General features: G+C 29.6%; 213 protein-coding genes, 6 tRNA genes and 1 other RNA gene. 115 read left to right on the top strand and 105 right to left on the bottom strand.

What is annotated here, in order from left to right; translation table 11 throughout:
* The first annotated feature begins 33 nt into the window (after positions 1-33).
* The 11 genes from AC2D6T_RS04935 (at position 34) to argH (ending at position 11316) form a co-directional block, all read left to right on the top strand.
* The gene (locus AC2D6T_RS04935) at positions 34-651 is read left to right on the top strand and encodes a GNAT family N-acetyltransferase (protein WP_298948267.1); all 618 of its coding nucleotides are present in this window, start codon (positions 34-36) and stop codon (positions 649-651) included.
* Positions 648-1823, top strand: coding sequence for an argininosuccinate synthase (locus tag AC2D6T_RS04930; RefSeq protein WP_484680659.1), 1176 nt, complete (start codon positions 648-650; stop codon positions 1821-1823). The genes AC2D6T_RS04935 and AC2D6T_RS04930 overlap by 4 nt, the downstream gene beginning before the upstream one ends.
* Positions 1824-1925: 102 nt before the next feature.
* A complete protein-coding gene (argC, locus tag AC2D6T_RS04925) occupies positions 1926-2909 on the top strand; it encodes an N-acetyl-gamma-glutamyl-phosphate reductase (protein ID WP_438988531.1) in 984 nt (327 codons plus the stop codon).
* 100 nt (positions 2910-3009) lie between these two features.
* Entirely contained in the window at positions 3010-3801 is a 792-nt protein-coding gene (gene proC / locus AC2D6T_RS04920) for a pyrroline-5-carboxylate reductase (RefSeq protein WP_438988532.1), read from the top strand.
* A gap of 5 nt (positions 3802-3806) precedes the next feature.
* A complete protein-coding gene (locus AC2D6T_RS04915; protein WP_438988533.1) occupies positions 3807-4934 on the top strand; it encodes an aspartate aminotransferase family protein in 1128 nt (375 codons plus the stop codon).
* Between the two features lie 46 nt (positions 4935-4980).
* The gene (locus AC2D6T_RS04910) at positions 4981-6174 is read left to right on the top strand and encodes a glutamate-5-semialdehyde dehydrogenase (RefSeq protein WP_484680658.1); all 1194 of its coding nucleotides are present in this window, start codon (positions 4981-4983) and stop codon (positions 6172-6174) included.
* Positions 6175-6222: 48 nt separating this feature from the next.
* Positions 6223-6987, top strand: coding sequence for a glutamate 5-kinase (gene proB / locus AC2D6T_RS04905; RefSeq protein WP_484680657.1), 765 nt, complete (start codon positions 6223-6225; stop codon positions 6985-6987).
* An 86-nt stretch (positions 6988-7073) separates the two neighbouring features.
* A complete protein-coding gene (locus AC2D6T_RS04900; RefSeq protein ID WP_484680656.1) occupies positions 7074-8012 on the top strand; it encodes an N-acetylornithine carbamoyltransferase in 939 nt (312 codons plus the stop codon).
* 73 nt (positions 8013-8085) lie between these two features.
* Complete coding sequence (gene argB / locus AC2D6T_RS04895; protein WP_484680655.1) at positions 8086-8862, top strand: acetylglutamate kinase; 777 nt, start codon at positions 8086-8088, stop codon at positions 8860-8862.
* 1 nt (position 8863) lies between these two features.
* On the top strand, positions 8864-9934 hold the full coding sequence (locus AC2D6T_RS04890) for a M20 family metallo-hydrolase (protein ID WP_484680654.1): 1071 nt from the start codon (positions 8864-8866) through the stop codon (positions 9932-9934).
* A gap of 104 nt (positions 9935-10038) precedes the next feature.
* Complete coding sequence (argH, locus tag AC2D6T_RS04885; RefSeq protein WP_484680653.1) at positions 10039-11316, top strand: argininosuccinate lyase; 1278 nt, start codon at positions 10039-10041, stop codon at positions 11314-11316.
* Between the two features lie 192 nt (positions 11317-11508).
* Here the strand turns inward: argH and AC2D6T_RS04880 are convergent, their stop codons facing one another.
* From AC2D6T_RS04880 to AC2D6T_RS04865, 4 genes are read right to left on the bottom strand one after another with little or no spacing between them, the layout of a single operon-like run.
* The gene (locus tag AC2D6T_RS04880; RefSeq protein ID WP_438988540.1) at positions 11509-11961 is read right to left on the bottom strand and encodes a sterol desaturase family protein; all 453 of its coding nucleotides are present in this window, start codon (positions 11959-11961) and stop codon (positions 11509-11511) included.
* Between the two features lies 1 nt (position 11962).
* Positions 11963-12805 carry a phytoene/squalene synthase family protein gene (locus AC2D6T_RS04875; protein WP_298948254.1) on the bottom strand — a complete coding sequence of 281 codons (843 nt, stop codon included), beginning with the start codon at positions 12803-12805 and terminating at the stop codon, positions 11963-11965.
* Between the two features lie 7 nt (positions 12806-12812).
* On the bottom strand, positions 12813-14273 hold the full coding sequence (locus AC2D6T_RS04870; RefSeq protein ID WP_298948253.1) for a phytoene desaturase family protein: 1461 nt from the start codon (positions 14271-14273) through the stop codon (positions 12813-12815).
* A gap of 56 nt (positions 14274-14329) precedes the next feature.
* Positions 14330-15223 carry a MerR family transcriptional regulator gene (locus tag AC2D6T_RS04865; protein WP_298948252.1) on the bottom strand — a complete coding sequence of 298 codons (894 nt, stop codon included), beginning with the start codon at positions 15221-15223 and terminating at the stop codon, positions 14330-14332.
* 124 nt (positions 15224-15347) lie between these two features.
* On the opposite strand from AC2D6T_RS04865, the gene AC2D6T_RS04860 reads away from it, so the two are divergent.
* Both AC2D6T_RS04860 and AC2D6T_RS04855 read left to right on the top strand, forming a co-directional pair.
* The gene (locus AC2D6T_RS04860; RefSeq protein WP_298948251.1) at positions 15348-15842 is read left to right on the top strand and encodes an RNA polymerase sigma factor; all 495 of its coding nucleotides are present in this window, start codon (positions 15348-15350) and stop codon (positions 15840-15842) included.
* 2 nt (positions 15843-15844) lie between these two features.
* Positions 15845-16459, top strand: a complete 615-nt coding sequence (locus AC2D6T_RS04855; protein ID WP_298948250.1) for a hypothetical protein — start codon at positions 15845-15847, stop codon at positions 16457-16459.
* A 121-nt stretch (positions 16460-16580) separates the two neighbouring features.
* On the opposite strand, the gene AC2D6T_RS04850 is transcribed toward AC2D6T_RS04855, so the two are convergent.
* A complete protein-coding gene (locus AC2D6T_RS04850; RefSeq protein WP_484680652.1) occupies positions 16581-17600 on the bottom strand; it encodes a threonine aldolase family protein in 1020 nt (339 codons plus the stop codon).
* Positions 17601-17900: 300 nt separating this feature from the next.
* Between AC2D6T_RS04850 and prfB the strand changes: the two genes are divergently transcribed.
* The 3 genes from prfB to AC2D6T_RS04835 all read left to right on the top strand — a co-directional run bounded on the left by prfB (position 17901) and on the right by AC2D6T_RS04835 (position 21953).
* On the top strand, positions 17901-18995 hold the full coding sequence (gene prfB / locus AC2D6T_RS04845) for a peptide chain release factor 2 (RefSeq protein WP_484680651.1): 1095 nt from the start codon (positions 17901-17903) through the stop codon (positions 18993-18995).
* A 62-nt stretch (positions 18996-19057) separates the two neighbouring features.
* The gene (gene arsC / locus AC2D6T_RS04840; protein WP_484680650.1) at positions 19058-19399 is read left to right on the top strand and encodes an arsenate reductase (glutaredoxin); all 342 of its coding nucleotides are present in this window, start codon (positions 19058-19060) and stop codon (positions 19397-19399) included.
* A gap of 94 nt (positions 19400-19493) precedes the next feature.
* Positions 19494-21953: a TonB-dependent receptor gene (locus tag AC2D6T_RS04835; protein WP_484680649.1), complete on the top strand. Its 2460-nt coding sequence runs from the start codon at positions 19494-19496 to the stop codon at positions 21951-21953.
* 111 nt (positions 21954-22064) lie between these two features.
* Here AC2D6T_RS04835 and AC2D6T_RS04830 read toward each other — a convergent pair whose 3' ends face one another.
* Entirely contained in the window at positions 22065-22238 is a 174-nt protein-coding gene (locus tag AC2D6T_RS04830; protein ID WP_298948245.1) for a hypothetical protein, read from the bottom strand.
* Between the two features lie 158 nt (positions 22239-22396).
* Between AC2D6T_RS04830 and fumC the strand changes: the two genes are divergently transcribed.
* The 5 genes from fumC to secA all read left to right on the top strand — a co-directional run bounded on the left by fumC (position 22397) and on the right by secA (position 29204).
* Entirely contained in the window at positions 22397-23794 is a 1398-nt protein-coding gene (fumC, locus tag AC2D6T_RS04825) for a class II fumarate hydratase (protein WP_298948244.1), read from the top strand.
* A 133-nt stretch (positions 23795-23927) separates the two neighbouring features.
* The gene (locus AC2D6T_RS04820; protein WP_484680648.1) at positions 23928-24704 is read left to right on the top strand and encodes a class I SAM-dependent methyltransferase; all 777 of its coding nucleotides are present in this window, start codon (positions 23928-23930) and stop codon (positions 24702-24704) included.
* A 64-nt stretch (positions 24705-24768) separates the two neighbouring features.
* The gene (locus AC2D6T_RS04815; RefSeq protein WP_438988549.1) at positions 24769-25341 is read left to right on the top strand and encodes a cob(I)yrinic acid a,c-diamide adenosyltransferase; all 573 of its coding nucleotides are present in this window, start codon (positions 24769-24771) and stop codon (positions 25339-25341) included.
* Between the two features lie 155 nt (positions 25342-25496).
* Positions 25497-25718: a DUF2795 domain-containing protein gene (locus AC2D6T_RS04810; protein ID WP_036785931.1), complete on the top strand. Its 222-nt coding sequence runs from the start codon at positions 25497-25499 to the stop codon at positions 25716-25718.
* 144 nt (positions 25719-25862) lie between these two features.
* Entirely contained in the window at positions 25863-29204 is a 3342-nt protein-coding gene (secA, locus tag AC2D6T_RS04805; protein WP_484680647.1) for a preprotein translocase subunit SecA, read from the top strand.
* 92 nt (positions 29205-29296) lie between these two features.
* Here secA and AC2D6T_RS04800 read toward each other — a convergent pair whose 3' ends face one another.
* The 8 genes from AC2D6T_RS04800 to nadC all read right to left on the bottom strand — a co-directional run bounded on the left by AC2D6T_RS04800 (position 29297) and on the right by nadC (position 39589).
* Positions 29297-34051, bottom strand: coding sequence for a glycosyl hydrolase (locus tag AC2D6T_RS04800; RefSeq protein WP_484680646.1), 4755 nt, complete (start codon positions 34049-34051; stop codon positions 29297-29299).
* 176 nt (positions 34052-34227) lie between these two features.
* The gene (folE, locus tag AC2D6T_RS04795; protein ID WP_298948239.1) at positions 34228-34914 is read right to left on the bottom strand and encodes a GTP cyclohydrolase I FolE; all 687 of its coding nucleotides are present in this window, start codon (positions 34912-34914) and stop codon (positions 34228-34230) included.
* 188 nt (positions 34915-35102) lie between these two features.
* Positions 35103-36467: a histidine--tRNA ligase gene (gene hisS / locus AC2D6T_RS04790; protein ID WP_438988551.1), complete on the bottom strand. Its 1365-nt coding sequence runs from the start codon at positions 36465-36467 to the stop codon at positions 35103-35105.
* A 116-nt stretch (positions 36468-36583) separates the two neighbouring features.
* Positions 36584-37528: a YihY/virulence factor BrkB family protein gene (locus AC2D6T_RS04785; protein ID WP_438988552.1), complete on the bottom strand. Its 945-nt coding sequence runs from the start codon at positions 37526-37528 to the stop codon at positions 36584-36586.
* Between the two features lie 43 nt (positions 37529-37571).
* Positions 37572-37676: a hypothetical protein gene (locus AC2D6T_RS04780; protein ID WP_484680737.1), complete on the bottom strand. Its 105-nt coding sequence runs from the start codon at positions 37674-37676 to the stop codon at positions 37572-37574.
* A gap of 77 nt (positions 37677-37753) precedes the next feature.
* Positions 37754-37939 carry a four helix bundle protein gene (locus tag AC2D6T_RS04775; RefSeq protein ID WP_484680645.1) on the bottom strand — a complete coding sequence of 62 codons (186 nt, stop codon included), beginning with the start codon at positions 37937-37939 and terminating at the stop codon, positions 37754-37756.
* Between the two features lie 120 nt (positions 37940-38059).
* Positions 38060-38632 carry a pentapeptide repeat-containing protein gene (locus AC2D6T_RS04770; RefSeq protein ID WP_298948236.1) on the bottom strand — a complete coding sequence of 191 codons (573 nt, stop codon included), beginning with the start codon at positions 38630-38632 and terminating at the stop codon, positions 38060-38062.
* Positions 38633-38731: 99 nt separating this feature from the next.
* Positions 38732-39589 (bottom strand): carboxylating nicotinate-nucleotide diphosphorylase, encoded by an 858-nt coding sequence (nadC, locus tag AC2D6T_RS04765; RefSeq protein ID WP_484680644.1) that lies wholly within the window; start codon positions 39587-39589, stop codon positions 38732-38734.
* A gap of 179 nt (positions 39590-39768) precedes the next feature.
* Here nadC and rlmH point away from each other — a divergent pair, with 179 nt between their 5' ends.
* From rlmH to AC2D6T_RS04740, 5 genes are all read left to right on the top strand, one after another.
* On the top strand, positions 39769-40242 hold the full coding sequence (rlmH, locus tag AC2D6T_RS04760) for a 23S rRNA (pseudouridine(1915)-N(3))-methyltransferase RlmH (protein ID WP_298948234.1): 474 nt from the start codon (positions 39769-39771) through the stop codon (positions 40240-40242).
* A 117-nt stretch (positions 40243-40359) separates the two neighbouring features.
* Entirely contained in the window at positions 40360-40938 is a 579-nt protein-coding gene (locus tag AC2D6T_RS04755) for a non-canonical purine NTP diphosphatase (protein ID WP_438988557.1), read from the top strand.
* Positions 40939-41011: 73 nt separating this feature from the next.
* Positions 41012-42040: a FecCD family ABC transporter permease gene (locus AC2D6T_RS04750; protein ID WP_484680643.1), complete on the top strand. Its 1029-nt coding sequence runs from the start codon at positions 41012-41014 to the stop codon at positions 42038-42040.
* Between the two features lie 12 nt (positions 42041-42052).
* Positions 42053-42850, top strand: coding sequence for an ABC transporter ATP-binding protein (locus tag AC2D6T_RS04745; protein WP_484680736.1), 798 nt, complete (start codon positions 42053-42055; stop codon positions 42848-42850).
* 70 nt (positions 42851-42920) lie between these two features.
* Positions 42921-43970, top strand: a complete 1050-nt coding sequence (locus AC2D6T_RS04740; protein WP_484680642.1) for a M28 family metallopeptidase — start codon at positions 42921-42923, stop codon at positions 43968-43970.
* 117 nt (positions 43971-44087) lie between these two features.
* Here the strand turns inward: AC2D6T_RS04740 and holA are convergent, their stop codons facing one another.
* Entirely contained in the window at positions 44088-45089 is a 1002-nt protein-coding gene (holA, locus tag AC2D6T_RS04735) for a DNA polymerase III subunit delta (protein WP_484680641.1), read from the bottom strand.
* 201 nt (positions 45090-45290) lie between these two features.
* On the opposite strand from holA, the gene AC2D6T_RS04730 reads away from it, so the two are divergent.
* Both AC2D6T_RS04730 and AC2D6T_RS04725 read left to right on the top strand, forming a co-directional pair.
* On the top strand, positions 45291-45734 hold the full coding sequence (locus AC2D6T_RS04730) for a type I restriction enzyme HsdR N-terminal domain-containing protein (protein WP_484680640.1): 444 nt from the start codon (positions 45291-45293) through the stop codon (positions 45732-45734).
* Positions 45735-45817: 83 nt separating this feature from the next.
* Positions 45818-46816: a glycosyltransferase family 2 protein gene (locus tag AC2D6T_RS04725; protein ID WP_484680639.1), complete on the top strand. Its 999-nt coding sequence runs from the start codon at positions 45818-45820 to the stop codon at positions 46814-46816.
* Positions 46817-46834: 18 nt separating this feature from the next.
* Here the strand turns inward: AC2D6T_RS04725 and AC2D6T_RS04720 are convergent, their stop codons facing one another.
* The 8 genes from AC2D6T_RS04720 to nusB form a co-directional block, all read right to left on the bottom strand.
* A complete protein-coding gene (locus AC2D6T_RS04720) occupies positions 46835-47452 on the bottom strand; it encodes an L-threonylcarbamoyladenylate synthase (protein ID WP_298948226.1) in 618 nt (205 codons plus the stop codon).
* Positions 47453-47543: 91 nt separating this feature from the next.
* The gene (locus AC2D6T_RS04715) at positions 47544-48245 is read right to left on the bottom strand and encodes a response regulator transcription factor (protein WP_298948225.1); all 702 of its coding nucleotides are present in this window, start codon (positions 48243-48245) and stop codon (positions 47544-47546) included.
* Between the two features lie 26 nt (positions 48246-48271).
* Positions 48272-49843, bottom strand: coding sequence for a sensor histidine kinase (locus AC2D6T_RS04710; RefSeq protein ID WP_484680638.1), 1572 nt, complete (start codon positions 49841-49843; stop codon positions 48272-48274).
* A 102-nt stretch (positions 49844-49945) separates the two neighbouring features.
* Positions 49946-50545, bottom strand: a complete 600-nt coding sequence (gene coaE / locus AC2D6T_RS04705) for a dephospho-CoA kinase (RefSeq protein ID WP_484680637.1) — start codon at positions 50543-50545, stop codon at positions 49946-49948.
* A 1-nt stretch (position 50546) separates the two neighbouring features.
* Positions 50547-51485, bottom strand: coding sequence for a CdaR family protein (locus tag AC2D6T_RS04700; RefSeq protein ID WP_484680636.1), 939 nt, complete (start codon positions 51483-51485; stop codon positions 50547-50549).
* Between the two features lie 101 nt (positions 51486-51586).
* A complete protein-coding gene (gene yajC, locus AC2D6T_RS04695; RefSeq protein ID WP_298948221.1) occupies positions 51587-51904 on the bottom strand; it encodes a preprotein translocase subunit YajC in 318 nt (105 codons plus the stop codon).
* Position 51905: 1 nt separating this feature from the next.
* Positions 51906-52370, bottom strand: a complete 465-nt coding sequence (locus tag AC2D6T_RS04690; RefSeq protein WP_484680635.1) for a DUF1573 domain-containing protein — start codon at positions 52368-52370, stop codon at positions 51906-51908.
* 50 nt (positions 52371-52420) lie between these two features.
* Positions 52421-53359, bottom strand: coding sequence for a transcription antitermination factor NusB (gene nusB, locus AC2D6T_RS04685; RefSeq protein ID WP_484680634.1), 939 nt, complete (start codon positions 53357-53359; stop codon positions 52421-52423).
* Between the two features lie 208 nt (positions 53360-53567).
* Between nusB and AC2D6T_RS04680 the strand changes: the two genes are divergently transcribed.
* Together AC2D6T_RS04680 and AC2D6T_RS04675 are read left to right on the top strand one after the other, a co-directional pair.
* Complete coding sequence (locus AC2D6T_RS04680; protein ID WP_484680633.1) at positions 53568-55322, top strand: ABC transporter ATP-binding protein; 1755 nt, start codon at positions 53568-53570, stop codon at positions 55320-55322.
* A 78-nt stretch (positions 55323-55400) separates the two neighbouring features.
* The gene (locus AC2D6T_RS04675) at positions 55401-55766 is read left to right on the top strand and encodes a PUR family DNA/RNA-binding protein (RefSeq protein ID WP_298948216.1); all 366 of its coding nucleotides are present in this window, start codon (positions 55401-55403) and stop codon (positions 55764-55766) included.
* Positions 55767-55892: 126 nt separating this feature from the next.
* Here the strand turns inward: AC2D6T_RS04675 and AC2D6T_RS04670 are convergent, their stop codons facing one another.
* Both AC2D6T_RS04670 and AC2D6T_RS04665 read right to left on the bottom strand, forming a co-directional pair.
* The gene (locus AC2D6T_RS04670) at positions 55893-56954 is read right to left on the bottom strand and encodes a chorismate-binding protein (RefSeq protein WP_484680632.1); all 1062 of its coding nucleotides are present in this window, start codon (positions 56952-56954) and stop codon (positions 55893-55895) included.
* Between the two features lie 8 nt (positions 56955-56962).
* Entirely contained in the window at positions 56963-57385 is a 423-nt protein-coding gene (locus AC2D6T_RS04665; RefSeq protein WP_484680631.1) for a PaaI family thioesterase, read from the bottom strand.
* A gap of 71 nt (positions 57386-57456) precedes the next feature.
* Here AC2D6T_RS04665 and AC2D6T_RS04660 point away from each other — a divergent pair, with 71 nt between their 5' ends.
* The 5 genes from AC2D6T_RS04660 to uvrB all read left to right on the top strand — a co-directional run bounded on the left by AC2D6T_RS04660 (position 57457) and on the right by uvrB (position 66508).
* Positions 57457-57960 (top strand): IS1096 element passenger TnpR family protein, encoded by a 504-nt coding sequence (locus AC2D6T_RS04660; protein ID WP_484680630.1) that lies wholly within the window; start codon positions 57457-57459, stop codon positions 57958-57960.
* Between the two features lie 221 nt (positions 57961-58181).
* Entirely contained in the window at positions 58182-59078 is an 897-nt protein-coding gene (locus AC2D6T_RS04655; protein ID WP_484680629.1) for an ABC transporter ATP-binding protein, read from the top strand.
* A 58-nt stretch (positions 59079-59136) separates the two neighbouring features.
* Positions 59137-59982, top strand: coding sequence for an ABC transporter permease (locus AC2D6T_RS04650; RefSeq protein ID WP_484680628.1), 846 nt, complete (start codon positions 59137-59139; stop codon positions 59980-59982).
* 44 nt (positions 59983-60026) lie between these two features.
* Complete coding sequence (locus tag AC2D6T_RS04645) at positions 60027-64451, top strand: T9SS type B sorting domain-containing protein (protein ID WP_484680627.1); 4425 nt, start codon at positions 60027-60029, stop codon at positions 64449-64451.
* A gap of 68 nt (positions 64452-64519) precedes the next feature.
* On the top strand, positions 64520-66508 hold the full coding sequence (gene uvrB, locus AC2D6T_RS04640) for an excinuclease ABC subunit UvrB (protein WP_484680626.1): 1989 nt from the start codon (positions 64520-64522) through the stop codon (positions 66506-66508).
* Positions 66509-66587: 79 nt separating this feature from the next.
* Here the strand turns inward: uvrB and AC2D6T_RS04635 are convergent, their stop codons facing one another.
* The 8 genes from AC2D6T_RS04635 to ytxJ form a co-directional block, all read right to left on the bottom strand.
* Complete coding sequence (locus tag AC2D6T_RS04635) at positions 66588-68105, bottom strand: bifunctional metallophosphatase/5'-nucleotidase (RefSeq protein ID WP_484680625.1); 1518 nt, start codon at positions 68103-68105, stop codon at positions 66588-66590.
* Positions 68106-68159: 54 nt separating this feature from the next.
* Positions 68160-69017, bottom strand: coding sequence for a hydroxymethylglutaryl-CoA lyase (locus tag AC2D6T_RS04630; RefSeq protein WP_298948205.1), 858 nt, complete (start codon positions 69015-69017; stop codon positions 68160-68162).
* A 111-nt stretch (positions 69018-69128) separates the two neighbouring features.
* Positions 69129-69407 (bottom strand): hypothetical protein, encoded by a 279-nt coding sequence (locus AC2D6T_RS04625; protein ID WP_484680624.1) that lies wholly within the window; start codon positions 69405-69407, stop codon positions 69129-69131.
* A gap of 111 nt (positions 69408-69518) precedes the next feature.
* Positions 69519-70487 (bottom strand): deoxyhypusine synthase family protein, encoded by a 969-nt coding sequence (locus tag AC2D6T_RS04620; protein ID WP_438988374.1) that lies wholly within the window; start codon positions 70485-70487, stop codon positions 69519-69521.
* Between the two features lie 98 nt (positions 70488-70585).
* On the bottom strand, positions 70586-71530 hold the full coding sequence (speB, locus tag AC2D6T_RS04615; protein ID WP_484680623.1) for an agmatinase: 945 nt from the start codon (positions 71528-71530) through the stop codon (positions 70586-70588).
* 12 nt (positions 71531-71542) lie between these two features.
* Positions 71543-72997, bottom strand: a complete 1455-nt coding sequence (locus AC2D6T_RS04610; protein WP_484680622.1) for a type III PLP-dependent enzyme domain-containing protein — start codon at positions 72995-72997, stop codon at positions 71543-71545.
* A 355-nt stretch (positions 72998-73352) separates the two neighbouring features.
* Entirely contained in the window at positions 73353-74900 is a 1548-nt protein-coding gene (locus AC2D6T_RS04605; RefSeq protein ID WP_298948198.1) for a DEAD/DEAH box helicase, read from the bottom strand.
* 59 nt (positions 74901-74959) lie between these two features.
* Positions 74960-75361, bottom strand: coding sequence for a bacillithiol system redox-active protein YtxJ (gene ytxJ / locus AC2D6T_RS04600; RefSeq protein ID WP_484680621.1), 402 nt, complete (start codon positions 75359-75361; stop codon positions 74960-74962).
* A gap of 229 nt (positions 75362-75590) precedes the next feature.
* Between ytxJ and clpB the strand changes: the two genes are divergently transcribed.
* Complete coding sequence (gene clpB / locus AC2D6T_RS04595; protein ID WP_484680620.1) at positions 75591-78200, top strand: ATP-dependent chaperone ClpB; 2610 nt, start codon at positions 75591-75593, stop codon at positions 78198-78200.
* Positions 78201-78304: 104 nt separating this feature from the next.
* Positions 78305-78799: a SixA phosphatase family protein gene (locus AC2D6T_RS04590; RefSeq protein WP_484680619.1), complete on the top strand. Its 495-nt coding sequence runs from the start codon at positions 78305-78307 to the stop codon at positions 78797-78799.
* Positions 78800-78801: 2 nt separating this feature from the next.
* Here the strand turns inward: AC2D6T_RS04590 and AC2D6T_RS04585 are convergent, their stop codons facing one another.
* On the bottom strand, positions 78802-79623 hold the full coding sequence (locus AC2D6T_RS04585) for a class I SAM-dependent methyltransferase (protein ID WP_484680618.1): 822 nt from the start codon (positions 79621-79623) through the stop codon (positions 78802-78804).
* 59 nt (positions 79624-79682) lie between these two features.
* A complete protein-coding gene (locus AC2D6T_RS04580; RefSeq protein ID WP_484680617.1) occupies positions 79683-80432 on the bottom strand; it encodes a DUF6503 family protein in 750 nt (249 codons plus the stop codon).
* A gap of 100 nt (positions 80433-80532) precedes the next feature.
* On the opposite strand from AC2D6T_RS04580, the gene smpB reads away from it, so the two are divergent.
* From smpB to AC2D6T_RS04560, 4 genes are all read left to right on the top strand, one after another.
* Positions 80533-80994: an SsrA-binding protein SmpB gene (gene smpB / locus AC2D6T_RS04575; RefSeq protein WP_298948192.1), complete on the top strand. Its 462-nt coding sequence runs from the start codon at positions 80533-80535 to the stop codon at positions 80992-80994.
* 311 nt (positions 80995-81305) lie between these two features.
* Complete coding sequence (locus tag AC2D6T_RS04570) at positions 81306-81884, top strand: Maf-like protein (protein ID WP_484680616.1); 579 nt, start codon at positions 81306-81308, stop codon at positions 81882-81884.
* Positions 81885-81952: 68 nt separating this feature from the next.
* Positions 81953-82906: a transketolase family protein gene (locus AC2D6T_RS04565; RefSeq protein ID WP_484680615.1), complete on the top strand. Its 954-nt coding sequence runs from the start codon at positions 81953-81955 to the stop codon at positions 82904-82906.
* A 47-nt stretch (positions 82907-82953) separates the two neighbouring features.
* Complete coding sequence (locus tag AC2D6T_RS04560) at positions 82954-83550, top strand: outer membrane beta-barrel protein (RefSeq protein ID WP_484680614.1); 597 nt, start codon at positions 82954-82956, stop codon at positions 83548-83550.
* Positions 83551-83676: 126 nt separating this feature from the next.
* On the opposite strand, the gene AC2D6T_RS04555 is transcribed toward AC2D6T_RS04560, so the two are convergent.
* Complete coding sequence (locus AC2D6T_RS04555; RefSeq protein WP_484680613.1) at positions 83677-84486, bottom strand: FKBP-type peptidyl-prolyl cis-trans isomerase; 810 nt, start codon at positions 84484-84486, stop codon at positions 83677-83679.
* A 79-nt stretch (positions 84487-84565) separates the two neighbouring features.
* Between AC2D6T_RS04555 and AC2D6T_RS04550 the strand changes: the two genes are divergently transcribed.
* The gene (locus AC2D6T_RS04550; RefSeq protein ID WP_484680612.1) at positions 84566-84946 is read left to right on the top strand and encodes an RNA-binding S4 domain-containing protein; all 381 of its coding nucleotides are present in this window, start codon (positions 84566-84568) and stop codon (positions 84944-84946) included.
* A complete protein-coding gene (locus AC2D6T_RS04545) occupies positions 84943-85446 on the top strand; it encodes a phosphoribosyltransferase domain-containing protein (protein ID WP_298948186.1) in 504 nt (167 codons plus the stop codon). The genes AC2D6T_RS04550 and AC2D6T_RS04545 overlap by 4 nt, the downstream gene beginning before the upstream one ends.
* On the opposite strand, the gene AC2D6T_RS04540 is transcribed toward AC2D6T_RS04545, so the two are convergent.
* On the bottom strand, positions 85438-85953 hold the full coding sequence (locus AC2D6T_RS04540; RefSeq protein WP_347186950.1) for a shikimate kinase: 516 nt from the start codon (positions 85951-85953) through the stop codon (positions 85438-85440). The two genes, AC2D6T_RS04545 and AC2D6T_RS04540, sit on opposite strands and share 9 nt — an antisense overlap.
* Positions 85954-86049: 96 nt before the next feature.
* Here AC2D6T_RS04540 and AC2D6T_RS04535 point away from each other — a divergent pair.
* The 3 genes from AC2D6T_RS04535 (at position 86050) to AC2D6T_RS04525 (ending at position 87124) form a co-directional block, all read left to right on the top strand.
* A tRNA-Lys gene (locus tag AC2D6T_RS04535) sits at positions 86050-86122 on the top strand.
* Positions 86123-86170: 48 nt separating this feature from the next.
* A tRNA-Leu gene (locus AC2D6T_RS04530) sits at positions 86171-86254 on the top strand.
* A 66-nt stretch (positions 86255-86320) separates the two neighbouring features.
* Complete coding sequence (locus tag AC2D6T_RS04525) at positions 86321-87124, top strand: carboxypeptidase-like regulatory domain-containing protein (RefSeq protein WP_347186951.1); 804 nt, start codon at positions 86321-86323, stop codon at positions 87122-87124.
* A gap of 239 nt (positions 87125-87363) precedes the next feature.
* Here AC2D6T_RS04525 and sucC read toward each other — a convergent pair whose 3' ends face one another.
* Entirely contained in the window at positions 87364-88560 is a 1197-nt protein-coding gene (gene sucC, locus AC2D6T_RS04520; RefSeq protein WP_484680611.1) for an ADP-forming succinate--CoA ligase subunit beta, read from the bottom strand.
* A gap of 240 nt (positions 88561-88800) precedes the next feature.
* On the opposite strand from sucC, the gene AC2D6T_RS04515 reads away from it, so the two are divergent.
* The 9 genes from AC2D6T_RS04515 (at position 88801) to AC2D6T_RS04475 (ending at position 98889) form a co-directional block, all read left to right on the top strand.
* Positions 88801-91221, top strand: coding sequence for a DUF5916 domain-containing protein (locus AC2D6T_RS04515; RefSeq protein ID WP_484680610.1), 2421 nt, complete (start codon positions 88801-88803; stop codon positions 91219-91221).
* Positions 91222-91313: 92 nt separating this feature from the next.
* Positions 91314-91973 carry an ABC transporter ATP-binding protein gene (locus AC2D6T_RS04510; RefSeq protein WP_484680609.1) on the top strand — a complete coding sequence of 220 codons (660 nt, stop codon included), beginning with the start codon at positions 91314-91316 and terminating at the stop codon, positions 91971-91973.
* A 49-nt stretch (positions 91974-92022) separates the two neighbouring features.
* A complete protein-coding gene (locus AC2D6T_RS04505) occupies positions 92023-92571 on the top strand; it encodes a CPBP family intramembrane glutamic endopeptidase (protein WP_484680608.1) in 549 nt (182 codons plus the stop codon).
* Between the two features lies 1 nt (position 92572).
* A complete protein-coding gene (locus tag AC2D6T_RS04500) occupies positions 92573-93337 on the top strand; it encodes a TIGR02757 family protein (protein ID WP_347186955.1) in 765 nt (254 codons plus the stop codon).
* Positions 93338-93410: 73 nt separating this feature from the next.
* Entirely contained in the window at positions 93411-95351 is a 1941-nt protein-coding gene (locus tag AC2D6T_RS04495; RefSeq protein ID WP_484680607.1) for a BatA domain-containing protein, read from the top strand.
* Positions 95348-96607 carry a dihydroorotase gene (locus AC2D6T_RS04490; RefSeq protein ID WP_484680606.1) on the top strand — a complete coding sequence of 420 codons (1260 nt, stop codon included), beginning with the start codon at positions 95348-95350 and terminating at the stop codon, positions 96605-96607. Before AC2D6T_RS04495 ends, AC2D6T_RS04490 begins: the two co-directional genes overlap by 4 nt.
* A 3-nt stretch (positions 96608-96610) precedes the next feature.
* Complete coding sequence (locus AC2D6T_RS04485; RefSeq protein WP_438988587.1) at positions 96611-96937, top strand: hypothetical protein; 327 nt, start codon at positions 96611-96613, stop codon at positions 96935-96937.
* A 16-nt stretch (positions 96938-96953) separates the two neighbouring features.
* The gene (locus tag AC2D6T_RS04480; RefSeq protein WP_484680605.1) at positions 96954-97595 is read left to right on the top strand and encodes an alpha/beta hydrolase; all 642 of its coding nucleotides are present in this window, start codon (positions 96954-96956) and stop codon (positions 97593-97595) included.
* Positions 97596-97656: 61 nt separating this feature from the next.
* Positions 97657-98889, top strand: coding sequence for a DEAD/DEAH box helicase (locus tag AC2D6T_RS04475; RefSeq protein ID WP_484680604.1), 1233 nt, complete (start codon positions 97657-97659; stop codon positions 98887-98889).
* A 234-nt stretch (positions 98890-99123) separates the two neighbouring features.
* Here the strand turns inward: AC2D6T_RS04475 and AC2D6T_RS04470 are convergent, their stop codons facing one another.
* Positions 99124-99906 carry an MBL fold metallo-hydrolase gene (locus AC2D6T_RS04470; RefSeq protein ID WP_347186421.1) on the bottom strand — a complete coding sequence of 261 codons (783 nt, stop codon included), beginning with the start codon at positions 99904-99906 and terminating at the stop codon, positions 99124-99126.
* Between the two features lie 77 nt (positions 99907-99983).
* Between AC2D6T_RS04470 and AC2D6T_RS04465 the strand changes: the two genes are divergently transcribed.
* The 4 genes from AC2D6T_RS04465 to AC2D6T_RS04450 are packed head-to-tail and all read left to right on the top strand — an operon-like array spanning position 99984 to position 103068.
* Positions 99984-101432, top strand: coding sequence for a TonB-dependent receptor (locus AC2D6T_RS04465; RefSeq protein ID WP_484680603.1), 1449 nt, complete (start codon positions 99984-99986; stop codon positions 101430-101432).
* A 54-nt stretch (positions 101433-101486) separates the two neighbouring features.
* Positions 101487-102035 (top strand): RNA polymerase sigma factor, encoded by a 549-nt coding sequence (locus tag AC2D6T_RS04460; RefSeq protein WP_298948169.1) that lies wholly within the window; start codon positions 101487-101489, stop codon positions 102033-102035.
* 33 nt (positions 102036-102068) lie between these two features.
* Positions 102069-102611, top strand: a complete 543-nt coding sequence (locus AC2D6T_RS04455) for a hypothetical protein (protein ID WP_484680602.1) — start codon at positions 102069-102071, stop codon at positions 102609-102611.
* Between the two features lies 1 nt (position 102612).
* Complete coding sequence (locus tag AC2D6T_RS04450) at positions 102613-103068, top strand: hypothetical protein (protein WP_484680601.1); 456 nt, start codon at positions 102613-102615, stop codon at positions 103066-103068.
* A 40-nt stretch (positions 103069-103108) separates the two neighbouring features.
* Here the strand turns inward: AC2D6T_RS04450 and AC2D6T_RS04445 are convergent, their stop codons facing one another.
* The 5 genes from AC2D6T_RS04445 to AC2D6T_RS04425 form a co-directional block, all read right to left on the bottom strand.
* The gene (locus AC2D6T_RS04445; protein WP_298948166.1) at positions 103109-103315 is read right to left on the bottom strand and encodes a hypothetical protein; all 207 of its coding nucleotides are present in this window, start codon (positions 103313-103315) and stop codon (positions 103109-103111) included.
* A 125-nt stretch (positions 103316-103440) separates the two neighbouring features.
* Complete coding sequence (locus AC2D6T_RS04440) at positions 103441-103701, bottom strand: hypothetical protein (RefSeq protein WP_298948165.1); 261 nt, start codon at positions 103699-103701, stop codon at positions 103441-103443.
* Between the two features lie 40 nt (positions 103702-103741).
* A complete protein-coding gene (locus tag AC2D6T_RS04435; protein WP_438988593.1) occupies positions 103742-104434 on the bottom strand; it encodes an HAD family hydrolase in 693 nt (230 codons plus the stop codon).
* A gap of 3 nt (positions 104435-104437) precedes the next feature.
* Complete coding sequence (kdsB, locus tag AC2D6T_RS04430; protein ID WP_438988594.1) at positions 104438-105169, bottom strand: 3-deoxy-manno-octulosonate cytidylyltransferase; 732 nt, start codon at positions 105167-105169, stop codon at positions 104438-104440.
* Positions 105170-105358: 189 nt separating this feature from the next.
* Positions 105359-107995 carry a valine--tRNA ligase gene (locus AC2D6T_RS04425; protein ID WP_484680600.1) on the bottom strand — a complete coding sequence of 879 codons (2637 nt, stop codon included), beginning with the start codon at positions 107993-107995 and terminating at the stop codon, positions 105359-105361.
* Positions 107996-108120: 125 nt separating this feature from the next.
* Between AC2D6T_RS04425 and AC2D6T_RS04420 the strand changes: the two genes are divergently transcribed.
* Complete coding sequence (locus tag AC2D6T_RS04420; RefSeq protein WP_298948161.1) at positions 108121-108528, top strand: DUF1573 domain-containing protein; 408 nt, start codon at positions 108121-108123, stop codon at positions 108526-108528.
* Here AC2D6T_RS04420 and AC2D6T_RS04415 read toward each other — a convergent pair.
* Positions 108525-109877 carry a pepsin/retropepsin-like aspartic protease family protein gene (locus tag AC2D6T_RS04415; RefSeq protein WP_484680599.1) on the bottom strand — a complete coding sequence of 451 codons (1353 nt, stop codon included), beginning with the start codon at positions 109875-109877 and terminating at the stop codon, positions 108525-108527. The two genes, AC2D6T_RS04420 and AC2D6T_RS04415, sit on opposite strands and share 4 nt — an antisense overlap.
* Before the next feature lie 141 nt (positions 109878-110018).
* Between AC2D6T_RS04415 and AC2D6T_RS04410 the strand changes: the two genes are divergently transcribed.
* The 6 genes from AC2D6T_RS04410 to lipA all read left to right on the top strand — a co-directional run bounded on the left by AC2D6T_RS04410 (position 110019) and on the right by lipA (position 115665).
* The gene (locus tag AC2D6T_RS04410) at positions 110019-111209 is read left to right on the top strand and encodes a pyridoxal phosphate-dependent aminotransferase (RefSeq protein ID WP_484680598.1); all 1191 of its coding nucleotides are present in this window, start codon (positions 110019-110021) and stop codon (positions 111207-111209) included.
* Between the two features lie 73 nt (positions 111210-111282).
* The gene (gene murB / locus AC2D6T_RS04405) at positions 111283-112293 is read left to right on the top strand and encodes a UDP-N-acetylmuramate dehydrogenase (protein ID WP_484680597.1); all 1011 of its coding nucleotides are present in this window, start codon (positions 111283-111285) and stop codon (positions 112291-112293) included.
* An 85-nt stretch (positions 112294-112378) separates the two neighbouring features.
* Positions 112379-112582: a membrane or secreted protein gene (locus AC2D6T_RS04400; RefSeq protein WP_438988600.1), complete on the top strand. Its 204-nt coding sequence runs from the start codon at positions 112379-112381 to the stop codon at positions 112580-112582.
* Between the two features lie 325 nt (positions 112583-112907).
* Positions 112908-113471, top strand: a complete 564-nt coding sequence (locus AC2D6T_RS04395; RefSeq protein WP_484680596.1) for an RNA polymerase sigma factor — start codon at positions 112908-112910, stop codon at positions 113469-113471.
* Positions 113472-113520: 49 nt separating this feature from the next.
* Positions 113521-114753 carry an NRAMP family divalent metal transporter gene (locus tag AC2D6T_RS04390; RefSeq protein ID WP_484680595.1) on the top strand — a complete coding sequence of 411 codons (1233 nt, stop codon included), beginning with the start codon at positions 113521-113523 and terminating at the stop codon, positions 114751-114753.
* Between the two features lie 42 nt (positions 114754-114795).
* The gene (gene lipA, locus AC2D6T_RS04385) at positions 114796-115665 is read left to right on the top strand and encodes a lipoyl synthase (RefSeq protein WP_298948153.1); all 870 of its coding nucleotides are present in this window, start codon (positions 114796-114798) and stop codon (positions 115663-115665) included.
* Between the two features lie 459 nt (positions 115666-116124).
* On the opposite strand, the gene AC2D6T_RS04380 is transcribed toward lipA, so the two are convergent.
* On the bottom strand, positions 116125-117087 hold the full coding sequence (locus AC2D6T_RS04380) for a sodium-dependent bicarbonate transport family permease (protein ID WP_484680594.1): 963 nt from the start codon (positions 117085-117087) through the stop codon (positions 116125-116127).
* An 82-nt stretch (positions 117088-117169) separates the two neighbouring features.
* Entirely contained in the window at positions 117170-117490 is a 321-nt protein-coding gene (locus tag AC2D6T_RS04375) for a hypothetical protein (RefSeq protein WP_298948151.1), read from the bottom strand.
* A 247-nt stretch (positions 117491-117737) separates the two neighbouring features.
* Between AC2D6T_RS04375 and AC2D6T_RS04370 the strand changes: the two genes are divergently transcribed.
* The gene (locus tag AC2D6T_RS04370; RefSeq protein ID WP_484680593.1) at positions 117738-118664 is read left to right on the top strand and encodes a LysR family transcriptional regulator; all 927 of its coding nucleotides are present in this window, start codon (positions 117738-117740) and stop codon (positions 118662-118664) included.
* Between the two features lie 4 nt (positions 118665-118668).
* Here AC2D6T_RS04370 and AC2D6T_RS04365 read toward each other — a convergent pair whose 3' ends face one another.
* On the bottom strand, positions 118669-119904 hold the full coding sequence (locus AC2D6T_RS04365) for an ABC transporter permease (protein ID WP_484680735.1): 1236 nt from the start codon (positions 119902-119904) through the stop codon (positions 118669-118671).
* A gap of 7 nt (positions 119905-119911) precedes the next feature.
* Here AC2D6T_RS04365 and AC2D6T_RS04360 point away from each other — a divergent pair, with 7 nt between their 5' ends.
* A complete protein-coding gene (locus tag AC2D6T_RS04360; RefSeq protein WP_484680592.1) occupies positions 119912-121153 on the top strand; it encodes an exo-beta-N-acetylmuramidase NamZ family protein in 1242 nt (413 codons plus the stop codon).
* Positions 121154-121196: 43 nt separating this feature from the next.
* On the opposite strand, the gene AC2D6T_RS04355 is transcribed toward AC2D6T_RS04360, so the two are convergent.
* Positions 121197-122027, bottom strand: a complete 831-nt coding sequence (locus AC2D6T_RS04355) for a sterol desaturase family protein (protein ID WP_484680591.1) — start codon at positions 122025-122027, stop codon at positions 121197-121199.
* A gap of 26 nt (positions 122028-122053) precedes the next feature.
* Entirely contained in the window at positions 122054-122578 is a 525-nt protein-coding gene (locus tag AC2D6T_RS04350; RefSeq protein ID WP_438988607.1) for a YkgJ family cysteine cluster protein, read from the bottom strand.
* Positions 122579-122709: 131 nt separating this feature from the next.
* Here AC2D6T_RS04350 and argS point away from each other — a divergent pair, with 131 nt between their 5' ends.
* The 3 genes from argS (at position 122710) to AC2D6T_RS04335 (ending at position 126781) form a co-directional block, all read left to right on the top strand.
* Positions 122710-124485, top strand: coding sequence for an arginine--tRNA ligase (argS, locus tag AC2D6T_RS04345; RefSeq protein ID WP_484680590.1), 1776 nt, complete (start codon positions 122710-122712; stop codon positions 124483-124485).
* 194 nt (positions 124486-124679) lie between these two features.
* Positions 124680-126068 carry a dihydrolipoyl dehydrogenase gene (gene lpdA, locus AC2D6T_RS04340; RefSeq protein ID WP_484680589.1) on the top strand — a complete coding sequence of 463 codons (1389 nt, stop codon included), beginning with the start codon at positions 124680-124682 and terminating at the stop codon, positions 126066-126068.
* A 113-nt stretch (positions 126069-126181) separates the two neighbouring features.
* Positions 126182-126781, top strand: a complete 600-nt coding sequence (locus tag AC2D6T_RS04335) for a hypothetical protein (protein ID WP_484680588.1) — start codon at positions 126182-126184, stop codon at positions 126779-126781.
* Here the strand turns inward: AC2D6T_RS04335 and rlmF are convergent.
* On the bottom strand, positions 126778-127632 hold the full coding sequence (gene rlmF / locus AC2D6T_RS04330; protein WP_484680587.1) for a 23S rRNA (adenine(1618)-N(6))-methyltransferase RlmF: 855 nt from the start codon (positions 127630-127632) through the stop codon (positions 126778-126780). The genes AC2D6T_RS04335 and rlmF overlap by 4 nt on opposite strands.
* Before the next feature lie 47 nt (positions 127633-127679).
* Entirely contained in the window at positions 127680-129272 is a 1593-nt protein-coding gene (bshC, locus tag AC2D6T_RS04325) for a bacillithiol biosynthesis cysteine-adding enzyme BshC (protein WP_484680586.1), read from the bottom strand.
* A 202-nt stretch (positions 129273-129474) separates the two neighbouring features.
* Between bshC and AC2D6T_RS04320 the strand changes: the two genes are divergently transcribed.
* Positions 129475-131952 (top strand): M14 family metallopeptidase, encoded by a 2478-nt coding sequence (locus tag AC2D6T_RS04320; RefSeq protein WP_484680585.1) that lies wholly within the window; start codon positions 129475-129477, stop codon positions 131950-131952.
* 202 nt (positions 131953-132154) lie between these two features.
* Here AC2D6T_RS04320 and rimO read toward each other — a convergent pair whose 3' ends face one another.
* Positions 132155-133507, bottom strand: a complete 1353-nt coding sequence (rimO, locus tag AC2D6T_RS04315; protein ID WP_484680584.1) for a 30S ribosomal protein S12 methylthiotransferase RimO — start codon at positions 133505-133507, stop codon at positions 132155-132157.
* Between the two features lie 381 nt (positions 133508-133888).
* On the opposite strand from rimO, the gene AC2D6T_RS04310 reads away from it, so the two are divergent.
* Positions 133889-134743 carry a CPBP family intramembrane glutamic endopeptidase gene (locus AC2D6T_RS04310; RefSeq protein WP_484680583.1) on the top strand — a complete coding sequence of 285 codons (855 nt, stop codon included), beginning with the start codon at positions 133889-133891 and terminating at the stop codon, positions 134741-134743.
* A 161-nt stretch (positions 134744-134904) separates the two neighbouring features.
* On the opposite strand, the gene ftsY is transcribed toward AC2D6T_RS04310, so the two are convergent.
* The 8 genes from ftsY to AC2D6T_RS04270 form a co-directional block, all read right to left on the bottom strand.
* Positions 134905-135879, bottom strand: coding sequence for a signal recognition particle-docking protein FtsY (ftsY, locus tag AC2D6T_RS04305; RefSeq protein WP_484680582.1), 975 nt, complete (start codon positions 135877-135879; stop codon positions 134905-134907).
* Between the two features lie 237 nt (positions 135880-136116).
* Positions 136117-136269 (bottom strand): DUF4295 domain-containing protein, encoded by a 153-nt coding sequence (locus tag AC2D6T_RS04300; protein WP_298948137.1) that lies wholly within the window; start codon positions 136267-136269, stop codon positions 136117-136119.
* A gap of 51 nt (positions 136270-136320) precedes the next feature.
* Positions 136321-136503, bottom strand: a complete 183-nt coding sequence (rpmG, locus tag AC2D6T_RS04295) for a 50S ribosomal protein L33 (protein ID WP_237588763.1) — start codon at positions 136501-136503, stop codon at positions 136321-136323.
* A gap of 27 nt (positions 136504-136530) precedes the next feature.
* Positions 136531-136770: a 50S ribosomal protein L28 gene (rpmB, locus tag AC2D6T_RS04290; RefSeq protein ID WP_077809621.1), complete on the bottom strand. Its 240-nt coding sequence runs from the start codon at positions 136768-136770 to the stop codon at positions 136531-136533.
* Between the two features lie 89 nt (positions 136771-136859).
* Positions 136860-138101 carry a competence/damage-inducible protein A gene (locus tag AC2D6T_RS04285; protein WP_484680581.1) on the bottom strand — a complete coding sequence of 414 codons (1242 nt, stop codon included), beginning with the start codon at positions 138099-138101 and terminating at the stop codon, positions 136860-136862.
* Positions 138102-138356: 255 nt separating this feature from the next.
* Positions 138357-138965: a fumarylacetoacetate hydrolase family protein gene (locus AC2D6T_RS04280; protein ID WP_484680580.1), complete on the bottom strand. Its 609-nt coding sequence runs from the start codon at positions 138963-138965 to the stop codon at positions 138357-138359.
* Between the two features lie 60 nt (positions 138966-139025).
* Positions 139026-139895 carry a formyltetrahydrofolate deformylase gene (purU, locus tag AC2D6T_RS04275; protein WP_484680579.1) on the bottom strand — a complete coding sequence of 290 codons (870 nt, stop codon included), beginning with the start codon at positions 139893-139895 and terminating at the stop codon, positions 139026-139028.
* Positions 139896-139983: 88 nt separating this feature from the next.
* Complete coding sequence (locus tag AC2D6T_RS04270) at positions 139984-140823, bottom strand: 1,4-dihydroxy-2-naphthoyl-CoA synthase (protein ID WP_298948131.1); 840 nt, start codon at positions 140821-140823, stop codon at positions 139984-139986.
* A gap of 68 nt (positions 140824-140891) precedes the next feature.
* On the opposite strand from AC2D6T_RS04270, the gene AC2D6T_RS04265 reads away from it, so the two are divergent.
* Positions 140892-141119 carry a hypothetical protein gene (locus AC2D6T_RS04265; protein ID WP_484680578.1) on the top strand — a complete coding sequence of 76 codons (228 nt, stop codon included), beginning with the start codon at positions 140892-140894 and terminating at the stop codon, positions 141117-141119.
* On the opposite strand, the gene AC2D6T_RS04260 is transcribed toward AC2D6T_RS04265, so the two are convergent.
* The 5 genes from AC2D6T_RS04260 to ffs all read right to left on the bottom strand — a co-directional run bounded on the left by AC2D6T_RS04260 (position 141111) and on the right by ffs (position 145175).
* A complete protein-coding gene (locus AC2D6T_RS04260) occupies positions 141111-141572 on the bottom strand; it encodes a S1 RNA-binding domain-containing protein (protein WP_484680577.1) in 462 nt (153 codons plus the stop codon). The two genes, AC2D6T_RS04265 and AC2D6T_RS04260, sit on opposite strands and share 9 nt — an antisense overlap.
* Positions 141572-143230: a 2-succinyl-5-enolpyruvyl-6-hydroxy-3-cyclohexene-1-carboxylic-acid synthase gene (gene menD, locus AC2D6T_RS04255; protein WP_484680576.1), complete on the bottom strand. Its 1659-nt coding sequence runs from the start codon at positions 143228-143230 to the stop codon at positions 141572-141574. Before menD ends, AC2D6T_RS04260 begins: the two co-directional genes overlap by 1 nt.
* A gap of 117 nt (positions 143231-143347) precedes the next feature.
* Positions 143348-144001 (bottom strand): fructose-6-phosphate aldolase, encoded by a 654-nt coding sequence (gene fsa / locus AC2D6T_RS04250; protein WP_298948128.1) that lies wholly within the window; start codon positions 143999-144001, stop codon positions 143348-143350.
* 186 nt (positions 144002-144187) lie between these two features.
* The gene (locus AC2D6T_RS04245; protein WP_484680575.1) at positions 144188-144991 is read right to left on the bottom strand and encodes an SDR family oxidoreductase; all 804 of its coding nucleotides are present in this window, start codon (positions 144989-144991) and stop codon (positions 144188-144190) included.
* Between the two features lie 85 nt (positions 144992-145076).
* Positions 145077-145175, bottom strand: an RNA gene (ffs, locus tag AC2D6T_RS04240) — signal recognition particle sRNA small type.
* A gap of 173 nt (positions 145176-145348) precedes the next feature.
* On the opposite strand from ffs, the gene AC2D6T_RS04235 reads away from it, so the two are divergent.
* The 4 genes from AC2D6T_RS04235 to AC2D6T_RS04220 all read left to right on the top strand — a co-directional run bounded on the left by AC2D6T_RS04235 (position 145349) and on the right by AC2D6T_RS04220 (position 150494).
* Positions 145349-145870 (top strand): DUF4199 domain-containing protein, encoded by a 522-nt coding sequence (locus tag AC2D6T_RS04235; protein WP_298948126.1) that lies wholly within the window; start codon positions 145349-145351, stop codon positions 145868-145870.
* 77 nt (positions 145871-145947) lie between these two features.
* The gene (locus AC2D6T_RS04230) at positions 145948-146904 is read left to right on the top strand and encodes a glycosyltransferase family 2 protein (RefSeq protein ID WP_484680574.1); all 957 of its coding nucleotides are present in this window, start codon (positions 145948-145950) and stop codon (positions 146902-146904) included.
* 45 nt (positions 146905-146949) lie between these two features.
* Complete coding sequence (locus tag AC2D6T_RS04225) at positions 146950-148665, top strand: phospho-sugar mutase (protein WP_484680573.1); 1716 nt, start codon at positions 146950-146952, stop codon at positions 148663-148665.
* Entirely contained in the window at positions 148665-150494 is a 1830-nt protein-coding gene (locus tag AC2D6T_RS04220) for an ABC transporter ATP-binding protein (protein WP_484680572.1), read from the top strand. The genes AC2D6T_RS04225 and AC2D6T_RS04220 overlap by 1 nt, the downstream gene beginning before the upstream one ends.
* On the opposite strand, the gene AC2D6T_RS04215 is transcribed toward AC2D6T_RS04220, so the two are convergent.
* Positions 150486-151898 (bottom strand): CCA tRNA nucleotidyltransferase, encoded by a 1413-nt coding sequence (locus AC2D6T_RS04215; RefSeq protein ID WP_484680571.1) that lies wholly within the window; start codon positions 151896-151898, stop codon positions 150486-150488. The genes AC2D6T_RS04220 and AC2D6T_RS04215 overlap by 9 nt on opposite strands.
* A gap of 222 nt (positions 151899-152120) precedes the next feature.
* Between AC2D6T_RS04215 and AC2D6T_RS04210 the strand changes: the two genes are divergently transcribed.
* Positions 152121-154124, top strand: coding sequence for an LTA synthase family protein (locus AC2D6T_RS04210; RefSeq protein ID WP_484680570.1), 2004 nt, complete (start codon positions 152121-152123; stop codon positions 154122-154124).
* 38 nt (positions 154125-154162) lie between these two features.
* Here the strand turns inward: AC2D6T_RS04210 and AC2D6T_RS04205 are convergent, their stop codons facing one another.
* From AC2D6T_RS04205 to AC2D6T_RS04195, 3 genes are read right to left on the bottom strand one after another with little or no spacing between them, the layout of a single operon-like run.
* On the bottom strand, positions 154163-155164 hold the full coding sequence (locus AC2D6T_RS04205) for a Stealth CR1 domain-containing protein (protein WP_484680569.1): 1002 nt from the start codon (positions 155162-155164) through the stop codon (positions 154163-154165).
* Position 155165: 1 nt separating this feature from the next.
* Complete coding sequence (locus AC2D6T_RS04200; protein ID WP_484680568.1) at positions 155166-155918, bottom strand: glycosyltransferase family 2 protein; 753 nt, start codon at positions 155916-155918, stop codon at positions 155166-155168.
* 13 nt (positions 155919-155931) lie between these two features.
* Positions 155932-156747 carry a 2,3,4,5-tetrahydropyridine-2,6-dicarboxylate N-succinyltransferase gene (locus tag AC2D6T_RS04195; RefSeq protein WP_298948116.1) on the bottom strand — a complete coding sequence of 272 codons (816 nt, stop codon included), beginning with the start codon at positions 156745-156747 and terminating at the stop codon, positions 155932-155934.
* A 120-nt stretch (positions 156748-156867) separates the two neighbouring features.
* Between AC2D6T_RS04195 and ruvX the strand changes: the two genes are divergently transcribed.
* The 4 genes from ruvX to mazG all read left to right on the top strand — a co-directional run bounded on the left by ruvX (position 156868) and on the right by mazG (position 159333).
* The gene (gene ruvX, locus AC2D6T_RS04190) at positions 156868-157278 is read left to right on the top strand and encodes a Holliday junction resolvase RuvX (RefSeq protein ID WP_484680567.1); all 411 of its coding nucleotides are present in this window, start codon (positions 156868-156870) and stop codon (positions 157276-157278) included.
* A gap of 119 nt (positions 157279-157397) precedes the next feature.
* Positions 157398-157988, top strand: coding sequence for a peptide deformylase (gene def, locus AC2D6T_RS04185; RefSeq protein ID WP_484680566.1), 591 nt, complete (start codon positions 157398-157400; stop codon positions 157986-157988).
* 27 nt (positions 157989-158015) lie between these two features.
* A complete protein-coding gene (locus AC2D6T_RS04180) occupies positions 158016-158438 on the top strand; it encodes a DUF5606 family protein (protein ID WP_484680565.1) in 423 nt (140 codons plus the stop codon).
* Between the two features lie 115 nt (positions 158439-158553).
* Entirely contained in the window at positions 158554-159333 is a 780-nt protein-coding gene (mazG, locus tag AC2D6T_RS04175; RefSeq protein WP_484680564.1) for a nucleoside triphosphate pyrophosphohydrolase, read from the top strand.
* Between the two features lie 3 nt (positions 159334-159336).
* Here mazG and AC2D6T_RS04170 read toward each other — a convergent pair whose 3' ends face one another.
* Positions 159337-160707: a tetratricopeptide repeat protein gene (locus tag AC2D6T_RS04170; protein WP_484680563.1), complete on the bottom strand. Its 1371-nt coding sequence runs from the start codon at positions 160705-160707 to the stop codon at positions 159337-159339.
* A 191-nt stretch (positions 160708-160898) separates the two neighbouring features.
* On the opposite strand from AC2D6T_RS04170, the gene pyrR reads away from it, so the two are divergent.
* From pyrR to AC2D6T_RS04145, 5 genes are read left to right on the top strand one after another with little or no spacing between them, the layout of a single operon-like run.
* Complete coding sequence (gene pyrR, locus AC2D6T_RS04165) at positions 160899-161438, top strand: bifunctional pyr operon transcriptional regulator/uracil phosphoribosyltransferase PyrR (RefSeq protein ID WP_438988637.1); 540 nt, start codon at positions 160899-160901, stop codon at positions 161436-161438.
* Between the two features lie 56 nt (positions 161439-161494).
* A complete protein-coding gene (locus tag AC2D6T_RS04160; protein ID WP_298948109.1) occupies positions 161495-162424 on the top strand; it encodes an aspartate carbamoyltransferase catalytic subunit in 930 nt (309 codons plus the stop codon).
* Position 162425: 1 nt separating this feature from the next.
* Positions 162426-162758, top strand: coding sequence for a hypothetical protein (locus AC2D6T_RS04155; protein WP_298948107.1), 333 nt, complete (start codon positions 162426-162428; stop codon positions 162756-162758).
* Between the two features lie 12 nt (positions 162759-162770).
* Positions 162771-163091 (top strand): T9SS type A sorting domain-containing protein, encoded by a 321-nt coding sequence (locus AC2D6T_RS04150; RefSeq protein WP_484680562.1) that lies wholly within the window; start codon positions 162771-162773, stop codon positions 163089-163091.
* Complete coding sequence (locus AC2D6T_RS04145; RefSeq protein ID WP_484680561.1) at positions 163088-164005, top strand: ribonuclease Z; 918 nt, start codon at positions 163088-163090, stop codon at positions 164003-164005. Before AC2D6T_RS04150 ends, AC2D6T_RS04145 begins: the two co-directional genes overlap by 4 nt.
* On the opposite strand, the gene AC2D6T_RS04140 is transcribed toward AC2D6T_RS04145, so the two are convergent.
* From AC2D6T_RS04140 to AC2D6T_RS04130, 3 genes are all read right to left on the bottom strand, one after another.
* Positions 164002-164364 carry a CoA-binding protein gene (locus AC2D6T_RS04140; protein ID WP_298948103.1) on the bottom strand — a complete coding sequence of 121 codons (363 nt, stop codon included), beginning with the start codon at positions 164362-164364 and terminating at the stop codon, positions 164002-164004. The genes AC2D6T_RS04145 and AC2D6T_RS04140 overlap by 4 nt on opposite strands.
* A gap of 376 nt (positions 164365-164740) precedes the next feature.
* Positions 164741-165559, bottom strand: coding sequence for a GLPGLI family protein (locus AC2D6T_RS04135; protein WP_484680560.1), 819 nt, complete (start codon positions 165557-165559; stop codon positions 164741-164743).
* A gap of 179 nt (positions 165560-165738) precedes the next feature.
* Positions 165739-166746, bottom strand: a complete 1008-nt coding sequence (locus AC2D6T_RS04130; RefSeq protein ID WP_298948101.1) for a 3-oxoacyl-ACP synthase III family protein — start codon at positions 166744-166746, stop codon at positions 165739-165741.
* A 357-nt stretch (positions 166747-167103) separates the two neighbouring features.
* On the opposite strand from AC2D6T_RS04130, the gene htpG reads away from it, so the two are divergent.
* From htpG to AC2D6T_RS04110, 4 genes are all read left to right on the top strand, one after another.
* A complete protein-coding gene (htpG, locus tag AC2D6T_RS04125) occupies positions 167104-169014 on the top strand; it encodes a molecular chaperone HtpG (protein ID WP_484680559.1) in 1911 nt (636 codons plus the stop codon).
* Positions 169015-169381: 367 nt separating this feature from the next.
* Positions 169382-169903, top strand: coding sequence for a GNAT family N-acetyltransferase (locus tag AC2D6T_RS04120; protein ID WP_484680558.1), 522 nt, complete (start codon positions 169382-169384; stop codon positions 169901-169903).
* Positions 169904-169991: 88 nt separating this feature from the next.
* The gene (locus AC2D6T_RS04115) at positions 169992-170318 is read left to right on the top strand and encodes an ArsR/SmtB family transcription factor (RefSeq protein WP_298948098.1); all 327 of its coding nucleotides are present in this window, start codon (positions 169992-169994) and stop codon (positions 170316-170318) included.
* 13 nt (positions 170319-170331) lie between these two features.
* The gene (locus AC2D6T_RS04110; RefSeq protein WP_438988645.1) at positions 170332-170799 is read left to right on the top strand and encodes a DUF6428 family protein; all 468 of its coding nucleotides are present in this window, start codon (positions 170332-170334) and stop codon (positions 170797-170799) included.
* 61 nt (positions 170800-170860) lie between these two features.
* Here the strand turns inward: AC2D6T_RS04110 and lon are convergent, their stop codons facing one another.
* On the bottom strand, positions 170861-173314 hold the full coding sequence (lon, locus tag AC2D6T_RS04105; protein WP_298948095.1) for an endopeptidase La: 2454 nt from the start codon (positions 173312-173314) through the stop codon (positions 170861-170863).
* 583 nt (positions 173315-173897) lie between these two features.
* Here lon and AC2D6T_RS04100 point away from each other — a divergent pair.
* Genes AC2D6T_RS04100 through AC2D6T_RS04085 form a run of 4 tightly spaced genes read left to right on the top strand, consistent with a single transcriptional unit; the run spans position 173898 to position 176749 of the window.
* The gene (locus AC2D6T_RS04100; RefSeq protein WP_484680557.1) at positions 173898-174467 is read left to right on the top strand and encodes an RNA polymerase sigma factor; all 570 of its coding nucleotides are present in this window, start codon (positions 173898-173900) and stop codon (positions 174465-174467) included.
* Positions 174457-174981, top strand: a complete 525-nt coding sequence (locus AC2D6T_RS04095) for a hypothetical protein (protein WP_484680556.1) — start codon at positions 174457-174459, stop codon at positions 174979-174981. The genes AC2D6T_RS04100 and AC2D6T_RS04095 overlap by 11 nt, the downstream gene beginning before the upstream one ends.
* The gene (locus tag AC2D6T_RS04090; RefSeq protein WP_484680555.1) at positions 174965-176044 is read left to right on the top strand and encodes a hypothetical protein; all 1080 of its coding nucleotides are present in this window, start codon (positions 174965-174967) and stop codon (positions 176042-176044) included. The genes AC2D6T_RS04095 and AC2D6T_RS04090 overlap by 17 nt, the downstream gene beginning before the upstream one ends.
* A gap of 30 nt (positions 176045-176074) precedes the next feature.
* Complete coding sequence (locus tag AC2D6T_RS04085; RefSeq protein ID WP_484680554.1) at positions 176075-176749, top strand: head GIN domain-containing protein; 675 nt, start codon at positions 176075-176077, stop codon at positions 176747-176749.
* A 6-nt stretch (positions 176750-176755) separates the two neighbouring features.
* Here AC2D6T_RS04085 and AC2D6T_RS04080 read toward each other — a convergent pair whose 3' ends face one another.
* Positions 176756-177931 carry a GlmU family protein gene (locus AC2D6T_RS04080; RefSeq protein ID WP_484680553.1) on the bottom strand — a complete coding sequence of 392 codons (1176 nt, stop codon included), beginning with the start codon at positions 177929-177931 and terminating at the stop codon, positions 176756-176758.
* Positions 177932-178029: 98 nt separating this feature from the next.
* Positions 178030-178815 carry a choice-of-anchor V domain-containing protein gene (locus tag AC2D6T_RS04075; protein WP_484680552.1) on the bottom strand — a complete coding sequence of 262 codons (786 nt, stop codon included), beginning with the start codon at positions 178813-178815 and terminating at the stop codon, positions 178030-178032.
* A 255-nt stretch (positions 178816-179070) separates the two neighbouring features.
* Between AC2D6T_RS04075 and AC2D6T_RS04070 the strand changes: the two genes are divergently transcribed.
* A complete protein-coding gene (locus AC2D6T_RS04070) occupies positions 179071-179454 on the top strand; it encodes a 6-phosphogluconate dehydrogenase (RefSeq protein WP_484680734.1) in 384 nt (127 codons plus the stop codon).
* The gene (locus AC2D6T_RS04065; RefSeq protein WP_484680551.1) at positions 179447-179998 is read left to right on the top strand and encodes an acyl-CoA thioesterase; all 552 of its coding nucleotides are present in this window, start codon (positions 179447-179449) and stop codon (positions 179996-179998) included. The genes AC2D6T_RS04070 and AC2D6T_RS04065 overlap by 8 nt, the downstream gene beginning before the upstream one ends.
* On the opposite strand, the gene AC2D6T_RS04060 is transcribed toward AC2D6T_RS04065, so the two are convergent.
* The 3 genes from AC2D6T_RS04060 to AC2D6T_RS04050 all read right to left on the bottom strand — a co-directional run bounded on the left by AC2D6T_RS04060 (position 179995) and on the right by AC2D6T_RS04050 (position 185437).
* The gene (locus tag AC2D6T_RS04060) at positions 179995-180966 is read right to left on the bottom strand and encodes a Gfo/Idh/MocA family protein (protein ID WP_484680550.1); all 972 of its coding nucleotides are present in this window, start codon (positions 180964-180966) and stop codon (positions 179995-179997) included. The genes AC2D6T_RS04065 and AC2D6T_RS04060 overlap by 4 nt on opposite strands.
* Before the next feature lie 23 nt (positions 180967-180989).
* Positions 180990-182693 (bottom strand): sodium:solute symporter family transporter, encoded by a 1704-nt coding sequence (locus AC2D6T_RS04055; RefSeq protein ID WP_484680549.1) that lies wholly within the window; start codon positions 182691-182693, stop codon positions 180990-180992.
* 254 nt (positions 182694-182947) lie between these two features.
* Positions 182948-185437 carry a PIG-L family deacetylase gene (locus tag AC2D6T_RS04050; protein ID WP_484680548.1) on the bottom strand — a complete coding sequence of 830 codons (2490 nt, stop codon included), beginning with the start codon at positions 185435-185437 and terminating at the stop codon, positions 182948-182950.
* Between the two features lie 266 nt (positions 185438-185703).
* Between AC2D6T_RS04050 and dnaN the strand changes: the two genes are divergently transcribed.
* The 10 genes from dnaN to AC2D6T_RS04000 all read left to right on the top strand — a co-directional run bounded on the left by dnaN (position 185704) and on the right by AC2D6T_RS04000 (position 197349).
* Complete coding sequence (gene dnaN, locus AC2D6T_RS04045) at positions 185704-186822, top strand: DNA polymerase III subunit beta (protein WP_298948082.1); 1119 nt, start codon at positions 185704-185706, stop codon at positions 186820-186822.
* Positions 186823-186906: 84 nt separating this feature from the next.
* Complete coding sequence (locus tag AC2D6T_RS04040) at positions 186907-187497, top strand: acyl carrier protein phosphodiesterase (protein WP_484680547.1); 591 nt, start codon at positions 186907-186909, stop codon at positions 187495-187497.
* A gap of 16 nt (positions 187498-187513) precedes the next feature.
* The gene (locus AC2D6T_RS04035; RefSeq protein ID WP_298948080.1) at positions 187514-187930 is read left to right on the top strand and encodes a VOC family protein; all 417 of its coding nucleotides are present in this window, start codon (positions 187514-187516) and stop codon (positions 187928-187930) included.
* Entirely contained in the window at positions 187930-188802 is an 873-nt protein-coding gene (locus tag AC2D6T_RS04030; RefSeq protein ID WP_484680546.1) for an RluA family pseudouridine synthase, read from the top strand. Before AC2D6T_RS04035 ends, AC2D6T_RS04030 begins: the two co-directional genes overlap by 1 nt.
* A gap of 126 nt (positions 188803-188928) precedes the next feature.
* Positions 188929-190206, top strand: coding sequence for a hypothetical protein (locus AC2D6T_RS04025; RefSeq protein ID WP_484680545.1), 1278 nt, complete (start codon positions 188929-188931; stop codon positions 190204-190206).
* Between the two features lies 1 nt (position 190207).
* Positions 190208-191290: an AI-2E family transporter gene (locus tag AC2D6T_RS04020; protein ID WP_347187145.1), complete on the top strand. Its 1083-nt coding sequence runs from the start codon at positions 190208-190210 to the stop codon at positions 191288-191290.
* 4 nt (positions 191291-191294) lie between these two features.
* On the top strand, positions 191295-192473 hold the full coding sequence (locus AC2D6T_RS04015; protein WP_484680544.1) for a class I SAM-dependent methyltransferase: 1179 nt from the start codon (positions 191295-191297) through the stop codon (positions 192471-192473).
* 215 nt (positions 192474-192688) lie between these two features.
* Positions 192689-193483, top strand: coding sequence for a formate dehydrogenase accessory sulfurtransferase FdhD (fdhD, locus tag AC2D6T_RS04010; RefSeq protein WP_484680543.1), 795 nt, complete (start codon positions 192689-192691; stop codon positions 193481-193483).
* Between the two features lie 3 nt (positions 193484-193486).
* Positions 193487-195778 carry an FdhF/YdeP family oxidoreductase gene (locus AC2D6T_RS04005; RefSeq protein WP_484680542.1) on the top strand — a complete coding sequence of 764 codons (2292 nt, stop codon included), beginning with the start codon at positions 193487-193489 and terminating at the stop codon, positions 195776-195778.
* Positions 195779-195813: 35 nt separating this feature from the next.
* Entirely contained in the window at positions 195814-197349 is a 1536-nt protein-coding gene (locus tag AC2D6T_RS04000) for a hypothetical protein (protein WP_484680541.1), read from the top strand.
* A gap of 244 nt (positions 197350-197593) precedes the next feature.
* Here the strand turns inward: AC2D6T_RS04000 and AC2D6T_RS03995 are convergent.
* Positions 197594-197656, bottom strand: a tRNA-Arg gene (locus tag AC2D6T_RS03995).
* Positions 197657-197695: 39 nt separating this feature from the next.
* Between AC2D6T_RS03995 and AC2D6T_RS03990 the strand changes: the two genes are divergently transcribed.
* Positions 197696-198775, top strand: coding sequence for a tyrosine-type recombinase/integrase (locus tag AC2D6T_RS03990; RefSeq protein ID WP_484680540.1), 1080 nt, complete (start codon positions 197696-197698; stop codon positions 198773-198775).
* Positions 198776-198780: 5 nt separating this feature from the next.
* Here AC2D6T_RS03990 and AC2D6T_RS03985 read toward each other — a convergent pair whose 3' ends face one another.
* The 8 genes from AC2D6T_RS03985 to AC2D6T_RS03950 form a co-directional block, all read right to left on the bottom strand.
* Complete coding sequence (locus AC2D6T_RS03985) at positions 198781-199158, bottom strand: hypothetical protein (RefSeq protein ID WP_484680539.1); 378 nt, start codon at positions 199156-199158, stop codon at positions 198781-198783.
* Between the two features lie 89 nt (positions 199159-199247).
* The gene (locus AC2D6T_RS03980; protein WP_484680538.1) at positions 199248-199568 is read right to left on the bottom strand and encodes a DUF2834 domain-containing protein; all 321 of its coding nucleotides are present in this window, start codon (positions 199566-199568) and stop codon (positions 199248-199250) included.
* A 99-nt stretch (positions 199569-199667) separates the two neighbouring features.
* The gene (locus AC2D6T_RS03975) at positions 199668-199814 is read right to left on the bottom strand and encodes a glycine zipper domain-containing protein (protein ID WP_484680537.1); all 147 of its coding nucleotides are present in this window, start codon (positions 199812-199814) and stop codon (positions 199668-199670) included.
* 360 nt (positions 199815-200174) lie between these two features.
* The gene (locus tag AC2D6T_RS03970) at positions 200175-200591 is read right to left on the bottom strand and encodes a hypothetical protein (protein ID WP_484680536.1); all 417 of its coding nucleotides are present in this window, start codon (positions 200589-200591) and stop codon (positions 200175-200177) included.
* Between the two features lie 6 nt (positions 200592-200597).
* Positions 200598-200966, bottom strand: coding sequence for a hypothetical protein (locus AC2D6T_RS03965; protein WP_484680535.1), 369 nt, complete (start codon positions 200964-200966; stop codon positions 200598-200600).
* Positions 200967-200970: 4 nt separating this feature from the next.
* A complete protein-coding gene (locus AC2D6T_RS03960) occupies positions 200971-201279 on the bottom strand; it encodes a hypothetical protein (protein WP_484680534.1) in 309 nt (102 codons plus the stop codon).
* A gap of 138 nt (positions 201280-201417) precedes the next feature.
* The gene (locus tag AC2D6T_RS03955; protein ID WP_484680533.1) at positions 201418-201657 is read right to left on the bottom strand and encodes a hypothetical protein; all 240 of its coding nucleotides are present in this window, start codon (positions 201655-201657) and stop codon (positions 201418-201420) included.
* Between the two features lie 138 nt (positions 201658-201795).
* On the bottom strand, positions 201796-202251 hold the full coding sequence (locus AC2D6T_RS03950; RefSeq protein ID WP_484680532.1) for a hypothetical protein: 456 nt from the start codon (positions 202249-202251) through the stop codon (positions 201796-201798).
* Between the two features lie 27 nt (positions 202252-202278).
* Here AC2D6T_RS03950 and AC2D6T_RS03945 point away from each other — a divergent pair, with 27 nt between their 5' ends.
* Positions 202279-203901 (top strand): 3'-5' exonuclease, encoded by a 1623-nt coding sequence (locus AC2D6T_RS03945; RefSeq protein ID WP_484680531.1) that lies wholly within the window; start codon positions 202279-202281, stop codon positions 203899-203901.
* 170 nt (positions 203902-204071) lie between these two features.
* The gene (locus tag AC2D6T_RS03940) at positions 204072-204734 is read left to right on the top strand and encodes a hypothetical protein (protein WP_484680530.1); all 663 of its coding nucleotides are present in this window, start codon (positions 204072-204074) and stop codon (positions 204732-204734) included.
* Between the two features lie 195 nt (positions 204735-204929).
* On the opposite strand, the gene AC2D6T_RS03935 is transcribed toward AC2D6T_RS03940, so the two are convergent.
* The 7 genes from AC2D6T_RS03935 to AC2D6T_RS03905 all read right to left on the bottom strand — a co-directional run bounded on the left by AC2D6T_RS03935 (position 204930) and on the right by AC2D6T_RS03905 (position 214407).
* Positions 204930-205820 carry a hypothetical protein gene (locus AC2D6T_RS03935; protein ID WP_484680529.1) on the bottom strand — a complete coding sequence of 297 codons (891 nt, stop codon included), beginning with the start codon at positions 205818-205820 and terminating at the stop codon, positions 204930-204932.
* Between the two features lie 118 nt (positions 205821-205938).
* A complete protein-coding gene (locus tag AC2D6T_RS03930; protein WP_484680528.1) occupies positions 205939-208440 on the bottom strand; it encodes a DUF4268 domain-containing protein in 2502 nt (833 codons plus the stop codon).
* A gap of 12 nt (positions 208441-208452) precedes the next feature.
* Positions 208453-211644 (bottom strand): Eco57I restriction-modification methylase domain-containing protein, encoded by a 3192-nt coding sequence (locus AC2D6T_RS03925; protein WP_484680527.1) that lies wholly within the window; start codon positions 211642-211644, stop codon positions 208453-208455.
* 312 nt (positions 211645-211956) lie between these two features.
* Positions 211957-212030, bottom strand: a tRNA-Arg gene (locus AC2D6T_RS03920).
* A 30-nt stretch (positions 212031-212060) separates the two neighbouring features.
* Positions 212061-212135 (bottom strand) — tRNA-Pro (locus AC2D6T_RS03915).
* 15 nt (positions 212136-212150) lie between these two features.
* A tRNA-Ser gene (locus AC2D6T_RS03910) sits at positions 212151-212234 on the bottom strand.
* Between the two features lie 109 nt (positions 212235-212343).
* Complete coding sequence (locus AC2D6T_RS03905) at positions 212344-214407, bottom strand: HD family phosphohydrolase (RefSeq protein WP_484680526.1); 2064 nt, start codon at positions 214405-214407, stop codon at positions 212344-212346.
* Between the two features lie 132 nt (positions 214408-214539).
* Here AC2D6T_RS03905 and AC2D6T_RS03900 point away from each other — a divergent pair, with 132 nt between their 5' ends.
* Both AC2D6T_RS03900 and AC2D6T_RS03895 read left to right on the top strand, forming a co-directional pair.
* Positions 214540-215715, top strand: a complete 1176-nt coding sequence (locus AC2D6T_RS03900; protein ID WP_298950014.1) for an acetyl-CoA C-acyltransferase — start codon at positions 214540-214542, stop codon at positions 215713-215715.
* A 19-nt stretch (positions 215716-215734) separates the two neighbouring features.
* A complete protein-coding gene (locus AC2D6T_RS03895) occupies positions 215735-216502 on the top strand; it encodes a C40 family peptidase (RefSeq protein WP_438989793.1) in 768 nt (255 codons plus the stop codon).
* Positions 216503-216553: 51 nt separating this feature from the next.
* Here the strand turns inward: AC2D6T_RS03895 and AC2D6T_RS03890 are convergent, their stop codons facing one another.
* Both AC2D6T_RS03890 and gyrA read right to left on the bottom strand, forming a co-directional pair.
* Entirely contained in the window at positions 216554-217807 is a 1254-nt protein-coding gene (locus AC2D6T_RS03890) for a tetratricopeptide repeat protein (RefSeq protein WP_347186331.1), read from the bottom strand.
* A 1-nt stretch (position 217808) separates the two neighbouring features.
* Positions 217809-220322, bottom strand: coding sequence for a DNA gyrase subunit A (gene gyrA / locus AC2D6T_RS03885; protein ID WP_484680525.1), 2514 nt, complete (start codon positions 220320-220322; stop codon positions 217809-217811).
* Between the two features lie 262 nt (positions 220323-220584).
* Between gyrA and AC2D6T_RS03880 the strand changes: the two genes are divergently transcribed.
* Together AC2D6T_RS03880 and AC2D6T_RS03875 are read left to right on the top strand one after the other, a co-directional pair.
* Positions 220585-223149 (top strand): ATP-dependent Clp protease ATP-binding subunit, encoded by a 2565-nt coding sequence (locus AC2D6T_RS03880; protein WP_484680524.1) that lies wholly within the window; start codon positions 220585-220587, stop codon positions 223147-223149.
* Between the two features lie 91 nt (positions 223150-223240).
* Entirely contained in the window at positions 223241-224272 is a 1032-nt protein-coding gene (locus AC2D6T_RS03875) for a TlpA family protein disulfide reductase (protein WP_484680523.1), read from the top strand.
* A gap of 142 nt (positions 224273-224414) precedes the next feature.
* Here AC2D6T_RS03875 and AC2D6T_RS03870 read toward each other — a convergent pair whose 3' ends face one another.
* The 7 genes from AC2D6T_RS03870 to AC2D6T_RS03840 form a co-directional block, all read right to left on the bottom strand.
* On the bottom strand, positions 224415-225368 hold the full coding sequence (locus tag AC2D6T_RS03870) for an acetyl-CoA carboxylase carboxyltransferase subunit alpha (RefSeq protein ID WP_298949996.1): 954 nt from the start codon (positions 225366-225368) through the stop codon (positions 224415-224417).
* A gap of 73 nt (positions 225369-225441) precedes the next feature.
* Positions 225442-226356: a DMT family transporter gene (locus AC2D6T_RS03865; protein WP_484680522.1), complete on the bottom strand. Its 915-nt coding sequence runs from the start codon at positions 226354-226356 to the stop codon at positions 225442-225444.
* Positions 226343-227434 (bottom strand): LptF/LptG family permease, encoded by a 1092-nt coding sequence (locus AC2D6T_RS03860; RefSeq protein WP_298949990.1) that lies wholly within the window; start codon positions 227432-227434, stop codon positions 226343-226345. The genes AC2D6T_RS03865 and AC2D6T_RS03860 overlap by 14 nt, the downstream gene beginning before the upstream one ends.
* Before the next feature lie 67 nt (positions 227435-227501).
* Positions 227502-228632 (bottom strand): tRNA guanosine(34) transglycosylase Tgt, encoded by a 1131-nt coding sequence (tgt, locus tag AC2D6T_RS03855; protein WP_438989781.1) that lies wholly within the window; start codon positions 228630-228632, stop codon positions 227502-227504.
* 61 nt (positions 228633-228693) lie between these two features.
* Complete coding sequence (gene rluF, locus AC2D6T_RS03850) at positions 228694-229587, bottom strand: 23S rRNA pseudouridine(2604) synthase RluF (RefSeq protein WP_484680521.1); 894 nt, start codon at positions 229585-229587, stop codon at positions 228694-228696.
* A gap of 145 nt (positions 229588-229732) precedes the next feature.
* Positions 229733-230335: an alpha-ketoglutarate-dependent dioxygenase AlkB family protein gene (locus tag AC2D6T_RS03845; protein WP_347186475.1), complete on the bottom strand. Its 603-nt coding sequence runs from the start codon at positions 230333-230335 to the stop codon at positions 229733-229735.
* Positions 230336-230485: 150 nt separating this feature from the next.
* A partial coding sequence (locus AC2D6T_RS03840) for a T9SS type B sorting domain-containing protein (protein ID WP_484680520.1) occupies positions 230486-230686 on the bottom strand: 201 nt, incomplete at its 5' end.

Raw genomic sequence — 230686 nt, 5'->3', positions numbered from 1 at the left:
AAAATTATAAATACACTTAAAAATAACAATACAATGAAAATTGTAATTGCTGATAAATCTCATATCGTATATGCAGAAATCATCTGTAAAACTATAGAAGACGCTGCACAGGTTAGAGGTACTGGTATTGCAAAACGAAAACCAGAATATATTGCCACTAAAATGGAAAATGGTAATGCTGTTATTGCCTTAGATGGTAATAAATTTGCTGGATTTTGTTATATAGAAAAATGGGGTCATGGAAAATTTGTTGCCAATTCTGGCCTAATTGTTCATCCAGATTATAGAAACTTAGGGTTGGCTAAAAAAATTAAAAAAGTAGTTTTTGAGCACTCTAGAAACAAGTTCCCAAATTCTAAAGTGTTTAGTATTACAACGGGTTTAGCTGTAATGAAACTAAATAACGATTTAGGTTACAAACCGGTAACATTTTCTGAACTTACAGACGACCAAAGCTTTTGGGATGGTTGCCAAACCTGTAGAAACTTTGATATTTTATCAAGAACAGATAGAAAAATGTGCTTATGTACAGGAATGTTGTTTGATCCTAAAAACAATAATAAAGAAGCTTCTAAAGAAGTTAAAGAAAACGTATTTAAAAGATTAAAAAAAATGAAACAAAATTTGTTTCTAAAAAAAGGTAAAAAATGAAAAAATTAGTAATAGCCTACAGTGGTGGTTTAGATACTTCTTACTGTGCAGTAAGTTTATCAAAAGAATATGACGTACATGCAGTTAGTGTAAATACAGGAGGTTTTACAAAAGAAGAAATTTCTAAAATTGAAAGTAATGCATATAAAATGGGCGTTTCAACCTATAAAAATATTGATGCGATATCAACTTTCTACAACAAAGTAGTTAAGTATTTAATTTTTGGTAATGTCTTAAAAAACGCTACCTATCCATTATCTGTAAGTGCAGAAAGAATTATTCAAGCTATTGAAATCATAGAATACGCTAAAAGTATTGATGCAGAATACATTGCACATGGCTCTACTGGGGCAGGAAACGATCAAGTAAGATTTGACATGATTTTTCAAACTTTAGCGCCAAATATTAAAATTATTACACCAATTAGAGATCAAAAATTAACAAGACAAGAAGAAATAGATTACTTAAAATCTGAAGGAATTGATATGCCTTGGGAAAAATCTAAATATTCTGTAAACAAAGGTCTTTGGGGTACGAGTGTTGGTGGTGTAGAAACTTTAAAATCAGAAAAACCTTTACCCAATGAAGCATACCCTTCTCAATTAGAAAAAGAAGGTGAAGAAAAAGTAACCCTAACTTTTAAAAACGGAGAATTTGTAGCTTTAAATGGTCAAGAAAACAAACCTGAAATCAATATAGAAATTCTAAACAATATTGCCTCTAAGTATGCTATTGGTAGAGATATTCATGTAGGTGATACCATTGTGGGCACAAAAGGTAGAGTTGGTTTTGAGGCTGCTGCTGCTTTAATCACTGTAAAAGCGCATCACTTATTAGAAAAACATACACTTACAAAATGGCAATTACAACACAAAGAATATTTGTCTAGTTTTTACGGAATGCATTTGCACGAAGGTCAGTATTTAGATCCTGTAATGAGAGATACTGAAGCTTTTTTACAAAGTTCTCAAAAAATGGTTTCTGGTAATGTAGTAGTTACGTTGAAACCCTATCATTTTTATTTGGATGGAATTGTATCTAACCACGATTTAATGTCGAGTAAATTTAGCACTTATGGTGAAGAAAATAAAGCTTGGACAGCAGATGATGCTAAAGGCTTTATTAAGATTTTAGGGAATCAGAATAAAATTTATCAGCAAGTAAATAAGTAATATTGAATCGTGTAATTGTTTAATTGTTGAACTATATAAATGAATATTTTAAAGAGACTTTTACACGATTAAACAATTAAACTTTTAAACAATTTTTTAAGAATGAAAAAATTAGAAATAGGTATTATAGGTGGTGCAGGTTATACTGCTGGTGAGCTGATAAGATTGTTATTAAATCACCCAAAAACCAATATCAACTTTGTGTATAGTACATCTAATGCAGGTAATAAATTACATCAAGTACATCAAGATTTAATTGGTAATTCAGAAATTAATTTCACATCAGAAATCAATAAAAATATAGATGTTTTATTTTTATGTTTAGGGCATGGAAACTCTACTGCTTTTTTAGCAAATAACTCGTTTTCAGAAAACACAAAAATCATTGATTTAAGTAACGATTTTAGACTAATAGCAGACAAAATTTTTGAAGGAAAAGAATTTGTATATGGTTTACCTGAATTGCAAAAAGAAGCCATAAAAAACGCTAAATATATAGCAAATCCTGGTTGTTTTGCAACTGCATTACAATTGGCCATTTTACCTTTGGCTGCAAATGGATTGTTAAAAAAAGATATTCATATTAATGCTGTAACTGGTGCTACTGGAGCAGGAACATCATTATCAAAAACCACTCATTTTACCTGGAGAGATAATAATTTTTCTCATTACAAAGCTTTTACCCATCAGCATTTAGGAGAAATTAATCAAACTGTACATCAATTACAATCAGATTTTAATTCAGAAATTAACTTTATGCCAAATAGAGGAAATTTCTCAAGAGGAATTTTTGCAACAACCTATACAAAATTTGAGGGATCCATAGAAGATGCCATAAAAATTTATACAGATTTTTATAAAGAAGCAGCTTTTACGTTTGTTTCTGATAAAGAAATTCATATGAAACAAGTGGTAAATACCAACAAGTGTTTAATACATTTAATGAAATTTGAAAATAAATTATTAATTACTAGCACCATAGATAATTTACTAAAAGGAGCTTCAGGTCAAGCAATTCAAAATATGAATTTAATGTATGGCTTTGAAGAAAATTTAGGATTAAATTTAAAAGCAAATTATTTTTAAGCCTTGCAAAGGCTTAAAATACTGAACTTGTTTCAGTATCTAATTATTAACAGTTTTAACTTTTGAAACATTCAAACTTTGAAACTTTGAAACTAAAAAGATGAAAGTAGCAATTATTGGAGCAGGAAGTTTAGGGCAATCTATTGCAAAAGGTTTATTAAAAAATAAAGCAGTTAGCGCAATTTGTGTAACTAAAAGAAATTTAGATTCTATAAAAGAATTTAATAAGTATAAAAAAACAACACTAACTTCAGATAATGAAAAAGCTGTTAAAAATGCAGATGTTATAATTTTTGCTGTACAACCAAGGCATTTAGGTAAAATATTAGAAAAATTAAAACATGCTATAAACAAAGAGCAATTAATCATCTCTGTAATTACCGGTTTTTCTATTGCTAAAATAGAAAATATTATTGGTGCAAAACATTATATAATTCGTGCCATGCCAAACACAGCTGCTGCTGTAGGCCAGTCTATGACGTGTATTGCTGCAAATGAAAATGGAAAACAAAAAGTAGCTATTGCAAAAACCATTTTTAATAGTTTAGGAAACTCTATGGAAATTCCAGAAGAGCAACTGCAAGCTGCTACAGTAATTTGTGCAAGCGGTATTGCATTTTGGATGCGATTAATTAGAGCTACAACTCAAGGGGCTATACAATTGGGTTTTGAAGCTCAAGAAGCACACGAATTAGCCATGCAAACCTGTTTCGGAGCCGCAAGTTTATTAAAAGAATCTGGCAAACACCCAGAAGCAGAAATAGATAGGGTTACCACGCCTGGTGGTTGTACCATTGAGGGTTTAAACGAGATGGAACATCAAGGTTTAAGCTCATCTTTAATAAAAGGAATTAACAAATCTTTTGAAAAAATTAATCAAATTAAAAAATAAAAATCATGCCATTATTTAACGTTTACCCTTTGTATGACGTAACTCCTGTAAAAGCAAAAGGAGCCTATGTTTATGATGACAAGAAAGTAGAATATTTAGATTTATATGGTGGCCACGCAGTAATTTCTATTGGTCATGCACATCCTAAATATGTGAAAGCAATTAAAAACCAAGTTTCTAAATTAGGTTTCTACTCTAATGCAGTTCAAAATCCACTGCAAGTAGAACTAGCAGATAGGTTAGAAAAGCTTTCTGGCTGTAAAGATTACGAATTGTTTTTATGTAATTCTGGTGCAGAAGCCAATGAAAATGCTTTAAAATTAGCCTCTTTTAAAACTCAAAAATCAAGAATTATTGCTTTTAAAAATGGTTTCCATGGGCGTACCTCTGCTGCAGTTGCTGCAACAGATAATAAAAATATTATTGCCCCAATTAACGCACAACAAAAAGTTACTATTTTAGATTTAAATGACATCGATACTGTAAAAGAAGAACTCGAAAAAGGTGATGTTTGTGCAGTAATTGTAGAGTTTATACAGGGTGTTGGTGGTTTAGATCAAGCAAATGCTAATTTTTTTGAACAAGTTGATATACTTTGCAAGGCAAACAATACGCTGTTTATCTCAGATGAAGTGCAATCTGGCTATGGCCGATCTGGAAAATTCTTTGCCTATCAACACTATAATGTAACTCCAGACATCATTTCTATTGCAAAAGGAATGGGAAATGGTTTTCCTATTGGCGGTATTTTAATTCACCCAAACATTAAAGCAAAATTCGGAATGTTAGGTACCACCTTTGGTGGAAATCATTTAGCTTGTGCAGCGGGTTTGGCTGTATTAAAAGTTATTGAAAAAGAAAAACTGATAGACAACGTAAATCAAATGTCTGATTATTTTATGAAAATTGCCCAGACAATTTCGCAAATAAAAAAAATTAAAGGTAGAGGCTTAATGTTAGGCTTAGAATTTGATTTTGAAGTGGGTGATTTACGTAAAAAATTAATTTACGATCATCATATTTTTACAGGTGGTTCTTCTAATAAAAAACTATTAAGAATTTTACCTCCATTAAATATCAAAAAACATCATATAGATGAGTTTTTTGAAGCTTTAATTGATGTTTTACATTAAAAAAAAATGCAATTAACACCAAAATAAATTAGAATATTTATTAAAAATGAACACATTATTATCCATAGAAACAAGAAATAATGTTTTGCTTAGCATGGCAGAACTTTTGGAGGCTAATAGAGCTGAATTGATTAGCATCAACCAAAAAGATTTAGAGGCTTACAATGGTGATGATATTTCGATGTTTGATCGTTTAAAGGTTACAAATGCCAAAGTTGATGAAATGATTGCCGCTGCAAAACATTTGGCTTCGCAAGAAGATCCTGTTGGTGTAGAACGTTTTAGTTTTAAGCACGATAATGGGATGCAAGTGTACAATAAAACTGCCTCTTTTGGTACCGTTTTAATTATTTATGAATCTAGACCAGATGTTACAGTAGAAGCTGCTGGCATTGCTTTTAAATCTGGAAATAAAATTCTACTAAAAGGTGGTAAAGAATCCTTACAATCTAACTTAAAAATTGTCGATTTATGGCATATAGCCCTACAAAAGCACAATGCAACTACAGATTGGGTAACCTATTTACAATTTAACAGAACAGAAACGCAAGCTTTTTTAGAAAAACCATCTCAAAGAATAGATTTAATTGTACCAAGAGGTGGAGAAAGATTGATTGCATTTGTAAAACAACACGCAACTTGCCCAGTAATTATAAGTGGTAGAGGTAATAATTTTGTATATGTGCATGAAGAAGCAGATACTAAAACTGCAATAGATATCATTATTAATGGAAAATCTAAAATTTCTGCCTGTAATGCTGTTGATAAAGTTTTAGTTGATGAAAATCTACCAAACAAAAAAGAGTTTGTTACAAAATTAATCAAAACCTTAAAAGAATATAATATTCAAGTTTTAGGTGATGATAACACCTCAAAATCTCATCAACTAGAAAAAATTCATTCAGAGGATGTATGGTCTCAAGAATTTTTAGATTATAAAATTGTGGTAGGTACAATTTCATCAAACTCAGCCGCAATTCAAAAGATTAACAAGTTTTCTGGGGGCCATTCCTCAGCAATAATTACAAAAAATAATGAAGTGGCTAAAATATTTATGGAAAATGTAGATACTGCAGCTGTATATCACAACGCTTCCACTCGTTTTACAGATGGTGGTCAATTAGGTTTGGGTGGCGAATTAGCCATCAGTACAGACAAATTACATCAACGAGGACCAATTGGTCTGCAACATTTGGTTACCAATAAATGGTATGTTCATGGAACTGGACAAATTAGGTAGAAATTAGAGGTTTCACATTAAAATATTTTAATTCATAATTGAATTTAAATGCAAAAAAAGAAAAGAATTTTACTAAAAATAGGGTCTAATACACTTACCAAAGAAACCAATAATATTTCTCGGGGTAAAATTGAAGATATTGCAAATCAAATTGCAAAATTAAAAGACTCTTGCGAATTTATTATTGTGAGTTCAGGTGCAATTGCCGTAGCAAAACAGTTTGTAAAATTAGAAAGTAAACAAGAGGAAGTTTTTGTAAAACAAGCTTTAGCATCAATTGGTCAGCCTCATTTAATCAGAATATATCAAGAGATTTTTAGAGAATACGGTTTGTTAAGTTCGCAATGTCTACTCTCCTATTCAGATTTTAAAAAAAAGGAAAGTAAAACAAATATTATAAACACCATTAATGTTTTAGTGAACAACAATTACATTCCAATTATCAATGAGAATGATACTGTTGCCACTGATGAAATTAAATTTGGTGATAACGATAAATTAGCCGCATTAACAGCTACTTTGTTAGAAGTAGATTTATTAATCATTGCCACAAATACAAATGGAATTTACACAAAAGAATCCATTAAAAACAATACACTAATTACCATTAAAGAAGTTACAAATTTCGAAAATTTAAATAATGAAGTTGTCAATTCAAAATCGTCTCATGGTAGTGGTGGTATGCAGTCTAAAATAGCAGCAGTGGCATTGGCAAAAAAAGCAAACATAGAAACTTGGATTGTAAATGGTTTAGAAGACAACTTTATTACAAATGCATGTGAAAATAAAGTACCGTTTACAAAAATTAAGTAAAAAAATGTAACTGTTTAAATGTGTAATTGTTTAATCGCCTTAGAACTTTTAAACAATTAAACGATTAAACGATTAAACAATAAAAAATGATGAATTACACATCCATAAACGACATAGAAAACATCAACTCTTGGATTGAAGAGGCTAGAAAAATAAAAGAAAACCCTCTAAAAAATAAAGAATTAGGCCAAAACAAAACATTAGGTTTATTATTTTTCAACTCGAGTTTACGTACACGTTTAAGTACACAAAAAGCCGCATTAAATTTAGGCATGGATCCAATAGTTATGAATGTTTCTGGTGATGCTTGGGGAATTGAATTTGGTGATGGAACTGTAATGAACGGTAATACTGCAGAACATATAAAAGAAGCTGCAGCAGTAGTTTCTCAATATTGTGATGTAATCGCTGTAAGAGCTTTTCCAAGCTTAACAGACAAAGAAAAAGACGAGTCTGAACAAGTTTTAAATTCTTTTGTAAAATTTGCTTCTGTGCCAATTGTAAGTATGGAAAGTGCAACGGGTCATCCTTTACAAGGCTTAACAGATGCGATTACTATTGCTGAAAATTCTAATAGAAAAAAACAAAAAGTGGTTTTAAGTTGGGCTCCGCATATCAAATCGTTACCACATGCAGTGGGTAATAGTTTTGTACAAGCAATGCAAAAAATGGATGTAGAATTTGTGATTGCAAATCCAGAAGGATATAATTTAAATCCAGAAATAACAAAAGACACCCCTATTTATCACAATCAGTCAGCAGCGCTTAAAGATGCTGATTTTGTATACACTAAAAACTGGAGTTCTTATGAAGATTATGGTAAAATTTTAGAGGTTGATGATAATTGGACAATCACTAAAAAAAAAATAGGAAATGCTAAGTTTATGCATTGTTTGCCAGTAAGAAGAAATGTTGTGGTAGAAGATGCTGTTTTAGATAGTGAAAATTCTTTGGTCATAGAACAAGCAAATAATAGAACTTTTGCTGCACAATTGGTTCTTAAAAAAATATTAGAGGATTTGTAAAATCTTCGCAATTCTGAACTTGATTCAGAATCTAACATAAAAACAAAAAGACACTGAAACAAGTTCAGCACTTATGGAAAAGCTATCAATCATAAAAATAGGAGGAAATATTATTGAAGATGAAACTTCTTTAAACAATTTCTTAAAACTTTTTTCTAAATTAAAAGGAAACAAAATTTTAGTTCATGGAGGTGGTAAAAAAGCTACTTTTATCGCTTCAAAATTAGGCATTGAATCTAAAATGGTAAATGGCAGACGTATTACAGATGCTAAAACTTTAGAAGTAATTACCATGGTGTATGGTGGTTTAGTCAACAAAAACGTGGTAGCAAAACTACAAGCATTACAAACCAATGCAATAGGTTTAACTGGTGCAGACATCAACAGTATAAAGTCAAATAAAAGACCTGTAAAAGAAGTTGATTTTGGTTTTGTGGGTGATGTAAAAAAAGTAGCAAATCATTCTATTGATAAATTAATCAAAGCAGATTTTACACCTGTTTTTTGCGCTATTACCCATGATGGAAACGGGCAATTATTAAATACCAATGCAGATACCGTTGCAAGCACCATTGCTGTTGCTATGAGTAAAATTTACAATACATCTATTTACTATTGTTTTGAACTGAATGGTGTGTTAGAAGATTTTAATGATAAAACCTCTGTAATTCAGCAAATAAATTCAGAAAAATACCAAAACCTTTTAGCAAAAAACATCATTACAGACGGTATGATTCCTAAAATAGACAATTGTTTTGATGCCCTACATAATGGTGTACAAAAAGTACATATTGGCAATACAGCTATGTTTACAAAAGAAAATACAAACTTTACAACCATCACTTTATAAAATGGAACTAAAACAACTCACAGAAAAAGCAATAGCACTTTTAAAAAGTTTAATAGAAACACAATCTTTTTCTACTGAAGAGGATAAAACAGCCGTTTTAATAGAAAACTGGTTTAAAGCGTATGAAATTCCGTTTAAAAGAACTAAAAACAATGTTTGGGCAACCAATAAATATTTTGATGAAACCAAACCTACATTGTTACTAAACTCACATCATGATACTGTAAAACCAAATTCTAAATACACAAATGATCCTTTTAAAGCCTTTGTAGAAGATGGCAAATTATACGGCTTAGGATCTAATGATGCAGGTGGTTGTTTGGTGTCTTTAATAGCAACTTTCACAAAGTTTTATGCAGTAGAAAATCTAAAATACAACTTGGTTATTGTGGCTTCTGCAGAAGAAGAAAATAGTGGAAATAATGGATTGAATAGTATGTTACCAATCATACCACATATAGATGTTGCCATAGTTGGCGAACCTACTTTGATGAATTTAGCAGTTGCAGAAAAAGGTTTAGTCGTTTTTGATGCAGAAGTTGATGGAACTCCAAGTCATGCTGCACACCCAAATGATAACAATGCAATTTATAACACCATTGAAGTTTTACAATGGTTTAAAGACTTTAAATTTGACAAATCATCTAATGCTTTAGGTGATGTAAAAATGACAGTTACTCAAATAAACGCAGGTTCACAACACAATGTAGTTCCTGGTCATGTAGATTTGGTGATAGATGTTCGTGTAAATGATGCTTATTCAAATCAAGAAATTACAGATATTTTACAAGCACAAGCACCTTGTACTAAAATTATACCTAGAAGTTTACGCCTAAACTCCTCTTCTATTTCTTTAGATCACGATTTGGTAAAAGCAGGTATTGCTATAGGAAGAGAAACCTATGGTTCTCCAACATTATCAGACCAATCTGTGTTAACTTGCCAATCTTTAAAATTAGGCCCTGGAGATAGTACTCGTTCGCATTCTGCCAATGAATTTATATATTTGGCTGAAATTGAAGAAGGAATAAAGATTTATGTGGAATTGTTGGAAAATTGTTTAAAAGTGTAATCGTTTAACAGTTTAAAAGTCAAAACGAAATACAATTCAACAATTACAAGATTAAACAAGGACAATTACACGATTAAACAAATAAACGATTAAACATTTTTTATATGAAACTTTGGGATAAAGGATTTACCATAGACAAACAAATAGAAAACTTTACAGTGGGTAATGATAGAGAAATAGACATTCACATTGCTAAATATGATGTACAAGCTTCTTTAGCGCATGCAATTATGTTAGAATCTATTGGTATTATTTCTGCTGATGAGTTGACTGACTTAAAAAAGGGTTTACAAGAATTAGCATCAGATATCGAAAACGGAACTTTCGTAATTGAACCGTCTTTTGAAGATGTACATTCTAAAATTGAGTGGGAACTAACCAATAAATTAGGCGAAGTTGGTAAGAAAATACATACTGCTCGTTCTAGAAATGATCAAGTTTTAGTGGCCTTACAATTGTATTACAAAGAAAACTTGGCAATTATTAATAATAAAACAAAAACACTTTTTGATACGCTTTTAAACCTAGCAGAAACCCATAAAAAAAGTGTATTGCCTGGTTACACGCATCTACAAGTAGCAATGCCATCGTCTTTTGGTCTGTGGTTTTCTGCCTATGCAGAGTTGTTAATAGACGATGTTTATATGTTAAATGCAGTTGCAAAAGTAGTAGATCAAAACCCTTTAGGTTCTGCAGCAGGGTATGGTAGCTCCTTCCCTATTGATAGAGAGTTAACTACCAAAAAATTAGAATTTGCAACCTTAAAGTACAACGTAGTTGCTGCTCAATTAAGTAGAGGAAAAAGCGAACGTTCTATAGCATCTGCTCTAGGTGGATTGTGTAACACAATGGCTCGTTTTTCAATGGATGTTTGCTTGTATATGAGTCAGAATTTTGGCTTTATTACGTTTCCTGATGAATTAACTACAGGAAGTAGCATTATGCCGCATAAAAAAAATCCAGATGTTTTTGAATTGATTCGTGGGAAGTGTAATAAAATTCAGGCATTACATTCAGAGATGTTACTGATTACCAATAATTTACCAACAGGCTACCATAGAGATTTTCAGTTATTAAAAGAGAATATTATCAATGCTTTTGAAGATGTAAAAGACATTTTAGACATTTTTAATTATGCCATTCAGCAGGTAATTGTAAAAGATATCGATTTGAATGATGAAAAATACCAATATTTATTTACAGTAGATTCTATTAATAATTTAGTGGTTGAAGGCATGTCTTTTAGAGAAGCTTATCAAAAGATTGGAGGGCAAGTTCAGGAAGGAACATACACACCAGATTTAGGAAAAGAACATACACATCTAGGGAGTATTCATAATTTAGGGTTGGATAAAATTGCTGAGAAATATCCTAAATTATAGAAATAAGTATATGAAGCTACATAAAAAATCCTTCAATTTTATATAATTTGAAGGATTTATTTTTTTTGAAACGTGTAAGCTTTAAAGTCTTAAAAAGTTGACAAACTGTTTGCGTTAGGGATTGAAACGACATCCTTTTTGCTTTTTCAGCAAAAAGATATAGTGAAAAGCCCGTTAAAACGCTCAAAAAGATTAAATTAATTTTTGTTCTCTAAAATATTTTAATGGAACAAACAACATACCAAAACATTGACTGTCTTCTTTACCCATATTTTTATGATGAACTTTATGCGCTTTTCTTAATGCTTTTAGGTATCTGTTATTGGTATTTTTAAACCAACTAAATCTTCTATGAATTAAAACATCGTGCACTAAAAAATAAGCGAGTCCATAACATAAAATACCTAAACCTATAAAAAACAAGTAGGTTTGTGGTGTGTAACTTCCTAAAAAGAAAAGTGCTATACTTGGTACTGCAAAAACTACAAAAAATGCGTCGTTTTTTTCGAAAACATGAGGATACCCAGGCTCATGATGATCTGCATGCAAAAACCAACCAAACCCGTGCATAACGTATTTATGGGTAAGCCAAGTAATACCTTCCATTGTTAAAAATACACCAATTGTAGTAAATGCATATAACATTTTAAATTAAATTTAATTTATATTTTACATAACTTCTTGCCAACAAATTTATTTTCATTGGATCTGAAATTCGAATTCTAGTATCCATAATTTTTTCTGAAGGTACACTGTTTAATTTTTTTAATAATCTTCTGTAATATCTATAAGCCATATAAACACCAAATTTGGCTTCTACTGGTAATTTTAAAACACCATTTGTAAAGGCATAATTAAAATCTTCTTCAATCTCGTCTATTATTTGCTGTTTAGAGGCTGGATCTAGTTTGCCTAAATCAATAGTTGGAAAATAAGACCTGTTTAACAACTCAAAATCGTCTTTTAAATCTCTTAAAAAGTTTACTTTTTGAAATGCTGACCCTAAACGCATCGCTGCATCTTTTAATTCGTTAAACATTGCATCATCTCCATTTACAAAAACTTTTAAGCACATTAAACCAACCACATCTGCAGAGCCATAGATGTAGGCATCATACTCTTCTTTTGTTTGGTATTCTGTTTTGTGCAAATCTGCTTTCATACTTCGTAAAAAAGCTTGCACCATTTCATCTGGTATATTATATGTATTTACTGTTTGCTGAAAAGAATTTAAAATAGGATTTAAGCTAATGCCTTGTGCTTTTGCGATGTAATAATCTTTTTCAAAATGAGCCATGAGCTCTTCTTTATTATACTCATGAAAAGTATCTACAATTTCATCCGCAAAACGTACAAAACCATAAATATTATAAATATCGGTTCTTATTTTTGGGGATAGCATGTTTACAGCTAAAGAAAAAGAAGTACTATATTTTTTAGTCACTAATTTACTGCAACTGTTAGAAACATTGTCAAATAATTCTTTCATAATGATCTTAATTTTTAGTAATAAGTTCAGATGCTATTTTACCAGAAATTAATGCTGGTGGTACACCAGGACCTGGAACTGTTAACTGGCCTGTAAAGTACAAATTATTTACTTTACTACTTTTTATTTTTGGTCTTAAAAATGCTGTTTGCAGTAAAGTGTTCGCCATTCCATAAGCATTTCCTTTATAAGAATTATACTCTTCTTTAAAGTCTTTTACGCAAAAAGATTTTTTAAAGATAACATTATTTTTAACATTTTGATTGGTTAATTTTTCAAACCTGTCCATAATTTTATGAAAATACTGCTCTCTAAGTTCTTCTGTATCTTCTATACCAGGTGCTAAGGGGATTAAGAAAAAGCCAGCTTCTTTACCTTCTGGAGCGGATGTTTTATCTGTCATAGAGGTAAAGTTTGCATAAAATAATGGTGCTGTTGGCCATTTTGGATTGTCGTAAATTTCTTCTGCGTGAGCATCAAAATCTGTATCGAAAAATAATGTATGGTGACTAGCGTTCTCTATTTTTTTATCAAAACCAACATAAAACAATAAAGATGATGGGGCAAAGGTTTTTTTGCTCCAATAATTTTCTGAATATTGTCTTAAATTTTGATCTAATAAGGTTTCTGTATGATGATAATCTGCACCACTTAACACTAAATTAGCTTTAATTTCCTCTCCATTTACCAATAAACCAGATACGTTTTTATGATCATCTACCAATATTTTTTCTACGTTGGCCTTTACTCTAAAATCTACCCCTAAAGAAGTAGCTAAAGAAACCATTGCTTCGATAACTTTGTACATACCTCCTCTTGGATGCCATGTACCTAAACCAAAATCGGCATAATTCATAAAATTATAAAATGCTGGTGTATTGCTTGGTTTTGCACCTAAAAATAATACAGGAAATTCTAATATTTGTATTAATTTTTGATTGGTAATTTTTTTTCGTACTTGTTTTCTAACGGTAGAAAAAAATTGACTAACTCTAGCAATAGTTGTAGTTGTAACCAATTCTAATGGAGAAATACCTGGTCTATAAACCAAATCTAAAATGGCCGTTTCGTAATTAGATTTTGCTGAGTCTAAAAATGTTTTTAAATGTTTACTACTCCCCTTTTCTACTTCTTCGAACGTTTTGTAAATGTCTTCTAAGTTTTCAGAAATTTTTAAAGAATCCTTTTCTCCAAAAAACACTTCGTAACCAGGATTTAACTTATCTAATGTATAATAATCTGAAGGTTTTTTTCCAAAATCTGCAAAAAAACGTTCGAAAATATCTGGCATCCAATACCAAGAAGGTCCTAAATCAAAAGTAAAACCATCTTTTTTGTATTGTCTTGCTCTACCACCTAACGTATCGTTTTTTTCTAATACAGTTACTTTATAACCTTCTTTTGCAAGGTAACAAGCGGCAGACAAAGCAGAAAAGCCAGAGCCTATAATATAAATTTGTTTATCCATTTAGGTTTGATTGTTTAACAAATAAAATTAAACATTTATTTTTTATAAAGTGAATATTATAATTCTTTTAACACATCTGTAACAGTATCAAAGAAACTTATTTGAAAATTATAATTATTATTTTTTACCAACTCTGTCTTTCTACCAATAGCAATAAATTCATGATTTGTGTCTTTTAAAATATCATTAATCTGATTAAAATAATCATCTATTTTATCATCATAAGGTTGCACTGTTAAAGAGGTTACAAAACACAACTCTCTATCGTTTTTAAAGAAATAGTCTAAATTGTCTAAGGGCAGGCTTTGTCCTAAATAAATCGTATGATTACCTCTTAAGACCAATTCGTAATTTAGGTATAACAAACCTAATTCATGAATCTCATTTTCTGGTAAAAATAAAACATAAGTTTTTTTAGAATAAGTTATACTATATTGTAAATTCTCAGTATTAATATGAATTTTTTGTGCAATTAAATTAGATATAAAATGCTCATGTGCTGGCAATAAAGTATCTGTTTGCCACAAAAAACCAATGTGTTCTAAAAAAGGAATAAAAACATCTTTAAAAATTTCTCTAAAGGTTTTTTTATGCAACAGCTTGTCATAAGTATTATTAAATAGTACTTTATCAAACTGTAACATCGATAATTTAAAAGAACTTAAAGCTTCATCATTAATGGCTTTAGAGAAAGCTAATTCTCTTGCCTGAATTTTAATTTCTTCTTCAGACATTTTAGCAATTTTAGAAATTTTGTGATTGTTTTTATTCAACAAAACAATGTTTAACAACTTTTGTAAATTGCTGTGAGAGTAATACCTAATGTTTGTACTTGTTCTTTGGGGTTCTAATAAGCCATATCTTTTTTCCCATATACGTATAGTATGAGCCTTGATACCAGAGATATTCTCTAAGTCTTTAATTGTAAAATCCTGCTTAATATTGTTCAATTTATATGTATTTTAGTTGAACAAATGTAAAAAAAATAACTTCAACAATTTTTTTTTTAATAAAAATGTAACAATTTGCATAATATTGCTACTTATATAAAACAATTAATCAACCTAAATCAAATTGCAAAAAAATTTAGAAGCTAAATTTTTAGAGGACTTTGAAAAAAATCAGAACATAGCACATAAAATTTGTAGAATATATACCTCAAACAAAAGTGCTCATAATGATTTATTTCAGGAAATAACTATCCAGGTTTGGAAAAATTACCCAAAATTTAGGGGAGATTCTAAATTTAGTACTTGGATGTATAGAGTTGCTTTAAACACAGCTATCTCTTTGTATAGAAAATCTACTAGAAGAGTAAAAACGCAAGATATTAGCAATCTTGCTTACAAAATTAAAGCAACCGATTATGATGATACAGAAGAACAACAATTAAAAGCACTTTATAAAGCTATTCATACATTAAATGATATTGAAAAAGCACTTATTTTCTTATACCTAGAAGATAAACCTTATAAAGAAATATCTGAAACTTTAGGTATTTCTAGTGTAAATGCAAGAGTGAAAATGAATAGAACAAAAGAAAAATTAAAAAATATTTTAAACCCATAGTTATGGATTTATTAGACAATTATAAAAAAGCCTGGAGCAATCAACCAGAAGAAACTAGTAAATTATCTGCCATAGAAATTTATAAGTTAGCACATTCCAAATCATCATCAATAGTAAAATGGATTTTTATTATTGGTATTTTAGAATTTGTAATCTTAAATTCTTTGTACTTTTTTGTAGATATTAAAACTGCTATGGAAGAGTATCGAAAAATTGGATTAGAGAATTTTATATACTATTCTAACATTTTAGCATACATTATTATTTTTTACTTTTTGATAAAGTTTTACGTAAACTACCGAAAAATTTCTATTGTAGATTCTACAAAAAATTTAATGAATAATATTTTAAAGACTAGAAAAACAGTTAGAAACTATGTGATTTTTAATTTAACTTATGTAGCAATACTAATGCTGGTGGCAACTGTAGCAACAATTAATACAAATTCTAAAGACTTAAATACAACTCAAGTTTTTATGGTAATTGGGGCAACGTTACTTGCTACTCTTTTATTTTTAGGTGTCTTGTGGTTGTTTTATCAACTACTCTATGGATTTTTATTAAAAAAACTAAAAAGAAATTACAAAGAATTAGCTAAGTTAAACAGTACTAATTAAAAGTATATTTCAATTAAAAAATACCATCCTTTTGCCTTTGCCATTAGAAATGTTGTTTTATATGATAAAATTAAGAGTGTTTTACAGAGTTATTTTCTCTTATAATAATAGGTTTTTACTTCTAAAAATTTTGTAGTTCTTTTAATAATACTTGATGCATTTCGTCTGTATAGTTTAAATGGGTTACAATTCTAATTTTACCTTCTCCCATAGGTGTTAATAGAATATTTTTGTCTGCCATTTTATCAATAAAATTGTCTGCTCCTATTTTTTCATCCACATAAAAAATTAAAATATTGGTTTCTACAGATTCTATTTTTGAAATGTAACTACAGCTTTCTAAAACTGTAGCAATTTCTTTGGCTTTTTTATGATCTTCTGCCAATCGAGAAATATTATTATCTAAAGCATAATTGGCTGCTGCTGCTAAAAAACCAACTTGTCTCATACCACCACCTAATAGCTTTCTTAAACGTAAAGCTTTATTTATATGCTCTTTAGAGCCCAACAACATAGAACCAATAGGTGCTCCTAATCCTTTAGAAAAACAAATAGAAATAGTATCAAACAAGGCACCATATTGTTTGGGCGATTCGTTTTTAGCCACCAAAGCATTAAATAAACGTGCACCATCTAAATGAAAAGCCAAGTTATTTTCTTTTGCAATTTGATAAATCTTCTCAATTTCAGTAAAGTCCCAACAAGCTCCACCACCTTTATTGGTGGTGTTTTCTATACAAACCAACTTTGTAAAAGGTAAGTAAATTTGAGGTTTTGCAGTAGCAATATCTACTATTTGATTAGCCGTAAACATGCCTCTATTACCATCTATTAATTTACAAGTTACGCCAGAATTAAAGGCAACTCCGCCACTTTCGTAATTGTAAATATGTGCGTATTTATCGCAAATAACCAAATCTCCAGGTTGCGTATGTAATTTTATAGCAGTTTGATTTGCCATGGTTCCAGATGGAAAAAAAAGAGCTGCTTCCACACCAAACATATTTGCAACTTTTTCTTGCAAAGCATTTACTGTTGGGTCCATATTAAACACATCATCACCCACTTTTGCTTGCATCATAGCTTCTAACATTTCTGGTGATGGTTTAGTTACTGTGTCTGAAATTAAGTCTATTGTCATTCGCTTTTCTTTGTTAGTTTTTAAATATTCTTTAAATAAAATTTCAAAAATTTTTTACTTGTAAAAATAACTTGTCCTTATTTTCATCATAATAAAATGTAAAATAACCTTCTAGCTTGCTAATTCCTTTTTATAATTTTTTTCCAGATTTTTCTATGAAAATTGAGCAAAGCCATTAAAAGATAAGCTTGTAAAAAGTAGTAATTTTTTCATGGTAAAAATATTTTTTATAAATCTATAAAAATAAGGCTTAGTTTTAAAAGAAGAAATCATAAAAAATCGTTTATTTTTGTGATGCTTATGATTACACAAGACCAACTAAAAAATATTTCTAAAAGAATTGAGTTACTAAAATCTTATTTAGAGATTGATAAAAAATTAATTGAGATAGCTAACGAAGAAGAAAAAACGGCTAATCCAGGTTTTTGGAACGATCCAAAAACCGCAGAAATTGTAATGAAAGAACTACGTTTCAAAAAAAAGTGGGTAGAAGATTACAATACCTTAGTGACTATGGATGAAGACATACAGGTTTTATATGATTTTTATAAAGATGGTGATGTTGAAGAAACAGAAATTACAGCACAATTTGAAAAACTTAGTACTTTTTTAGAAGATATTGAGTTTAAAAACATGCTTTCTGAAGAAGGAGATTCACTATCTGCAGTTGTACAAATAACAGCGGGTGCAGGAGGTACAGAAAGTTGTGATTGGGCAGTAATGTTGTTTAGAATGTATACAATGTGGTCAGAAAAACAAGGTTTTAAATTAAAAACGCTTAATTATCAAGCAGGAGATACTGCAGGTATAAAAACAGTAACAGTTGAAGTAGATGGCGATTATGCTTTTGGTTGGTTAAAAGGCGAAAATGGAGTACATCGATTGGTGCGTATTTCTCCTTTTGATAGCAATGCAAAACGTCATACCAGTTTTGCTTCTGTGTATGTGTATCCTGTTGCAGACGATTCTATTGAAATAGAAATAAACCCAGCAGATATAGAAATTACCACTGCACGTTCTAGTGGTGCTGGAGGGCAAAACGTAAATAAAGTAGAAACAAAAGTTCAATTAACACACAAACCAACAGGTATACAAATTTCTTGTTCCAATTCTCGTTCTCAGCATGATAATAGAGCTACTGCAATGCAGATGTTAAAATCTCAACTATATGAAATTGAACTGCAAAAACAACAAGCTGCTAGAGATGATATAGAAGCTAACAAAATGAAAAACGAATGGGGAAGCCAAATTAGAAATTATGTAATGCATCCTTATAAATTAGTAAAAGATGTAAGAACTGGGCAAGAAACAGGTAATGTGGATGCCGTAATGGATGGAAATATAAACGCATTCTTAAAAGCGTATTTAATGTTGAATGGGCAAAAGAAAGAGTAAGCTGTAAGCTGTAAGCTGTAAGCTGTAAGCTGTAAGCAAAAATAGAAACTTTGAAACTAAAAATGATAAAAATATACCACAACCCGAGATGCAGAAAATCTAGAGAAGGTTTAGCTATTTTAGAAAATTCTGGTAAAGAATTTCAAATTATTAAATATTTAGAACATAATCTTACAGAAAAAGAATTAAATGAAATCATCAATTTGTTAAACATCTCTCCTATTGATTTAGTTAGAAAAACAGAAAAAATTTGGAAAGAAAGTTACAAAGGCAAAGAGCTTTCAGATAAGCAAATTATTACAGCAATGTTAAAATACCCTAAGCTTATAGAACGCCCTATTGTTGTAAATAATAAAAAAGCGGTTATTGGCAGACCTTCAGAAGAAATTACAAACATTATTTAGAATTATTTTTTTTAATATTTATTAACTTTTGTTTAACTAAATGCAATTAAACTATGGGTGAAATTTGTAGTCATAAAAAATTTAAAAAAAAGTTTTGATAAAAAATCTTACACTACTACTTTTCTTATTGCTAGCAAACAAATCATTTTCTCAACAAATAAACGATTCAAACAATATAAAAATTTATGGTAAGGTTATAGATGCTACTTCAAATAAACCCTTAGAGTATGCTACTATTGTTTTAAAAAATTCTATTACTAATAAATTATCCGGTGGTATTACTGGTATTGATGGTAAATTTAATGTAGAAGCTCCAAAAGGTACTTACGAGATTAGTATAGAATTTATTTCTTTTAAATCTAAAAAATTCCCAAAGCAAACCATTACCAAAGATTTAAATTTAGGAACCATTAAATTATCTGAAGACACCAGTTCTTTAGATGAAATTGTTGTGGTTGCAGAAAAAACTACTGTAGATATTAGATTAGATAAAAAAGTATTTAATATTGGTAAAGACCTCTCAATTAGAGGTGGTAATGCTAGTGATGTTCTAGGTAACGTACCTTCTGTACAAGTAGATGTAGAGGGAAACGTAAGTTTACGTGGAAATGAAAACGTAACTATTTTAATTGATGGTAGACCAAGTGCATTAGTGGGTATTAATGGTGCAGATGCATTAAAACAAATACCTGCAGAAGCTATTGAAAAAGTAGAAGTTATTACCTCACCTTCCTCTAGGTTTGATGCAGAAGGGACTGCAGGTATATTAAATATCATTCTTAGAAAAAATAAACTTAAAGGTTTTAACGGTTCTTTACAATTAGATTTAGGATATCCAGAAAGAGTTGGTACTGCATTTAATGCCAATTGGCGTTCAGAAAAATGGAACTTTTTTACAAACACAGGGTTTAGATATAATGAAACCCCAGGTAACTCTTATTACGACACAAAATATGTTAATCCAACATCAGAAAATATAGATAGAATTATAGAAACAAGAAATTTTGATAGATTGGGAAGGTCAATATTTACAAGCTTTGGTGCTGAATATTACCTAACAAAAAGTTCTAGTATTATTGGTAATATAATTTTTAATGGTGGTAATGATGATGATGTAAATACAAATGTTATTGATAGATTTGAACCTAATGGAAACATAAAACAAGCTACTAAAAGAACAGAAGACGAATCAGAAGATGAAGAAAGAATACAGTACACCTTAGATTATGTGAATACTTTTGATGATTCTGGAAAAAGATTATCTGTAAACTTACAGTACTCGACAGAAGTAGAAGATAAAATAAACTTTATACCAGAGATTGATGTTATAGCTGATTTTACTGATGAAATTGAAGAAGTTATCGAAAGCCAAAATGAAGATAGAGCTTTACTACAAATTGATTATGTACATCCAGTTGGAGAGAGTATTCAGTATGAAGCAGGTTATAGAGGAAATTATAGAGACATTTTTAATAGTTTCTTTTTAGAACAAACAGATTTTAAAAACAATATACCTACAGAAGTCCTTTTAGACAATAACTTTAATTATAAAGAATTTGTAAATGCAGCCTACTTTCAATATGGTCAGAAATTTAATAATATATCTCTTTTAGCTGGTTTACGTTATGAATATACATCTGTAGAAATTGATCAAGCAAATGTTAGCGTTCCTAAAAAGAGTACTTATGGCAATTTATTTCCTACTTTAAATTTAGGATACGAAATTAAAGATGGCGAAAATATGACCTTAGGATATAATAGAAGAGTTCGAAGACCTAGAGGAAGAAGCTTAAACCCTTTTCCTAGCAGATCTAGTGAAGCAAATATTTATACGGGTAATGTAGATTTGAATCCTGTATTTACTGATGCTGTTGATTTAGGATATTTAAAACGATGGGAAAAATTTACGTTAAGCACCTCAATTTATTATAATATAAGTAATGATAGTTGGGAAAGAATTCAAGAAGATACAGGAGAAACCACAGATAATGGTGACCCAATTACTAGAAGATTTCCAGTAAACTTATCTACACAAGAAAGGGTTGGGTTTGAATTTACGTTAAACTATAGACCTTTTAAAGTTTGGAACATCAACAGTGATTTTAATTTATTTAATGTTACTACAGATGGAGACTACACAAACCCTGTTACTAATAAAACTCAAAATTTTGATTTTCAAAATACAGCATTTTCCTTACGTTTAAATCAAAAAATAACACTTCCAGGGAAAACTGATTTACAAATCAACTCTAATTACAGAGGTGCATCTCAAAGTGCCATATCTCAAACAAATGGAATTTTTACGATGAACATTGCAGCTAGTAAAGATATTTTTAACGAAAAAGCTTCTTTAAGTTTAAATATTAGCGATGTTTTTAATGGACGTAGAAGTGAACGAACAACAATAATACCAGATTTTTCAGAACAATACAGTGAATTTCAATGGAGAGAACGTCAAATAAGAGTTAGCTTTGTATATCGTTTCAATCAGAAAAAACAAAAGTTTAAAGGAAACAGAGATTACAATGGAGGTGATAATGATTTTGAAGGATAAAATCCTATCCCTAAATTGCAAAAAGCAATTTAGACCTTCCCAAAGGGAAAGCAACAAAAAACTCGTAACAAATTAATGTTACGAGTTTTTTGTTGTGAATATATCTTAATGTTATCTGCCTTCAGCAGCTTCTCTAGCTTCTTTTTTCAACTTTAAGTTTTCCCAAATAGTTCCACCAATCCAATATGGTACTACAAATGTTAGTAAAAAAATTAACAACCAAAAACCAGCTGTAAAAATAAACATGAATAAAACTAATCCAGAAAATTGAGAAAAATCTAACATTTTAAATTCTTTAAATAATTAATATTGCAAAAATAACACATATTTTCAAATTTCACTATCAAAAACTAAAAATTTTCAACATAAAAACAAGCAAAATGTTTATAAATAATATGCCTGCTTTTTTGTAAATTTGTTGGCTACACAAACAATCATTCAAAATGAAATACAGAATAGAAAAAGATACAATGGGGCAAGTAAATGTGCCTGCAGATAAGTATTGGGGAGCTCAAACAGAACGCTCTAGAAATAACTTTAAAATTGGGGCACCTGCATCTATGCCTTTAGAAATTGTTTATGGTTTTGCATACTTAAAAAAAGCAGCGGCCTATACAAATACAGAATTGGGAGTGTTATCATCAGAAAAAAGAGACTTCATTGCAAAAGTTTGTGATGAAATTTTAGAAGGTAAACATAATGATCAGTTTCCTTTGGTAATTTGGCAAACAGGTTCTGGTACACAATCTAATATGAATGTAAACGAAGTAATTGCTAACAGAGCTCATGAAATAGCTGGTAAAGTAATTGGTGAAGGTGAAAAAACAATTCAACCTAATGACGATGTAAACAAATCGCAATCATCAAACGATACTTTTCCTACAGGGATGCATATTGCTATTTATAAAAAAGTGATAGAAACTACGATACCAGGCATTATTAAATTAAGAAACACCTTAAATAAAAAGGCAGTAGCTTTTAAAGATGTAGTTAAAATTGGTAGAACACACTTAATGGACGCAACTCCTTTAACGTTAGGACAAGAATTTTCTGGATACGTTGCTCAATTAGATTTTGGTTTAAAAGCTTTAGAAAATACCTTAGCACATTTAAGTCAGTTAGCTCTTGGTGGTACAGCTGTTGGTACTGGTTTAAATACACCTAAAGGATATGATGTATTAGTCGCAAAATATATTGCAGAATTTACAGACTTACCTTTTGTAACTGCAGAAAATAAATTTGAAGCTTTGGCAGCACATGATGCTTTAGTAGAAACTCATGGAGCTTTAAAACAAATAGCTGTTTCTTTAAATAAAATTGCAAATGATATTCGTTTAATGGCCTCTGGACCAAGATCTGGAATTGGAGAAATTATAATACCTGCAAACGAACCAGGTTCATCTATTATGCCAGGTAAAGTTAACCCAACACAGGCAGAAGCTATTACAATGGTATGTGCACAAGTTATGGGCAATGATGTTGCTGTTACCGTTGGTGGCACACAAGGTCATTACGAATTAAATGTGTTTAAACCAATGATGGCTGCAAACGTATTACAATCTGCACAATTAATTGGAGATGCTTGTACTTCTTTTGAAGAAAATTGTGTAGCTGGTATAACACCAAATCACTCAAGAATTAATGAATTGGTAAATAATTCTTTAATGTTAGTTACGGCTTTAAACACTAAAATTGGTTATTACAAAGCAGCAGAAATTGCAAATACTGCTCATAAAAATGGCACTACTCTAAAAGAAGAAGCTGTTAATTTGGGGTATGTAACTCCACAAGAATATGATGCTTGGGTAAAACCAGAAGAAATGACAGGTAGTCTAAAATAGAGAGAATATTTTACTAAAAAAAAAACCGAAGTTAACTCTTCGGTTTTTTTTATAAATAGTATGGAAAATAAATATACCTTTTATGAGGATAAAGCTATAATTTTATTTTAATTTCGTTTTTCATTTTTACAAAATGTTTTACCACCAAAGAAAATTTCTTGCTTTTTTATTAAAATCAACCAACCAACATGGGGTACACTCCCCTTTTATTTTTAATTTGGTTACCAAAGGATTGTACAAAAAAATAAACGCCAAAAAATGGGAGTCTTTTCAAAACATAAAAAATCAACTTTCAGATACTAAAAGCTTTAAAAAAGTAACAAATTTTGATATTGATTCTAATGTTTTTAAAACTAATACACTTCAAACTCCTAGAATTGAAAAAATAGGTCCTATTTCTAATAAAAAAACACGTATTTTAATCAAAATTATAAAGTATTTTAAACCTAAAAGCATTTTAGAAATTGGCACTTCTTTGGGTGTGTATACAACTGCCTTAAAAGCTGGAAACAAAACATCGAATATAACCACTTTAGAAAACTGTAAAGAAACTTCAAAAGTGGCTAAAAACATTTTTGAAAACAACCATTTAGAACAAATAAAAATAATAACAGGCAAGTTTTCTAAAACAATATCAGATGTTACAAAAAACAGCACTTTTGATTGTATTCTTTTTAACGAGAATCATACAAAAAAAGAAACCCTAGTACATTTTAATAATTGTGTTTCAACTATTCATAATAACTCATTTTTTATTTTTAATGATATTTATCGGGATACAGAAATGGAAAGTACTTGGATTGAAATAAAAAACAATCCAAAAGTTACTGTAACAGTAGACCTTTTTTATTACGGAATTGTATTTTTTAGAAAAGAACAAGCAAAAGAACATTTTAAAATTAGAGTTTAACATTTTCTTAGAAAGTAAACTTTGTAACTTTGAATTTTAAACCCAAAATCTTGAACTCATCAACATGAAAATTTACACAAAAACAGGAGACACAGGTACAACAGCTCTTTTTGGCGGCACAAGAGTAAAAAAATACAATTTACGCATCGAGAGCTATGGCACTGTAGATGAACTAAACTCTTATATTGGGTTAATAAAAGACCAAGAAATTTCTAAAAATGCAAAAAATCTTCTTTTAAATATTCAAAATGAACTGTTTACACTAGGTGCAATGTTGGCTACACCTCCAGAAAAAGAAACCTTAAAAAGTGGTAAAGAACGATTAAATATTCCTAAAGTTGATAAAAAATCGATTGCCTTTTTAGAAAATGAAATCGATAAAATGGAGGCTGAGTTACCCCAAATGACACATTTTATACTTCCTGGAGGGCATCAAGCAGTGTCATTCTGTCACATTGCTAGATGTGTTTGTAGACGTGCAGAAAGACTTTCTGTTGAATTAAACGATCAAGAAAATATAAATAATGACATTTTAATTTACCTAAACAGACTTTCTGACTTTCTTTTTGTGCTGGCACGAAAATTGACTAAAGACACACAGGTAGAAGAAATAAAATGGATACCTACAAAAAATTAATACGTTCTTTTTTTATTGAATTAAAAATTATTTTTAAGTTTTAATAATTAGTTATCAGTAATTAATCTTAAAAATAACTTTTTATTATATTTCTTAAAAAAGACTTGCATAATTGCGTAAAAAAATTATTTTTGCACAAAATTAAACATTAAGAAATGTATTGGACATTAGAATTAGCATCTTATTTAGCAGATGCACCTTGGCCAGCAACCAAAGACGAATTAATAGATTACGCTATTAGAACTGGAGCACCGTTAGAAGTTGTAGAAAACTTACAAGACATAGAAGATGAAGGTGATTCATATGACTCTATTATAGAAATTTGGCCAGATTATCCAACGGAAGATGATTATCTTTGGAATGAAGATGAATATTAAAAATCCAAAAATGATATAAAAAAGTCTCTAAAGAGGCTTTTTTTTTGTTTTTAAGTTCATCAAAAATAAATCTTTTTGTAGATTTATAATAAATTGATATACAAATAAATACAAATTCAATTTGTAATAAAAAAATAAATAATAATGAGCATATTAAATTCTGTAATAAAACTTTTTGTAGGCGATAAGCAACAGAAAGATTTAAAAAATTTACAACCTATTGTAGAGGATGTAAAAAAGTTTGAAGCAGCACTTTCTAAACTTTCTCATGACGAGTTAAGGGCAAAAACTATAGAATTTAAAGACAAAATTAAGGCAGCAACTAAACAATTTACAGACAAAATAGATGCTTTAGAAATAGACGCAAAAACGGCCGATATTGACAAACAAGAAGATATTTATGCAGAAATAGATACTTTAAAAGACCAAGCCTACAAAGCCTCTGAAGATACGTTATTAGAAATTATGCCAGAAGCATTTGCAGTCGTTAAAGAAACTGCAAAACGTTTTGTAGAAAATGAAGAAATACAAGTTACTGCCACACCTTTTGATAGAGAATTATCTGCAGAAAGAGACAACGTAACTTTAGAAGAAGACAAAGCTTATTGGGCCCACTCTTGGGATGCAGCTGGAAAACCAGTTACTTGGGACATGATACACTATGATGTTCAATTAATTGGAGGTTCTGTTTTACATCAAGGTAAAATTGCAGAAATGATGACGGGTGAAGGTAAAACACTTGTATCTACATTACCTGTATATTTAAATGCCTTAACAGGAAAAGGGGTGCATTTAGTAACTGTAAACGACTATTTAGCAAAACGTGATAAAGCGTGGATGGGACCCATTTTCGAATTTCATGGTTTAACTACAGACTGTATCGATTACCACCAACCAAATTCTGATGCACGTAGAAAAGCCTATAATGCAGATATTACTTATGGTACAAATAACGAATTTGGTTTCGATTATTTACGCGATAATATGGCTAGCTCTAAAGACGATTTGGTACAAAGATCACCAAATTATGCCATTATAGATGAGGTAGACTCTGTTTTAATTGATGATGCAAGAACTCCTTTAATTATTTCTGGACCAATTCCACAAGGAGATATACACGAATTTACAGAGCTTAAACCTTTGGTAGCAGATATTGTAAATTTACAAAAACAACATTTGGTAAGTGTACTTGCAGAGGCAAAAAAATTAATAGCAGAGGGTAATGATAAAGATGGTGGTTTCTTATTATTAAGAGTGTACAGAGGGTTACCAAAAAACAAAGCCTTAATTAAGTTTTTGTCTCAAGAAGGTATCAAACAAATCTTGCAAAAAACAGAAAATTACTACATGCAAGATAACAACAAGTTAATGCCAGAGGTAGATGAAGACTTATGGTTTGTTGTAGAAGAAAAAAACAATCAAATAGATTTAACAGATAAGGGGATTGCACATTTATCTGAAAAAACAAACAACGATACCTTTTTTGTATTACCAGACATTGGTGTAAAAATTGGCGAAATTGATGCTTCTGAAAATTCTGCAGAAGAAAAAGCCTCAGAAAAAGAAGAATTATACAAAGACTTTAACATTAAAAGCGAGCGTATTCATACCATGAATCAACTACTAAAAGCATATACTGTTTTTGAAAAAGATGTTGAGTATGTAGTAATGGATAACAAAGTAATGATTGTTGATGAGCAAACAGGACGTATTATGGACGGTCGTCGTTATTCTGACGGATTGCACCAAGCTATAGAAGCAAAAGAAAATGTAAAAATTGAAGATGCTACACAAACTTTTGCAACAGTAACCTTACAAAATTACTTTAGAATGTATCGTAAATTGTCTGGTATGACAGGAACTGCGATTACAGAAGCTGGAGAATTATGGGAAATCTACAAATTAGATGTAGTAGAAATTCCTACCAACAAACCTATTCAAAGAGATGATAAACAAGATTTAGTTTATAAAACTGCTAGAGAAAAATACAATGCAGTAATAGACGATATTGTAAAATTAGTAGAGCAAAAAAGACCTGTTTTAGTGGGTACAACTTCTGTAGAAATTTCTGAATTATTAGGTAGAATGTTACAAATGCGTAAAATTCCACATAATATTTTAAATGCAAAATTACATAAAAGAGAAGCAGATGTTGTTGCAGAAGCTGGTAAACCTGGTGTTGTAACTATTGCTACAAACATGGCAGGACGTGGTACAGATATTAAACTTTCTAACGAAGTAAAACAAGCTGGTGGTTTGGCAATTATTGGTACAGAACGACATGATTCTAGACGTGTAGATAGACAGTTAAGAGGTCGTGCTGGACGACAAGGTGATGTAGGGTCCTCTCAATTTTATGTAGCTTTAGACGATAATTTAATGCGTTTATTTGGTTCTGATAGAATTGCAAAAATGATGGACAGAATGGGCTTAAAAGAAGGTGAAGTAATTCAGCACTCTATGATTACAAAATCTATAGAAAGAGCTCAGAAAAAAGTAGAAGAAAACAACTTTGGTATCAGAAAACGTTTATTAGAGTATGATGATATTATGAACGCACAACGTGAGTTTGTATATAAAAGAAGACGTAATGCATTAGATGGTAAACGTTTGCAATTAGATATTGCTAACATGATTTATGATACTTGCGAATCTATTGTAAACAGTAACAAATCTGTAAAAGATTTTCAGAATTTTGAGTTCGAATTGATTAAATTCTCTTCTATGACTTCTCCTTTTTCTAAAGAGGAATTTGAAAAACTATCTGAAAAAGAAATCACAGATCAATTATATAATATTGTTACAGAACACTATAAAAATAAAATTGAAAAAAATGCTGTTTTAGCATATCCTGTAATTAAAGATGTTTATGAAAATGAAGGTGATAAATATGAACGTATAGTTGTACCTTTTACAGACGGAATTAAATCTTTACAAGTAGTTACCAATTTAAAAGAGGCTTATGAAAGTGAAGGTAAAAGCTTAATTACCGATTTTGAAAAAAACATTACACTTGCTATTATAGATGAAAACTGGAAAGAGCATTTGCGTAAAATGGACGAGTTAAAACAATCTGTACAAAATGCTTCTTACGAACAAAAAGATCCACTTTTAATTTATAAATTTGAAGCTTTTGAATTATTTAAAACTACGGTAGATCACATCAATAAAGAAGTATTATCTTTCTTATTTAAAGGTGAATTACCTGCACAAGATAGAAATCAAATTTCTGAAGCTCGTCAGCAAAAAAGAGAAAATTTAAGTACTAGTAAAGCTGATGTGCAAAATACAACAGAACAAGCGATTCAAAACTCTCGTCAGCAATCTTCAGAACCTGTAGAAACCGTTGTAAGAGAACAGCCAAAAATTGGCAGAAACGAACGTGTTACTATTAAAAATGTAATGAGTGGCGAAGAAAAAGTGGTAAAATTTAAACAAGCCGTTCCATTAATAGAAAAAGGAGAATGGGTTTTGGTAAATAATTAAATATCTTTTGTTTGTCATTTCTTTGAAGGCAGGAACAAAAAAATCCGTTTAGAATTTATCTAAACGGATTTTTTTATAAGTTGTTAAACTTCTTATTCTTTAAGAAACTTTCTAGTATAACTTATTGTATCACTATATATTTTAATAAAATACAATCCACTTGACAAGTTATCAATCCTTATTTTTTCTGAACCTGAATCAAAGCTCAAGAGCTTTTTACCCAATAAAGAATAAACCACAACATTCGTAATCTTTTTAATTGGTGAAGATATATATAAAACATCTTGTGCTGGGTTTGGGTATAAAGTAACAGAACTTGATAAAATATTATCTTTTGTGCTTAATGTACAATTATCACCCACAATATAAGATAAATATTTGGTAATTGCTAATCCACCAGCAAAAGCAAACTTACAAGCATAACTTATGGTCTCTCCGTTTGTTATACCATTAATAGTTTGTGAGAATTTTTTACCTGAAACTAAACTCATTTGTGTTTCAGCAAATGGAGATTGTTTCCATAAATAGGCTACCACACCTGTTTTATCAGCATCTAACAGTTCAAAAGTAATTGTTACACTAGAACCATTTGTGGTAAACTCATAATTGTATCCTAAAGAAAATGCTCCTTCTATAGCATCGCTTGCAAAACCAGCACAATCTGTATTGGTGTTTTCGGTGGTTTTTGCATTTAATATAATAGGATTATTTGTGGCAACATTGCCAGATAAATCTTTCGCTTTTATAGTAAAAGTATAGTCTGTATTTGCAGATAAACCTGTAACTGTATAAGAAGTCTGCTCACCAGAGTTTGCATTTACCGATTCTGAATTACCATTATAGTCAATTTCGTAAATCACTTTGCCAGAATCGTCTGTACCATTCAATACAAATTCTACAGTAGTTGCAGTTACATTGCCTACTGTTGCTGTAAAATTTCCTGGTGCAGTTGTATCTGATGAACTACCTGTACAACTACTACCTACTTGATAAGAAAAATAGTTTGTTGCAGACAAACCACCTGCATATGCAAATTTACAAGCATAACTTATGGTTTCGCCAACTGAAACACCGCCAACAGTACTTTTAAAAACAAGACCTGATTCTTGATTCATTTGAGTTTCTGCAAATGGAGATTGTTTCCATAAGTAAGCAATTACACCAGTTTTATCAGTGTCTAACAATTCAAATTGTATTTCTACAGAAGTTCCAATCGTTTCAAAAGTTACTTTATAGCCTTGAGAAAAAGCGCCCTGTTGTGCTTCTGATGAAACTTCTGAACATTTCTTTTCTTCGTTTATAGATATATTAACTACTGATGATGTTGTTTTTGCCCCCAAATTATCGGTAGCAACAGCTGTAATTTGATGATTCCCTAAAGAAGCATCTGACCAAGTAAAATTAAATGGTGATGCAGTTGTTTCTCCTATTTTGGTATTTCCGTTAAAAAATTCTACTAAAGCAATACTACCATCTAAATCATTGGATATTGTAGTAAAAGTGATGTTTTGCCCTTCTTTAAAAGCAGCATTATTACTTGGCGAATTAATAGAAATAGAAGGACTTAAATTACCGGAAGCTGACACAATAACCAAAACTTCATCTGTATCTTGGTAGGTACCATCACTAACCGTTAACTTACACTTATAGACACCATCTACTAAATTAGAAATAGTTGGTGATGCTATGTTGTTGTCATCAAAGGTTATAATTGTAGGACCATATACTTGTGTCCAATTATAAGATATAGTTTGCCCTTCTGGATCATTACTTGCAGATCCATCTAAAGTAGTTGATGTACTTGGTGAAATTACAGAAATGTTATCACCTGCAATAGCTATTGGAGGCGTAAATGATAACGCACTATTGTAAGTAAATGTTAATTTACCTAAATTAAACTCACCATTTTCTATAAATAATCGCAATACATTTTTTCCTTTTGTAAATTGAATATTAGAAACAGTTTCTGTTTTCCAAACATCCCAATCACCAGAATAAGGCACAGCAATATCTTGGCTAATTTTAGTTCCATCAACTTCAAAATAAAAAGGACCTCCTCCACTCTGGTTACCGGAAGCATATTTATAACTTAAGTCATAATTACCAGCAGTTGCAACATCAACTGTGTATTCCATCCATTCTCCAGAGGCTAACCAACCCACAGTTGCTCCTTCACCATCAACCAAAATTGCATCTACATTTTCACTAGTTCTAAAACCGCCATTATTACCTACTGAAGTATCTACATAAGCAATATTTTGTCCATTTCCACCTTCAAACTTATCATAAAAACCAGGTTCTAAAGTTCCAGGTATTGCAATTGGTGTACCTGAATACGGTACTTGCTCACCAATTTGTACTTCTACAATGTTGGTTACATTAAACTGACTATCCACATATACTTTTGCATAAAAACCGTGAACACCAAGCGTTAAATTCTCTGCTTTTAATTGATATGGTGCTGTAGTATCTTCTCCAATAGAAGTGGTTCCATCAAAAAATTCTACTTTTGTGATGTTATTTCCAGTAGTTGTTACAGATAAATTAACACTTCCGTTTGGAAAAGCTTGAGGAAAATCCGAAGTTAAAACTCCAGAAACATCAACATCTCTATTAGTTTTCATTTGATGCGCAGGAACTGTTAATTGAAATCCGTCAGAAAACGTAACTACAATTTCATTATCAGAATAATTATGTGCTACATATGTAGTTTCTCGATTTTGTTTAAATACGCCAGCAATAGGATAATCTGCTGTAATTGAAGCATCAACAACACCCATTGCATTTACAGAATGCAACCAATGATACGTTTGTGCATCAGAAACACCAAATTTTAGGTTACGCTCTGGGTATGCGTTGTATAAATTTACGGCTTCTTGTGGGTTTACCATTGATAAATATTTCCAATAGGTATCATGCCATAAATTATCATTATCTTCTTTACTTAAAACACCAGTGTTTTGTGAAATTTCTGTCCATAATTTTTGTGCATATTGTTGATTATGCCCTAAATAAAAAGAACCTCCGTGAATTGGATACATTTCGATACCATAAGAGGCTGCAATGTCTGCTGTCCAAAAAGTACCATTATCATAAGAATTACCCCAAACTCTTGATACCAAACTAAATTGCTGTTCTGCTCTAAAATTACGTTCGTACATATCAAACCAATATTCTTCAATAGCAGTTTGTTCTGTGGTGTAAATGTAAATTCCTAAATCTCTAATTTCATTATTATCTGTAATGGTTCCCCAATGAATTAATGACGATGCAAATTGCATACTTTCTGAAGTAGATTCTTGGTCATTTCCTTGAGGAAAAGTTGCAAAACCATTAGCCCAACTATGCCCTGCATAAGGACTAAAATTTCTTAAAAAAGGGAATTTATCGTCATTTCTATCTGCAGAAGCTGCATCATTAATTAATGTGTTAATCATTGGCCCCCATTGTGTTGCCCAACCTGGTTCATATTGTTCCATAAAAGCTGCTGCATGAATAAAATAACCCCAATGAAAATGATGATCGTTAAGATTAGTGTCTTGCCCATGACCAGAAGGATAACCTAATAAAGCAGACCAAGTATCATTGTAATAAAATAGAAATGCTGTTTCTCCAGATTCATATGTTAACCAATCTTCTAAACGTTCTTTAACAGTAGCAATCATTTTATCTCTTGCCTCTATATTTCCAGTTTGATTTGCTATTCTCGCAGTTTGTATCAAACGATTCATTACTTGTCCTTCATTGTAAGAATCTGTCCAAGTTGCTAAACCATCATTTTCAATTTGAGATATTTTAGCATCTAAATCAGCTGGACTAAAACCATTACTATAATTTGCTAAATACGGAATAGTTGGTAAAATACCTTTAAATGTATTTTCAACAATAAAACTATTTTCTGCAAGCATTTTTAATTCCCCTCTAACAGAACTGTAAGTATATGCATTTGGCACTGGTGAGCTTGACGTTAAACTGAACCACTGATGTGGCAATAAACCCAATAACATTTTATCTTCTGTACCTTCTTTTATATCTGTTGATACTGAAAATGTTGTGGTTACTTTGGAGCTACTTTCGTTATAAGACCAAGATGTAGTTGTATTTGCAGGAAAAACATAAGCATATTTTTGCATATCTTGAGCTAAACTTGCAACATTGGCTGTATTTTGTGGTAGCATTGCCATAGACCAATAGGTCTTTCCATTTAAATTTGATGTATAAGTACTTCCCGATTGTAACCAAGTACTTCCTGAGGGTGCATAAAAAACAAAATCTTGTCCATCAGAAGCATTTTCTATGATTAAAATTTCGTTATTGATTGACGCTGAACCTGAGTTTACTTTAATTTGAACAACATCATCTGCATCTTTTTCGTAGTATACAAAAGGCATCCCAATTCCTGAAGTTGCTTTTAACTCATTATCACCATCTTTCCAATTCATAGTTACTGTCCAATCTGAATAATCTGAAACTGTTGTTTTATCTGTATTCAAACCTGTTAAGCCCACCTCTATTGGTGCAGAATCGCCAATAACACCCCAAGGAATATAGGTAACAATTAAACCTGTATTTGTGGTTTTCATGGTCATTGGATAATTGAACAAATTATCTGCGTGATTTTCTTTGATTAATTTAGACCACCAATCGTTTGTAGGAATTGGTTTGCCAACTGCACTCCCTGTGATTTGTGGAACACCTGATGGAAAACCATTTCTACCAGCACTATCTGCTCCCGGATAAGTATTGGTATAGCTACCACTACCTACTTGAGTAGTTTGTGAGAAAATTGCAGTTGATAAACAAATTAATAATATTGTTATTAAAGGTTTGATATAAGTATTATACATATTATATTATTTTTTTTTAAAACTATAACTAACTAAACAACAAACAATAAAAACTCCCTATACAAAAGCTATACATAATTCGTTAAAAAACAATACAACCTATTAAATTTCTATAATAGCAAAAAACCCGTTTTGACGAGTTCAAAACGGGTTTTAAATAATTTATAATCAGTATTTTAAAAATGCGTATCCATTTGTAAATATTGTAAAAACTCTTTTTTAGTTTCTTTTTCTTTAAACTTTCCTCCAAATTCAGAAGTTACTGTAGAACTTTCTATGTCTTTTATACCTCTAGAATTTACACATAAATGTTTTGCATCTATTACACAAGCTACATCTTCTGTACCCAAGGCTTCTTGCATTGCTTGTACAACTTGCATGGTTAAACGTTCTTGTACTTGTGGTCTTTTTGCAAAATACTCGACAATTCTATTCATTTTAGACAAGCCAATTACTTTGCCATTAGAAATATAAGCCACATGTGCTCTACCAACTATTGGCAATAAATGATGCTCGCAAGTAGAATATACCACAATGTTTTTTTCTACCAACATTTCGCCATAATTATAATTATTATCAAATGTTGAAGCAGAGGGTTTATTCTTAGGATTTAAGCCCATAAAAAGCTCATTTACAAAAGCTTTCGCCACTCTTTTTGGAGTTCCTTGTATACTATCGTCTTCTAAATCCATACCTAAAGTGTATAAAATATCTTTAACACTTTCTTGAATTTTATCTATTTTTTCTTCGTCAGAAATAGAGAAAGCGTTAGCTCTTAGTGGATTCTTTGCAGACGTTGCTACATGGTTATCGCCTATTTCTTCAATTCTTTCGTCATTCATTTTGCTGTTCAATTCAAACATTTCAATCGTTTATAATAATGCAAATTTACGTGTTTACAACGTATTATTTTAGTTTCTGAATAAGTTATCGTTATAATTCTATCAATTTTCATTTAAAATTAAAAAAAAACAGTCTTTGATTAGCTTATTCTAACAGGGTAACTTATAAATTTGTATAGTTTAGAAAGTTAAGCTATTGTAGTTTAATACTATTTTAATTCTTTTATCAATTCTTCTAAATTGTAATTATTTTGCACTCCAGAAATCATATTTTTCAAAGTGAATTCTTGGTTTTCTATTTCTCTAGAACCTACAATTACTACAAACGGAATTTCGCGTTTATTGGCATAATTCATTTGTTTTTTCATTTTTGCATTATCTGGAAAAAGTTCTGACTTTATATTTTCTGCTCTTAATTTAGCAATTGCTTTCATAGCATATAAAGTTTCATTTTCTCCAAAATTGACAAACAAAACTTTTGGTTTTGGCAAGTCTACAGTTTTAAACAAACCTAATTCTTCTAATACTAAATAGATTCTATCCAAACCAAAAGAAACACCTACACCAGAAACATCTTTTAAACCGAAAATACCTGTTAAATCATCATATCTACCTCCACCTCCAATAGAGCCCATTTTTACACCTTTGGGGGCTTCTACTTCAAAAATAGCACCAGTATAATAGTTTAGACCTCTTGCTAAAGTAACATCTACCTGTAAATTAGCAGATTGCAAACCTAATTCTTCTATAGAGTTGATTACAAAACGTAACTCCTCTACCCCTTTTGTGCCTTCTTTTGAAGTTTGTAACATTTGTTCTAAAGAAGCTAATTTCTCTAAATTAGAACCCGTAAAATTGAATAATGGTTGTACTTTTTCTATGGCTTTTTCAGAAATTCCTTTGGCTAACATTTCTGCTTCTACCTTCTCCTTTCCTATTTTATCTAGCTTGTCTAATGCTACTGTAAAGTCGATTAATTTCTCTTTTGCACCAATCACCTCAGCAATACCAGACAATATTTTTCTATTGTTAATTTTGATAGTAGTTTGCAACAAACCAAGCTTACTAAAAACAGTATCATATAACTTAATAAACTCTACTTCTTGCCATAAAGATTTGCTACCTACAACATCTGCATCACATTGATAAAACTCTCTAAAACGTCCTTTTTGAGGCCTGTCTGCTCTCCAAACAGGTTGTACTTGATAGCGTTTAAAAGGAAAGGTTATTTCATTTTGATGTTGAACAACGTATCTTGCAAAAGGTACTGTTAAGTCGTAACGTAAAGCTTTTTCTGATATTTGGGAAGTTACTTTTAAACTGTCTTTATCAGATAAATAGTTTTCATCTGCTTTTGATAAAAAATCCCCAGAATTTAAAATTTTGAAAATCAACCTATCTCCTTCTTCTCCATATTTTCCCATCAATGTAGAAGAGTTTTCAAAACTTGGCGTTTCAATCGGTTGAAAACCAAAAGTTTCGAATGCACTTTTAATCGTATTCATAATATAAGTACGATTGGCTACTTCTGTTGGCGAAAAGTCTCTAGTTCCTTTTGGGATGCTTGGTTTCATATTTAATTATGAATTTTTTATTGATGTCTTCTCGAGTATAGTAAGATGATATTAATAAAATCTCTACTACACTTAACCAGACATTATTTATTTCAGACGCAAATATCGTGAAAAAGTTATAATTTATTAGGTCTTGTATAGGTTTTATTTCTTCTTCTTAGAGAGTAAATAGAAGCATTTAACTCGAAACCTAAAAGTAAAATAATGGCATTTAACCATATAAATATCATCAATATTAAAAGTGTACCAATAGAACCATACAACTCATTATATTTTGCAAATTCGTTTACATAAAATCCAAACAAATAAAAGGTTAACACCGATAAAATAGTAGTTAAAACTGCTCCTGGAGAAAAAAACCGAGCATGTTTTGCTTCTTTAACTCCATAATGATACAACAAAGAAACGGTTATAAAAATCATGGTTAAAAAGATAAAACCTCTACTTAATTGTAGCCAAATTAAATTATCTTCTAACCAACCAAAGGTTACAAATTCTTTTAAAATAAATTCAAAAAATATGATAAGTACTACTGAAAGAAATAGAAAAAAGACAATTACAAAAGAAACCAACATGGCTATAAAATAAGCTCTAAACACATTTCTAACTTCTTTTATATGATAGGAATATTCGAATCCCCCAAAAATAGCATTTACACCATTAGTCATTAAAAAAATAGAACCTATAAAACCAAAAGATAACAAACCACCGTATTGATTATTGATAATATCTATCAATACAGAATCTACTGCATCAAAAGTTTTAGGAGGTAAAACATCAGAAATAATAGAAAGTAAACCTTCTTGAGCGCCATCTATTGGTAAAAACGGAATTAATGTAAGGACAAATAACAAAAACGGAAAAATTGCCATAAAAAAACTGTAAGCAATACCACCTGCCCTAGTTGTTAAAGCGCCTTCTACAATGCCAATAAAATACATTTCTAAAACGTCGTATAAAGACATCCCTTCTAAACCAGGTACTTTAATTTTCTTTCCCAGTTTTACCAACCATCCAACAACTGGTATTTGCGCTAATTTATTTTCTACTTCTTTTGTCATTATTTTGAGTTGGAAAGTTGCAAAGTTACAAAGTTTAAAAGTGTCAAAGATTATTAGTATTGGATTTTATACTTCTTATAAAACTCGATAACATTCTCTCTATCTCTCTTGATAATTCATACAATTCATCAAATTTTTCTTTTGGAATGTATTGTAAATTAAAGGCTATTTCTAATTGTGTTTGTAACTCAAAAGTAATGAAATAGCAATATTTAAAAAACGGAGTTAGTCTTTAACACTATCCCTTCCAAAACCTTCAGAAATATTACTTGGAATTGAAATAGAACACCTTCTTATTTGTGATGTTAACCCAAAGAGTTCTTCATTAGGAAAAGTTCTAGATATTTGATAAACTACAGTTACAAAATTCATTGATTTTTGCCATACTAATAAATCTCTAAAGGTTTTCATTTTTCTTTTTATTTGATAGATACAGTTTTAAAATAGTTGTAAAGTAGCAAAATTTTGTTTTATTTCTCTGCAACTTTGTAACTCTGTAACTTTATTACTTTACTTCTCTACATCTTTATTCTACTCTAATAAAACTCCAGAATCAATTAATAGTCCATCAATATTGTTTCTACTAAATCTTGCTCCTTTCAATTTATTTTCTTCTGGATTTATGTTAAAATTATATGCTGTTCTAAAATCTGCCTTTTCTAAATTTGTACGATCAAAAATAGCGTTTTTTAAATCAGATTGATCAAACAAAGCATTTGCTAAAATAGTTTCTGCAAAATCCACTTCTTCTAAATTGCACTTTACAAATGGGGTATTTGGTATTTTTAATTGATAAAAAGAAGATAAATTTAACTGACAATCTGTAAATTGAAATTGTAATAAAAATGGATCTACCTCATTAAATTTTACACCAATTATTTTACATTTTTCAAAAATAACATCTTTAAAAGCAGTATCTTTTACGATCGTATTACTAAAATTACAATCAATAAATTCACATTCAACAAACTGAATGTTAGAAGCATGAATGCCCTCGAAATTACAATTTAAAAACCTACATTGATCATACTCTCCTTTCTTGATTTGGGTTGTAGTAAAATCAATTTTAATAAATTCTTCGTTATCAAAATAATTATCAATCATATCTTTTTTAAACTTATAAAATTAAAAGGAATTGCTAAACGGCAAAGTTTGACTTTTAAGTATTTTTAATTTTGTTACTCTGCAACAATTAACTTGATTCTAAAAAGCTTTTAAACTTAAATCTAAATTATATACAGAATGCGTTAATGCACCAGAAGAAATAAAATCTACACCACACTCTGCATATTTTCTAATGGTTTTTTCGTTAATTGCACCAGAAGACTCTGTAAAGCATTGATTGCCAATCAACGCGACTGCTTTTTTAGTATCTTCGTAATTAAAATTGTCTATTAAAATTCTATACACACCATCATTAGAAAGTATTTCTTTAATTTCTTCTAGACTTCTTGCTTCTACAATTATTTTAATATCTATTTTTTTTTCTGCTAAATAGTTTTTTGTTTTGGTGATGGCTGCAGTAATTCCGCCAGCAAAATCAATATGATTATCTTTAATCATCACCATATCATATAAAGCAAATCTGTGGTTTTCTCCACCACCAATTTTTACAGCCCATTTTTCTAAAGCACGAATTCCTGGTGTGGTTTTTCTGGTATCTAACACTTTAGTTTTTGTACCTTCTAATAAATCAGCAAAAAAAGCAGTTTTAGTTGCAATAGCACTCATTCTTTGCATGGCATTTAACACCAAACGCTCTGCCATTAAAATAGACTGTGATTTCCCAGAAACATGAAAAACGATGTCTCCATACTTAACTTTTTCTCCATCATTTATAAAAGTAGTTACCTTTAGATTGGCATCCACATATTTAAAAACTTGTTTTGCAAATTCAACGCCTGCAATAATCCCCTCATCTTTTACCAATAATTTTGCTTTGCCTTCTGCATCTGTAGGAATACAGGAAAGTGAAGTATGGTCTCCATCTCCAATATCTTCTCTAATAGCGTTTTTAATTATAAGATCTAATTCGTTTTGAAATTGTGCCTCTGGAATCATAAATATTTTTTAATTCTGATGTAAAAATAGCAATGATTTTCAACTTTTTAAGAGTTCTTAAGAATTTATGTTTTAAAACTAATAAATTTGTTTTTTATTTAAATTTAGTAACCTTGTCTCTTCGAGCGCAGTCGAGAGTTTTTTTTATAGGTTTAGACTGTGCTTGACTAAATAAAATTATGAAAATAAAACTACTTGCTATTGGAAAAACCGACAATAAAAACCTAATTAAATTAATTGAGGAATATCAAAATCGGTTAAAACATTACATAAAATTTGAGTTGGAAATTATTCCTGATATAAAAAACGTAAAGAATTTAAGCGAGTTACAACAAAAAGAGAAAGAAGGAGAATTCATTTTAAAAAAGCTACAAAATACAGATCAATTGGTTTTGTTAGATGATAAAGGAAAACATTTTACTTCTATCGAATTTTCAAACTATCTTCAAAAAAAAATGAATACAGGTCTTAAACAATTGGTATTGGTTATTGGTGGCCCCTATGGATTTTCTGAGGCAGTTTATAAAAAAGCAACTGGGAAAATATCACTATCTAAAATGACTTTTTCGCATCAAATGATTCGATTATTTGTTGTAGAACAACTTTATAGAGGTTTTACTATTTTAAAAAACGAACCTTATCATCATGAGTAAAAGCTGTGCTAAACTTAAAAAAAATTAAAGAGCCTTAATCTTTGTAAAAAGCATTTAAATTGACGTATTAACTTTTGTAACTTTGAACACTCAATTTTAAATTTTGAATTTTAAAAAATGGAACTCGTCTTTGCAACCAACAATCTAAATAAACTAAAAGAAGTACAAGAAATATTGTCTGATTCAATAAAAATATTGAGTTTAAAAGACATTAATTGTTTTGATGAAGTTGATGAAACTGAAACTACTTTAGAAGGAAATGCAACATTAAAAGCAGATTATATTACACAAAAATTTGGCTATAACTGTTTTGCAGATGATACCGGTTTAGAAGTAGAAAGTTTAGATGGAAAACCTGGTGTATATTCTGCACGATTTTCTGGAGAGCCTGCAAATGCTGAAAATAATATGCAAAAATTATTATCAGAATTAGAAGGTAAAACAAATAGAAAAGCACAATTTAGAACTGTTATTAGTTTACGTTTAGAAAACAAACATTTTTTATTTGAAGGAATTTGTAAAGGTGAAATTTTAACTGAAAAGCAAGGTGAAAAAGGTTTTGGTTACGACCCCATTTTTAAACCAGAAGGTTTTAATGAATCTTTTGCAACCATGAGTTCTGAAGAAAAAAATAAAATTTCTCACAGAGGTTTAGCAATTCAGAAATTGGTAGAATTTTTAACCCATTACAAATAACAAATTTTTATCTTATAGAGCTTAATTAAGATTTTCATTAGATCTTGAGTTTACTCAACCTGACAATTAATACATGAAACAAAAAAACTACAAAAAACCATTTATATTTCTATCAACTCTATTGGTGGTTTTATTTTTTGTAAATGTAAGTTTAGGTTCTATTTCTATTCCTTTAAAAGAAATTTTTAACACTTTAACAGGAAATGCCGTATCTAAAGAAAGCTGGCAAACCATTGTTTTACAATTTCGATTACCAAAAGCAATTACAGCCATTTTAGTAGGCTCTGGGTTATCTGTTGCTGGTTTATTAATGCAAACTTTGTTTAGAAATCCATTAGCAGGTCCTTTTGTATTAGGTATTTCTTCTGGCGCAAGTTTAGGAGTAGCTTTGTTAATTTTAGGATCTACTCTTTTTGGTGGATTTTTAATTAGTAATTCATTTTCTATTTGGTCTATACCCATGGCAGCTACTTTGGGTTGTTTTTTCGTTTTATCAGCAGTAATTATTGCCGCAAATAAAGTAAGAAACACCATGTCTATTTTAATTATTGGTTTAATGTTTGGTAGTGTAACTTCTGCTATTATAAGTGTTTTAGCGTATTTTAGCAGCTCTGAAAAAATTCAGCAATACTTATTTTGGAGTTTTGGTAGTTTGGGCAACCTTTCTTGGAATGAATTACTTGTTTTTAGTAGTATTTATCTTTTAGGTATTACAGGTACCATTTTTATTATAAAACCTTTAAATAGCTTTTTATTAGGAGAAAATTATGCCAAAAGTTTAGGGATAAATGTAAAAAAAAGTAGAAATATTATTTTATTAATTACCAGTATTTTAACGGGTGTTATTACTGCTTTTGCTGGCCCAATTGCTTTTGTAGGTTTAGCCGTACCACACATTGCCAGAATTGTTTTTACTAGTTCTAATCATAAAATATTAATTCCTGCTGTACTTATTATAGGCGCTATAATTATGTTAATTTGCGATTGTATAGCCCAATTGCCAACAAGCGAGTTTACATTGCCCATTAACGCAATAACCTCTTTATTTGGTGCACCTATTGTAATTTGGCTCTTAATAAGAAAGAAAAAAGTATTTGTTTAAAAGTTTCTAAAAATCGACATAAAAAATACACATATCGTTTTAAAAACCAAAAATTTAAGTATTGGATATCAACAGAAAAAACAGCAACAAATTGTTTTATCTGACATCAATATATCTATAGAAAAAGGAAAATTAGTAAGCATTTTAGGTGAAAACGGTAGTGGAAAATCAACACTTTTAAGAACACTTTCTAAAGTACAAAAGCCTATTGCTGGTAATATTTTTTTTAATGATAAAAACCTAAACTCTATTTCTGAAAACGAGCTTTCTAAAAAATTAAGTTTGGTTTTAACAGAGCGTTTGCCAGAAAGCCAATTAACAGTTTTTGAAATTATTGCACTAGGCAGACAACCCTACACCAATTGGATAGATATACTTAGTAAAGAAGATCTTTTAAAAATAAACACAGCTATAGAACAAACAGAAATAGGAGATTTAAAGGATAAGAATTTTTATCAATTAAGTGATGGTCAATTGCAGCGTGTTTTAATTGCAAGGGCTTTAGCTCAAGATACAGAAGTTGTTATTTTAGATGAACCTACAGCGCATTTAGATCTGCATCAAACCATACATATTTTTACGCTACTTAAAAACTTGGTAAACAAAACTGGTAAGACAATTATTGTATCTTCACATCAAATTAACTTAGCTTTACAATTATCAGATACTATTGTTTTATTAAAAGATAATCGTGTCATTTATGGTACTACAGATACATTAGTTTCCAACAATGCATTCGACAATTTGTTTCCAAGTAAATTATTAAAGTTTAACAAAACCTTACAACAATTTGTTGTTCACAAAAATTAATTTTGAAACACCTGTAACTTTTTGTTACTTTTGAATACTGATTACTACAAACAAAATACTTTTTTAAACGATGAAAAAAACACTTTATGTTGCTAGTGCATTCGCTTTTATGGCTTGTGGTTCTAGTAAAAACACGTCTAATGACGATGCAAATATAGACCAAGCTGCAAAATATGCTGCAACAATTACTGCAAAAGACTTAGGTACACACCTTTTTACATATGCTTCAGATGAATTTGAAGGAAGAAATACTGGTGAACCTGGACAGAAAAAAGCAATCGCATATTTAAAAAACTTTTATGTTTCAGAGGGGATTGTTTCACCTTTGGGTGGTGATGATTATTTTCAAGAAGTACCAGCAGAATGGATTAATAAAAATACACGTAGAGGAAAATTTAAAGATTCTGAAAACGTAGTAGCTTTTATTAAAGGAACTGAAAAACCAGAAGAAATTGTAGTAATTTCTGCTCATTTAGACCACGAAGGAATTAAAAATGGAGAAATTTATAATGGTGCAGATGATGATGGTTCTGGTACAGTAGCTATTTTAGAAATTGCACAAGCTTTTCAAATGGCTGCTAAAGCAGGAAAAGGACCAAAACGTTCTGTCTTGTTTTTACATGTAACTGGAGAAGAAAAAGGTTTATTAGGTTCTAAATATTATACAGATGTAGATCCCATTTTTCCTCTAGCAAATACCGTTTGCGATTTAAATATTGATATGGTAGGTAGAATTGATGATAGACACAAAGCAGACCCAAATTATGTTTATTTAATTGGGTCAGATAAATTAAGTACAGAATTACATAACTTATCCGAAAGAATCAATGCAAAGTATACCAACATTAATTTAGACTATAAATATAATGATGAGAACGATCCTAATCGTTTTTACTACAGATCTGACCATTATAATTTTGCAAAAAATAATGTACCTATTATTTTCTATTTTAATGGTACACATGCAGATTACCATAAACCAACAGATACTCCAGACAAAATTAACTACGATTTGTTAGAAAACAGAGCACGTTTGGTATTTCATACAGCTTGGGAAGTTGCCAATATGGATACAAGAATTATTGTTGACAAAGCAGTAGTTAAAAAAGAATCAGAATAAAGTTTCTTTTACTGATAAAAAAACCGAGCAATTAAAATTGCTCGGTTTTTTTTATGGAAATATTTTAAAGCCCACCAAATTGGGTTAATTTATCTATCTATCCAATAAAAAGTATTTTTAATGTAAAATTTTAAACAACAGCTCCTTTAAAATATCCTCTTGTGTTTGGTTTGCGCCAACACCTTTACTTTTAACATCTGCATCTCTTAAAGCGGCAATAACTTGTGCTACTTTTCTCATAGGAAAATTTCTAGCAGCTAAAAAATATTCGTCTACAAAATAGGTGCTAACCCCTAAAGCCTTAGCAACAGAATTTTTAGTTTTGTCTTTTAAACCATGAAATAGCAAAAGTTTGGTAAAAAAACCATTCAACAAAGAAATTGTCATTACTGTTGGATTTTTTTTAGGATTTTCTACAAAATAATTTATAATTCTGTTTGCTTTTAGCACATTTTTCTCTCCTATTGCTTTCTTTAACTCAAAATTATTAAAGTCTTTAGAAATACCAATATTTTCTTCTATGTGAGCGTCGGTTATAATGGTTTCTTTAGGTAAAACTAGCATTAGTTTGTCTAACTCATTCGCAATTTTACTTAAATCTGTTCCTAAAAACTCTACCAACATTAAAGCTGCCTTTGGATCTATTTGGTATTTTTTTCCACTTAAAACTCTACGAATCCAGTCTGAAACTTGATTGTCGTATAATTTTTTACTTTCATAAACCAAACCCGTTTTTGCAACTACTTTGTGTAGTTTTTTTCTTTTGTCTAGTTTTTTATACTTATAATTTAATACAAGAACTGTTGTAGGTTGTGGATTTTCTGCATAAGAAACCAATTTTTCTATACTTCTGCTTAAATCTTGCGCTTCTTTAACAATTAACACTTGTTTTTCTGCCATCATTGGATAGCGTTTTGCAGCTCCAACAATATCTTCTATAGTTACATCTCTACCATACATTACTTGCTGATTAAAACCTTTCTCTGTTTCATCCAAGACATTTTCTTCAATGTAATCAGAAATTTTATCTATGTAATAAGGCTCATCTCCCATTAAAAAATAAATAGGTTTTAGAGTACCTTTTTTAATATCAGAAACTATTGCGTTAATTTCGTTCATCTATTTTATAATAATTGCATTTTACAGTGCTTCTTCAGTTAGAAATTCAAACTAGGTTTCCAAAAAGTCAAAATTATCTTCGTTAAATTTAAAATAACTTTACTTAAATTTCGTGTTAATGTATTTGCATAAATTGATTTAACTACAGCAGTATTCCACCTAATAGATATATCGTAAACTAATTTTACTTACTTTTGATTGATGCAAAATCTTAATTTACCTACTTATAACTTTAAGCTCAAAAATAGCGAAAATAAAACACTTATTTTTGATAGCATAAGAAAAAAATACCTTGTTTTAACTTCTGAAGAATGGGTTCGTCAGCATTTTGTAAAATACCTAATAGATCAAAAAAAATATCCAATTACTTTAATTGCGTTAGAAAAACAATTAATTATTAACAATCGAAAAAAAAGAACCGATATTTTAATTTTTGATGCCAATGGTACACCTAATATTATTGTAGAATGCAAGGCTCCTTCAATAAAAATTACGCAAGAGACTTTTGACCAAATTACACGTTATAATTTAAAACTAAAAGCGAACTATCTTATTGTTACCAACGGTTTAAAACACTTTTACTGCAAAATGGATTTTGAAAACGAAACTTATATATTTTTAGAAAACATTCCTGATTATAAATAATTTTTAATTATCTATAATGTGTGATGTTTATTATTAAGAAGAAATTAGAAATTAAATAAGTTTTAAAATGTAAATTCGCAACCTTGAAAACAGCAATCGTCATATTAAATTGGAATGGACAAAAATTACTAGAGCAATTTTTACCCTCTGTAGTTAATTTTAGTTCGCAGTTAGCAGATGTTTACATTGCTGACAATGCTTCTACAGATAATTCTGTGGCGTATGTAAAGTCTTTTTTCCCTTCAGTAAAAATTATTAACAATGCAGTAAATGGTGGTTATGCAAAAGGATATAATGACGCTTTGTCTAAAATTGACGCAGATATTTACTGCTTATTAAACTCTGATGTAGAAGTGACCGAAAATTGGTTACAACCTATTTTAGACGTATTTAAAAGTGATGCAAAAACAGCTATTGTACAACCAAAATTATTAGATTTTAAAAATCAATCAAAATTTGAATATGCAGGCGCAGGTGGTGGCTTTGTTGATTTATTTGGTTATCCTTATTGCAGAGGACGTGTTTTTAATAATCTAGAAACAGATACTAAACAGTTTAATGATGTAGAAGATATTTTTTGGGCTTCTGGCGCCTGTTTATTTATTCGTGCAAAGGTTTATCATCAAATAAATGGTTTAGATGAAGATTATTTTGCACATCAAGAAGAAATAGATTTGTGTTGGAGAACTCATAATATGGGTTTTAAAGTAAAATATGTTGGTAATTCTACTGTATATCATTTAGGTGGTGCTACGTTGCAAGAAACCAACCCACAAAAAACCTACTTAAACTTTAGAAATAGCTTATTAAATGTGGTTAAAAATGTACCTAAAAAGTGGTTTTTGTTTGTAGTTTTTTCTCGTTTACTTTTAGATGGAATTGCAGGTATAAAATTTATTTTAGAACTAAGACCTATACACACTTTTGCAATTTTAAAAGCACATTTAAGTTTTTATAAAAACTTTTTAAAATTTTTAGGAAAACGCAGAAAACTACAGAAAAAACAAGATTATAATTTACACACCAGTATTGTTTGGCAGTATTTTGTTTTGGGTAGAAAAAAGTTTAAAGAATTAAAATAATACTCTATTTTTCTTTTCCTAAAGAATATCTAAACTTCCTTTTCCCTCTCTAATAACTTCTGGAACATCGGTTAAATCTATTACTGTAGAAGGTTCATTATCTCCATAACCACCATCTACTACTACATCTACCAAATTTTGCCATTTTTCGAAAATAAGTTCTGGGTCTGTAGTATATTCTAAAACATCATCATCATCTCTAATAGAAGTAGAAATAATAGGGTTGCCTAACTCGGCTACCAGAGTTCTAATTATTGAATTATTTGGTATACGGATACCAACCGTTTTTTTCTTTTTAAATACTTTAGGTAAGTTATTACTACCTGGCAGAACAAAGGTGTAAGGACCTGGTAATGCTCTTTTTAGAATTTTAAAGGTGACAGAATCTATTTGTTTTACGTAGTCAGAAAGATGGCTTAAATCGTTACAAATAAAAGAAAAATTGGCTTTTTCTAGCTTAACGCCTTTTATTTGTGCTATTTTTTCTAGCGCTTTTGTGTTGGTAATATCGCAACCTAAACCATACACAGTATCTGTTGGATATATAACCAAACCACCTGATTGTAGAACTTTTACAACTTTAGCAATTTCTTTTGGATTTGGATTTTCATTATAAATTCTAATAAATTGCGCCATAATCTTATCTATTAAAAAAATGTATTTAAAAATACAAAAAACTCAGCTTGTTTTACAAACTGAGTAATTTTTATGAGGGAAGTTTTTTAGTTTATGATTTGTCTACCAACCTAAAACCTTCTCCATGTATGTTTAAAATCTCTACATTTTCGTCTTTTTTTAAATACTTTCTCAGTTTTGCAATATAAACATCCATACTTCTAGAGGTAAAGTAATTATCATCTCTCCAGATTTTTGTTAATGCTAATTCTCTTGGCATTAAATCGTTTTTATGAATTGCTAACATGCGTAACAATTTACTTTCTTTTGGAGACAGTTTTGTAGGTTCTCCATCCTTGCCAACAGATAAGTGACGTAGTTTAGAGTTAAAGAAAAAACCTCCAATAACAAACTCAAATTGCTCTGTTTCTGCACTAGTTTCTGTTTCTTTTCTCTGTAAGATTGCTTTAATTTTATATAATAAAACTTCAGAATCAAAAGGTTTGTTTAAATAATCGTCTGCACCAACAGAATATCCTTTTAAAACATCTTCTTTTAACGTTTTTGCTGTTAAAAAAATAATTGGCACTTCTTTATTTGTACTTCTAATGTCTTGTGCTAAAGAAAAACCATCTTTTCTTGGCATCATAACATCTAAAATACATAAATCATAATCGCTATTTTTAAACATTATAAGACCTTCTATACCATCTTTTGCGTGTGTTACGTTATAATCGTTTAACGCTAAATAATCTTTTAGAACCGTTCCAAAATTTGGATCGTCCTCTACTAATAAAATTTTTTTACTTCCCATTTTTAAATCTATTTATTGTGTTAATTTTATATTAAAGGTAATTTTACTGTAAATATGCTTCCTTGTCCTTTTTCGCTTTCTACAAATACGGTTCCATGATGTTTTTCTATAATTTCTTTTACATATGCCAAACCTAATCCATGGCCTTTTACATCGTGTATATTTCCTTTTTGTTCTCTGTAAAATTTATTAAATACTTGTTTTTGTACAGCTTTACTCATACCTATACCAGTGTCTTTAATTTTAAAAACAAAGAATTTGTTGGTACTTTCTGTATATACATCTATAATTGGTGTATCTATAGAGTATTTTATTGCATTTTCTAACATATTAACCACAACATTTGTAAGGTGAAATTGATTACCAGGTAATTCTGATACTACTGCCTTAAAATGCGTAGTTACTTTTCCGTTTCTGTCTGCAACTAACAAACTTACGTGAGAAATTGCTTCTTCTAGTATGTCGTGTAAATCTATCGTTTCCTTACTAATATCTAATTGATTTTTTTCTAGTCTCGAAATTCTTAATACATTTTCTACCTGAGAGTGCATCCTTTTATTTTCATCTCTGATCATTTGCACATAACGCAAAACTTTTTCTGAGTCTCCTAAAATTTTTGGATTTTTAATTGAGTCTGTTGCCAAGTTAATAGTAGCAATAGGCGTTTTAAACTCATGGGTCATATTATTGATGAAATCTGTTTTAATTTCTGATATTTTTTTCTGTCTAATTAATTGATACAAAGAGCTAGAAAAGGCAATGATTATAATAAATATAAAAAATAAAGACAATAAAAGTATGCTTGAAATATCTGATAAAATATGCTTATTTTTATTAGGAAACGTTACATACAAATTATACGCTACATTACCTTGCGCATCGTTAAAAAGTGGATATTTATAACTGTTTTTTGTATTATTTATGGTATAGTAACCAGATTTTAATTTGGTAGCCAAATCTTCTTTAGTGTAGACTCCATATTTAAAATCTAAATAGATATTTCTTTTTGTAAGTTCTTCTTTTATAACATCATTTAGCTCGTTATTACTTATTCTTTTATGAATTGGTTTTCTACTATTAAAATCTTTAAATATTTCTGTTATTTGCAATTCTTCTAGGTTGATAAAATTTTGCGTAAAACTGTATTTAGATTCATCTTTTGAAGAAAATAAACCATCTATACTAGAGTATATTTTTGCTTGAAAAAAGTCTTTTTTACCTGTAAACCTTTTGTAAATAATAGAATCGTTATCTAAAAAATCTGTTGGAAGCTTAAAATTTTCCTCTAAAATAGTAGTCCCATAAGTAAATTTTTGTTGCGTAGCTGTATCTATTTCTTGAATTAAAAAGTTTTTTAATTGGGCATTGTCTGGCATGCCTTTTTCTTGAATAAAATTTCTTACTTTTTCTTGAAAAATAGTAGTTTCTTTTTCATTAATTCTCTCTGCTGCTCTCCCTAAAGATTTCTGAACATCATTCTTAAACTGTTCTTGCTTACTTTCTAGTGCGTTGTTTATCCAATAAAGCTGTACAGCTATTATCCCTATCAAAGATATACTCATCAGCACAACGATAATAATAAACATTTTTTTACGCATACATCAAATTTAACACTTTTAAAAAAATTATAATTAATGAATTTAGCTTAAATTAACTAATTTAGTAGAATTTTAAGTATTTTTTAACGTTTTTGTTGAATTTTACAAAAAATGAAGTGCTTTTTTTGTTAAAATATTATGAATCTTTCGAACCTGATCCTTTGTATTTTCTATTGAAGAATTGATTATTAAGTAGTTAGATAAAAGCAAAATTTTATCTTCTTTCCATTGGTTATTTATTCTAGCCAAAACTTCTTTTTTTTCAACGGAATCTCTAACCATAACTCTTTGTATTCTCTCTTCCAAATCAACATAAACACTAATAATAAAATCTAATTTTTCTATAGAATTACTTTCAAATAGGATAGCGCTTTCGTAGAGTATGTAATCTTTATTTTGGTTGCTTTTTACAAAGTTAGCAAAATGTTCTTTTACAGCTGGGTGCACAATCTTATTTAAAGCTTGTAGTTTTTCCTTACTATTAAATACCAATTGTCCAATATACTTTCTATCTAAAATATTGTTTTTATAGGCATTTGCACCAAATAGCTTTGTAATTTGTTGTTTAATACTAGAGGATGAATTTATAAGTTTTTTTGCTTCTACATCAGCAATATAAATGGCAACATTTGCATAATTACTAAACAATTTAGCAACTGTAGTTTTGCCACTTCCAATACCCCCTGTTAGACCTACAATCATTTTATTTTTCTATTAAAAAATCTATTTTATTAGGTATAATTTTATAGCTTTTAATTAAATCTGGCTTGCTAATTACCTTGGGTACTAGGTAGTTTAAATTATTTTTTTGTGATGTAATATAATTGCAAACTACCTGAAAAGAATTTGCTGTTATTTTGTTAAAATGAGATAAGCCCACAATAAAAACAATAGAGACTTTTTTAGAGAGTGTATTTATTTTAAGATTTTCTGGAACATTTATTATTTTGTATGGCACGATTAATGTGCCTTCTGTAAATTTTTCTACTTTACCTGTTACAGTAACTTCTTGCTTATTAAATTTTAAATTTTTAATGTCTTTTGGCATTTTAAGAGCCACATTTTCTTCAAAATCAGTTTTTAAATCAGAAAGAACCAAAGGTTTCATTTCTACATTTTTCAGTGTAGATATATAGTTTTCGGGTCCGTAAACTAAAATACTATCGGGTTTTATTTTAATATCTCCAGACACATCATACCCAACATGATATTTGATATTTACATTTGGCTTTATTGCCACTTTTTTTGTGACCAGGCTTCCTAAATCTAAATATAAAGTATCTTTTATAATTTCTTGTAAAACCAAACCACTAGGCAACTGTTTTTGTAAACTTGTCTTTTGTGTTCTTGGTAAAACAAAATATGTAGCCCCTTTTTTACTGTTTAATTTTGCGGCATTTATAGTAATTTGTTTCGTATTTAATCTTGTTTTTAAGATTTTAAAACCACTTGCTTTTACAACAATATCTAGTTCTTTTTCTGGTGTAGTCTGTAAAATTTTATCTTTAGATATGCCTGTATAATCTATAGGAAAACTTATAGTGATTATATATTCTTTAGAAAGTGTAATTAAAAACCATATAAGTATAGAGGCCATTAAAAACCCTAAAAAAGTTCTAGAAATTTTATTGTTTGTTTTCACTGAATATAATTAATTATATGCAATCTACATAAAAGCTATCAAACAAAAAAGTGAGTAACATTATAAAAACATTACTCACTTTAGTTGCTGTAAATTATCTATTATTTTTTTGTTTTTGGTAAGTATTTTTTACTTAATTCCATAGAAATTGCAGAACGTTCAAATTTTATTTTTCCTGCACCAGTTTCTATTGTTACAGTGTTATCTGTAGTATTTACTTCTGTAATTTTACCATGTATACCGCTAGATGTAACTACTTTAGACCCTGTTTTAATTTCTGTTTGAAAGGCTTTTTCTTTTTTCTGACGATTCATTTGTGGTCTTATCATAAAAAAATATAAAACCAGTAACATTGCTGCAAATGGGAGCATACTCATTAATCCTCCTGCCGATTCTTGTAAAAATATTGTATATAACATTTTATTTTTTTGTTTTTGGTGTTACCATACCTTTAATTGTTAATACTTCTCTACCAGATTCTGTATTGGTAGTTAACGTAATTGATTTTTGTTGTCTATTAGGCTTCCCATTTGTATTAAATCTTACTTTAATATCGCCTGTTTCTCCTGATTTAATAGGTGCTTTTGGCCATACAGGTATTGTACATCCACAACTAGATTTGGCGTTAGTGATCACTAGATCAGTTTTTCCTGAATTAGTAACTTTAAAAGTTTTCTCGACAATTTCTCCCTCGTTAACGGTTCCAAAATCATAAACTTCACTATCAAAAGCTATAGAAGCTGTTCCTTTTTCAATTTCTGCATCTCTATTTTTTGCATTGGTTAAATTGTCTTTATTAATTTTTGCAGAGGCATTTCCATTTCCGCAAGAAATTAATAAACTTGTTGTCATAAATAAAAACGATAATACTGTTATTTTTTTCATTGTATAAATTAATTTATGGCAAAAATAATAAATAATTGTTTATTGTATAGTTAAATTAGACCTCTTCCTATTTTTACTATTTTTTTATTGGCTATAAATTCTTTAGATATTTTATCTAAAACACCATTTATAAAATAGCTACTTTTAGAAGTAGAGTAATCTTTAGATATTTCTATATATTCGTTAATTGTTACTCTTGTTGGTATAGAAGGAAAGTTTACAAACTCTGTAATTGCCATTTTAATTAAAATCATGTCTATACCCGCAATTCTATCTGCCTCCCAATTGGGTGTTTTTTCTTCTATTTCTTTTTGATATTCTGCTTGTTTTAAAACTGTTTTTCTAAACAAGTTGCTTACAAAATCTTCATCGTCTTTATCTTTATATAAAGCACCTAAAATAAAAGGCTTGCTTTCTTTTTGCTTGCTTAAACTTTTAACAACCCAAGTATTTATAAATGGTATATCATCTACCCAAGTAATCAAAGTGTCTTCATAATAGTCTGCCAATTTTTCGTTAGGCGCAATTATTTCTTTAAAAAAGGCTATTACAAAAGCTTTATCTTCTTTGAAAGATTGTTCTTCTGTAGCCAAGTATTTTTTGTACAAATCACTTGTAACTAAATTATCAAAAATAATTTTTACATACTCGTTATCTAAAGACCAGTTATTTAATTTATTAACCTCTAAATAGCTTTCTATACTTATACTTTCTGCAATTGCACTAATAAGTTTATTGTCTATAAATTTTGTGTTGGGCTTTAAATCTTCTTGGGTTGCAAGAATTTTCTTTTTAGATAAAGCAATTTTTTTTGATGCAAATTTTTGAACTTCAACCAATAATTGAAGATTCAAAACATATAAATCAAACATTTTTAAAATACTATGTTTTAAAAACTTTTCTTCTCTAACAAGGTCATCATTTTTAGATTGCGCCATTGCATAGACAGATTGCATTACTTTAACTCGAATATGTCTTCTGTTAATCATTTTTAAAGAACTCTATAAAATAGTGAGAAATTTTTCTCTAATTACTGGGCAAAAATACTATTATTTTGCTTCTAATCACACAAGAAAGGTATTCTTTTTTTATGATTTTTTGAAGAAGTTGTCAGCTTAAAAAAACGCTTTAGTTTTACATATAATAATGTATCTTCGTGGTTTAAAAAATTAAAATTCTTAAACCCAGCAATACCGTTTGAAGGCACTAAAATACATTAATAAATTTTTTATAAAGTACAAATGGCGTTTAATAATTGGCATTTTAATTACCATTTTATCTAAACTTTTAGCGTTAAAAGTACCTCAAATTGTTGGCGATTCCCTTAATATTGTAGAAGACTACCAAAGTGGCGTAGTTACAGATTATGATGCTGTAAAACATCAATTATTTATAAATGTTTTAATAATTATTGGTGTAGCACTTTTAGCTGGTTTTTTTACTTTTTTAATGAGGCAAACTATTATTGTAACCTCTCGGTTAATCGAATTCGATTTAAAGAACGAAATCTATCAACAGTACCAAAGATTGTCTTTAAACTTCTACAAAAAAAATAGAACTGGAGATTTAATGAATAGAATTTCTGAAGACGTTTCTAAAGTAAGAATGTATGTTGGACCTGCAGTGATGTACACCATGAATATGATTGTACTTTTTGTAGTTGGTTTTACACAAATGGTAAGCATAGATGTTAAATTAACCATGTATACTTTAATTCCTTTTCCAGTATTATCTATTTCTATTTTTGTACTAAGTAAGGTAATACATAAAAGAAGTAGCATTGTACAACAATATTTATCTCATTTAACCACCTTTAATCAAGAATTTATCTCTGGTATTAGCGTGGTAAAATCTTATGGTATAGAAAAGTCTATTATAAAAGAATTCGATAATCTTGCAGATAAAAGTAAAGAAAAAAACATACATCTACACCAGGCAAACGCTTTGTTTTTTCCTTTAATGGTTTTGTTAATTGGGTTAAGCAACTTAATAGTTATTTATGTGGGTGGTAAACAATATATAAATGATGAAATTCAGATAGGAACCATTATCGAATTTATGTTGTATGTAAATATTTTAACTTGGCCAGTGGCAGTTGTGGGTTGGGTAACTTCTATGATACAGCAAGCAGAAGCGTCTCAAATAAGAATTAATGAGTTTTTAGATCAAGAACCTGAAATTAAGAACAATACCAATAAAACAACCAATCTAAAAGGTAAAGTGTCTTTTAAAGACGTAACTTTCACTTATGATGATACAAATATTACAGCATTAAAAAACATAAATTTTACCGTTAAAAATGGCGAAACAATTGCCATTTTAGGAAAAACAGGTTCAGGAAAATCTACAATTATTGAGCTTATTGCGCGTTTGTACGATACTAAAAAGGGTACTATTTTTATAGATGATGTACCTATTCAAGATTTAAATTTAAACAATCTTAGAGATCAAATTGGGTTTGTACCACAAGATCCTTTTCTATTTTCAGAAAGTATTGGTAACAATATTAAATTTGGTAAAGAAGAGGCTACAGAGGCAGCCATAATACAAGCAGCAAAAGATGCCGTTGTACACGATAATATTATAGATTTCCCTAAAGGATACGACACCATTTTAGGAGAAAGGGGTGTTACACTTTCAGGTGGTCAAAAACAACGTGTTTCTATTGCAAGAGCAATTATAAAAAATCCTAAAATTTTAATTTTTGATGATTGTTTATCTGCTGTAGATACAGAAACAGAAGAGAGAATTTTAAAAAATCTTAAAAAAGTATCGCAAAATAAAACCACTTTTATTATTAGTCATAGAGTATCTTCTGCAAAAAATGCTGATAAAATTATTATTTTAGACCAGGGCAATATTATTCAACAAGGCACTCATAATCAACTAATAACAATAAAAGGGTACTACAAAGAGTTGTACGAGCAGCAACTTTTAGAAAAAGAAAATTAATCTTTAACATTGCTACGTAAAATATTTTATTAGATTTGTTACCATAAAATTATTATATAACAACTATTTTTAAATAATATGGCAGAGAGAGTTGAACAAGAAGAAATCTTTTCACAGGTATTAAGAGCAGGAAGAAGAACTTATTTTTTTGATGTAAGAGCTACGAAAGCAGATGATTACTATTTAACCGTAACAGAAAGTAAAAAATTTACACATGATGATGGTACTTTTCATTATCAAAAGCATAAAATTTACCTTTACAAAGAAGATTTTACAGATTTTCATGAAATGCTAAAAAAAGCAACAGACTATATTATAGCAGAAAAAGGAAATGAAGTAATTAGCGAGCGCCATCAAAAAGACTTTAAAAAAGAAGAACCAAAAACTGATACTGACGTAAAATCAGCAGACAGTTTTACAGACGTTTCTTTTGACGATATATAAATCATAATGGCTTACTACCATTTTTTTAAATGAAGTGTATTCATTTTAATGTAAAAATTCAATTCAAATTCAATTTTAAACTAGAAAACCATAAATGTTATGTTTATGGTTTTTTTATGCTCTATACTATAAAACCTTTTTTATCGTTTGTGTTTTAGAAACGGTTTCTTGCCACTCTTTTTTTGCAATACTATCTTTGGTAACACCTCCACCCACAAAAATTCTAGCTTTATAGTCATCAACAAACATACAACGTAAGTTTACAAATAACTCTGTTTTTTGTTTGTTTAATTTAGAACTATTTATATTTAATTCGCCTAAAAAACCTGTGTAAAAAGACCTATCATAATCTTCATTTTCTAAAATAAAATCTTTTGCTAAATCTCTAGGCAAACCACAAACAGCTGGTGTTGGATGCAAAGCCCTAATTAAGTTTTTTAAACTAGCATTTGCCTGTAATTGGCCAGTAACCTGTGTTTTTAAATGTAATAAATTCCCTGCTTTTACAGTTTCGGTTTTGTCTATTTTTAAAGAAGTTGCTATATTTTTTAATTGATTTTCAATAAAATCTGTAACCAATTGTTGCTCTTCTAATTCTTTGCTTTTCCAAACTGGTAAGCTATTTTCTTTATACAATTGTGTACCTGCTAAAGACATAGTTTTGAAAAATTTATTTTCTACCTGCAATAAGGTTTCTGGTGTAGCACCAAACCAAAGCCCTACTTTTGGGTGATACCAAACATATACAAATGCATTATTGTAAGAAAGTAACAATCTTTGATAAATTTTTACAATATCTAAATTAGAAAGTTGTGCAATTTCTTTCCTAGAAATTACTACTTTTTTTAGTTTAGATTTTTTAATAGTCTGTATCGCTTTTTCAACAATATCTGTATGTTTTTCTTTTGATGACGAATTAGGTTCTACTCTATTTTTATTAAAATTAATCGTACCTAATTGTATTTTTTTTGATAAAAAAAGGGATTTTTCTATCGGAAAAAGAAGGGGTTTTTCAGCGGAATTAAAGGGAGCAAATACAAAACCTTGTTCATTAAAATCTTTTACATAATCTAAATTATCATTAGGCATTAAAAAACAAGCTACAGTATTTGCATTTGGTTTCCTGTAGGCTACAAATGGTAATTTTTTTTGGTAACTGTTTGTTAATTTGTCAAAAAAATCAATCAAAATAAAGCTTATTTTTTAGGAATATTTAAAACAATATTAGTCATTTTTGCAACAGAAATAAGTTTGTTTTCTTCGTCTACAATGGTTACTTCCCACAAATGGGTTGTTCTTCCTTTATGAATATTTTTTGCAGTAGCAAAAACAACACCATCTCTTTTACTTTTTATATGATTTATAGATAGTTGAATCCCATTTATAAATTGGGTTTTATCATTAATAAAAAAATTAGAAGCAGCACTACCCACACTTTCTGCTAATGCTGCGGTAGCACCACCATGCAATTGGCCATAAGGTTGATGCACTTTACTATTAACAGCCATTTTTGCAGTTAAAAAATCTTCACCAACGTCAATATATTCAATATCAAGAGTTTCCATTAACGTATTTTTAGTACGGTCATTAAATGCATTTAAAATTGTAGGTTTATCCATATTAGCTTGTTTACAATGTAAAAATACGTATAAAAAATTGTATTTTTGTTGCAGAAAAGTTAAAGCATTTTATGTACAAAATCCGTGTAATTTTAGACACTCAAGAAGACGTAATTAGAACCTTATTAGTAAACGATTCTTTTAGTTTAGAAGATTTGCATTTTACAATTGCAAAATCTTTTGGTTTCGATGGTCAAGAAATGGCTTCTTTTTACAGAACAGATTACGAATGGAATCAAGGTGAGGAAATTCCGCTTTTTAATATGGCAGAAGCTGGAGAAGGTATATCTATGCAAAACTGTTTTTTAAAAGACACATTACCTACAATTAACACCAAGTTAATTTATGTGTACGATTTTTTAAACATGTGGACTTTCTATGTAGATGTTGTAGATATTTCATTAGAGCAAAAAGGCAATTTACCACAAACGATACTTTCTGTGGGAGAAATACCAAATGAAGCACCAGAAAAAGAGTTTATTGCAGACAAATTAGAGGATAATTTTGGTGATGAAGGAAATATTGATGATGAATTTGGTCATTTTGATGATGATTTTGATTTTAATGAATATTAATAAAAAGTGTAACTGTGTAATTGTTTATCTGTGTAATAGACAGGAACCTATTAATTTTATATAAATAAAAGCTAAATTTTTGAATTTAAGTGCTTTAATTAAATTTGTTACTGTTTTTAATTTACATTTAAACAATTAAACGTTTTAACAATTACACCTATTTTAAGTAACAAAATTGTAAATTAGTCGTCTTACCTACATAACCGACTAAAACAATTTCTTTGGAAACTATCTTATCTCTTAAAAATCTTGATAAAAAATACGGCACTTTACATGCAGTGAACAAGCTTTCTTTTGATATTCAAAAAGGAAATGTTTACGGTATTTTAGGGCCAAATGGAAGTGGAAAATCTACCACTTTAGGTATCATTTTAAATGTTGTAAACAGAACTTCTGGCGAGTTTTCTTGGTTCGATGGAAAATTATCTACACACGAAGCTTTAAAAAAAGTTGGGGCTATTATTGAGCGTCCTAACTTTTATCCTTACATGACTGCAGTACAAAATTTAAAACTAATTTGTACAATTAAAGGAATTTCTAACGATAAAATAGACGAAAAACTAAAAACAGTAAATCTTTTTGAAAGAAGAGACAGTAAGTTTAAAACCTACTCTTTAGGAATGAAACAACGTTTAGCAATTGCATCTGCATTATTAAACGACCCAGAAATCTTAATTTTAGATGAGCCAACAAATGGTTTAGACCCACAAGGAATTCATGAAATCAGACAAATAATTCAGAAAATTGCAAGCACAGGTACTACAATTTTGTTAGCCTCTCACCTATTGGATGAAGTAGAAAAAGTTTGTTCTCATGTAATAGTGATTAAAAAAGGTGTAAAATTATACAGCGGCAGAGTTGATGATATGACAGCTTCTAATGGTTTGCTTGAGCTTAAAGTTGCCAATAATGATGCTGCACTTTTAAACGAGTTAGAAAAACATCCTGCTATTTTAAAAGTTACAAAAGAACACGAAACTATTATTGCAAGCCTTAAAGATGCAATTTCTACAGAAGAAATAAACAGCTATTTATTTACTAAAGGTATTGTTTTGAGTCATTTGGTAAAACGAAAACCAAGTTTAGAACAACAATTTTTAGATTTAACTAAAAAGTAATCAACGATATCTAATTTCGATAATAATCGAAACCTATATTCTTTAAACACATCACAAAATGTTAAGATTATTAACCATAGAATTTCATAAATTAAAACACAATAGAGCCAGTAAAGTATTATCTATCATTTACTTTGGTTTATTAACCTGTATCGCATTCATAGCAGCCATTAAGTTTGATATTGGCCCTATAAAATTTCATTTAGCAGAAATTGGTATTTTTAACTTTCCATACATCTGGCACTTTAATACCTATGTAGCAGCTATTTTAAAGTTTTTTCTATTATTAGTGATTGTTTCTATGATGGCTAATGAATATAGTTATAAAACACTAAAACAAAATTTAATAGATGGGTTAAGCAAAAAAGAGTTTATACTTTCTAAATTTTACACAGTAATTATATTTGCTTTAGTATCTACATTATTTGTATTTATAGTATCTCTTATTTTAGGTTTTGCGTATTCAGATTATGATGAATTTGCCATTATAATAACAGATTTACAATACCTTTTTGCTTTTTTTTTAAAACTAGTGGGTTTCTTTTCTATGGGCTTGTTTTTTGGAATTTTAGTTAAACGTTCTGCGTTTGCTGTAGGCGGAATGGTTGTTTGGTTTTTTATAGAAAGTATTTTTAAAGGATACCTATTCTGGTCTTTTAAAGCTTCAGAAAATACTACAGAAAAAGTAGATGGTATTATGCAATTTTTACCTTTTGAAGCTATGGGCAATTTAATAAAAGAACCATTTTCTAGATTGGGTGCTGTTAAGTCTGTAGCCAATCAAATTGGGGAAACATTTACCAAAAGTTATGATGTAGAGTTTTCTAATATCGCTATTGTTTCAGCGTGGACATTCATCTTCATTTACTTATCATTTACACTGTTAAAAAAGAGAGATTTGTAGTACTTTTTAAATATATTTGAACTAAAGAATAGAAATACCGTCAGATGAAAAATATATTATCGCTATTTTTACTATTTATTTCATTAAATACATTTTCACAAAAAGAAGCTAATTTTTGGTATTTTGGTAATGGAGCTGCTTTAGATTTTAATTCTGGCAGTCCAGTTCCAGTCAATGGAAGTCAATTAAATACTTTAGAAGGCTGCTCTTCATTCTCTGATGCGAATGGTAATTTATTATTTTATGTAGGAGCCCCAACATCTGATGGTAGAAATTTAACCATTTGGAATAAAAATAACACCCCCATGCCTAATGGTACTGGTTTAGAAGGAGATTCTTCAAGTTCACAATCTGCTTTAACTATACCAGCACCTGGAAAACCTAATATTTATTATTTATTTACGGTTGGTGCACAATCTAGTGAAAATGCTGGTTTTTGGTATTATACAATAGATATGTCTTTAAATGGTGGTTTAGGTGATGTTGTAGCTGGCCCTGTCGTTTTAGGAAATCTTTCTGATCATCCTAATTGGTCTGAAAAAGTAACAGCTGTAAAAGCAAAAGATTGCAGTACTTTTTGGGTTATCTCTGCACATGGTAACAATTTCTATGCATACAAAGTAGATAATAAAGGTGTTAATTCGGGAGACCCAAAAGTAAGTACTATTATTGGCTATAATGCGACTAGCGATCCAAGAGGATATTTAAAAGTATCGCCAGATGGCACAAAGTTAGTTTCTGGAAATATGAGTAATAGGGCTTATTTATTTAATTTTAACGATAAAACTGGAGAGGTTACAAATTTTAACAACACTAGTTTTGCAAATCAACTTAACATTTTTGAAGAAGTTTATGGTGTAGAGTTTTCTGCTTCTAGTAGAAGATTATACTTATCTACTGGTTCTTTTACCGAATCTATTGAAAGCTTATATCAATTTGATTTAACAAAACCAACCTTAACAGAAATTAATGCTAGCCGATACCTTGTTCACCAATATGTAAATACTAGAGGGGCTTTACAATTAGGTCCTGATGGAAAAATATACTGGGCCTCTAATAATTCTAATTTTATAAGTGTTGTTAATAAACCAGACGAATTAGGGATAGCATGTGACTACTCTCATCAAACAGTTAGAGTTGGAAATGGAGCGATTACAGCTGGCCAGGGTTTACCTCCTTTTTTATCATCTTTATTACTTCCAATCGAAATAAAAGATGTTGATAAAGATATCGTTATCAATAACCAAGATTTAGAGTTTTGTATTGGAGAAAATAAGACACTTTCACCAGAGACAATCTCTGGTAACAATAGAACTTATGAATGGACTTTTGACAATGGCACAAACACATCTGTAGTTTCTAACGATCAAAATTTAGTTTTAACTAATATTTCTCCAGCAAATGCAGGTAAATATACTTTAGTTTTAGAACTTACCGATGATTGTGGAAATATTACAAAATATGAAGCTACTTTTAATATAGGCGTGTTTGAAGCTGCAGTTGCTACGAAACCAAATGACATTCTTTTTTGTGACACAGATAATGATGGATTTAATACATTCGATTTAACCACAGAAAATAAAAACACGATTTTAGGCAGTTTAGACCCAGCAATTTTTGATGTATTATATTTTGATAATTTAGCTGATGCTAATTCAGGAGATAATCCTTTACCAGATTCTTTTACAAACCCAACTGCTTTTAGCTCGCAAATAGTTTATGCAAGAGTACAAAATACAAAAGCACCAAATGCTTGTTTTAATATTACTGCATTTAAACTTGCAGTAACTGGGTTTCCAGAACCTATACAACCAACACCTTACAGAATTTGTGATGACAATGCAAGTGCTGGTGGAGATACTGATCGAGTCATTAATAATTTTGTATTAAGCTCAAAGGATTCAGAGATATTGGGTACTTTAAATAATACACAATACATCATCACCTATCACACAACTCAATTAGGTGCAGAAACCAATGATGCTAGCACCATAATCAATAAGAATACCAACCATTCTGTAACCAACTCTCAAACCGTTTACATTAGAGTAGAAAACATAAACAACGCTGCTTGTTTTGATACTTCTAAAACATTAGAACTCATTGTAGATCCTTTGCCCGTAGTTTCATCAAATCCAATTTTTGACCACTGTGTTAGTGCAAATAACACCAATCCTACAATTAACTTAACTTCAGCACAACTCAGTATTTCTAATATCCCAAATGTAAGATTTCAGTTTTTTTCAGATGCTTTAGGTGCATCAGAAATTACAAACATTACCTCTTATCCTGTTCAACCGAATGCTACACAGTCTGTATTTGTTAAAGTCTTTACAAGCCAAAACTGTACCAGAGATATTGTTGAGTTAACCATAAATGTTGGCCAAACTCCAGACAATCCATACAATGTATTACAACCAGCAGAATGTGACGATTTTTTAGATGCGAATGGTGTAGATACTCCTGGTATGAATAGTGATACAGATGGTATAACCCATTTTTCTTTAGATGAAAATGCAATAATATCAGGTATAAATCCGCCACCAAATACAGAAGTTACATTTTACGAAAACATTACAGACAGAGCAAACTCTTTAAATGAAATCGATATTACTAATTATAGAAATAATTTAAATAAAATAGAGATTACAAACGTTCCTGGTGGAATTCAATTTCCTATTTACTATAAAATATTAAGTACTATAAATAATAACTGTCAAGGTTTGGGGCAATTTAACCTTCAAATTAACTCTGTACCAACTGCAAACCCAGTTACAGATTTAGAATTATGTGATGATGTTACAGATGGTGATGCAGAAAACGGAGTTATACAAAACTTCGACTTAGAAGCTCAAACAGCTACTATTTTAGCCTCTCAAAATCCTGCCGATTTTTCGGTAACCTACCACCTTTCTGCAGCTGAAGCAAATTCAGGTTCAAACCCACAAGCTTCACCTTTTGAAAATAAACTTAGAGATATACAACCAATTTTTGTACGAGTAACCAACAATAACACTGGTTGTTTTACAGATCATACCAGTTTTAATCTAATTGTAAATCCTATTCCTGTGGCAAATTTTGTGGCAGATTTAGAAATCTGTGATGATAATTCTGATGGTTCTGCAAGAAATGGCTTTTCACAATCTATCGATTTAACATCGCAAACCTCAGGCATTTTGGGGGCTCAAGATCCTGCAAATTACTCAGTTTCTTATCATAGAACGTTGGCTGAAGCTCAAAATGGAAACAACCCTTTAAGTTCGCCTTATTCGAATTTTAAACCCAACAGAGAAACCATTTATGTACGTGTTGTTAACACAACAACCTCTTGTGTAAATGGTATTTCTAATTTTGATGTTATTGTAAATCCAGAGCCTACTTTTACTCCAGTTTCTAACCTTTCTTATTGTGATGATGATTTGGATGGTGATGATACTAATGGAATCATTCAAAATATCGATTTAGATAGCCAAATTCCTCCTTTATTAGGCTCACAAGACCCAGATGATTTTATTGTAACCTTCCACGAAAACCAAGCAGATGCTACTTCTGGAAACAACCAATTAACATCTCCTTATACCAATTCAAATCCTACAGAAACTATTTTTGTTCGCATTCAAAATAAAAGAACTTTGTGTATAAATGATGATGCTCGTTTTCAATTAATTGTAAATCCTTTACCTGATTTTACAGTAACTTCTCCTCAAATTTTTTGTTTGAATGATACATCCTTAACCATTGGGGTAGAAAATCCTGCAGAGGTTTACAATTATGAATGGAAAGATTCCTCTGGAACAATTATTAGTTTTACAGAAACTGCAGATGTTACAGTAGGTGGAAATTACACAGTTACTGCAACCACAACCAATGGTACCAATTGTACTAGATCAGAGACCATTGTTGTGAACGAATCCAATCCTGCAAATCTATTGCCTAGCTTTGTAACCATTGTAGATGAAGGAAATATTATTAGCAGTGATGCAAATTTATCCATCTCTATAGATACTATAAATAACGATTTAGGTCCTGGTGATTATCAATTTGCATTAAAAAATGATGATAAAAACACCACCACTCCATTTCAAAACGAACCTTTATTTGAAAACTTAGAAGGTGGTATTTACACCATTATTGTAAACGATAAAAATGGCTGTGTACCAGATGCTACTTTGCAAGTTTCTGTTATTCAGTTTCCAAAATTCTTTACACCAAATGGCGATGGTAAAAATGATACTTGGGCAGTAAAAGGCGCTAACAAAACTTTTTATCCGAATGCAAGTATCAATATTTTTAATAGGTATGGTAAATTAGTCGCACAAATTCCTGTAGACTCCCAAGGTTGGAATGGTACTTACAATGGCAAATTACTAACCTCAGATGATTATTGGTATAACATCACCTTAATTCCTGCTGACAACACTAAACCAACCATCAACAAAAAAGGAAATTTTTCTTTGGTTAGAAGATGAGAATAAAAACAGGAAAGTTTAGTCTAATTAGAAAATAAAAATACATTTACAATCCGTATTTTTACAGTATGCAATTCAAACTCGTTTCAGAATTTTCTCCCACAGGAGACCAACCACAAGCTATTAAAGAACTTTCGCAAGCAATTAACAATGGCGAAAAATATCAAACTTTATTAGGTGTTACTGGTTCTGGTAAAACATTTACGGTTGCTAATGTTGTGCAAGAAGTTAAAAAACCTACCTTGGTTTTAGCTCATAATAAAACCTTAGCTGCACAATTATATTCTGAGTTTAAACAGTTTTTTCCAGATAATGCTGTAGAATATTTTGTTTCTTATTACGATTATTATCAACCAGAAGCATACATACCTGTTACAGGCACTTATATAGAAAAAGATTTATCTATTAATGAAGACATCGAAAGGTTGCGTTTAAGCACCACTTCTTCCCTACTTTCTGGTAGAAGAGATGTACTAGTTGTAGCCTCTGTTTCTTGCTTGTATGGTATTGGAAATCCTACCGAATTTAAAAGAAATATTATTCCTGTGGCTGTGGGCCAATTAATTTCTAGAACCAAATTTTTACATCAATTAGTGCAAAGTTTATACGCTAGAACCGAACATGAAGTAAAAAGCGGAACTTTTAAGGTAAAAGGTGATGTAGTCACTATTTATCCATCTTATGGTGATAATGGATATAGAATTCACTTTTTTGGTGATGAAATTGAGGAAATAGAATTGTTCGATTTAGAAAGCAATGCAGTTATAAATACTTTTGACGAGTTAAGCATTTACCCAGCAAACTTGTTTGTAACCTCTCCAGATGTTTTACAAAATGCCATTCATCAAATTCAAGAAGACATGATGAAACAGGTAGATTTTTTTAATGAAATAGGCAAACATTTAGAAGCTAAAAGAATTAAAGAACGTACAGAATTCGATTTAGAAATGATACGTGAATTGGGCTATTGTTCAGGAATCGAAAACTATTCTAGATATTTAGATGGCAGACAACCAGGTACAAGACCTTTCTGTTTGTTAGATTATTTTCCAGATGATTATTTAATGGTGATAGATGAAAGTCACGTTACAGTTCCGCAAACACATGCCATGTATGGTGGAGATAGAAGTAGAAAAGAAAATTTGGTTGAATATGGTTTTCGTTTGCCAGCTGCCATGGACAATAGACCTTTAAAGTTTGATGAATTTGAAGCCATTCAAAACCAAACTATTTTTGTTTCTGCAACTCCGGCTGATTACGAATTACAAAAAACAGAAGGTGTTTTTGTTGAACAAATTATTAGACCTACAGGTTTATTGGATCCACCAATAGAAGTAAGACCTAGTTTGAATCAAATTGACGATTTAATTGAAGAAATACAACAAAGAGTTGAAAAAGACGAACGCACATTGGTAACAACTTTAACCAAGAGAATGGCAGAAGAATTAACTAAATATTTAACACGAGTTGATATACGTTGTAGGTACATCCATTCTGATGTAGATACTTTAGAACGTGTAGAAATTATGCAAGATTTACGCAAAGGTTTGTTTGATGTATTAATTGGGGTAAACTTATTAAGAGAAGGTTTAGATTTACCAGAAGTGTCTTTAGTCGCTATTTTAGATGCAGATAAAGAAGGTTTTTTAAGAAATACCAAATCTTTAACGCAAACAGTAGGTAGAGCCGCTAGAAATGTAAATGGTTTGGCAATTATGTATGCAGATAAAATAACAGAAAGCATGCAAAAAACCATAGATGAAACTGAACGTAGAAGAGAAAAGCAAATTGCTTACAACATCAAGAACAATATTACTCCTACCCAGATTAACAAAAAAATTGACAATACATTAACCAAAACTGCAGTGTCTAGCTATCATTATGACAACGCAAAACAAGTAGCTGCAGAACAAGATCTGCAATATTTACCTAAAGAAGAAATAGAAAAACGTATTAGAGACAAACGTAAACAAATGGAAACAGCTGCCAAAGCTTTAGACTTTATTGCTGCTGCAAAATTACGTGATGAAATTACTGTTTTAAAAGAAAGTGTATAAAAAAGAAGTTTTAATCTTATAAACAAACAGATAAATAAAAAGGCTGTATCTGATAAAGTGTGTAAGTTTCAAAAGAACGCTATTTAGCGTTCTTTTTTTGTTTTAAATATGCAACAACTGCCTTTCGAATATCAAACGCTAATTCTGTTTCTTTTGGATGATATACAGAAAGTACTTCTTTGTTTTTATCTGATAAAAAAGGAATATCAAACCCTTTTAATAAATAGTCAGAAAAGGCAACTGTATAGGTTTTGTTTGGATTGATTTTTTCTCCCCCAACAAACCAATCTTTTTCTTGTAAAGTTACATTGTGTCTGTGTAAATATGCGCCTGTTCCTGCTGCTAATTGGCCATAATCTAAAACACGCTTTAACAATCTTCCTTTTATTGCCACTTTTACAATATCTCCTCCATAAGGCAATACTCTAAAAATATCAATAGGTGTTATATTGCCTCTCAATTGGTCATCAATTCTAATAGAACCTCCATTTACCAGAGCTGCATCTACTTGATCATCAAAGGCAAAAGACATAGCAGACGTTATAAGTTTTCCTAAATTAGTTTGTTGACTTCTTACAGGTGTATCTCTTCCGTCTAAAGGTGTTTTTGCACTAAATATTACTTCATCAGAGTTTGGAATAATTTCTTTAATTTTTGATATTAAGATCGTCTGCCACTTATCAACAATAGCAGCTACTTTTTGATCTTTTTTTACAGATGAATTAATTTCTTTTAATTCAGAAATTACTTTGGTTTTCTTTGTTTTTTTATTGTAAGAAATTTTATGAATATATGCCGTTTTTGCATTGGCATCTGCCTTTGTAATTAACACATTTCCAATAGTATCTAAAGAGTTTGTATGTTCATGACCTCCCATAATTAGTGGCAAATCTGGAATTAATTTCGCAATTCTTTTATCGTTGCCAATTTTAACGTGTGTCAAACCAAAAACAACATCTACAGAATCTTTAATGGCTGCATAAGAAGCTCTTGCTTTTATAAACATATTATCATATGCTACATAATCTTTTGGATTTGAAGGTAAAGTAACACTGATAAAGCCTATTTTTATTTTAGTTCCGTCTTTATCTGAGATTTCTTTTATAAAAGTCTCTTTTATAGCTTCTTTTTGACCATTTTTCTCTTTATAAAAAGGAATTGCTACTTCTTTCGTTTTTAATTTTACATTCGCAGAAATCCAAGGAAAATTACTTTCATTTAATCTTTGTTGCAACTCTTTTTGTGAAACATCAAACTCATGATTACCAAAGGCTACTAAATCAAAATTCATAGCATTCATTACCTCTACCATTTGTTTTCCCTTCACTCTTTTTCCATCAACCTTTATAGTTCCCAATAAAGAAGGATTTAAAAAATCGCCAGCCAAAAATAGCATTGTATTTGGATTTTCTTGTAACAATTCTTGATGTACAGTTTCTACTCTTGACATTCCTCCAAATTCACCGCCTTGAATAGGTGCAATTTCATAAACATCGTTTATTTGTAGAAATGTAAAATCTATTTTGTTATCGTCCTTTGTGCAGGAAGAAAAGAAGATTAGAATTGTTAGTAAAAAAAATGTTTTAAAAGTTTTCATAATTTATTTGCAGTGGTATTTTAAACAAATATTTTTTGATTGTATTACGACATACTAAATAAAAATTTCTAACGCTTTATTGTAAGCACTTTCAAAACTCATAGGTTTTATATTTGTACCTGCTTTTTGTGTTGTAAAATAACTTAGTAGTTTTTCTGTTGGCATGTTACCTGTTAATTCGTCTTTTGCCATTGGGCAACCACCATAACCTTTAATAGCACCATCAAAACGATTACAGCCAGATTTGTAAGCTGCATCAACTTTTTCGTGCCACTTGTCTGGTGTTGTATGTAAATGAGCACCAAATTCAATTTTAGGATAGTTAGGAATTAAATTAGAAAATAAATAGTTTATTATTTTTGGTGTAGAACTACCAATGGTATCTGATAATGATAAAATCTTCACTCCCATTGTATAAAGTTTTTCTGTCCATTCTCCTACTATTTCCACATTCCATGGATCTCCATAAGGATTCCCAAAACCCATAGACAAATACGCAACAACTTGTTTGTTATTTTTTTCTGCTAAATTTAAAATCTTATCTAACGTTACAACAGATTCTGCTATGGTTTTATGCGTATTACGCATTTGAAAATTTTCTGATATAGAAAACGGATAGCCCAAATAATCAATTTCTTCAAATTGAACAGCATCATTGGCCCCTCTTATATTTGCTATTATTGCCAATAATTTACTACTAGTTTTAGAGAGGTCTAATTTTTCTAAAACAGCAGCGGTATCGCGCATTTGTGGAATTGCCTTTGGAGAAACAAAACTGCCAAAATCAATTGTATCAAACCCTACTTTTAAAAGCGAATTGATATACAACGCTTTTTTTTCTGTAGGTATAAAATGACTTTTGATGCCTTGCATGGCATCTCTTGGACATTCTATGATTTTGATTTTTTTCATTATCTCAAAGATATAGAAACTTATGATGTTTTAAAATTAATTAAATACTTATTAGTTTCTAATTCAAAAGCTTAATTTGATAAAATGAAGTTTAAATATTTTAACCAATATTTAAGCTTCGGTTTCAATATCATTTGCATCAAAATCATCATTCTCGTCAAAAAACTCTTCGTCTTCTGCGTATTCTTCCATAGCATTTTCTAGTCGTTCGCTTATTTTTACTAAATAAATTGTATCTTCAGTTTTAACTTCTATAGCTTTAATAGTTTCTCCTTTTGCATTTTTAAAGGAAATAATATCTCCATAATCATAACCATCTGGATACTTATTGATTAACATATCTAAAATATCTTTGGTTAGTTTTGCATATTCTACAATTACTCTTTTCATTTTTTATTTATTTGAATGTTATTTTAAACTATGTATTTTTAAAAATAAATATATTATTTTATTAAAACTCTTAATTAGAAGTACTCGTTTGTGATCAAATTGATAAATTTTTTACATTTGTAGCAGATAAGCAAAAATTAGTGGAGCAACAATAGTTGCATCACTTTCTATGATAAATTTTGGTGTATCAATATCTAATTTTCCCCACGTTATTTTTTCGTTAGGTACTGCACCAGAATAGGAACCATAACTCGTTGTTGAATCTGAAATTTGACAAAAGTAACTCCAAAATGGCGTATCTGTTCTTTCCATATCTTGATACAACATAGGTACCACACAAATTGGAAAATCTCCAGCAATACCACCTCCTATTTGAAAGAATCCAATACCATTTTCTGAATTATTTGTATACCAATCTGCCAGAAAAGTCATGTATTCTATACCCGATTTCATAGTAGAAGCTTGCAATTCTCCCTTTAAAACATAAGATGCAAAAATATTTCCCATTGTAGAATCTTCCCAACCAGGACAAACAATAGGTATTTTTTTTTCTGCAGCTGCATACATCCAAGAGTTTTTAATATCTATCTCATAATATTGCTCTAAAACTCCAGAAAGCAATAATTTATACATGTATTCATGAGGTAAATAACGTTCACCATTTTTTTCTGCATCTTTCCAAATTTTTACAATATGCTTTTGTATTCTTCTAAATGCTTCTTCTTCAGGTATACAGGTGTCTGTAACTCTATTCAATCCTTTTTCTAATAAATCCCATTCATCTTGAGGTGTTAAGTCTCTATAATTAGGTACTCTTTTGTAGTGAGAATGTGCTACCAAATTCATGATATCTTCTTCTAAATTGGCACCAGTACAAGAAATAATTTGCACTTTATCTTTGCGAATCATTTCTGCAAAAATTTGACCTAATTCTGCTGTACTCATTGCTCCTGCTAAAGAAACTAACATTTTATTTCCTTTTTTTAACTGCTCTTCATAGCCTTTTGCTGCATCTACTAAAGCAGCAGCATTAAAGTGTAAAAAGTGTTTTTCTATAAAATCTGTAATCGGTTTTTTCATTTTTTATAATTTATTTTCAGGTATTTTAACTACTCATAATCGTTTAAAGTTAAATAATGTACCTCTAAACTTTCTACCTTCTGAATTATTATTTTAAACTAATAATCATCATCGTTTTTAAATTTAGACAATATATTAAATGGTTTTTTTGTTATGTCAACATCATTACCAACATTATATATATCATCTTTAGAAGAAAATTTGTAGCTTAACATTTTATAATACATTTTAGCCGCTAAAAAGTCTGATGATTTCTCTTTTTCGTTTGGACATAGCTCTACCATATCAAAACCAACCACATTTTTTTGTTCGAAAACTTGTTTTAAAAAATTTAAAGTTTCGTAATAAAATAAACCTCCTGGTTCTGGTGTGCCTGTGCTTGGAAATATTGATGAATCTAAAGCATCTAAATCAAACGTAATAAAAACATTGCTTGTTAGTTGATCAATTACATCTTCCATCCAATCTTCATTTACGGCCATATCATGTGCAAAAAACACTTTTTCTGGATTCATTTCTCTTTTTTCTGAAATATCCATACTTCTAATACCAACTTGTACTAAATTGGTTGTTGAATTTGCTTCGTAAACGGCACAAGCGTGGTTGTATTTAGTACCTTCGTACTCTTTTCTTAAATCTGCATGTGCATCTATATGCAGCACTGTTAAGTTGTTAAAACACTCGTTAAATGCTCTAATTGCACCAATAGAAATGGAATGTTCTCCTCCAAAAAGAGTTACAAATTTGTTTCTGTTAATAAACTTTTTTGTGGTTTCATGCACAGCTTCTACCATTGCTTCTGGAGATGCATTTTCTAAAATTGGGTCTACTAAAAAAATACCTTCTTTATAAACTTCAGAGTCGGTTTCTATATCATATAATTCCATATTTTCAGAAGCATCTAAAAAAGCTTGAGGCCCTTTATCTGCGCCTTTTTGCCAAGTACTAGTTCCGTCATAAGGAACAGGAATAATTACAATTTTTGATGTTGCTAGGTTTCCATATTCTTGTGGAATTCCTGCATAAGTATTCTTAGTTTCCATTTTAATATTGTGTTATTTCAACACATTTTCTTTAATTAATTTTTTTGTTTCTTTATGTGTTAAGTCCGAATTATTTTCATATCCTAAAATAGAGAGTAATTCGCTACTTTTTTGTTGTTCTTTAAAAATTCTATAGGTTAATTCTCCTTTTTCATTTCTATCTATTAGTAAGTGTTTTGGATGCGGAATTAAACAATGTTGTAATCCACCAAAACCACCAATACTTTCTTGATATGCACCTGTATTAAAAAACCCAATATATAAAGGCTTCTCTTTTTCATAAACTGGCAAATAAATACCATTCATATGTTGTTCTGAGTTGTAGTAGTCATCACTATCACAAGTTAAACCACCTAATAAAACACGTTCATATTTATGATTCCATTTATTTATTGGCAACATGATAAAACGTTTATTTATAGCCCAAGAATCTGGTAAAGTGGTTATAAATGATGAATTAATCATATTCCAACGTTCTCGATCGTTTTGTTTTTTCTGATATAAAACTTCGTAAATTGTAGCTCCAGATTCGCCAACAGTAAAACTGCCAAACTCTGTAAAAATATGCGGTACTTCTACTTCTGCTTCATGACAAGATTGTTGAACTTGATTAATAATTTCATCTATCATATAGGCATAATCATAATCAAAAGCCAATGAATTTTTAATAGGAAAACCACCACCAATATTTAAGCTATCTAAAGTTGGGCATACTTTTTTTAGGTTGATATAGACGTTTAAACATTTCATTAGTTCGTTCCAATAATAGGCATTGTCTTTAATACCTGTATTAATAAAAAAATGTAACATTTTTAAATCAACTTGTTTGTTGTTTGCAATTTCACGTTCATAAAAAGAAACGATATTTTTATAGCCAATACCCAATCTAGAAGTATAAAACTCAAACTTTGGCTCTTCTTCAGAAGCTATTCTAATACCCACTTTAAATGTTTTTTTAGTCTCTTTTTGTAAAAGAGGTAACTCCTCAAAATTATCAATAATGGGAATACAGTTTTTATGACCATCATTAATTAAGCCACCGATATTTTTTATGTATTGATCTCTTTTAAAACCATTACAAATTACAAAGGTGTTGTCTTTTATTTTACCTTCCTTTTTAAGGTTTTTTACAATATCAATGTCAAAGGCAGATGAAGTTTCTATATGAATATCATTTTTTAAAGCTTCATTTAAAACATGTTTAAAATGCGAGCTTTTTGTACAATAACTATAAAAATAATTTCCTTTATAATTATGCTTTTCGATACTATTTTGAAACCAATTTTTGGCTTTTTTTATGTTTTCTGAAATTTTTGGCAAATAGGTAAATTTAAGTGGCGCTCCATATTTAGCTGTTAATTCCATTAAATTAATTCCATGCCAGAAAAGTTTATTGTTTCCTGTTGTAAATTCTTCTTGAGGAAAATCGAAAGTTTGCTCAATTATATCTATATATTTTGTTTTCACTTTTGTATTTTAAATATTACAGTTCTGTTTTATTTACTAAAACATAAAAATATTTTAGTAGCATTTTATAATCATTATAAATGATTATTTTTCACTGTAATATTTGTAAGTAAACTACGTGCAACTTAGAAACAAGTTGCAATTCTTGAAGAAAATAAAAAGGAGAAACCTTAATTTTTTCGTCGCATTTCCAAAATGCCTTATAACCAACTTTCTCCCAAAGTGTGTTACTACCGAAACAAGAAAAACTTAACATTTCACTTAAAGTAAGTATTTCAAATGTAGATTTTTTTTAATACAAAAAACAAAAAAAAGTGAAATTTTTTTTTCACTTTTTTATATTTTCTTTAAAATACTATTCTTCTGGAGGATAACCATGTATTTTTTCGAAGTCTTCATCGAAATTAGTTCTTAAGTATGCATTCAATTTCTTCCTATAATCGTCTTTTAACCAGGTAACAAAATTATGTGTACTTTTAGAAATACATTTAGCATATCTATTTATTCTATCGTCAATTTCTTCACCTAACATTTTTGCCAAAATAAGTGCATCAAAAACATCTTCACTATTTTCTATACACATTTTTGCATGGTGTACAATCGATTTTTCTAATACTCTTTTAGAAGACTCACCTGCTTTTATGGTATCTATGTATACCTTTTTCATATCAAAATAGGTATCTGTAGATTTTGCAAACTCTTTTTTAACATCTGCTGGTAGCTCATATCTAAAGTTACTTTCTATTTCTTCATCAGAGAGGATGGCGTCTAAATAATAGTCTGGTGCTCTAAACATTTTTTGCCAGTCTAAATCTGCACCCCAAGGACCAAATCTATGAAAGTTGTTTCCTAAATCTACCACATCAAACGTAGTTTTATTACCAAATATACGAGAACCACGCCCTATCATTTGATAGTATAAGGTTAACGATTTTGTAGCTCTGTTTAATATAATAGCCTCAATACTTGGTTCATCAAATCCGGTAGTTAAAATACTTACAGAGGTAATAATTGCGTTGGGTGTTTTATGAAACCAACGTAAAATTAATTCACGTTCTTTTTTGGTATTGGTGTTATCTAAATGCGCTATTGGGTATCCAGCTTTTTTAAAAGCATGAAAAACTTGTATAGATGTATTGATACCATTGTTAAATATCAAGGTTTTTTTACCTTTAGCGGTTTCTTCATAGGCACTTACCAATTTGGTAAGCATGTCTGTATTCATATACAAATCTTCCGAAGATTTTACTGTATAATCTCCATTAGCACCTACTTCTAAAGAAGTTAAACCCACATTATAAGAGTACATATTTGCTTGCGCTAGATAGCCATTTTCTATTAAATGCTGAATAGATTCTCCCACAAAAAGTTCTTGATAGTTTTCATACATTGGTAATTTAATGTTAGAACTTAAAGGGGTTGCTGTTACACCAAGTATAAAAGATTCATCAAAAAATTTAAAAATTTTTGTAAAAGAATTGTAATGTGCCTCATCTACAATGACTAAGCCAATATCAGAAATATCTAATTTTTCATCATTCAGCCTATTTTTTAAAGTTTCTACCATTGCTACAAAGCAATTGAACTGATCTTGATCGTCTAATTTTGCTGTAGAATTAATGATTTTATTGGTTACACCAAACTCATCTAACATCTTAGAAGTCTGTTTGCTTAACTCAATTCTATGAGTTAACACTAAAACTTTCTTTTTAAAAGTTTCTAAGTAACGCCTAACAATTTCAGAAAAAATTACTGTTTTTCCACCACCTGTTGGCAGTTGATATAATAGATGATAATCTTTAGGTGCAGTTTCAAAACGTTTAAATATTTCTTGAAGTGCGTCTTTCTGGTATCCGTATAATTCTTTTCCTGTTGTTACTTGTGAAGTGTTTGTATCTGCCAAAAATTTAAAATTTTAAGACACAAAAATAAGACTTATAATAGGTTTATCCCAAATTTTAACTAGATAAATCTCGATAAATTAGTTTGAGTAATATCATAATGAGAAGCATTAAAGACCGCAACACTGTTTTTAACCACTATTAATTGGGGTGATTGATGCATTACTTGAAAGGAATACCCAACTTCATCAGAAATATTTCTGTAATTTAATAAATCTAAATAATAAACTTTTAAGTTTTGATGTTCTTCTGTAAAAAGTTTTTCAAATTGTTTAATTACCATACTGCTAATACCACATCTTGTAGAATGTTTAAATAGGAATACACTTTCTGTTTTAGATTGCTCTTTTATGGCCTCTAATTCATCTAAAGATGTTAATGGAGTCCAGTTTAAATATGACTTTTTTTCTGGTTTTGATTCCTTTTTATTTTCATTTCCAAACATCTTGTTAAATATACCCATTTTATAATTTTTATAATTTAGGCAACAAAGATAAGAAACTTTAAACAGTCAAAAAGTCAGTAAAAACAAGAGTTTTCAAGACAAAATGACTGTTCTTTTTGTTAAAAATGAATTGGTACTAAATTTGAAACAAAAAAAGTGAATTAGAAAATGAAAAATCTTCAAAAAATTGAATTGAGATTCCATTTTCTATTCGAATATAAAAAAAGTGGAACTAAGAAATAAAAAAATGGACTTTAATAATTATACAACAAAATCACAAGAGACCATACAAATGGCGCAACAAATTGCGCAAAGTTTTGGTCATAATCAAATAGAAAACGAACATATTTTTAAAGCTTTAACAAAGGTAGACGAAAATGTGCTGCCTTTTTTATTAAAAAAACTGAACGTAAATAGCATTGTAATTCGACAAATTTTAGACAAGCAATTAGAGAGTTTTCCAAAAGTTACAGGTGCAGATTTAATGCTTTCTAGAGAGGCTGGTAAAACTTTAAACGAAGCATCTATTATTGCAAAAAACAGAAAAGATGATTATGTATCTATTGAACATTTAATTTTAGCTATTTATAAATCAAATTCTAATATTGCACAGGTTTTAAAAGACCAAGGTGTAACAGAAAAAGATTTAAATGCTGCTATAGATGAATTAAGAAAAGGAGAAAGAGTAACTTCTCAAAACGCAGAAGAAACTTATAACTCTTTAAATAAATATGCTAAAAACTTAAACAAATTAGCAAAAGACGGCAAGCTAGACCCTGTCATTGGTAGAGATGAAGAAATTAGAAGATTATTACAAATTTTATCACGTAGAACCAAAAACAACCCAATTTTAGTAGGTGAACCTGGTACAGGTAAAACTGCCATTGCAGAAGGTTTAGCACATAGAATTGTAGATGGAGATGTGCCCGAAAATCTAAAAGACAAATTAATTTTTTCTTTAGATATGGGTGCTTTAATTGCTGGTGCAAAATACAAAGGTGAGTTTGAAGAACGTTTAAAAGCGGTCATAAAAGAAGTTACAAATGCAGAGGGAGACATTGTGCTTTTTATTGATGAAATTCATACCTTAGTAGGTGCTGGTGGTGGTCAAGGTGCTATGGATGCTGCGAATATTTTAAAACCCGCTTTGGCTCGTGGAGAATTACGTGCAATTGGAGCCACTACTCTAGATGAATATCAAAAATATTTTGAAAAAGACAAGGCTTTAGAAAGACGTTTCCAAAAAGTTCAAGTAAATGAACCAGATACAGAAAGTGCGATTTCTATTTTAAGAGGAATTAAAGAAAAATATGAAACGCATCATAAAGTACGCATTAAAGACGAAGCTATAATTGGTGCTGTAGAATTATCTCAACGTTACATAACCAATCGTTTTTTACCAGACAAAGCCATTGATTTAATGGATGAGGCTGCTTCTAAATTACGAATGGAAATTAACTCTAAACCAGAAGAATTAGATGTTTTAGATCGTAAAGTAATGCAATTAGAGATTGAAATTGAAGCTATTAAACGAGAAAAAGATGAAGTTAAATTAAAATCTTTACGCTCTGAATTGGCAAATCTAAAAGAAGAACGCAACGAAATTAATGCAAAGTGGAAATCTGAAAAAGAGGTTGTAGATAATATTCAAAACACAAAATCGGATATTGAAAACTTTAAAATTGAAGCAGAAAGAGCCGAACGTGAAGGAGATTATGGTAAAGTTGCAGAAATTAGATATGGTAAAATTAAACAAGCTCAAGAAAAACTTGAAGAATATCAGCAGATTTTAAGTGAAAATCAGAATGAGAAATCTTTAATCAAAGAGGAAGTAAATCTAGAGGATATTGCAGAGATTGTTGCAAAATGGACAGGAATTCCTGTAACAAAAATGATACAATCTGAACGAGATAAACTATTAATTTTAGAAAAACAATTACACAAAAGAGTCGTTGGTCAAGAAGAAGCAATTGTTGCTGTTTCTGATGCTGTTAGGCGTTCTAGAGCTGGTTTACAAAACCCAAATAAACCCATTGGAAGTTTCTTGTTTTTAGGTACAACAGGTGTTGGTAAAACTGAGTTAGCAAAAGCTTTAGCTGAGTATTTATTTGATGATGAAAATGCCATGACACGTATTGATATGAGTGAATATCAAGAGAAACACAGTGTTAGTAGATTGGTTGGTGCGCCTCCAGGTTATGTAGGTTATGATGAAGGCGGTCAATTAACAGAAGCTGTTAAAAGAAGACCTTATTCTGTAGTATTGTTAGATGAAATTGAAAAAGCACATCCAGATACTTTTAATATTTTATTGCAAGTATTAGATGAAGGTAGATTAACAGATAACAAAGGTAGAGTTGCCGATTTTAAAAACACAATAATTATTATGACTTCTAATATGGGAAGCCATATCATTCAAGAGAAATTTAACGACCCAAAAGCAGATATTGAGGTAGTTACAGAAGTTGCAAAAATTGAAGTGTTAGGATTGCTAAAACAATCTGTAAGACCAGAGTTTTTAAACAGAATTGATGATGTAATTATGTTTACACCATTACATAAAAACGATATTTTTGAGATTGTAAAATTACAAATTGAGCAATTAAAGAAAATGATTGCCAAACAAGAAATTACTTTAGATGCCACAGATGAAGCCATAAATTACTTAGCTAAAAAAGGATATCAACCAGAATTTGGAGCAAGACCTGTAAAAAGAGTGATTCAAAAAGAGGTTTTAAATCAATTATCTAAAGAAATTTTAGCAGGTAAAATTACCACAGATAGTATTATTTTATTAGATGCTTTTGATGATAAATTGGTATTTAGAAATCAATCTGATTTGGTTACGAATTCTTAAACATATATCATATATAAATATTTAGACTCCACAGGTTTTAAAAACCTATGGGGTCTTTAACTGTAAAAAATTGTTTTGTACTTTCGTAATTAAATTTATTACAGATGAAAAAAAATTTCTTCCTTTTAGTTATTGCTTTTAACCTACTTTCTTGTACTTCTAATGATAAGACTACCTATTATTTAATTAGACATGCTGAAAAAGATAGAACAGATAAAACCAATAAAAATCCAAATTTGAATGAAAAAGGGTTAGAAAGAGCTAAAAAGTGGGCAACATATTTTAAAGAAATCCAGTTAGATGCCGTTTATTCTACAAATTATAATAGAACACAACAAACTGCAAAACCAACAGCAGACATTAAGCATTTAAAGGTTTTAAGTTATAATCCTAGAAAAATGTACGACTCTATTTTTAGAGCTAACACAACAGGAAAAACAGTTTTAGTAGTTGGCCATAGCAATACCACACCTGTTTTTGCAAATAAAATATTAGGAGAAAAAAAATATAAAAATATGGATGACAATGATAATGCTAGCTTATATATTGTAACTATTTCTGAGGATAAAACAACAAGTGAAGTAAAAAAAGTAAAGTAAATTTACTTTCTAGCAACCAACATCATATGTGGGCTAAAAGCCAATACAGACTCATCTAACTCTGTCGTTTTTAAAATTTCTAATAAAGTTTCTTTTTTTTTAGGGTTTAGCATGTTTGCAAAATACGCGTTGTCTAACCAAATCATACCTTCTACAGCAAATAGATTGATAATTTCTAAATTTTGCGATGTAAATTCCTTTTTTAACTGTTTGGGTTTGTGATAAAAACCATCTGCCAATAACCATGGAAATTCTTTTGGTGGGTTGTGAATTCCTGTTGTTAATTCGGTTTTACACATTTCTAAAAAAGGTTTTTTATGCACCAAACCTTGCATTAAACCAGCTACTGTAGATGCAGAGGAATTAATAGCAAAACCTAAAATATGTCCGTTTTTTTTTAACACCCTTTTTGCTTCGTTTATAGTTTGCAAACGGTCTTCTTTTTTTTGAAGATGATATAATGGTCCGTGCAGAATTACCAAATCTGCCACTTCATTCTCAATTGCTAAATTTTGAGATTCACCTAGAGTTACTGTAAATTTATTTTTGAGTTTGTTTGCTCTTTTTTGAGCTAGTTTTACATGCTTTTCTACAGGCTCTATGACATGTACTTTATGCCCTTTTTCAGCTAACCATTCTGCATATTTTCCTGTACCACCACCAACATCTATAATGGTTACATTTGGTTTTTTTATGTGCCTTTCTATAAGAGATTTTATACGTTCAAACTCAAAAAAACCCATACCAGATTCTAAACGTGTTTCTTCTGATGCTTGATTGTAAAAAGCTTCTAGTTCTTTACTAATAAGTTGTTTTTTTTTCATTTTGAATGTTTATATAAATACAGCATAAAAAAATAATGGAAAGCAGGAATAATAAAAAATTAACTCCCTAATAACCTTACTTCTATATCTTTTAGCACAATTTCTGAAACTTTTATAAGTTGATCCTGTTCAAAAGCTTTGTCTATATCTATTAATTTTATCGGTTTATTTTTAGGTTTGTAGTTGTGATAATCTACAAAACGAATACCGTTTTTAACACATTGTTCTTTTAAAACTCGAAAACGTTTTCCACCACCATTTGTGTGATAAGAATAGGCCAAATAATCAATTAAAAAATCTTTTTTTCCAATCCAATAAATAAAAACATCTTCAAAATCTTCTCCTCCTCCAATTTCAGAAAAAGTAATTTCTACTTTGTAATATTCTTTTCCTTTTATAGTTGCAGTTGGTAATAACTTCTTTTGTACAGCTTTGTCATTTAAGCCATAAGGCAAGACAGAAAAATAGTGTACAGAGTTTACTGAATTTGCATATTTGATAGCCATTGAATCTGCTACTGGAAACTGGTGAGCGTTTATTTCTCTTCGAAAACCGTCGTTAGAAACAATATCAGAAATAACTTCCATAGTTTCTTTTTGTTCATTTCTAATCAATAAAAATTTTCCGTTTTTTTTTCTTGAAGCCACGTATTCTTTATCTCTAAATGTAAAGGTAATTTCTGAATTCGCCACTTTATCTGCACCAGAATATGCAATAGTTTTATCTATAATTTGCTGTGCAGTAAGTTGTTTTTCAGCAGTTTTGCAAGATGCTATTAAAAAAAATATAGATAAATAAAAATATTTCATTGAGTTTAATTTGTGTTGATTAGAAATCAATTTCAAAATTACATTTCTTTCTCGAATGTAAAAATGTATCTTTGTTAAAATAAATAATGAAGTTGTAACCGTGCAGAAAAAGATTAATATACAAAACAAAAAAGCACGTTTCGAATACGAAATTCTAGACAAATATGTGGCTGGAATTCAGTTAACTGGAACAGAAATAAAATCGATAAGACAAAGCAAAGCTAGAATTACAGAGAGTTTTTGCGAGTTTAATGATAGAGGTGAATTGTTTATTGTAAATATGTATATACAAGAATATTTATATGGGCATCACTTTAACCACAACCCCAAAAGCGAGCGTAGATTACTACTAAACAAGCGCGAATTACGTAGCTTAAAAAAAGATGTAGAAGCAAAAGGAAATACAATTGTGCCTCTAAAATTATTTATAAATGATAGAGGTTTTGCAAAATTAGAAATTGCTTTGGCTAAAGGAAAACAAACCCACGACAAGAGAAATGTAATAAAAGATAGAGATAACAAGCGCGATTTAGCAAGAATTAAAAAGAGTTTTAATTCGTAATATATTGTCTATAGTTACTTTTTTTAAAACTGATTCTTTTCAAAAATTTATTATTAGTTTTACTAACAAAGGCTTTAATAAAGTATACTATTGCCACTACTCTACTTACTTTCCAAAGTCGAAAAGAAAAAAGACTTTTTGAAACTGAGTAATTTAATGATGGGTATTATATTATTTGGTTAGTTGTCAATGGTTTTATTTACAGTAAATTAAAAGTTAAAATATCTCTTCGTATGCAGATGAGAAGTTATGAATGTTAAATAGGTTTTACAAGTTTCAACTACCCCTAACCAAACAATAGAAAAAAATATATGTTAAAAGAAAAACTTAAAAATTATAATATAATTCTAGCTTCTAAATCTCCAAGAAGACAACAGTTTTTTAAAGATTTAAATATCGATTTCACCATAAAATTAAAAGAAGTTAAGGAGTTGTATCCCCAACAATTAAAAGGAATAGAAATTACAGATTACTTAGCCAACCTAAAAGCAAAAGCTTATAAAGATTTAAAAGATAACGATTTACTTATTACCTCTGATACTATAGTTTGGCTAGAAAATAAAGCTTTAGGCAAACCCAAAAACTATCATGAAGCTTTTGTCATGTTAAAAAACTTATCCGGTAAAAAGCATGAAGTAATCACTTCTATATCCATAAAAAATAAAAATTTTCAAAAAATTATAAATGATATAACTACCGTTTTTTTTAAAAAACTTTCTGATAAAGAAATAAATTATTATATCAACAATTACAAGCCTTTTGACAAAGCAGGAGCTTATGGCATACAAGAATGGATTGGTTTTATAGCCATTGATAAAATAGAAGGAAGTTATTTTAACGTGGTAGGTTTACCTGTTCATAAACTTTATAAAGAATTGATGAATTTATAAACTAAAACTTCAAATAAAAGTTTATTTTTACCAAAAATAAAACAATAGAAAATTTTTACAATTTTATAATGAAAAAATACACATACACAGAAAAAAAAGATACACGTTCTGGTTTTGGAGATGGTTTAACAGAATTAGGTAGAACAAACCCAAACGTAGTTGCTTTATGTGCAGATTTAATTGGTTCTTTAAAAATGGATCAATTTATAGAAGAAAACCCAGACAGGTTTTTCCAAACTGGTATTGCAGAAGCTAATATGATTGGTATTGCTGCTGGTTTAACTATTGGTGGTAAAATACCGTTTACAGGTACTTTTGCTAATTTTTCTACGGGTCGTGTTTACGATCAAATAAGACAATCTGTTGCATATTCTGGTAAAAATGTAAAAATTTGTGCCTCTCATGCAGGTGTTACGTTAGGTGAAGACGGTGCAACACACCAAATTTTAGAAGATATTGGTTTAATGAAAATGTTACCTGGAATGACTGTTATTAATCCTTGTGATTATAATCAAACTAAAGCAGCAACCATAGCTATAGCCGATTTTGATGGTCCTGTATATTTACGTTTTGGTCGTCCAAAAGTACCTGTATTTATGCCAACAGACACAAAATTTGAAATCGGTAAAGGAATTCAATTAACAGAAGGTACAGATGTAACAATTGTTGCAACTGGACATTTAGTTTGGGAATCTTTACAAGCAGCAGAACAGTTAGAAGCACAAGGTATTACTGCAGAAGTAATTAATATTCACACGATAAAACCTTTAGACGAAGAAATTATTTTAAAATCTATAGCAAAAACAGGTTGTATTGTTACTGCAGAAGAACATAATATAATTGGTGGTTTAGGTGAAAGTGTTGCCAGAACTTTATCTTTAAACGCACCAACAGTGCAAGAGTTTATAGGTACAAACGATACTTTTGGTGAGTCTGGAACACCAGAGCAATTAATGGCAAAATATGGCTTAGATGCAGCTGCAGTTGTAAAAGCCGCTAAAAAAGTAATTTCTAGAAAATAAAAATATTTCTATTTAATACTTCTTAAGTTTAATTAAAAATGAAAATCATGAAAAAGTTTTTTTTATTAATTTGTTTGGCTTTTGCATTTAGTCAAACTACAAACGCACAAGTAAGTTTTGGTTTAAAAGGTGGTATCAACTATAACTCTAACTCTATTGAAAACGTAAGTGAAGATGTTTTTAGTGGCGCTAAAAGTAAAACAGGTTACCACGCAGGTATTTGGTTAAGATTTAAAGTCCCTGTAATTGGCCTTTATATTAGACCTGAATTAATATACAATAATTTAGAAAACAGTGTAACCTATAACAATACTTCTAGTTCTTATAAATTTCAGAAAATTGATGTTCCTGTTTTATTAGGAAAAAAGATTTTTGGAGTTGGAAATATTTTTATTGGCCCATCATTTCAATATGTTTTAGATTCTGATTTTGGGTTTGATGATATTTCTGATATAGATACTTCTGGTTTTGCTGCTGGATTAACTTTTGGGGGAGGAATTGAGTTAGGTAAAATTGGTATTGATGTTCGTTGGGAAAGAAGTTTTTCTGGTATAGAAAGCTCTTTTGCTAGAATAGCTGCAACAAATGTAAATTTTGACACAAGAGTAAATCAAATTATTTTCGGTTTATCTTATAGATTATAATAAAATATAATTTAAATAAAAAAGGTCTCTTGAATTTCAAGAGACCTTTTTTTTACAGTAAATTATGTTATCTAAAAAACTCTTAAAAAAATATTTAGAGTTTAAGTTTTATAAAAAATTTGATTATCAGACGTTTGGGTTTAAATAATCTGGTAAGGTTGGTCTGTCTGTATCACTAAAATCATTGGTTAAATCACCGTCCCCATTTGCATCTTCGTCTGCAGAAGGTGTACCATCGTTATCGTGATCTGTATCTTTAACAAAATCTAACAACTCTACATAGAACATTAAATTAGCATTAACTAAACTGCTACTATAGTTATTAGGATTTATTGATGTATAAGCCAACCCAGAAGGTATAAATAAAACTCCTTTCCCTCCATTTAAATAAGTAATAGGCCCATTAAAAGGATCTCCATTTGCTTCCTTTTTTAAATACCCTCCTTTAAAAAGTTCAAATCCGTAAGACCAGCCTCTAACAGCTAAGTTAGAGTAAGAAAACCAAGCTCCATTGGTATTGCTGTCAAAATTAGTTCCTAAATCGGATCCATTTACAATGGCTTGTCCAGAATATTTTGTAAAAACAGAATCTGCAATACTTGGAAAACCTTTATCAGTATCTGGTGATGGATCTCCAACTCTAGTTCGATATACATAAAGTTTGTAGTCAATTTCATTTCTAACAGCAGAAACCGTTTCTAGTTTATCATCTTCAAATAAAGGTGTTTTTCCATCTATTAAAGTTTTTACAGAATCTACACTAGTATCATAATAATGAGATTTTAGAAATTTTACCAAAGTATCATTATCAGCTAAAGCTAATTCCTCATGATCTATATCTAAAAAAGGATTTTGAAAACCAGTTTGATCATCACAAGCATAAAATAAAACTACTCCTAAAAGTAATAACAAAAAAATATTTTTAAATTTATTCATTTAATCTTAAAATTTATGGGTGCAATTTACCATTTTTATACCTTTGTAAAAAGACAAACATAACATTTTAACTTTTTTTATGAGGATTGACAAATTTTTATGGTGTATTCGAGTTTTTAAAACAAGAAGTATAGCCACAACAGCTTGTAAAAAAGGGCAAGTTAAAATAGATGGCACCAATTTAAAACCCTCTAAAGAAGTTTTTGGTGGCGAATTAATTTTAGTGCGAAAAAATCAAATTAATTATCAATTTAAAGTATTAAATTTACCGGAGAGTAGAGTTGGTGCAAAATTAGTAGATCAATTTAGAAAAGATTTAACTCCTAAAGAAGAGTTTGAAAAAACAGCTCTTTTAAAATATGCTAAAGATTATTACAGAAAAAAAGGAGTTGGTAGACCTACTAAAAAAGACAGAAGAGATATAGATAACTTTCAAGACGATACAAATGAAGACCTATGATTGTAACAGATAATAATATTTTAAATACAGCTCAAATTAATCAAAAAATTAAGAGAATTGCCTATCAAATTTACGAAAGCAATGTAAATGAAAAAGAAGTAGTACTTGCTGGTATTATTGGTAATGGCTATACTTTTGCTAAAAAGATTGCAAGCGTTTTAGAGCAAATATCACCGCTTACAATTACTTTATGTGAGGTAAATATTAACAAAAAAAAACCTTTAGACAAAATATCTACATCTTTAGAAGTTAAAGATTATAAAAACAAATCTTTAGTTTTAGTTGACGACGTTTTAAATTCTGGTACAACTTTAATTTACGGAATCAAACATTTTTTAGATGTACCCTTACAACGTTTTAAAACTGCAGTTTTAGTTAATAGGAATCATAAAAAATACCCAGTAAAGGCAGATTTTAAAGGCATTTCTTTATCTACCTCTATTAAGGAACATGTTTGTGTGGAGTTTACTAATAGTCAGGCAAAAGCTTATTTAGTTTAAAAGGTTAAAAAGCTCTTTAGCTAGTTCCTTTTTTGTTTTATTGTTTATTGAAACTGTTGTTTTAGCTTTTTCATAAAAAGGGCGTCTTTCAAATAGATGTTTTGCAACAAATTCAGGTATTTGATCATCATTTAAAGAAGCCACTAAAGGTCTTTTGCTCTTTTTTCTAATCAACCTTTCAATCATATTTGTAGTACTACCATTTAAGTAAATAGAATGTGCATCTGTTTTATTTATGTAGTCCATATTATTTGCGTAACAAGGTGTGCCACCTCCTAAAGCAAGAATAAAAGAGGTTTTGTTTTCTAATAATTCTAACAAATATTTGTTTTCTATAGTCCTAAAATATACTTCGCCTTTTTCTTTAAAAATTTCTGGAATCGTACTATTTTCTTTCTCTTCAATATAGTCATCTAGGTCTAAAAACTTCATAGATAACTTTTTAGCAAGTTTTTTTCCAATACTTGTTTTACCAGATGCCATATACCCTAAAAGGATGATTTTCATTGTATCTAAATTTTTGACAAATATCGATAAAAAAAAATCAATTTTATGGCAATAATTTCAATATTGATAGTATATTTGCAACCGATTTAAGAAAAAGACCTGGTAGCTCAGTTGGTAGAGCATCTCCCTTTTAAGGAGAGGGTCCTGGGTTCGAGCCCCAGCCCGGTCACTAAAAAGGTTAAGCTTAAAGCTTGGCCTTTTTTTATTAAAAATAAAAGCGCACGTGGCGAAATTGGTAGACGCGCAGCCTTGAGGGGGCTGTAAACGCAAGTTTGTGGAAGTTCGAATCTTCTCGTGCGCACTTTTTATTTTATTTCTTTCACAAAAAATTAACCAAACTATACTTGATTATTACTAATATTGTATCATGCAAAAAATACTTTTATTTTTATGCTTATTTTTAACGGTAAGCATATATTCTCAAACCGATTCTTTACGAATAAAAACCTTAAAAGGTCAAATTATACATGCTACTAATAAAAAACCTCTAAGTGCGGCACACGTACTTAATTTAAACTCTGTTAAAGGTACAATTACAGACGATAAAGGTTTTTTTAAACTACCCACAAGAGTAAATGATACTATTTTAGTATCTTATTTAGGCTATTCTTCTATAAAATTAAAAATTACCAACGATTTACTAAAGGGGAATGAATTAGAAATTGCTTTGTATGAGAAACCTGAAGAAATTAAAGAAGTTGTAATTAGATCTACAAAATTGATTGGTGTTTTAGAAGTTGATGTAAAAATGGTACCTAAGGATCGTTTTACTAGAATACATATAAACGGTTTGCCACAAACCTATGAGGTTGGAAAACCAAGAAGTAAAAACTTTTCTTCGCCAGTGGCTGCATTGTTTCAACCTGTAGATTTTTTATATAATTTATTCGGAAAAAAACCCAAACAACTAAAAAAACTTCAGACTCTAAAAAAAGAGGATGATTTACGTAAAATGCTTGCTGGTAAGTTTGATAGAGAAGTTATGATGGAGTATTTAGACATGGACAGGCAAGAACTTTCTGAACTGTTAACAGATTGTAATTACTCTGATTATTTTATTAAAAAAGCATCTGACTTACAAATGATAGAAGCCGTTTTAGATTGTTATGAAAACTACAAAGCCTTAAAGAAAGGTAAAATTGGAAGAAATAAAATTCCTGAGAAGAATTAAATTATATCTAAAAAAAAGGTCTGAAACTAAGTTTCTAAACTTGATTAACTATTAAAATACGTTGGTAGTGTACTTTTTAAACTGTTTTTGTTTACATAAATAGGATAATGAACCTAGAAATTAGTTACACTATATTTTTTGTTTTACAGAACTTTTGGATAGTGTTTAAAAAAAAGGTATCTCCATAAAAAAAGCCTCATAAGATGAGGCGTTTTTTAAATATATTTAAACAATTAGTATTAAGCACTTAATACTTCAGCTACTTTATCTGCAGCTTCTTGAAATTCTGTTGCAGAAATAATCTTCATACCAGAATTATCTATCAATTCTTTTGCTTCAGTTGCGTTTGTTCCTTCTAATCTACAAATAATTGGCACGGTAATTTTATCACCCATATTTTTATAAGCATCTACAACACCTTGCGCAACTCTATCACAACGTACAATACCTCCAAAAATATTTACCAAAATAGCTTTAACAGCTGGGTCTTTTAAAATAATACCAAAAGCAGTTTCTACTCTTTGTGCGTCTGCTGTACCCCCAACATCTAAAAAGTTAGCTGGTTCTCCACCAGATTCTTTAATTAAATCCATAGTACCCATTGCTAAACCAGCACCGTTTACCATACAACCAACATTACCATCTAAATCTACATAATTTAAACCAGCAGCTTTTGCTTCTACTTCAATTGGGTTTTCTTCTCTTAAATCGCGCATTGCTGCGTAATCTTTATGTCTAAATAAAGCGTTTTCATCTAGAGATACTTTAGCATCAACAGCCATTATTTTAGAATCAGATGTTTTTAAAACAGGGTTGATTTCAAACATTGAAGAATCTGACTTGATATATGCTGTGTATAAAGCTGTAACAAATTTTGTCATTTCTTTAAATGCAATACCAGATAAACCTAAGTTAAACGCCACTTTTCTTGCTTGAAAAGGCATTAAACCTAATAATGGATCTATTTCTTCAGTAAAAATTAAATGTGGAGTTTCTTCAGCAACAGTTTCTATATCCATTCCACCTTCAGTAGAATACATAATCATGTTTTTACCAGTAGCTCTGTTTAAAAGAACTGACATGTAATATTCATCTGGCTCTTCATCACCAGGATAATATACGTCTTCTGCAACTAAAACTTGATTTACCAACTTTCCTTCTGCTGAAGTTTGCGGTGTAATTAACATCATGCCTAAAATATCATCAGAAATACTTTTTACTTCGTCTAGGTTTTTAGCCAACTTAACACCACCACCTTTTCCACGTCCACCAGCATGAACTTGCGCTTTTATAACGTGCCAACCCGTACCAGTTTCTTCAGTTAATTTTTTGGCTGCATCTATTGCTTCTGAAGGTGTGCTTGCTACAATTCCTCTTTGAATTCTAACTCCAAAACTATTTAATATTTCTTTTCCTTGATATTCGTGTAAGTTCATTCTTTTAATGTTTTTAAACGCAAGCAAAAATACAAATTCAGATGTAAAATTTTGCAATCTTTCTTATAAAAAAAGCAAAAATTAAAAACTTTTATTTCTTTAAGAAATCTTTAACACATTAAAACTGTAACACTTTAAAAATAACAGCGTCTTTCATACAGTTAACACAATTTTTTAAAAGTACTTTATTTGGATTAAATACTTTCGCTTTGTGTTAACATACAATCAACCCAGAAAAACATGTTCAAAAAAATTATTATCTTAAAGCTATTGGTTTTAACAATAAGCTCTTTTTACGCTCAAAATAATCAAAACAGAAAAAAAATAACTACAACAAGAGTATCAGAAGCACCAAAGATAGACGGTTTTTTAAATGATGATGTATGGAAAAATGCAGAATTACTAACAAATTTTGTCATTTTTAGACCCGAAAACGGAGTTCCAGTAAAAGATGAATATCAAACAACAGTAAAAGTTATTTATGATGATGATGCTGTTTACATTTCTGCGGAAATGCTAGATCCAGATCCAGAAAATATACCTCAAGAATTTGCTGTAAGAGATAACTTTAGTCAAGCAGATTTCTTTTTAGTAACAATAAACCCAAATGATGATGGCCAAAACCCATTTGAGTTTGTTGTGCAATCAACAGGAAACCAAGCAGATTCTAAAGTTTCTAATGGAAGAGAAGATTTTAATTGGAGTGCAGTTTGGGAAAGTGCTGCAAAAATTACAAACAAAGGCTGGAATGTTGAGATAAAATTACCTTACAGAACCATTCGTTTTGCAAACAGACCTTTACAATCTTGGGGGTTTAACTTCCACAGACGTTTAGAAAGATTAAATGAACAACATACTTGGACACATATAGACAACTCTGTAGGAAGATGGACTCAATATGATGGTTTGGTTGAAGGTTTTACAAACATAAAACCACCAACAAGATTGAATTTATATCCTTATGCTTCTGCTACTTCCATTGTTTTTGACGGAGAAACCACATACGATTATAGTGTGGGTATGGATTTAAAATATGGTATTACAGAAAACTTTACCCTAGATGCTACTTTAATTCCAGATTTTAGTCAAGTAGGTTTTGATAATGTAGAGTTAAACTTAGGCCCATTTGAACAACAATTTACTGAACAACGTCAGTTTTTTACAGAAGGTACAGAGCTATTTAATATTGCAAATTTATTTTATTCAAGGAGAATTGGTGCAGCACCTATCGATCAATTTAATGTTGCTTCTACTCTTTCTAAAGACGAAGAAATTATAGATTACCCCAGTAAAGTTACCATGTTAAATGCTGTAAAAATTTCTGGAAGAACCAAAAAAGGTTTGGGTATTGGTTTTTTTAATGCCATCACAGAAACTACAAAAGCAACTATAAAAAATAATACAACTGAACAAACAAGACAGGAGGTAATAAATCCATTTACAAACTATAATATTTTGGTTTTAGACCAACAATTCAATCAGAATTCTACAGTTTCTTTAATTAATACCAACGTAACTAGAGATGGTCGTTTTAGAGACGCCAATGTAACTGCTTTAGATTGGCATATAGAAACGAAAGACAGTAAATATAATGCAGATGGTTCCTTTAGGATGAGTACTATTTCTGATGATGCAAACAACCCTAATATGGGGTATACTTTTGATAATAGTTTTGGCTACAACTCTGGAAACTGGAATTGGGAATTAGGTTATAATTTTACTAATAAAGATTTTAATCCCAACGATTTAGGTATACAATTTGGAAACAACCAACAAAGCATTTATGGAAGTGCAGGTTGGAGAACTTTACAACCCACCAAAAACTTTAACAGGTATAATTTTAATTTTTACAATCAAGCTAATTTCCAGCATTTTTCTGGAGCTTTTACAGGGTATAACGCTGGTTTAGGAGCAAGTGCTCAAACAAGAAAACGCTTTACTTTTGGCGGTAATTTAAATTATGGCTCAGAAAGAAGAGACTATTTTGAACCAAGACAAGGAACTACAAGTGGTGTGTATTTTTTAAGACCAGAAAGGCTGAATGTAAACACATGGATTTCTACCAATTCTCAAAAAAAATTAGAAATAAATGCAGATATTTATTACAATGCATATACTAATCATCCACAAAAGGGCTATGGATTTAGCTTAAGTCCAAGATATCGATTTACAAATCAATTTTCTTTACAATATAGTTTAAGGTTTAACAAAAGATTTAATGATCAAGGATTTGTAAATCAGGATGACTCTAACGTAATTTTCGGACAAAGAGATCGTAAAGATTATTCTAACAACATTTCTGGAAAATATAATTTTAGCACAAACTCATCTTTATCTTTAAGTTTTAGGCATTATTGGAGTGATGTTGCCTATAATGGTTTTTATAACTTAAATTCAGATGGTACTTTATCGGAAAATAATTATATCGAAAATGATGTAAACTTTAATAGCTGGAATTTAGATTTGAATTATTTCTGGCAGTTTGCTCCAGGAAGTCAATTAATTGTTTTTTATAGAAATTCAATTTTTGATAACAATTCAAACTCAGGCTTAAACTTTTACGAAAACTTAGAAAATTTATTCAAGCAACCCAATCAACACACTTTTTCTGTAAGATTTGTATATTTTATCGACTATAAAAGCATAAAAAACATTTTTTAGAACATTTTTTATAAATTAATTTGAATTTGAAATCAGAAATGCCAACGCGTTTCTGATTTCTTTTTTATATTTTCGTTTGAAATTCAAAAACAATGATTGTTAGTAAAAATATTCATAAATATTATGGTGATGTAGAAGTATTAAAAGGAGTAGATTTACAAATAGAAAAAGGCGAAATTGTTGCTATTGTAGGTCCTTCAGGTGCTGGTAAAACAACGCTTTTACAAATTATTGGCACCTTAGACAAGCCCCTTAAAGAGCAAGATTTTCAGCTTTCTGTAAATAGCATTTCTTTAAAAGATCTATCTGACAAAGAATTATCCTCTTTTAGAAACAACCATATTGGATTTATTTTTCAATTTCATCAACTATTACCAGAATTTACAGCTTTAGAAAATGTTTGTATACCTGCATTTATAGCAAAAAAATCAAAAAAAGAAGTAAAAGAGAAAGCTAAAGAATTGTTGGCTTTTTTAGGATTATCTCATAGAATAAACCATAAACCGAACGAACTTTCTGGTGGAGAACAGCAAAGAGTTGCTGTTGCAAGAGCTTTAATTAACAATCCGTCTGTAATTTTAGCAGATGAACCCAGTGGAAATCTAGACAGTGAATCTGCCAAAAATTTACACGAACTTTTTTTTAAGCTTCGCGATAAATTTGGTCAAACATTTGTTTTGGTTACTCATAATAAAGAGTTGGCTAAAATGGCAGACAGAACACTAACCATGAAAGATGGTAAAATTATTTAAACACTCTAACAACTATCATTTTTATACAAAAAGAGTATAAACATTTGCAATGAAAACAACATTTACAGCACTAATTGCCTACCTAAAAAATCCTATTTTAAATCAAGATCAAAATTCAGATTTAAAATATCGTTTTAAAATATATTTACATATTTTAATGATTAGCATCATAACTAGCATCGTAATTTCCCCTGTTTTTGCACTTTTTGAACAACTAAACTGGATAAACTTAGAAAACCATAAAGTAGAAGAACTTTTTAAAGAAATGAGCAAACTACAAATAATTGCTTTAGCTTCAATGGCAATACCTATTATAGAGGAATTGATTTTTAGAGGCCCGTTAACTTTTTTTAAAAAACCAAAAACTTTTAAGATTGGTTTTTACTTTTTTACCCTAGCCTTTGGTTTAGTACATTTAACAAATTTTGATATAACAACTAATGTGCTACTTTTAGCACCTATTTTAGTATTACCACAAACCCTAGTAGGTGCTTATTTTGGCTATATAAGAGTACGTTTTGGTTTACAATGGTCTATGCTTTTGCATGGGAGTTATAATTTATTTTTTATACTTATAGGCTTTATATCAGATTTTTAAAATGAAAAAAACGGAATTAAAAGACTTTTTAGACAACAAAGTTGTTTTGTATAACAACCCAAAATTTATTGAGTCAGATCCAATTCAAATTCCACATTTATTTTCTAAAAAGGAAGATATTGAAATAGCAGGTTTTTTAACAGCCACCATTTCTTGGGGTAATAGAACCATGATAATTAAAAATGCCTTAAAAATGATGGATTTGTTAGACAATTCGCCTTTTGATTTTATTATCAATCATCAAGAATCAGATTTAAAAATATTTGAGAGTTTTGTGCATAGAACCTTTAATTATATCGATTTTCAGCAGTTTATAACATCTTTAAAACACATTTACAACCAACATAATGGCTTAGAAAATGCACTTGCCATAAAAGATAACTCTAAAACCTATCAAACTGCTATCAATCATTTTAAAAAGGTGTTTTTTGAGGTAAAACATCAACAAAGAACACAAAAACATGTTTCAGATCCTTTAAAAAACTCTGCTGCAAAGCGTATAAACATGTTTTTACGCTGGGTGGTTAGAAATGATGCTGCAGGAGTAGATTTCGGAATCTGGAAAACACATAATCCTGCACATTTATCTTGTCCTTTAGACGTGCATTCTGGTAATGTAGCCAGAAAATTAAAATTACTACTTAGAAAACAAAACGATTGGAAAGCTGTTGCAGAATTAGATAAAAATCTTAGAAAGTTAGACAAAAACGATCCTGTAAAATACGATTTTGCATTATTTGGCTTAGGTGTTTTCGAAAAGTTTTAATTAGAAGTTAACAACCATTTCTAAATCCTTTTTTTTGTAATAAATTCGTAGAAACAATCTTTGAAAAAATTAAATGCAATTTAGAAATCCAGAAATTTTATACTTTTTAGCACTGTTAATTATACCTATTTTGGTACATCTTTTTCAGCTACAAAAGTTTGTTAAAATACCATTTACAAATGTTGAGTTTTTACAAAAATTGCAACAGCAAACTCGTAAAAGTTCTCGTATAAAAAAGTGGTTAATTTTAGCAAGTAGATTGCTATTATTTTTAGCGATAATTTTTGCTTTTTCGCAACCTTATTTCAGCAATAAAAACATCAATAAAAAACAACATAATTTTATATATTTAGACAATTCTTTAAGCACAAATACCAATGGAGAAAAAGGGAATTTATTAAAAATAGCAGCTCAAGAAATTATAGAACATGCAAATGATAAAAGTGAATTTTCTTTACTAACAAATTCAGATTTTTATAAAAATATTAGTAAATCTGATTTAAAAGAAATACTTTTAAACATCCAAAACACACCTAAAAAACTATCTTTAGAAACGGTTTTATTAAAAATTAATCAAGAAAAAAAAAATAAAACAAATACTTCAAATAAAAACATTTTAATATCTGATTTTCAATATAATTACAATTTTAAATTCACAAATGTAACACCTGATTTTAACGCTATAAAACTGCAAGCATCACAAAAAAATAACCTTTCTATAGATAGTGTTTTCATAAGCAATAAAAACAGTACAAATTTTACAGTAAATGTGGTAGTTAAAAATCAAGGTGCTGCAAAAGACAATGTGCCAATTGCTATTTTTAACAAAGACATCTTATTAAGCAAGCAGTCCTTTCCTATCCTAAAAGATACTAAAAAAACCATACAATTCACCATTCAAAATACGAAAGAATTTTTAGGAAAATTAACACTAACTTTTAGCGATACTTTTACTTTTGATAATACCTATTTTTTCACTCTAAACAACAACCAAAAAATACGAGTTTTAACTATTGGAAATGAGGCGAATTTTTTAGCAAAAATTTTTACAGAAAACGAATTTGAATTCACAAAAACTGCATTACAAAATATCAATTATAACACCATACAAGAACAACAATTAATTATTCTAAATGAGTTAGAAAATATCCCAGAAATTTTACTAAAAAGCTTGGTTACATTTTCTAAAAATGGAGGTAGCATTGTAATTATACCCCGTAAAAAAATCGACTTAAATTCTTACAATCTATTTTTAAGAAATTTAAATTTGGGTAAAATTGAACCAAAAAAGATAGACACCTTAAAAATTACAACTATTAACTATAAACACCCTATTTTTAAAAATGTTTTTTTAAATAAGGTTACTAATTTTCAATATCCAAAAGTATATAGTTATTACCCTATTTTAGGCGCAAACTCTAAAATTGTTTCTTTTGAAAATAATACAGATTTTATCGCTCAATTAAGAAATAACAAAACCTATTATGTTGCAAGCGCTTTAAACAAGAGCAATAGTAATTTTTTAAAATCACCATTAATTGTCCCTGTTTTTTACAATTTTGGTATACTGAGTTTTCAATACCCTAAGCTAACGTTCACGATAGACCAAGAAAATACCATAGAAATTGAAACCTCTTTAGGTAAAGATGCCATTTTAAAAATTGCGAATAACAACACATCTTTAATTCCACTTCAACAAAATTATCAAAATAAAGTTATATTAAAAACCAAAGAACAACCAACAACAGCAGGTTTTTACGGCATTTTAAAAGATAATAAAAAGATACAGAATATTGCTTTCAACTATCCTAAAGAAGAAAGTTTATTAAACTTTTTAGACCTCAACACCCTATCAGAAAACAACAAAAACATTACAATTTCTAGCTCTATTAAAGAAGTTTTCAACGAAATTAATAAAAATAACGAAGTTCATTGGCTATGGAAATGGTTTTTAGCTTTGGCAATTGTATCTTTGTTGTTAGAAATTTTGATTTTAAAATTCTATAAACCATGATTACGCTTATAAAGTCGGCAAAAATTATAGATACTTCTAGCCCATTTCATCAACAAACTAAAGACATTTTAATTACTGATGGAACAATCACACAAATTGCAGATAACCTACCCTACAAGAAAGATTATCAACTTGTTGAAAAAGAAAACCTGCATGTTTCATGTGGATGGTTTGATACCAGCGTTTCTTTTGGAGAACCTGGTTTTGAAGAACGAGAAACCATAAAAAATGGTTTAACAGTAGCTGCAAAAAGTGGTTTTACAGCTGTTGCAGTAAATGCGAATTCCAACCCTGTGATTGACAACAAATCTGGTGTAGAATTTTTAATAAATAAAGCCCAAGGTTTTGCTACAAAGTTATATCCTATTGCTGCTTTAACAAAAGAAAGTAAAGGTATAGAAATGGCAGAATTGTATGATATGCAACAATCTGGAGCTATTGCTTTTTCTGACTATAACAAACCGATAAGCAATGATAATTTAATGAAAATTACCTTATTGTATGCTCAGAATTTTGATGGATTGGTCTTGAGTTTCCCAAAAAACAAAGCCATTGCTGGAGAGGGCATTGCACACGAAGGTGAAAACAGCACAAAGTTAGGCTTAAAAGGTACACCTGCTTTAGCAGAACACATACAAATTGCCAGAGACTTATTTTTACTTGAATATACAGGAGGCAAATTACACATCCCAACGATTTCTAGTGCAAAATCTGTAGATTTAATTAAAGAAGCCAAAAAGAAAGGTTTACAAGTTACTTGTAGCGTAGCCGCTCATCATTTAACACTTACAGACCAAGAGCTACATGGCTTTGATAGCAGTTACAAAACAAATCCGCCTTTAAGAACAAATAAAGACTGTAAAGCCTTACAAAAAGGGATAAAATCTGGTATTATCGATGTAATTACATCGGATCACAATCCTATAGACATCGAACATAAAAAAGTAGAATTTAGCGAAGCTAAAAACGGAACCATTGGTTTAGAAAGTGCATTTGGAGCTATCAATTCTGTTTTAGCTTTAGATGATTTTATAGACAACATTACCCACAAGCCAAGAAGTATTTTTGGTTTAAAAGCAATCTCAATTGCTGAAGGTCAAAAAGCAGAAATATCACTTTTTACTCCAGAAGAATCGTACACTTTTACAAAGAAACATATGCTATCAACATCAAAAAACAGTGCTTTTTTAGACAAAAAATTAACAGGAAAAGCCTATGGTATTTTTGCAAACAACCAATTGGTTTTAAATGCATAAGCTTTGGAAAACCAAACAAATAAACAAGCTAAAAACATTGGTGTTTTTAGCTATTTAACAATTATTGGACTTGTAATAACTTATATTTCTAACAGGCACAAAAACAATTATTTTGCAAGTTTTCATATCAGGCAAAGCCTAGGTTTACATATTTTATATTTTGCAAATAAATTTATTGTGTATGGTTATTTTGGCACTGTTGCAGGCAATATTGGTAGATTTGGAGTTTTAGTACTTTTTGCACTAGGTTTTATTAGCGCTTTACAAAAAGAAGTAAAATTTGTTCCTTTATTTGGAGAGAAATTTCAAGAATGGTTTCGAAATATTTAAATACACTTTTATGAGTATGAGTAATTTACACTACATTGTTAGAGAACCCAGAATAAAAACCGAACAAACACCATTATTAATTTTACTACATGGTTATGGTAGTAATGAGCAAGATTTATTTTCGTTTGCAGAAGAGTTACCAGAAGAATTTTTAATTGTAAGTGCCCAAGCACCACTCTCTATGGGTTTTGGTGGTTTTGCTTGGTATTCTATCAATTTTGATGACATTAATGGGAAATTTTCTGATATAAAAGAAGCAAAAGAATCTATTCATAAAATTGCTATTTTTATTGATGAAATTCAAGCCAAATACCAAACAAATCCAGATAAAACCTTTTTATTAGGTTTTAGCCAAGGTGCAATTTTAAGTTATTCTTTAAGCTTTTTTTACCCAAATAAAGTACAATATGTAATTGCATTGAGTGGTTACATTAATAAAGAACTATTACCTACAGAAATGCCCTCTAACATAAAAACCGAATATTATTGCTCTCATGGAACTGTAGACCAAGTTTTACCTGTTACTTGGGCAAGAGAATCTAAACCTTTTTTAGATAACTTGGGGCTTAAAAACGAATATTCTGAATACAATGTTGGTCATGGAGTTGCACCACAAAATTTTTTCAGCGTTAAAAACTGGCTTGTAAAGAATTTGTAGTTTTTAGAAAAAAATCTACCACAGCATATTTTTAAACTACCTTTGTTTAAAAATATTACACATGCAGTTTTCTGAAATCCCTTTAGACCCATCTATTTTAAAAGCAGTTGCAGAACAGCGCTTTCACACACCTACACTGGTTCAACAAAAGGCAATTCCTTTGGTTTTACAAAAGAAAAATGTGATAGTTACTGCCAATACAGGTACAGGAAAAACAGCTGCCTTTGCATTGCCTATTTTACATTTGCTATCAACCCAAAATAGTGATACAAAGGTAAAAAAAATAAAATCGCTAATTCTTACGCCAACTCGTGAATTGGCCATACAAATTCTAGAAAACTGCAACAGTTTTGGCAAATATACAGCTATAAAAGCAACGGCTGTTTTTGGTGGTGTTTCTTTAGAACCACAAAAAGAAGTTTTAGCAAAAGGCGTAGATATTTTAATTGCAACTCCTGGTAGATTGATAGACCTACAAATGCAAGGAAATATTGATTTGAGTGCTGTAGAAATTTTTGTTTTAGACGAAGCAGATTTAATGCTAGACATGGGTTTTATTAAAGACATTAAAAAAATTGAAAGTTTATGCCCCAAAAAGAAACAAACGCTTCTTTTTTCTGCAACCATGCCCAATAAAATTGTAGAATTATCGGATATTATTCTAAAAAATCCAATAAAAATAGAGATCCACCCAGAACAAGCTACTGTTAAAAATATCGGGCAATTACTATATTATTTACCCAAAAAGAATAAAACAGACTTGTGTTTACATTTACTTAGAAACACCATTAATGGACGCATTATCATTTTTAGACGTACCAAGTTTGGTGTAGATAAATTAGAACAAACCTTGCTTAAAAATGGTTACAATGCTATTAGTATTCATGGTGATAAAACACAGGCCATTAGAAGCAAAGCTATTGAAGATTTTAAAAGCAAAAAAGCGCATATTTTAATCGCTACAGATGTGGCTGCACGTGGTATAGATGTTAGCAATGTAGATGCTATTATTAATTTTGATATCCCTAATGTTGCTGAAACCTATGTACACAGAATTGGTAGAACTGGTAGAGCAGGAAAATCGGGTATTGCGTTTTCTTTTTGTTCTCCAGATGAAAATTCTTACATCAAAAACATAGAGGCTTTATTAGAAAAAACGATTAAAGTAATTACAGATCATCCTTATCCAGTAGCAAAACCAAAACACAACAAAAAACAACCCAATACTATTTCTAAACATAAAAAAGGTAGAAAATCTACAGCTTCTAAAAAGAAGAAAAAACGCTGGTATTAAGCTACTTAATTTATTTTGTTTCTAAATTTAAAAACCTGTAACTTCGTTAACACCGAATGTAAGTCACTTGTGCTGAACTTGTTTCAGTATTAAAACGACGTCATATTCGTCTTAAGTTGTGAGCATAATTATGAAAATCAAAGACCCAAAACAATTTTTCAAACAAACTCTTCTGCTGTGTAAGTCTTTGGAATTACATTTTTAAAAGAAATTAACAGAGATATTATATTATACCTATGCTTGTATCTTTAAACCATCGTAAGCTAAAAATACATTTTTGGGTAGTTTTTTAGAAACCTCTTTATGAAAACCTAACTTATGACTAATGTGCGTAAAATAAGTTTTTTTAGGCTGCAGATCTTCAATAAAACCTAAAGCTTCCTCTAAATTAAAATGTGTGGGGTGTTTATTAATTCTTAACGCATTTACTATCAAGATATCTAAATCTTTTAACTTTGATTTTTCTTCTGCCGTAATACTTTTCACATCTGTTAAATAAGCAGTGTCGTTAATTCTATAGCCCAAAATGGGTAAGTTACCATGCAATACTTGTATGGGCGTAATTTTTAAATCATCTATAAAAAAGGAATCATTTTTTACAATATTTGGAGTTACACTTGGAGCTCCTGGATATCTATTTTCTACAGAAAAAATGTACTGAAACCGTTGTTCTAAACTCGCCAAAGTTCTCTGACATAAGTAGATTGGCATTTCACCAATTTTGTAACAATAGGGGCGTAAATCATCTAAACCAGCTGTGTGATCTGCATGTTCATGGGTAAATAAGACCCCATTTACCAACTGTATATTTTCTCTTAACATTTGTTGCCTAAAATCAGGACCACAATCTATAACGTAATTTTTATCTCCGTAAGAAATTAAAACAGAAGAACGCAAACGTTTGTCTTTGGTATCTGTAGATAAACACACAGGATCATTACTTGCAATCATAGGAATGCCTTGCGAAGTTCCTGTACCTAAAAAAGTGAGTTTTAACAGTTTTTTATCAGTTTTCATACAAACAAAAATAAGATAAAAATTGACTGATTGCACACTTATTCCTTACATTTGTTAGGATTATTAAAAAGACATTTATGGCTATTTCTTTAAAGGGAGATCAAAAAATAAGTAGTGTACCAACTACTAAAAGCAAAGCACTTAGAATAAACTTAAACTCAGATATTTACGGAACTTTTTCTGAAATTGGTGCAGGACAAGAAACTGCACGTAATTTTTTTAGATCTGGTGCCGCTTCTGGTACAATTGCAAAAGCGATGAGTGCTTACGATAAAGATTTTTCTGACGCTATTTACGGTGTTGAAGACGACAAACGTTATGTTACGCAACCTCGTTTAAAAAAAATGCTAGGGCACGAAATTGATTTAATTGAAGACAGACTTAGTAGACAAAAACACCCTGATAAATTATTTTTTAGTTACGCAAATACAGTAACTACTATAGATTTTGCAAAAAAATTTAAAGGACATGGTTGGGTTGGTATTCGCTTTCAACTAGATCCATTAGAAGGTTACAACGAAATTATTTTACACCTTCGTTTTAAAGAAACTGATGCGCGTTTGCAACAGGAAACCTTAGGCGTTTTAGGGGTGAATTTAATTTATGGGGCTTTTTACTTAAATGATAACCCTAAAGAATTGGTAAAATCTTTTTATCATAATTTAAGTAACGATCAGTTAGAAATTGATATGATTAATTTTTCTGGTCCACGTTTTATGTATGTCGATAATCGTTTAATGAGTTTACAACTGCTTAAAAACGGAATGACAAATGCTGTTATGTTTGGTCCTGATGGAAACAATCTATTACCCGCACAAGTTTTATACAAAAAAAACATATTGGCTTTAAGAGGTAGCTTTAGACCTGTTACAAAAGTTAATATGGATATGTTTGAAAAATCTAAAAAACTCTTTTTAGACGAAAACAAAGTTGATGAAAGTAAAACACAAATTATTTTTGAAATTACCTTAAGTAACTTAACAGCAGAAGGTAAGATTAACGAAAGAGACTTTTTAGATAGAGCAGAATTACTTTGTTCTTTGGGGCAAAACGTGATGATTACTAGCTTTCAACAATACTTTAAATTAGTAGAATACTTTAGTGAGTTTACCAAAGAAAGAATGGGACTTGCAATGGGGGTGAATAACCTAATTCAGATTTTTGATGAAAAATATTACCGAAACTTAAGTGGTGGTATTTTAGAGGCTTTTGGTAAATTATTTTATAGAGATTTAAAAGTATATATGTACCCTTATCATGATCAAAAATCTGGAGAGTATATTAATAGCGAAAACCTTAAAGTACACCCACGAATGAAAGAATTGTACAAGTTCTTTAAAAATAATGGGCGTTTAATTAATATTGATAACATTGATAAAGACATTTTAGATATTTTTTCTAGAACTGTTTTAAAAATGATTATTAATAGCGAAAAAGGTTGGGAAGAAATGTTACCAGAAGGGATACCCGAAATAATAAAACAAAAAAGATTATTTGGCTACTCTAGAACTAAAGTAAAAAAATAGTTATCAAACTTAAACCTTTCTAAAAACATTTTGTCTAAACTAAAAAAAGAGTAGTTGACAGATGAAACTGTTTTAATTGAGCAACTAAAAAGTGTTGTTACCAAAGAAAAAGCGTACAGAGTATTAATAAAACTCTATAAAGAACGCTTGTATTGGCATATACGTAAAATTGTAATTTCTCATGAAGATGCAGATGATGTTTTACAAAATACATTTATTAAAGTATATAGAAATTTAGACAAGTTTAATCAAAAAAGTAAATTATTTTCTTGGATGTATAGAATTGCTACAAATGAGTCTATTACTTTTTTAAATAAACGTGCCAAAGAAAGAAATATAGACATTTCTGAAATGCAAGAACAATTGGCATCTACATTAGAAAGCGATGTATATTTTTCTGGTGATGAGATTCAGCTAATTTTACAAAAAGCTATAGCAACATTACCACAAAAACAACAATTAGTTTTTAATATGAAATATTTTGAAGAACTGAAATATAATGAAATTTCAGAAATATTAGAAACTAGTGTTGGAGCGCTAAAAGCCTCTTATTTTCACGCAGTTAAAAAAATAGAAAATTACATAAAAAACAAAACCAATTAAACTTTTATTATAAGAAAAGGTCTAAATAATACCATGAAAAATAATTATAAAAATAGCGAAGAGTTTTTAAAATCTGTAGTAAATAAAACTACAGGATTTACTGCACCTAAAGATTATTTTAACGATGTAGATGATAACCTTACATTATTTTTAAAAGAAGACAAGCTACCTAAAAAAACTAGTTTTAAAGCACCTGATAATTATTTAGATAACATTGATGATATTATTTTAAAACAAACCGTTGATAAAAAAGAAACCAAAGTAATTTTATTTAAAAAAAGGTTTTTAAATGCAATACCTTATGCAGCTGCAGCATGCGTTCTTTTGTTTTTTAGCATCAACTTTTTTAACTTTTCTAATGCAGATAAATTAAGTTTTGACAATTTAGTAAACACAGATATAGAAAATTGGGTTTTAGAAAACAATGTAGAACTTTTTAATGAAGATTTTGTAAATACATTAAATACAAATATTTTAGACGAAAACGAATTTGTTTTTACATATTTAAAAAATGATGAAATAGAAGAATACATTATAAACACAGACAATACCTCTATAATAAACGAATTATATTAAAATGAAAAAATATTTATTAATTATAGCAATGTTTCTATCGGTTTTTTACTCTTTTGGGCAAGATCGAAAAAAAAGTAGACAAAAAATTAAAGCACTTAAAATTGCTTTTTTAACTCAAGAATTACAACTTACCTCTTTAGAAGCAGAAAAGTTTTGGCCACTTTACAATATACATCAAGAAAAATTAGAGTTATATAGAGATAAAGGAAGGTCTGAAATCAATAGAAGAATAAAACAAGTTGGTAGTTTTAATAATTTAAATGAAGAAGAAGCAAAAGACTTTTTAAGTTTAAAATTAGATTTAGAACGAAAAACAGTTTTAGAAAAAGAACGTTTTTTAAAAGATGCCTCTAAATTTTTAAGTTATAAAAAATTAATGATGCTTCAGGTTTCTGAAAGAGAGTTTACTCGAAAACTAATGCGTAAATATGGTAGAGGAAGAAGACCTAAAGAATAAAAAAATTATTATATGATTATATCAACTAAAAAAGAGGCTTCTAAAAAGCCTCTTTTTTTATTAATGTCATACAAACATTTAATTCTGGTTTGTTTGCTGTAAATTGCTTTACCCAAATGGTTAGTTCTTCAATTTCATAAGGTAACAACCTTTTTAGTGATTTTTCTAATTCTTTACAGAACAAATCTGAGTTAAAGCTTACTTTTTTTAATACAGTCTTAGTGTATTCAAACATTGCTCTAGCCATAGTAATTATTGATTTAAATTATAACGTAAATGGTGTTCTATTTAGTATAATATTTAATCAAATTTAATAAAAAAACCATCAATTAAAAATTGATGGTCGTTAAAAAATATTTAAAAAGTGTTAATTTATATCTTGTTCACTTTTTCTAACAGAGCATTTGCTTTTTTTTCTAACGCTGCACTAACTGCTTTATAATGAGCTTTTTTATTTTCTACCCCTTTTTGGTTAATTTTTGTAATTAACTCATCAAACGTAGTAATAGTTTCATCTACAATTGCTTCTACTTTTTTATTATCTCCTTTTAGGTCTACTTTTTCGGTTGCATAACCAATAATATCACCTAAGGTATAATTAATATCTTTTTTTAAATTTTTTATACTTGCCATAATCTCGATTGTTTTAAAGCTACAAATTTAGGATATTTATTTAAATAAGCGTTAAAAGTTCTTTGATATTTCTTAAAGTAACATAGTCTGCATTTTGTTGCTCATTTGCACTTACCTGCTCATGCACCCAAGTTGTATGAAAAGGAATATGAATGGCAGAAGCCCCTATTTTTAATAAAGGCAAAACATCTGACTTTAAAGAGTTACCAACCATTAACAACTCTTTGGGCGCTATTTCTAAGTGCTTAATAATTTTTTTATAATCTTTTGTTTTTTTATCACTCATTACCTCTATATGATGAAAATATTTTAAAAGATTCGATTTTTCTAACTTTCTTTCTTGGTCTAATAAATCTCCTTTTGTAGCAACAATTAATTTGTATTTTCCTTGTAATTTTTTAAGTACCTCTTCTACTCCATCTAATAATTCTATGGGTTTTTCTAGCATTTCTTTACCAATATCAACTATTTTTTCTAGTGTCGTTTGCTTTATTTTGTAGTTAGAAAGCTCTAAAGCGCACTCTATCATAGAAAGTACAAACCCCTTTATACCATAACCATAAATTGGTAAGTTTTTAATTTCTTTTTTAAATAATTCTTGATCTATTTTATTTTTGGTTTCATATTTAGACAACAATTTGGCAAACTCTTCTTCTGCCTCTCTAAAATACGTTTCGTTTACCCATAAAGTATCATCTGCATCAAAAGCTATTACTTTAATATGCTTATTCATAAATCAAAGGTTTAAATATTGTTTGGCTTTCTCTAAATCTTCAGGAGTATCTATACCTACAGCTTCAACAGTAGTTTCTACCATTTTAATTTTTTTACCAATTTCTTGGTATCTAATTGCTTCTATTTTTTCCGCAGCTTCTAAAGGGGTAATTGGTCTGTTATAAAAATCTAACAACGCTTGTTTTCTAAACGCATAAACACCTTTGTGTTTGTAATATTTTACATTGATAGTTGCATCTCTATGATAAGGTATTACGCTTCTAGAAAAATAGATTGCTAAGTTATTAACATCTGTAATGACCTTTACATTATTAGGATTTTCTATGTCTTTTTTATTGGTAATTTGAACTTTTAGAGAAGCTAGGTCTATTTCTTTTTTAGTATCGGCTTTAAAAACTTCTATCAATTTAGATAAAGATGTTTTGTCTATAAAAGGCTCATCTCCTTGCACATTTATTACTATATCTGTATTAATATCTGTTACAGCTTCTGCAATTCTATCAGAACCACATTCGTGCTCTTTTTTACTAACAATTACATTACCACCCGCATTTGTAATGTTTTCTTTAATAATTTCTGAATCTGTAACGACATAAACCTCATCAAAAAGTTCTGTATTTAAAGCAGCTTCATAGGTTCTTAAAATCACAGATTTACCTCCTAAGTCTTTCATTAATTTACCTGGAAAACGGGTTGCACTGTAACGTGCAGGAATCATTGCAATAATTTTCATATACAGCTTGTTATAAGCAGCAAAGATAATATTTAAATGAATAGCGCTAAAAATAGGCTTGTTTATTTTCTAATTTTGATTTGATTAGAAAAACAAATAATCAACTTTTATAATTATGTATTTTAAAAAACGAAGAAAAAAAATTATCAAATAAAAAAAGACTCACAATTGTGAGCCTTTTTTTTACACTTACTTTAAACCATTTAAACTATTGATAATAGTTTCTATTTTCGCCAAAGTATCAGCTTCTTTTTTACGTTCTAAAGCAATTACTTTTTCTGGTGCGTTAGAAACAAAACGCTCGTTAGATAATTTCTTTTGAACACCTACTAAAAAACCTTGTGCTCTTTTTAATTCTGCAGATAGTTTTTCAATCTCTGCTTCTACATCTATATTTTCTATAGAAATTGGCACAAAATATTCGTTAGATTTTACTCTAAAAGAAGCACCTTCTACTTTTTCTGAAATGTAATTTATTGTACTTGTATTTGTTAATTTCTGAACTACAATATCAAATTGTTTGGTTAGCTTATCATTATCTATTACAAACAATTCTACAGCATCTTTAAAAGAAATATTTTTTTCTTTTCTAATGGTTCTAATTCCAGAAACCACATCTGTTGCAACTTCAAAACTTGAAATTATTTGTGCATCAAACTCTTTTTGTATTGGATATTTTGCAACAATTAAAGCTTCTTCTGGAGTTCTATCAGTTATATATTGCCAAATTTCTTCTGTTAAGAATGGCATAAATGGATGCAATACTTTTAAATTATTTTCTAAAACCTCTATAATTGCATGATAGGTTTTTGCATCTATAGGTTGCTGATATGCTGGTTTTACTATCTCTAATAACCAAGACGAAAAATCGTCCATAATTAATTTATAAATAGTCATTAAAGCATCAGACAACCTGTATTTAGAAAAATGATCTTCTATTTCTGTCAAAGCCTTATTAAACTTGGCATCGTACCAAGCCAAACCAATTTTTGCGGTTTCTGGTTGTGCTAAATTTTCATCTATCTCCCAACCTTTTATCAACCTAAAAGCATTCCAAATTTTATTAGCAAATCCTTTTCCTTGCTGACATAAATCTTGGTCAAATAAAATATCATTTCCTGCAGGAGCACTTAATAAAAGCCCAACTCTTACACCATCTGCACCAAACTCTTTTATTAAATTTAAAGCGTCTGGAGAATTTCCTAAAGATTTAGACATCTTACGACGTTGTTTGTCGCGAACCAGACCTGTTAAATAAACGTTTTTAAAAGGTTTTTCATCTTTATATTCATATCCAGCAATAATCATTCTAGCTACCCAGAAAAATAAAATATCGGGTCCTGTAACTAAATCGTTTGTTGGGTAATAGTATTTAATTTCTTCGTTTTCTGGGTTTCTAATTCCATCAAAAACACTCATTGGCCAAAGCCAAGAAGAAAACCAAGTATCTAAAGCATCTTCATCTTGCTTTAAATCTTTGGTTGTTAATTTATCGTTTTTAGTTTTTTCTTGAGCTAAAACTAATGCTTGTTCAATGTTTTCTGCAACTACAAAATCCTCTTTACCATCACCAAAATAATAGGCTGGTATTTGTTGTCCCCACCAAAGTTGACGAGAAATATTCCAATCTCGAATATTTTCCATCCAGTGTCTATAGGTGTTTTCGAACTTTTTAGGCACTAAGTTAATGTTATTGTCATCACCTAAAACAGCGTCTATAGCGGGTTTTGCTAAATCTGTCATTTTTAAAAACCACTGGTCAGATAATCTAGGTTCTATTACTGCTTTGGTTCTTTCTGAAGTACCAACTTTATTGGTATGTATTTCTGTTTTAGTCAAAATACCTTTTGCTTCAAGCTCTTTAGCGATTTCTTTTCTTACAACAAATCTATCTTTACCCGCATAATGCAATCCAAAAGAATTTAAAGAAGCATCATCATTAAAAATATCGATTACTTCTAAATGGTGTTTGTCTCCTAAGTTTTTATCATTTTCATCATGAGCTGGCGTAACTTTTAAACAACCTGTACCAAATTCTAAGTCAACATACTCATCTTCAATGATAGGTATAATTCTTCCACAAAGTGGTACAATTGCTTTTTTACCTTTTAAATGTGTAAAACGCTCATCATTAGGGTTGATACAAATTGCTGTATCTCCAAAAATGGTTTCTGGCCTTGTAGTTGCAATGGTTAAAGTATCTGTTGAACCTTCAATTTTATATTCTAAATAATATAAATTTCCTTGTCTTTCTTCATGAATTACTTCTTCGTCAGATAAAGTGGTTTTTGCTTCTGGATCCCAATTTACCATTCTATAACCTCTGTAAATTAATCCTTTATTGTACAAATCAACAAAAACTTTAATTACAGATTCAGACATTTCTGGATCCATGGTAAAAGCTGTTCTTTCCCAATCACAAGAAGCCCCTAGCTTTTTTAATTGCTCTAATATTTTACCTCCATATTCGTTTTTCCAATCAAAAGCATGTTGTAAAAATTCTTCACGAGTTAAGTCGTTTTTAGAAATACCTTGTTCTTTTAATTTGGCCACTACTTTTGCTTCTGTTGCAATAGATGCATGATCTGTACCAGGAACCCAACATGCATTTTTACCTAATAAACGTGCACGTCTAATTAATACATCTTGTATTGTATTGTTTAACATATGTCCCATATGCAAGACACCTGTTACATTTGGAGGTGGAATTACAATGGTATAAGGTTCTCTTTCATCTGGTGTTGAATGAAAATAATTGTTTTTCATCCAGTAATCATACCATTTATCTTCTACTTTACTTGCATCATATTTAGATGGAATTGTCATACTTTGGTATTCTTTTTGATATTTAATGGACAAAAATACAATTATCTAATTTTGTAGAGAAAATTAGAGCTTGATTTTTTAGAACAAAAAATTAATATTAATTTTACAACATAAATTAAAAAAACATGAAAGCATTTGGAATTTTTTTAGTGGCATTATTTATTACTGTTTCGATACATTCTCAAGAATTTAAATTTGAAAAGGAAACTATTGATTATGGAAAAATAGCAAAAGGTTCTAATGGAGAGAAAACATTTGTTTTTACAAATATTGGTAATGAACCTTTAGTAATAACAAAAATACAATCTTCTTGTGGTTGTACAGTCCCTAAAAAACCAGAAAAACCAATTATGCCTGGTGAAAAAGGTGAAATTAAAGTATCTTACAACACCAAAATTTTAGGTGGTTTTTATAAAAAAATAACCATATTTTCTAATGCTAAAATTACAAGAAAAGCAGTAACAATTAAAGGGAATGTTACAGAGAGTGTTCCTTTAGAAAAAGAAAAGAGCCTACTGTCTAAAGAAAATTAAATTCTTTTTCTTAAACGAAATTTATATGTTTTTACAAGTTTGTTTCTTTCTATTGTAATACTTATTTTTTTATTGTTTTTTTCTTGAAACTTGTAAAATATTTCACTCAAAGTGAAAGAATAAGCTGGTTTTCTATTAATTTTTAAAATAATATCGCCTGCTTTTAAACCAGCTTTACCTGCAGGAGAATTAAGGATAACTGTTTTAATTTTATAAGAAGATTTAAATTTATAAAAGAAATTAGTTACAAAAGAAATAGTATTATTTTTGTTTATATCTCGATTGCCAGAATCTAAAATTTTATTTGTTGTTTTTTCTCTTACCAATTGCTTACCGTTGTAAACGACATCTAAACCAGACATATTATAGTTAAAACCGTCTTTAAAAGAAACGTTTTTCTTTAACATAATTTTGCGGTTTCTATAATCTAACCAAACCTTAAATCTTTTTAAAACGCTACCTCCAATACTACCATTTCTTTGCTTAAAAGTTCTTGCATTTCTGGTAGATGCAGAATCTAAAAAAGATACAGTGGGTTCTTCTATTTTAAACTTTCCAATTTTTAATTTAGGTATTCTACTTCTTTTACCATAAATAGTGCCGCTTAAACCTTCCCCCAAAATATCATTAAAAAATAATTTTGGAGTTTTTATATTTTTTTTAGAGTTTTCAAATAACCAAATAGCATCACTACCACCAGAATCTACTAACATTTTAACTTTGGTTAATTTATAACCTACAGTATCTAATTGAATATTCACATCTATGTAAGGCTTTTTTAAATGAAATTGAATGGGCAAAATTTCGCATCTTCTACATTTTTTAATCTGATATTTTTTTGGATTGTAAAAGTGTATTCTTTTTGTTCTATAGTTAATTTTTACCACAAAATTTCGTAACAAATTATAGCCAATAATACCATGTATTGTAGTACCCATTTTACTAGATAAATCAAAAAAATCTTTCAGTATAACGTAAACAGATTCATTGTAGCCTATTAGATTTTTAATTTTTAAATTGTTATTTTTTGAGAGTATTGCCTCAACAGCATCTCCACCACCTAAACCTCTTAATAAAATTTTTTCTGTATTTAATAGACCTATACTATCATTTTCAGATAAATTAAAAATAATTGTTTTATTTACACCAGTGTCTAGAATAAAAGAGAGTTCTTTGCCATTAATTTCTAAAGGAACAATAATTAGGTTATTTACTAGTTTAAATTTAACAGATTCTTTTAGATCAGACTTGTTTAATAAACGAAAACCATCTTGAGCGTTTACATTAAAGCCTAAAAGGAGAATACCAAAAAAAAATAGCAGATACTTTTTAAACAAATTGAATAGCATATTTGGTTCTACTCAAATTTACGATTTAACTTTTGCATTTATCTAAATTTTATAAAACTTTAACCTTTAAAGATTGTTACATTTCCTAAAAAAAGTGGAATTATTTTTGCAAATTTGCAGAAACCAAAATATTATACTTTTATGCCATCAATATCTAAAAAAGGTACTCAAATGCCAGAATCTCCAATAAGAAAACTGGTACCTTATGCAGAAGATGCTAAAAAAAGAGGAGTTCATGTTTTTCATTTGAACATTGGGCAACCTGATATAAAAACGCCACAAATTGCCTTAGATGCAGTTAAAAACAACAAAATTGAAACACTCTCTTATGCACGTTCCGAAGGTTCTGAAGAATATAGAACCAAATTGGCAAAGTATTATGTTAAAAACAACATAAATGTAACTGCAGACAATATTATCACAACCACAGGTGGCTCAGAGGCACTGCTATTTACTATGGGTAGTATTACAGATCCTGGAGACGAAATTATCATACCAGAACCATTTTATGCAAACTACAATGGTTTTTCTACAGCTTCTGGAGTAAAAGTAGTGCCTGTTATTTCTAAAATTGAAAATAATTTTGCACTCCCAAAAATTGAAGATTTCGAGAAATTAATTACACCAAAAACTAAAGCTATTTTAATTTGTAACCCAGGTAATCCTACAGGTTATTTATATTCTGAAGAAGAAATACAAAAATTAAAAAAAATGGTTTTAAAACACGATTTATTTTTAATTGCTGATGAAGTATATAGAGAATTTACCTACGATGGCTTAAAACATACTTCTGTGCTTTCTATAGAAGGCTTAGAAGAAAACGCAATAGTGATAGATTCTGTGTCTAAAAGGTACAGTATGTGTGGTGCACGAATTGGGTGTGTTGTTTCTAAAAATAAAACATTTATAAAAACAGCAATAAAATTTGCGCAGGCACGTTTAAGTCCACCAACATATGCATTAATAGCTAGTGAAGCTGCTTTGGACACACCACAAAGTTATTTTGATAATGTAACTAAAGAATATGTAGACAGAAGAAACACTTTAATTAAGGCTTTAGAAAACATTGATGGCATTAAAGTAGCCAAACCTAAAGGTGCTTTTTATTGTGTTGCAGAACTACCTGTTAAAGATACAGACCATTTTGCACAATGGATTTTAGAAAGTTTTAACGACAATAACCAAACAGTTATGGTGGCTCCTGCAAGTGGATTTTACTCAACTAAAGGAGAAGGTAAAAATCAAATAAGAATGGCGTATGTTTTAAATAAAGAAAACTTAATTCGTTCTGTAGATATTTTAGCAAAAGCCTTAAAACAATACAGCTCATAAAAATATTTACTCAAGTACAATTGAGAACTTAAAACCCTTATGACTGCCTTTAAACAGACAAACCAATAATTAATTGAATACACAACAAAACATCTCTCTTAAAAATTACAACACGTTTGGTATTTCTGTAAATGCCAAACGTTTTGTTTCTATAAATTCTTATTACGATTTACAACAGCTTTTAAAAGTTGAAAAAGACTTATTTTTAATATCTGGAGGAAGTAATATGTTACTTACAAAAGATATCGAAAAGTTAGTAGTTCATATAGATATAAAAGGGATTTCTATTGATAGAGAAGATGATAATTTTGTTTATATAACTGTAAATGCTGGAGAAAACTGGCACGATTTTGTACTTTTTTGCATTGCCGAAAATTATGGTGGAATTGAAAATCTATCTTTAATTCCTGGAAATGTAGGTACTTGTCCTATCCAAAATATTGGTGCTTATGGTGTTGAAGTAAAAGACACCATTACCAAAGTAGAAGCTATTGAAATTGAAACAAGTAAAAGACTTACTTTTTCTAATGAAGACTGCCAATTTGGATACAGAAATTCGATTTTTAAAAATGATTTAAAAGGCAAAGTTATCTTAACTGCGGTTAGTTTTAAGTTGACGAAGAAAAACCATCAATTAAATACTTCATATGGAGCTATTGAAACTGAATTAGCCTCTAAAAACATTTCTAAGCCATCTTTAAAAAATATTTCCGATGCTGTTATTGCTATCAGAAAATCGAAACTACCAGATCCAAAAGAAATTGGTAATAGTGGTAGTTTTTTTAAAAACCCTGTAATTTCTAAAACACAATTTTTAGAACTTCAAAAAGAACACCCAAGTGTGCCAAGTTATGCAGTTTCTGAAACGGAAATAAAAGTACCTGCTGGTTGGTTAGTAGAACAAAGTGGCTTTAAAGGCAAACGTTTTGGTGATGCAGGCGTTCACAAAAAACAAGCTTTAGTATTGGTTAATTACGGAACCGCTTCTGGCTCAGAAATTTATCAGCTTGCTAAAAAAATACAACAGACAGTTTTAGAAAAGTTTAAAATTTCTTTAGAAATTGAAGTGAATGTAATTGTATAAAATCTTAGAAACTTTACTTGTAATAAATCACATTTTTTTCATCATCCACCTAAGAATATGTATCTTTGTATTAGAATTAAATTTTATGAAACTATTACTTATTACATTAGGTTTATTAGCAATTGGTGTTGCTGGAATTGCCATAAAAATTTGGGCAAAAAAAGACGGTAAATTTGCAGGAACTTGTGCAAGCCAAAACCCAATGTTAAATAAAGATGGAGAAGCTTGTGGTTTTTGTGGTAAAACACCAGATCAATTTGAAAATTGTTCAGAACCACAACATAACTAATATCTACTTCTCTTTATGTTTTTACCTGTAATTTTTAGATATTTATAGTTTTTGTGGCAACACAAATTACCAACTCTCTTTTTTACAAGATTTTTAGTGTAATAAGATATATTAAAGAAATAGAAAAGACTGATTCTTTTTATAACCTATTGAAATAATTCGTGCTGTTTACTGCTTATTTTACATAAAAGTATTTTTAGTTATGAGTCTTCTTACTAAAAAATAAAAAAAATCAAATTGTCTTTTTTTTTCCAATTTCAAAAATTGGTTTACTATTCTTTCATTTTAGTATATTTACCCCTAATTTTATTTCAAAACCCAATCATTGGAAATAAGCAAAAAAAACATCGAAACAAATATTAATAAAGCAAAAGAAGGCAATCAAGCAGCATTTCGTTTTTTGTTAAATACTTTTTGGGTAGATGTTTATAATTATCAATTAAAACGGACCAAAAGCGAAAACGAATCTGAAGATATTACCATACAAACCTTTTCTAAAGCCTTTGATAAAATTGATACTTTTGATGATAAATACGTATTTAAAACATGGTTAATTGCCATTTCTAAAAATGTTCATATCGATTTATTACGAAAAAAAAATAGTTCTATTTTTATAGAAACTACTAAAGAACAAGAGGAAAAAGTGTATTTGGTAATCGATGAAAACCCAACTCCTGAAGATAAAATTATTAGAGATCAGAATTTAGCAAAATTGTTAAAAGACATTAAGCAATTAAAACCTAAATACCAAGAAGTAATTCAGTTACGCTATTTTCAAGAGTTAAGTTATAAAGAAATTTCTAAACAAATTAACGAACCCATGAGCAACGTAAAAGTAAAATTATTACGTGCTAAAAAGTTGTTAGCAGAAGTTATCAAAAGAAATTAGTAGTAAAATTAAAAAAACAAAAGAGTCAGAATAAATCAATTATTAAATTGTGGCAAAAAAATCATTTTTACAATCTTTAGGTCCTGGGTTATTATTTGCAGGCGCTGCCATTGGTGTTTCGCATTTAGTGCAATCTACCAAAGCTGGTGCCGAATTTGGTTTTGGCTTAATTTGGGCGTTGTTGTTTGTACATTTATTTAAATATCCTTTTTTTCAATTTGGCCCAAGATATGCAGCTGCCACTGGTGAAACTTTGTTAGATGGGTATAAAAAATTAGGTAAAGGCGTATTAATTGCCTATTATATTTTAAACTTTGCCACCATGTTTACCATACAAGCAGCAGTTACTATTGTAACAGCAGGTTTGGCATCTCAATTATTTGGTGCTTTTAGTGTAGAAAATAATTTAGTTTTATGGGCTACCTTATTAATGTTTATCAGTTTAATTATTCTGCTGATTGGTAAATATAGATTGTTAGACAACTTAATGAAATACATTATTATGATACTTACAGTAAGTACTATAATAGCAGTAACAGTAGCACTATTTAGCTCTAAAGAAGCTTTCGATGTTACTCAAATTATACCTTCTGGAGCCACCGAAATAACATTTTTAATTGCTTTTTTAGGTTGGATGCCTGCACCTTTAGACATTTCTATTTGGCACTCTATTTGGTCTGTAGAAAAAGATAAAACCACAATTTTAAGTACCAAAAGAAAAGATGCTGTCTCGGATTTTAATATCGGATATATGAGCACATTATTTCTAGGAATCTGTTTTGTGCTTTTAGGTGCTTTGGTAATGTATAAATCTGGGGTAACTTTTTCTAATAAAGGAGTGGTATTTGCTTCACAATTAATAGAGCTATACACCAAAAATTTAGGCGATTTTTCTTACATTTTTATTGCAATTGCTGCGTTTACAACCATGTTTAGCACAACGATTACAACTTTAGATGCATCACCAAGAGCTATGAATAGAACAACCAAACTCTTATTTAAAAAACAGTTTAAATACGGCTATTGGTTTTGGATTCTCTTTTTATTTCTAGGTACTTTTTTAATATTAAGGTACTTTATGGAAAATATGGGCCTATTGGTAAAAGTAGCTACTATCCTATCTTTTTTAACGGCACCTTTTTATGCTATTTTAAATTACAAACTAATTACAGGCAAACACACTCCTAAAGAGCATCAACCAGGAATTTATTTAAAAATATTAAGTATTGTGGGTATTGTTTTTTTAGTTGGATTTAGTATTTGGTTTTTAACAAGTATTTAAAACTTTCCTTTGTATCTTTGCAAAGATAAAAATGAAAAGACAATGGCTGTAGCATCAGTAATACTTCCAGAAAAACCAAAAAAACCAAAATGGTTACGCGTAAAATTACCTGTTGGTAAAAAATACACAGAACTTAGAGGCTTGGTAGATAAATATAAATTAAACACTATTTGTACAAGTGGTAGTTGCCCGAACATGGGCGAATGCTGGGGAGAAGGAACTGCAACTTTTATGATTCTTGGAAATATTTGTACACGTTCTTGTGGTTTTTGTGGTGTAAAAACTGGAAGGCCAGAGACTGTAGAATGGGATGAACCAGAAAAAGTAGCACGTTCTATAAAAATTATGAGCATTAAACATGCTGTAATTACCTCTGTTGATAGAGACGATTTAAAAGATGGTGGTTCTATTATTTGGGCAGAAACTGTGGATGCAATTCGTAGAGCAAATCCAAACACTACTTTAGAAACTTTAATTCCAGATTTTCAAGGAAACACTAAACAAATAGACCGAATTATAGAAGTGCATCCAGAAGTAGTTTCTCACAATATGGAAACCGTTAGAAGGTTAACCAGAGAAGTTAGAATACAAGCAAAATACGATCGAAGTTTAGAGGTTTTAAAATACCTAAAAGAAAACGGAATGCGAACTAAAACAGGCTTAATGTTAGGTTTAGGCGAAACTGAAGAAGAAGTAATACAAACCATGAAAGATTTGCGTGCTGTAAATTGCGATATTATTACCATTGGTCAGTATTTACAACCTACAAAAATGCATTTGCCTGTAAAAGAATTTATCACTCCAGAACAATTTAAAAAATACGAAACTTTAGGTTTAGAAATGGGCTTTATGTATGTAGAAAGTGGTGCTTTGGTACGTTCTTCTTACAAAGCACACAAACATGCTGTTTAGAAAAAAATCTTTATAAATTATACATAAAAATGATTCCTAATTTGGGAATCATTTTTTTTATAAAAAATCTAAAAATTTCATGTAAAATAATTTTTGGCACGCAGTTTGATATTTATAAAATGAAAGCAACCTAGTAAACTGTTTTCATTGTGTAAATTATTTGAATTAGTTAGTCAAAAAAAACCATCTTTATTAGATGGTTTTTTTATAATGTATTATCAAATTAAATTTAATTACATAGCACTAATGGTATCAAACCTTGTAATAACTTGATAATTACCACTTTCTAAATCTACCAAAACAAGCTAATTTTCTTTAGCTATCAATCTAAAAATAGGTCTAATTTTGCTGTTTTTTTTTTACAAAACCTTAGCTAAAAGAGTTTCAGTATAATATATATAATAAAAAGCGCGACTTTACCCTAAAAGCTTTCAGGACAAAGTAACGCCCAAATTATATTTAACAAACACCAATAATGTATAAATATAATGGCATGCCTAAAGTAATGTTAAAAGGAAAGGTAATTGCCAAAGCCATTGGTATGTATAAACCTGGGTTTGCTTTGGGTGCTGCTAATTTCATGGCTGCTGGTACTGCAATGTAAGAGGCACTTGCTGCTAAAATAGACATTAAGAGTCTGTTGCCAACTTCTTCCATAAAGTAACTACTAATTACAGCTACTAAACAACCATTTATAATTGGAATAATAATTGCAAACAAAAGTGTAAACCAACCTTTTTTTATAAGTGCTTTTAATTTTTGACCACTTGTAATCCCCATATCTAATAAAAAAACAGCTAAAAAACCTTTAAAAATATCGGTTGTAAATGGTTTTATACCTGCTGCTTGTGCGTCGTTTGTAAAATAGCCTACAAACAAACTCCCAATAATTAGTACTACGCTTCCATTGGTTAATGAGTGGTGTATAACACTTTTAAAAGAGGTTTTTTTCTTTTTTTCTTTATTATAAATAGAAATTAAAAGCACACCAATTATAATAGAAGGTGCCTCCATTAATGCCATAACTGCTACCATATGCCCCCCAAATGGAATGTTAGACATTTCTAAGAAAGAAATGGTAGTTACAAAAGTTACTGCACTTACAGAGCCATAGGCTGCTGCAATGGCTCCTGCATTTTCTACACTTAGTTTGAGCCTTAAAATAAAGTAGGTATAAATGGGAACTAAAAATGCAAGAAACACTCCAAAAAGTAAAGACCAAATAATTTCTGATGTAATAATGCTGTGTGCTAATTCTTGCCCACCTTTAAAACCAATGGCAAGTAATAAGTAAAGTGATATAAATTTTGAGGAGTTTTCTGGTATTTTTAAATCGCTTTTTAGGTTGACAGCAATAAGCCCTAAAAAGAAAAACAAAAGTGCAGGGTTTGTTAAGTTATCTACTAAATAATGTAAGTCCATTTTTAAAAATTTGGCGTAAAAAAAGTAGGAAAGCCTTTAAAAGAGATTCTTTCCTACCAAAATTCAACATTTAACAATGAAATTATTCTTCTATAGTAACATGTATTGTACTAGATATCTTTATGTTACAATCGTTTGTTTTTAAAGCTTTTAAAAAGGATTTTAAATCTGCTCTTTCATCGATTAATTCTGCAATTCTAGAGTTATCATACTCGCAAGCATCATTAATATTACCTTCTGTTTTAGAGAGCCTTTGTAATTTGTGAAAGTTTAATTTTACATCAACAACATTATTAATAATGTTTATAGCCTCTCTTTTTGTGAATGTGCCATCAATTAATTTTAATTGTTGATTTGTATTTTTAGATGTTTTTTTTGTTTTTTCTACAGTGAAGGTGTTCATAATTTAATTTTATAATAATGGTAAACTTAGATATTTTACAGAAAAACAAGCAGAATAACTACCTGATAAATAATTAATTGTATTCATAAAAGACGATCAAATTATATGACAGTTTATTGATTTAAAAAATTGCTTCTTTCTTTTATTTTAAATAATCTTTTGTGGCGTGTTTTATTTTTTACAAAGAAATGGTGTTTTTTTTATATATTTTTATTTATATTTATTATATAAAACATAAATATTTTTTATGAAATATACTTTACATCAATTAGAAATATTTAGCAAAATAGCAGAAGTTAAAAGTGTTACTAAGGCATCTGAAAAGCTTTTTTTAACACAACCCGCTGTTTCTATACAACTTAAAAATTTTCAAGATCAGTTTAAATTGCCACTTTTTGAAGTGGTTGGAAGAAAATTATATATCACAGAATTTGGCGAAGAAATAGCAGCTACTGCTGGTAAAATTTTAGAAGAAGTAGCCTCTATAAACTATAAATCTGCTTTATTTGAAGGTAAATTAGCTGGCAAAATAAAAATCTCTATTGTTTCTACAGCTAAATATACTATGCCCTTTTTTTTAACAAATTTTATAAAACAGCATGAACAAGTAGATTTAACGATGGATGTAACCAATAAAATGTCTGTAATTAGAAGCTTAGAAAATAACGAATGTGATTTTGCAATGGTTTCTACCATCCCCAGAAAATTAAACATAGAACGTATAGAATTAATGAAAAACAAACTCTATTTTGTTGCTAATAAAAACTTTACAATTCCTAAAAAAGAGCTTCAAACAAAAGATCTTAACAAATCTCTTTTTATTTTTAGAGAACCTGGTTCTGCAACACGTTTGGCAATGGAACGCTTTTTAGTAAAACACAAAATAGAAGTTCAAAAGAAAATGGAACTTACCTCTAATGAAGCTGTAAAACAAGCTGTTATTGCAGGTCTGGGAATTTCTATTATGCCCATAATTGGTTTAAAAAACGAGTTAAAAAATGGCGATTTACAAATTTTAAATATTAAAAACCTACCTATAGAAACTAATTGGAATTTAATTTGGTTAAAATCTAAAAATTTGTCTTTAGTTGCCAAAGCTTTTAAAAAGCATATAGAAGAAAATAAAGATAAAATTATATTAGAAAATTTTGCTTGGTTTACAGGAGATTTATAGCTTTTTAAGCAAATTTAATAGACTTAGATGGGTTTATTTTTGTAATAATATAAGATGGAATAATCAGCATTAAAACACACAAAACCAAGGTACCAATATTTAATAAAAAAACTGCCCATAAAGAAATCTGTACTGGCATTGTTGTTACATAATATGTTTCTGGATTTAAGGTAATTAACTTAAAGTAATGTTGTATACCAATCATAAACAGTCCAATTAAATTACCCCAAAAAAGTCCTTTTAAAATTAAGTAGGTAGCATTGTATAAAAATACTTTTCTAATACTACCATTGTTACTTCCTAAAGCTTTTAAAATACCTATCATTTGTACACGTTCTAAAATAAGTACTAACAAAGCAGTTATCATATTTATACCAGCAATTAAAATCATAATTCCAATTATAAACCACACATTATTATCAAAAAGTTTAATCCAATCAAATACTGCAGGGTAGGTATCTACAATACTTTTAGCATTTAATGTTAGACTTACTTCTTTGTAAATTTCTTCGGTTTTTTGTTGAATATCATCAAAACTGTCTAATAAAACCTCAAAACCACCCACTTGATTGTCTGTCCATTTATTCAGTTGCTGCACTTCTCTAATATCACCAATCATGATATTTTTATCAAACTGAGCAAAACCAGAATTATAAATACCTGTAATTATATATTTTCTGTTTGAAGGTAATTTACTTTTTGATAATTTTAAAAAAGTGGCGGTAATGGTATCATTCAACTTTAATTGTAAACGATCGATAATGGTTTGAGATAATAACACATCTCTTGTTCTTTTTTGATTAAAATCTGGTAATTTACCTGCAATTAAATACTCTTTAAAAAAGGTCCAATCATAATCAGAAGAAACACCTTTAAAAACAATTCCTTCAAAACTAGTATCTGTTCTTATAAGACCTCCTTTACTAGCAAATACTTGGATGTTTTTAATCCCTTCTATAGTTGGAATTTCTGGATAAAAATCTTGTTCTTTACTTATGGGAGATATGGAAACATCAGAATTGTTATTATCATAATTCACAATTTGAACATGGCCTTTAAAACCTGCCATTTTATCGCGAATTTTACTTTGCAAACCAGAGGCAGTGGCAACAGCAATTAGCATGATAATAATACCCAATGCAATGGCTGTAATCGCAATTTTTATTATTGGAGAGGATATACTATTTTTATACTTTTTACCAGCAATAATGCGTTTTGCAAGAAATAACTCGTAATTCAAATTGATAATGATTTTTAAACCTTTCAAAAGTACATATTTATTCTTATTTCTATTATTGAATTTTCAGTTGATTTCTTGTGGGCAAAAAGTTCAAAATTCTAAGTTTAAAGTACAAGGTTTTGTAAAAGATTCGGTTTTAAAAACAGGAGCAGAACAAACTAGCTTGTATTTAGATGTTTTGAAAGGAAAAAATGTTGCTGTAGTAGCCAATCAAACTTCGGTAATTGGGAAACGTGGGAAATCTAATGTTGAAAGTTGGGAGTATACACATATAGTAGACAGTTTACTTTCTTTGAATATCAAAGTAAAAAAAGTATTTTCTCCAGAACATGGTTTTAGAGGAAAAGCCGATGCTGCAGAACTTGTAAAAGATGGTTTTGATGCAAAAACGGGCTTACCCATTTTATCTCTTCATGGGAAAAGTAAAAAACCTTCTGCTTCACAATTAAAAGGAATAGATGTTGTGGTTTTTGATATTCAAGATGTGGGTGTGCGTTTTTACACCTATATTTCTACTTTACACTATGTGATGGAAGCTTGTGCAGAAAACGGTATTCCTGTACTAATTTTAGACAGACCTAACCCAAATGCACATTATATTGATGGCTCAGTTTTAGAAATAAAACATTCTAGTTTTGTTGGTAAACATGCTGTACCTGTTGTGTATGGAATGACCATTGGCGAATTTGGGCAAATGATAAATGGACAAAAATGGTTAAAAAATAATATTCAGTGTGATTTAAAAGTGATTCCTTTAGAAAATTACACACATAATTCCACTTATAATTTATCTATAAAACCTTCACCCAATTTACCAAATGACAAAAGTATAAACCTCTACCCTAGTTTAGGTTTTTTTGAAGGAACCACCATAAACGCAGGACGTGGAACCGAATTTCAGTTTCAAAGATATGGAGCACCGTTTTTTAAGAAAAATGATTTTAGTTACACACCACTAGCTAATGAAGGTGCCAAATACCCAAAACATAAAAATAATTTGTGTTATGGTGTTGATTTAAGAAATTACAAACATTTATCTAAAATAGATTTGTCTTTTTTAATGAATGCATATAAACAAACTCCTAAAACAGAAAAATTCTTTGGAAGCACATTTACCATTCATGCTGGAAACACAAAACTACAAGAACAAATTGAGCAAGGTTTGTCTGAAAAAGAAATAAGAAAAACTTGGGAAAAAGGTTTGGAGGAGTTTAAAAAAATCAGGAAACAGTATTTGATTTATGAATAAATATATCATTCCTACTATAGTAAGAACAACAAAATTTTAACTCTTATTCAACTCCTGTGGGTTTTCTATATCCTTGAAAAGGTTGTTTTAATAATTCTTTTAATGAAGAGTTTTTAGCTTCATCAGGAAATGTATCTACACCATAGATAATTTTTTCTCTATCTAATTCTAGATAGGTACCAAAAATTCGATCCCAAATAGAAAAAATATTCCCATAATTTGAATCTGTATAAGGTAGCATATTATGATGATGTATTTTATGCATATCTGGAGAAACTATAAAATAGCTTAAAAACTTATCTACTTTAGGAGACATTTTAATATTTGCATGTGTAAACTGCGTAAAAACTAAAGACATAGATTGATAAATAAATACAATAGCAATAGGTGTACCTACTACAAAAACACCTAATAAAGTAAACGCAAAACGAATAATACTTTCTATAGGATGATGTCTGTTAGCAGTAGTTGTATCTACCTTATGATCTGAATGATGTACCAAATGAACCATCCATAATGTTGGTATTTTATGCTCTACATAATGCGCTAAATACGCACCAAAAAAATCTAAAAACAACACACCTAAAACTACATACAACCAAAGTGGCATTTCTGGTAACCAATTAATAATTCCAAAATTAGTTACAGAAACCCAATCAGCAGTTTTTAAAAGCAGAAAAGCCAATGCAAAATTTATAATAACCGTGGTTAACGTAAAAAATAAGTTAGGTATGGCATGTTGCCATTTTTTATAATCGAATTTAAATAAAGGAATAGCGCCTTCTAACAACCAAAAAAAAGTTAAGCCTCCTACTAATATTACACTTCTATGAGAGGAAGGTATGGTTTCAAAATAATTAAAAATAATTTCCAAAATTCGTTTAATTTTTTACTAAAATACTATTTTCTTCTTATCTTTTTATTAGAAGTCATTGGAATTCTTTCTTTTAGAGCTTCTACTATACTAAAAGTTGCAGGACAAACAAAGGTATTTGCAACCGTTAAATCTGTAATTTGGATAAATTTTCTTCTGTCTGTATGCGGATATTCAGCACAAGCTTTAGGTCTTACATCATAAATTAAACAAGAGTTATCTTTTTCATCTAAAAAAGAACAAGGTGCTGTTTTTAAGACCATAAAATCGTCTTTATCTCTTTCTAAATAGGTGTCTACAAAATCTGCTACCTTCATTTTTAAATGTTTAGAAATTCGTTTTATGTCTTTATCAATAAAAATAGGGCTTGTAGTTTTACAACAATTACCACAATCTAAACAATCTGTTTTTTCAAATTCTGCATCATGCAATTCTTGCATTACATAATCTAAATTTTTAGGAGTTCTTTTTTTTAAACTAGCAAAATACTTTTTGTTTTCTTTCTGGGCATCTTGTGCTAATTTGGGTAATTGCTCTAAACGTTTTTCCATATTACAAAAATACAATTTATTAGCTATAAAGCTGTTGATTATTAACTACTAAAAAAGCTTTAATTTTAATAAATTCTACTCTAAAAAAACAAATAAAATTCTTAATTTTGCATTTCAATTTTTCCACGTAAATGAATATTCAAAATACCATAGAAACCAAAGTAAAAGAAGGTTTTTTAGCATTATATAATGTAGAAATTCCTACAGTAGAATTTCAAGCAACTAGAAAAGAATTTGAAGGTGATATCACAGTTGTTATTTTTCCTTTGTTGCGTTACAAAAAAGGAAATCCTGTTGCTATTGGTGAAGATTTAGGAAAATATTTGGTGGAAAACATAACAGAAATCACCAATTATAATGTGGTAAAAGGTTTTTTAAATCTCGTTGTTAACGATAATTTTTACACCAATTTATTTCAAAAAATTTATACAGATACCAATTATGGTTTTGTTTCGCCAAAGGCGGATGACAAAGCTGTTATGGTAGAATATTCATCGCCAAATACCAATAAACCTTTACATTTAGGGCATGTTCGTAATAACTTATTAGGGTATTCTGTTACAGAAATTATTAAAGCTGCAGGAAAAAAAGTATACAAAACACAAATCATTAACGATAGAGGAATACACATTTGCAAATCGATGTTGGCTTGGGAAAAGTTTGGAAATGGAGAAACACCATCCTCTACAGGTTTAAAAGGCGATAAATTGGTTGGTAATTATTATGTAAAATTCGACCAAGAATACAAAAAAGAAATTAGCAGCTTAGTTGCAACTGGTATTTCTGAAGAAGATGCAAAAAAACAAGCACCAATTATTTTAGAAGCACAAGAAATGCTTTTAAAATGGGAAGCTGGAGATAAAGAAGTAGTTGCGCTTTGGAAAAAAATGAATGCTTGGGTATATGATGGTTTTGATACAACCTACAAAAATATGGGCGTTAATTTTGACACCTTATATTACGAAAGCGATACCTATCTATTAGGAAAGGATGTAGTTGCACAAGGTTTAGAAAAAGGTGTTTTTTACAAAAAAGAAGATGGTTCTGTTTGGTGCGATTTGACTGAGGATGGTTTAGACGAAAAAATTGTATTACGTTCTGATGGTACTGCAGTTTACATGACTCAAGATATTGGAACTGCCATACAACGTGTAAAAGATTATGTAGATGTTGGTGGAATGGTGTATACTGTTGGCAATGAGCAAGATTACCATTTTCAAGTGCTCTTTTTAATTTTGAAGAAATTAGGTTTTGATTGGGCAAAAAACTTGTATCATTTAAGTTATGGTATGGTAGATTTACCTTCTGGAAAAATGAAATCTAGAGAAGGAACTGTGGTAGATGCTGATGATTTAATGGTAGAAATGACAGCAACTGCCAAAGAAATTTCTGAAGAATTAGGCAAACTGGATGGTTATTCTGATGAAGAAAAAGACGAATTATACAAAACCATTGGTTTAGGTGCTTTAAAATACTTTATTTTAAAAGTAGACCCAAAAAAGAGGATTTTGTTCGATCCAAAAAGTTCTGTAGATTTTCAAGGAAACACGGGACCTTTTATTCAGTATACGTATGCTAGAATTCAATCTATTATTAGAAAAGCAGATTTTAACTTTTCCAAGACTGTTAGCATAGCATTGCACGAAAAAGAGAAAGAATTATTAAAACAGTTAGAATTATTTCCAGATACAGTGCAACAAGCTGCTGCTAATTATTCACCAGCAGTGATAGCAAATTATACGTATGATTTGGTAAAAGAGTTCAATTCATTTTATCAGAATGTACATATTTTAGGAGAAGAAAATCAAGATAAAAAAGTATTTAGAGTGCAGTTGTCTAAAAAAGTAGCAGACACCATAAAAGCTGCATTCGGTTTATTAGGAATAGATGTTCCTGAAAGAATGTAAAATAGTTTACAGCTACAAAAAGCAGTTGGCTGTAACACTAAAAGTTAGTAAATTTGCACACGTTAAAGATTGAAGTGGCATCCTTTTTTGAAGTATGAAAAAAAGATAGAACGTAAAGCCTGTTAAAACGTCCAACTTCTAGATAGGACTTTAAAAAAAATGACTAGAAGTGACAAAAAAATAAAATAAAAAAAATGAAATACGACATTATTATTATAGGAAGTGGACCTGGAGGATATGTGACTGGTATTAGAGCATCTCAATTAGGTTTTAAAGTAGCTATTGTAGAAAAAGAATCTTTAGGAGGTATTTGTTTAAATTGGGGGTGTATCCCAACAAAAGCTTTATTAAAATCTGCACAGGTGTACGATTATTTAAAACATGTAGATGAGTATGGTTTAAAAGCAGAAGCTATTGATAAAGATTTTGATGCCGTAATTAAAAGAAGTCGTGGTGTAGCTGATGGAATGAGCAAAGGAGTCGCTTTTTTAATGAAGAAAAACAAAATTGACATTATTGACGGCTTTGGAAAAATAAAAACTGGTAAAAAAGTAAATGTTACAGATGCAGACGGTAAAGTAACAGAATATAGTGCAGACAATATTATTATTGCTACTGGTGCTCGTTCTAGAGAATTACCAAACTTACCTCAAGATGGTGAAAAAGTTATTGGTTATAGAAAAGCAATGACATTGCCTAAACAACCAAAATCTATGATTGTAGTGGGTTCTGGTGCTATTGGTGTTGAATTTGCTCACTTTTATAATGCAATGGGTACAGAGGTTACTATTGTAGAATATATGCCAAATATTGTGCCTGTAGAAGATATTGATATTTCTAAACAATTTGAACGTTCAATTAAAAAAGCAGGGATAAAAGTAATGACAAATTCTTCTGTAGAGGCTGTAGATACTTCTGGTGAAGGTGTTGTTGCAACTGTAAAAACCAAAAAAGGTGAAGAAACTTTAGAGGCAGATATTGTTTTATCTGCAGTTGGTATTAAATCGAATATAGAAAATATTGGTTTAGAAGATGTTGGAATTATTGTAGATAGAGATAAAATTTTAGTAAACGATTATTACCAAACAAACATTCCAGGTTATTATGCAATTGGAGATGTAGTTCCGGGACAAGCTTTAGCACACGTTGCTTCTGCAGAAGGAATTACATGTGTTGAAAAATTAGCAGGTTTACATACAGAACCAATAGATTATGGCAATGTTCCTGGTTGTACATATGCTACTCCAGAAATTGCTTCTGTAGGTTTAACAGAGGCTAAAGCTAAAGAAGCTGGTTACGATTTAAAAGTTGGTAAATTTCCGTTTTCTGCTTCTGGAAAAGCAAAAGCCGCAGGTACACCAGATGGTTTTGTAAAAGTAATTTTTGATGCCAAATATGGTGAATGGTTAGGTTGCCACATGATTGGTGCTGGTGTAACAGATATGATTGCTGAAGCTGTTTTAGGTAGAAAATTAGAAACTACAGGACATGAAGTGTTAAAAACAATTCACCCACACCCAACAATGAGTGAAGCTGTAATGGAAGCTGTTGCAGATGCTTATGACGAAGTAATACATTTATAAAATAAATATTGTTATTGTAAAACTTACTTGTTTTACAACGATAACTATATATTAATTAAAAACCGAAACAGTTTGTTTCGGTTTTTTATATTTGGAAAATCAATATGATAAACTTGATTACTAACAAAAAGAAATTTTTAGTAGAACTTTTAAAAGCAATTTTAAAGCTTGTAATTGCTGGTGTTTTTATTGGCTATTTAAAAGAATACGATTTGCTAGTTGCAGGTATTTTATTGTTAAAAATTATACACAATGTTTATAAAGACATTTATAAACCTAAAAACAAGAATTGGCTACTGTTAGTGGGCATGTTACTAACTTGTTTTGGCGGAATAGTTGGTGAGACATGGGGGGTTACAAACGGTTATTGGGAATACCATAAAGTTTTCAGAAAATTACCTCTTTGGTTGCCTTTTGCATGGATGCTCGCGTTTCATTATTTATACAAATTAGAACAAAATTTAATTCCGATTCTAAAAAAACAATCTCAAAAAAATAAAATTATTTTAGCTATAATATTGGCTTTAACCTTACCTGCTTTTGGTGAAGTAATTACCATTTATTTAGGTGTTTGGACGTATTATTGGCCATACCAATTGTTAGGTATTCCTTTATACGCCTTTATTTGCTTGGTTTTTGTGCATATGTTGGTTTATACCATTTTACATTTTGTATGTAAAAAATATCAAATTAAAGATATCGTTTTTAACTAAAATCGCCAGTAAACAATTCGAGTTACTTTATTGCCTTGATTTAAAGGAATAACTTTAAATTCTTTTACGCCTAATTTAGTAGAAGATTTTTTTAAACTCTCCACATTTTCTTTCTTAGAAACCAAACTTGTAAACCATTTCGATTTTTTTGAAAACAAAGAACTTTCATATAAATAGTTATGTAAAAAAGCTTTTTCTCCTCCAAAATACCACAGTTCGTTATTATTTCCAGAAAAATTACGAACTGCATTGTTGCCTAAATTTCTTGTTTTGCGTCGGTTTGCACCTTGTGCTTCTTCAGCAGATTTATAAAAAGGAGGATTACACATGGTAGCTGTAAAAAAATCATCTTCTTCTATAACTCCTTTTAAAATATGCTGTTCATTAAACTGTTGACGTAATTCTATTTGATTCTCTAAGTGGTTGTCATCTATATTGTCTTGGGCAGTATCTAGTGAATCTAAATCGATGTCTGTTGCCACAAAATTCCAATGATATTCAGCAACACCTAAAAGCGGATAAATACAAGTGGCTCCAGTGCCAATATCTAAAATTTTAATATTTTCTTCCTCAGAAAGTAAATCTGCTAAATGATGTATATAATCCAAACGCCCTGGAATTGGAGGACATAAATTTTCATCAGGAAAATCCCAAATAGATAGTTGATCAAAAGAAAATAACAAGGCTTTATTGAGTTCTTTTACAGCTTTTGGGTTTGAAAAATCTATGGTTGTTGTGCCATATTTATTTTGAGATACAAATTCTTTTAAATGTGGATTTGATTTGACAAGTTCATCAAAATTATATCCTTTATTGAATTTGTTATTTGGATGTAAACCTTTTTCTTTCATGATTGTTTTCTGTCGTTTCTTAAGCAGTAAAGAAAATATAAACTATTTTATAGTTCTAAAACCGTAAATTGTAATTCTAAAGGTTTTAACACTTCTTTTAAAGCCTCTAAAAAAGAAACTCCATATTCTAAATAGTATTCAGAAAAATTGCGTTGCCTTTCTTCTAAAGACTGATTGGGTAACAATTCGTTTTGCAACAATGTAATTCTGTCTACCAAATCTTTCTGTCTTCTTTTTTCTGCTTTTAAAAGTCTTTTTTCTAGATTTTTTAATCCTTTTATTTGTTTTACTTCTTGTGCTTTTACTGCACCTGTAAAAGTAATATCTGTTTTTTTAGCTATCTTTTTTAAATCTTCAAATTGTGCTTGTAGGTAAGCTATTTTCTTATCAAAATCTATCTGAATATCAGAGTTTTCTACTACTTTTTTAGACAACAATTGATGTTGCTTTAAAAATAATTCTTCTAAAGAAATATCTAGTTTGTCTAATTTTATTTGTTGTTTTTTAGATATAACTTGCACAGAATTACGCAACAGTAAAATAGGAAAAGTAACTTTAACTTTACGAAAGTAGTTTTTTAGTTGCATCCAATATGCCATTTCTCCTCCGCCACCTATGTAACATAAATTTGGCAAAATTACTTCTTGATACAAAGGTCTCATAATTACATTTGGCGAAAATGCTAAAGGGTTTTCTTGAGCCTCTTTTAAAATTTCTGCTTTGGAAAAAGAAATTTGTGTATTATTTACTTTGTAAACTCCATCTTCAAAAATAATGCGTTCTCTAAAATTATCACCTAAATAAAACAAATTAATTTCTCTAGGACTTACTTGTATTTTGTAATTTTCTTTAAGCTTAGTAATGGTTTTTGTAACTTCTTTAAAGGAAATTTCGTTCTCTAATTCGTCTTTTACAAAAGGTGTAAATAGCTCTTTTAAGCTTTTATCATCACCATCTAAAATAACCAAACCATGAGCTTTAAACAATTCGTTAGCAATATAACGTGTAGCTTCTGCCAAGTTGTGATGCTTTAAATAACCATGTTTAAAAATTTCTTTTAATTCTTCTGCGTTTTTAGACGTTCCTAATTGGGTTTTAAAAACATCAAACACCGATTGTAAACTTTCTGTAGAAAATCTACCTACTGCACCACCGTCTTCTCTATTCCAAATTACTTTTTTACCTTCAAAATTAAAATAGTTAATTTCTTCAAAATCATGATCTTCTGTTGCCATCCAATAAATAGGTACAAAATTTTGTTTTGGAAATTTTGCAGACAATTCTTCACATAAATTAATTGTAGATATAATTTTATACAAAAAATATAAAGGACCTGTAAAGAGATTTAATTGATGGCCTGTAGTGATAGTAAAGGTGTTTTGCAGTTTTAATAAATTGATATTTTCAGTTGTTTTTTTTGAAATATCAAAATTTGCAAATTGCTTTTTTAAAGCGTCTACCAAAACCAAACGAGTTTGCAATCGATACGATTTTTGTTTTGCTGCTATTTGATTATGAAAGCCAGCAATATTTGGAAAATTATTATAAAATGGCTGAATGGTTTCTTTTTGCTCTAAATAATCTAACATTATTGTAGGAAAAAAACCTGTTTTTTTAAAAGGAATTTGTGTTATTTTCATTGATTTATAACACTTTGTAAGCAACAATCAGTCTCTAAGTTAGCTGTCATTTGGCTTGTTTAATTTTTTATAAAAATACAAATATTTTAGGCTTTTTAGAAAACTTCATTTCAATCTAACAAAGTTTTAACAAGTTCTAAAAAGAGATTCAAAATAGTAAGAAAAATAATCCTTATTTTTGGTACTCTAATCAATTAAATACATGAAAATTAAAGCATTTTTATTAGTTATATTACTTTTTACAGCAAGTATTTTTTCTCAGCAAATACAATCACCTTCAGAATTTCTAGGTTACGAAATCGGCGCTCGTTTTACAAGACATCACAAAGTTGTCGATTATTTCAAATACGTGAGTAGTAAATTACCAAACGTTCAACTAGAAAAATATGGTGAAACAAACGAACACAGACCTCTGTATGTTAGTTACATTTCTTCGCAGTCAAACATCAATAACATAGAAAACATTAGAAAAAATAATCTTTCTCAAACAGGAATCATCAACGGAAATAAAAGTAATAACGTGGCTATTGTTTGGTTAAGCTATAATGTTCATGGTAATGAAGCGTCAAGTACAGAGGCCTCTATGTTAACCTTGTATGCGTTGGTTACCCATAAAAAAGCATGGTTAGAAAATACAATTGTAATTATAGATCCTTGTATTAATCCTGATGGAAGAGACAGATATGTAAATTGGTACAATCAAGTAAAAAGTACCCCTTTTAACGTAGATCAAAATGCTAAAGAACACTTAGAACCTTGGCCTGGTGGAAGGCCTAATCATTATTTGTTTGATTTAAATAGAGACTGGGCTTGGGCAACTCAAGTAGAATCTGTACAAAGAATAAAATTGTATAACAAGTGGATGCCACATGTTCATGTAGATTTTCATGAGCAATACATTAACAACCCTTATTATTTTGCACCTGCAGCAGAACCATTTCATGAAATTATTACAGATTGGCAACGCAATTTCCAGACAGCCATTGGTAAAAATCACGCAAAATATTTTGATAAAGAAGGTTGGTTATATTTTACCAAAGAAAGTTTTGATTTGTTATACCCAAGTTATGGAGATACATACCCAACATATATGGGAGGTATTGGTATGACTTATGAGCAAGCTGGGCATGGAATGGCTGGCTTAGGAATCAATACAGATGAGGGTGAAGTACTGACTTTAAAAGACAGAGCAACACACCACATGACAACTGGTTTGTCTACTGTTGAAATTGTTTCAAAAAACGCTATAAAATTAAATAAAGAGTTTAAAAAATACTTTAATAATAACGATTTAATTTATAAAAGTTATGTGTTAAAAAATAGTAATGAAGATAAAATGAATCGTTTAAAAGCTTTATTAGACACCCACGAAATTTTATATGAAAATGCTAAAGGAGGTTCTATAAAAGGCTACAATTATAGTACACAAGAAAACGATAAAATGGAAGTTTCTGATGGTGATTTGATAATTCATACCAATCAACCAAAGGGAAAAATGGTAAAAGTTTTGTTTGAACCCAAAGCAAAAATAGTAGATTCTTTAACCTACGATATTACTGCTTGGTCTTTACCTTATGCACATGGTTTGAATGCAGTAGCTTCTAAATCAAAAGTAAGTTCGGCTGTAAAAAGTCAGTCTTATACTTTTAATAATGTTGCAGACAAAACAGCTTACGCTTACATTTCTAAATGGAATAGTATAGACGATGCAACCTTTTTAGCAGATTTATTAAAAAATGATATTGTACCTAGGTTTACTGAAAAATCTTTTGGTGCCAATGGTAAAACCTTTGAAAAAGGAACATTAATCATTCTTAGAAACGATAATAGAAAGAAAGGTTTTGATGAAAAACTAATTAAAATTGCTAATAGAAATATGCGTCAATTAACCAATGTTACTACTGGTTTTTCTGAATCTGGTGTAGATTTTGGTTCGTATTCTGTAAAACCAATCAACAAACAAAAAATTGCAGTTATTTCTGGTAAAGCAACCTCTTCATTAAGTTTTGGTGAAGTTTGGCACTTTTTCGAAACACAATTGCAATACCCTATCACCAATATAAATTCAGATAATTTTTCTAAAACAGATCTTTCTAAATATGATGTAATTGTAATGCCAAGTGGTTATTACAATTCGGTTTTAAACAAATCTACTATAGATAATTTAAAAAAATGGGTACGTTCTGGAGGAACTTTACTGGCTATTGGAAGTGCTTTAAATAGTTTTGCCAACAAAGATGATTTTGCATTAAAAACAAAGAAAAATGAAGACAATACAACCGATGATAATTTAACACCATTTGCAGAAAGAGAACGAAAAAGTGTTGCAAATTTAATTACAGGAAGCATTTTTAAAAGCGTTTTAGATAACTCACATCCGTTGGCTTTTGGTTATGGAAAAGCCTATTTTTCTCTGAAACTAAGTGGCACATCATATAACTATTTAAAAACCGGTTACAACGTAGGTTATTTTGATAAAAACACCAAAAATGTATCGGGTTATGCAGGTAGCAAAGCTGTTAAAAATGTACCTGAATCTTTGTTTCTTGGTGAAGAACCAATAGGAAAAGGAAGCATTGTTTATATGGTAGACAATCCGTTATTTAGATCTTTTTGGGAAAATGGAAAGCTTTTTGTTGCCAATGCAGTTTTCTTACTGAATTCTAGTACTTTAAAATAGCTTTTTAATTTGGGCGTTTTAACGGGCTTTACACTATATCTTTTTGCAAAAAAGCAAAAAGGATGTCGTTTCAATCCCTAACGCACATTGTATGTCTAAAAACTTTTTTTAATTTCTTTAAATTATTAGCTTTTTAAAATTTAACAAAAAAAAGACCTCACAAGTTTTAAAAACCTGTGAGGTCTAAAGTATTTAAAGAAATCTATTTCCTTTTCTGATGTAAAGGAACAGGCTTTTCTCGTTTTTTAACTGGTGTTCCATACAAATCGTAATCTCCTGCTTCGTGAATTTTCACATCAATAAACTCGCCAATTTTTATGTAATGTTCTTTAGCATCTACTAAAACATCATTATCTACATCTGGCGAATCAAATTCTGTTCTTCCATAGAAATACTCTCCATCTTTTCTATCAAACAAACACCTGAATGTTTTACCAATTTTTTGTTGATTCAACTCCCAAGAAATTTGAGATTGCAATTCCATGATTTCATTCACTCGCTTAAACTTTACATCTTCTGGCACATCATCTTCTAAAACATAAGCACCTGTATTTTCTTCATGCGAATATTGAAAAGCACCCAAACGTTCAAAACGCATCTCCTCTACCCAATCTTTTAATTCTTGAAACATTTCTTCTGTTTCTCCTGGATAACCAACAATTAAAGTTGTTCTAATTGCCATTTCTGGCACTACTTCTCTAAATTTATGAATTAAGGCTGTCGTTTTTTCGTGAGTTGTACCACGTTTCATCGACTTTAATAACTCTGTATTTATGTGCTGTAAAGGAATGTCTAAATAATTACACACTTTGGGTTCGCGTTTCATAACTTCTAAAACATCCAGAGGAAAACCTGTTGGAAAAGCATAATGCATTCGAATCCATTCAATTCCATCTACTTTTGTTAGTGCCTCTAATAAATCTGCTAAAGCACGTTTTTTGTAAATATCTAAACCATAATAGGTTAAATCTTGTGCAATTAGCATCACTTCTTTAATTCCCTTTTCTGCTAATTTTGTGGCTTCTTTTACAATATCTTCTATGGGAGTAGAAACGTGTTTACCACGCATTAACGGAATAGCACAGAAAGAACAAGGTCTATCACAACCTTCTGCAATTTTTAAATACGCATAGTGTTTTGGTGTAGTTGTTAAACGCTCGCCAATTAATTCGTGTTTATAATCTGCCTCTAAAGCTTGTAGCAAATTGGGTAAATCGTGTGTACCAAAATATTGATCTACATTGGTAATTTCTTTTTCTAAATCTGGCTTGTAACGTTCACTTAAACAACCCGATACAAAAACTTTGTCAATTTCACCAGCTTCTTTTCTTTGTGCATAATGCAAAATAGTATCTATAGATTCTTCTTTTGCTTTACCTATAAAGCCGCAGGTATTAATTACTACAATATTGCCATCATCATTTACATCTTCATGTACCACATTTTTACCATTAGCTTTTAATTGCCCCATTAAAACTTCACTGTCGTAAACATTTTTAGAGCATCCTAAAGTAACAACGTTAATCTTATTTTTTTTGATGGTTTTTGTACGCATAATATAAATAGCTTTATACCTAAAGCATTATGCTTTAGACTTATATTTTTTTTGCTTAACGCTTAAAAACTAAAGCAAATAGCAATCAGGTTTCAAAGCGATTGCAAAAATACAAGTTTTAAAATGATTTATAAACGCTATTAACGATAGTTTTCTGGTATTTTTATACCTTGGTTAATTGTTAAAAAGCATGTCTTTTTTCATCAATACTCTCTTAGAACTGATTTTATTTAACTTGCTTCTAAACTTAAAAAAAACGAACTTAGCTAACTTTGAATTCAAGTCATTAAAACGATGTCATATTTCGAATTTAAGTTAGGCGTAATGTAACAAAACTAAGGTGTTATCGTCTTCCATTAACAAACCAATTAGAAAATTAAAATGCTAAAAAAAATATCGGAAAGAAAAGAAACTTGGAAAACAATCTTTCTATTTCTTACAATCGTTCTTCTTCTTACTTCACCTTTTCATTATGCTATAGTAAATTTATATCCATCACGGATATATGTTGGAGCTATAATGTGGTGTCCTGCAATTGCAGCATTTATTACCTTAAAAATAAAAGGTCATAAGATTTCATCTCTCAATTGGAATTGGGGAAATTGGAAATATATTCAACTCTCTTATTTAATTCCTGCTTTATATGGCTTAATCACTTATATACTCATCTGGTTTTTTGGTTTTGGAAGTTTAACAAATAATGAAGCAATTACAGATTGGGGAAAAGAACTTGGTTTAATTGGAATAGGAACTTTAAATACTGCATCAATTGCAATCATAGCTATTATCTTATTAGGAACTATTGAAATCATAAGAGCAGCAGCAACAACTTTAGGAGAAGAAATTGGATGGAGAGGTTTTTTCATTTATGAATTAAGAAAAGTTCTTTCTTTTACTGGTGTTTCCATTTTTAGTGGAATTATTTGGGCTGCTTGGCATTGGCCACTACTTGTTTACTATAGTAATAATATGCTATTAGAATTTATAACATTCTTCATCGTAATCATTTCTATGTCTTTCATCATGAACTACTACGCTTTTAAATCTAAAAGCCTTTGGCCGGGTGTAATATTTCATGCAGTTAGCAATGTATATATTCAAAAAATATTACCTAAATTAACAATTAAAAATGAAGGAACGGAACATTGGCTTGGTGAAAACGGAATTATGTTTGCTATCGTGACTTGTGTTTTTGGAATTTATTTTTGGAAAAAAGCAATTAAAGAAAAATTGTAACTAAAAACACAGCGCCCAACAAAGAACTGAGTTAATAACCAAATAAACTCTTCATTAAATTTAGACATTATTTTTCTTGCATTGTTGAAGTAGAATAAATCTCCTACGTTGTTTTATTTGAAATGCAACAAGCTATAATTACTGTTATTCTTTTTAATTTATTATTTAAAGAAAGAATCTACAAATTCGTGTTTATTAAAAACTTGTAAGTCGTCAATACCTTCTCCTACTCCAATATATTTTACGGGTATTTTAAATTGGTCTGAAATACCAATTACAACGCCACCTTTTGCTGTACCATCTAATTTAGTAACGGCTAAAGAAGTTACTTCTGTAGCTTTGGTAAATTGCTTGGCCTGTTCAAAAGCGTTTTGACCTGTAGAACCATCTAAAACTAATAATACATCATGTGGCGAATTGTCTACTACTTTCTGCATAACACGTTTTATCTTGGTTAACTCGTTCATTAAATTTACTTTGTTGTGCAAACGACCTGCTGTGTCTATAATTACTACGTCTGCTTTTTGTGTTACTGCAGATTTTAAGGTATCAAATGCAACAGATGCAGGGTCTGATCCCATTTCTTGACGTACAATTGGTACATCTGTTCTGTCTGCCCAGATTTGTAATTGGTCTATGGCTGCTGCTCTAAAAGTATCTGCTGCACCTAACACTACTTTTAAGCCTTGTTTTTTAAATTGTGCTGCCAACTTACCAATGGTTGTTGTTTTACCAACGCCATTTACACCTACTACCATTAAAACATAAGGCATTTTGTTGCCGTCTTTATCTACTGGAATTTCAGGTATTTTAAATTCGGTTTCGTTACCAACATTGGTTTCAGATAATAACCCTGCAATTTCTTCTCTAAGAATTTTATTTAATTCGTCTGTACCAACATATTTATCTTTGGCAACACGTTCTTCTATTCTTTCAATTACTTTTAGGGTTGTATTTACACCTACATCAGAGGCTACTAAAACCTCTTCTAGGTTGTCTAAAACATCATCATCTACTTTAGATTTACCTGCAACAGCTTTGGTTAGTTTGCCTAAGAAGCTTTCTTTGGTTTTTTCTAAACCTTTGTCTAAAGTTTCCTTTTTTTCTTTAGAAAATATTTTTTTAAAAAAACTCATTTTTTATCTTATTTAATAAACAATACGTTAAAAACGTGTTATTTATTGTGTTTGATCAAATTGTCATTAAAGTTGCCTGCGTTAGCGATTGAAACGACATCCTTTTTTGAGGCACGAAAAAAAGATATAGTGTAAAGCGCGACCTTTAGGGAACGCCCAAAAATACGTAATATTAAGGCACAAAAAAACTACTTTCTGTAAATAGAAAGTAGTTTGTTATATTTTATGAGTAAATACTTACTTTTTTGCTAAGAAGTTGTTTACTTCTGAAGGATCCATAATAGATTCTACAAACATGTAAGCTCCTGTTTTTGGAGACTTTACCATTTTTATAGCTTTACTTAATCTTTTTGATCCTGTTTGTAACGATGCTACTGATTTTTTTGCCATTGTCTAAATTTTTAAATCTATGTGCTCTATTCTGAGTTCTAGATAGTTTAATTACTTAATTTCTTTGTGAACAGTCATTTTATTTAAGATAGAATTAAATTTTTTAATTTCCATTCTATCTGGAGTGTTCTTCTTGTTCTTAGTAGTAATGTATCTAGAAGTACCTGGTTTACCAGAAGCTTTGTGCTCTGTACATTCTAAAATTACTTGAACTCTGTTACCTTTTTTTGCCATCTCTGTATAATTTTAATCCGCTAGAACTTATTTAGTTAAAAATCCGTTAGCTCTCGCTTCTTTTATAACTGCAGAAATTCCTTTCTTGTTAATATTTTTTAATGCAGAAGCAGAAACTTTTAATGTAATCCATTTATCTTCTTCTGGAATGTAAAAACGCTTTGTCATTAAATTAGCGTCAAACTTTCTTTTTGTTCTATTCAAAGCGTGAGAAACATTGTTTCCTACCATTGCTTTTTTTCCTGTTAATTCACAAACTCTAGACATCTTATTGACAGTATTTTATAGTGTTATCTCTAAACGAGGTGCAAATTTACATATAAATATAATTCTGAACAAACGATTTTTAGAAATTTTTAAATAATTTCTCTTTGTAAAATTTCTAAGGCTTTACTTACAGTTCTATTGATTACTTTTTCTCTGGGTTGCCCAAAGTTAAATTCTTCTACAATTTGTTTACTATCTGTAGCTAATGCAATAAAAACGGTGCCTAAATTATCGGTATTTTTGTCTGTTGTTGGGCCTGCATTTCCTGTAACTGCAATGGCATAATTGGTTGCTAACTTTTCTTTTGCGCCTTTTGCCATTTCTAAAGCTACTTGTTTGCTAACCACAGTTTGTTGTGCTATCGTTTTTGTAGCAACGTTTAGTATTTTATGTTTTGTTTCGGCTGTATAGGTTACAAAACTTCCTTTAAAATAGGCAGATGCACCGGCTACAGAGACTAAAGTAGCCGCAATTTTACCACCTGTTAGGCTTTCTGCTGTACAAATAGTTTTGTTGTTGGTTTTTAGCAACTCTCCTATTCTTTTTTCTAGAGATGCATCATCATCTAAACCAGTAATAATATCTGGTATTAATTGATAAACTTTTGCAATTTCTGCATCTAATTCTTTTTCTAACTGCTCTTTATGATCGCCTTTGGCGGATAAACGCAAACGCACTCTACCAAAAGAGGGTAAATAAGCTAGTTTGATGTGGGTTGGTAGGTTATCTTCAAAATCTTCTATTATTTCAGCTATGGTACTTTCTCCTTGTCCATAAGTCATAATGGTTTTATGGATGATAAAAGGAAGTTTGAATTGTTTTTGAATTTTAGGTAACACTTTATGAGTGATTAAACCTTTCATTTCATAAGGTACTCCTGGGAGTGATACAAAAACAGTTTCATTTTCGTAAAACCACATTCCTGGTGCTGTACCAAAATTATTCATTAATAAAGTAGCTTTAGATGGTAATTGTGCTTGATAACGTTGAATTTCTTTAAATGGGTGATTTATTTTGCTAAACAACTCTTTTATATGGTTTATAACTTCTGGATATTCTACTACTGTATCATCATTAAAAAACTTTGCAATCGTTTTTTTAGTGATATCGTCTTTTGTTGGCCCTAAACCTCCTGTAATAATTACGATATCTACTCTACTCTGGGCTTCATGCAATGCTTTTAAAATGTGTTGCTCATCATCTTGTATAGAGGTAATTTGATATACAGAAACGCCAATTTTATTTAATTCCTGACCTATAAATTGCGAATTGGTATCTACAATTTGCCCAATTAAAATTTCATCTCCTATTGTAATTATTTCTGCTTTCATTAAGTTTCTTTACATGTTATTTAAAGTGAATGAGTGCAAGTTTCATTTTTTTATTCTTTTATTATTTCTTTAAAATTAGGAGTTTATGAGTTATTTTTCTTTAATATATTTCGTAATAATCAAAACAAAATATAAGCAAAAATAGTAATCAATATGATAGAGAAGTTTATACAATGATCTTAATATTCATCTTCTCTAAAATCTATAATAACTCCATAAAAAATAGTAAAACAATTGAATCGTAATTGTTTTTAACTATTTCACTCTTATTTGTAAAGCCTCTTTGCCTTCTAAAACACCTTTTAAAACATCATTTTCAGCAACTTTACCAACACCTGCTGGAGTACCTGTAAAAATAATATCTCCTTTTTTTAGTGTGAAGTATTGTGAGACATAACTGATTAATTCGTCTGTATTCCATAACATAGCATTGGTGTTTCCATCTTGAACCAATTCATCATTTTTATACAACTGAAATTGTAGGTTACTTAAATCGAATTGCTCTTTTGGATAAAGCTCTCCAATAACTGCGCTTCCATCAAATGCCTTTGCTTTTTCCCAAGGCAAACCTTTTTCTTTACATTTTGCTTGTACATCTCTGGCTGTAAAATCGATTCCTAAACCAACTTCATCATAATATTTGTAAGCAAATTTTGCGTCTATATGTTTCCCAACTTTATTAATTTTTACCAACACCTCTACTTCGTAATGTACATCATTAGAAAATGGCGGTATAAAAAACGGATTTTTTCTAGGTAAAATTGCTGAGTCTGGCTTTAAAAAAACAACAGGATGTTCTGGTTTTTCGTTTGCTAATTCTTCTATGTGTTTTGCGTAATTGCGCCCAATACAGATTATTTTCATGTTTAAATTATGAATTATTAATTACAAATTCATAGTGAATAATTCGTGATTGGAAATTTTTTATTCCCCAGCTTCTGGAAAAACGATTGCCCTATTACCAGAAACAATTATTTGATTGTTTAAGTGGCATTTTACAGCGCTAGCCAACACCAATTTTTCTATATCTGCACCAATTCTCTTTAAAGTAGTGGGTGTACTCTCGTGTGTAACTGGTTTTACATCTTGCTCAATAATCGGGCCTTCATCTAAATCTTCAGTTGCATAATGCGCTGTGGCCCCAATTAATTTCACACCTCTTTCATAGGCTTTTTTATATGGATTTGCTCCTTGAAAAGCAGGTAAAAAAGAATGGTGAATATTGATGATTCTCTCTGGATAATGATTGATAAAATCTGAGGATAAAATTTGCATATATCTTGCCATTATAACCAAATCGACTTTATTGGTATCTAACAATTGTTTTACCTGAGCTTCTTGTTCTTGTTTCGTTTCTTTGGTTACTGGCAAATGATAAAATGGCACATCAAACATGTCTGCAATGTGTCTTAATTTATTATGATTACTAATCACCATTTTTACATTACAAGCTAAACTTCCTTCTTTGTATCGCTCTAATAAATCATATAAATTATGACTCGTATGAGATACCATAATAGCCACATTTTGTTTGCTATCGCCATAATTTACAGACCAATCAAATTGTAAAGGTTCTGCTAGTTTTAAAAAAGATTCTTCTAACTCTTCTTTAGAGATATTTGTTCCATCAGCATTTAAACGTATGCGCATAAAATACATATCTTCTATTGAATTTACATACTGCTGGCAACTTAAAATATTGAATCCTCTTTCAAAAAAGAAATTGGTAATTTTTGCCACCAACCCTTTTTGATCTGGACATTTTATTAAAAAAGTTACTACTTGTGATTTCATTTTGAGTTTGGTTGTTAGTTAATGGTTGTTGGTTGTTGGAATTATACATAATAACTAAAAACCAACAACTAAAACTAATTACTATAATTTATGGTATCCATTTTTTAGGAAAGTTAGGTTTACGTTTTTCTAAAAACGCATCTCTACCTTCTTTTGCTTCATCTGTCATATATGCCAAACGTGTGGCTTCTCCTGCAAAAACTTGCTGACCAACCATACCATCATCTGTTAAATTCATGGCAAATTTTAGCATTTTTATAGAGGTTGGACTCTTAGCTAAAATTTCTTGCGCCCATTGATATGCAGTAGTTTCTAATTCATTATGAGGAATTACAGCATTTACCATTCCCATTTCATATGCTTCTTGTGCTGAATAATTGCGTCCTAAAAAGAAAATTTCTCTCGCTTTTTTTTGCCCCACCATTTTAGCCAAATACGCAGAACCATAACCACCATCAAAAGAAGTTACATCTGCATCTGTTTGTTTAAAAATTGCATGTTCTTTACTGGCTAAAGTTAAATCGCAAACTACATGCAAACTATGGCCACCACCAACTGCCCAACCAGGAACTACTGCAATTACAGCTTTTGGCATAAACCTTATTAAACGTTGCACTTCTAAAATGTTTAATCTGTGATACCCATCATCACCAACATAACCTTGATGACCACGTGCTTTTTGGTCTCCTCCAGAACAGAAGGAATATACACCATCTTTGGTACTTGGCCCTTCTGCAGAAAGTAATACAACACCAATATTTACATCTTCATTGGCATCGTAAAAAGCATCATATAATTCAGAGGTCGTTTTAGGTCGAAAAGCGTTTCTAACATTGGGTCTGTTAAAGGCTATTCTTGCGACTCCATTCGATTTTTTGTACGTAATATCTTCATACTCTTTAACGGTTTTCCAATCGGGTTGTATCATATTTTTATATTTTAGACGTTCTAAAGAGAACTAAATATTTAGATTTACAAAAATAAACATTCTAAATTATGATTAAGAAAACGTTCCTATTTATATTCTTATTTTTTTCATTTTATGGATTTTCTCAAAAAGTTATTGAAAAAACTTTAAATTCTGATTTTGTAGATACAGATAGAGAAATAAAAATATACTTGCCAGAGGGCTATGATCCTGATGCAGAAAAATACTACCCTTTGGCAATTGATTTATACGAAACTACCGGAAGACTGCCTAAAAAGAACAAAAAACTACTTTAGCAACTCAATTCTATCTTCTTTAATAACAATTAGTTTTTGTTTGTATAAATTTCCCACTGCTTTTTTAAAGGCTTTTTTACTCATTTTCATATGAAAACGTATAGAATCTGGACTGCTTTTATCTGTTAACAACAAAAAGCCGTCTCTACTATTTTTAAGTTTTTCTAAAACTTTTTCTACATCTGAATCTATTACATTTAAAAAACCTTGTGGCCTTAAAGAAACGTCTATTTTACCATCTTCCCTAATTTGTTTTATGTAACCAGTAACCGCCATGTTTTCCTCTAGTTCTTGAAAAACCTCGCTTCTAAAAAGCAAACCTTCGAACTCATCGTTAATTAACACACCATAACCCAAACTAGTTTCTGCTTCTATAACCAAATTTACTTGGTCTCCTTCCTTAAAATTATAATCATTTTCTTGAAAGTTATTTCCTTCTTCGTCTGTATCCATTATTTTATATATTTAAAATATTCTTTTAAAACTATATCATTTTTTGCACTTGGTGTAAAAATCTCTAGTATTTTCGGTTTTTCTGAAACTTCAAAAAAACCATTTAATTCTTTTGTAACTGTTTTTGTTGAAAAGGCTTTTTGATACTCAAACTCATAGGTTTTAGCCAAGTGCTCTGCAGTTAAACAATGTGGCGTTTCAAAATAATTTAAGGCATTTGTGGTTCCTGGTCCTGGTATAATTTTAAAAATACCTCCACCAGAATTGTTTATTAAAACAATTCTAAAATTAGCAGGAATATTTTTGTTCCACAAGGCATTAGAATCGTAGAAAAAACTTAAATCGCCCGTGATAAAAACAGTCTGTTTTTTATTAGTAAAAGCAGCTCCAATTGCTGTAGATGTACTTCCATCTATACCACTTGTACCTCTATTACAAAAAACATTAATACCATTTTTAATAGTAAATAATTGTGCATATCTAATAATGGCACTATTGCTAATTTGCAGTTGGGTGTTATCTGGTATTGTAGCTAAAACCTGTTCAAAAACTTTAAAATCTGAATGTTCTAAAGTTTCTAAATACAAAGCGTGCTTTGCTCTTCTTTGATCTCTTATTTGCAACCATTTGGGTTGATAATCGCTTTGTATGGGGCTGATATAAGTTTTAAATTTTTTAAAAAAATCTACAGGTGTTGTTTGTATAAATTCCGACAAACAAAAAAATGTATTAGTCGCTTTTTTAGAATCAATATTCCAATGATGCTTGGGTGCAAAATCTCTAAGAAAACGTTTAATTCTTTTAGAAACAATCATACCACCAAAAGTAATAAGTATATCTGGCTGCAGTTCTTTAAAATCGGCATCATCTAAAGAAAAGATTAGTTGATCTATAGCATTTATAGCTTTATCATGATGCAAGTTAGAGGTGGTTTCTGTAAAAATTAATACAGAATCATCATTTGCATACAAATCTATTAATTGATGTAGTTTTTTATTTGGATAATTTACCCCAACAACAATCATTTTTCTTTTTGCCTTATTCCAAATTGTAGCTAATTCTTTATAATTGATATGAGAGTTATCTAAAGAACTCATAGAAATATGAGGGAAATGGAATTTCTTTAATTCAGTAACTGTTTCATACAAAGGTTCATCAAAAGGAACATTAATGTGCACAGGGCCTAATTGTGCCACAGAAATCTGCAAAGCCTCCCCTATTAATTGTGCATTTCTAGCTTTAAATTTAGGGTTTTCTATCAAATTAGCAGAAAACAAAATATGATTTGTAAAAACATTTTCTTGCCTTATGGTTTGTCCATCGCCAATATCTATCAAATGTTTAGGTCTGTCTGCAGAAATAACCACTAAAGGAATATTGCTGTAAAAAGCTTCAGCAATAGCAGGATAATAATTTAGCAAAGCAGAACCAGAAGTACACAAAACAGCCACTGGCTTTTGTGTTTGCTGGGCAATACCTAATGCAAAAAAAGCAGCACAACGTTCGTCTACAACACTTAACGTTTTAATTTCTGGATGATTAGAAAAACCTATCGTTAAAGGTGCATTTCTAGATCCAGGAGAAACAACAATTGTATCAACATTAAATTGATAACAAGCTGCAATTACAATTTGTGCGAGTTCTTTTTTAGGATACATTTATCTGAGTTACAAAGTAGCAAAGTTACAAAGTCAAAAAGTTTTAAGGCATAAAAAAATCAGAAAGTAAAATATTTTCTACTTTCTGATTTTTATATACAAAACCAACTAGGTTTGTTAGTTTCCTTTTTTATAATCTTCTAAAAATTTAGCCAAACCAATATCTGTTAAAGGATGTTTTAACAAACCTTCAATAGCACTTAAAGGGCCTGTCATTACATCTGCACCTAATTTTGCACAATCTATAACATGCATTGTATGACGCACAGAAGCCGCTAAAATTTCAGTTTCAAAACCATAATTATCATAAATAGTTCTAATTTCTGCAATTAGGTTTAAACCGTCTGTAGAAATATCATCTAAACGACCTATAAACGGCGAAACATAAGTTGCACCAGCCTTTGCTGCCAATAATGCTTGACCTGCAGAGAATACTAAAGTTACGTTGGTTTTAATTCCTTTAGAAGAAAAATATTTACATGCTTTTACACCATCTTTTATCATCGGTAACTTTACTACTATTTGCGGATTCAGAGCAGCCAAAGCCTCTCCTTCTTTTACCATACCTTCAAAATCTGTAGCAATTACTTCTGCAGAAACATGACCATCTACCAAATTGCAAATTTCTTTGTAATGGTTGATGATATTTTCTTGCCCAGTAACACCTTCTTTAGCCATTAAAGATGGGTTTGTAGTAACTCCGTCTAAAATACCTAAAGCTTGCGCTTCTTTAATTTGATCTAAATTTGCTGTGTCAATAAAAAATTTCATTTCTATATTTATTTTAATATTATTTTTTTTGGCGTTTTAACAGGCTTTACGCACTCGCTTTTTGTTCATACTTCACAAAAGAGCTCAAACAGATGCTTCAATCCCTTACGCAAAGATAGTTACTTGCTTATAAACTTAGTAAATCAAAACAAAGTATTTTTAGAGTATATGTAAAAAAACTTTTTGTTATAATTTGTAATGATTCATCAATAACTTTTCGTACCATTTATCTGGTAAAATTCTTTTTAAAACAATAGAGAGTTTTTCTAAAAAACCACCTACTTTGTAATGAGTTTTAGGTTTTTTAGTATTTATTATTTTATGAATTTTTTCTGCCATTTTAATAGGGTTCATACCATTATCTACATGTGCATCCATTAAGTCTAAATTGGTTTGATAATTCTTTTTGTAAGCAGATTTTTCAAAAACGGGTGTATGATATCTACCTGCAGCAATATTAGTAGCAAAATCACCAGGAGCAACGTTTACCACAGAAACCCCAAAACTTTTTACTTCGATTCTTATGGCTTCTGTTGCCAATTCTAAAGCCCCTTTAGAAGAAGAATATATACCTCTAAAAGGCAACCCCATATAACCAGCAATAGAGGTTACATTAATAATTAAACCTACTTTTTGTTTACGCATTTGTGGTAAAACAGTTTTCATTACATCTATAGCTCCAAAAAAATTGGTGTTAAAAGCATTGCGCATTTCCTCTGTAGGAGTATCTTCTATCGGCCCAGTAATGCCAACTCCTGCATTATTAATTAAAACATCTAATCTATTTTCTTTATCTAAAATAAAACCAACTGCTTTTTGTATGGTTTCAGGTTTTAAAACATCTAACCCAATTAAATTAAAAGAAAAGTCTTGTTTACTTTTAGGTTTTCTAGAAGTTCCATACACTATGTATCCTTTTTCAGATAAAAAAGTAGCAATGGCTTTTCCTATACCTGAGGAAGCACCTGTAACTAAGACAACTTTAGACATAAATTATAAGTTCAAGGGTTGAAATTTAAAGTTCAAAGTTAAATTAAAAAAATGAAAGAAGAAATAAGAAAATTTAGGGCACAAAAAATGGCAAGCTACCTACATCACACTGCTACAACCTAATGCCCTTGCTGTGTTCCCACCCTGGGGGATTCAAAGGGAGCTAGTTGTGTAGAACTTGCCATTGCAAATTTACAATCTTTTTTATCTTTAACAATTAAAAATTTATTAAATTTTTGTAACATTTTTAAGAGACTGACTACTAATTAATTGTTTTAATAGTTGATCTATACAATAAAAAAACAGCACTATCAAAACGAAATAATTATATTTGTACAACTAACTAAATTTAAAAAAATGGAAAATCAATCAAATAGTAAAAAAATTATTCTTAATAACGGATTGTATTTGGGAATTATAAGTGTAATTGTAGGTCTTGCTTTATGGGCATCTGGACAATATTTTGAATTACAATGGATAGGAAATAGTGTAGGAACATTAGCTACAATATTTTTTATTGTTTTTGGTATTAAAAGTTATAAAAACACTAATGGTGGTTTTATTTCTTGGGGACAAGGTTTAAAAATTGGTATGGGTATTGTAATGGTTAGTGCTGTAATTTCTGTTATTTACACCTTATTATTAACTAACGTAATAGATCCAGAGTTGCAAGCACAAGGCATGGCAATTCAAGAACAAGCTTGGATAGATCAAGGATTAACCTCTGATCAGATTGAATCTGCAAAAGAAATGACTGAAAAATTCCAAAGTCCAGCTATAATATCTGGTATCATCTTAATTGTTGCTGCTTTTATTGGGTTTGTAATTTCTGCAATAATTGCAGCAATTATGAAAAAATCTGAAGAAGAAACTTACTAAAGATCAAAATAACACTTTCTTTACTCAAAAAAAATAGTAATTTTGAATATTGAATACTAAATTTTGAACTCTTATATATGGAAATTTCGGTAGTAATACCACTTCTTAACGAAGAAGAATCTTTACAAGAATTACACGATTGGATTGCAAATGTTATGCAGTCCAATCGTTATTTTTATGAAATTATTTTTATTGATGATGGTAGTATAGACACTTCTTGGAAGGTTATAGAAAAGCTATCTAAAAAAAACAACGCTGTAAAAGGGATTCGTTTTCAAAAAAACTACGGAAAATCACAAGCTTTAGATGCTGGTTTCGATTTGGCTTCTGGTGATGTGGTAATTACCATGGATGCAGACTTACAAGACAATCCAGAGGAAATACCCGAATTATACAATCTTATTGTAAAAGAAAATTACGATTTAATTTCTGGCTGGAAAAAGAAACGTTATGACAATGTAATTACCAAAAACATTCCATCTAAACTATTTAATGCAGCTGCCAGAAAAACCTCTGGGCTAAAATTACACGATTTTAACTGTGGTTTAAAAGCCTATAAAAACGAAGTTATTAAAGCCGTAAAAGTTAGTGGAGAAATGCACAGGTACATTCCTGTTTTAGCAAAAAACGCTGGTTTTAATAAAATTGGCGAAAAAGTGGTGCAACATCAAGCCAGAAAATATGGTGTAACCAAATTTGGTATAGATCGCTTTGTAAACGGTTTTTTAGATTTAATCACTATTTCATTTTTATCAAAATTTGGTAAAAGACCCATGCACTTTTTTGGTTTGTGGGGTACTTTAATGTTTTTATTCGGAACAACTTCTGCATCTTACATAGGGATTCTTAAACTATATAAAGTCTATAACGGCATTAAAACCATCTTGGTAACAGACAATCCTTGGTTTTTTATTGCACTAACTTCTATGATTTTAGGAACTTTATTATTTTTGGCTGGTTTTATTGGTGAACTTGTCATAAAATCAAACAACAACGAAAAACACTACGCAATAAAAGAAAAACTCAATTTCTAAAATGTATATTTGCATTATAAAACCATAATTTTATTCAACTAAAAAATGAGCGAAATTTTAGACAAAGCAAAACACTGGTTAACAGCTACTTTTGACAGTGAAACTCAAAAAGAAGTACAAGATTTACTAAATTCTAACCCAAAAGATTTAGAAGACAGCTTCTATAAAGACATGGAATTTGGTACAGGTGGTATGCGTGGAACTATGGGTGCAGGAACCAACAGAATTAATAAATACACTTTGGGTAGAGCTACACAAGGCTTGTCTAATTATATTATAGAAAACGTTACAAAAGATCAAAAAAGTGTTGTAATTGCTTATGATTGCAGACACAACAGTAAAAAGTTTGCCAAAATTGTTGCAGATGTTTTATCTGCCAATCAGATTAAAGTATATGTATTTGAAGATTTAAGACCAACACCAGAATTATCTTTTGCTGTTCGTCATTTAAATTGCGATGCTGGTATTGTGTTAACAGCCTCCCATAATCCACCAGAATACAATGGCTATAAAGTTTATTGGGCTGATGGAGGACAAATTGTTCCACCTCATGATAGTGGCATTATAAACAAAGTAAATGAATTAGATTTTTCTGAAATCAACTTTAATGCAAACGAAGATTTAATAGAAGTAATAGGCAAAAATGTAGATGATGCATTTATTGAAGCTTCCGTAAAAAATGGTTCTTTAGCAGAAAATATTGATAGAAAAAACCTAAAAATAGTATTTACTTCTTTGCATGGTACATCAATAGTATCTATACCAAATGCTTTGGCTAAAGCTGGTTATACAGACGTGCATATTGTAGAAGAGCAAAAAACTCCAGATGGAGATTTTCCTACGGTAAAATCTCCAAATCCAGAAGAACCAGAAGCATTGCAAATGGCAACCAATTTAGCCAATAAAATTGGGGCAGATATTGTAATTGGTACAGACCCTGATTGTGATAGATTAGGTGTTGCTGTTAGAGATTTAGATGGAAACATGAAATTGATGAATGGAAACCAGACCATGGTTGTAATGACTGAATTTCTTTTGAAAAAATGGAAACAAGAAGGCAAAATTAATGGAAAACAATTTATAGGGTCTACAATTGTTTCTACAGAATTGGTAAACAATGTTGCCGCTAATTATGGTGTAGACACCAAAATTGGTTTAACTGGGTTTAAGTGGATTGCTAAAATGGTTCGCGATTTTCCTGAACTAGATTTTATTGGTGGTGGTGAAGAAAGTTTTGGGTATATGGTTGGCGATTTTGTAAGAGATAAAGATGCCGTTACTGCCACTCTTTTAGCTTGTGAAGTTGCCGCATATGCAAAGCAAAATGGGAGCTCTTTTTACAAAGAATTATTAAAAATTTACACAAAAAACGCTTTTTATAAAGAACACTTAATCTCAATTACTAAAAAAGGAATGGATGGTGCTGCTCAAATTCAGAAAATGATGAGTGATATGCGTGTAAATCCACTAAAAAATATTGATGGGGAAAAAGTAAAAACACTTTCTGATTATCAAGAATCTGTAGAATATAATTTAATTTCTGGTGAGAATAAGAATATAGATTTACCAAAGTCTAATGTTTTAATTTATCAAACAGAAAATGGCACAAGGGTAGCTGCAAGACCAAGTGGTACAGAGCCTAAAATAAAATTTTACTTTAGTGTTAATACATCGTTAGAAAGTATAGAAAATGCTAAAAAAACGGAGACTGAATTGGATGCTAAAATACAACGCATTATTAAAGAAATGAACTTAAATTAATGGGGTATTTTAAAGACATTTTAAAATACGAGAAAAAGTATCGGAAATTTACAATACTAAATATTGCATTTAATATTCTTTATGCCATTTTTAATGTACTTTCTGTTTTAGCTTTTATACCTGTTTTAGGTATTTTATTTGAAACGGATAAAAAAGCAGTTGTAAAACCTGTTTATGAAAATTTACTAGGTTTAGGTACCTATTTAAAAGATAGTTTTTACTATTATATTTCAGAAAAAATAGCAAGTGAAGGTAATATTAAAACACTCGTTTTTATATGTTTACTTGCAATATCGTTATTCTTTTTAAAAAATTTATTTAGATATTTAGCTTCATATGTAATTACATTTTTAAGAACCGGTGTTGTAAAAGATTTAAGAGATAATCTCTATCATAAAATAGTTGAATTACCTATTTCTTATTTTTCTGAAAAAAGAAAAGGAGACATTATTGCACGTATGACTTCTGATGTACAAGAAGTAGAAAATTCTATATTAACCTCTATAGAAACCATAGTTAGAGAACCACTAACTGTAATAATTGCAATTTCAATTATGCTGTTTATGAGTGTAAAACTAACCTTATTTGTTTTTATTTTACTACCTGTATCAGGTTTTATCATATCATCGATAAGTAAAAAGTTAAAAGCAAAATCTATAAAAGCCCAAAAAGAAACGGGTACTTTTTTATCTTTTATTGAAGAAACTTTAACAGGCTTAAGAATTATAAAAGGATTCAATGCAGAAAATGTAATTGAGAAAAAATTTAACAATTCTACTTTAAGTTTTAAACAATTAATGACCAGTGTTTTTCATAGACAAACCTTAGCTTCTCCTTTGAGTGAGTTTTTAGGCTCTGCAACCATTATTGCTATTCTTTGGTATGGAGGAACAGAAGTTTTATCGAACACAAGTAGTTTACAACCTGATGAATTTATGGGTTACATTGTGCTGTTTTACACCGTTTTAAACCCTATTAAATTAATTACTACTACATTTTACAACATTCAAAAAGGTGAGGCATCTGCAGAAAGAATTATGAGTGTTTTAAATACCGAAAACGATATTAAAGACTTACCCAATGCTATTGATAAAGAAGGTTTTAATAATCAAATAGAATTTAAAAATATTTCATTTAAATATAAAAAAGAATATATTTTAAAAGATTTTTCTTTAACTATAAATAAAGGAGAAACTGTGGCTTTGGTTGGGCAATCTGGAAGTGGAAAATCTACATTAGCCAATTTAATTACCCGTTTCTACGATGTAAATAAAGGCGAAGTTTTGATTGATGGCCAAAACATTAAAAAAATCACTAAAAAATCTTTACGAGGTTTAATGGGAATTGTTTCTCAAGATTCTATTTTATTTAATGATACTGTTGAAAACAACATCAAATTAGGGAGTCAGAATGCGCATTATAATGCTATTAAAGAAGCTTCTGAAATTGCCAATGCAGCAGAATTTATAGAAAATTTACCAGAAAAATATTTAACCAATATAGGGGATAGTGGAAATACACTTTCTGGAGGACAAAAACAACGTTTGTCTATTGCAAGAGCTGTGTTAAAAAATCCTCCTATTATGATTTTAGATGAAGCTACTTCTGCTCTAGATACAGAGTCTGAACAATTGGTGCAAGTTGCTTTAGAAAAAATGATGCAAAACAGAACATCTTTAGTAATTGCGCATCGATTATCTACCATACAAAAAGCAGATTTAATTGTGGTAATGAAAAAAGGTGAAATTGTAGAGCAAGGTAAACATGACGAATTACTTGCTAATAAAGGAGAATATTATAAATTGGTTACGATGCAATCATTAAGTTAGTTGTAAACCTAACTGTTTTCCTTTGTCAATCATAAAATTATAACAAGCTTTATGTTCATTAGGTATTTCACCTTCTAAAATGGCTTCCTTTATGGCTTCTTTTATTTGCCCAATTTCTCTACAAGGCTTTAAATTAAAAGCTTTCATAATTTCTTCACCAGAAATTGGCGGCTGAAAATTACGAACTCTATCTCGTTCTTCTACTTCTTTAATCTTCTCACGAACTAACTCAAAGTTTTTATGATATCTTTTAAATTTCTTTTGATTTTTAGTAGTAATATCAGCCTCACACAATGTCATCAAATCATTGATATCATCACCAGCATCAAAAACCAAACGTCTTACGGCAGAATCTGTAACATCACTTGCCAGCACAATGGGTCTTGAACTTAACAATACCATTTTTTGAACAAATTTCATTTTATTATTCAATGGCATTTTTAATCTTTTAAAAAGTTTGTATACCATTTTAGCACCCACAAATTCGTGTGCATGAAACGTCCACCCTACTTTTTTATTAAATTTCTTTGTGGGGGCTTTACCAATATCATGCAATAAAGCTGCCCAACGTAACCATACATTACTGGTGTTTTTTGCAATATTATCTACCACCTCTAAAGTATGATAAAAATTATCTTTGTGTTTTTGACCTTCTACCTCTTCTACTCCTTTTAAGTCGGTTAACTCTGGTAAAAATCGTAGTAAAAGCGTTGTTTTTTCTAATAATAAAAATCCTATCGAGGGTTTTGGGGCAGAGAGGATTTTATTCAATTCGTCTATAATTCTTTCTCTTGTAATTATTTTTAGCCTCTCTGTATTTTTTGTAATTGCAGACAATGAATTTTCTTCAATAGAAAAGTTTAATTGCGTAGCAAAGCGTATGGCGCGTATCATTCTTAAAGGGTCATCAGAATAGGTAATATCAGGATTTAGAGGCGTTCTAATAACCCCTTTTTCTAAATCTTGAATCCCATTAAAAGGGTCCAACAATTCTCCAAAATTATCTTCGTTTAAACTTAATGCCAACGCATTGATTGTAAAATCTCTTCTGTTTTGATCGTCTTCTAAAGTACCTTCGGTAACTTTTGGATTTCTACTTTCTTCTGTATAAGATTCTTTTCTTGCTCCAACAAACTCAATTTCTATATCTTTAAAACGCAACATGGCAGTACCATAAGTTTTAAAAACTTGTACTTTGGGTTTATTTGGTAATAATTGAGAAACTTTTAAAGCTAAATCAATACCACTTCCAATAGCAACCACGTCAATATCTTTTGCATTGCCTCTGTTTAGAAAAAAATCGCGAACAAAACCACCAATTACATAGCTTTCTATAGCTAATTGTTTGGATGCTTTTGATATTATTGAGAAAATTTCTAAGGAAATAGCTTCTTTATGATTCATTATTTATAGTCGAAAAATTGAATACTATTATTTATTTTGATGCAAATCTACCATTTAATAAACACCTGTCAAAATTGGTTATCTTATTTGTTTAACTATTTATGATTGATTTTTTACCATCATAAATGGAGCCTTTTTACACTTTACATTTTGATTTTTAAAGTCTAAAATAGTTTACACAACAATTCTAAAAATAGTATTTTTGCAACATATTTAAAACTTATGTTTCAGAAAATTCCCAACTATATCAAATACATTTTTACCAATGTTTTTGTGCTGTTTATTTTTGTAGTTCTTTTTAGATTTCTATTTTATTTCTTCTTTTTAGATATTAACAATAGTGCAAATTCAGAACTAAAGAAAGCATTTTTTCTAGGTCTTAGATTCGATTTAAAATTAGCGATACTTACATTTTTTCCATTAGCAATCCTTGTACTAATTACAAATTATCGTTTTTTTAAAAGAACGGTTTATAAAAAATTAGCCAACCTTTATCTCTTATTTTCTTATCTAATTTTAACGCTTTTCTACTTATTCGATTTTGGATATTATGAGTATTTAGGAATTCGTTTAGATGCATCCTCTTTACGTTTTTTAAGTAATTTAAAAATATCTACTCAGGTTTTAGTTGAGAGCTATCCTGTTTACAAAGGCTTAATAGGTTTGTTTATTTTTGGTTTTATCATATTTAAATTTGCAAAATTTATTTATCAATTATTCAATAAAATAGAGGGAAAAATTACAAAAAAAGTAAAAGCAATTTATTTTATTGTTACCTTTTTACTATTATCCTTTGGGGTTTATAACAGTTTTACACATTATCCTTTAAGGTGGAGTGAAGCCTTTTTCTCTAAAAAGAATACGATCAATCAATTTGGTTTAAATCCTGTTTTATATTTCTTTGACAGTTTTGCTTTTAGAAGCGAAGGTGTAAATATGGAAGCGTTTAAAACCTATTATCCCGTAATTGCCAAACAATTAGATTTACCTTTAGATACTATTAATTTTGAAAAAAAAGTAACTTTTGACAATCCATACAAACAAAAACCAAATGTTGTTTATGTAATGTTAGAATCTACAGGAACAGCCCCTATGAGTTATTATGGTAACCCTTTAAATAGTACTCCTAAAATGGACTCTATTATTAAAAAAAGTTTGAGTTTTTCAAAATTTTACGTGCACAAACCAGGAACTGCAGGTAGTGTTTTTGCGAGTATTACTGGATTACCAGATATTGAAGATGTAAAAACGGCTTCTAGAAACCCTTTAATTATAGACCAGCGTATTATTTTTGATCAATATAAAGAATATGAAAAGTTATATTTTTTAGGCGGTTCTGCTAATTGGGCAAATATTAGAGGTGTTTTTCAATCGAATATTAAAGATTTAAAAATTTATGAAGAGGGTAGTTTTGAAGAAGAAAATAGAGCTGATGTTTGGGGAATTGATGATTACGATCTATTTAAAGAGTCTGATAAAGTACTAAAAAAATTACATGAAAAAGGAAAACCTTTTGTAGCTTATATTCAAACAGCTACCAACCACATGCCTTTTACAGTTCCTAATAAAAAAGAAAGCTTTACTCCTATTTTTGATGATGAAATTGATCAAGAAACACTATTAAAAGGTGGTTTTAGATCTTTGGGGCAATTAAACGGAATACGTTATTTAGACTTTAATATTGCTCGTTTTTTAGAAAGATCCAAAGAAGCTGGTTATTATGAGAATACTATTTTTGTGTTTTTTGGAGATCACAGAGGTGGCATGAAAAAATTGAACTTTCTAGATAATAACGAAGATGATTTGGGCATACAAGTTCATCATGTACCTTTTTTCATTCACGCTCCTAAATTTGTAGAATCAAAAGTGGTGAATAAGTATGCAAAATTAGTTGACGTTTTTCCTACTGCTACAAGTATTGCAAAAGTTGATTATAACAATTATACTTTGGGTAGAGATTTATTAGATAGTACAACTATAAATACTGCTGCGTTTGTGTATATTCAAAATAAAGGAGAAAAAGCAGTAGGTTTAATAAAAGATGGCTATTATTACGAAAAAACAAATACTTCTAAAAAATCAAGTCTATTTAGTTTAGAAAACTTAAAAATAAAAGATATTAAGTTAGAAAAACCTGAAGTTTCAAGTAAAATGGATAGCCTTTTATCCGGATATTATCATATTACCAAATATTTATATTTTAATAATAAAAAAACTGAAAAGTAATTTTTTTAAAAGAATATAAAGCTATATCTAATATGATATTAATTAATTGTATCTATAAAATTAGTTTCTAATTTTTTATCAATCCAATTTAATATTAAATTTAATGTTTTTTTTGGCGCCAGTTCTAAACTTTGAAAACAAACAAATTTTTTAGTTTTTATGTTTTCAAACATCTTTAATTTAAATTTAGTAATTAAAAAATGATAAGACTGGAAATAACTTAATTGAAAATCTGTTTTTAAAATATAAGTTTCTTTTTTTACTTCTAGATGATTTGATAAAGAGGATATAATAAATTGGGAATTATTCCTAAATCTATGTTTTATATTATTATCTAAAAACTTAGGATTTTGATTAAAATATTCTTCTATAGTTGACTTTCTAATAGAAACTGGTGTATGATCTCTTCTAATATATTTTTTTAGTCCTAATAATTTTGCACTATTTTGTTGTGCTAATTTATAACCTGTTTTTTGCTTATCTTGTTTTTTAAAAATAGATTTAACTTTAATATATAATTTTCTAAATATCTTATCCTCATAAAAAGATTCCCAAACACCTCTTATAACTGGTTGTCCATTTTTAAAAAAATCTTCCTCATTTGTTTCTCTCATTAGAAAAGTATCATCGTTGAAAATAACAAAATGTTCAGACAAATTGGGAATTTGATATAACATTGTTATAATAGAACAAGAGTTAAAAGTTGGTAAATAATTATCAAATCTTTTAAAAATGACCTGATGATCTACCAGTTCTAAATTAACATTCTTTTTAAAAGCAAAACTTTGAAGTTTCTTAAAATTTTCTGGTTCTTGATTATCTGTTACTAAATAAATATTTTTTATGAAAGAAGCATATTTAATGATAGATAAAATTGCAATTTCAATTTCGTTTAAGGAATTATATCTTGTAGAAGCTTTTTTATCCTCCCAATCTATTTTTTTATCTAAATATTTATTAATTTTAAGTTGCCAATTTTTATCTGCACTATCTACCCAAGTAATTACTGCATCTATCTTTATGTTTTTAGAGTTTTTCATTTTAATTTATGTCTTTATTTAACAACCAGAGTTTAATATATCTAGAATACACACCATAAGCTTGAGCTCTTGCAAAAATATAACCCGGAAAACCATCAAGAAACCCTAACCTAATAAAGTAGTGAATACAAAACCTTGCAGCTGGTTTTATAACAATATGGAATAAATAATTAATTCTTTTTCTTTTTTCAAAATATTGTTTTGCTCTTAATGCTCCATAATGATTCATTTTAGAAATATAGTGATCAAAGTTCTTATATGAAAAATGTTCAATTCTATTTTTAAAAAAACCTAATTTGCCATTAGAAACAATAGTTTCATGAACAACACCTTCATAAATACAATGTTCTTTTAGAAAAAGTCGAACCACTTTATCACTTTGGCAACCACCATACTTTATGTGTTTTCCTGCAAAATAAAAAGATCTACGTACATAAAAACCAACAAATCCTCCAGGATCTTTTACGGCAGCTAAAATTTCTTTTTCAACTTTTGGAGTTACTCTTTCATCTGCATCTAAAATATAAATCCAACTATGTTTAGCTTGCGAAATTGCAAAGTTTTTTTGAGAAGAAAAATCATCAAACTTTCGCTTGATGATTTTTACATTATGTTGGGCTGCTATTGCTAGCGTTTTATCTGTACTAAAAGAATCTATCACAATAATTTCGTCAGCAAAACTTACAGATTTTATTGCATCAGCAATGTGAATTTCTTCATTTAAAGTGGGTATAATTGCCGATATTTTTGTCATAAATTAAAAGATCCTAAACGGCTACGTCATATTCACGTAAGGCATCGTTTAAAGATGTTTTTTTGTTCGTACTTTCTTTTCTTTTTCCAATAATTAATGCACAAGGTACATTGTATTCGCCAGCAGCAAATTTTTTGGTATAACTACCAGGAATCACAACAGACCTTGCAGGTACTCTACCTTTCATTTCCACAGGTTCATCACCAGTAACGTCTATAATTTTGGTACTCATAGTTAATACTACATTAGCCCCTAAAACAGCTTCTTTTTCTACTCTAACACCTTCTACTACAATACATCTAGAGCCTATAAAAGCGCCGTCTTCTATTATTACAGGTGCAGCTTGTAATGGTTCTAAAACACCACCAATACCTACACCTCCAGATAAATGTACATTTTTACCAATTTGCGCACAAGAACCTACTGTTGCCCAAGTATCTACCATAGTTCCTTCGTCTACATAAGCACCAATATTTACATAACTTGGCATTAAAATAGTACCTTCAGAAATATAAGCACCATGTCTTGCTACAGCATTTGGCACAACTCTTATACCTCTTTCTTTATAGTTTCTTTTTAAAGGAATTTTATCATGATATTCAAAAATACCAGCTTCTAAAGTTTCCATTTTCTGAATTGGAAAATACAACACTACTGCTTTTTTTACCCACTCATTTACTTGCCAACCATCAGTAGTTGGTTCTGCAACTCTTAATTCGCCTTTATCTAATAAATCAACTACATTTCTAATGGTATCTATCGTTTTTTGCTCTTTTAATAAGTCTCGATTTTCCCAAGCTGATTCTATAATTTTTCTTATTGCTTCCATTGTAAATATTTAATTATTGCAAATATAAAAGTATCTGTAAAAATTAAAAGCGAAGATACATTTTTTAAACAGATATTTCCGCTTTGTTTAAAAAACGTATTTTTGTCAAAAAAATTATTTATGTCTAGAATTTTAGCTATCGATTTTGGTAAAAAAAGAACAGGAATTGCAATTACTGATGAACTGCAAATTATAGCTTCTGGTTTAACTACCGTTGATACAACTAAATTACTAGCTTTTTTAAAAGACTATATTTCTAAAGAAAAGGTTGAATTATTTTTGGTAGGCTTGCCAAAACAAATGAATAATACAGATAGCGAAAGTGAAATTTTAATTACTCCTTTTTTAGAGAAATTGACAAAACAAATACCAAATATTCCAGTAAAAAGAATAGATGAACGTTTTACCTCTAAAATGGCTTTTCAGACTATGATAGACAGTGGAATGAAAAAAAAACAACGTAGAAATAAAGCTATGGTTGATGAAATAAGTGCTACCATTATTTTACAATCCTATTTATATAGCATTTAAATGTATTCTTATTGAAAAGTTGAACTACTTTTCATGATTAAATAAGCAAAATTGACAATTCAAAATTCGTAATTAATTATTCTAAGTTGTACTTTTGCGATCGTTAAAAAATAAAAAAAATGATTTTACCTATTGTTGCTTACGGAGATCCTGTTTTAAGAAAAGTTGCTGTAGATATCGACCCAAGTTATCCTGATTTACAAAAACTAATTACCAATATGAGAGAGACCATGTACAATGCTTCTGGTGTTGGTATAGCAGCTCCTCAAATTGGTAAATCGATCCGTCTTTTTTTAATTGATGCTTCTCCTTTTGCAGAGGATAAGGATTTATCTAATGAAGATAGAGAGACTTTAAAAACATTTAATAAGGTGTTTATTAATGCTAAAATTTTAGAAGAAGAAGGTGATGAATGGGCTTTTAATGAAGGTTGTTTAAGCATCCCAGATGTTAGAGAAGATGTTTTTCGTCAACCCAAAATAACTATAGCGTATTTTGATGAAAAATTTGAAAAGCATACAGAAACTCTAGAAGGTTTAGCGGCAAGAGTTTTTCAACATGAATATGATCATATAGAAGGTGTTTTATTTACAGATAAATTATCTTCTTTAAAGAAAAGAATTATAAAAAAGAAATTAGAAAATATCTCTAAAGGGAAAATTAGAATTGATTATAGAATGCGTTTCCCGAATTTAAAAAAAGGTAAATAGTCTTTTAAAAGACAAAAAAAATAAAATATGGAGTTTAGTAAAATTATTTCAGTTACTGGTAAACCAGGTTTATTTCAAGTAATTTCTCAATCTAAAAATGCAATTATTGTTGCATCTTTAACAGACAATAAAAGAATGGCAATTAATGCTACACAAAACGTTAGTTTATTAGAAAACATTGCTATTTATACATATGAAGAAGACATACCTTTATTAAATGTTTTTAAAGCAATGTACACTAAAACTGAAGGTAAAGAAGCAGTATCTCACAAAGAAAGTGGTAAAAAACTAGAAGCCTTTTTTGCAGAAGCTATTCCAAATTATGATGACGAAAGAGTATACACTTCTAACATAAAAAAAGTAATACAGTGGTTTAACTTATTAGTAAAATTTGGAATGGATTTTTCTAAAATTGAAGAAACTTCTGAAGAGACAACTGAAGAGGCATAGATGCTGTTGCCAGTTAGCAAAAATATTTTATTTTCAAAAAAAGATTTCAAAATAAGCTTGAAAAGCAGTTGAGAAATTTTAAAAATTGAAGCTTCAAAAACTTTTAAATTCTAAAATGAATAGCAGAAAAGAACAATTAGAAGCGTTTAACAGATTGTTAGATATTATGGATGATCTCAGGGAAAAATGTCCTTGGGATAAAAAACAAACATTACAAAGTTTGCGCCATTTAACAATAGAAGAAACCTACGAATTAGCAGATGCCATTCTAGATAACGACTTACCAGAAATAAAAAAAGAATTAGGAGACGTTTTACTGCACATTGTTTTTTATGCAAAAATTGGTAGCGAAAAAAAAGCTTTTGACATTGCAGATGTGGCTAATTCTATTTCTGATAAGTTAATAGACAGGCATCCCCATATTTACGGAGATGTACAAGTAGAAAATGAGGCAGATGTTAAAAGAAATTGGGAAAACTTAAAACTAAAAGAAGGAAAAACTTCTGTTTTAGAAGGGGTTCCAAAAAGTTTACCTGCTGTTGTTAAAGCCTGTAGAATTCAAGAAAAAGTTGCTGGTGTTGGTTTTGATTGGGAAAAACCAGCACAAGTTTGGGAAAAAGTACAAGAAGAATTAGCCGAATTAAACGAGGAAATAAAAGCTGGTCATACAGAAAATACTGAAAAAGAATTTGGAGATGTGCTTTTTTCTATGATAAATTACGCACGCTTTATTGATGTAAATCCAGAAAATGCATTAGAAAAAACCAATAAAAAATTTATAAAAAGGTTTCAGTATCTAGAAAAAGCTGCTAAAAAACAAAACAAACAACTTTCTGATATGTCCTTAACAGAAATGGATGTTTTTTGGGAAGAATCTAAACAGTTTTTTAAATAAAAACTACTCTATTGCTTTTTTAAAATTTATAATTAGTTTCTGTATTTTTTTATTGTTTAAAACAACTGGAAACAACTCGTTTAAAATATGATGATAGCTATAATCTATCTTTAACCCGTTAATAAGGTGGTTTTTAGCATATTTTTCTTTATTTAAAACAAAAAACAAACCTGCCAACCTGTATTCTATTTCTGCAAAATTTGCATATGATTTTCTAGCTTCTATAAGATACTTTAAAGCATCATTAAATTCACCTAAAAACGTTAAAACATCAATTAAACCTATATAAACTTCTATAGATTTCTTATCTAATTTTAAGCAATTATAAAATCCGTTAACGGCTTCTTCAAAAAAGTTTAGTTTTAAGTTGATATTGGCATAGTATTTCCAATACAAAGCATTATCATCATCTATTTTTAGAGCTTTAGCAATATAATATGCCGCTTTTTCGTAATTTTCTAAATGGTAATATAAATTCGTTAAACGAACCCAAGCTTTATCCAGCAATGGATCTTCATGAACAGCCTTTTTGTAATAAGAAATTGCATAATCTGTTTGCTCTAATTTTTCATAGCACTCTCCTACTCTTGTGTACGCAAAAGCAGTTGGGTCATCTAATTCTAGGGTTACCATATAATTATCTATCGCTTCTTGGTAATTACCTAATGCTTCTAAAGTTTTTGCTTTTTCTAAGTAGCCACCAATAAAAGACTCATCTATTAAGACAGCATAATCAAAAGCATTTAAAGCCTCTTTATACATTTCTAAAATAAAATACTGTCTTCCTAATTGATGCCATGCAACCTCACAATAAGGATTTTTATCTATATAAGTATTTAAATATTTTGCAGCATCTTCATGCTGTTGTTCCATGTCAAAACAATACACAATATTATACAATGCAGAATAATCTTCAAAATTAACCTCTATACAATTGGCAAAATTGAAACGTGCCCTTTCAAAATCGTCTAAGTATAAATATTCCATGCCTATTAAAGACCAAACATCTACTTTATCGTCTGTTAAAGATAATGCCTTTTTTAAATGATCAATAGCTTCTTTATGCTTCCCTTTTTTAGAACTTATGGTTGCTTTTTGTATAAAAACCTCATCATTAGTAGGAGCAATTTTTTCTATTTTCTTTAATAAATTAGATGCTTTATCAACTTCATTATCAGTAATATAAAGCTCCACCATTAACAATTTAAGGTCTACAGAAGCTGGGTGTTGTTCTAAGCCTAATTTAATCGCTTTTTTTGCTAAAGATACTTTACCAGCATCTAAATAATGAATTATAATTTCCTCAAACTCAACCAAATCGAAAAAATAAACGTTATTCGTTTTAAGCATCGATTCAAATTTTAATAGAGACATAACTATGTGATTTGAATTATTACATTAAAAATACTATAAGTCTAGCTGTACATTTAAAAACCTGGTTTTTGTTTTCAACAATTTAATTAACAACACAAGTGTGGTATTTAGTAGAGAATAATTTTGTGCATAGATATTTTTACGTTAATTTTGATTTTCAATAACTATCAACCTAAATTGATAGCATTCTTATGAGCAAAAAAACCTTACTTAACTCAAAAGATATTGAAATTATACTTCATAGATTGGCTTGCCAGTTAATAGAAAACCATGATGATTTTTCAAATACTGTTTTAATTGGTTTACAACCAAGAGGTACTTATTTAGCAAATAGATTAGCAGACTTGCTTAAAACTGCCTACAAAATTAAAAACCTAGAATTAGGACTTTTAGACATTACTTTTTATAGAGACGATTTTAGAAGAAAAGAAAAACCGTTAGCTGCAGAAACCAATCAAATGAACTTTTTAATTGAAGGTAAAAAAGTAGTAATTATAGACGATGTTTTATTTTCTGGAAGAAGTATTAGAGCTGCTCTAACAGCACTTCAATCATACGGAAGACCAGAACATATAGAGTTATTGGTGTTAATAGACAGACGTTTTAGCAGACATTTACCAATACAACCTAACTATAGAGGCAGACAAGTAGATGCAATTAACGAAGAAAGAGTTTTGGTAAGTTGGAAAGAAACACATAAAAAAGATGGTGTTTTTATAGAGCCTAAATAGCATCAATATAAAATGATAAAAAATCATAAAATAACCGCTAACTTAAAAATTATATTGTGTCAGAATTAAGCGTAGAACATTTACTAGGTATAAAGTATTTAAAACCATCTGACATAGATGTTATTTTTAAAACTGCAGATCATTTTAAAGAGGTAATCAATAGACCTATAAAAAAAGTACCCTCTTTAAGAGACATTACCATTGCCAATTTATTTTTCGAAAATAGTACACGTACCAAGTTAAGTTTCGAGTTGGCAGAAAAAAGACTTTCTGCAGATGTTATTAATTTTTCTGCAGGACAATCCTCTGTCAAAAAAGGAGAAACCCTCATAGATACTGTAAACAATATTTTATCTATGAAAGTAGATATTGTAGTAATGAGACATGGAAATGTTGGTGCAGGTGTATTTTTATCTAAACATGTAAATGCAAAAATTATAAATGCTGGTGATGGTACTCATGAACACCCAACACAAGCTTTATTAGACTCTTATTCTATTAGAGAAAAACTAGGCTCTGTAAAAGGAAAAAAAATTGTTATTATTGGCGATATTCTTCATTCTAGAGTAGCTTTATCTAACATTTTTGCCTTACAATTACAAGGTGCTCAAGTAAAAGTTTGCGGACCAACAACATTAATACCTAAACACATTGCAAGTTTAGGGGTAACTGTAGAAACCAACCTAAAAAAAGCTTTAGAATGGTGTGATGTTGCGAATGTACTACGTGTACAACACGAACGTATGGATATTAAATACTTTCCATCAACAAGAGAGTATACACAGCTTTTTGGTATCAATCAAGAAATTTTAGACAACCTTGGCAAAAAAATTGTAATAATGCATCCAGGTCCCATTAACAGAGGGGTAGAAATTACAAGCGATGTTGCAGACTCTAACGATTCTATAATATTGAATCAAGTAGAAAATGGAGTTGCAGTAAGAATGGCAGTAATTTATTTACTCGCACAGCAAATAAAAAGATAAAATGAATATTGATAAAAAAGCAAATTATACCCTTATAAATTCTGATGAAAAAGACTTTACTGTTTTTTTTAAAGTGTTTTCTGAAAAGATAAATGATTTAGAAAACGAACATTTAGTAATTTACTTTTCTGAGAATATTAACACGGGTAACAAAGATTTTTTATTATTTTTGGATATAGCCGAACAAATAAAGGAAAATGGCATATCATTTGTGATAGTATGTTCGTACTTAAACTCAGATGATTTTTCTGAATCTATAAATATTGTACCTACTTTGCTAGAAGCAGAAGATATTTTAGAGATGGAAGCCATAGAAAGAGAATTGGGTTTTTAAAATAGTTTTGATATGATAAAAAAAATACTTTTTATTTTTATTTTAAGCATTTCATTTGTGGGGTTTTCTCAAGAAAAAACCATTAACACATTATCTGCTGCCCCAAATCCTTTTACAAACTCTACAAAAATTACATTTAATAGTATAAACACTTCTGATATTTACTTTACTGTAAAAAATATTTTGGGTAAAACCGTTTATAAAAAAACAATAAAAGCTAAAATTGGTAAAAATTCTCTTAATTTTTACAAAGACAATTTAGTAACAGGCATGTACATTTATAGCATTCAAAATAAAAAGAAAGTTATTTCTAAACGTTTTGTTATTAAATGATAAAATTAACCATACTTGGTTGCCACTCTGCAACACCGCGTGTAAACGCTTTTCCAACTTCACAATACTTAGAAATCAACAATCGTCATTTTTTAATAGATTGTGGCGAAGGTACACAGCGTCAAATGCGTAAGTATAAGGTAGGTTTTTCTAAAATAAACCATATTTTTATCACCCATTTACATGGAGATCATTTTTATGGTTTGGTTGGTTTATTATCTACCTATGGTATTTTAAGCAGAGAAAAAGATATGCATATTTTTGGTCCAAAAGGGATAAAAAATGCAACTTTACAAATGCTTAAAATCTCTGAATCTCATGCTAAATACAATATGATTTTTCATGAATTATCTTCTAAAGAAAGTGAACTGATTTACGAAGATGATAAAGTGTGTGTAAAAACAATTCCGTTAACACACAGAATTTACACAAATGGCTATTTGTTTATAGAAAAAGAAAAACCACGTAAATTAAATATGCTAAACATTAGTGGTTATCCAGAAATTGACAAAGCAGATTATTTAAACATAAAAGCTGGTAGAGATGTTGTTTTACCTTCTGGAGAAGTTGTAAAAAACAAAGAAATTACCATAGACCCACCAAAACCTTTACGTTTTGCTTTTTGCAGTGATACTGCTTATAAACCAGATATTGTACCTATTATTAAAGAGGTAGATTTATTATATCATGAAGCTACATTTTTAAATGACAGAGAAGATTTGGCAAAAAAAACAAAACACTCTACAAGCATTGAGGCTGCAAAAATTGCTAAAAATGCTAATGTGGGTCAGTTAATTGTTGGGCATTATTCTGGTAGATATACAGATATTAGTGCGTTTAAGAAAGAAGCTAGTACTGTATTTAAAAATGTGTCTTTAGCAACTCCAGGCGCTGTATTTTCTGTAGCACATTAATATTGATTGGTTGACAAAAGCACCAAAGTACAAGCTATTTCACTTTTTATTCCATTCTCTTTTAGTAATTTTATAAAATCAAAGTTTTCTGTACCTGGATTAAAAATTACTCTTTTTGGTTGTAAACCAATAATGTACTTATAATATTCCTCTTGCCTCTCTGGTTTTAAGTACAAAGTAACTGTATGTATATTATTATAATTTATATTTTCTTTATCAATAGAAACGCCCGCAACAGTTCCTTTTCTTAAACCAATTGCAACCACTTCTATATTTTTATTTGTAAGTGAATTAATGGCTTTGTTAGAATACCTTTCTGTTTTTAAAGAAGCACCAATAACGAGTGTTTTTTTAGACATTATGTTAAGTTTTAGTTAAGGAAGTTAAAATGAAGAAACACTTTTAAAAATAATACGTCTATAAAGTAATTACTTTGTCTTCATTAAAAAGTAATTTATTTGAATTAAAACAAAATCTGAAGTTTTGTAGCTTCAGATTTTTTATTTTTTATCTGTATTACTAATAGCTGCCTTTAAGGCAATAGCTATATTTACAATACAAAAAAATGCAATAAAAAGTGAGTTAAACCAACTACTAGAAAACACAATAAACTTTACAAAAATGTTGAAAATAAATACTAACAAAAACAAGTTTGATAAAACTAAAAGTACCTTATATTTTTTTGGCATTAGAATAGTAATTTATTAAAATATACAAGCGCTAAATTACAAAAAATTAACCTCTTCTTCGCATTCTATTATTTCTCATTTCAGCCATTTTTTTTCGAATGGTTTTAGAATATTTTTCTTTGGTAATTTCTGTACCTCTATCTGGAGCCTCTATCTGCACAGATTCTCCTTTACTGATAGTTACTTCGGTGCATAAAAGAGTGGTGTTATTTACGTTAACTTCTAAAATTAAACCTGGTAAACCCCAAAACTCTCCAGGGCCATGTGCCAAGGGAATTTGTGATGTATACCAAGCTTCTACCACAACCATATTTTCTTTTTTATCTGAATCGGTATTTTCTTCATTTCTTAAATCGCTCCAAGAAAAATTATACCAATTTAGTTCTATATTAGGTATAAATGCTTTTGCTTTGTAACATGTATACGCTCCAATTTGTTTAGTTTCTGTGCCTAAAACCCAATCTATTTTATATAAATTATCTTTTACTAGAAAACGTTTGCCATAAAACTCTTGGCTTTGTATCAATTGGGTAGTTTTAATATTTTTATACTGTTCACCCCTAGAAAAATAAGCTCCCCAAGAATCTGTCGCACCAGAAATAGCATCAATTTTTGTGTCTTCTTTAAAAGAGGCTTCCTGTTTGTTAAAAGTTAATATGTACTTTTTTTCGAGTCTATTTTTCAATCTTGCAGCAACTTGCTTTTTTTGTGCTTCACTTAGTCTTGCTCCCCAATTGCCTAATTCCATTTTAGATTTAGAAACATAAATGGCTTTTCCATTAAAATTCTGTGCAGTTACAGATGAATTTGAAATTAAAAATAATATCAATGTAAATACTAAAATTTTAAAGCTAGCTGATTTCATGATTTGATTTTTTGTTTAACAAACTTAAATAAATAATAAACGAAAATTTATCAATTACTAAATATTAACAATAATTTATGTTTCAATTGTATTTAAAAAATAATACCTAAAAAAATTCATTGTGAATAAAAAAAGACTCGTTTAAAAACAAGTCTTTTTCTAGTAAATATATGGTGCTTTTACCATCTAATAATTACACTACCCCAAGTAAAACCACTCCCAAAAGCTGCTAAAACAACCAAATCGTTGTCTTTAATTTTACCTTTTTCCCAAGCCTCTGTTAAAGCTATAATTACTGAGGCTGCTGTTGTATTTCCATATTTCATGATATTGTTATATACATTATCATCAGGTAATTGAAACTTCTTTTGTATAAACTGAGCAATACGTAAGTTGGCTTGATGTGGAATTAACATATCAATATCTTCTTTCTGTAAATTATTGGCTTGTAAACCTTCAATAATTGCTTCAGAGAAACGAGTTACAGCGTGTTTAAAAACAAATTGCCCATTCATGTATGGAAAATAAGATACATCATCAGGATCATTTGCTTCTAAAATTTCTGGCACCCATCTTTGGGTTGATGGTCCGTCTAACATCAATTCTCTTGCATGTTTCCCTTCAGAATGTAAATGTGAGGATAATATACCTTTTCCTTTTGCTTCAGATCTTGTTAAAACTGCAGCTCCTGCTCCATCACCAAAAATAACAGTAACACCTCTACCTCTTGTAGATTTTTCTAATCCACCAGAATGATTTTCGGCACCAATGACCAAAATATTTTTATACATCCCTGTTTTTATAAATTGATCTGCAACAGACATGGCATATATAAAACCAGAACATTGGTTACGAACATCTAATGCACCAATAGTTGGCATTTCTAATAAATCTTGAATTTGCACACCACCTCCAGGAAAATACATATCTGGACTTAAAGTTGCAAACACAATAAAATCGATATCATCTTTGGTTAAGCCTGCTCTTTCTATAGCTATTTTTGCAGCTTTTGCCCCCATAACAGCTGTAGTATCATCTGTTTTTGGGTCTATCCAGCGTCTTTCTTGTATACCTGTTCTTTCCTGAATCCATTCATCTGAGGTATCCATAAATTCCTTTAAATCGTTGTTGGTAACAACATTTTCTGGAACATAATATCCTAACCCTGCTATTTTAGAATTATACATAATATTGTAATTTTAGTTATGTGTTTATTGTGGTTAGCTAAAATAGACAATTTATTTAGATTCTCATTTTCAAAGGAATGACAATTTAAACAAATATTTTAGTCAGATACTCAGGAATATTTTTTTTGATTAAAAACTGACGAAACGCATCAATTTCTGTCATCTTGTCACAAACCTCTTTTTGGTATTTTTTTTGACTATTTAAAATCAAATTATAAAAAATAACTGTTTGTCAGTTTGATTGAATTTTTAGGAATAAAAAATTGTATCGAGAATAATTAAAGCTTTTCGATACGATTTTTAAAAAAAATAATCACTCAAAATGACATTAACAAAAACTAAAATAAACATAAAATTATGAGCAAAGGAAACATTAATGTATCAGTAGAAAATATTTTTCCGCTGATTAAAAAATTCTTGTATTCAGACCACGAAATCTTTTTACGCGAATTGATTTCTAATGGAACAGACGCCACAACAAAATTAAAACACCTTATTTCTATTGGAGAAGCAAAAACAGAATTAGGAGATGCCAAAATAGAAATTAGCATTAATAAAGATGCTAAAACCTTAACCATTAAAGATCAAGGTTTAGGTATGACTGCTGATGAAGTAGAAAAATACATTAATCAAATTGCATTTTCTGGTGCAGAAGAATTTTTAGAAAAATACAAAGACGACAAAAATGATACAGGTGTAATTGGGCATTTTGGTCTAGGTTTTTACTCTGCTTTTATGGTAGCTGATAAAGTTGAAATAATTACAAAATCGTTTAAAGACGAACCTGCTGCACATTGGACTTGTGACGGTTCTCCTGAATACACCTTAAAGGAGCATGATAAATCTGACAGAGGTACAGAAATTGTGTTACATATTGCAGAAGACTCTACAGAGTTTTTAGAAGAAGGTAAAATTCGTGGTTTATTAACCAAATACAATCGTTTTAACCAAGTGCCAATTAAATTTGGAATGAAAAAAATAAACGATCCTGCACACAAACCAAAAACCACTAAAGATAAAGATGGTAAAGAAACTACAGAACCTCATAGACAAATTGAGGTAGATGATATTATCAATAACACAAACCCTGCTTGGACAAAAGCACCAGCAGATTTAAGTGATGAAGATTACGTAAACTTTTACAGAGAATTGTACCCAATGCAATTTGAAGAATCTTTATTTCACATTCATTTAAATGTAGATTACCCTTTTAATTTAACAGGTATTTTATTCTTCCCAAAGCTGTCTCAAAACTTAGACATGCAAAAAGATAAAATTCAACTGTATCAAAATCAAGTATTTGTAACCGACAATGTAGAAGGTATTGTACCAGACTTTTTACAAATGCTAAAAGGGGTAATTGATTCTCCAGACATTCCATTAAACGTTTCTCGTTCTTATTTACAAGCAGATGGTGCTGTTAAAAAGATATCTGGTTACATTACTAAAAAGGTAGCAGATAAATTAACATCTTTATTTAAAAAAGATCGTGAAGATTTTGAGAAAAAATGGAACGATATTAAAGTGATTATTGAATACGGTATGCTCTCTGAAGACAAGTTTTTTGACAAAGCCAAAAAGTTTGCTTTATACCCAACTGTAGATGATACTTTTTTCACTTTTGATGAATTTATCGAAAAAACGAAAGACACACAAACAGACAAAGATGGCAACCATGTAATTTTATATGCAGCCAATAAAGATGCACAACACAGCTATATACAAGAAGCCAAAGCAAAAGGTTATGAAGTATTGTTGTTAGACTCGCCAATAATTTCTCATTTAATGCAGAAATTAGAAACTTCTGGGGATGGAAAAATTAAGTTTTCTAGAGTTGATGCAGACCACGCAGATAATTTAATTAAAAAAGATGATAATGTAATTTCTAAATTATCTGACGAGGAAAAAGAAAAACTAAAACCTGTAATTGAAGGGGCTGTAAACAATTCTGCTTACAAGGTTCAGTTAGAAGCTATGGATTCTAATTCTTCTCCTTTTATAATTACAGTACCAGAATTTATGCGTAGAATGAAAGAAATGCAAGCTTCTGGCGGAGGTGGAATGATGGGAATGGGCAATATGCCAGATATGTACAACTTGGTGGTAAATACCAACAGCCCATTAGTTTCTGAAATTTTAGCGGCAGATGAAGACAAACAAAAAGGTTTAATTTCTCAAGCTTTTGATTTGGCTAAATTATCTCAAAACTTATTACATGGTGAAGATTTAACAAACTTTATCAAACGTTCTTACGAATTGATTAAATAATTCTTTCTATCATTTCTGCACAGGCAGAAATCTATAAAAACTAAAACCTCTTTGTGTAAGCATTGAGGTTTTGTATTTGACTTTCACAAGAAAAACAACTAAATTAGTTTAATATCTAAAATAAAATATGTGAACGTTTTATATTATTTTAGTTGTAGGCAATTCGAGAAGAATAAAAGTAGGATTCAAAAAAAAAATGAGTAGCTAAAAGTTTTATTTAAATGAAGGTTGAATACCATTTTTTAACAGTACATGATAGAAAAATGGTAAAGTAAAATTAAAAAAGAATATGTTTCAAAAAGAAAAAAATCGAAGTAATAATTAAAAGAGATCTTCGCTTAAGGCGCAAATTTATAAAAATTAAAGTTTGACAATATTTACCATAAAAAAAGCCGAGATTAAAGATGTTAAGGCTTTAACAGAAGTTGGCAAAAAAGCTTTTTTTGTTCCTCATAAAGACGCAATTCCAAAAAAAATTATGGATACGTATATCCAAACAAATTTTAATGAGAAACAATTATTGAGTGAAATTACAAATCCTCAATTTCAATATCATTTAATTTATCATAACCAATCTTTAGCAGGTTTCTCTAAAGTTATATTCAACCAAAAAAATGAACATATAGCCTCTAACCATGTTACTAAATTAGAGCGTTTTTATTTGCTAGAAGACTTTTATGGTTTAGGTTTAGGGATTGAGCTTTTTAAATTTAACCTAGAACTCTGTAAAAAAAACAATCAAAAAGGTATTTGGCTATACACTTGGATTAAAAATTATAGAGCACTATCGTTTTATAAAAAAGTAGGCTTTCAAAAAATTGCTTTGTACGATTTTCCTATTTCTGAAACAGAAACTAGATTAAACGATTTATTATATCTAAAGTTATAGAATAACTATTCATATTTCTTTAAAAAAAAAATGTAAAATTACTTCACTTTTAAGTTATTAATCGTAATATTGCAATAAATAAATTAACATGGGACTTACCAAATCAGAAATATTTACTGCACAACAAAATAATATTGCCAATATTGCTAAAGTTTTAGGGCATCCTGCAAGAATTGCCATATTAGAATATTTACTAAAATTAAAAAGTTGTGTTTGTGGAGATTTGGTAACAAAAATTGGTTTGGCTCAACCTACCATTTCTCAACATTTAAAAGAGCTAAAAAAAATAGGAATTATTAAAGGAAACATAGAAGGCACAAGTGTTTGTTATTGTATAAACGAAGATAATTGGCTAAACATAAAAAATACATTAAACACGTTTATCAATAACATAACAGAAAACACCTGCTGTTAAAAAATTATATATTATGAAATTATTAGACATTAAAAATCACTTAAAAAAATTAGATACAATTGCATTTGAATTACCAAATGGAGAAATAGTTGCTAGCCATTTTCATGTGACCGAAATTGGTAAAATAACTAAGGTATTTATAGATTGTGGAGGCAAAATTAGAGAAGAAAACGTGATTAGTTTTCAACTTTGGGAAGCCAATGATTATGATCATCGACTGCATCCAGAAAAATTAATAAGTATTATTGAGTTATCTGAAAAGCAATTCAACTTAGATAATTTAGAAATTGAAGTAGAATATCAAGGAAAAGAAACAATTGGAAAGTATGGTTTAGATTTTAACGGAACCAATTTTCTATTAACCTCTAAAAAGACCGCTTGTTTGGCTTTAGATGCCTGTAACATTCCAGAAAAACCAAAAGTGAGAATTACAGCCAATGGTGTGGTAAATAGTTGCAAACCAAATTCTGGTTGCTGTTAGAAAAGGGACTTTATTTAAAGTAAAAAGCCTCCAACTTTAAACTAGTTGGAGGCTTTTTTTATTAGTCTAATTTTTTAGCATTGTCTACCTTTTGTTTGGTTAATGCTATTTCTATAACCTGTTTCATATCTGTAACATAATGAAAAGTTAAGCCTTTTAAATAGCTTTCTTTTATTTCTAAAATATCTTTTCGATTATCGTTACAAAGAATTATTTCTTTAATATTAGCTCTTTTAGCAGCTAATATTTTTTCTTTAATACCACCAACTGGCAATACTTTACCACGCAAAGTAATTTCGCCGGTCATGGCTAATTTATTTTTAACTTTACGTTGTGTGTAAGAAGAAACCAAAGAGGTTAACATAGTAATACCTGCACTTGGACCATCTTTTGGTGTAGCACCTTCTGGCACATGAATATGCACGTTGTATTTTTCTATAATTTCTGGTTTTATACCAAACTCTTCTGCGTTCGATTTAATGTATTGCAAAGCAATTGTTGCAGATTCTTTCATAACATTTCCTAAATTACCAGTTATAGAAAGATTTCCTTTTCCTTTAGATAATATAGATTCTATAAATAAAATATCTCCACCAACACTTGTCCAGGCTAAGCCAGTAACTACACCAGCAACTCCATTATTTTCATATTTATCTCTATTTCTTGGAGTTCCTAATATTTTTTCTACGTCTTCTTGGGTTGGGCTTATATTATAATCTTCTTCCATAGCAATAGATTTTGCTGCAAAACGCACCACTTTTGCAACTTGTTTTTCTAAGCCTCTAACACCAGATTCTCTTGTATAGCCTTCTACAATAGTTTCTATTTGTTTTTTTCCTAACTTTAAATGTTGGGTTGTTAAACCATGTTCTTTTAATTGTTTTGGTAATAAATGTCTTTTGGCTATTTCTACTTTTTCTTCAATTGTATAACCTGTTACATTAATAATTTCCATTCTATCGCGCAAAGCCCAAGGAATTTGGCCTAAATTATTAGCTGTTGCTATAAAAAGTATTTTAGATAAATCGTAACCAACTTCTAAATAGTTATCATAAAAAGCAGTGTTTTGCTCTGGGTCTAAAACTTCTAACATTGCAGAAGATGGATCTCCTTGATGACTTTGACCTAATTTATCAATTTCATCCAATACAAAAACAGGGTTAGAACTTTCTGCCTTTTTTAAATTCTGGATTAAACGACCAGGCATTGCACCTATATATGTTTTTCTATGTCCTCTAATTTCTGCTTCATCTCTTAAACCTCCTAAAGACATACGAACATATTTACGCCCTAAAGCCTCTGCAACAGATTTTCCTAAAGATGTTTTACCAACTCCTGGAGGTCCATACAAACAGATAATTGGAGATTTCATATCATTTCTCAGTTTTAAAACTGCTAAATGTTCTATAATTCTTTCTTTAACTTTTTCTAAACCAAAATGGTCTCTGTCTAAAATTTTAGTTGCTCTTTTTAAGTCGAAAATATCTTCTGTATATTCTCCCCAAGGCAACTCTAACAACAACTCTAGATAACTTCTTTGTACACCATATTCTGCCATTTGTGGATTCATTCTTTTTAAGCGACTCAACTCTTTTGTAAAAGTTTCGTTTACTTCTTTAGTCCACTTTTTGGTTTTGGCTTTTTTGCGCATTTCTTCTAACTCTTGGTCGTTAGAAACGCCACCTAACTCTTCTTGTATGGTTTTTAATTGTTGATTTAAGTAATATTCGCGTTGCTGTTGGTCTAAATCTTCTCTAGTTTTAGACTGTATATCGTTGCGCAATTTTAATTTTTGAAGCTCTTTATTTAAGTTTTTTAGAGCTAATAATGCACGTTCTTTTAAGTTATCTTTTTCTAAAATAACTTGTTTCTGAATCACACTTAAATCCATATTAGAAGAAATAAAATTCACTAAAAATGAGTTGGATTTAATGTTTTTAATTGCAAAAGAAGCCTCCGTAGGCAACATAGGGTTTTCTTTAATTACCTCTAAAGCTTGCTCTTTAATCGATTCTATAATCGCTTCAAATTCCTTTTCATCTTCTACAAGTCTGTCTTCAAAAGCCTCTTTTACAGTAGCTTTTAAATACGGTTTTTCTTGCAGAACAGTATCAATTTCAAAACGTTTTTTACCTTGTATAATTACAGTTGTATTCCCATCAGGCATTTTTAAAACACGTAAAATTTGAGCAACCACACCTGTTTGGTGTATATCTTTTAAGGTTGGCTCTTCTACATCTTCATTTTTTTGTGCTACTACTCCAATTACTTTATCGCCTTTATTTGCGTCTTTTATTAACTGAATAGATTTGTCTCTACCGGCTGTAATTGGTATTACAACACCAGGGAATAAAACCGTATTTCTAAGTGGTAAAATGGGTAAAGTTGTAGGTACACTTTCATTATTTATAATTTCTTCATCTTCTGGAGTCATTAAAGGAATTAACTCAGAATCTTCATTCAGCATACTATTTAGCGACAAATTGTCTATATGTATTCTTTTTGGTTTGCTCATCTTCTATATATCTGTCATACTGACATTGATTTTTTTATTCCGAAAAATCAACATCATTTTCATTAAACTTAATATTTTGATTTTCAATAATTTAAAAACAAAAACAGTTATTATCTATTATTATTAAAACAATTGTTGTGCCAAAGGATTTGATGATAGCATGCTAAATATTATTTTTGTATTAATGGAAACAATTAAGCAAACCACAAAAAAATACTAAATGCTGTTGCTAAAGCTGTAGAGCTATTTGGTATGATAGAAAATGGCGATAAAATTATGGTTTGTCTATGCTGGTGGAAAAAATAATTCACCATTGGTAGCAAGATTTTCCAAACAGAAGTACTGTTATGGTGAATGCTTTGCAAAACGTTTATCCTTCTCATTTATTAGATAGCAGCTTATATGGTTTTATAAACCTAGAAAGTAAAATTTTAGAAACTTCAAATCAATAAATTTTAGGATAAATATTACGTTCGTTTACCTTTCTTCTTAAAATAGTTACTTAAAATAAAAAGTTTATTTTTATTTTTAGAAAAGTGTCACAATTTAAAGATCACTCTGTCTCTAGTATAGAAACGTTTTATTGAAAACAAATCAACCACATATAACCAACCTTATAGAATGCTGCAAAAAAGACGATAAAAATGCGCAGTTAGAATTGTACAAATGCTATTATATGGCAATGTACAATGTTGCTTATCGTATTTTAAAAGACCGTTTTGAAGCAGAAGATATTATGCAAGAAGCTTTTTTAGCCGCTTTTACAAAAATACATATGTATAAAGGTAAAGTTACTTTTGGAGCTTGGTTAAAAAGAATTGTTATTAATAAAAGTTTAACGCAATTAAAGAAAAACAATAGGTACTCTGAAATTAAGATGGAAGTAATTCCTACAGAAAATGAAGAGGAAAAAACCATAGATTACAAAACTTTAAATACAAGCAAAGTAAATGATTGCCTACAAAGTTTAAAAGAAAATTACAGAATCATTTTAAATTTACATTTCATAGAAGGCTATGATTATGAAGAGATTGCACAGATTTTAAACTATACCAATGAAAATGTTAGAACAACAGTTTCAAGAGCAAAAAAGAAATTAAAGCAAGTAATACTTGCCAATAACATAATAGAAACAAGAATTAATGAAAGATAAATTACATCGATTTTTTTCTGATAATAATGTTGATTTAGTAAAACCACATTCAGGGCATTTAAAACGCTTCGAACAAAAGTTAAACGCATCTAAAAAACACCAAAAAACCTCATGGAAATGGCTAAGAATTGTAGCTTCTGTTATTCTTATATTGGGTTTTTGGTTGGGTAGCAATCATCAAAAAAAACAGATAGACTTGGCAGATGTTTCTCCAAAAATGGAGGAAGTGCAAGATTATTTTGTATCTACCATCAATCAAGAGTTAAAAACGATAGAGGAAAAAAGAAATTTAGAAACAGAAACCATTATAGAAAATGCTTTAGACGAACTAGAAGAATTAGAAGACAGCTACAAAGTTTTTATTAAAGAACTTACTAAAAATGGCAAGCAAAAAAGAATTATTAGTGCGATGATTAAAAACTATCAAAGACGCTTAGATATTTTAGAAAGAACCCTAAAACAAATAAACCAAATTAAAAATCCAAAATTTTTAGAAGATGAAATTTATATATAAAATTACCATATTAACCTTCTTAATCCCCTTAGTAACTTTTGGAAGTATTGATAAAGAAAAGCACGAAAAAACTAAAATTATTTCAAAAGAATATAGCGTAAATGCAGATGCTAAAGTAGCTATTAATAATAAATATGGAGATTTAAATATTACCTCTTGGAACAAAAATCGAGTTGAAATTGAAGTACAAATAACTGTAAAAGGTGACGATTTAGATGAAGTTGAAAGCAAGTTAGAAGCGATACAAATCAATTTTAACGCAAACAGCAACTTCGTTGAAGCTGAAACTGTTATAGAAAAAAACCGAAGCAATTGGTCTTGGTGGGGCAATAGCAAAAATGTGAATTACAAAATAAATTACATTGTTAAAATGCCAAAAACTAATAGTGTCAGTTTAAATAACGATTACGGTAGTATCTATTTAGGTGATTTAGATGGCGATGCATCAATTAGCTGCGACTATGGTAAAATTTCTGTAGGAGAATTATCTTCAGACAATAATAATATCAATTTAGATTACTGCTCGTCATCTTCTATAAAGAGAATAAAAGAAGGTTCTGTAAATATTGATTATTCTAAATTAACGATAGATAATTCTGAAAGGATTAAGTTAAACGCAGATTATTCTACCATGAAATTCGACAAGGCTGGTTCTATCGATTTTAATCAAGATTATGGTTCTATTTCTATAAATGATGCCGCACAAATTAACGGAAATACAGATTATGTAACCATGCGATTTGGTACTGTAAGAAATCGATTAACTATAGACACCGATTATGGTTCTCTAACTATTAAAGATTTAAAAAGTACTTTTGATAAAGTAGATATTAATGCACAGTACACTGGCATTAGAATTGGGGTAGAAAATGGTATTAATTTTGATTTTGAAATTGATTTACAATACAGCAGTTTTAAAAGAAATGATGATAATATAGAGTTTTACAAGAGTATTTCTAAATCTACTAAAAAATACTACGAAGGTAAATATGGAAAAGGAAATTCGAAGGCAAGCCTAAAAATAAACTCGCAATATGGTAGTGTTAAAATTGAAGAAAATTAATTTCAAAAACAATCAAAAAAAACATAAAAAATGATGACAAAAAAAATACTTTTAGCTAGTTTATTTATTGCTTTTTCTTTCTCTGTAAACGCACAAAGTTGGTGGGGAAACAACAAAAAAGTAAAAGGAAATGGAACTATAATTATAGAAAAAAGAACAACATCTAATTATGATGCCATTACTGTTGGAGGCTCATTTGATGTTGTTTTGATTAAAGGAACAGAAGGAAATATAACCCTTAAAGGAGAAGAAAATATCATTCCTTTAATTGAAACAGAAATAAGTGGTGGTACTTTAAAAATAAAGTATAAAAAAAACACAAATGTTAAAACTACTAGAAGAATGGTAGTTACTGTAACTGTGTCTGAAATAGAAAGTATTGCATTGGGTGGTTCTGGAAATATTGAATTAGGTATAAATGCTGATGAAACCAATGTAAATATTGGTGGTTCTGGCAACATTGATTTAAAAGGGATAACTAACAATTTAAAATGTGCTATTGCTGGTTCTGGTAGTATTAGAGCTTACAATTTAACTACGAGCGAAATAAATGCAACTATTGCAGGGTCTGGTAGTGTAAAAGCAACTGTAAAAAATAAAATTAAAGCCAATTTAATTGGATCTGGCAGCATATATTACAAAGGAAATCCGAAACAAATAGATAGCAAATCTATTGGTTCTGGCAGTATTATAGAAAAGAATTAAACCAAACTAAAAATTTCTGTATTGTTTTGTTTCTTCAAAAACGTGGTCTAATATTTTTTTATCTATATCATTAAAAAGTAAATTTCTTCGTTTTAAAACTGCTGTTACCACCTCATAAACTTTATTTGTTTGAAAAACGGTAAAACCAGATGAACCACCCCAACTAAAAGAAGGTATAAAATTTCTTGGAAAACCACTACCAAAAATATTGGCGCTTACACCAACAACTGTTCCTGTATTAAACATGGTATTGATACCACATTTAGAATGATCTCCCATTATTAAACCACAAAACTGCAATCCTGTTTTTGCAAAACGATTGGTTTCGTAACTCCACAATTTTACTTCAGCATAATTATTTTTTAAATTCGAATTGTTGGTGTCTGCACCTAAATTACACCATTCTCCAAGAACAGAGTTTCCTAAATAACCATCATGCCCCTTGCTAGAATAGCCAAAAATAACAGAATTACTAACCTCTCCTCCTATTTTAGAAAAGGGACCAATTGTGGTGTCTTTATATATTTTTGCCCCCATTTTAACAACAGCATTATTACACATGGCAAATGGGCCTCTAATTGCTGATCCATCCATAATTAAAGCATCTTTACCTATGTAAATAGGCCCTTCTGATGCATTTAATGTAGAAAAAACAATTTTTGCTCCTGGCTCTATAAAAACATTTTCTTTATTTAAAACTGCAATTCCCTCTGGTATAGGTTCAGATATTCTACCTTCTGTAAGTAAATTAAAATCTTCTTGAATTGCTTTTCCATTCAAGCTAAAAATATCCCAAGTATTTTTTATTTGTATGATTTCTTCTTCGAATTCTATTTGATTGTAAGCATCAAAATCTACTTCTTCTTGAGAATCTGTTGTGTAAAATGCAATTACATCATCTCCTTTAAAAATTGCCTCATTTTTAGACAAGTTTTTTACTTTTTCTACCAATGATTTAGTTGGGCAAAAAGAAGCGTTTATAAGAATGTTTGTATCCAACTCTACAATTGGATATTTTTCTTCTAAATAAGCCTCTGTAATGGTTGTTGTGGTTAAGCCTAAATATTTTTCCCACTTTTCTCTAATGGTTAAAATACCAATTCTAATATCTGCAACAGGTCGTGTATATGTTAATGGTAATAGAGCTTGCCTAACATCACTATCAAATAAAATATAATTCATTTTTTCTTTTTAGAATAATGACAAATTTACTTAAAAAAGCATAAAAAAACCGATTGTTCTACTTACAATCGGTTTTAAAATATAGAATTAAAAAAAAATTAATTTTTTATAAATGTCTGACTTCCAATTTTAGAATCTGTAATCACTTTTAAAAGATAAACACCTTTGCTAAGACTATTTACATCAATTTTACTATCTAAATTGCTTACTTTTTTAGAAAGTGTTAATCTACCCACGTAATCATAAAATTCTACAGATGCTTTTTCTACACCAGAAGGTAATTGAATGTTTAGATTTTCTGTTGCTGGATTTGGAAACATATCAAAATTTAAACGTTTTGCATCTGAAATCGTTAAAGAAGGGGTAGATACAGAACTTCCTAAATAAACTTTATCTCCAGAATTACCTCCAATACCATTTCCTGACACAGATGAACCATAAAAAGTAATTCTACCTTGTTCAGTCGATGGAGATTTCCATTTAAAAGTCCATGAACTTTGTGAATTTCCGTTACTTGTATGAATAATTCTTGAATTATCTGCAGCTGTTTGTGTATCTGAACTTGTAGAAATAAAAGTTCCGATTTTTGAATTGTTTGCGTCTCTTTCTGCTGTTACTTGAAAACCATTTCTAGAACCTCCATCTGTATTGGTTAATGTAACTGTATAATCTGTATTAAATTCGTAACCTGTAGTTGGAATATTTGTAGTTATTGTAATATTACTTTTACTTGCTGTACCTGTATGACATTGTGTACAGTTTGCACCACTGTCTCCTGGAGAGCCTGATAATGAATTTGGATTTCCAGCGGAAAAAGAAAGTAAAATAAATGCAGAAACAGGTATGGCTAATAGTAAAAATTTAAAAAAGTAGTTTTTTTTCATAATTTAAAGTTTAATCAGATTGATATATTAGGTATTGTCGTAAATATTTTTAAAATTACTGAATAAATTTCTTTAAATGATAATTTTTTTTTTAAATATAATTTTATGAAACATGATGTTTTATTAGAAATTAAAAAAATTACAAAAATTTGATACACAAAATAAAATATATCTTAAAGAAAAAAACCATTAAAGCGAAAAATAAATACTAAAAAAATATGCTTCTCCTAATAGTAAGATTTGTATTTTTGAATTATAAAAAAAATTATAGGCGTTTTAGTTAGTACCGCAATTATACTAACTGTTTTATATTACCTTTTTATATATTTGATTACCTATAGTACAGGTGTACGTTCTGGTGAATTAATTAAAATAAGTAGAAAAGGTATTTTGGTAAAAACTTGGGAAGGAGAAATTAGTCAAGGAATTTCTGGTGCTCAAATATTTATTTTTTCTGTGGAAGATAAAAATGAACAAGTGCTAAAAGATTTACAAAAATATCAAGGAAAATATGTAAAACTGAATTATAAAGAACGTTATGCTACTTTCTTTTGGTTAGGAGACACCAAATATTTTATTACCAAAGTAACCCAAGAAGACTCACCACATTTTAGAAGTAAAAACATGACAAATGATTAAAAAATTTAAAAGTATTAAAGAATCTCAACTAACAATTACAGAATTAATGTTGCCTTCTAATTCTAATTTTAGTGGAAAAATTCATGGTGGCTATATTTTAAATTTGATGGATCAAATTGCTTTTGCTTGTGCCTCTAAACATTCGGCTAATTATTGCGTTACAGCTTCTGTAAATAGAGTCGATTTTTTAAATCCTATAGAAGTTGGTGAATTGGTTACTTTAAAAGCTTCTGTAAATTACACTGGTAGAACCTCTATGGTTGTTGGTTTACGTGTAGAATCTGAAAATATTAGAACTGGCGAAACCAAACATTGTAACTCTTCTTATTTTACAATGGTTGCAAAAGATAGCCATGGCAAAAGTGCTCCAATACCAGGTCTTATACTAACCAATAAACAAGAAATTAGACGTTTTACCAGATCTATTGTAAGACAAAGTGAAGGAAAAAACAGAACTTCTAGGTTTAGTAGTAAAGCTTTTAAAACTGAGGATTATATAAACTTGTTAAAAGAAAGTAACTCTAAAATAGAACTAAGTAATTAGTATTCTAATCCAATAATTTTTCTAACAGCGTCTAAAGTTTTTATTAATTTTTCAGAAAAATCAAAAGTCATAATATCACTTTCTTTTTTACTATCTCTTATTAATTGATTAAAATGTTCAATCTCGAAATTATAACCAATTGTTTGAGATCCAAAATCTATGATTTCTTTTTTACCATTTTTAATAACGGTTAAAGTTGTTGGCATATGAAACATGGTATTCATAATAACGGTTGCATCCTCAAAAGTAAAAATAGCTTCTGTTTTGGTATTCTCTTTAATGGTGCTGTTTAAATAAGCTTTCACTGTATCATAATCGAAAACCATATTACATTCAGAGTCTGCTCCATTATCAAAAAAACTTGCATTTGCCTCTATATTTTTTGGAACACCTAAAGTAGATAATGCAGCAAAAATTGGATATATACCAATATCTAACAAGGAGCCTCCACCCACTTCTTTTTTAAATAATCGATCACTTTCGTCAAATTCTCTATTAAAACCAAAATCTGCTTTTAGCTCTTTTAGCTCTCCAAACTTTTTACTTCTAAAAACATCTAAAACATACTTGTAATGTGGTAAAAAACAGGTCCATAATGCTTCCATTAATAAAACATTTTTTTCTTTAGAAACTGCAATCATTTCTTGTACCTCTTGCCAAGACATTGCAAAAGGTTTTTCGCATAAAACTGCTTTGTTATGATGTAAACAAAGTATAGAATTTTCTTTATGAAAACTGTGTGGAGTTGCAATATACACAGCATCAACCTCTGGGTCTTTTGCTAATTTTTCATAAGAGTTGTATGCATTCTTAGCATTATATTTTTTTGCAAATTCATCTGCCTTTTCTTGACTTCTAGAAGCAACTGCAACTAATTCTGCATTATCTATGGTTGCTAGGTCTGTAGCAAATTTATGGGCTATATTACCCAAACCTATAATACCCCATTTAATTTTTTTTTGCATCATAACTTAATCCTTACTCATACTGTTTATATTTTTAATTTTTCTTTTGTTGGAATAAATATTTGCAAAATTATGGCAATTCCCATTACCAAAGCGCAGCCTAACAAATTGAGCCATAAATAAGGTAACCAATCTAAAAGATAAACAGCAATAATGATGGTTTGCGTAATTAAAGCTGCTATAAAAACAGCATTTCCTTTCACAAATTTAATAAAAAATGCCAATAGAAAAATACCTAAAACATTCCCATAAAAAATAGACCCAATAATATTTACTAACTGTATTAAATTATCGAATAAATTGGCAATACAGGCTACAGAAATGGCTATAATACCCCAAGCTAACGTAAACCATTTAGAGGCTTTTACAAAGTGTTTTTCTGTCTTATTTTCTGTTACATTTCGCTTATACAAATCCATAGCAGTTGTGCTTGCCAAAGCATTTAATTCTGATGCTGTAGAAGACATCGCTGCAGATAAAATTACGGCCAATAAAAGTCCTATTAACCCTCTTGGTAAATTGTTTAAAATAAAATGAATAAACACATAATCTTTATCATTAGATTCTATTTTTTTTAAAAGATTTTCTTCATCAATCTTGTCTATAATTTCTTTAGCTTGTTTTTTTACTTGTAAATCTGCAACATTTAATTGTTGCACCCTTCGTTTTTCGTTTTCTTGAAAACCATTTGCAAAAATTGCCTTTTTTGTTTTTTCTATTTCTCTATGTTTACTTACTAAGTTGCTATATTCTTGCGCATATTTCGATTTTCTAATTTCATCATTGGCATCTGGATTAAAATTTAACGGTGCAGGATTAAATTGATAAAACACAAACACCATAACACCAATCAACAAAATAAAAAACTGCATAGGTACTTTTAGCAAACCGTTAAATATTAGCCCTAACTGACTTTCGAGAACAGATTTACCTGATAAATAACGTTGCACCTGACTTTGGTCTGTACCAAAATAAGACAACATTAAAAAAGTTCCTCCTAAAATTCCTGTCCAAACTGTATATCTATTGCTTAAATCGAAAGAAAAATCTAACACTTCCATTTTATTACTAGCGCCAGCAATTTCTAGTGCATTTTTAAAAGTAATGTTTTCTGGCAACTGACTCATAATCATAAAAAACGCTATCAGCATTCCTATAAAAATGATAATCATTTGCTGTTTTTGTGTAACATTTACTGCTTTTGTACCACCAGAAACAGTATAAATAATTACTAAAATTCCTATAATGATATTTAGCATTAGTAAATCCCATCCTAAAACTGCAGATAAAATAATTGCTGGGGCGAAAATGGTAATTCCTGCAGCTAAACCACGTTGAATTAAGAACAAAATAGCTGCTAAACTCCTGGTTTTTAAATCGAATCTACCTTCTAAAAACTCATACGCAGTGTACACTTTTAGTTTGTGATAAATAGGAATAAAAACCACACAAATGATAACCATTGCAATAGGCAAACCAAAGTAGAATTGTACAAACCCCATTCCGCTATGAAACGCTTGCCCAGGTGTAGATAAAAACGTTATGGCACTGGCTTGTGTTGCCATTACAGAAAGTCCAATAGTCCACCATTTAGAATCGCTACCCCCTTTTATGTAATCTGTTACGTTGGTGTTTTTTCTGGTCACATAGGTCCCATAAGCCACTATAAAAATTAAAGTTATAGAGAGTACAATCCAATCTATTGCATGTAATTTACTCTGTACTTCCATAGATTAAATGGTAAAGTAATTCGTTATAAAATAAAAAATAATCAAGTAAATTAGATTGGCTACTAAAACCAAAGTATATGCTTTTTTCCAAGTGTATTTTTGTTGATTCACTTTATTTATTTTTTGAAGCTATTTCCTGCTTTGTTTTATTTTTTTTGATATTTGTTTTTCATATAAACTTATTATAGGTTCCTGCCTTTACAGAGATAACAAATTTTACTAATTCGAAACTTTGCAGCTTTGAAACTTTAAAATTACTCCTTCCCTACAGACAACATATTTGCAAATAATTTATAAGCTCCAGAAACCCCTGCAGGTAATTCTCTAAAAAAACTCAACCCCGTATAAATGTAATTTCCTTTGCCGTATTTTGCAATTAGTAAACTTCCGTTTTTTGGCGTTTCTCCTTTGTCATTCATCGATAAAATTGCTGTGTAATTTTCATCCCAAGAACTTGGAAAATACAAACCACGTTCTTGCACCCAACCTTTAAAATCTTCATCGGTAATTTTATTTGGAAAATTTAAAAGCGAATGAGTTTTATCTAAAATTCTTACTTCTGCAAATTCATCTGTAACTCTATCTCTAGAAAGTTTTAACGGAAATGGTGGTAAAACATCTACATTTCTGTTGGTGTTGTATTGCACAATCAGGTTACCTCCATTTTTTACATATTCTAATAAATATTTTTGTTTAAATTTTAGTTCTTTTATTACATTGTAGGCTCTAATTCCCAAAACAATAGCATCAAAATCTTGCAAGTTATTAGAGGTTATTGTAGATGGCTTGATTTCTGAAACTGAGTACCCAATCTGTCTTAAATTTTCTGGAATGGCATCTCCTGCACCTTTTATATAACCAATTTTATTACCAACTGTTTTAATATTTAAACGCACAATTTTAGCTTTAGAGGCTAGTAAAACAGATTGCTTTGGTATGTGGTTGTAATTAATTTCTACCAATTCTTTCTTATAGACTTTTTCATCAGAAATAGCCACAACTTCTAATTTCCCTTCAGATTGGTTTTTTGGAGGTGTTACCAAAAAGCTAACAGTTTGTTTGTCGTTTTTTTGCTGAATTTTAAAATTTATTTCATTTGGAGAAACATCCCAACTTGTTGGAGCTTTTAAACTTACTTTACCTGACACGTTATTAGCACCAGATCTAACCTCTACAGGAATTTTCTTTGGCTGATCATCAGAAAAAATAAGTACTTTATCTTTTAGTTTCGTAGTTATTTTTGGTAAAATTTCAAAAGGTTCGTAAATTTCCCCTTTGTCACGTTCTGCATATCTCCTTACTACATTTTTAGTCATCGAAATTGGGGTTTCATCAACAATTAAATTGAAATGTATTTTTGAAGGCCTTGCTGTCTCTGGTTTTCCAATCAATTTTTGGTTTTCCACAGCATACATACCTAATGTAGCTTCTTTTCTTAACCAATAAGGATCTGAGTAAAAACTTGTTTTTAGAGTAATATTTTCTGTAAAATTAACTCTTTTGTTTTGCTCTAAATTCAACTCTTTTACAATGGTTCTTTTATCAATTGTAGATGTTATAGATGTTAATTCGATGTTTGTATTACTTCTATTTAATGCTTCAAATCTAAGTTGAACAGTATCATTAGGAGTTGCAGAAGATGTTTCTGCAGACGCTTCTAAATACAAACCTGCACAAGCCTCTATAATTTCTTTAATTTGATTCTCTTTAATCGTTCGCCAATGATTATCTGTTAATTTTTGAATCATTGAATACGCCATTAATAAAGCTGGCAAATGTTTAGAGGGATTTACAAAATCGAAATTGTTCTCTACTTCGTATAAAATATCGCCAATTTCACCACCTTTTTCAAGTCGATTCCAAGTGGTATTTATTCCCGAAAAAATATTGTTTTTATGTTTAGGTTTATCACCTTTTAAAAACTCTACATATTCTTTTTGGCTACCTCTTGTAGTTAATCTACCAAAACCTTGACACAAATGCTGGCTGCTTGCTAAAGATGCTAATTCGTTATTAGACAGCCCTTTTAAAGGATAATATACCCCAACATCAAAAGAAGTCAGTTTGCCTTTTGTAGCTTTTTCAAAATCTTCTTGGTTTCTATAAAACCAAGATGAAGTATTAAAAAATAATCTTTTGGGTTGCCATGTATCTATATATTTTAATTGTGCCGAATATTGATTTTTATCGCCAACTTTGTCAAAAGCCTCTACACTTAAAATTGCAGAACTTGTATGATGCCCATGGGTGGTTCCAGTAGTTCTGTGATCAAACCTATTAATAATTACATCTGGTTTAAAATTTCTAATCACCCAGATCATATCACTTAAAACTTCTTCTTTATTCCATATTTTTAGAGTTTCATCTGGATGTTTAGAATAACCAAAATCATTGGCTCTTGTAAAAAATTGTTCACCACCATCAATATTTCTTGCTGCTAATAATTCTTGAGTTCTAATAACTCCTAATAACTCTCTAATTTCTGACCCAATCAAATTCTGTCCTCCATCACCACGTGTTAAAGATAAATAGCCAGTTCTTGCTTTAACATTATTAGCTAAATAAGATATTAAACGTGTATTTTCATCATCTGGATGTGCTGCAATGTACAAAGCTGTTCCTAAAAAATTTAATTTTTGAATTTTCTCGTAAATTTGATTTGAGTTTAATTTAGGAGGTTTCTGAGCAAGTATTGTTGTAGAAATTAGTAAAAACCCTATAATAAAGCGTACACGTTTTTTCATTGTTTCAAATAAAATGTATTGTAAGGTCGAGCGCAGTCGAGACCTAAGTAAAGCTTCTCGACTGCACTCGAGGAGATATTTATTTTTTTTTAGAGCAAAATGTATGCAAACAAATGTACTTTTTTTATCATCTAAAATAAATGAATTAACATAATTATAACGTTTTGTAATTCATCAACAAAAATGCTCATAACCTGTTAATAAATTAATTTTCAGAATCACATATTAAAGTTATATTTGTAATACTAATTAAGATAAGAAAATCAATGAAATTTATTGTATCGAGTTCACAATTATTAAAACAATTACAAGTTTTAGGTGGCGTTATAAATAGTAATAATACTTTACCAATTTTAGACAACTTTTTGTTTGAATTGTCTGAAAATCAATTAAAAATTTCTGCTTCAGATTTAGAAACCACTATGAGTTCTGTGGTTGATGTAGAAAGTGACAGCAATGGTTCTATAGCTGTTTCTGCACGTTTATTACTAGATACTTTAAAAACGTTTCCAGACCAGCCTTTAACTTTCAAAACAGAAGGTGATAATACGATAGAAATTAGCTCAGACCAAGGTAAATATGACATGGCTTATTTTGGTGGTGATGAATTCCCAAAAGCGGTTTCTTTACCTAGTCCAAGTAAAACAGTTGTGCCTGCGCATATTTTAGGAACGGCTATTTCTAAAACTATTTTTGCAGCGGGTAATGATGATTTGCGCCCAGTAATGAGTGGTGTATTTTTTCAATTTAGCTCACAAAGTTTAACTTTTGTGGCTACAGATGCACATAAATTGGTAAAATATGCTAGAACCGATGTTACTGCAGATCAAACTGCAGAATTTATTATGCCAAAGAAACCTTTAAATCTTTTAAAAGGTATTTTAGGAGGTTCTGAAAGCGATGTAACTATAGAATATAACGATGCCAATGCAAAATTTACATTTGACAATGTAGTTTTAGTTTGCCGTTTAATTGATGGAAAATATCCTAATTACGAGGCTGTTATACCTAAAGAAAATCCAAATAAATTAACCGTAGATAGAGCTTCTTTTTTAAACTCTGTAAGACGTGTGTCTATTTTTTCTAGTAAAACAACACACCAAATTCGTTTAAAAATGGCAGGAACAGAATTAAATATTTCTGCAGAAGATTTAGATTTTGCAAACAAAGCAGATGAGCGTTTAAGTTGCGATTATCAAGGTGATGATATGCAAATTGGTTTTAACTCTCGTTTTTTGAGTGAAATGTTAAACAATTTAAATTCTAACGAAATTTTAATTGAAATGAGCTTACCAAATAGAGCAGGAATTTTAACTCCTATTGATGGTACAGATGAAGGAGAACAAGTTACTATGTTAGTAATGCCTGTAATGTTGAATAATTAACTTTAGATTATAAGAATCTTACATTAATAGATATATCAAAAAACCACAATCAAATGATTGTGGTTTTTTGTTTACTTTTAGCAAATGAATTTCCTAGCACACCTTTACTTATCACAAAACAACACTAATATTTTAATTGGTAACTTTATTGCAGACCATATTAGAGGCAATAATTTTTTAATGTTTTCAAAAGAAATACAACAAGGTATTTTTTTACATAGAGAAATAGATACGTTTACAGATGCACATGAAATTGTTAGAAAAAGCAAACGCAGATTACATAAACGTTACAGACACTATAATGGTGTAATTATAGATATTTTATACGACCATTTTTTAGCTAAAAATTGGACCAATTATTCTGTAATCCCGTTAGATATTTATACACAAGGAATCTATAATCTTTTTACTAAAAAAGCTACTGAATTGCCTGTAAAATCACAGCAATTTATTACCTATATGATAGAGTACGATATTTTATACAACTATCAATTTGAAGATGGAATTGAAAGAGTTTTAAAAGGAATGAATAACAGAACCAAAGGTAAATCTCAAATGGATTTAGCGATTGAAGATTTGAAAGAATTAAGTCCAGAATTAGAAAACGACTTTACTTTATTTTTTGAAGATTTACAAGAATTTACAAATCAGAAATTAAAAAAACTTATTATATAACCCTTAATAAATAATAATGATACAACCCTTCCACCTAGCAATTCCAGTTCAAAACTTAGAAAAATGCAGAATATTTTATAGAGATATTTTAAATTGCAATGAAGGTCGATCTACAGAAGATTGGGTAGATTTTAACTTTTTTGGGCATCAATTAGTAATTCATGTAAAACAAGATTTTAAACCTCAAAGAATTTCAAACGAAGTAGATGGTTATAATGTGCCTGTTCCACATTTTGGTGTGGTTTTAACTTGGAAAGATTGGTATACTTTAGCAGATAGATTAAAAGAAACCAATACAAAATTTGAAATTGAACCTTGTATCCGTTTTAAAGGAAAAGTAGGCGAACAAGCTACAATGTTTTTTATGGATCCAGAAAATAATGCACTAGAGTTTAAAGCTTTTAAAGATATTGGGCAGTTATTTGCAAAATAATGCAACTATTAGAAACTCACATAGCAAAAAAACAAGAAAAATCGATTCGTTTTCAAGAATATGGAGTCGGTATTTTTAATACCGTTTCCACAAAATCTGCTATCAAAAAAGCTATCAAAAAAGAGCTAATTTTTATTGATGGTATTTTGGCAACAACATCGAAATTTATTTCTGGTGGAGAAAAAATTAAATTATATCAATCAGAAAAAAATTCTAGTTTTAAAAGATTAAAATTAGATTTAGAGGTTTTATATGAAGATGATTTTCTAGCAATTGTTAACAAACCTGCAGGAGTTTTAGTTAGTGGAAACAAATTTGTAACCATTACAAATGCACTCCCACAAAATTTGCAAAAAAGCACTCAAAAAGATGCTGTTAAGCCACAACCTATCCACAGATTAGATTATCCCACAAGTGGATTGTTATTAGTGGGAAAAACAAGTTCGGCAATTCAGAGATTAAGCCTATTATTTAAAAAGAAACAAATTCAAAAAACCTATTACGCAATTACAATTGGTAGCATGTGTGCTGCAGCTATTATTCATTTTAAGGTAAATAATAAAAATGCTTCTACAAAATTTAAGGTTTTACAATCTGTAAAATCAGAACGCTTTAAATATTTGAACTTGGTAGAATTACAACCAAAAACAGGTAGAAAACATCAATTAAGAAAACATTTATCAAGTATTGGTCATCAAATATTAGGTGATACAATTTACGGGAAATCAGATTTAATTTTAAAAGGAAAAGGATTGTATTTACATGCTTCAAAATTAGAATTTGAACATCCAATAACCAGTGAAAACATTATTATTTTTAAGGAGTTTCCTAAAAAGTTTACTCGTATTTTTAAACATATTAAAACAAACTAAAAATTAAATGAGTTTAAAAACTATTAAACCCTAAAAACTCCAAACATGTTTTAGATTATTACCAGCAAAATAAATAATTTCTTTTTAAAAGTAATAAATTAGCTTTATTATTATAAAATATATAAAATGAAGCAGTTTTTTAAAGTTTTAAGTGGGGTAATTTTAGTGTTATTTGTTGGTGGAATTATCTATTATTTTGCAAAAAACGAAGCACTCCCAAAAGGTAAAGCAGGAAAAGATGCAGATGCGCTAGCTATAAAAATGATAAACGCTTTAAATAGCGATGCTTTTAAAAATACAGAAGTAATTGAATGGAGTTTTAGAAATGTGCATCATTACAAATGGTACAAACAAGAAAATATTGTTCATGTTTCTTGGGATAATAAAAAAGTAGTTTTGAATACAAAATCACCAGAAAAATCTACTGTTTTTATAGATAACAAAAAAACTAAAAACAGCGAATTAATAACACAAGCAAAAGATTTTTTTAACAATGATTCTTTTTGGTTAGTAGCACCATATAAAGTTTTTGATAAAGGTACAGAAAGACGACTTGTAAAACATCAAGGTAAAGAGGCTTTACTAATAACATATACTTCTGGTGGCTCTACTCCTGGAGATTCTTATTTATGGATTTTAGACAATAATTATTTACCAAAATCTTATAAAATGTGGACAAGCATTTTACCAATTGGAGGTGTTTCCGCAACTTGGCAACCTTTAAAAACAACAGAATCTGGTATAAAATTACCTACAAACCATAAACTTTCTTTGTTTGGATTAGAAATTCCAATAACTAATGTAAAGGCTTACAACGCAAAAGCAAATGAGTTAGCCAACAAAGTTTTAAAAGCGATTAAACATAAAGCTTATAAAAATACAAGATATATAGAATGGAGTTTTGTTGGAAAAAGAAGTTTTAAATGGGACAAAGAAAAGCATATTGTAGATGTTTCTTGGGATTCAATTCGCGTTCATTTGTTTCCAGAAAAAAAAGAAAAGAGTTCAGTATATTTTAATGATAAACTAAAAAAAACAGCAGATTCTACCATTGTAAAAAAAGCTTGGGATATTTTTAATAACGATTCTTTCTGGTTGGTTGCACCTCATAAATTATTTGATAATGGCGTTATTAGAACTCTAGAACAAGTTAATGATAAAACTGCATTAAGAGTAACCTACACAAGTGGAGGAACAACCCCTGGAGATTCGTATATTTGGATTTTAGCCGATAATTATGTGCCAAAAAGCTATAAAATATATCTAAAAAACAAACGAATGAATGGCACATCTGCAACTTGGGAAGATTGGATAACCACAGAAAGTGGTGCGTTGTTGCCAACAAATCATACATTTGGCAATGGTAGAAAATTAAGTATGGGAGAAGTAAAAGGATATAACTAAAATGACATCTAAAACAATAGCAAACGGAATTTTAAGAGCACTAGCCATATTATTAGGAGTTTTTCTATTAGGGTATTTTATTTTAAAAATACAATCTGTAATTATTTACATCATAATTGCAGCAATACTATCTTTAATTGCAAGACCTATCATTATTTTTTTAAGAAGAAAATTAAAGTTTCCAAATACCATAGCAGTGGTAACTACAATGCTTTTATTTTTGGGGATTATTACAGGCGTAATTATTTTATTTATTCCTTTAATTACAGAACAAGGTAAAAGTTTATCGCTTTTACAAGTAGACGAACTGCAACAAAATATACAAAACATTTTTAACCAAATAACAAGCTATTTTTCTACAAGAGGTATCGATGTTTTAAACGAATTAAAAAATGTAGATTTTGTCTCTCAATTTGAAGCAATCCCCAATTTATTAAACTATGTTTTAGGTACCGTAGGTTCTTTAAGTGTGGGGTTATTTTCTATTCTTTTTATTTCTTTTTTCTTTATGAAAGATAGTCATTTACTAAAAAATGGTGTGATGACAATTATTCCAAATGGAACAGAAACTAGGTTTTCAAAATCGCTAGAAACAATTAATAATTTATTATCAAGATACTTTATTGGATTAATTTTTCAAATTTCAATTCTATTTATACTCTATACAATCGTTCTTTTAATTTTTGGTATTAACAACGCTGTTGTTATTGCATTTTTATGTGCTTTGCTAAACCTTATACCTTATGTTGGACCATTAATTGGGGCAGTTATTATGTTATTTTTATCAATGACAAGTAATATTGGACAAGATTTTCAAACAGAAATTTTACCTACAACTATTTATGTAATGATTGGTTATTTTATTGCACAATTGGTAGATAATTTTGTGAGTCAGCCTGTTATTTTTTCTAAAACAACCAAATCTCATCCTTTAGAAATATTCTTAATTATTATTATTGGTGGTTTGTTATTTGGTATTGTTGGTATGATAACTGCGGTGCCTCTTTACACAGCTTTAAAAGTTATTTTAAAAGAATTTTTATCAGAAAATAAAATAGTAAAATCTCTAACAAAACATATTTAAAATTTTGAATTTAGCTATTTTAAAAGAAGATGTACAAACGTTTATACACAGTAATTTAAAAAAAGATATTACTAAAATAATCTTAAAAGGCAGCCCTTTTTCTGATGTTACTGTGCAGGAATTGGCAAATCAAATTGTAGCAAAGCAAAAATCTAAAACAAAATTACCAACTTGGTTTCAAACGTATCATATCTATTATCCTCAAAAAATTAGTATCGAGCAAACTAGCTCAGAAATTACAGCAAAATACAAAGCAAATATTATTACGGGTGATAAAATTATTGATCTTACAGGTGGTTTTGGTGTAGATTGTTTAAATTTTTCTAAACAATTTAAAGAGGTAATTCACTGTGAAATTAATAAAGAACTTTCAGAAATTGTTACCTACAATTATCGTCAATTAAAAATAAAAAACATAAAAACCATTGCTGGTAATGGCCTTAATTATTTAAAAGAAAACGATACTTTATTTGATTGTATTTATATTGACCCTTCAAGAAGAGATGATGTTAAAGGCAAAGTTTTTTTGTTGAAGGATTGCTTACCTCAAGTGTCGCCAAAAATAGATTTTCTATTTACAAAGGCTACAACTATTTTGATTAAGACCTCCCCTATTTTAGACATTACACAAACTATTAAGGAGTTAAAAAATGTAAAAGAAATACATGTTGTTGCAGTTAATAACGAAGTAAAAGAGCTTCTTTTTCTGCTAGAAAAAAACTATGAAAATACAATTGATATTAAAACCATCAACATTAAAAAAGAAACTGAAGAAAAGTTTAATTTTAAATACTTAGAAGCATCTGAATCAATCTATAATGAACCTTTAAATTATATTTACGAACCCAATGCTGCAATATTAAAAGCTGGGGCTTTTCATGAAATTACTAAATATTTTAGGGTAAATAAACTACAAAAACATACACATCTTTATACTTCTAATAAAATTTTAGATTTCCCTGGAAGGAGTTTTAAAGTAGAACACTACATTTCTTACGATAAAAAGAAGCTTAAAAAATTAATTCGCCATCAAAAAGCCAATATTACAACTAGAAATTTCCCGAAAACGGTTGCTCAAATTAGAAAAGAAACAAAAATAAAAGATGGTGGAGATGAATATATTTTCTTTACAACAAATATAAAAAACAAACCTATAGTTTTGATTTGCAGTAAATTAATATAGTTTTTAACGATTTTTTAAATAAGTTTATTAATTTGTATTGACAATTAAAAAACAACTATTATAAGTTTAAATTAACAATATTATTTCTTAAAAATTTGGGTGTTTTCATATTAGTGTAAAATACACTTCATAAAAGTCTTAGATTCGTTTCTAAGATTTTTGTTTTTTTTTACTACACTTGTTTTTGTTAAGTTTGTATATGCCAATCGTATTTTATGCAAACTAACACTTACCAGGGGTTAAAAATAACCAATCAGCTACAACAACTTACAAAAGATAATATTGTTATAGAAGCTGCTTTGCAAATAAGTATCAATAAAAACCCTTACACAGTTGTTATGAGGACACCTGATAATGATATCGACTTAATTAGAGGTTTGTTGTATGCAGAAGATATTTATAAGCATAAAGATTCATTTAAATGGAATATAGAAAAAGAAGAAAACAACATACCTACTATTATAAACATAAACATCCCAAAAGAACAATTGGGTAAAGGATATTTAAATAAAAGAACTTTACTATCTGTTTCTTCTTGCGGTATTTGTGGTAAAAAAGAACTAAAAGACATACAAGTTAGCGGAAAAAAACTATCAACTAAAACAGCAATAGCAATAGCAGAAATTAAAGACATGTTTTGTAAAATGGGTGATTTACAAAATACTTTTAAAGCAACAGGTGGCAGTCACGCTGCTGCTATTTTTAATAAAAACCATAAATTACTTTCTATTAAAGAAGATATTGGACGCCACAATGCAGTAGATAAAACAATAGGAGATTTATTAGAAAACAAGAATTTAAAAGAAGCACGTTATCTTTTAGTAAGTGGTAGGGTTTCTTACGAAATTGTATCAAAAGCATTTATAGCAAAAATACCTATAATTATAGCAGTTTCTGCTTGCTCTTCTTTGGCTATCGATTTTGCAAAAGAATTTGGTATTTGCCTAATTGGTTTTACAAGAGACTCTAAAATGACAATTTACGCAAATACAGCATCCTTAAAAAATTAAACTATGTCTGAAGAAATAAATGCACAACCACCAGAAAAATTAACAGGTATTAAATTGGTAAAAGTACCTGAAACTTCTGTAGGCATAAATGCTATAAAATCTGCATTAACACAAATCAAAAATGAAGTTGGCGTTGTAAAAGGAATAAAATTACTAAAAAACTTAAATCAATATGATGGTTTTGATTGCCCAGGTTGTGCATGGCCAGATCCAGATGCAAAACGTGCTTTTTTAGCAGAATATTGCGAAAATGGTGCAAAAGCTGTTGCAGAAGAAGCTACAAAAAATAAAGTATCTCCCCTATTTTTTACCACAAATTCTGTTTCAGAAATGACCAAATGGTCAGATTATGAATTGGGTAAAAGTGGTAGAATTACACACCCAATGTATTTACCTGAAGGGAAAGATTATTATGAGGAAATTTCTTGGGATGATGCTTTCCAACTGATTGGAAAGGAATTAAATAATTTAACTTCTCCAGACGAAGCCATTTTTTATACTTCTGGAAGAACCAGTAATGAAGCTGCTTTTTTGTATCAGTTATTCGTTAGACAATTTGGTACAAACAATTTACCAGATTGCTCTAATATGTGTCACGAATCTAGTGGTGCTGCACTTACACAAACCCTAGGCATTGGTAAAGGTTCTGTTACTTTAGATGATTTTAATCATGCTGATTTGGTTATTGTCATTGGGCAAAACCCAGGTACAAATCATCCAAGGATGTTAACAGCTCTTGGAGAAACTAAAAAAAGAGGTGGTAAAATTATCACTGTAAATCCATTACCAGAAGTTGGGTTAATGAACTTTAAAGACCCTCAAAATCCACTAAAATGGATAGGTTCTGGGCAAGAGTTAACAGACTTATTTCTACAAATAAAAATAAATGGTGATGTTGCTTTGCTAAAAATCATCCTAAAACTGATGAAAGAAAAAGAGACAGAAAAACCTGGAACTGTCTTTAATCATCTATTTATAAAAGAAAAAACGAATGGTTTAGAAGAAATGCTTTTAGACTTAGACAGTTATAAAATAGAAGACCTACTTCCTCAAACTGGGCTCTCTTTAGACACAATACAAAAAGCCACAGATATGATTATCAATAATGATAAAATAATTATTTGTTGGGCAATGGGGTTAACGCAACACAAAAACTCTGTAGACAATATTAGAGAACTTGTAAATATTTTACTTTTAAAAGGTAGTATTGGTAAAAAAGGGGCTGGCACTTGCCCTGTTCGTGGTCATTCTAATGTTCAAGGAGATAGAACTATGGGTATTTGGGAAAAAATGCCTACAAAATTTTTAGACAAATTAGAGGAAACCTTTCAGTTTCAATCTCCAAGAAAACATGGTTTTGATGTGGTGGAAGCTATAGAAGCTATGCATCAGAAAAAAGCAAAAATATTTTTTGGCATGGGCGGTAATTTTGTTTCTGCAACACCAGATACAACATTTACTGCGAAAGCTTTACAAAATTGTGACCTTACAGTTCATGTATCTACAAAGCTAAACAGAAGTCATTTAATACATGGTAAACAAGCCTTAATATTACCATGTTTAGGACGCTCAGAAAAAGACTATCAAGTTTCTGGAGCGCAATTTATTTCTGTAGAAAACTCTATGGGAGTTGTGCATTCATCTCAAGGTCATTTAGAACCTGTTTCTAAAAAACTACTCAGCGAACCTGCAATTGTAGTAGGTTTAGCAAATGCAACACTTAAAAAAACAACCGTAAATTGGACAAAACTTATATCTAATTACGATTTAATTCGTAATAAAATTGAAAAAGTAATTCCTGGTTTTAAAAATTATAACAAGCGTGTGAGACAAAAAGGCGGGTTTTATTTACCCAACAATGCTAGAGATAACAACTTTAAACCCACACATACAGGAAAAGCAAACTTTACATTAAATAAACCCTCTGATATTGAGCTAAAAGAAAATCAATTTATAATGATGACCATAAGAACTCACGACCAATACAACACAACTATTTATGGTTTAAATGATAGATACAGAGGTGTTTTAAATGAAAGAAGAATTATTTTTATGAATGCTAAAGACATGAAAAAACAGCATTTAAAATCTTTAGATTTGGTAGATTTAAAAAGTCATTTTAAGAATAACGAAAGGTTTGCTAAAGGTTTTTTAGTGGTAGCTTATGACATCCCAGAGCAATGTACAGCAACCTATTTTCCAGAAGCAAATGTTTTAGTACCCATAACAAATGTAGCTCATACAAGCAATACACCTGCTTCTAAAACTGTAATTATTAGTATTGAAAAAAGATAATTTATCTTTGTTAAAAATAGTTTAAAAATCATTTAATGAAAAAGTTTTCCCTTTTAATTATAACAATTATAACATGTCAAATTTTAGTTTCTCAAAACGAAACAGCGCCTAATAAATTAACACAAAAAGGATTTGCAAAAATAAACTTTCTATCTATCAACATGCCTGAATTTAATATTCCTAACGAACCGAATATGGGTTTTGCCGGGATACATTATAATCTATTTTTAAATAAATCTTTTTACACAGGTTTAGGTATTTATGGAGCAGTGTCTGGAAAGAGAGGTGGTTTTTTTACTTTAGGGATTAATGCAGGTTATAAAAAGTTTTTAACCGAAAAACTTTATTTAGATACAGGTTTCCACTTTGGTGGTGGTGGTGGTGCTGCAGCACCAGATGGTGGTGGTGCATTTATCTTGCCTCACTTTAATTTAGGATATCATTTTAAATACTTTTCTTTAAATACAGGATGGAGTTATATACACTTTTTTGATGATGGTTTAATCAAAGGAAATCAATTAAATGTAGCGTTAGAAATTCCTTTAAATTATGATTATTCAAACTATAATAAAAGAGAAAATGTATATCAGTTAAAAGAATTAAATAAAAGCAACTGGAATCAAAAAACACAAAGAACTTCTTTAATGGTGCATTTAAATAATTTAGATGTCACAAAAGCTTTACCTACTCAAGAACAAGTTATTCAAGGAAAAACTATAAGATTGGCTGGTTTTGAATTTGCCAATTATTTTACTAAAAATTGGTTTGGCTTTATTAAAGTAGATGGCGCATATAGTGGTATTAAAGCTGGTTACATGGATGTGTTTTTAGGAGGTGGCTACCATTTTAGTTTCAATAAAAATAACACTCATATTTTAACAAAATTTAGTATTGGTGCTGGTGGTGGTGGTGGTGTGAATTCTGATGGTGGCTTTATGATTGCTCCTGATGTTTCTTTAGAACAAAAACTATTTAAAAATACATTTATAGCCATAAATAAAGGTTATCTATTAACTCCTAGTCAATTATTTTCTACTTCTTCTTATGGTGTTGGTTTAAAATATTATTTAGATAGAAGTGGCACAATAGCAAACAAGAAACATTTTAGCTCAGGAAAATTTAAAGGCGTTGATTTTATTATAAAACATGACTGGTATTTTAATGCTAAAAGAATATCAGAACCCACAGAAGATATGCATCAAATATCTTTACAGATAAATTTAGACTTAAATAAACATTTGTATGTAGCAGGACAAACCTCTTTTGCCAATTTTGGAAATGCTGGTGCATATGCAGAGGGTTTGGTTGGTTTGGGAATAAAATCTAAAAAAACTATGGGTATTCATACCCGTTTTTTCGGTCAAATTTTAGCAGGTGCAGCTGGTGGTGGAAATATTAGCACTGGAGAAGGACTCATAATAAAACCAAGTTTTGGTGCCGATTATCAGCTAAATAATACTTTAAACTTAAGAGGATCTCTAGGCTACGTAAAAGCAAAAGGAGGTAATTTAAATAATGCTTTTATAAATTTAGGTCTAAGTTATAATTTTTCTTTTTTAAATATGAAATAATTTTATAATCACTTAGACTAGTCGTATTAATACTAGTTAGTTTTTTATTTATTCAAACACAGTTTAAAGCTCTACTTACTTTATATGTATTTTTTTCCTATTAATTATAGTTTCAAAAAAACTTAAATATAAACCCTCTAAAGTTATATTTGAAATATTAAAATACTTATAAGCTCTGTAACCCCTATAAAACGTAGTTTGTAAACAACAAAAAAGCCTCACATTTCTGTGAAGCTTTAAGTGAGCCCTGAAGGATTCGAACCTTCGACCGCCTCCTTAGAAGGGAGGTGCTCTATCCAGCTGAGCTACTAACTACCAAACACTTAACCATTAATTAAAATTTAATGTGTCAAAAGTGTGCCAGATGAAAGCAAATTATCCAAGAGTAAAAATTAATTCTGCAAGTAGAGTTTATGTAGTATTTTATCAAAATAACAAACGATATAGATTGTTTAATGGGTCTAGAATAAATTCTGATATTTATCCAAACTCCTACCCAATTCCTGAAAGAATACAAATGGGTAATCTATTAGCATCAGAGGTATATCAATTTTTATTGAGTGGATTAACATTAGAGCAACTTAAGGTGTCTAATCTCATTAAACCTAATATGACAGACAAAGATTACCTAACAGTAGCTTTAAACAATAAACTCAAACAAAACTTCACCAAAAAATATAAAGAGATGTTACAGTTTATATTTAATAAACTTGTTGTAGAGTTAAAAGACTCCCCTATCCAACCTCTACATGTAGAAAGAGTCTTAAATATATACAATTCAGAAAGTTCTTATAACACATATAGACTGAGGTTATGTTCTCTTATAAATGAAGCAAGAAAAATAGGAATGACTTCTAATCCAATGCAAAGCATAAAGTCAAAAAGAACAAATGCTAAAATGCACAAACCCTTTACTAATCTTAATGAAATATTTGATTCTATAAAAGCTTATAACAAACAACTATATCTATGTTGCCTAATGACCTATGGATGTCTTTTAAGACCTCATCGTGAGATAAGAGAACTTACTTGGTCTGACTTTTCTTATGACCTTAAATATATCCATTTATCAGGAAATAGAAATAAATCAGGTAGAAATAGAATTGTTCCTGTTCCATCTTATGTTAGAGAAATTCTTGTTAAAGGAGAACCTCATCATAATATCTTTTCAGGTAAACCTCAACCTTTAAACAAAGACTATTTTAAGACACTTTGGAGTCGTTTTAAGAGACAATCAAAGATACTTGAGCAAGGACAAACATTATATTCTTTTAGGCACTCAGGAGCTATAGAAATATTTAAGAGAACAGGTTCTATAACCAAGCTACAAAAAGCAATGGGGCATTCATCTATAAATGTAAGTTTAACCTACTTACGAGGATTAGAAATAGCTGAATTAAAGGAAGAAGATATGCCTATGGTTTAGGATATTTAATATTTTGGAGGAGGTGGAGGGGGAAGGTCATTCTCATTTATTGTATACATTATTTTTGCCTCTGCTTTATCCAATGTTAAAGAATCAAGATATAATATTTCAGCTCTGTAAATTTTAACAACAACTTTATCGCTCGGTTTAACTATAAATTCTCTTATTTCATTTTCAATAGATTCAACTCTAACCTTAAATTCAACTAATCCAATATTTTCTATCAAAGCATATGAATACTCTTTATCAGCATAAGGGTTAATTGTTGCATCTTGCCCCTTACCCTTGCCTATCATACACATATTTTGACCGTTTGTTAATTCAAAAGTTTGACCCAAAGAAACAAGTGGAATAAACAGTAATAATAAAATTAAATTTTTCATAATTAAATTAGTTTTACTTTAAATATAAGTTTAACCTACTTAAGAGGTTTAGAACTCCCTGAACTGAAGAAACACTATATATTTATGGTTTAGTTATTCTTTTCATAATTATCATATAGATATAAAGGTAGAGCTAATGAAAAGCCAACTATAAACAAAGAAATCAAATACTTTATGAACTGTTTTTTACTGATTGCTTTTACTTTTAATCTGTAAATAATAAAAATAAAAAAAGACGTGGCTGCTACAGTTAAATCAGCTATTAGAATACTCATTGCATAATTCTGATGAATTTGTTCAAAAAATAGTGATGTAGACCATTCCCAATTATTTATTTCAATAAATTTAAAAATGAAATAATAAGGGTAAGCTATTCCTAAAATGCACAATATGGCAAATACTTTTTTCATAATAAGTTAGTTTACTTAAATGTAATCAATGTTAGTTTAACCTACCTAAGAGCTTAAGAAATAATTGAATTAAAGGAGAAAGATATGCCTATGGTTTAGCTATTTTTTTGGTTGTTTACTGTTTTCAATGGAAACTCCAAATACTAATCCTAATGATATCCACAATCCAATGTTATCTAAATAAACTCCAATTAATACTCCAATCATTAACCCTACTCCAATGTAAAATCCTTTCTTCTGTTTCATAGTAATACAAATATAATAAGTATAAGTTTAACTTGTTTGAAAGGATTAGAAATAGATGAGTTAAAGTAAGAATACATAATAAAATTTAATTATTATATTTAACAAAAAAATGTGAAAAAAAAGGAAGACCCATTATGGGAAAATTATGAAATTGCTATTTGGATATTAATAATAATTACAATTTTAGTTTTTTAGGTTAGTTGCTTTGTAAATCTAGGATTTGAATGGGTTGGTCTTGTGGTGATGAGCTTCATGTCATTAATTTTAGGACCAATTATTTTTAATATTTATTTCTTTTTAATTGGGGTTGTTCTATTAATAATAGGATGGTTCAAAGAGAAATAACACCAACTTAATAAATCATTTAAATTCATATAAAATGATCTTTTCAAGTTCTTTTAACTTACTGTAGTTAAGTTTACACTTACCTAACTCTTGTGATAATTCTGATGCTCTACCTTCTTTATTAGTGCCTGAATACTTATCAGGATGAACTTTAATCATTAATGACTTGTATAACTCTTTACACTTGTCTGAGTTACTTAAATTCTGAAACAAACTGCCAAAGTTTCCTTTTGATTCAATTGGTTCTTTGGCTAAATCAATATTTGGTAAAGTGGTTTTATTTACATAAAGTATTTTAAAAATATATGATAAAATCAAACCAATGACTACACCAATAATTAGCATGTAAATAGGGTCTTGTAAAATTTGGTCAATGAAGCTAATAGGTAACTTAGTCTTATTATTAATATTATCAATTTGTTCCTGTATCATAATATACTATTCTGAAAGAAGTAATGTTAATCCTGTTTGAAAACCATCTCCCTCCATTCCAAAAACTTCCAATGTGTCAAAGCCACAACTTATTAATTTTCTGACTAAAACTTGATCTTGAGTAATTAACAAACCTATTATTTTACAAAACTCAAGGCTAACTTCCCCTTTATTTGTTACCTTAATTCTAAAACCAGACCAAGTGTTTGAAAAAGCATGTTTAAATTTACTATTCCCCCAAGAAGTTTTTGCTTTTAATAGAGTTGGCACTTCACCATTAATAAAAGCGTGTTTGGCATTAAGATTAAACTCCTTAACTAATTGATTCTTTTCAGCATGGTGATTAAACCATTCCCTAATATTGTTCCAAATCATAATTTTAATCATTAAATATTCGTGATATTATTCCTAGCAACAAAAATCCAAAAATAAATAAACCTGCTCCCCAATCATTACCTGTAAACATTAATATCACTCCAATAACAGGTACAATAAGTGAAATTATAAAAATCACTCCTCTCAAGTGAAATTTCAAGTTGGATAAAGGATTAGTTTTTGATTCCCAAAGTCCTTTGTCAACTTTACTTTTGGAAGGTCTAACCCAATTTGAAATAAATCTAATTAATAAAATAAGAAGAAATACTAATACAATTGAAAAGACTACAATAATCAAAACTTCATCGTCCATACCCCCTAAAAATTTATATTAGTAACCATTAATTTCAAATATAAAGAAATCCATACATTAAATTAAAATATTTGAAATGAAACTTGGGAAAAGTTTAGATAGCCAAATAAGATCAAATATTAGAGAAGCTTAAAACACTTAGTTATCAGATAAGTTTAGCTTTTTATAAACACCGTCAAACAGTACACCTTTACCCCCATATATAAAATGACAACTTTCTGTCTTAACTATAATTTTGTTATTAGTTAATTCAAAATATAGCTTACAACGCTCCTCCCCCTCATTGTATAGGGGAAACTCTTCACTAAACTCACGCCCATCATCACTATACAAAGCTTGATTTTCTTTGACTTCAATGACAAAAACTTCATCGTCCATACCCCCTAAAAATTTATATTAGTAACCATTAATTTCAAATATAAAGAAATCCATACATTAAATTAAAATATTTGAAATGAAACTTGGGAAAAGTTTAGATAGCCAAATAAGATCAAATATTAGAGAAGCTTAAAACACTTAGTTATCAGATAAGTTTAGCTTTTTATAAACACCGTCAAACAGTACACCTTTACCCCCATATATAAAATGACAACTTTCTGTCTTAACTATAATTTTGTTATTAGTTAATTCAAAATATAGCTTACAACGCTCCTCCCCCTCATTGTATAGGGGAAACTCTTCACTAAACTCACGCCCATCATCACTATACAAAGCTTGATTTTCTTTGACTTCAATGACAAAAACTTCATCATCCATACCCCCTAAAAATTTAATATTTTGTTTTGCCAAAATATCATAAGATCTTCTCCAGCCATTAAATGAAAATTTGTAAGTGTCTTGCTTTCCCTTAACTTTCTCAAGGGTTAATGTATTCTCAAAATTATCTCCAGCGCTCATCCAAGAGCCACTATAGTCTGTTGATCGTTTGCAACTCAAGGAAGTAATAAAAATTAAAAGCATAATGTATTTCATATTATCAAATATAGTTAAATTGCAGTTATGAAAATTTTATTTTTTGACACTGAAACAACCGGATTGCCAAAAAATTGGAATGCTCCGGTAGAACAACTTGATAACTGGCCAAGATTAGTTCAAATTGCATGGCAAGTTTATAACTCAAATGGAGATTTGCTAGAGGAGCATGAGTATGTTATAAAGCCAATTGGTTTTACAATCCCTTCAGAAGCTAGTGCTGTGCACAAGATAACCACAGAAAAAGCATTAGAAACAGGTGTAGATTTATTAACCATTTTGAAGGTTTTTTCGTCTTCAGTAAAAAGCTGTGGCTTAATTGTAGCCCACAATTATAGTTATGATTATAACATTATGGGTTCAGAACTTTTAAGAAATGATCTTGAAAACAGCTTAAAAGATAAAGAGCATATATGCACCATGAAGGCAACTACTGAATTTTGCAAAATACCCGGACCATATGGTTATAAATGGCCAAAGCTTGAGGAATTATATCACAAACTATTTAATGAAGCCTTTAATGCTCATAATGCTTTTGATGACTTAAAAGCTACAGCTAGGTGTTTTTGGAAATTAGATTTACTAAGTGGTTTTGATCCCCATGCACAAGTTTTTAAAATTATTGAACAGGCCATTGAAAAATACAATATTAACGCTAAAGATTTCAGTACAAAAGATGATCTATATGAGGAGTTGCATACGTATAATAGACCTGGAATTAGTTGGTTAGAGAAATATAATCAGGCTCAAAAATTACGCTTTTTTGATGATGAAAATAAATTTACAGTACGTTATACAAACCTGGATCTGTATGCGGATGTAAGAAGTGATGAACGTACATCAGATCTAGAGCCACGGGTAGATTTTGATGATTACTGGGAAGATATGAGGGGAAAAAATCAGGAAACAAATCCATTCTACACTTCAACAATTTTATTTAAAAACACATCTGGTCAAATCTATAAGGAACAATATTATTACGAGGGCTTTATAATTTGCCAAAAAACATTTTCAAACGGAAGACTAAAAACATACACTGAATGCAGCCAAAACGGTCCTGTTATATGTAATAAAGAATGGGATGAAAATAATAATTTAATTTCATTTTATAAGATGATTGATATTGAAAGAAGATTGTCATACTATGCATATCTTGGGGGCAGGAATAAAGTTTTATCTATTCAATTTTTTATTGATGGGATTATAAATTCAATAATAAGATATAATGATAGCTTTGAGATAATGCATAAATGTGATTACACCACCGAAAAAAATCATCCTTCATTGAATTACATAGAGGATGTAAGATTTTATGGTAGTTCTAAGAATACATATATTAAAGACAGGTATATTTTTAAAAAAAATGAGTTATTTGTTCATTACACAGAATTTAAAGTGGATAGTGAGGTAATATTTTATTTTACAAGTTGTTCGAATCTTTATCAGTGTGATTATTTAGAACCTTCAATCTTTGATAAATATGGTGAAATATTATCTGAAATTCATTTACAAAATTCAATAATACCAAGTTATAATGGTTTAATTTCAAAACGCTTTTCAGACGGTGTTTATAGTCATATACCATTAGACATTTTGATTGCTGGAAATTATAAAAATTATGAATATGATAATTTTAATGAATATGATTAACTAATTTAATTACTTATTATTTTTTGATGTCCTGAATGTTATATTTTGAATAAGTTTAAACAGTCAAATAATTCAAAATTGATAGAAATTAAATAACACTAATTAAACAAATTCAGGCCATCCGTTAATGAAAATATTATTAATCAAATTTCAATTTAAAACTTCTTAAAATGCGGTCATACCTTATTAGCACAATTGAACTCTACTCCAACCATAAAAGCTTTAGCTTAGGGATTGACACTATGAGAAACTTGTGGTTTTTACTTCACTTTAAAGACCTTGAAATTAAGAATAAAACCATTTATTATCAGGTTAATAATGGCATCAGACAGCGTAAAAACACCAAACATCCCATTAGGAAAATGCGTAAGGCTCATAAAAACACAGCAGAGCTTATAGAATACCTTAGTGACAAGCCCTATAATATTATAAAATTAGAACTAGAGTTTTCAAATGGTTGGGAAATTAAACAAAAAGCTTATACTGAACTTATGTTTTATACCAATTCAACCGATGAAAGAAATCAACTAATCCTGAGATTATTAAATGTTGCAGGACAAGGGCCTATTAATATCTCCAAACTTGAAATTAATTACACATATTATTTTAAGTCTGCTGTAACGCTTGTTAAGATAAATTTTTATGACATTCCTAGCCCAGATGAATTTTGGTCTGAAGAGGAAGTTACCCAATGGAGAAAGGATGTAACAGCTATTGACCAGTTAAATGAAAAAGAAGAAGATGAATCTGAACCATTTTTCAACTCAGAAAGTGAATTTTTGGATTTAAAAAAGATGTTTCCAAACTGGGATGGTGAGAGTGAACCTTTTTAATCTTCTAATCAAAAAGATAGCTATATATATACTTACTGTGCTCAAATTATTAAGAGAACTTTTTGCTTTATCAAATTGACTTTTTTGGTCTAACTCACAGGGGGATACCCACGTTTGAATTGTAGGTAGGGAGCCGTATTGTATGAGGTAGAGAGATTTTAACATACATAATTAGCCTCTACAATAATTTGAAAATTAAAAATCATTAAATAATTCTCTTATTGAAGAATCAAAAAATTTACTCTCTTTTACAAAATGAAGATTTACAGAATACACCTTACCAAATTTTTTGATTTTAGTGAATCCATAGTGTAAGAAACCATTAACTACTAATTTATCAAGTTTATTTTTTATAGATTTTTGTGAGCTTCTAGTTAACTTTGATAGAGACTTTGTATTATGTGGTTTGTCATCTTGATCTAGACAAATATTAAAGTTCTGTTCAAGATTGCAAGACATTACAATTAATAAGGCAAGATCTACAAGTTTTATTTTGGAACTTAATGTTTTCTTTAGATTATTAGTATCTATATGAAAAAAATTATCATACTTATACAAAACTAAATTAGGTTTATTAATTACAACTTTACTTCCAATAAATAATTTTTTCAAAAATACCTTAGATAAATTACCAGTTTTTAAAATATTTGGATTTATAACGTATACCTTACCTGAATTTCTTCTATGATCAATGGTACCATAATATATCAAGTTAAGGTTCATTAATCTATTTAATTTGAGCTTAGTTGATTGTATTGTTTGACCAATCATTGAAGCAATTGAAGCTGTTGTATGTGGGGTACCATTATTTTCTAGACATATATTTTCACCTTTTAACATATTTAATGACATACAAATTAGTAATGCTAGATCTACATCTTTAATTCCAAAAACAACTAAATCAATAATTTTTTCACTGTTTATGAAATTATATAAAGAATAGCTTATAGATATTTTTCCTTTCTCAGTTCTTTTTAATAAAACTGAATTTGATATATCAAATGTCTCTCCTGTTTCTGTATCAGCTATTTCATCACCAGAAATTTTTAATTGTTTATAATTGTATTCAACTTTGATATCCCCCATAGATTTGATTAAAAATATTCATATAAATATATAAAAATGAATAAAAAAATACAAATTAAAATTATAATATTATGATTATCAATTAATTAATATTTTATTCTTATAATAGTTGCTATTTTTATATTTTTTCTATTTCTGGTTTAAAAGCTATTTCAAATTTTGGTAAATTTTCAATTAAAAAATCATTCATTCTACCCCAATCCTCTTTATGAAACAAATTAACATTATCAAGTATAGCCCTGACTCTACTTGATTTACTGTCAGGTAATTCTTCCCAAAATAAATTACCTCCAAAAATTTCTTCAATCTCTATTTTTCTTTTTAATAATTTACTGTAAATAATCTTATTCTCTTGCTTGGAAACTCTAGACATTAAAAACTCAATAGCAGTGTATTTTTTTGTAATTATCATTACAAATGAAAGACCTGTTTTACCAGCTCCGGTACTAAGCCAGTGATCTTTAGTTGGGTTTACATTTGAAAATAAACTTGTATTTTTAAGTTGAGGTAATAACTGTTTCCAAAAAGCCTTTCTTACTTCAAACCTGCTTTTAGTATCCACTTGTTTTTCATTTGAAAACTTGACTATTAACTCATCTTCCATTTCAAATAATAGTAATAATTTTTTTAGAATAACAAACTTTGAGCTACTATCCATATTTGTTTCTATATAGTAACCGTTTCTTAACTCATGAGGAGTTCTAAAATCATTTCTATTTTTATTTATTTTGAAGAAATTTTGATCTTGCAATAATAATTGCGCATTTTTTTCAAATAAAACGTCAATTACGTAATTGTACATTTGAGAAATTGCAGTTTCTTCAATTTTAGTATCTTCCAATATAAAAAACTCTAATTTTTGATGTGTTGGGTTTCCTGCATTAAAAATACTAACCTCAACATTTTCATTTTCTACCTGATATTCTATTTCAGGATATCCCCAAACATTTAAAAACCTTTCATATATAATATTAAAACGCTCATTATATTCACTAACAGTCCAATTTTCTATACCTTTTAAATAATCATTTAACCAAAGTCTACTATATTTATACCCTTGCTCTCGATTATTTGCATTCATGTCTCTCTTTGCTTTAAAAGACTTATTGCTTAGAGCTCCATTATTACCAGATAAAGTTAAATTTGCTACTGTATTTAGATAATAATCTTTAAATAACATAAAATCCTGAGGCGTCAAAGAAGTACTCCAATCTTCATTTGGGTTTTGAGGGTAAATATGCTCAATAGTAATTTCATCAATATTTGTATTCACATACTCTCTGTTATTAAAATTTTCTAATAACTCAAACATATAACTTCTATTCTTACTCTTTATATTATAAAGATCTTTATCTTTTAAAGCTGTTTTTAAATCTTGGTTTGTTGGGAATTTACCGCTACCTCTTTTTCTTATTAATGCAAGCGCTAAAGATTCAAAGTAATCTTCATAGTCAATTTCAGAATATAAGGTCATAAAAATCTTATTAAGAGCATTTGTAGGCAATCCTACAACAAACCTCCTCCATGTGTAAGACTGAATTAATTTTAATACTTTAAGCAAAGTTTTAATATCAATAATATCGTTTTCTAAGTCTTCAAATACTTGTAATAAAAAAGGATAAGAAACATTAATTTCTAAACGTGAGATATACTCTAACTCTCTTCTCAAACTTGAATCTAGTTCAGTAGAAGGGTTAATAAATTTTTTATAGTGAAATGATAGTGTTTTTATATTTTCAAGTTCTTCACTAAAATCCGCTTCACTCTTATTACTGTATAGTTTTTTAAACTCAAGGTATACCTTCCCTTTGTTAGGTATCTTTTTAGTTTTTAAAGTTATATAATCTCTTATATAATCTGACACAAGAGATTTTTGCTTACTTAAATCCCTAGCATTTTCTTCTATAGGATTCCAAATATGCGTAAAAATTTTATATTGTTCTTTAGGCTCTAAATCCATAAGAATAAAATTTCTAATTAGATCAGATTGAGATAATTCTAAACCTGTTGAGTTTAAACTTTCAAATATTCTTTGTGGATCATCCTTTCCTCTTTCTAGAGATATTTCAACAAAAATCAATCTTTTTAGACCATTGATAAGTGTTTGAAAATTATCAAGTTTTATAATTTCTCTAAAGAAGCTATAATTTTCAATTACATTAGAATATGATTGAAATTGATTTTCCGTTGAGTTCATTATAGCTTTAAACGCAAGTGAGTTGTTATCTGTTTGCTTTAATTTCAATTTGCTTGACTCATTTTCTACATACTGGTTTACCAAAAACATATTGTATAGCATGTCTGCCTCCTTCTCTAAGCCATTTTCTTTAGCAAAACGATATAAGGCAACATACAGTATGTTTATAGTTGTAAGACGTTGCTGACCATCTATAATTACTAATTCTTTGACCTCACTAGTACTGTATGTACCTTCATGTATAAATACAATACTTCCAATAAAATGAGTTCCTCTGTTTTGATTTTCAACAGCTAAAATATCATTTGCTAATTGTTTGCATTCACTTGTTGTCCAATCATAATTACGCTGATATACAGGTATAACAAATTGAATATTTGGAGCTTGTAAAAAGTTATTTATAGGTAGTTCGTTAGCTTTCATAATAATTGATTCTTAAGAGTTTTCTACAATTGCAATTTCTTCATTAGTAAGATCATACAACTCATAAACCATAGCATCTATTTCCTTATCTGTTTGATTTATTTCATTTTTTAGAACTTGTGCTTTTTGTTGTTCTTGTAAAAAATAATCTTCCCATTCTGACTCTTCAGCCAAACTTAATTTTATTTTCTTCTTTTTTAGTTCTTTTACAAAATCTGCAAAAGTGAGTAAATACCAATTCTCTAATTTTTTGGGTAGTTTTTCTAAAGCCTCAAATTTTCGTTGAAGTGTTCTTTGGAATTTTGAAGAGATATCTTGTAAGTTTTTACTGCTTGAAAGAATTTGATTTACATTATAAATCATTAGATCTGAGTTTGCAGAAATTTCAGGTAAAGGAAAAGGTTTTAAATAATTTGTTTTAAAAACATAGTAACCCCCTCCATACTCTGATCCTGTATTCTTTAGAAAAAACCACATTAATTTTGAATTTAAAATACCCAAATAATACTTTTCATCAACGTCAAATTTTTCGTTTTTAACAAATGAATAAACTTTAGTGTTATGGTAATATTCTCCATTTTGATCATATGTCATATTACAACCTAAAGATATTTCTCTTGTCATAATTTTAGATATTTCAACATTGGAAATACCTTGTTTTCTACTAAACAAAAACCATTCATCTTCATTATTGAATCTTCCTTTTTCACGATTTCTTAAAAAGTCTTCATTTTGTTTAAAATACTTGGCAGATAAAGGAAAATCATCCTCAATTTCATCAAACCTCATTGAAATGGTTTTTTTATCTTTAATTATATAAGGAAATATTATATATTTTTTAATTAATGGCTTTTCATACTTAAAAACATCTCTCCCACCAATAATAGGTTTTAAAATATTTAACTCAACTTCAACCTTACAACGATTCATTTCAGAATAAAAGACTCCTATATCACCTTTTTTTTCAAGTAATTCTAATGTAAAAAACTTATCACCACCACTAGCAATTCCTTGAAAAATTTTATCAAAAACATCATCAACTGTATAGGGTTGTGTTTTTAAATTTTCAATCACATCAAATACACTTTCGCTTTGTAAATCCCAATTATCACTTGATAAATTAGCATATGACATTGTATCCCAAACAAAAAGTTCAAAAAGGCTATGTGGATTTACTTTTTTAAATTTTACCTTTTCTTTATGCGTTTTTGTTAAATCTACAATACAAGTATAAGTTGCTGCATCCTTAAATACAATTTCAGACCCAAAATGCACTAAATTTTCAACAGCTGTATTTTTTTTAAAAAACGTTCTAATTCCTTTTCCAAAATCACTTACTAAAAACTTATGAGGAAGAATAAAAGAAACTATTCCTTTATCGTTTATAATTTTGTAGGATGCCTCCATAAACAAAGCATATAAGTCATAATTTGCAGTTGCAGACACATATTTACTTTCGTAATAGACACACATTTCTGGATAATGCTCCATTAATCCCTGTTTTCTAACATAAGGTGGATTTCCAATGACCACATCAAAGCCGCCTTTAGCAAATACTTGTGGAAATTCTTTTTCCCAATTAAAAACTTTATCTCCTCCAATTTCAGGATCATCTATTAAAGAGTTCCCACATTTAATATTGTTATTTAAGCTGTTTAATTTTCTATTGGGTTGTGCAGTTCTTAACCACAAAGAAAGTTTGGCTATTTCTACACTTTCTTCATTTAAATCAACTCCAAAAAGGTTGTTTTCTAAAATGCTATTTTCAACATCACTTAAAACCATGGCATCTCCAAATAATTTTGCTTGTAGCTCATCTATATAACCATGCTCAGTAATTAAAAAATTAAGCGCCTCATTTAAAAAAGCACCAGATCCACAAGCTGGGTCACAAATGGTTAATTGCAATAACCAATCCCTATAATGTTTTAGTTTTTCTACTAAGGGTTTTATAGTTTTTTTCTGTCTTTTTTTATCTGTAAAATAATCAGCTTCAATTATACTTAGTGCTGTTTTCTTTTCATGACAGAGTTTACCAACGGTATTTTCTACTATATACTTGGTAATGTATTTAGGTGTATAAAAGACCCCATCTTTTTTACGCTTGGTATTAATTTTATCTATGGCTGTGCCCTCTAATTGTGCTTTTACTTCATCTAACTCATTTAAAGAGTTTTCAAAAATATGTCCTAGTATATTTACATCTACTTCAGAAGCAAAATCATAATCTGCTAATTTTAACGTATGCTTATATAGTAGTTCATCATCTATTACAATGTTTGCTAAAACTTCATCTGGTTTAAAAAGACCTCCATTATAGGCAAATATATCATACTGTTTACCTTTAAAACCTGTATTTAAATAGCCAAAGTATTTTTTAAACCTTTCATATAGTGGTGAGTAAGCGTCTAAGTCTTTTAGTTGTTTCCACTGCGTTAAAATAAGCCTAACAGAGTTTGGTGGTAGTAAATTCCTATCTTCTGCAAAGAATAGGAATAAGAACCTATCTAACAATTTCTGAGATTTTTTAAAAAGCTCTAAAGGCTCAAATTGTGGGTTTTGTTTTGTTAAATCTTGAAACAATTCACGCTTAAAAAGAGAATAGTCTTTGTAAAGTTGTTTAGTGATTTCTTCCTCTTGACTTAGAGATTCTGCTTTTAATTTTTTTGGGATGTGTTTTTTAATATTCTCAAAAGCCACACACAAATACAATAATTTAAAATCTTCTTCAGTCAGTTTAAAAAGATTAAACTCTATATGCTCTGTGGCATTGTCTATATAAAAGCGTAATTTCTCAAAGTTAGAAGTTATCACGTATACACAACCCGTCTGGTTGTTCTTATATCCAAAAGCTTGTGCTTCTACCTTAGCTAAATCTGTGGTATTAGTACCTTTTAATTCTATAACACCAAAAACTTCACCACCTATAATAATTCCACCATCTGCCTTTTTACTGTCTTTTACATTTTTAAGTTCTGTAGTAAGATTAAAGTTAGTGTCTGGGTTTAAGGTATATCCAAACACATTAACAAATAAATGTATTAAAAAACCTTCTTGATATTGCTCTTCTTTTGCATTTCTAATATTCTCTTGTTTGGTAGGGTCTAAAAAATGAGATTTAAATAAAGTCCATTTTTCAGAAATTACTTGCTCATTTTGATTATTAAGATATTTGTTAACTACTGTATTTTGAAATATTGCCATTTAATTTTAAACTATTTATAAAATAATATCACTTGTTAAAGTAACAGCAACTAATGTAATCAATTTATTGTAAAGTTTTAAGACCTATTAGACCACAATAAAATAGAAATCACTGCCAATTATAATAAATGTGTGCCAAATGTGTGCCAAATGTGTGTCAAATGTGTGTCAAAATTATAATTATTTTAAAATAAATACTTAAATTTACAAAGCGTTAAGTGCTTGTTAAAAACAGTTCAGATTGTCTGTAAACCCTTATTAACAGTAGTTTGTAAACAACAAAAAAGCCTCACATTTCTGTGAAGCTTTAAGTGAGCCCTGAAGGATTCGAACCTTCGACCGCCTCCTTAGAAGGGAGGTGCTCTATCCAGCTGAGCTAAGAGCCCGTAATTTTTTAGTTGTTACGTCCAACTTTGTCGGGGTGGCAGGATTCGAACCTGCGACCTCCTCGTCCCAAACGAGGCGCGATGACCGGGCTACGCTACACCCCGAGTGCAATTTTATAGCGGAGAGACAGGGACTCGAACCCTGGCGACAGTTTCCCGTCGACAGATTAGCAATCTGCTGCATTACCACTCTGCCACCTCTCCCGAAAGTTCATTTAAAATTAACGAACTTAAAATTGCGAGTGCAAATGTAATATTAGAAAAACAATTTACCAAGATGTTTTTCAGTTTTTTTTATTTTTTTTTCGTTTTTCTATTCTGGGTATTCTACCCTTAAATGATAGATGTTCATTAGCTTTTTCTTAATTACTTTTTTTATAATTTCTATCTCTTTAAAAGTAACGTCTGAATTTAAAAATTGATTTTCTGTCATTTGCTTATCTATAATCTTGTCTATAAGATCATTAATAGATTGGGCAGTTGGTTTTGTTAGACTTTTAGAAGCTGCTTCAGCAGCATCACACATCATTAAAATTGCTGTTTCTTTAGAAAAAGGATTAGGCCCTTTGTACTGAAACTTTTTTATATTGATATCTACACCTGGGTTTTGCTCCTTTTCTTTCATATAAAAATAGTAGGCTGTACTAGTTCCATGATGCGTTCTAATAAAATCTATAATTCTGTCTGGCAATTTATATTTTTTCGCAATTTCTACACCTTTTATTACATGGTCTGTAATAATTTTTGCGCTATCTTCTGGAGATAAATCGTTATGAGGATTTACACCTGTTGTTTGGTTTTCTATAAAGTACATTGGATTTACCATTTTTCCAATATCGTGGTACAAGGCACCAGTTCTTACTAACATAGAATTTGCTCCTATTTCATTGGCTGCAGTTTCTGCTAAATTTGCAACTTGCATAGAATGCTGAAAAGTACCGGGTGCTTTTTCATTTAGCTCTCTTAAAAGTTTTGTGTTAGTATTTGAAAGTTCTAAAAGTGTTACATCAGATACCAAACCGAATACTTTTTCATAAATATAAATTAATATAATGGCTAAAAATGAAAGCAATCCATTTATGGCAAAAAGAATAAAATAATCTAAATTAATTTGTGATGCATTACCTTCTTTAATAATAGAAAAAGCAAAGTAAGTTATCATATAAATTAACGTAATCTGAGCTACAGAAATAAATAAATTTGCTCTTTTATACAGCTCTGATACTGTTAAAATAGTAACAATACCAGCAATAATGTGCAGATAAATAAACTCGAAACTATTAGGCACAACATATCCTAATAACAATACTGTTAAAACGTGTGTAAACAAGCCTAATCTTGCATCAAAAAAAGCCTTTAACACAATTGGTAAAACACTTAATGGTACTACATATAAGTAATCTGAATTGTATTTTATAACCAATGTTTGTATAAAAATCATGATAAAAACATTGAAAAATATAAAAGTTACTTTGTTGTTATTGTTATAAATTTCTAACCTATTTATTTGAAGAAAAAGTAAGAGCATTAATAATGCTAATGCTACTAATATGGTATATCCAAAAATAATCCAATTGTAATTAGAGTCTGTCCAAACTTTAGATTCAGACTCACTTTTTAAGGAGTTTAAAATAGCTAATTTTTTACCTTCTACAATATCACCTTTTAATATTATAAGTTCTCCAGAAGACACTTTTCCTTTCGTGTAAGAGATGTTTCCTATTTCATTATCTATAATTTTATCAGTAAAAGAAGCATTATAGCTTATGTTAGGTGTAATTATTTCTGATAAGATATTAAAAACTTCACTTTTGAAATAAACATTGGTTTTAGTATTGACACCTTTTGTTATTGCTAATAAAACATCATTAGAATTATTTAGATTCTTAAATAAAACATCCTCTATAACATTCTCTTTTTTTACTACAACTAACTCATTTGGGTTTAATACTCTATCTTGACTAATAACTTCTAAAAAGCCATTTTCATATACATTATTTATTATTTTAATACCAATATCTTCAAATTCTTGAATTTGCTCTTGAGAAATTGTATCATTTTGTTTTAAAGCGCTTAATTTTCTTTTGTAAACATTAATTACTTCATTGGGTATAGAAGAGTCATAATCAAAATAAAGCTTTGCATTTGCAATTATTTGTTTTTTTTCTATGGTAATTTCTTCTTCTGTTTTTTGAATGGCAAAATCAAAAGGTGCATATAAATTATCATATTTCCATAATTGACCATTGCTAAAATCATACTTAAACTGGCCTCCTTTTGGAAAAAGATATACAATAGCAACTGTTGTAATTAAAAATAAAATTACTTTGTAAATAATTGCATTATTTTGATAGAGTTTGTTAACGATGTTACTCATATTTAATTTCTTATAATAACAAACTTACAGTAAAATAATTTAGGTTGAAAATACTAATTACACAATCCTTAAAAAATTGATTAAATTTAGTTAATTTAGCAAAAAGTCAGAAATTTAAAGTATGATAACGATATGAAAGAAGTAGTAATAGTATCTGTTGCAAGGACCCCAATTGGTAGTTTTATGGGTAGTTTATCTTCTATATCTGCTACAAAACTAGGTTCAATAGCTATAAAAGGAGCCTTAGAAAAAATTAATTTATCGCCAGATATGATTCAAGAAGTATATATGGGGAATGTAGTTTCTGCTGGCTTAGGTCAAGCTCCTGCAAGACAAGCTGCAATTTATGCTGGCATACCAGATACTGTACCTTGTACAACTGTAAATAAAGTATGTGCTTCTGGAATGAAATCTATTATGTTAGCAGCACAAACCATTGCTTTAGGTGATGCTGAAATAGTGGTTGCTGGAGGTATGGAAAACATGAGTGCTATTCCACATTACCAACATGCTAGAACTGGCTCTAAATTTGGCCCAATTATTATAGAAGATGGCATGCAGAAAGATGGTTTAGTAGATGCTTATGACAAAGTAGCCATGGGAGTTTGTGCAGACGAATGCGCGAGTACTTATGAGTTTACAAGAGAAGAACAAGATAATTACGCTATTCAATCTTACAAGAGGTCTGCTGAGGCTTGGAACAATGGAAAATTTTCTGATGAAGTTGTTCCTGTAAAAATACCTCAAAAACGTGGAGAACCTATTATTTTTTCTGAAGATGAGGAGTACAAAAATGTGAAAATGGAAAAAATAGCAGCTTTACGACCTGCTTTTACAAAAGAGGGTACAGTTACTGCAGCAAATGCCTCTACAATAAATGACGGTGGTGCTGCACTTGTTTTAATGTCTTTAGAAAAAGCAACAGCATTAAACTTACAACCTTTAGCAAAAATTAAAAGTTATGCAGATGCAGCTCATGAGCCCAAATGGTTTACAACTGCACCTGCAAAAGCATTACCAAAAGCCTTAGCTAAAGTAAACTTATCAATTAAAGATGTAGACTATTTTGAGTTAAACGAAGCATTTTCTGTAGTTGGCTTAGCCAATATGAAATTATTAAATATTACAGACAACATAGTTAATGTAAATGGAGGAGCTGTATCTTTAGGACATCCTTTAGGAGTCTCTGGGGCTAGAATAATTATTGCTTTAACATCAATTTTAAAACAAAATAATGCAAAAATTGGTGCTGCAGCAATTTGTAATGGTGGTGGTGGTGCAAGTGCAATGATATTAGAAAGAATTTAATTTTATTAATAAATCTATGCTGTTTGGCATTTGTAATTTAAGTATTGTTCCTTTAAGAGCAGATAAAACCGAAAAGTCAGAAATGACTAGTCAAGTTCTTTTTGGTGAAATTTTTGAGATTTTAGAAACCGAAAAACTATGGAGTAAAGTTAGATTAAACTTTGATAGTTTTGAAGGATATATTGATAACAAACAATTTATTGAAATTTCTGAGGCTGACTATGTACGTTTAAAAAACAATGAAAATGTTTATGTTGCTGAAATTTTAGATTTTATAACCTCTGCAAAAAACGACCTTATAACCTTACCTATTGGTGCTCATTTACCATTTTTCAACAATGGCCAATTAAGAATAAATAATCAACAATACACTTATGAAAACGCAGTTTTTAATGGGAAGTCTAATAAAAAAGATATTTTAAAAACTGCTTTTACTTTTTTAAATGCCCCTTATTTATGGGGCGGTAAAACACCTTTTGGTATCGATTGTTCTGGTTTTACGCAAATGGTTTATAAACTTTGTGGTTACCAATTATTTAGAAATGCAAAAGACCAAGCAACACAAGGTATTGTTTTAAGTTTTATTGAAGAAAGTGAAGCTGGAGATTTGGCTTTTTTTGATAATGAAGAGGGAGAAATTACGCACGTTGGTATTATTTTAAATGATTATCACATTATACATGCGTATGGCAAAGTTAGAATTGACACCTTAGACCATAGTGGAATTTTTAATGCAGATTTGCAAAAACACACCCATAAACTTAGGGTAATAAAAAAAATGATATAAAAAAACCGAAACTTTTAAGTTTCGGTTTTTTTATATAAGTAAAAATTAAGATTAATTTCCAGATCTCATTTTCTTATAGATGGGTCTAAGAGCATCTGCTTCTTTTTCCATTCTAAGAGTATCATAAATATTCAATAAAGATCTTACAGTGCCTTCTGTTCTGTTTAAACTATCTGCTTTTATAATAAAAGGTAAAGCTTTATTATATAATGCTCTTTGCTTTTCTTGTAACTCATCATACTTTTTAAAGTTAGATAGGTTTTTATTCATTTCATCTACAATTTCTTTCTCTTCAGCAAGCATAGCAACAGCTAAATTCATGTAAGCATCTCCATAATCTGGCTTTAACTCAATAGCTTTTTTGTAATAATTAATTGCTTCTTCTGTTTTGCCTTCGTTAGCATTTACAACTCCTAAATTAAAAAATAGAACTGGGTTTGTAGGATCTAATTTTACAGCTTCTTCCATTAAAGCACCGAATTTATCCATTTTCTCTAGTTTGATGTATAACTGCGCTTCATTTAAAATTAAGTTAACATCTTTTGGATTTGCTTTTCTAGCTTCTTGTAATGCAACAATTGCTTCTTCTGTTTTCCCTTGGTTTACTAAAATATAACCAATATTTTTAACAATATCTGCCTGCTTAGAAGTTGTTGTTTTGTTTTCTGGTTTAATATAAGTACCTGTTTTCATCATTAAATCTCTTTGCTGTTTACTTCCAAGATTTACGACTTTTCCAGTAGCTTTCTCAGTGGCAAGGTATTGTGTTTGAATACCTGTATAACCTACCTCTTTTAAAGTTCTATAATATTTTAAAGAAGTATCGTATTCTTTTGCTAAAGAAGCACTTACTGCTGCGTTATACAGATAAGCTGTATCCTTTGGGCTTAACTTATATGTTAATGCAAAGTTTTTTGCTGCTTCACTATAATTTTTATCATTATTGTAGAAGTTTGCTCCTAAAGTAGAAACTTCTTGTACTAGTTTATTTAGTAAAGGTTGTGCTACTTTTGTATATTTTTGTTTTTTAATTTCTTTCTCGTAAGAAAAAAGTGTATTGTAAGATTCTGCGGCTCCTTCAAAGTCTTTTTTACCTGCTAAAGCCTGTCCTTTTAGAAAGTAATATTTAGCCTTGTATTTTTCATCCATACCTGCTAACAAGCCATCTAAAGAACTTATTGCAGATAAAGCTTCTGAATATTGTTGCATTTTAATTGCCTTTTCTGCAGTTTTTAATTGTTTCTTTTGACCAAATGCTAAAACCGTCATTAGACCTAAAGAAAGCGTTATTATTTGTTTTTTCATTTTAATGATTATTTAATTTATTATTGTTTTCATTATTTTCAATTTCTGTACTATTTTCTATTTCGTCTTCAGAATCTTCTTCATGAACTACTTTAGCAACAGCAGCAATACTATCATCATCTTTAATTTTTATCAATCTAACACCTTGTGTTGCACGTCCCATAACACGTAAATCTTCTACAGCCATTCTAATGGTTAAACCAGATTTGTTTATAATCATTAAATCGTTAGAATCGTCTACATTTTTAATAGCTACTAGGTTTCCTGTTTTATCAGAAATATTTAATGTTTTTACACCCTTACCTCCTCTATTGGTAATTCTGTAATCTTCTAGGTTAGATCTTTTACCATAACCTTTCTCAGAAACAACTAAAATATTGCTTTCCATATCGTTTACGGCAACCATACCAATAACTTCGTCATTTTCGTGTTGTAAAGTAATACCTCTTACTCCAGATGCGGTTCTACCCATTGGCCTAGTTTTCGCTTCTTCAAAACGAATGGCTTTACCAGATTTTAGTGCTAGCATTACTTGGCTATCTCCAGTGGTTAATTTTGCTTCTAATAGCTCATCTCCTTCTTTAATAGTAATTGCATTAATACCATTTGTTCTTGGACGAGAATATTGCTCTAAAGAGGTTTTTTTAACTTGACCTTTCTTAGTGGCCATGATCACATAATGACTATTTATGTAATCTTCATCTTTTAAATCTTGAGTAACTAAAAAGGCTTTTACAGAATCGTCTTGTTCTATATTGATAAGGTTTTGCATTGCTCTACCTTTGGTGTTTTTTCCACCCTCAGGAATTTCATAAACACGCATCCAAAATACTTTCCCTTTTTGGGTAAAAAACATCATATATTGATGGTTTGTACCAACAAATAAATGTTCTAAGAAATCTTCGTTTCTTGTGGTAGCTCCTTTTTGACCTCGTCCTCCTCTATTTTGAACCTTATACTCATCTAAATTTGTACGTTTTAAATACCCTGCGTTAGATATGGTAACTACAACTTTAGTATCAGGAATCATATCTTCTATTCGCATATCTCCACCAGCATATTCTATGGTAGATCTACGCTCATCTCCATATTTATCCTTGATATGAAGTAATTCGTCTTTGATGATTTGATAACGTCTTGGTTCATTTGCAAGAATATCTTTTAAATCAGCAATTGTTAACATGATTTCTTCGTATTCAGAACGTAATTTATCTTGTTCTAAACCTGTTAACTGACGCAAGCGCATTTCTACAATTGCTTTTGCTTGAATTTCTGATAACTCAAAACGTTCAATTAATTTTTCTCTAGCTTCATCGGCATTAGAAGACCCTCTAATAATTGCAATAACTTCATCGATATTATCTGATGCAATTATTAATCCTTCTAAAATATGAGCTCTTGCTTCTGCTTTTTTAAGTTCATACTCTGTTCTTCTAACAATTACTTCGTGTCTGTGTTCAACAAAATAATGGATTAATTGTTTTAGATTTAATTGCTCTGGTCTTCCATTTACCAGGGCAATATTATTTACACTAAAAGAAGTTTGTAACTGCGTATACTTGAAAAGTTTATTTAATACAATATTTGGTATTGCATCTCGCTTTAAAATATATACGATTCGCATTCCATTTCTATCAGATTCATCACGTATATTGGCAATACCTTCTAATTTCTTTTCGTTCACCAAGTCAGCAGTTTTCTTAATCATATCTGCTTTATTTACTTGGTAAGGTATTTCTGTAACAATAATACACTCGCGCCCTTTTACCTCCTCTATATTAGCTTTCGCGCGCATTACAATACGACCACGACCTGTATGAAAAGCATCTCTTACACCATCATAGCCATAAATAATACCACCTGTTGGAAAATCTGGAGCAGTTACATGCTGCATTAACTCGTCTATTTCAATATCTCTATTATCTATATAGGCAACCGTACCATTTATAACTTCTGTTAAGTTATGTGGTGCCATATTTGTTGCCATACCCACTGCAATACCAGATGCACCATTTACTAATAAGTTTGGTATTCTTGTTGGTAATACTGTAGGTTCTTGTAAGGTATCATCAAAATTTAAACGATGATCTACAGTATCTTTATCAATATCAGCTAACATTTCTTCTGATATTTTTTGCATTCTAACCTCTGTATAACGCATTGCTGCAGGAGAATCACCATCAACAGAACCAAAGTTACCTTGACCATCTACCATCATATAACGCACACTCCAATCTTGTGCCATACGCACCATAGAATCATACACAGAAGTATCTCCATGTGGGTGATATTTACCTAATACTTCTCCAACAATTCTTGCAGATTTTTTATAAGCACCTGTAGCTTTAATCCCCAACTCATGCATACCATACAAAACCCTTCTATGCACTGGTTTTAAACCGTCTCTTACATCTGGTAAAGCTCTAGATACAATTACCGACATTGAGTAATCTATGTATGCAGATTTCATCTGCTCTTCAATATTAATTGGAATTAATTTTTCTCCGTCTGCCATATATATTTTCTATTAATATTATTCATTTTTTTAAAACAAGGCAAGATACTATTTCTACTACTACTTTCAAAGATTTATAAGCGATGAATTAAAGAGAGTTATCAACATTTTTTGATAATTTTTAACACTTTTTTATTTGGTTGATTTTCAATCGTTTTATATTTTAGTTGTATGGTCAAACTGTCAGTTTTTTAGAGTTGGCATCTTTTTTGTCATTATTCAAAAAAAAAAGGATTAAATTTACATCAATAGATAATAAAATATGGACGATAATTTTTCACCAAAAGTAAGAGATGTGATAACGTTTAGTAAAGAAGAGGCTCTAAGATTAGGTCACGAATTTATTGGAACTGAACATCTTTTATTAGGTTTGATAAGAAAAGGAGAAGGAAAAGCAATGGAGATTTTAACTGCATTTGATGTAGACACCACGCTTTTACGTAAAAAACTAGAATTATTAAACCCCGTAAACCCTGCATTTGCAGAAGAAACAGAAAAGAGAAATTTGCATTTAACAAGACAAGCAGAAAAGGCGCTAAAAACAACTTTTTTAGAAGCTAAACTATACCAAAGTGACTCTATAGACACTGCTCATTTATTATTATGCATTCTGAGAAACGAAAACGACCCAACCACTAAGTTGATTCAAAAATATCATGTAAATTATGATGAAGCGAAAGCTTTATACAAACAGTTGCATGCAGAAAATACAGATTTACCAGAAAACCCTATTGCAGAAACATCTTCTGATGATGAGTTTGCTTCAGAAAAATCAAATCCTTTTGAACAACCTCAAAAAAGTAAAACTATAAAAAAATCTAAAACACCTGTTTTAGATAATTTTGGAAGAGATTTGACTGCATTAGCAGAAAATGGTAAGTTAGACCCAGTTGTTGGTAGACAAAAAGAAATAGAGCGTGTTTCTCAAATTCTAAGTCGTAGAAAAAAGAACAACCCCATGTTAATAGGTGAGCCTGGTGTTGGTAAATCTGCCATTGCAGAAGGTTTGGCTATAAGAATTGTAGAACGTAAAGTTTCTAGAATCCTTTTTGACAAAAGATTAGTTTCTTTAGATTTAGCTAGTTTGGTTGCTGGCACAAAATATCGCGGGCAATTTGAAGAACGTATGAAAGCGTTAATGAACGAACTAGAAAAGAATGAAGATATTATACTTTTTATCGATGAAATACACACAATTGTTGGTGCTGGTGGTGCTACAGGCTCTTTAGACGCCTCTAACATGTTAAAACCTGCCTTAGCAAGAGGAGAAATACAATGTATTGGAGCTACCACTTTAGATGAATACAGAACAAATATAGAAAAAGATGGAGCCCTAGAACGTCGTTTTCAAAAGGTAATCGTAGACCCAACTACTGTTGAAGAAACGATTCAGATTCTATATAATATAAAATCGAAATACGAAGAACATCACCATGTAGATTTTACAGACGATGCTATAGAGGCTTGTGTAAAATTAACAAATAGATACATGACTGATAGATACCTACCAGACAAAGCTATAGACGCTTTAGATGAAGCGGGTTCTAGAATACATATCACTAATATTGTTGTTCCTAAACAAGTTGTAGAGTTAGAAACTCAATTAGAAATCATTAGAAACAAAAAAACCAAAGCTGTAAATGGGCAAAAATATGAAGAAGCTGCCAAGTTACGTGATGACGAAAAAAATATGGAAGCTGCTTTAGATTCTGCTCAAAAACAATGGGAAGATGATTCTAAATTGAATAGAGAAATTGTAACAGAAGACAATGTTGCAGAAGTTGTTTCTATGATGACAGGAATTCCTGTAAATAGAGTTGCAGAAGCAGAAAGCCATAAGTTACATGAGTTACCTCAATTAATTAAAGGTAAAGTAATTGGGCAAGATGTAGCTGTAACTAAAGTGGTAAAAGCTATTCAAAGGAATAGGGTTGGGTTAAAAGATCCAAACAAACCTATTGGTTCTTTTATTTTCTTAGGACAAACTGGGGTTGGTAAAACGCAATTAGCTAAAGTTTTAGCAAGAGAGTTATTTGATTCTGACGATTCTTTAATAAGAATTGACATGAGTGAATACATGGAAAAATTTGCTATCTCTCGTTTAATTGGAGCACCTCCAGGATATGTTGGTTACGAAGAAGGTGGTCAATTAACAGAAAAAGTTAGAAGGAAACCATATTCTGTAATTCTATTAGATGAAATTGAAAAAGCCCATCCAGATGTATTTAACATGTTGTTACAAATTTTAGATGATGGACATATTACTGATAGTTTAGGTAGAAAAATCGATTTTAGAAATACCATAATTATTATGACTTCTAATATTGGTGCAAGACAACTAAAAGATTTTGGTGGTGGTGTTGGTTTTGGCACTTCTTCTAAAAAAGAACAAGCAGATGCACACGCTAAATCTGTAATAGAAGGCGCTTTAAAGAAGTCTTTTGCACCAGAATTTTTAAATAGAATAGATGATGTAATCGTATTTAATGCACTAGAAAGAGAAGACATACATTCTATTATAGATATCGAATTAGATAAGTTATTGCATAGAATTGCTGATTTAGGCTACACATTAAACTTAAGCGAAAAAGCAAAAGATTACATAGCAGATAAAGGTTTTGACAAAAAGTATGGTGCTAGACCTTTAAAAAGAGCTATCCAAAAGTACATAGAAGATGCTTTAGCAGAAGAAATTGTTAATTCTAAATTATCTGAAGGTGATACTATTGCTATGGATTTAGATGAAAAAAACAATAAACTTACCATTAAAATCAAAAAAAGTAAAAAGAAAGAAGAAAAACGAACAGAGCATGAATCTGATTCTTAAATAATCAAAAATCCCAAACCAATGTTTGGGATTTTTTTTATGAGTTTATCGTAAATTTAAATATTATCTTTGTAAAATTAAATTATAAAAAATGAAGAAAATAAACCTAATATTATTGGCAATTATAGCAATGGCTTCTTGTAAAAAACAAGTGCCTTTAAACTATGTTACTCTAGGAGGTAAATTAGAAAATAATAAAGAAAAAACATTAACAATATCTGATAGAAATAACAATACAATTAAAACAATTACAATTAATGAAGATGGTACTTTTAAAGATACTTTAAAAGTTGCTAAAGCAGATATTTATGTATTGCAAACAAGCAATACTAAAAGAGCGCCAATTTATCTTAAAAATAGTTTCGATATTTTTGTAGAAGCTGATGCAAATAACTTTATGAATAGTTTTAAGTTTTCTGGAAAAGGAGCTGAAAATAGTTCTTTTATAATTGCTCAGGTACTAGAAAGTCAAAAAATTGGAAACCCACAATTAATTGTTAATTTAAAAAAAGAAGAATTTACAGAGAGAATAAACACTATTGAAAAAAGATTTGATAGTATTCTAAACTCTTACCATAATTTAGACAGTGCATTTGCAAGTAATATTAGTTTACAAAATAAGCAAATGATTACTTCTTTTAAACAAGCAAATAACTCATACCTCTTAACAGGAAAAGGCAGACCATCTCCAAAGTTTGAAGATTATGTAGATTATAAAGGTGGTAAAAAATCTTTAGACGCTTTTAGAGGAAAATATGTGTATTTAGATATTTGGGCAACTTGGTGTGGCCCTTGTATACAGCAAATACCATATTTAAAGGATTTAGAAAAAGAATATCATAATAAAAACATAGAGTTTGTTAGTATTTCTACTGATGAAGCTCGAAAAAATGGTGGTTCTTGGGAAGCTGCAGAAAAAAAATGGAGAAACTTTGTAAAAGAAAGACAATTAACAGGTACGCAGTTATGGTCTGGAAAAGATTATTCCTTTCAGCAAGCATATCAAATTACTGGAATACCAAGGTTTATTTTAATAGACCCACAAGGAAATATTGTGGATGCAAATGCACCAAGACCTTCAGATCCAAGAATAAAACAATTATTTACTTCTTTAGGGATTTAGTAGGCAGCAGGCAGCAGGCATTAGGCAGTAGGCAGTAGGCAGTAGGCAGTAGGCAGTAGGCAGTAGGCAAAAATAAAAAGGCGAAATTCTAAAATTTAGAATTTCGCTCTTTTTTTATCTTGTTTTTTGTTTCAAAAAAAAACTACTCTTTGTAAACTCCCATATTTGCATATTTATCCATCCTTTGTGCTACTAGATCTGTTTCAGATAAATCTTTTAAATCTTCAAAGGCTGCAATAATTTGACTTTCTACAGCTTTGAAAGCGCCTTCTCTATCAGAATGAGCCCCACCTACTGGTTCTTTAATAATACCGTCAATTAACTTTAACTTTTTCATATCGGTTCCTGTTAATTTTAAGGCTTCTGCTGCTTGTTCTTTGTACTCCCAGCTTCTCCATAAAATAGAAGAACAAGATTCTGGAGAAATTACAGTATACCAAGTATTTTCCATCATGTACACCTTATCTCCTACTCCAATACCTAATGCACCACCAGAAGCTCCTTCCCCAATAACAATAGTTATAATTGGTGTTTTTAAACGTGTCATTTCTAAAATATTTCTAGCAATAGCTTCTCCTTGTCCACGTTCTTCTGCTTCTAAACCTGGGTAAGCACCTGGTGTATCTAATAAAGTTACTACAGGAATTCCAAACTTTTCTGCCATCTTCATCAAACGTAAGGCTTTTCTATACCCTTCAGGGTTTGCCATACCAAAATTTCTATATTGACGCGTTTTTGTATTAAATCCTTTTTGTTGACCAATAAACATGTAAGATTGATCGCCAATTTTACCCAAACCACCAATCATTGCTTTATCATCTTTTACACTTCTATCTCCATGAAGCTCCATAAAAGTATCTCCACAAATTGCATTAATATAATCTAAAGTATAAGGTCTATTGGGGTGTCTAGATAATTGTACACGTTGCCAAGGTGTTAAATTTTTATAAATATCTTTTCTAGCTTTTTCTAATTTTTTTTCAATCTTTCTACAAGTTGCTGTTACATCAACTTCACTTTCTTCACCAATATTTTTACATTTTTGCAATTGATCTTGCAGGTCTTTTATTGGCAATTCAAAATCTAAATATTCCATTTGTAGTTATTTGATTTTAATAATTTGTAAGAACAAACATACTATAAAATTTACTTTTTAAAGTAAAATAATCTTACTTTTTTCTGTTTAAGCTTTGTGTAAATTTATGCTTTAAGTTTACTCCTTTTTTTATAACTCCGTTTAACAAAACTACAAATAATACGATAAACGCACCTATATAAAATGTGTTACTCATTTGTTCTTTTTCTCCAAAAATTAATACTGCTAAAACTATAGCATAAATAGGTTCTAAATTTACGGTAAGCATTACTGTATAGGGAGATATATGCTTCATCACTTTTACAGAAGCAATAAATGCATAAGCTGTACAAACTGAACTTAATATAAAAAGATATAGCCAATCTAAATTAGAAAGTTTAAAAAATGCCATAGTAAAACTAATTGTACATAAAAGGTACATAGCTACAAATAAAGTTCCGAAAAAAAGTTGGTATAAAGTTATTTTTTCTGCTTGATATGTTTTAATAAACAAGCCATTTAAGACTGCAAAAAGAGATCCTAAAAAGGAGGCAATTAATGCATAAATAACTCCTAATTTATATTCGTTTTCAAAATTGAATATGATATACAAACCAACGATAACAAAGAGCCCTAAAAGTATTTCTAATGTTTTTATTTTCCTTTTAAAAAAAATGGGTTCTAACAGTGATGTAAAAAAAGCGCCAGTACTCATAGTTACCAATGCCACTGAGACATTTGATAATTTTATGGCTTTAAAAAAAAAGATCCAATGAAGCGCAATAATAATACCTGTTATTAGAAATTTAGCTACTCCTTTTGCATCTAAAGAAAACTTCTTTTTTTTAATTAAAAAATACAAGACGATAAAAAAAACAGCCAACGCCATTCTAAAAAAGACTAAGGGAATAGCATCAATAGAAATTAAAGCCCCTAAAATAGCTGTAAAGCCCCATATAAATACAATAAAATGTAATAGCAGGTAATTATTTAGCTTACTTTCTTGCATCTATATACAAGTAGATTGATAAAATACCAAATATAATATTGGGTATCCAAACGTACAATAGAGAGTTTACTCCGGCTACAGAACCTAATACCTCTCCAATTTTCATAAAAAATACATAGAGAAACATAATACCTACACCTATAGCTAAATTTACACCTGTGCCTCCTCTTCTTTTTCTAAAAGCCAATGCTACTGCAATAATGGTTAAAATGTAACTTGCAATTGGCAGACTTGTTCTTTTGTACAATTCTACTAAATATGCGTTTAAGTTTTTAACGCCTCTTTTTTTAGATAAATCTATAAAGTTAATTAATTCTCCAGAAGGCATTTCTTGTGCAAAGGCAGATTTGTAAATTAAATCTCTAGGTGTAAAATTAAATACCGTATCTAATTTAGTCCCTCTAAAAATACTGTCTTTGTTTTTATAAACTTTTCTTAAACGCCAGGTTCCTAATGCATATGTAGAATCTTTAGGATTGAATTTTATATTATCTGCAAAAAGCTTTGTTTTTAATTCTAAACCATTGTAAGTTTCTGAAGCAAAATTATAACCTGCATTTGTTTCTGTATTAAAACTTTTAATAAACACATACGTACTATCTGTTAGTTGCAAACTAAAATTGTTTACGTATTTAAATTCGTTTTTTTGTTTGGCATTGCTAATGTATTTTTTTTCGAAACTTTTTCTGATCTTACTACTATTTGGCACCACATAATGATTCATGCCTAAAGAAATAATAGTTACCAAAGTAGCTCCTACAAAATAAGGATATAACAACCTTGTAAATGAAACTTTTGCATTGGTTATAGCAATAATTTCTGTATTATTAGATAGTTTAGATGTAAATAATATAACTGCAATAAATAATGCCAAAGGCATAAATGTATTGGCATAATAAATGGTAAAGTTTAGGTAATAATCATTTAAAATTTCTGCAATTCCTAAATTGGGATGCTCTAAAAAATTGTCTACTTTTTCAGATACATCGATAGCTATTGCAATAGGTATCAATATGAGTAGAGTAAACAAAAATGTTACCAAATAACGTTTTAATATGTACCAATCTATTATTTTCAAAAGCGTAGCTTTTTTTTATTTTATATACCAACTTAAATTCTAAATTTTAAACTTAGAACCTAGAAATCTAAAGTCGTTTATCCATTTGTTTTACCATTTTATCTTTCCACTCTCTAAAATCTCCAGCTAAAATATGTTTTCTTGCTTCTCTTGTTAACCAAACATAAAAACCTAAATTATGAATAGAAGCTATTTGTTTACCCAACATTTCTTTGGCAGCAAATAAATGACGTAAATAGGCTTTAGAATAAATTAAATCTACATGAGTAATTCCCATTTCATCTATTGGAGAGAAATCGTCTTCCCACTTTTTATTTTTAATATTAATAGTGCCATGTGCTGTAAATAACATTCCATTTCTTGCGTTTCTAGTTGGCATAACACAGTCGAACATATCTATACCCAAAGCAATATTTTCTAATATATTAATAGGTGTACCTACACCCATTAAATAACGTGGTTTGTCTTCTGGTAATATTTCTGTGACAACCTCGGTCATTGCATACATTTCTTCTGCTGGCTCACCTACAGAAAGACCACCAATAGCATTTGCTTGCTGATTGGAGTTTGCTATATATTCTGCAGATTGTCTTCTTAAATCTTTATACGTACTTCCTTGTACAATTGGAAAAAACGTTTGCTCATAACCATATTTATAAGGCACTTTTTCAAGATGATTAATACATCTATCTAACCACCTATGTGTCATGTGCATAGAACGTTTTGCATAATTATATTCACATGGGTAAGGGGTACATTCATCAAAAGCCATAATAATATCTGCACCTATTGTACGTTGTGTTTCCATAACGTTTTCTGGTGTAAAAAAGTGCATAGAACCATCTATATGACTTTTAAATTTTACGCCTTCTTCGTTTATTTTTCTTCTTCCAGAAAGTGAATATACTTGGTAACCACCAGAATCTGTTAAGATATTTCTATCCCAATTCATAAATTGGTGCAAACCACCTGCTTTTTCTAAAATATCTAAACCTGGTCTTAAATATAAATGATAAGTATTTCCTAAAATAATATCTGGATTTACTTGTTCTTTTAACTCTGTTTGATGTACGCCTTTTACAGTACCTACTGTGCCTACTGGCATAAAAATAGGTGTTTCTATTGCTCCATGATCTGTAGTAATTACACCTGCTCTGGCTTTACTTTTTGGATCTGTTATTTTTAAGTCGAATTTCATTGTCGGCAAAGATAAGACTATTTAAGAATTGTAAAATTAAAACGTTCTTAAAGATTAGATGTTAAAATCTTCTTTTCTTTTTTGAAGTAAAACCAGACTTTTTCTTTTTATTTTTTAGCGATGATTTTCTAAAAGCAGCACTTTTTTTATTAAAATTGTTTTTTGCAGGAGCCGATTTTCTTTTCGGTTTTGTAGCTTTTGGCTTTTCTTTAAGCAAAGAAGCTTCTTCGGTTTTAGAAGACAAGGAAATCATGGTGTTGATTTCTTTCATTTCATCTTCTGTTAATTCGCGCCAATCACCAGTTTGTAAATACCCCAATTCTACATTCATAATTCGGGTTCTTTTTAGCTTGGTAACTTCGTAATCTAAATACTCGCACATTCTACGAATTTGCCTGTTTAAACCTTGGGTTAAAATAATTTTGAAAATTTTATCGCTTACTTTTTCGACTTTACATTTTTGAGTGATAGTTCCTAAAATGGAAATTCCATTACTCATTTTATCAATAAATTCTTGGGTAATAGTTTTATTTACAGAAACAAAATATTCTTTTTCGTGATGATTACCTGCTCGTAAAATTTTATTTACAATATCGCCATCATTGGTAAGAAAAATAAGCCCTTCTGATGGTTTATCTAAACGCCCAATTGGGAATAATCTTTCTGGATGATTGATGTGTTTTACAATGTTATTGGGTTCTCTACCATCTGTAGTAGAAACGATTCCTATAGGCTTATTCAATGCAATATAGAGGGTTTTGTTTTTTGGTTTTACCAACCTACCATCTAATTTTACCACGTCTTTTTTACCAACTCTATTACCTAATTGCGTTGGTTTGCCATTAATGGTAACTCTACCTTCGTTAATAAATTTTTCGGCCTCTCTTCTAGAACAAATTCCTGAGGAACTAATGTATTTATTTAAGTTTATGGTTTGCTGATTGTTAGTATCCAATGAATAAAATTTTACTACAAAAATATGGAAAGTTTTGTCAGAAATTTATGAATTTAAGTTCGAATATCTAACCTTTAGTTACACATAATTAAGATCTAATTAAAAAATTCTAGATTACCCTCAAGTAGACTAACAAAATTTGAAGCTATATCTCTATGGTTCTAAATGTTAAATTTACTCTTGGTGCTTGCACTCTTTTTGTTGGAGGTAATCTGTGTAACCAGTTGGTTTGGGTACCTTCTTTCATTACTAACAAACTACCATTTTCTAAAATTACATCTATTCTTTGTTTGTTTTCTTTATGTTTAAATGAAAATTTACGTGTTGCTCCTAATGAAAGTGATGCAATTGCGCCGTTTTTTTTTAGCATTTTTTCTCCATCTGAATGGTATGCCATTCCTTCTTCTCCAGAATGGTACAAGTTTAGCAAGCAAGAATTATAAGTTTCTCCACTTTCTTTTTCTACTATTTTTTTAAGTTGTAACAACTCTTTTGTAAAAATGTTTGCCGTTTTTATTATTCCTGAATATTTGTATGAAAAAGCTGATTCTCCATACCAAGCTACTTTTCTTTTAGTGATAATTTTCTTACCAAAAATAATGGCTTCGTCGTTTTTCCAATCGATGGTTTCTAATAGTTTTCTGTAATAAAATTCGCACTGCTTTTTATTGAAAACAACACCATGATAATTGGTTATGCCATCAAAAGGAAGTATGTTTTTTACAGTTTCTGAAGAGAATAAATCCATTGTATAAATTTAGTAAATCTAAGCCTATTTAAGCTCTTTTACATAAGTATATGTATCAATACTTAAACACCAATTTATAGTGTAATAATGATTGATTTAAAGTATTATGTATATTATTTTTAGAATAACTAACTTCCTTTTTTTTTAAATCTACTTAGTTAAATAGATATAACCTTTACGCTCTTTCATGTCTCCATTCTTTTTATATTTTAAGATATAAAAGTAGGTTCCTGTTGGTAGCGACTCTGAGCTGTTTACTGTGCCTCTTCCGTTTGATAAACCTTGGAAATATTTCCCATTTTGTCCATATCCTGCAACGTTATACACCTGTACTCCCCAGCGGTTAAAAAT

Source organism: Polaribacter sp. YIW18, from assembly GCF_057219325.1.
This window is presented reverse-complemented; position numbering and strand designations above follow the sequence as displayed.

Excerpts from the sequence above, each read along its gene's own strand:
- AC2D6T_RS04450 (WP_484680601.1), top strand. The coding sequence starts at position 102,613 with ATGAAAAAATATTTATTAATTATAGCAATGTTTCTATCGGTTTTTTAC.
- AC2D6T_RS04060 (WP_484680550.1), bottom strand. The coding sequence starts at position 180,966 with ATGATGCAAAAAAAAATTAAATGGGGTATTATAGGTTTGGGTAATATA.
- AC2D6T_RS04740 (WP_484680642.1), top strand. The coding sequence starts at position 42,921 with ATGAAAAAAACACTTTATGTTGCTAGTGCATTCGCTTTTATGGCTTGT.
- AC2D6T_RS04235 (WP_298948126.1), top strand. The coding sequence starts at position 145,349 with ATGGAAAATCAATCAAATAGTAAAAAAATTATTCTTAATAACGGATTG.
- AC2D6T_RS04500 (WP_347186955.1), top strand. The coding sequence starts at position 92,573 with ATGAAAAAAACGGAATTAAAAGACTTTTTAGACAACAAAGTTGTTTTG.
- AC2D6T_RS04180 (WP_484680565.1), top strand. The coding sequence starts at position 158,016 with ATGGAGTTTAGTAAAATTATTTCAGTTACTGGTAAACCAGGTTTATTT.
- proC (WP_438988532.1), top strand. The coding sequence starts at position 3,010 with ATGAAAGTAGCAATTATTGGAGCAGGAAGTTTAGGGCAATCTATTGCA.
- clpB (WP_484680620.1), top strand. The coding sequence starts at position 75,591 with ATGGACTTTAATAATTATACAACAAAATCACAAGAGACCATACAAATG.
- AC2D6T_RS04320 (WP_484680585.1), top strand. The coding sequence starts at position 129,475 with ATGAAAATTAAAGCATTTTTATTAGTTATATTACTTTTTACAGCAAGT.
- AC2D6T_RS03845 (WP_347186475.1), bottom strand. The coding sequence starts at position 230,335 with ATGGATTTATTCTCTTCAGAAACTGTAAAAAACATACTTCCTTTTGAT.
- AC2D6T_RS03905 (WP_484680526.1), bottom strand. The coding sequence starts at position 214,407 with ATGAGTAACATCGTTAACAAACTCTATCAAAATAATGCAATTATTTAC.
- AC2D6T_RS04690 (WP_484680635.1), bottom strand. The coding sequence starts at position 52,370 with ATGAAAAAAATAACAGTATTATCGTTTTTATTTATGACAACAAGTTTA.
- AC2D6T_RS04375 (WP_298948151.1), bottom strand. The coding sequence starts at position 117,490 with ATGAACACCTTCACTGTAGAAAAAACAAAAAAAACATCTAAAAATACA.
- AC2D6T_RS03875 (WP_484680523.1), top strand. The coding sequence starts at position 223,241 with ATGAAGAAAATAAACCTAATATTATTGGCAATTATAGCAATGGCTTCT.
- AC2D6T_RS04400 (WP_438988600.1), top strand. The coding sequence starts at position 112,379 with ATGAAACTATTACTTATTACATTAGGTTTATTAGCAATTGGTGTTGCT.
- AC2D6T_RS04090 (WP_484680555.1), top strand. The coding sequence starts at position 174,965 with ATGAAATTTATATATAAAATTACCATATTAACCTTCTTAATCCCCTTA.
- dnaN (WP_298948082.1), top strand. The coding sequence starts at position 185,704 with ATGAAATTTATTGTATCGAGTTCACAATTATTAAAACAATTACAAGTT.
- AC2D6T_RS04855 (WP_298948250.1), top strand. The coding sequence starts at position 15,845 with ATGGATTTATTAGACAATTATAAAAAAGCCTGGAGCAATCAACCAGAA.
- gyrA (WP_484680525.1), bottom strand. The coding sequence starts at position 220,322 with ATGGCAGACGGAGAAAAATTAATTCCAATTAATATTGAAGAGCAGATG.
- AC2D6T_RS04550 (WP_484680612.1), top strand. The coding sequence starts at position 84,566 with ATGAGGATTGACAAATTTTTATGGTGTATTCGAGTTTTTAAAACAAGA.
- AC2D6T_RS03900 (WP_298950014.1), top strand. The coding sequence starts at position 214,540 with ATGAAAGAAGTAGTAATAGTATCTGTTGCAAGGACCCCAATTGGTAGT.
- fsa (WP_298948128.1), bottom strand. The coding sequence starts at position 144,001 with ATGAAATTTTTTATTGACACAGCAAATTTAGATCAAATTAAAGAAGCG.
- AC2D6T_RS04635 (WP_484680625.1), bottom strand. The coding sequence starts at position 68,105 with ATGAAAACTTTTAAAACATTTTTTTTACTAACAATTCTAATCTTCTTT.
- AC2D6T_RS04505 (WP_484680608.1), top strand. The coding sequence starts at position 92,023 with ATGAAAACAACATTTACAGCACTAATTGCCTACCTAAAAAATCCTATT.
- AC2D6T_RS03940 (WP_484680530.1), top strand. The coding sequence starts at position 204,072 with ATGCGGTCATACCTTATTAGCACAATTGAACTCTACTCCAACCATAAA.
- AC2D6T_RS04815 (WP_438988549.1), top strand. The coding sequence starts at position 24,769 with ATGAAAATTTACACAAAAACAGGAGACACAGGTACAACAGCTCTTTTT.
- AC2D6T_RS04415 (WP_484680599.1), bottom strand. The coding sequence starts at position 109,877 with ATGCTATTCAATTTGTTTAAAAAGTATCTGCTATTTTTTTTTGGTATT.
- AC2D6T_RS04900 (WP_484680656.1), top strand. The coding sequence starts at position 7,074 with ATGATGAATTACACATCCATAAACGACATAGAAAACATCAACTCTTGG.
- sucC (WP_484680611.1), bottom strand. The coding sequence starts at position 88,560 with ATGAACTTACACGAATATCAAGGAAAAGAAATATTAAATAGTTTTGGA.
- AC2D6T_RS04545 (WP_298948186.1), top strand. The coding sequence starts at position 84,943 with ATGATTGTAACAGATAATAATATTTTAAATACAGCTCAAATTAATCAA.
- AC2D6T_RS04565 (WP_484680615.1), top strand. The coding sequence starts at position 81,953 with ATGAAAAAATACACATACACAGAAAAAAAAGATACACGTTCTGGTTTT.
- AC2D6T_RS04810 (WP_036785931.1), top strand. The coding sequence starts at position 25,497 with ATGTATTGGACATTAGAATTAGCATCTTATTTAGCAGATGCACCTTGG.
- AC2D6T_RS04935 (WP_298948267.1), top strand. The coding sequence starts at position 34 with ATGAAAATTGTAATTGCTGATAAATCTCATATCGTATATGCAGAAATC.
- rimO (WP_484680584.1), bottom strand. The coding sequence starts at position 133,507 with ATGCGTACAAAAACCATCAAAAAAAATAAGATTAACGTTGTTACTTTA.
- AC2D6T_RS04420 (WP_298948161.1), top strand. The coding sequence starts at position 108,121 with ATGAAAGCATTTGGAATTTTTTTAGTGGCATTATTTATTACTGTTTCG.
- AC2D6T_RS04115 (WP_298948098.1), top strand. The coding sequence starts at position 169,992 with ATGGGACTTACCAAATCAGAAATATTTACTGCACAACAAAATAATATT.
- holA (WP_484680641.1), bottom strand. The coding sequence starts at position 45,089 with ATGAACGAAATTAACGCAATAGTTTCTGATATTAAAAAAGGTACTCTA.
- AC2D6T_RS04350 (WP_438988607.1), bottom strand. The coding sequence starts at position 122,578 with ATGGAAAAACGTTTAGAGCAATTACCCAAATTAGCACAAGATGCCCAG.
- AC2D6T_RS04880 (WP_438988540.1), bottom strand. The coding sequence starts at position 11,961 with ATGTTATATGCATTTACTACAATTGGTGTATTTTTAACAATGGAAGGT.
- AC2D6T_RS04130 (WP_298948101.1), bottom strand. The coding sequence starts at position 166,746 with ATGTATAATTCTAAAATAGCAGGGTTAGGATATTATGTTCCAGAAAAT.
- AC2D6T_RS04000 (WP_484680541.1), top strand. The coding sequence starts at position 195,814 with ATGAAAAAGTTTTCCCTTTTAATTATAACAATTATAACATGTCAAATT.
- bshC (WP_484680586.1), bottom strand. The coding sequence starts at position 129,272 with ATGAAAATAACACAAATTCCTTTTAAAAAAACAGGTTTTTTTCCTACA.
- AC2D6T_RS04370 (WP_484680593.1), top strand. The coding sequence starts at position 117,738 with ATGAAATATACTTTACATCAATTAGAAATATTTAGCAAAATAGCAGAA.
- AC2D6T_RS03960 (WP_484680534.1), bottom strand. The coding sequence starts at position 201,279 with ATGGACGATGAAGTTTTGATTATTGTAGTCTTTTCAATTGTATTAGTA.
- AC2D6T_RS04135 (WP_484680560.1), bottom strand. The coding sequence starts at position 165,559 with ATGAAATCAGCTAGCTTTAAAATTTTAGTATTTACATTGATATTATTT.
- AC2D6T_RS04040 (WP_484680547.1), top strand. The coding sequence starts at position 186,907 with ATGAATTTCCTAGCACACCTTTACTTATCACAAAACAACACTAATATT.
- rlmH (WP_298948234.1), top strand. The coding sequence starts at position 39,769 with ATGAAAATAAAACTACTTGCTATTGGAAAAACCGACAATAAAAACCTA.
- AC2D6T_RS04570 (WP_484680616.1), top strand. The coding sequence starts at position 81,306 with ATGTTAAAAGAAAAACTTAAAAATTATAATATAATTCTAGCTTCTAAA.
- AC2D6T_RS04625 (WP_484680624.1), bottom strand. The coding sequence starts at position 69,407 with ATGAAAAGAGTAATTGTAGAATATGCAAAACTAACCAAAGATATTTTA.
- AC2D6T_RS04425 (WP_484680600.1), bottom strand. The coding sequence starts at position 107,995 with ATGACAATTCCATCTAAATATGATGCAAGTAAAGTAGAAGATAAATGG.
- argB (WP_484680655.1), top strand. The coding sequence starts at position 8,086 with ATGGAAAAGCTATCAATCATAAAAATAGGAGGAAATATTATTGAAGAT.
- AC2D6T_RS03935 (WP_484680529.1), bottom strand. The coding sequence starts at position 205,820 with ATGGGGGATATCAAAGTTGAATACAATTATAAACAATTAAAAATTTCT.
- AC2D6T_RS04145 (WP_484680561.1), top strand. The coding sequence starts at position 163,088 with ATGATAAAATTAACCATACTTGGTTGCCACTCTGCAACACCGCGTGTA.
- def (WP_484680566.1), top strand. The coding sequence starts at position 157,398 with ATGATTTTACCTATTGTTGCTTACGGAGATCCTGTTTTAAGAAAAGTT.
- AC2D6T_RS04470 (WP_347186421.1), bottom strand. The coding sequence starts at position 99,906 with ATGAAAACTGATAAAAAACTGTTAAAACTCACTTTTTTAGGTACAGGA.
- coaE (WP_484680637.1), bottom strand. The coding sequence starts at position 50,545 with ATGATTGTAGGTCTAACAGGGGGTATTGGAAGTGGCAAAACTACAGTT.
- AC2D6T_RS04310 (WP_484680583.1), top strand. The coding sequence starts at position 133,889 with ATGCTAAAAAAAATATCGGAAAGAAAAGAAACTTGGAAAACAATCTTT.
- mazG (WP_484680564.1), top strand. The coding sequence starts at position 158,554 with ATGAATAGCAGAAAAGAACAATTAGAAGCGTTTAACAGATTGTTAGAT.
- proB (WP_484680657.1), top strand. The coding sequence starts at position 6,223 with ATGCAAAAAAAGAAAAGAATTTTACTAAAAATAGGGTCTAATACACTT.
- prfB (WP_484680651.1), top strand. The coding sequence starts at position 17,901 with ATGATTACACAAGACCAACTAAAAAATATTTCTAAAAGAATTGAGTTA.
- AC2D6T_RS04445 (WP_298948166.1), bottom strand. The coding sequence starts at position 103,315 with ATGGCTAGAGCAATGTTTGAATACACTAAGACTGTATTAAAAAAAGTA.
- rpmG (WP_237588763.1), bottom strand. The coding sequence starts at position 136,503 with ATGGCAAAAAAAGGTAACAGAGTTCAAGTAATTTTAGAATGTACAGAG.
- AC2D6T_RS04410 (WP_484680598.1), top strand. The coding sequence starts at position 110,019 with ATGCCATCAATATCTAAAAAAGGTACTCAAATGCCAGAATCTCCAATA.
- AC2D6T_RS04025 (WP_484680545.1), top strand. The coding sequence starts at position 188,929 with ATGAAGCAGTTTTTTAAAGTTTTAAGTGGGGTAATTTTAGTGTTATTT.
- AC2D6T_RS04820 (WP_484680648.1), top strand. The coding sequence starts at position 23,928 with ATGTTTTACCACCAAAGAAAATTTCTTGCTTTTTTATTAAAATCAACC.
- argS (WP_484680590.1), top strand. The coding sequence starts at position 122,710 with ATGAATATTCAAAATACCATAGAAACCAAAGTAAAAGAAGGTTTTTTA.
- AC2D6T_RS03945 (WP_484680531.1), top strand. The coding sequence starts at position 202,279 with ATGAAAATTTTATTTTTTGACACTGAAACAACCGGATTGCCAAAAAAT.
- AC2D6T_RS04020 (WP_347187145.1), top strand. The coding sequence starts at position 190,208 with ATGACATCTAAAACAATAGCAAACGGAATTTTAAGAGCACTAGCCATA.
- AC2D6T_RS03975 (WP_484680537.1), bottom strand. The coding sequence starts at position 199,814 with ATGAAACAGAAGAAAGGATTTTACATTGGAGTAGGGTTAATGATTGGA.
- ftsY (WP_484680582.1), bottom strand. The coding sequence starts at position 135,879 with ATGAGTTTTTTTAAAAAAATATTTTCTAAAGAAAAAAAGGAAACTTTA.
- rlmF (WP_484680587.1), bottom strand. The coding sequence starts at position 127,632 with ATGAAAGAAAAAGGTTTACATCCAAATAACAAATTCAATAAAGGATAT.
- AC2D6T_RS04085 (WP_484680554.1), top strand. The coding sequence starts at position 176,075 with ATGATGACAAAAAAAATACTTTTAGCTAGTTTATTTATTGCTTTTTCT.
- AC2D6T_RS04150 (WP_484680562.1), top strand. The coding sequence starts at position 162,771 with ATGATAAAAAAAATACTTTTTATTTTTATTTTAAGCATTTCATTTGTG.
- AC2D6T_RS04560 (WP_484680614.1), top strand. The coding sequence starts at position 82,954 with ATGAAAAAGTTTTTTTTATTAATTTGTTTGGCTTTTGCATTTAGTCAA.
- AC2D6T_RS04035 (WP_298948080.1), top strand. The coding sequence starts at position 187,514 with ATGATACAACCCTTCCACCTAGCAATTCCAGTTCAAAACTTAGAAAAA.
- pyrR (WP_438988637.1), top strand. The coding sequence starts at position 160,899 with ATGAGCAAAAAAACCTTACTTAACTCAAAAGATATTGAAATTATACTT.
- AC2D6T_RS04110 (WP_438988645.1), top strand. The coding sequence starts at position 170,332 with ATGAAATTATTAGACATTAAAAATCACTTAAAAAAATTAGATACAATT.
- AC2D6T_RS04770 (WP_298948236.1), bottom strand. The coding sequence starts at position 38,632 with ATGATTGATAATTATTTTGATAACGAAGAATTTATTAAAATTGATTTT.
- AC2D6T_RS04155 (WP_298948107.1), top strand. The coding sequence starts at position 162,426 with ATGAATATTGATAAAAAAGCAAATTATACCCTTATAAATTCTGATGAA.
- nadC (WP_484680644.1), bottom strand. The coding sequence starts at position 39,589 with ATGATTCCAGAGGCACAATTTCAAAACGAATTAGATCTTATAATTAAA.
- folE (WP_298948239.1), bottom strand. The coding sequence starts at position 34,914 with ATGTTTGAATTGAACAGCAAAATGAATGACGAAAGAATTGAAGAAATA.
- AC2D6T_RS04650 (WP_484680628.1), top strand. The coding sequence starts at position 59,137 with ATGTTAAGATTATTAACCATAGAATTTCATAAATTAAAACACAATAGA.
- AC2D6T_RS04245 (WP_484680575.1), bottom strand. The coding sequence starts at position 144,991 with ATGTCTAAAGTTGTCTTAGTTACAGGTGCTTCCTCAGGTATAGGAAAA.
- AC2D6T_RS04720 (WP_298948226.1), bottom strand. The coding sequence starts at position 47,452 with ATGGCGCAATTTATTAGAATTTATAATGAAAATCCAAATCCAAAAGAA.
- speB (WP_484680623.1), bottom strand. The coding sequence starts at position 71,530 with ATGGAAACTAAGAATACTTATGCAGGAATTCCACAAGAATATGGAAAC.
- AC2D6T_RS04205 (WP_484680569.1), bottom strand. The coding sequence starts at position 155,164 with ATGAAAAACTCTAAAAACATAAAGATAGATGCAGTAATTACTTGGGTA.
- AC2D6T_RS03980 (WP_484680538.1), bottom strand. The coding sequence starts at position 199,568 with ATGAAAAAAGTATTTGCCATATTGTGCATTTTAGGAATAGCTTACCCT.
- argH (WP_484680653.1), top strand. The coding sequence starts at position 10,039 with ATGAAACTTTGGGATAAAGGATTTACCATAGACAAACAAATAGAAAAC.
- AC2D6T_RS04620 (WP_438988374.1), bottom strand. The coding sequence starts at position 70,487 with ATGAAAAAACCGATTACAGATTTTATAGAAAAACACTTTTTACACTTT.
- AC2D6T_RS04435 (WP_438988593.1), bottom strand. The coding sequence starts at position 104,434 with ATGAATAAGCATATTAAAGTAATAGCTTTTGATGCAGATGATACTTTA.
- AC2D6T_RS04270 (WP_298948131.1), bottom strand. The coding sequence starts at position 140,823 with ATGATACAACCCGATTGGAAAACCGTTAAAGAGTATGAAGATATTACG.
- menD (WP_484680576.1), bottom strand. The coding sequence starts at position 143,230 with ATGTATCCTAAAAAAGAACTCGCACAAATTGTAATTGCAGCTTGTTAT.
- rpmB (WP_077809621.1), bottom strand. The coding sequence starts at position 136,770 with ATGTCTAGAGTTTGTGAATTAACAGGAAAAAAAGCAATGGTAGGAAAC.
- AC2D6T_RS04775 (WP_484680645.1), bottom strand. The coding sequence starts at position 37,939 with ATGAAAACCTTTAGAGATTTATTAGTATGGCAAAAATCAATGAATTTT.
- uvrB (WP_484680626.1), top strand. The coding sequence starts at position 64,520 with ATGCAATTCAAACTCGTTTCAGAATTTTCTCCCACAGGAGACCAACCA.
- AC2D6T_RS04380 (WP_484680594.1), bottom strand. The coding sequence starts at position 117,087 with ATGGACTTACATTATTTAGTAGATAACTTAACAAACCCTGCACTTTTG.
- kdsB (WP_438988594.1), bottom strand. The coding sequence starts at position 105,169 with ATGAAAATTATTGCAATGATTCCTGCACGTTACAGTGCAACCCGTTTT.
- AC2D6T_RS04225 (WP_484680573.1), top strand. The coding sequence starts at position 146,950 with ATGAGCGAAATTTTAGACAAAGCAAAACACTGGTTAACAGCTACTTTT.
- secA (WP_484680647.1), top strand. The coding sequence starts at position 25,863 with ATGAGCATATTAAATTCTGTAATAAAACTTTTTGTAGGCGATAAGCAA.
- AC2D6T_RS04495 (WP_484680607.1), top strand. The coding sequence starts at position 93,411 with ATGCAATTTAGAAATCCAGAAATTTTATACTTTTTAGCACTGTTAATT.
- AC2D6T_RS03970 (WP_484680536.1), bottom strand. The coding sequence starts at position 200,591 with ATGATACAGGAACAAATTGATAATATTAATAATAAGACTAAGTTACCT.
- ruvX (WP_484680567.1), top strand. The coding sequence starts at position 156,868 with ATGTCTAGAATTTTAGCTATCGATTTTGGTAAAAAAAGAACAGGAATT.
- AC2D6T_RS04260 (WP_484680577.1), bottom strand. The coding sequence starts at position 141,572 with ATGGATACAGACGAAGAAGGAAATAACTTTCAAGAAAATGATTATAAT.
- AC2D6T_RS04140 (WP_298948103.1), bottom strand. The coding sequence starts at position 164,364 with ATGTCTAAAAAAACACTCGTTATTGGTGCTTCTTTAAAAACAGAAAGG.
- AC2D6T_RS04870 (WP_298948253.1), bottom strand. The coding sequence starts at position 14,273 with ATGGATAAACAAATTTATATTATAGGCTCTGGCTTTTCTGCTTTGTCT.
- AC2D6T_RS04580 (WP_484680617.1), bottom strand. The coding sequence starts at position 80,432 with ATGAAATATTTTTATTTATCTATATTTTTTTTAATAGCATCTTGCAAA.
- nusB (WP_484680634.1), bottom strand. The coding sequence starts at position 53,359 with ATGATTAACAGAAGACATATTCGAGTTAAAGTAATGCAATCTGTCTAT.
- AC2D6T_RS04800 (WP_484680646.1), bottom strand. The coding sequence starts at position 34,051 with ATGTATAATACTTATATCAAACCTTTAATAACAATATTATTAATTTGT.
- AC2D6T_RS04170 (WP_484680563.1), bottom strand. The coding sequence starts at position 160,707 with ATGTCTCTATTAAAATTTGAATCGATGCTTAAAACGAATAACGTTTAT.
- AC2D6T_RS04215 (WP_484680571.1), bottom strand. The coding sequence starts at position 151,898 with ATGAATCATAAAGAAGCTATTTCCTTAGAAATTTTCTCAATAATATCA.
- AC2D6T_RS04080 (WP_484680553.1), bottom strand. The coding sequence starts at position 177,931 with ATGAATTATATTTTATTTGATAGTGATGTTAGGCAAGCTCTATTACCA.
- AC2D6T_RS03950 (WP_484680532.1), bottom strand. The coding sequence starts at position 202,251 with ATGAAATACATTATGCTTTTAATTTTTATTACTTCCTTGAGTTGCAAA.
- AC2D6T_RS04510 (WP_484680609.1), top strand. The coding sequence starts at position 91,314 with ATGATTGTTAGTAAAAATATTCATAAATATTATGGTGATGTAGAAGTA.
- AC2D6T_RS04005 (WP_484680542.1), top strand. The coding sequence starts at position 193,487 with ATGTCTGAAGAAATAAATGCACAACCACCAGAAAAATTAACAGGTATT.
- AC2D6T_RS04195 (WP_298948116.1), bottom strand. The coding sequence starts at position 156,747 with ATGGAAGCAATAAGAAAAATTATAGAATCAGCTTGGGAAAATCGAGAC.
- AC2D6T_RS04265 (WP_484680578.1), top strand. The coding sequence starts at position 140,892 with ATGATTAAGAAAACGTTCCTATTTATATTCTTATTTTTTTCATTTTAT.
- AC2D6T_RS04730 (WP_484680640.1), top strand. The coding sequence starts at position 45,291 with ATGCAAAATCTTAATTTACCTACTTATAACTTTAAGCTCAAAAATAGC.
- AC2D6T_RS04645 (WP_484680627.1), top strand. The coding sequence starts at position 60,027 with ATGAAAAATATATTATCGCTATTTTTACTATTTATTTCATTAAATACA.
- AC2D6T_RS04050 (WP_484680548.1), bottom strand. The coding sequence starts at position 185,437 with ATGAAAAAACGTGTACGCTTTATTATAGGGTTTTTACTAATTTCTACA.
- AC2D6T_RS04850 (WP_484680652.1), bottom strand. The coding sequence starts at position 17,600 with ATGACAATAGACTTAATTTCAGACACAGTAACTAAACCATCACCAGAA.
- AC2D6T_RS04465 (WP_484680603.1), top strand. The coding sequence starts at position 99,984 with ATGGCTATTTCTTTAAAGGGAGATCAAAAAATAAGTAGTGTACCAACT.
- AC2D6T_RS04750 (WP_484680643.1), top strand. The coding sequence starts at position 41,012 with ATGAAACAAAAAAACTACAAAAAACCATTTATATTTCTATCAACTCTA.
- AC2D6T_RS04475 (WP_484680604.1), top strand. The coding sequence starts at position 97,657 with ATGCAGTTTTCTGAAATCCCTTTAGACCCATCTATTTTAAAAGCAGTT.
- AC2D6T_RS04875 (WP_298948254.1), bottom strand. The coding sequence starts at position 12,805 with ATGAAAGAATTATTTGACAATGTTTCTAACAGTTGCAGTAAATTAGTG.
- AC2D6T_RS03880 (WP_484680524.1), top strand. The coding sequence starts at position 220,585 with ATGGACGATAATTTTTCACCAAAAGTAAGAGATGTGATAACGTTTAGT.
- AC2D6T_RS04210 (WP_484680570.1), top strand. The coding sequence starts at position 152,121 with ATGTTTCAGAAAATTCCCAACTATATCAAATACATTTTTACCAATGTT.
- AC2D6T_RS04930 (WP_484680659.1), top strand. The coding sequence starts at position 648 with ATGAAAAAATTAGTAATAGCCTACAGTGGTGGTTTAGATACTTCTTAC.
- AC2D6T_RS03865 (WP_484680522.1), bottom strand. The coding sequence starts at position 226,356 with ATGCAAGAAAGTAAGCTAAATAATTACCTGCTATTACATTTTATTGTA.
- AC2D6T_RS03890 (WP_347186331.1), bottom strand. The coding sequence starts at position 217,807 with ATGAAAAAACAAATAATAACGCTTTCTTTAGGTCTAATGACGGTTTTA.
- AC2D6T_RS04830 (WP_298948245.1), bottom strand. The coding sequence starts at position 22,238 with ATGTTAGATTTTTCTCAATTTTCTGGATTAGTTTTATTCATGTTTATT.
- AC2D6T_RS04540 (WP_347186950.1), bottom strand. The coding sequence starts at position 85,953 with ATGAAAATCATCCTTTTAGGGTATATGGCATCTGGTAAAACAAGTATT.
- AC2D6T_RS04095 (WP_484680556.1), top strand. The coding sequence starts at position 174,457 with ATGAAAGATAAATTACATCGATTTTTTTCTGATAATAATGTTGATTTA.
- tgt (WP_438989781.1), bottom strand. The coding sequence starts at position 228,632 with ATGAAATTCGACTTAAAAATAACAGATCCAAAAAGTAAAGCCAGAGCA.
- AC2D6T_RS04490 (WP_484680606.1), top strand. The coding sequence starts at position 95,348 with ATGATTACGCTTATAAAGTCGGCAAAAATTATAGATACTTCTAGCCCA.
- lon (WP_298948095.1), bottom strand. The coding sequence starts at position 173,314 with ATGAGCAAACCAAAAAGAATACATATAGACAATTTGTCGCTAAATAGT.
- AC2D6T_RS04515 (WP_484680610.1), top strand. The coding sequence starts at position 88,801 with ATGTTCAAAAAAATTATTATCTTAAAGCTATTGGTTTTAACAATAAGC.
- AC2D6T_RS04280 (WP_484680580.1), bottom strand. The coding sequence starts at position 138,965 with ATGAAAATAATCTGTATTGGGCGCAATTACGCAAAACACATAGAAGAA.
- AC2D6T_RS04525 (WP_347186951.1), top strand. The coding sequence starts at position 86,321 with ATGCAAAAAATACTTTTATTTTTATGCTTATTTTTAACGGTAAGCATA.
- AC2D6T_RS04065 (WP_484680551.1), top strand. The coding sequence starts at position 179,447 with ATGATTAAAAAATTTAAAAGTATTAAAGAATCTCAACTAACAATTACA.
- AC2D6T_RS04630 (WP_298948205.1), bottom strand. The coding sequence starts at position 69,017 with ATGAAAAAAATCAAAATCATAGAATGTCCAAGAGATGCCATGCAAGGC.
- AC2D6T_RS04665 (WP_484680631.1), bottom strand. The coding sequence starts at position 57,385 with ATGGATAAACCTACAATTTTAAATGCATTTAATGACCGTACTAAAAAT.
- AC2D6T_RS04675 (WP_298948216.1), top strand. The coding sequence starts at position 55,401 with ATGGCAGAGAGAGTTGAACAAGAAGAAATCTTTTCACAGGTATTAAGA.
- hisS (WP_438988551.1), bottom strand. The coding sequence starts at position 36,467 with ATGAAACCAAGCATCCCAAAAGGAACTAGAGACTTTTCGCCAACAGAA.
- AC2D6T_RS04785 (WP_438988552.1), bottom strand. The coding sequence starts at position 37,528 with ATGACAAAAGAAGTAGAAAATAAATTAGCGCAAATACCAGTTGTTGGA.
- purU (WP_484680579.1), bottom strand. The coding sequence starts at position 139,895 with ATGAAATCACAAGTAGTAACTTTTTTAATAAAATGTCCAGATCAAAAA.
- AC2D6T_RS04055 (WP_484680549.1), bottom strand. The coding sequence starts at position 182,693 with ATGGAAGTACAGAGTAAATTACATGCAATAGATTGGATTGTACTCTCT.
- AC2D6T_RS04710 (WP_484680638.1), bottom strand. The coding sequence starts at position 49,843 with ATGCGTAAAAAAATGTTTATTATTATCGTTGTGCTGATGAGTATATCT.
- AC2D6T_RS04200 (WP_484680568.1), bottom strand. The coding sequence starts at position 155,918 with ATGACAAAAATATCGGCAATTATACCCACTTTAAATGAAGAAATTCAC.
- lipA (WP_298948153.1), top strand. The coding sequence starts at position 114,796 with ATGGCTGTAGCATCAGTAATACTTCCAGAAAAACCAAAAAAACCAAAA.
- AC2D6T_RS03955 (WP_484680533.1), bottom strand. The coding sequence starts at position 201,657 with ATGGACGATGAAGTTTTTGTCATTGAAGTCAAAGAAAATCAAGCTTTG.
- AC2D6T_RS04440 (WP_298948165.1), bottom strand. The coding sequence starts at position 103,701 with ATGGCAAGTATAAAAAATTTAAAAAAAGATATTAATTATACCTTAGGT.
- AC2D6T_RS04590 (WP_484680619.1), top strand. The coding sequence starts at position 78,305 with ATGAAAAAAAATTTCTTCCTTTTAGTTATTGCTTTTAACCTACTTTCT.
- AC2D6T_RS04030 (WP_484680546.1), top strand. The coding sequence starts at position 187,930 with ATGCAACTATTAGAAACTCACATAGCAAAAAAACAAGAAAAATCGATT.
- AC2D6T_RS04910 (WP_484680658.1), top strand. The coding sequence starts at position 4,981 with ATGAACACATTATTATCCATAGAAACAAGAAATAATGTTTTGCTTAGC.
- AC2D6T_RS04890 (WP_484680654.1), top strand. The coding sequence starts at position 8,864 with ATGGAACTAAAACAACTCACAGAAAAAGCAATAGCACTTTTAAAAAGT.
- AC2D6T_RS04075 (WP_484680552.1), bottom strand. The coding sequence starts at position 178,815 with ATGAAAAAAAACTACTTTTTTAAATTTTTACTATTAGCCATACCTGTT.
- AC2D6T_RS04360 (WP_484680592.1), top strand. The coding sequence starts at position 119,912 with ATGATTTTTAAACCTTTCAAAAGTACATATTTATTCTTATTTCTATTA.
- lpdA (WP_484680589.1), top strand. The coding sequence starts at position 124,680 with ATGAAATACGACATTATTATTATAGGAAGTGGACCTGGAGGATATGTG.
- argC (WP_438988531.1), top strand. The coding sequence starts at position 1,926 with ATGAAAAAATTAGAAATAGGTATTATAGGTGGTGCAGGTTATACTGCT.
- arsC (WP_484680650.1), top strand. The coding sequence starts at position 19,058 with ATGATAAAAATATACCACAACCCGAGATGCAGAAAATCTAGAGAAGGT.
- AC2D6T_RS03925 (WP_484680527.1), bottom strand. The coding sequence starts at position 211,644 with ATGGCAATATTTCAAAATACAGTAGTTAACAAATATCTTAATAATCAA.
- AC2D6T_RS04300 (WP_298948137.1), bottom strand. The coding sequence starts at position 136,269 with ATGGCAAAAAAATCAGTAGCATCGTTACAAACAGGATCAAAAAGATTA.
- yajC (WP_298948221.1), bottom strand. The coding sequence starts at position 51,904 with ATGTTATATACAATATTTTTACAAGAATCGGCAGGAGGATTAATGAGT.
- AC2D6T_RS04915 (WP_438988533.1), top strand. The coding sequence starts at position 3,807 with ATGCCATTATTTAACGTTTACCCTTTGTATGACGTAACTCCTGTAAAA.
- AC2D6T_RS04285 (WP_484680581.1), bottom strand. The coding sequence starts at position 138,101 with ATGAAAGCAGAAATAATTACAATAGGAGATGAAATTTTAATTGGGCAA.
- AC2D6T_RS04480 (WP_484680605.1), top strand. The coding sequence starts at position 96,954 with ATGAGTAATTTACACTACATTGTTAGAGAACCCAGAATAAAAACCGAA.
- AC2D6T_RS04230 (WP_484680574.1), top strand. The coding sequence starts at position 145,948 with ATGGAAATTTCGGTAGTAATACCACTTCTTAACGAAGAAGAATCTTTA.
- htpG (WP_484680559.1), top strand. The coding sequence starts at position 167,104 with ATGAGCAAAGGAAACATTAATGTATCAGTAGAAAATATTTTTCCGCTG.
- AC2D6T_RS04715 (WP_298948225.1), bottom strand. The coding sequence starts at position 48,245 with ATGGGAAGTAAAAAAATTTTATTAGTAGAGGACGATCCAAATTTTGGA.
- AC2D6T_RS04585 (WP_484680618.1), bottom strand. The coding sequence starts at position 79,623 with ATGAAAAAAAAACAACTTATTAGTAAAGAACTAGAAGCTTTTTACAAT.
- AC2D6T_RS04555 (WP_484680613.1), bottom strand. The coding sequence starts at position 84,486 with ATGAATAAATTTAAAAATATTTTTTTGTTATTACTTTTAGGAGTAGTT.
- AC2D6T_RS03930 (WP_484680528.1), bottom strand. The coding sequence starts at position 208,440 with ATGAAAGCTAACGAACTACCTATAAATAACTTTTTACAAGCTCCAAAT.
- ytxJ (WP_484680621.1), bottom strand. The coding sequence starts at position 75,361 with ATGGGTATATTTAACAAGATGTTTGGAAATGAAAATAAAAAGGAATCA.
- fdhD (WP_484680543.1), top strand. The coding sequence starts at position 192,689 with ATGCAAACTAACACTTACCAGGGGTTAAAAATAACCAATCAGCTACAA.
- AC2D6T_RS04755 (WP_438988557.1), top strand. The coding sequence starts at position 40,360 with ATGGAACTCGTCTTTGCAACCAACAATCTAAATAAACTAAAAGAAGTA.
- fumC (WP_298948244.1), top strand. The coding sequence starts at position 22,397 with ATGAAATACAGAATAGAAAAAGATACAATGGGGCAAGTAAATGTGCCT.
- AC2D6T_RS03985 (WP_484680539.1), bottom strand. The coding sequence starts at position 199,158 with ATGAAAAATTTAATTTTATTATTACTGTTTATTCCACTTGTTTCTTTG.
- AC2D6T_RS03870 (WP_298949996.1), bottom strand. The coding sequence starts at position 225,368 with ATGGAATATTTAGATTTTGAATTGCCAATAAAAGACCTGCAAGATCAA.
- AC2D6T_RS04220 (WP_484680572.1), top strand. The coding sequence starts at position 148,665 with ATGGGGTATTTTAAAGACATTTTAAAATACGAGAAAAAGTATCGGAAA.
- AC2D6T_RS03965 (WP_484680535.1), bottom strand. The coding sequence starts at position 200,966 with ATGATTTGGAACAATATTAGGGAATGGTTTAATCACCATGCTGAAAAG.
- AC2D6T_RS04455 (WP_484680602.1), top strand. The coding sequence starts at position 102,069 with ATGAAAAATAATTATAAAAATAGCGAAGAGTTTTTAAAATCTGTAGTA.
- AC2D6T_RS04660 (WP_484680630.1), top strand. The coding sequence starts at position 57,457 with ATGTACAAAATCCGTGTAATTTTAGACACTCAAGAAGACGTAATTAGA.